The sequence below is a fragment of the Pseudomonas sp. TUM25319 genome, assembly GCF_056388475.1.
The window spans coordinates 1,690,339-1,914,959 of the sequence record NZ_CM150751.1 but is presented as its reverse complement, the minus strand read 5'-3'; the positions used below and the strand labels follow the sequence as shown (position 1 = coordinate 1,914,959).

At 60.0% G+C, this 224,621-nt stretch carries 222 protein-coding genes, 4 tRNA genes and 4 pseudogenes (1 of these 230 running past the window's edge); 85 read left to right on the top strand and 145 right to left on the bottom strand.

All coding sequences use genetic code 11. The features are described from left to right. Positions 1–65 precede the first annotated feature (65 nt). The 5 genes from AC05QJ_RS08900 to dapA form a co-directional block, all read right to left on the bottom strand. Positions 66–155: transfer RNA gene (locus AC05QJ_RS08900), tRNA-Ser, on the bottom strand. Positions 156–248: 93 nt separating this feature from the next. Then, positions 249–959, bottom strand: a complete 711-nt coding sequence (purC, locus tag AC05QJ_RS08895; RefSeq protein ID WP_458978575.1) for a phosphoribosylaminoimidazolesuccinocarboxamide synthase — start codon at positions 957–959, stop codon at positions 249–251. Between the two features lie 29 nt (positions 960–988). Beyond that, entirely contained in the window at positions 989–1,747 is a 759-nt protein-coding gene (locus AC05QJ_RS08890; protein WP_476746499.1) for an MBL fold metallo-hydrolase, read from the bottom strand. Beyond that, the gene (gene bamC / locus AC05QJ_RS08885; RefSeq protein ID WP_476746498.1) at positions 1,748–2,863 is read right to left on the bottom strand and encodes an outer membrane protein assembly factor BamC; all 1,116 of its coding nucleotides are present in this window, start codon (positions 2,861–2,863) and stop codon (positions 1,748–1,750) included. Positions 2,864–2,880: 17 nt separating this feature from the next. Continuing rightward, complete coding sequence (dapA, locus tag AC05QJ_RS08880; RefSeq protein ID WP_476746497.1) at positions 2,881–3,759, bottom strand: 4-hydroxy-tetrahydrodipicolinate synthase; 879 nt, start codon at positions 3,757–3,759, stop codon at positions 2,881–2,883. Between the two features lie 257 nt (positions 3,760–4,016). Between dapA and AC05QJ_RS08875 the strand changes: the two genes are divergently transcribed. Continuing rightward, a complete protein-coding gene (locus tag AC05QJ_RS08875) occupies positions 4,017–4,577 on the top strand; it encodes a glycine cleavage system transcriptional repressor (protein WP_476746496.1) in 561 nt (186 codons plus the stop codon). A 12-nt stretch (positions 4,578–4,589) separates the two neighbouring features. After that, positions 4,590–5,063, top strand: coding sequence for a peroxiredoxin (locus AC05QJ_RS08870; RefSeq protein ID WP_476746495.1), 474 nt, complete (start codon positions 4,590–4,592; stop codon positions 5,061–5,063). Positions 5,064–5,157: 94 nt separating this feature from the next. Here the strand turns inward: AC05QJ_RS08870 and AC05QJ_RS08865 are convergent, their stop codons facing one another. Continuing rightward, a complete protein-coding gene (locus AC05QJ_RS08865; protein ID WP_476746494.1) occupies positions 5,158–6,228 on the bottom strand; it encodes an AI-2E family transporter in 1,071 nt (356 codons plus the stop codon). Positions 6,229–6,256: 28 nt separating this feature from the next. After that, entirely contained in the window at positions 6,257–6,496 is a 240-nt protein-coding gene (locus AC05QJ_RS08860; RefSeq protein WP_476746493.1) for a sulfurtransferase TusA family protein, read from the bottom strand. Positions 6,497–6,631: 135 nt separating this feature from the next. Between AC05QJ_RS08860 and AC05QJ_RS08855 the strand changes: the two genes are divergently transcribed. Further along, positions 6,632–8,065 (top strand): M48 family metalloprotease, encoded by a 1,434-nt coding sequence (locus AC05QJ_RS08855; RefSeq protein WP_476746492.1) that lies wholly within the window; start codon positions 6,632–6,634, stop codon positions 8,063–8,065. A gap of 815 nt (positions 8,066–8,880) precedes the next feature. On the opposite strand, the gene nadA is transcribed toward AC05QJ_RS08855, so the two are convergent. Beyond that, positions 8,881–9,939 carry a quinolinate synthase NadA gene (nadA, locus tag AC05QJ_RS08850; protein WP_476746491.1) on the bottom strand — a complete coding sequence of 353 codons (1,059 nt, stop codon included), beginning with the start codon at positions 9,937–9,939 and terminating at the stop codon, positions 8,881–8,883. On the opposite strand from nadA, the gene AC05QJ_RS08845 reads away from it, so the two are divergent. Continuing rightward, a complete protein-coding gene (locus tag AC05QJ_RS08845) occupies positions 9,938–10,168 on the top strand; it encodes a hypothetical protein (protein ID WP_476746490.1) in 231 nt (76 codons plus the stop codon). The genes nadA and AC05QJ_RS08845 overlap by 2 nt on opposite strands. On the opposite strand, the gene AC05QJ_RS08840 is transcribed toward AC05QJ_RS08845, so the two are convergent. Beyond that, positions 10,162–11,616 (bottom strand): YdgA family protein, encoded by a 1,455-nt coding sequence (locus AC05QJ_RS08840; protein WP_476746489.1) that lies wholly within the window; start codon positions 11,614–11,616, stop codon positions 10,162–10,164. The genes AC05QJ_RS08845 and AC05QJ_RS08840 overlap by 7 nt on opposite strands. Positions 11,617–11,729: 113 nt before the next feature. Then, positions 11,730–13,205 carry a YdgA family protein gene (locus tag AC05QJ_RS08835; RefSeq protein WP_476746488.1) on the bottom strand — a complete coding sequence of 492 codons (1,476 nt, stop codon included), beginning with the start codon at positions 13,203–13,205 and terminating at the stop codon, positions 11,730–11,732. A 262-nt stretch (positions 13,206–13,467) separates the two neighbouring features. On the opposite strand from AC05QJ_RS08835, the gene AC05QJ_RS08830 reads away from it, so the two are divergent. Continuing rightward, positions 13,468–14,868, top strand: coding sequence for a UDP-glucose dehydrogenase family protein (locus tag AC05QJ_RS08830; RefSeq protein WP_476746487.1), 1,401 nt, complete (start codon positions 13,468–13,470; stop codon positions 14,866–14,868). Here AC05QJ_RS08830 and AC05QJ_RS08825 read toward each other — a convergent pair. After that, positions 14,826–15,695 carry an isocitrate lyase/PEP mutase family protein gene (locus AC05QJ_RS08825; RefSeq protein ID WP_476746486.1) on the bottom strand — a complete coding sequence of 290 codons (870 nt, stop codon included), beginning with the start codon at positions 15,693–15,695 and terminating at the stop codon, positions 14,826–14,828. The two genes, AC05QJ_RS08830 and AC05QJ_RS08825, sit on opposite strands and share 43 nt — an antisense overlap. A 458-nt stretch (positions 15,696–16,153) precedes the next feature. Here AC05QJ_RS08825 and AC05QJ_RS08820 point away from each other — a divergent pair, with 458 nt between their 5' ends. From AC05QJ_RS08820 to AC05QJ_RS08800, 5 genes are all read left to right on the top strand, one after another. Beyond that, on the top strand, positions 16,154–17,152 hold the full coding sequence (locus AC05QJ_RS08820) for a response regulator (RefSeq protein ID WP_476746485.1): 999 nt from the start codon (positions 16,154–16,156) through the stop codon (positions 17,150–17,152). 3 nt (positions 17,153–17,155) lie between these two features. Next, on the top strand, positions 17,156–18,109 hold the full coding sequence (locus tag AC05QJ_RS08815) for a sensor domain-containing diguanylate cyclase (RefSeq protein WP_476746484.1): 954 nt from the start codon (positions 17,156–17,158) through the stop codon (positions 18,107–18,109). Positions 18,110–18,191: 82 nt separating this feature from the next. Beyond that, on the top strand, positions 18,192–18,698 hold the full coding sequence (locus AC05QJ_RS08810; RefSeq protein ID WP_476746483.1) for an RNA polymerase sigma factor: 507 nt from the start codon (positions 18,192–18,194) through the stop codon (positions 18,696–18,698). Positions 18,699–18,703: 5 nt separating this feature from the next. Further along, a complete protein-coding gene (locus AC05QJ_RS08805) occupies positions 18,704–19,615 on the top strand; it encodes a FecR family protein (protein WP_476746482.1) in 912 nt (303 codons plus the stop codon). An 85-nt stretch (positions 19,616–19,700) separates the two neighbouring features. Next, a complete protein-coding gene (locus tag AC05QJ_RS08800) occupies positions 19,701–22,094 on the top strand; it encodes a TonB-dependent siderophore receptor (protein WP_476746481.1) in 2,394 nt (797 codons plus the stop codon). Between the two features lie 107 nt (positions 22,095–22,201). Here the strand turns inward: AC05QJ_RS08800 and AC05QJ_RS08795 are convergent. From AC05QJ_RS08795 to AC05QJ_RS08710, 18 genes are all read right to left on the bottom strand, one after another. Next, a tRNA-Lys gene (locus AC05QJ_RS08795) sits at positions 22,202–22,277 on the bottom strand. Positions 22,278–22,338: 61 nt separating this feature from the next. Next, positions 22,339–23,013, bottom strand: a complete 675-nt coding sequence (gene queC / locus AC05QJ_RS08790; protein ID WP_476746480.1) for a 7-cyano-7-deazaguanine synthase QueC — start codon at positions 23,011–23,013, stop codon at positions 22,339–22,341. Between the two features lie 14 nt (positions 23,014–23,027). Continuing rightward, positions 23,028–23,675: a 7-carboxy-7-deazaguanine synthase QueE gene (gene queE, locus AC05QJ_RS08785; protein WP_476746479.1), complete on the bottom strand. Its 648-nt coding sequence runs from the start codon at positions 23,673–23,675 to the stop codon at positions 23,028–23,030. A 158-nt stretch (positions 23,676–23,833) separates the two neighbouring features. Further along, positions 23,834–24,658, bottom strand: coding sequence for a tol-pal system protein YbgF (gene ybgF / locus AC05QJ_RS08780; protein WP_476746478.1), 825 nt, complete (start codon positions 24,656–24,658; stop codon positions 23,834–23,836). Between the two features lie 6 nt (positions 24,659–24,664). Then, positions 24,665–25,162 (bottom strand): peptidoglycan-associated lipoprotein Pal, encoded by a 498-nt coding sequence (gene pal / locus AC05QJ_RS08775; protein ID WP_042121796.1) that lies wholly within the window; start codon positions 25,160–25,162, stop codon positions 24,665–24,667. A gap of 52 nt (positions 25,163–25,214) precedes the next feature. Continuing rightward, positions 25,215–26,465 carry a Tol-Pal system beta propeller repeat protein TolB gene (gene tolB, locus AC05QJ_RS08770; protein WP_476746477.1) on the bottom strand — a complete coding sequence of 417 codons (1,251 nt, stop codon included), beginning with the start codon at positions 26,463–26,465 and terminating at the stop codon, positions 25,215–25,217. 47 nt (positions 26,466–26,512) lie between these two features. Beyond that, positions 26,513–27,601, bottom strand: a complete 1,089-nt coding sequence (tolA, locus tag AC05QJ_RS08765) for a cell envelope integrity protein TolA (protein ID WP_476746476.1) — start codon at positions 27,599–27,601, stop codon at positions 26,513–26,515. After that, positions 27,601–28,053 (bottom strand): protein TolR, encoded by a 453-nt coding sequence (gene tolR / locus AC05QJ_RS08760; protein WP_009402103.1) that lies wholly within the window; start codon positions 28,051–28,053, stop codon positions 27,601–27,603. Before tolR ends, tolA begins: the two co-directional genes overlap by 1 nt. A gap of 14 nt (positions 28,054–28,067) precedes the next feature. Further along, complete coding sequence (gene tolQ, locus AC05QJ_RS08755; RefSeq protein ID WP_316920789.1) at positions 28,068–28,763, bottom strand: protein TolQ; 696 nt, start codon at positions 28,761–28,763, stop codon at positions 28,068–28,070. 2 nt (positions 28,764–28,765) lie between these two features. Further along, complete coding sequence (gene ybgC, locus AC05QJ_RS08750) at positions 28,766–29,221, bottom strand: tol-pal system-associated acyl-CoA thioesterase (RefSeq protein WP_476746475.1); 456 nt, start codon at positions 29,219–29,221, stop codon at positions 28,766–28,768. 125 nt (positions 29,222–29,346) lie between these two features. After that, the gene (ruvB, locus tag AC05QJ_RS08745) at positions 29,347–30,402 is read right to left on the bottom strand and encodes a Holliday junction branch migration DNA helicase RuvB (protein WP_476746474.1); all 1,056 of its coding nucleotides are present in this window, start codon (positions 30,400–30,402) and stop codon (positions 29,347–29,349) included. Then, positions 30,403–31,011 (bottom strand): Holliday junction branch migration protein RuvA, encoded by a 609-nt coding sequence (gene ruvA, locus AC05QJ_RS08740; protein ID WP_476746473.1) that lies wholly within the window; start codon positions 31,009–31,011, stop codon positions 30,403–30,405. Positions 31,012–31,098: 87 nt separating this feature from the next. Beyond that, on the bottom strand, positions 31,099–31,623 hold the full coding sequence (gene ruvC, locus AC05QJ_RS08735; RefSeq protein WP_476746472.1) for a crossover junction endodeoxyribonuclease RuvC: 525 nt from the start codon (positions 31,621–31,623) through the stop codon (positions 31,099–31,101). A 102-nt stretch (positions 31,624–31,725) separates the two neighbouring features. After that, a complete protein-coding gene (locus AC05QJ_RS08730) occupies positions 31,726–32,472 on the bottom strand; it encodes a YebC/PmpR family DNA-binding transcriptional regulator (protein WP_476746471.1) in 747 nt (248 codons plus the stop codon). A gap of 124 nt (positions 32,473–32,596) precedes the next feature. Further along, the gene (aspS, locus tag AC05QJ_RS08725; RefSeq protein ID WP_476747897.1) at positions 32,597–34,372 is read right to left on the bottom strand and encodes an aspartate--tRNA ligase; all 1,776 of its coding nucleotides are present in this window, start codon (positions 34,370–34,372) and stop codon (positions 32,597–32,599) included. A 94-nt stretch (positions 34,373–34,466) separates the two neighbouring features. Continuing rightward, complete coding sequence (locus AC05QJ_RS08720; RefSeq protein ID WP_476746470.1) at positions 34,467–34,682, bottom strand: FmdB family zinc ribbon protein; 216 nt, start codon at positions 34,680–34,682, stop codon at positions 34,467–34,469. 121 nt (positions 34,683–34,803) lie between these two features. Further along, positions 34,804–35,148 carry a ribbon-helix-helix domain-containing protein gene (locus AC05QJ_RS08715; protein ID WP_476746469.1) on the bottom strand — a complete coding sequence of 115 codons (345 nt, stop codon included), beginning with the start codon at positions 35,146–35,148 and terminating at the stop codon, positions 34,804–34,806. Positions 35,149–35,408: 260 nt separating this feature from the next. After that, on the bottom strand, positions 35,409–35,882 hold the full coding sequence (locus AC05QJ_RS08710; protein WP_476746468.1) for a Dps family protein: 474 nt from the start codon (positions 35,880–35,882) through the stop codon (positions 35,409–35,411). Positions 35,883–36,180: 298 nt separating this feature from the next. Between AC05QJ_RS08710 and AC05QJ_RS08705 the strand changes: the two genes are divergently transcribed. Continuing rightward, a complete protein-coding gene (locus tag AC05QJ_RS08705) occupies positions 36,181–36,774 on the top strand; it encodes a cold-shock protein (RefSeq protein WP_476746467.1) in 594 nt (197 codons plus the stop codon). Positions 36,775–36,835: 61 nt separating this feature from the next. Here the strand turns inward: AC05QJ_RS08705 and AC05QJ_RS08700 are convergent, their stop codons facing one another. Together AC05QJ_RS08700 and AC05QJ_RS08695 are read right to left on the bottom strand one after the other, a co-directional pair. Next, positions 36,836–37,042 (bottom strand): SlyX family protein, encoded by a 207-nt coding sequence (locus AC05QJ_RS08700; protein ID WP_476746466.1) that lies wholly within the window; start codon positions 37,040–37,042, stop codon positions 36,836–36,838. A 3-nt stretch (positions 37,043–37,045) separates the two neighbouring features. Next, complete coding sequence (locus AC05QJ_RS08695) at positions 37,046–37,471, bottom strand: HIT family protein (protein WP_476746465.1); 426 nt, start codon at positions 37,469–37,471, stop codon at positions 37,046–37,048. A gap of 778 nt (positions 37,472–38,249) precedes the next feature. Here AC05QJ_RS08695 and AC05QJ_RS08690 point away from each other — a divergent pair. The 3 genes from AC05QJ_RS08690 to AC05QJ_RS08680 all read left to right on the top strand — a co-directional run bounded on the left by AC05QJ_RS08690 (position 38,250) and on the right by AC05QJ_RS08680 (position 42,408). After that, positions 38,250–39,551 (top strand): OprD family porin, encoded by a 1,302-nt coding sequence (locus tag AC05QJ_RS08690; protein ID WP_476746464.1) that lies wholly within the window; start codon positions 38,250–38,252, stop codon positions 39,549–39,551. Positions 39,552–39,718: 167 nt separating this feature from the next. Then, positions 39,719–41,434 (top strand): proline--tRNA ligase, encoded by a 1,716-nt coding sequence (locus AC05QJ_RS08685; protein WP_476746463.1) that lies wholly within the window; start codon positions 39,719–39,721, stop codon positions 41,432–41,434. A 20-nt stretch (positions 41,435–41,454) separates the two neighbouring features. Continuing rightward, entirely contained in the window at positions 41,455–42,408 is a 954-nt protein-coding gene (locus tag AC05QJ_RS08680; protein ID WP_476746462.1) for a hypothetical protein, read from the top strand. 48 nt (positions 42,409–42,456) lie between these two features. Here AC05QJ_RS08680 and dinB read toward each other — a convergent pair whose 3' ends face one another. After that, positions 42,457–43,521 carry a DNA polymerase IV gene (gene dinB / locus AC05QJ_RS08675; RefSeq protein ID WP_476746461.1) on the bottom strand — a complete coding sequence of 355 codons (1,065 nt, stop codon included), beginning with the start codon at positions 43,519–43,521 and terminating at the stop codon, positions 42,457–42,459. A gap of 216 nt (positions 43,522–43,737) precedes the next feature. Between dinB and AC05QJ_RS08670 the strand changes: the two genes are divergently transcribed. From AC05QJ_RS08670 to AC05QJ_RS08655, 4 genes are all read left to right on the top strand, one after another. Then, positions 43,738–43,814: transfer RNA gene (locus tag AC05QJ_RS08670), tRNA-Met, on the top strand. A 133-nt stretch (positions 43,815–43,947) separates the two neighbouring features. Next, positions 43,948–44,024, top strand: a tRNA-Met gene (locus AC05QJ_RS08665). 230 nt (positions 44,025–44,254) lie between these two features. Continuing rightward, a complete protein-coding gene (gene mprF, locus AC05QJ_RS08660; RefSeq protein WP_476746460.1) occupies positions 44,255–46,894 on the top strand; it encodes a bifunctional lysylphosphatidylglycerol flippase/synthetase MprF in 2,640 nt (879 codons plus the stop codon). After that, positions 46,894–48,189 carry a virulence factor family protein gene (locus AC05QJ_RS08655; protein ID WP_476746459.1) on the top strand — a complete coding sequence of 432 codons (1,296 nt, stop codon included), beginning with the start codon at positions 46,894–46,896 and terminating at the stop codon, positions 48,187–48,189. The genes mprF and AC05QJ_RS08655 overlap by 1 nt, the downstream gene beginning before the upstream one ends. A 39-nt stretch (positions 48,190–48,228) precedes the next feature. On the opposite strand, the gene AC05QJ_RS08650 is transcribed toward AC05QJ_RS08655, so the two are convergent. Continuing rightward, a complete protein-coding gene (locus tag AC05QJ_RS08650; protein ID WP_476746458.1) occupies positions 48,229–50,127 on the bottom strand; it encodes a potassium transporter Kup in 1,899 nt (632 codons plus the stop codon). 419 nt (positions 50,128–50,546) lie between these two features. Between AC05QJ_RS08650 and AC05QJ_RS08645 the strand changes: the two genes are divergently transcribed. Next, entirely contained in the window at positions 50,547–50,915 is a 369-nt protein-coding gene (locus AC05QJ_RS08645; protein WP_476746457.1) for a helix-turn-helix domain-containing protein, read from the top strand. 7 nt (positions 50,916–50,922) lie between these two features. On the opposite strand, the gene AC05QJ_RS08640 is transcribed toward AC05QJ_RS08645, so the two are convergent. The 33 genes from AC05QJ_RS08640 to AC05QJ_RS08480 form a co-directional block, all read right to left on the bottom strand. Continuing rightward, positions 50,923–51,717, bottom strand: coding sequence for a DNA adenine methylase (locus AC05QJ_RS08640; protein WP_476746456.1), 795 nt, complete (start codon positions 51,715–51,717; stop codon positions 50,923–50,925). A 153-nt stretch (positions 51,718–51,870) separates the two neighbouring features. Then, the gene (locus tag AC05QJ_RS08635) at positions 51,871–52,386 is read right to left on the bottom strand and encodes a lysis system spanin subunit (RefSeq protein WP_476746455.1); all 516 of its coding nucleotides are present in this window, start codon (positions 52,384–52,386) and stop codon (positions 51,871–51,873) included. Further along, positions 52,383–52,934, bottom strand: a complete 552-nt coding sequence (locus AC05QJ_RS08630) for a glycoside hydrolase family 19 protein (protein ID WP_476746454.1) — start codon at positions 52,932–52,934, stop codon at positions 52,383–52,385. The genes AC05QJ_RS08635 and AC05QJ_RS08630 overlap by 4 nt, the downstream gene beginning before the upstream one ends. Before the next feature lie 19 nt (positions 52,935–52,953). Next, positions 52,954–54,009, bottom strand: a complete 1,056-nt coding sequence (locus AC05QJ_RS08625) for a phage late control D family protein (RefSeq protein ID WP_476746453.1) — start codon at positions 54,007–54,009, stop codon at positions 52,954–52,956. Positions 54,010–54,076: 67 nt separating this feature from the next. Then, positions 54,077–54,283 carry a tail protein X gene (locus tag AC05QJ_RS08620; protein ID WP_476746452.1) on the bottom strand — a complete coding sequence of 69 codons (207 nt, stop codon included), beginning with the start codon at positions 54,281–54,283 and terminating at the stop codon, positions 54,077–54,079. After that, the gene (locus AC05QJ_RS08615) at positions 54,258–55,103 is read right to left on the bottom strand and encodes a phage tail protein (RefSeq protein ID WP_476746451.1); all 846 of its coding nucleotides are present in this window, start codon (positions 55,101–55,103) and stop codon (positions 54,258–54,260) included. Before AC05QJ_RS08615 ends, AC05QJ_RS08620 begins: the two co-directional genes overlap by 26 nt. 12 nt (positions 55,104–55,115) lie before the next feature. Further along, positions 55,116–57,731 carry a phage tail tape measure protein gene (locus tag AC05QJ_RS08610; protein WP_476746450.1) on the bottom strand — a complete coding sequence of 872 codons (2,616 nt, stop codon included), beginning with the start codon at positions 57,729–57,731 and terminating at the stop codon, positions 55,116–55,118. Positions 57,732–57,861: 130 nt separating this feature from the next. Continuing rightward, on the bottom strand, positions 57,862–58,158 hold the full coding sequence (locus AC05QJ_RS08605) for a phage tail assembly protein (protein ID WP_476746449.1): 297 nt from the start codon (positions 58,156–58,158) through the stop codon (positions 57,862–57,864). A gap of 27 nt (positions 58,159–58,185) precedes the next feature. Beyond that, the gene (locus AC05QJ_RS08600; protein WP_476746448.1) at positions 58,186–58,695 is read right to left on the bottom strand and encodes a phage major tail tube protein; all 510 of its coding nucleotides are present in this window, start codon (positions 58,693–58,695) and stop codon (positions 58,186–58,188) included. 12 nt (positions 58,696–58,707) lie between these two features. Continuing rightward, positions 58,708–59,874, bottom strand: a complete 1,167-nt coding sequence (locus AC05QJ_RS08595) for a phage tail sheath subtilisin-like domain-containing protein (protein ID WP_476746447.1) — start codon at positions 59,872–59,874, stop codon at positions 58,708–58,710. 82 nt (positions 59,875–59,956) lie between these two features. Then, positions 59,957–60,373, bottom strand: coding sequence for a tail fiber assembly protein (locus AC05QJ_RS08590; protein ID WP_476746446.1), 417 nt, complete (start codon positions 60,371–60,373; stop codon positions 59,957–59,959). A gap of 9 nt (positions 60,374–60,382) precedes the next feature. Continuing rightward, a complete protein-coding gene (locus tag AC05QJ_RS08585; protein WP_476746445.1) occupies positions 60,383–61,690 on the bottom strand; it encodes a phage tail protein in 1,308 nt (435 codons plus the stop codon). Beyond that, complete coding sequence (locus AC05QJ_RS08580) at positions 61,687–62,292, bottom strand: phage tail protein I (RefSeq protein WP_476746444.1); 606 nt, start codon at positions 62,290–62,292, stop codon at positions 61,687–61,689. Before AC05QJ_RS08580 ends, AC05QJ_RS08585 begins: the two co-directional genes overlap by 4 nt. Next, positions 62,292–63,170, bottom strand: coding sequence for a baseplate assembly protein (locus AC05QJ_RS08575; RefSeq protein ID WP_476746443.1), 879 nt, complete (start codon positions 63,168–63,170; stop codon positions 62,292–62,294). Before AC05QJ_RS08575 ends, AC05QJ_RS08580 begins: the two co-directional genes overlap by 1 nt. Beyond that, the gene (locus AC05QJ_RS08570; RefSeq protein WP_476746442.1) at positions 63,167–63,493 is read right to left on the bottom strand and encodes a GPW/gp25 family protein; all 327 of its coding nucleotides are present in this window, start codon (positions 63,491–63,493) and stop codon (positions 63,167–63,169) included. The genes AC05QJ_RS08575 and AC05QJ_RS08570 overlap by 4 nt, the downstream gene beginning before the upstream one ends. A 3-nt stretch (positions 63,494–63,496) precedes the next feature. Then, entirely contained in the window at positions 63,497–63,703 is a 207-nt protein-coding gene (locus tag AC05QJ_RS08565) for a hypothetical protein (RefSeq protein ID WP_476746441.1), read from the bottom strand. Positions 63,704–63,760: 57 nt separating this feature from the next. After that, positions 63,761–64,321, bottom strand: a complete 561-nt coding sequence (locus AC05QJ_RS08560; RefSeq protein ID WP_476746440.1) for a phage baseplate assembly protein V — start codon at positions 64,319–64,321, stop codon at positions 63,761–63,763. After that, positions 64,318–64,848, bottom strand: coding sequence for a hypothetical protein (locus AC05QJ_RS08555; protein ID WP_476746439.1), 531 nt, complete (start codon positions 64,846–64,848; stop codon positions 64,318–64,320). The genes AC05QJ_RS08560 and AC05QJ_RS08555 overlap by 4 nt, the downstream gene beginning before the upstream one ends. A gap of 1 nt (position 64,849) precedes the next feature. Then, positions 64,850–65,494: a hypothetical protein gene (locus AC05QJ_RS08550; protein ID WP_476746438.1), complete on the bottom strand. Its 645-nt coding sequence runs from the start codon at positions 65,492–65,494 to the stop codon at positions 64,850–64,852. Beyond that, complete coding sequence (locus AC05QJ_RS08545) at positions 65,491–65,817, bottom strand: head-tail joining protein (RefSeq protein WP_476746437.1); 327 nt, start codon at positions 65,815–65,817, stop codon at positions 65,491–65,493. Before AC05QJ_RS08545 ends, AC05QJ_RS08550 begins: the two co-directional genes overlap by 4 nt. Further along, positions 65,814–65,996, bottom strand: a complete 183-nt coding sequence (locus tag AC05QJ_RS08540; RefSeq protein WP_476746436.1) for a hypothetical protein — start codon at positions 65,994–65,996, stop codon at positions 65,814–65,816. Before AC05QJ_RS08540 ends, AC05QJ_RS08545 begins: the two co-directional genes overlap by 4 nt. A gap of 1 nt (position 65,997) precedes the next feature. Beyond that, complete coding sequence (locus AC05QJ_RS08535; protein ID WP_476746435.1) at positions 65,998–67,029, bottom strand: major capsid protein; 1,032 nt, start codon at positions 67,027–67,029, stop codon at positions 65,998–66,000. 11 nt (positions 67,030–67,040) lie between these two features. Beyond that, entirely contained in the window at positions 67,041–67,391 is a 351-nt protein-coding gene (locus AC05QJ_RS08530; protein WP_476746434.1) for a head decoration protein, read from the bottom strand. An 11-nt stretch (positions 67,392–67,402) separates the two neighbouring features. Beyond that, on the bottom strand, positions 67,403–68,623 hold the full coding sequence (locus AC05QJ_RS08525) for a S49 family peptidase (RefSeq protein WP_476746433.1): 1,221 nt from the start codon (positions 68,621–68,623) through the stop codon (positions 67,403–67,405). Between the two features lie 2 nt (positions 68,624–68,625). Continuing rightward, on the bottom strand, positions 68,626–70,233 hold the full coding sequence (locus AC05QJ_RS08520) for a phage portal protein (protein ID WP_476746432.1): 1,608 nt from the start codon (positions 70,231–70,233) through the stop codon (positions 68,626–68,628). Positions 70,234–70,235: 2 nt separating this feature from the next. Beyond that, entirely contained in the window at positions 70,236–70,451 is a 216-nt protein-coding gene (locus AC05QJ_RS08515) for a hypothetical protein (RefSeq protein ID WP_476746431.1), read from the bottom strand. A gap of 12 nt (positions 70,452–70,463) precedes the next feature. Then, on the bottom strand, positions 70,464–72,350 hold the full coding sequence (locus AC05QJ_RS08510; RefSeq protein ID WP_476746430.1) for a phage terminase large subunit family protein: 1,887 nt from the start codon (positions 72,348–72,350) through the stop codon (positions 70,464–70,466). A 43-nt stretch (positions 72,351–72,393) separates the two neighbouring features. After that, on the bottom strand, positions 72,394–72,918 hold the full coding sequence (locus AC05QJ_RS08505; protein WP_476746428.1) for a terminase small subunit: 525 nt from the start codon (positions 72,916–72,918) through the stop codon (positions 72,394–72,396). 142 nt (positions 72,919–73,060) lie between these two features. Continuing rightward, a complete protein-coding gene (locus AC05QJ_RS08500) occupies positions 73,061–73,408 on the bottom strand; it encodes a phage holin family protein (protein ID WP_476746427.1) in 348 nt (115 codons plus the stop codon). Between the two features lie 509 nt (positions 73,409–73,917). Then, on the bottom strand, positions 73,918–74,280 hold the full coding sequence (locus AC05QJ_RS08495; protein WP_476746426.1) for a PA0613 family protein: 363 nt from the start codon (positions 74,278–74,280) through the stop codon (positions 73,918–73,920). After that, positions 74,277–76,493: a VapE domain-containing protein gene (locus tag AC05QJ_RS08490; protein WP_476746425.1), complete on the bottom strand. Its 2,217-nt coding sequence runs from the start codon at positions 76,491–76,493 to the stop codon at positions 74,277–74,279. The genes AC05QJ_RS08495 and AC05QJ_RS08490 overlap by 4 nt, the downstream gene beginning before the upstream one ends. Beyond that, positions 76,483–76,620 carry a TraR/DksA C4-type zinc finger protein gene (locus AC05QJ_RS08485; protein ID WP_404821320.1) on the bottom strand — a complete coding sequence of 46 codons (138 nt, stop codon included), beginning with the start codon at positions 76,618–76,620 and terminating at the stop codon, positions 76,483–76,485. Before AC05QJ_RS08485 ends, AC05QJ_RS08490 begins: the two co-directional genes overlap by 11 nt. A 76-nt stretch (positions 76,621–76,696) precedes the next feature. Further along, entirely contained in the window at positions 76,697–77,215 is a 519-nt protein-coding gene (locus AC05QJ_RS08480; protein ID WP_476746424.1) for a phage regulatory CII family protein, read from the bottom strand. A 944-nt stretch (positions 77,216–78,159) separates the two neighbouring features. On the opposite strand from AC05QJ_RS08480, the gene AC05QJ_RS08475 reads away from it, so the two are divergent. After that, a complete protein-coding gene (locus tag AC05QJ_RS08475) occupies positions 78,160–78,891 on the top strand; it encodes a LexA family protein (RefSeq protein ID WP_476747896.1) in 732 nt (243 codons plus the stop codon). 29 nt (positions 78,892–78,920) lie between these two features. Here the strand turns inward: AC05QJ_RS08475 and AC05QJ_RS08470 are convergent, their stop codons facing one another. Then, positions 78,921–79,310 carry a hypothetical protein gene (locus AC05QJ_RS08470; protein ID WP_476746423.1) on the bottom strand — a complete coding sequence of 130 codons (390 nt, stop codon included), beginning with the start codon at positions 79,308–79,310 and terminating at the stop codon, positions 78,921–78,923. Positions 79,311–79,504: 194 nt separating this feature from the next. Between AC05QJ_RS08470 and AC05QJ_RS08465 the strand changes: the two genes are divergently transcribed. The 11 genes from AC05QJ_RS08465 (at position 79,505) to AC05QJ_RS08415 (ending at position 86,127) form a co-directional block, all read left to right on the top strand. Beyond that, complete coding sequence (locus AC05QJ_RS08465; RefSeq protein ID WP_476746422.1) at positions 79,505–79,678, top strand: hypothetical protein; 174 nt, start codon at positions 79,505–79,507, stop codon at positions 79,676–79,678. After that, positions 79,675–80,493: a BRO-N domain-containing protein gene (locus AC05QJ_RS08460; protein ID WP_476746421.1), complete on the top strand. Its 819-nt coding sequence runs from the start codon at positions 79,675–79,677 to the stop codon at positions 80,491–80,493. The genes AC05QJ_RS08465 and AC05QJ_RS08460 overlap by 4 nt, the downstream gene beginning before the upstream one ends. Next, complete coding sequence (locus tag AC05QJ_RS08455) at positions 80,490–80,801, top strand: hypothetical protein (protein ID WP_476746420.1); 312 nt, start codon at positions 80,490–80,492, stop codon at positions 80,799–80,801. Before AC05QJ_RS08460 ends, AC05QJ_RS08455 begins: the two co-directional genes overlap by 4 nt. Before the next feature lie 9 nt (positions 80,802–80,810). Further along, positions 80,811–81,095, top strand: a complete 285-nt coding sequence (locus AC05QJ_RS08450) for a phage antirepressor KilAC domain-containing protein (RefSeq protein ID WP_476746419.1) — start codon at positions 80,811–80,813, stop codon at positions 81,093–81,095. A 158-nt stretch (positions 81,096–81,253) separates the two neighbouring features. Beyond that, positions 81,254–81,577, top strand: coding sequence for a pyocin activator PrtN family protein (locus tag AC05QJ_RS08445; RefSeq protein WP_110969266.1), 324 nt, complete (start codon positions 81,254–81,256; stop codon positions 81,575–81,577). Between the two features lie 49 nt (positions 81,578–81,626). Beyond that, positions 81,627–82,031 (top strand): hypothetical protein, encoded by a 405-nt coding sequence (locus tag AC05QJ_RS08440; protein WP_476746418.1) that lies wholly within the window; start codon positions 81,627–81,629, stop codon positions 82,029–82,031. Then, positions 82,028–82,579 carry a 3'-5' exonuclease gene (locus tag AC05QJ_RS08435; RefSeq protein ID WP_476746417.1) on the top strand — a complete coding sequence of 184 codons (552 nt, stop codon included), beginning with the start codon at positions 82,028–82,030 and terminating at the stop codon, positions 82,577–82,579. Before AC05QJ_RS08440 ends, AC05QJ_RS08435 begins: the two co-directional genes overlap by 4 nt. Further along, entirely contained in the window at positions 82,576–83,124 is a 549-nt protein-coding gene (locus AC05QJ_RS08430; RefSeq protein WP_476746416.1) for a hypothetical protein, read from the top strand. Before AC05QJ_RS08435 ends, AC05QJ_RS08430 begins: the two co-directional genes overlap by 4 nt. Continuing rightward, complete coding sequence (locus AC05QJ_RS08425) at positions 83,121–85,241, top strand: DNA cytosine methyltransferase (protein ID WP_476746415.1); 2,121 nt, start codon at positions 83,121–83,123, stop codon at positions 85,239–85,241. Before AC05QJ_RS08430 ends, AC05QJ_RS08425 begins: the two co-directional genes overlap by 4 nt. After that, positions 85,238–85,864: a hypothetical protein gene (locus AC05QJ_RS08420; protein WP_476746414.1), complete on the top strand. Its 627-nt coding sequence runs from the start codon at positions 85,238–85,240 to the stop codon at positions 85,862–85,864. The genes AC05QJ_RS08425 and AC05QJ_RS08420 overlap by 4 nt, the downstream gene beginning before the upstream one ends. Continuing rightward, a complete protein-coding gene (locus AC05QJ_RS08415; protein ID WP_476746413.1) occupies positions 85,861–86,127 on the top strand; it encodes a hypothetical protein in 267 nt (88 codons plus the stop codon). The genes AC05QJ_RS08420 and AC05QJ_RS08415 overlap by 4 nt, the downstream gene beginning before the upstream one ends. Here the strand turns inward: AC05QJ_RS08415 and AC05QJ_RS08410 are convergent. Next, positions 86,124–87,740, bottom strand: coding sequence for a recombinase family protein (locus AC05QJ_RS08410; RefSeq protein ID WP_476746412.1), 1,617 nt, complete (start codon positions 87,738–87,740; stop codon positions 86,124–86,126). The genes AC05QJ_RS08415 and AC05QJ_RS08410 overlap by 4 nt on opposite strands. 45 nt (positions 87,741–87,785) lie before the next feature. Between AC05QJ_RS08410 and rimO the strand changes: the two genes are divergently transcribed. The 4 genes from rimO to tsaA all read left to right on the top strand — a co-directional run bounded on the left by rimO (position 87,786) and on the right by tsaA (position 91,152). Next, the gene (rimO, locus tag AC05QJ_RS08405) at positions 87,786–89,111 is read left to right on the top strand and encodes a 30S ribosomal protein S12 methylthiotransferase RimO (RefSeq protein WP_476747895.1); all 1,326 of its coding nucleotides are present in this window, start codon (positions 87,786–87,788) and stop codon (positions 89,109–89,111) included. A 127-nt stretch (positions 89,112–89,238) separates the two neighbouring features. Continuing rightward, on the top strand, positions 89,239–89,949 hold the full coding sequence (locus AC05QJ_RS08400; RefSeq protein ID WP_476746411.1) for an rRNA pseudouridine synthase: 711 nt from the start codon (positions 89,239–89,241) through the stop codon (positions 89,947–89,949). Between the two features lie 41 nt (positions 89,950–89,990). Next, a complete protein-coding gene (locus AC05QJ_RS08395) occupies positions 89,991–90,452 on the top strand; it encodes a YehS family protein (protein WP_476746410.1) in 462 nt (153 codons plus the stop codon). A gap of 7 nt (positions 90,453–90,459) precedes the next feature. Next, positions 90,460–91,152 carry a tRNA (N6-threonylcarbamoyladenosine(37)-N6)-methyltransferase TrmO gene (gene tsaA, locus AC05QJ_RS08390; RefSeq protein ID WP_476746409.1) on the top strand — a complete coding sequence of 231 codons (693 nt, stop codon included), beginning with the start codon at positions 90,460–90,462 and terminating at the stop codon, positions 91,150–91,152. Positions 91,153–91,218: 66 nt separating this feature from the next. Here the strand turns inward: tsaA and fpr are convergent, their stop codons facing one another. After that, the gene (gene fpr / locus AC05QJ_RS08385) at positions 91,219–91,998 is read right to left on the bottom strand and encodes a ferredoxin-NADP reductase (protein WP_330076184.1); all 780 of its coding nucleotides are present in this window, start codon (positions 91,996–91,998) and stop codon (positions 91,219–91,221) included. 122 nt (positions 91,999–92,120) lie between these two features. On the opposite strand from fpr, the gene AC05QJ_RS08380 reads away from it, so the two are divergent. After that, entirely contained in the window at positions 92,121–93,047 is a 927-nt protein-coding gene (locus AC05QJ_RS08380) for a LysR family transcriptional regulator (protein ID WP_476746408.1), read from the top strand. Here the strand turns inward: AC05QJ_RS08380 and AC05QJ_RS08375 are convergent. The 3 genes from AC05QJ_RS08375 to AC05QJ_RS08365 form a co-directional block, all read right to left on the bottom strand. Further along, positions 93,044–93,406, bottom strand: a complete 363-nt coding sequence (locus AC05QJ_RS08375; RefSeq protein ID WP_476746407.1) for a diacylglycerol kinase — start codon at positions 93,404–93,406, stop codon at positions 93,044–93,046. The two genes, AC05QJ_RS08380 and AC05QJ_RS08375, sit on opposite strands and share 4 nt — an antisense overlap. A gap of 75 nt (positions 93,407–93,481) precedes the next feature. After that, positions 93,482–94,132 carry a response regulator transcription factor ErdR gene (gene erdR / locus AC05QJ_RS08370; protein ID WP_476746406.1) on the bottom strand — a complete coding sequence of 217 codons (651 nt, stop codon included), beginning with the start codon at positions 94,130–94,132 and terminating at the stop codon, positions 93,482–93,484. A gap of 247 nt (positions 94,133–94,379) precedes the next feature. Further along, positions 94,380–95,090: a tRNA-uridine aminocarboxypropyltransferase gene (locus AC05QJ_RS08365; protein WP_476746405.1), complete on the bottom strand. Its 711-nt coding sequence runs from the start codon at positions 95,088–95,090 to the stop codon at positions 94,380–94,382. 216 nt (positions 95,091–95,306) lie between these two features. Between AC05QJ_RS08365 and AC05QJ_RS08360 the strand changes: the two genes are divergently transcribed. Next, positions 95,307–95,726, top strand: a complete 420-nt coding sequence (locus tag AC05QJ_RS08360; protein ID WP_476746404.1) for a quorum-sensing-regulated virulence factor family protein — start codon at positions 95,307–95,309, stop codon at positions 95,724–95,726. A 10-nt stretch (positions 95,727–95,736) separates the two neighbouring features. Here AC05QJ_RS08360 and AC05QJ_RS08355 read toward each other — a convergent pair whose 3' ends face one another. Then, complete coding sequence (locus AC05QJ_RS08355) at positions 95,737–95,937, bottom strand: hypothetical protein (protein WP_476746403.1); 201 nt, start codon at positions 95,935–95,937, stop codon at positions 95,737–95,739. A 421-nt stretch (positions 95,938–96,358) separates the two neighbouring features. On the opposite strand from AC05QJ_RS08355, the gene AC05QJ_RS08350 reads away from it, so the two are divergent. Then, a complete protein-coding gene (locus AC05QJ_RS08350) occupies positions 96,359–97,480 on the top strand; it encodes an LOG family protein (RefSeq protein WP_476746402.1) in 1,122 nt (373 codons plus the stop codon). Between the two features lie 6 nt (positions 97,481–97,486). On the opposite strand, the gene recX is transcribed toward AC05QJ_RS08350, so the two are convergent. After that, complete coding sequence (recX, locus tag AC05QJ_RS08345; protein ID WP_476746401.1) at positions 97,487–97,954, bottom strand: recombination regulator RecX; 468 nt, start codon at positions 97,952–97,954, stop codon at positions 97,487–97,489. 8 nt (positions 97,955–97,962) lie between these two features. Continuing rightward, positions 97,963–98,538: pseudogene (locus AC05QJ_RS08340) on the bottom strand (recombinase RecA family protein); the annotation flags it as partial. A gap of 146 nt (positions 98,539–98,684) precedes the next feature. Here AC05QJ_RS08340 and AC05QJ_RS08335 point away from each other — a divergent pair. From AC05QJ_RS08335 to AC05QJ_RS08315, 5 genes are all read left to right on the top strand, one after another. Continuing rightward, positions 98,685–100,424, top strand: coding sequence for a hypothetical protein (locus tag AC05QJ_RS08335; protein WP_476746400.1), 1,740 nt, complete (start codon positions 98,685–98,687; stop codon positions 100,422–100,424). Further along, on the top strand, positions 100,417–102,276 hold the full coding sequence (locus AC05QJ_RS08330; RefSeq protein ID WP_476746399.1) for a hypothetical protein: 1,860 nt from the start codon (positions 100,417–100,419) through the stop codon (positions 102,274–102,276). The genes AC05QJ_RS08335 and AC05QJ_RS08330 overlap by 8 nt, the downstream gene beginning before the upstream one ends. 1 nt (position 102,277) lies before the next feature. Beyond that, complete coding sequence (locus AC05QJ_RS08325) at positions 102,278–102,817, top strand: hypothetical protein (protein ID WP_412763286.1); 540 nt, start codon at positions 102,278–102,280, stop codon at positions 102,815–102,817. Next, positions 102,814–104,100, top strand: coding sequence for a tyrosine-type recombinase/integrase (locus AC05QJ_RS08320; protein ID WP_476746398.1), 1,287 nt, complete (start codon positions 102,814–102,816; stop codon positions 104,098–104,100). The genes AC05QJ_RS08325 and AC05QJ_RS08320 overlap by 4 nt, the downstream gene beginning before the upstream one ends. A 73-nt stretch (positions 104,101–104,173) precedes the next feature. Then, positions 104,174–104,392: a hypothetical protein gene (locus tag AC05QJ_RS08315; protein ID WP_412763288.1), complete on the top strand. Its 219-nt coding sequence runs from the start codon at positions 104,174–104,176 to the stop codon at positions 104,390–104,392. Positions 104,393–104,451: 59 nt separating this feature from the next. Here the strand turns inward: AC05QJ_RS08315 and AC05QJ_RS08310 are convergent, their stop codons facing one another. The 3 genes from AC05QJ_RS08310 to tnpB form a co-directional block, all read right to left on the bottom strand. Further along, positions 104,452–104,913: a helix-turn-helix domain-containing protein gene (locus AC05QJ_RS08310; protein WP_412763289.1), complete on the bottom strand. Its 462-nt coding sequence runs from the start codon at positions 104,911–104,913 to the stop codon at positions 104,452–104,454. 171 nt (positions 104,914–105,084) lie between these two features. Further along, the gene (gene tnpC, locus AC05QJ_RS08305) at positions 105,085–106,638 is read right to left on the bottom strand and encodes an IS66 family transposase (protein WP_476743066.1); all 1,554 of its coding nucleotides are present in this window, start codon (positions 106,636–106,638) and stop codon (positions 105,085–105,087) included. Between the two features lie 18 nt (positions 106,639–106,656). After that, positions 106,657–107,016, bottom strand: a complete 360-nt coding sequence (gene tnpB, locus AC05QJ_RS08300; RefSeq protein ID WP_004883347.1) for an IS66 family insertion sequence element accessory protein TnpB — start codon at positions 107,014–107,016, stop codon at positions 106,657–106,659. A 72-nt stretch (positions 107,017–107,088) separates the two neighbouring features. Here tnpB and AC05QJ_RS08295 point away from each other — a divergent pair, with 72 nt between their 5' ends. The 8 genes from AC05QJ_RS08295 (at position 107,089) to AC05QJ_RS08260 (ending at position 113,948) form a co-directional block, all read left to right on the top strand. Beyond that, positions 107,089–107,526 (top strand): DUF6957 family protein, encoded by a 438-nt coding sequence (locus tag AC05QJ_RS08295; protein ID WP_476746397.1) that lies wholly within the window; start codon positions 107,089–107,091, stop codon positions 107,524–107,526. Between the two features lie 43 nt (positions 107,527–107,569). Continuing rightward, the gene (locus AC05QJ_RS08290) at positions 107,570–108,046 is read left to right on the top strand and encodes a hypothetical protein (protein WP_412763321.1); all 477 of its coding nucleotides are present in this window, start codon (positions 107,570–107,572) and stop codon (positions 108,044–108,046) included. Beyond that, positions 108,043–108,426, top strand: a complete 384-nt coding sequence (locus AC05QJ_RS08285; RefSeq protein ID WP_412763291.1) for a hypothetical protein — start codon at positions 108,043–108,045, stop codon at positions 108,424–108,426. Before AC05QJ_RS08290 ends, AC05QJ_RS08285 begins: the two co-directional genes overlap by 4 nt. Before the next feature lie 81 nt (positions 108,427–108,507). Further along, complete coding sequence (locus AC05QJ_RS08280) at positions 108,508–109,086, top strand: hypothetical protein (RefSeq protein ID WP_476746396.1); 579 nt, start codon at positions 108,508–108,510, stop codon at positions 109,084–109,086. A 683-nt stretch (positions 109,087–109,769) separates the two neighbouring features. Then, a complete protein-coding gene (locus tag AC05QJ_RS08275) occupies positions 109,770–110,642 on the top strand; it encodes a restriction endonuclease (protein ID WP_412763293.1) in 873 nt (290 codons plus the stop codon). Positions 110,643–110,726: 84 nt separating this feature from the next. Beyond that, entirely contained in the window at positions 110,727–111,092 is a 366-nt protein-coding gene (locus AC05QJ_RS08270) for a histone-like nucleoid-structuring protein, MvaT/MvaU family (protein ID WP_412763294.1), read from the top strand. 356 nt (positions 111,093–111,448) lie between these two features. Further along, positions 111,449–112,312 carry a DUF2971 domain-containing protein gene (locus tag AC05QJ_RS08265; protein ID WP_412763295.1) on the top strand — a complete coding sequence of 288 codons (864 nt, stop codon included), beginning with the start codon at positions 111,449–111,451 and terminating at the stop codon, positions 112,310–112,312. Between the two features lie 703 nt (positions 112,313–113,015). Continuing rightward, the gene (locus tag AC05QJ_RS08260) at positions 113,016–113,948 is read left to right on the top strand and encodes a DUF4365 domain-containing protein (RefSeq protein ID WP_476746395.1); all 933 of its coding nucleotides are present in this window, start codon (positions 113,016–113,018) and stop codon (positions 113,946–113,948) included. Positions 113,949–114,690: 742 nt separating this feature from the next. On the opposite strand, the gene AC05QJ_RS08255 is transcribed toward AC05QJ_RS08260, so the two are convergent. Continuing rightward, positions 114,691–115,695 (bottom strand): SMEK domain-containing protein, encoded by a 1,005-nt coding sequence (locus AC05QJ_RS08255; protein ID WP_476746394.1) that lies wholly within the window; start codon positions 115,693–115,695, stop codon positions 114,691–114,693. 379 nt (positions 115,696–116,074) lie between these two features. On the opposite strand from AC05QJ_RS08255, the gene AC05QJ_RS08250 reads away from it, so the two are divergent. Beyond that, entirely contained in the window at positions 116,075–116,476 is a 402-nt protein-coding gene (locus tag AC05QJ_RS08250) for a hypothetical protein (RefSeq protein ID WP_412763298.1), read from the top strand. After that, complete coding sequence (locus tag AC05QJ_RS08245) at positions 116,473–116,682, top strand: hypothetical protein (RefSeq protein ID WP_476746393.1); 210 nt, start codon at positions 116,473–116,475, stop codon at positions 116,680–116,682. The genes AC05QJ_RS08250 and AC05QJ_RS08245 overlap by 4 nt, the downstream gene beginning before the upstream one ends. Positions 116,683–116,717: 35 nt before the next feature. Here the strand turns inward: AC05QJ_RS08245 and AC05QJ_RS08240 are convergent, their stop codons facing one another. Continuing rightward, a complete protein-coding gene (locus AC05QJ_RS08240) occupies positions 116,718–117,572 on the bottom strand; it encodes a hypothetical protein (protein WP_476746392.1) in 855 nt (284 codons plus the stop codon). A gap of 392 nt (positions 117,573–117,964) precedes the next feature. Next, positions 117,965–118,099, bottom strand: a complete 135-nt coding sequence (locus tag AC05QJ_RS08235) for a type II toxin-antitoxin system Phd/YefM family antitoxin (RefSeq protein WP_476746391.1) — start codon at positions 118,097–118,099, stop codon at positions 117,965–117,967. A 393-nt stretch (positions 118,100–118,492) separates the two neighbouring features. On the opposite strand from AC05QJ_RS08235, the gene AC05QJ_RS08230 reads away from it, so the two are divergent. The 6 genes from AC05QJ_RS08230 to AC05QJ_RS08205 all read left to right on the top strand — a co-directional run bounded on the left by AC05QJ_RS08230 (position 118,493) and on the right by AC05QJ_RS08205 (position 122,768). Further along, positions 118,493–119,047, top strand: a complete 555-nt coding sequence (locus tag AC05QJ_RS08230) for a pentapeptide repeat-containing protein (protein ID WP_476746390.1) — start codon at positions 118,493–118,495, stop codon at positions 119,045–119,047. Beyond that, on the top strand, positions 118,981–119,316 hold the full coding sequence (locus tag AC05QJ_RS08225) for an ion channel (protein WP_476747894.1): 336 nt from the start codon (positions 118,981–118,983) through the stop codon (positions 119,314–119,316). The genes AC05QJ_RS08230 and AC05QJ_RS08225 overlap by 67 nt, the downstream gene beginning before the upstream one ends. Beyond that, a complete protein-coding gene (locus AC05QJ_RS08220) occupies positions 119,316–120,119 on the top strand; it encodes a hypothetical protein (RefSeq protein ID WP_412763304.1) in 804 nt (267 codons plus the stop codon). Before AC05QJ_RS08225 ends, AC05QJ_RS08220 begins: the two co-directional genes overlap by 1 nt. A 124-nt stretch (positions 120,120–120,243) precedes the next feature. Further along, positions 120,244–121,197: a hypothetical protein gene (locus AC05QJ_RS08215; protein WP_476746389.1), complete on the top strand. Its 954-nt coding sequence runs from the start codon at positions 120,244–120,246 to the stop codon at positions 121,195–121,197. Between the two features lie 52 nt (positions 121,198–121,249). Beyond that, a complete protein-coding gene (locus AC05QJ_RS08210) occupies positions 121,250–122,233 on the top strand; it encodes an IS5 family transposase (protein ID WP_476746388.1) in 984 nt (327 codons plus the stop codon). Positions 122,234–122,366: 133 nt separating this feature from the next. Continuing rightward, the gene (locus AC05QJ_RS08205; protein ID WP_476746387.1) at positions 122,367–122,768 is read left to right on the top strand and encodes a hypothetical protein; all 402 of its coding nucleotides are present in this window, start codon (positions 122,367–122,369) and stop codon (positions 122,766–122,768) included. A gap of 124 nt (positions 122,769–122,892) precedes the next feature. Here the strand turns inward: AC05QJ_RS08205 and AC05QJ_RS08200 are convergent, their stop codons facing one another. Next, positions 122,893–123,993: a DUF3800 domain-containing protein gene (locus tag AC05QJ_RS08200; protein ID WP_412763306.1), complete on the bottom strand. Its 1,101-nt coding sequence runs from the start codon at positions 123,991–123,993 to the stop codon at positions 122,893–122,895. A 353-nt stretch (positions 123,994–124,346) separates the two neighbouring features. On the opposite strand from AC05QJ_RS08200, the gene AC05QJ_RS08195 reads away from it, so the two are divergent. The 6 genes and pseudogenes from AC05QJ_RS08195 to AC05QJ_RS08170 all read left to right on the top strand — a co-directional run bounded on the left by AC05QJ_RS08195 (position 124,347) and on the right by AC05QJ_RS08170 (position 130,023). Further along, positions 124,347–124,775, top strand: a complete 429-nt coding sequence (locus AC05QJ_RS08195; protein WP_412763307.1) for a LexA family protein — start codon at positions 124,347–124,349, stop codon at positions 124,773–124,775. Then, positions 124,762–124,881, top strand: a pseudogene (locus tag AC05QJ_RS08190) (Y-family DNA polymerase); the annotation flags it as partial. The gene AC05QJ_RS08195 and the pseudogene AC05QJ_RS08190, both read left to right, overlap by 14 nt. Positions 124,882–125,000: 119 nt before the next feature. Beyond that, on the top strand, positions 125,001–126,158 hold the full coding sequence (locus AC05QJ_RS08185) for a tyrosine-type recombinase/integrase (protein ID WP_004573994.1): 1,158 nt from the start codon (positions 125,001–125,003) through the stop codon (positions 126,156–126,158). Positions 126,159–126,168: 10 nt separating this feature from the next. Next, positions 126,169–127,776, top strand: coding sequence for a hypothetical protein (locus AC05QJ_RS08180; protein ID WP_014003918.1), 1,608 nt, complete (start codon positions 126,169–126,171; stop codon positions 127,774–127,776). A gap of 98 nt (positions 127,777–127,874) precedes the next feature. Further along, complete coding sequence (locus tag AC05QJ_RS08175) at positions 127,875–129,614, top strand: tyrosine-type recombinase/integrase (RefSeq protein WP_223198351.1); 1,740 nt, start codon at positions 127,875–127,877, stop codon at positions 129,612–129,614. Then, complete coding sequence (locus AC05QJ_RS08170; RefSeq protein WP_004574005.1) at positions 129,607–130,023, top strand: hypothetical protein; 417 nt, start codon at positions 129,607–129,609, stop codon at positions 130,021–130,023. The genes AC05QJ_RS08175 and AC05QJ_RS08170 overlap by 8 nt, the downstream gene beginning before the upstream one ends. 90 nt (positions 130,024–130,113) lie before the next feature. On the opposite strand, the gene AC05QJ_RS08165 is transcribed toward AC05QJ_RS08170, so the two are convergent. Genes AC05QJ_RS08165 through AC05QJ_RS08150 form a run of 4 tightly spaced genes read right to left on the bottom strand, consistent with a single transcriptional unit; the run spans position 130,114 to position 133,833 of the window. Further along, positions 130,114–131,076 carry an SdiA-regulated domain-containing protein gene (locus AC05QJ_RS08165; protein WP_014003922.1) on the bottom strand — a complete coding sequence of 321 codons (963 nt, stop codon included), beginning with the start codon at positions 131,074–131,076 and terminating at the stop codon, positions 130,114–130,116. A 44-nt stretch (positions 131,077–131,120) separates the two neighbouring features. Then, positions 131,121–131,480, bottom strand: coding sequence for a TraR/DksA family transcriptional regulator (locus tag AC05QJ_RS08160; RefSeq protein ID WP_004574007.1), 360 nt, complete (start codon positions 131,478–131,480; stop codon positions 131,121–131,123). After that, the gene (locus AC05QJ_RS08155; protein WP_004574008.1) at positions 131,480–132,331 is read right to left on the bottom strand and encodes a universal stress protein; all 852 of its coding nucleotides are present in this window, start codon (positions 132,329–132,331) and stop codon (positions 131,480–131,482) included. The genes AC05QJ_RS08160 and AC05QJ_RS08155 overlap by 1 nt, the downstream gene beginning before the upstream one ends. Before the next feature lie 14 nt (positions 132,332–132,345). Continuing rightward, positions 132,346–133,833 carry a SulP family inorganic anion transporter gene (locus AC05QJ_RS08150; RefSeq protein ID WP_004574009.1) on the bottom strand — a complete coding sequence of 496 codons (1,488 nt, stop codon included), beginning with the start codon at positions 133,831–133,833 and terminating at the stop codon, positions 132,346–132,348. A 445-nt stretch (positions 133,834–134,278) separates the two neighbouring features. Here AC05QJ_RS08150 and umuC point away from each other — a divergent pair. After that, positions 134,279–135,445, top strand: a pseudogene (gene umuC, locus AC05QJ_RS08145) (translesion error-prone DNA polymerase V subunit UmuC); the annotation flags it as partial. Positions 135,446–135,654: 209 nt separating this feature from the next. Continuing rightward, positions 135,655–136,593 carry a hypothetical protein gene (locus AC05QJ_RS08140; RefSeq protein WP_476746386.1) on the top strand — a complete coding sequence of 313 codons (939 nt, stop codon included), beginning with the start codon at positions 135,655–135,657 and terminating at the stop codon, positions 136,591–136,593. A gap of 664 nt (positions 136,594–137,257) precedes the next feature. Here AC05QJ_RS08140 and AC05QJ_RS08135 read toward each other — a convergent pair. The 22 genes and pseudogenes from AC05QJ_RS08135 to AC05QJ_RS08030 all read right to left on the bottom strand — a co-directional run bounded on the left by AC05QJ_RS08135 (position 137,258) and on the right by AC05QJ_RS08030 (position 159,273). Beyond that, positions 137,258–141,745: an AAA family ATPase gene (locus AC05QJ_RS08135; protein WP_412763309.1), complete on the bottom strand. Its 4,488-nt coding sequence runs from the start codon at positions 141,743–141,745 to the stop codon at positions 137,258–137,260. A 281-nt stretch (positions 141,746–142,026) separates the two neighbouring features. Next, entirely contained in the window at positions 142,027–143,073 is a 1,047-nt protein-coding gene (recA, locus tag AC05QJ_RS08130) for a recombinase RecA (RefSeq protein ID WP_034048552.1), read from the bottom strand. Between the two features lie 124 nt (positions 143,074–143,197). Then, positions 143,198–143,695 (bottom strand): annotated as a pseudogene (locus AC05QJ_RS08125) (ATPase domain-containing protein); the annotation flags it as partial. 104 nt (positions 143,696–143,799) lie between these two features. Then, positions 143,800–144,282 carry a CinA family protein gene (locus tag AC05QJ_RS08120; protein ID WP_476746385.1) on the bottom strand — a complete coding sequence of 161 codons (483 nt, stop codon included), beginning with the start codon at positions 144,280–144,282 and terminating at the stop codon, positions 143,800–143,802. 40 nt (positions 144,283–144,322) lie between these two features. Then, the gene (locus tag AC05QJ_RS08115; protein WP_476747893.1) at positions 144,323–144,817 is read right to left on the bottom strand and encodes a lysis system spanin subunit; all 495 of its coding nucleotides are present in this window, start codon (positions 144,815–144,817) and stop codon (positions 144,323–144,325) included. After that, positions 144,814–145,365 (bottom strand): glycoside hydrolase family 19 protein, encoded by a 552-nt coding sequence (locus tag AC05QJ_RS08110; RefSeq protein ID WP_476746384.1) that lies wholly within the window; start codon positions 145,363–145,365, stop codon positions 144,814–144,816. Before AC05QJ_RS08110 ends, AC05QJ_RS08115 begins: the two co-directional genes overlap by 4 nt. A gap of 11 nt (positions 145,366–145,376) precedes the next feature. After that, complete coding sequence (locus AC05QJ_RS08105) at positions 145,377–146,417, bottom strand: phage late control D family protein (protein WP_476746383.1); 1,041 nt, start codon at positions 146,415–146,417, stop codon at positions 145,377–145,379. A gap of 56 nt (positions 146,418–146,473) precedes the next feature. Continuing rightward, a complete protein-coding gene (locus tag AC05QJ_RS08100) occupies positions 146,474–146,680 on the bottom strand; it encodes a tail protein X (RefSeq protein WP_476746382.1) in 207 nt (68 codons plus the stop codon). Next, positions 146,655–147,500 carry a phage tail protein gene (locus AC05QJ_RS08095; RefSeq protein ID WP_476746381.1) on the bottom strand — a complete coding sequence of 282 codons (846 nt, stop codon included), beginning with the start codon at positions 147,498–147,500 and terminating at the stop codon, positions 146,655–146,657. Before AC05QJ_RS08095 ends, AC05QJ_RS08100 begins: the two co-directional genes overlap by 26 nt. 10 nt (positions 147,501–147,510) lie before the next feature. After that, on the bottom strand, positions 147,511–149,796 hold the full coding sequence (locus tag AC05QJ_RS08090) for a hypothetical protein (RefSeq protein ID WP_476746380.1): 2,286 nt from the start codon (positions 149,794–149,796) through the stop codon (positions 147,511–147,513). Positions 149,797–149,935: 139 nt separating this feature from the next. Continuing rightward, positions 149,936–150,235, bottom strand: a complete 300-nt coding sequence (locus tag AC05QJ_RS08085) for a phage tail assembly protein (protein WP_476746379.1) — start codon at positions 150,233–150,235, stop codon at positions 149,936–149,938. A 17-nt stretch (positions 150,236–150,252) separates the two neighbouring features. Further along, entirely contained in the window at positions 150,253–150,762 is a 510-nt protein-coding gene (locus tag AC05QJ_RS08080) for a phage major tail tube protein (protein ID WP_476746378.1), read from the bottom strand. A 12-nt stretch (positions 150,763–150,774) separates the two neighbouring features. After that, on the bottom strand, positions 150,775–151,941 hold the full coding sequence (locus AC05QJ_RS08075) for a phage tail sheath subtilisin-like domain-containing protein (RefSeq protein ID WP_476746377.1): 1,167 nt from the start codon (positions 151,939–151,941) through the stop codon (positions 150,775–150,777). 89 nt (positions 151,942–152,030) lie between these two features. Then, positions 152,031–152,633, bottom strand: a complete 603-nt coding sequence (locus tag AC05QJ_RS08070; protein WP_476746376.1) for a phage tail assembly chaperone — start codon at positions 152,631–152,633, stop codon at positions 152,031–152,033. Further along, positions 152,633–154,726, bottom strand: a complete 2,094-nt coding sequence (locus AC05QJ_RS08065) for a phage tail protein (protein ID WP_476746375.1) — start codon at positions 154,724–154,726, stop codon at positions 152,633–152,635. The genes AC05QJ_RS08070 and AC05QJ_RS08065 overlap by 1 nt, the downstream gene beginning before the upstream one ends. After that, a complete protein-coding gene (locus tag AC05QJ_RS08060; RefSeq protein ID WP_476746374.1) occupies positions 154,723–155,328 on the bottom strand; it encodes a phage tail protein I in 606 nt (201 codons plus the stop codon). Before AC05QJ_RS08060 ends, AC05QJ_RS08065 begins: the two co-directional genes overlap by 4 nt. A gap of 1 nt (position 155,329) precedes the next feature. After that, a complete protein-coding gene (locus AC05QJ_RS08055) occupies positions 155,330–156,211 on the bottom strand; it encodes a baseplate assembly protein (protein ID WP_476746373.1) in 882 nt (293 codons plus the stop codon). Next, entirely contained in the window at positions 156,208–156,534 is a 327-nt protein-coding gene (locus tag AC05QJ_RS08050; RefSeq protein WP_095154049.1) for a GPW/gp25 family protein, read from the bottom strand. Before AC05QJ_RS08050 ends, AC05QJ_RS08055 begins: the two co-directional genes overlap by 4 nt. A gap of 132 nt (positions 156,535–156,666) precedes the next feature. Further along, positions 156,667–157,227: a phage baseplate assembly protein V gene (locus AC05QJ_RS08045; RefSeq protein WP_476746372.1), complete on the bottom strand. Its 561-nt coding sequence runs from the start codon at positions 157,225–157,227 to the stop codon at positions 156,667–156,669. Beyond that, positions 157,224–157,736, bottom strand: coding sequence for a hypothetical protein (locus AC05QJ_RS08040; RefSeq protein ID WP_476746371.1), 513 nt, complete (start codon positions 157,734–157,736; stop codon positions 157,224–157,226). The genes AC05QJ_RS08045 and AC05QJ_RS08040 overlap by 4 nt, the downstream gene beginning before the upstream one ends. Further along, a complete protein-coding gene (locus AC05QJ_RS08035) occupies positions 157,733–158,074 on the bottom strand; it encodes a phage holin family protein (RefSeq protein ID WP_476746370.1) in 342 nt (113 codons plus the stop codon). The genes AC05QJ_RS08040 and AC05QJ_RS08035 overlap by 4 nt, the downstream gene beginning before the upstream one ends. 470 nt (positions 158,075–158,544) lie before the next feature. Further along, complete coding sequence (locus AC05QJ_RS08030; RefSeq protein ID WP_476746369.1) at positions 158,545–159,273, bottom strand: LexA family transcriptional regulator; 729 nt, start codon at positions 159,271–159,273, stop codon at positions 158,545–158,547. Between the two features lie 147 nt (positions 159,274–159,420). Between AC05QJ_RS08030 and mutS the strand changes: the two genes are divergently transcribed. Both mutS and fdxA read left to right on the top strand, forming a co-directional pair. Next, positions 159,421–161,994 carry a DNA mismatch repair protein MutS gene (mutS, locus tag AC05QJ_RS08025; protein ID WP_476746368.1) on the top strand — a complete coding sequence of 858 codons (2,574 nt, stop codon included), beginning with the start codon at positions 159,421–159,423 and terminating at the stop codon, positions 161,992–161,994. A 140-nt stretch (positions 161,995–162,134) separates the two neighbouring features. Beyond that, the gene (gene fdxA, locus AC05QJ_RS08020; protein WP_042121894.1) at positions 162,135–162,458 is read left to right on the top strand and encodes a ferredoxin FdxA; all 324 of its coding nucleotides are present in this window, start codon (positions 162,135–162,137) and stop codon (positions 162,456–162,458) included. Positions 162,459–162,950: 492 nt separating this feature from the next. Here the strand turns inward: fdxA and rpoS are convergent, their stop codons facing one another. From rpoS to AC05QJ_RS07980, 8 genes are all read right to left on the bottom strand, one after another. After that, positions 162,951–163,958, bottom strand: coding sequence for an RNA polymerase sigma factor RpoS (rpoS, locus tag AC05QJ_RS08015; RefSeq protein ID WP_476746367.1), 1,008 nt, complete (start codon positions 163,956–163,958; stop codon positions 162,951–162,953). Positions 163,959–164,064: 106 nt separating this feature from the next. Continuing rightward, positions 164,065–164,925, bottom strand: a complete 861-nt coding sequence (locus AC05QJ_RS08010; protein WP_476746366.1) for a peptidoglycan DD-metalloendopeptidase family protein — start codon at positions 164,923–164,925, stop codon at positions 164,065–164,067. Positions 164,926–165,112: 187 nt separating this feature from the next. Then, on the bottom strand, positions 165,113–165,751 hold the full coding sequence (locus AC05QJ_RS08005; RefSeq protein WP_476747892.1) for a protein-L-isoaspartate(D-aspartate) O-methyltransferase: 639 nt from the start codon (positions 165,749–165,751) through the stop codon (positions 165,113–165,115). Positions 165,752–165,789: 38 nt separating this feature from the next. Continuing rightward, entirely contained in the window at positions 165,790–166,539 is a 750-nt protein-coding gene (surE, locus tag AC05QJ_RS08000; RefSeq protein WP_476746365.1) for a 5'/3'-nucleotidase SurE, read from the bottom strand. Continuing rightward, entirely contained in the window at positions 166,527–167,585 is a 1,059-nt protein-coding gene (gene truD, locus AC05QJ_RS07995) for a tRNA pseudouridine(13) synthase TruD (protein ID WP_476746364.1), read from the bottom strand. Before truD ends, surE begins: the two co-directional genes overlap by 13 nt. Then, a complete protein-coding gene (gene ispF / locus AC05QJ_RS07990; RefSeq protein ID WP_476746363.1) occupies positions 167,582–168,055 on the bottom strand; it encodes a 2-C-methyl-D-erythritol 2,4-cyclodiphosphate synthase in 474 nt (157 codons plus the stop codon). The genes truD and ispF overlap by 4 nt, the downstream gene beginning before the upstream one ends. Positions 168,056–168,126: 71 nt before the next feature. After that, positions 168,127–168,981, bottom strand: coding sequence for an S-formylglutathione hydrolase (gene fghA / locus AC05QJ_RS07985; RefSeq protein WP_476746362.1), 855 nt, complete (start codon positions 168,979–168,981; stop codon positions 168,127–168,129). 7 nt (positions 168,982–168,988) lie between these two features. Further along, positions 168,989–170,101, bottom strand: a complete 1,113-nt coding sequence (locus AC05QJ_RS07980; protein ID WP_476746361.1) for an S-(hydroxymethyl)glutathione dehydrogenase/class III alcohol dehydrogenase — start codon at positions 170,099–170,101, stop codon at positions 168,989–168,991. Positions 170,102–170,208: 107 nt separating this feature from the next. On the opposite strand from AC05QJ_RS07980, the gene AC05QJ_RS07975 reads away from it, so the two are divergent. Then, positions 170,209–171,105: a LysR substrate-binding domain-containing protein gene (locus tag AC05QJ_RS07975; RefSeq protein ID WP_476746360.1), complete on the top strand. Its 897-nt coding sequence runs from the start codon at positions 170,209–170,211 to the stop codon at positions 171,103–171,105. 4 nt (positions 171,106–171,109) lie between these two features. On the opposite strand, the gene ispD is transcribed toward AC05QJ_RS07975, so the two are convergent. From ispD to rpsB, 23 genes are all read right to left on the bottom strand, one after another. Then, positions 171,110–171,817 carry a 2-C-methyl-D-erythritol 4-phosphate cytidylyltransferase gene (ispD, locus tag AC05QJ_RS07970; protein ID WP_476746359.1) on the bottom strand — a complete coding sequence of 236 codons (708 nt, stop codon included), beginning with the start codon at positions 171,815–171,817 and terminating at the stop codon, positions 171,110–171,112. Next, the gene (ftsB, locus tag AC05QJ_RS07965) at positions 171,814–172,092 is read right to left on the bottom strand and encodes a cell division protein FtsB (RefSeq protein WP_009395237.1); all 279 of its coding nucleotides are present in this window, start codon (positions 172,090–172,092) and stop codon (positions 171,814–171,816) included. Before ftsB ends, ispD begins: the two co-directional genes overlap by 4 nt. 156 nt (positions 172,093–172,248) lie before the next feature. Next, positions 172,249–173,538: a phosphopyruvate hydratase gene (gene eno, locus AC05QJ_RS07960; RefSeq protein ID WP_476746358.1), complete on the bottom strand. Its 1,290-nt coding sequence runs from the start codon at positions 173,536–173,538 to the stop codon at positions 172,249–172,251. Positions 173,539–173,689: 151 nt separating this feature from the next. Continuing rightward, positions 173,690–174,535 (bottom strand): 3-deoxy-8-phosphooctulonate synthase, encoded by an 846-nt coding sequence (kdsA, locus tag AC05QJ_RS07955; protein WP_476746357.1) that lies wholly within the window; start codon positions 174,533–174,535, stop codon positions 173,690–173,692. A gap of 3 nt (positions 174,536–174,538) precedes the next feature. Beyond that, positions 174,539–176,167, bottom strand: a complete 1,629-nt coding sequence (locus AC05QJ_RS07950; protein WP_476746356.1) for a CTP synthase — start codon at positions 176,165–176,167, stop codon at positions 174,539–174,541. A gap of 272 nt (positions 176,168–176,439) precedes the next feature. Further along, complete coding sequence (gene tilS / locus AC05QJ_RS07945) at positions 176,440–177,747, bottom strand: tRNA lysidine(34) synthetase TilS (RefSeq protein WP_476746355.1); 1,308 nt, start codon at positions 177,745–177,747, stop codon at positions 176,440–176,442. Between the two features lie 93 nt (positions 177,748–177,840). Continuing rightward, the gene (locus AC05QJ_RS07940) at positions 177,841–178,788 is read right to left on the bottom strand and encodes an acetyl-CoA carboxylase carboxyltransferase subunit alpha (RefSeq protein ID WP_476746354.1); all 948 of its coding nucleotides are present in this window, start codon (positions 178,786–178,788) and stop codon (positions 177,841–177,843) included. A gap of 98 nt (positions 178,789–178,886) precedes the next feature. Beyond that, positions 178,887–182,411, bottom strand: a complete 3,525-nt coding sequence (dnaE, locus tag AC05QJ_RS07935; RefSeq protein ID WP_476746353.1) for a DNA polymerase III subunit alpha — start codon at positions 182,409–182,411, stop codon at positions 178,887–178,889. A 105-nt stretch (positions 182,412–182,516) separates the two neighbouring features. Then, a complete protein-coding gene (rnhB, locus tag AC05QJ_RS07930; protein ID WP_476746352.1) occupies positions 182,517–183,146 on the bottom strand; it encodes a ribonuclease HII in 630 nt (209 codons plus the stop codon). Beyond that, positions 183,147–184,274 (bottom strand): lipid-A-disaccharide synthase, encoded by a 1,128-nt coding sequence (gene lpxB, locus AC05QJ_RS07925; RefSeq protein ID WP_476746351.1) that lies wholly within the window; start codon positions 184,272–184,274, stop codon positions 183,147–183,149. 1 nt (position 184,275) lies between these two features. Next, positions 184,276–185,052, bottom strand: coding sequence for an acyl-ACP--UDP-N-acetylglucosamine O-acyltransferase (gene lpxA / locus AC05QJ_RS07920; RefSeq protein ID WP_476746350.1), 777 nt, complete (start codon positions 185,050–185,052; stop codon positions 184,276–184,278). After that, a complete protein-coding gene (fabZ, locus tag AC05QJ_RS07915) occupies positions 185,049–185,489 on the bottom strand; it encodes a 3-hydroxyacyl-ACP dehydratase FabZ (protein WP_476746349.1) in 441 nt (146 codons plus the stop codon). Before fabZ ends, lpxA begins: the two co-directional genes overlap by 4 nt. Before the next feature lie 109 nt (positions 185,490–185,598). Then, positions 185,599–186,654, bottom strand: a complete 1,056-nt coding sequence (lpxD, locus tag AC05QJ_RS07910) for a UDP-3-O-(3-hydroxymyristoyl)glucosamine N-acyltransferase (RefSeq protein WP_476746348.1) — start codon at positions 186,652–186,654, stop codon at positions 185,599–185,601. 1 nt (position 186,655) lies between these two features. Further along, positions 186,656–187,159, bottom strand: a complete 504-nt coding sequence (locus AC05QJ_RS07905; protein ID WP_476746347.1) for an OmpH/Skp family outer membrane protein — start codon at positions 187,157–187,159, stop codon at positions 186,656–186,658. Between the two features lie 45 nt (positions 187,160–187,204). Then, positions 187,205–189,559 carry an outer membrane protein assembly factor BamA gene (gene bamA / locus AC05QJ_RS07900; RefSeq protein ID WP_476746346.1) on the bottom strand — a complete coding sequence of 785 codons (2,355 nt, stop codon included), beginning with the start codon at positions 189,557–189,559 and terminating at the stop codon, positions 187,205–187,207. Positions 189,560–189,633: 74 nt separating this feature from the next. Next, positions 189,634–190,986, bottom strand: a complete 1,353-nt coding sequence (gene rseP / locus AC05QJ_RS07895; protein WP_476747891.1) for an RIP metalloprotease RseP — start codon at positions 190,984–190,986, stop codon at positions 189,634–189,636. Positions 190,987–191,044: 58 nt separating this feature from the next. Continuing rightward, positions 191,045–192,235: a 1-deoxy-D-xylulose-5-phosphate reductoisomerase gene (ispC, locus tag AC05QJ_RS07890; protein WP_476746345.1), complete on the bottom strand. Its 1,191-nt coding sequence runs from the start codon at positions 192,233–192,235 to the stop codon at positions 191,045–191,047. Next, complete coding sequence (locus AC05QJ_RS07885) at positions 192,232–193,047, bottom strand: phosphatidate cytidylyltransferase (RefSeq protein ID WP_476746344.1); 816 nt, start codon at positions 193,045–193,047, stop codon at positions 192,232–192,234. The genes ispC and AC05QJ_RS07885 overlap by 4 nt, the downstream gene beginning before the upstream one ends. Continuing rightward, the gene (uppS, locus tag AC05QJ_RS07880) at positions 193,047–193,802 is read right to left on the bottom strand and encodes a polyprenyl diphosphate synthase (protein WP_476746343.1); all 756 of its coding nucleotides are present in this window, start codon (positions 193,800–193,802) and stop codon (positions 193,047–193,049) included. The genes AC05QJ_RS07885 and uppS overlap by 1 nt, the downstream gene beginning before the upstream one ends. A 16-nt stretch (positions 193,803–193,818) precedes the next feature. Further along, positions 193,819–194,376 (bottom strand): ribosome recycling factor, encoded by a 558-nt coding sequence (frr, locus tag AC05QJ_RS07875; protein ID WP_476746342.1) that lies wholly within the window; start codon positions 194,374–194,376, stop codon positions 193,819–193,821. Then, positions 194,373–195,116 carry a UMP kinase gene (pyrH, locus tag AC05QJ_RS07870; RefSeq protein WP_476746341.1) on the bottom strand — a complete coding sequence of 248 codons (744 nt, stop codon included), beginning with the start codon at positions 195,114–195,116 and terminating at the stop codon, positions 194,373–194,375. Before pyrH ends, frr begins: the two co-directional genes overlap by 4 nt. Before the next feature lie 183 nt (positions 195,117–195,299). Continuing rightward, the gene (gene tsf, locus AC05QJ_RS07865) at positions 195,300–196,166 is read right to left on the bottom strand and encodes a translation elongation factor Ts (protein WP_476746340.1); all 867 of its coding nucleotides are present in this window, start codon (positions 196,164–196,166) and stop codon (positions 195,300–195,302) included. 186 nt (positions 196,167–196,352) lie between these two features. Continuing rightward, positions 196,353–197,084, bottom strand: coding sequence for a 30S ribosomal protein S2 (gene rpsB / locus AC05QJ_RS07860; protein ID WP_476746339.1), 732 nt, complete (start codon positions 197,082–197,084; stop codon positions 196,353–196,355). Between the two features lie 339 nt (positions 197,085–197,423). On the opposite strand from rpsB, the gene map reads away from it, so the two are divergent. From map to dapC, 3 genes are read left to right on the top strand one after another with little or no spacing between them, the layout of a single operon-like run. Beyond that, complete coding sequence (gene map / locus AC05QJ_RS07855) at positions 197,424–198,206, top strand: type I methionyl aminopeptidase (protein WP_476746338.1); 783 nt, start codon at positions 197,424–197,426, stop codon at positions 198,204–198,206. An 18-nt stretch (positions 198,207–198,224) separates the two neighbouring features. Continuing rightward, a complete protein-coding gene (locus AC05QJ_RS07850; protein ID WP_476746337.1) occupies positions 198,225–200,927 on the top strand; it encodes a [protein-PII] uridylyltransferase in 2,703 nt (900 codons plus the stop codon). Positions 200,928–200,950: 23 nt separating this feature from the next. After that, positions 200,951–202,147: a succinyldiaminopimelate transaminase gene (gene dapC, locus AC05QJ_RS07845; RefSeq protein WP_476746336.1), complete on the top strand. Its 1,197-nt coding sequence runs from the start codon at positions 200,951–200,953 to the stop codon at positions 202,145–202,147. A gap of 48 nt (positions 202,148–202,195) precedes the next feature. Here dapC and AC05QJ_RS07840 read toward each other — a convergent pair whose 3' ends face one another. Then, entirely contained in the window at positions 202,196–203,842 is a 1,647-nt protein-coding gene (locus tag AC05QJ_RS07840; protein ID WP_476746335.1) for a Na+/H+ antiporter, read from the bottom strand. Positions 203,843–204,056: 214 nt separating this feature from the next. Between AC05QJ_RS07840 and pncA the strand changes: the two genes are divergently transcribed. From pncA to AC05QJ_RS07815, 5 genes are all read left to right on the top strand, one after another. Further along, positions 204,057–204,710, top strand: a complete 654-nt coding sequence (gene pncA, locus AC05QJ_RS07835; RefSeq protein WP_476746334.1) for a bifunctional nicotinamidase/pyrazinamidase — start codon at positions 204,057–204,059, stop codon at positions 204,708–204,710. Between the two features lie 126 nt (positions 204,711–204,836). Continuing rightward, entirely contained in the window at positions 204,837–205,184 is a 348-nt protein-coding gene (locus AC05QJ_RS07830) for an ArsC family reductase (RefSeq protein WP_476746333.1), read from the top strand. Positions 205,185–205,223: 39 nt separating this feature from the next. Further along, the gene (gene dapD, locus AC05QJ_RS07825; RefSeq protein ID WP_476746332.1) at positions 205,224–206,258 is read left to right on the top strand and encodes a 2,3,4,5-tetrahydropyridine-2,6-dicarboxylate N-succinyltransferase; all 1,035 of its coding nucleotides are present in this window, start codon (positions 205,224–205,226) and stop codon (positions 206,256–206,258) included. Positions 206,259–206,312: 54 nt separating this feature from the next. After that, complete coding sequence (locus AC05QJ_RS07820; protein WP_476746331.1) at positions 206,313–207,518, top strand: aminotransferase class V-fold PLP-dependent enzyme; 1,206 nt, start codon at positions 206,313–206,315, stop codon at positions 207,516–207,518. Then, positions 207,515–207,925, top strand: coding sequence for a SufE family protein (locus AC05QJ_RS07815; RefSeq protein WP_476746330.1), 411 nt, complete (start codon positions 207,515–207,517; stop codon positions 207,923–207,925). The genes AC05QJ_RS07820 and AC05QJ_RS07815 overlap by 4 nt, the downstream gene beginning before the upstream one ends. Here AC05QJ_RS07815 and tcdA read toward each other — a convergent pair. Continuing rightward, positions 207,904–208,728 carry a tRNA cyclic N6-threonylcarbamoyladenosine(37) synthase TcdA gene (tcdA, locus tag AC05QJ_RS07810; protein ID WP_476746329.1) on the bottom strand — a complete coding sequence of 275 codons (825 nt, stop codon included), beginning with the start codon at positions 208,726–208,728 and terminating at the stop codon, positions 207,904–207,906. The genes AC05QJ_RS07815 and tcdA overlap by 22 nt on opposite strands. A 291-nt stretch (positions 208,729–209,019) precedes the next feature. Between tcdA and AC05QJ_RS07805 the strand changes: the two genes are divergently transcribed. From AC05QJ_RS07805 to AC05QJ_RS07790, 4 genes are all read left to right on the top strand, one after another. Further along, positions 209,020–211,608 carry a glycosyltransferase gene (locus AC05QJ_RS07805; RefSeq protein WP_476746328.1) on the top strand — a complete coding sequence of 863 codons (2,589 nt, stop codon included), beginning with the start codon at positions 209,020–209,022 and terminating at the stop codon, positions 211,606–211,608. Positions 211,609–211,755: 147 nt separating this feature from the next. After that, positions 211,756–212,907 carry a succinyl-diaminopimelate desuccinylase gene (gene dapE / locus AC05QJ_RS07800; protein WP_476746327.1) on the top strand — a complete coding sequence of 384 codons (1,152 nt, stop codon included), beginning with the start codon at positions 211,756–211,758 and terminating at the stop codon, positions 212,905–212,907. Beyond that, a complete protein-coding gene (locus AC05QJ_RS07795) occupies positions 212,907–213,719 on the top strand; it encodes a putative RNA methyltransferase (RefSeq protein WP_476746326.1) in 813 nt (270 codons plus the stop codon). Before dapE ends, AC05QJ_RS07795 begins: the two co-directional genes overlap by 1 nt. A gap of 18 nt (positions 213,720–213,737) precedes the next feature. Further along, on the top strand, positions 213,738–214,115 hold the full coding sequence (locus tag AC05QJ_RS07790) for a hypothetical protein (RefSeq protein ID WP_476746325.1): 378 nt from the start codon (positions 213,738–213,740) through the stop codon (positions 214,113–214,115). 76 nt (positions 214,116–214,191) lie between these two features. Here the strand turns inward: AC05QJ_RS07790 and AC05QJ_RS07785 are convergent, their stop codons facing one another. Beyond that, positions 214,192–214,401: a cold-shock protein gene (locus tag AC05QJ_RS07785; RefSeq protein WP_009395290.1), complete on the bottom strand. Its 210-nt coding sequence runs from the start codon at positions 214,399–214,401 to the stop codon at positions 214,192–214,194. A 220-nt stretch (positions 214,402–214,621) separates the two neighbouring features. On the opposite strand from AC05QJ_RS07785, the gene plsB reads away from it, so the two are divergent. From plsB to AC05QJ_RS07770, 3 genes are all read left to right on the top strand, one after another. Beyond that, the gene (gene plsB, locus AC05QJ_RS07780) at positions 214,622–217,108 is read left to right on the top strand and encodes a glycerol-3-phosphate 1-O-acyltransferase PlsB (RefSeq protein ID WP_476746324.1); all 2,487 of its coding nucleotides are present in this window, start codon (positions 214,622–214,624) and stop codon (positions 217,106–217,108) included. A 96-nt stretch (positions 217,109–217,204) separates the two neighbouring features. Continuing rightward, positions 217,205–217,603 (top strand): YbaY family lipoprotein, encoded by a 399-nt coding sequence (locus tag AC05QJ_RS07775; RefSeq protein ID WP_476746323.1) that lies wholly within the window; start codon positions 217,205–217,207, stop codon positions 217,601–217,603. Positions 217,604–217,643: 40 nt separating this feature from the next. Next, on the top strand, positions 217,644–218,333 hold the full coding sequence (locus AC05QJ_RS07770) for a DUF4197 domain-containing protein (RefSeq protein ID WP_476746322.1): 690 nt from the start codon (positions 217,644–217,646) through the stop codon (positions 218,331–218,333). 121 nt (positions 218,334–218,454) lie between these two features. On the opposite strand, the gene AC05QJ_RS07765 is transcribed toward AC05QJ_RS07770, so the two are convergent. The 3 genes from AC05QJ_RS07765 to AC05QJ_RS07755 all read right to left on the bottom strand — a co-directional run. After that, positions 218,455–221,520: an efflux RND transporter permease subunit gene (locus AC05QJ_RS07765; protein WP_476746321.1), complete on the bottom strand. Its 3,066-nt coding sequence runs from the start codon at positions 221,518–221,520 to the stop codon at positions 218,455–218,457. 6 nt (positions 221,521–221,526) lie between these two features. Continuing rightward, on the bottom strand, positions 221,527–222,627 hold the full coding sequence (locus AC05QJ_RS07760; protein WP_476746320.1) for an efflux RND transporter periplasmic adaptor subunit: 1,101 nt from the start codon (positions 222,625–222,627) through the stop codon (positions 221,527–221,529). A gap of 165 nt (positions 222,628–222,792) precedes the next feature. Then, positions 222,793–224,621, bottom strand: partial view of a TonB-dependent siderophore receptor gene (locus AC05QJ_RS07755; protein ID WP_476746319.1) — the 3' portion only. The gene runs 571 nt beyond the window's last position; only the last 1,829 of its 2,400 coding nucleotides appear in the window; its start codon lies beyond the right edge, outside the window; the stop codon is at positions 222,793–222,795.

Sequence of the window (224,621 nt, the reverse complement as noted above, 5' to 3'; positions counted from 1 at the left end):
TTCCCCCAAAATTCCCCCAAATGAAAAAGGCCCCGAGGGCTTCACAGCGCTCGGGGCCTTTAATATGGCGGAGAGATAGGGATTTGAACCCTAGGTACTGTTGCCAGTACAACGGATTTCGAATCCGTCCCGTTCGGCCACTCCGGCATCTCTCCAGTGGCGCGCATCATACCAGCACTTTTACCAAAGGCGAAGCCTTTTGATGAAAAAAATCGCGTGCTTTCAGATGCTTGCGCGAACGTGCCGGATTACAGCGGCACGCCCAGGCGCTTGGCGACTTCTTCGTAGGCTTCGATGACATCACCGAGGCCCTGACGGAAGCGGTCCTTGTCCATCTTCTTGCGGGTTTCCTTGTCCCACAGACGGCAGCCGTCCGGGCTGAACTCGTCGCCCAGGACGATCTCGCCATGGAACACGCCGAATTCCAGCTTGAAGTCCACCAGCAGCAGGCCGGCGTCGTCGAACAGCTTGGTCAGCACTTCGTTGACCTTAAGCGACAGCGCTTTCATCTTGACCAGTTGCTCGGCGGTGCCCCAGCCGAAAGCGACTACATGGGATTCGTTGATGAAGGGGTCACCCTTCTCGTCGTTCTTCAGGAACAGCTCGAAGGTGGAAGGCTCCAGCTTGATGCCCTCTTCGACGCCCAGGCGCTTGACCAGGCTGCCGGCAGCGTAGTTACGAACCACGCACTCGACAGGAATCATGTCCAGTTTCTTGACCAGGCATTCGTTGTCGCCCAGCAGCTTGTCGAACTGGGTCGGAATGCCGGCTTCTTCCAGCTTCTGCATGATGAAGGCGTTGAACTTGTTGTTCACCATGCCTTTGCGGTCGAGCTGTTCGATGCGCTTGCCGTCGAACGCCGAGGTGTCGTTACGGAACAGCAGGATCAAGCGGTCAGCGTCGTCGGTCTTGTAAACCGACTTGGCTTTGCCGCGGTAGAGTTCTTCACGTTTTTCCATGATGGGCTCCGCTTGCTAAATGAGAGGGGCTAGACGATTTCGCGCCAGTCGAGCCCACAATCCTGATTGGCCACTTGCAGCCAGTCCGGGTCGCACCCGAGGGTGTCGACGAAACATTGCCGGGCCAGCTGTGGCAGGTTGTTCTTGCTGCTGAGATGGGCCAGCACCAGGTGCTGCAGATTCTCCCAACCCAGCTCCGACACCAGGCGGGCGGCCTGGTGGTTGTTCAAATGTCCGTAGTCGCCGCCAACCCGCAGCTTGAGAAAGTTCGGGTAATGCCCCCGCGCCAGCAGGTCACGGCAGTGGTTGGCTTCGATCATCAGGGCGTCCAGGCCCCGGTAACTGTCCAGCAGGTTCGTGTCGTAGCAGCCCAGGTCGGTCAGCACACCAAGGCGCCGACGACCATCGCTGAAGACGTACTGCAACGGCTCCAGTGCGTCGTGGGTCACACCCACCGCCTTGATGCTCAGCGTCCCCACATCGAGCGTATCGTTCGCTGCGAGAAACCCTGTCGCCTCCAGTGGCTTGCGCAAACCGCGCAACGTGCCACGGCTGAGATAGACCGGAATATTGTAGCGCCGTGCCAGCAATCCCACGCCATGCACGTGATCGGCATGTTCGTGAGTCACCAGCACGGCGCTCAAGCGTTCTGGCGATACACCGAGCCGCGCCAGGCGCCGCTCGGTTTCGCGCAGGGAAAAGCCGCAATCGACCAGTACGTGAGTGTCACCACTGCCGATCAGCGTGCCATTTCCCTGGCTACCGCTTCCAAGTACCGCGAACCGCACTTAACCCAGGTTGTCCTGGATGACGCTCAATACGCGACGGGCCACATCGGCCGGAGCCACGGTGTTGATGTTCTTCTCGACCGTCACCTGCACGCTATCACCGACCTTGCTCAGGCGAACCTGATAACGCTCGGCGCGGGCTTCACGTTCTTCCTTGGTTGGCTCGCTGCCGAACATGCGGCTGAAGAAACCAGGCTCACGGTCTTTCGGCTCGGCTTTTTCGGCCAGGTTGATGTAGTACAGGCCCAGGCTGCGGTTGATGTCCTCGACGCGCCACTCACCGTGCTCCAGGGCACGGCCAACGCTGGACCAGGCACGGTCGAGGTCGGCGCCCAGGTTCAGTACCGGGTTGCCGCTACCGTCTTCGCTCAGGCTGACACGGCTCGGCGCATCGAAGTCACGGGCCGCGAGCAGCGACACCGAACCGCCCTTCTCGGCGCTGCGGGTCATGCTGGCAAGCATTTCGTCCACCAGCACGGCGTCGACGCCGGTGTTGCTGGAACGGGCCGGGAAGTCCTGCTCGGCGGTGCTGCCGGCAGCACGCTCGACGGTCACTACGTAGACTTCACTGGTATTCCGCTGCACGCCTGGCTCGATACGCACACGGGCGCGGATCTCGCTGTCGCGGCTGCTGGCCGCGCCACCGAGGCGATCAGCCATGGACGCGGAAAGCTCGTCGAAGCGCTGCCAGGTGGTATTGAACTCACCGGTCTGCGGGCGCTCTTCGGCGATACGGAAACCGTTATCCTCGAAGAACTGACGGGCAACCGGCCAGACTTCTGCAGGTGCGCGCTGGGCCAGGACCCAACGGGCAGCACCACTCTTCTGCAGGCTGAAGTCGCTGGCATCGGCGCTGGCCGCCAGCGGCAGGGGACGCGGAACCTCGAACTCGCCCTTGACGTTGTCGTCCGCGACGTTGCGCGGAATCGGCAGCAGCGGATCAAGGCGCTTGACGTTGCTTGCATCGGGCGGCAACTGCATCGGCGGCTTTTGGGTGGCCTCCAGGTAGTCGCTGCCACGGTCACGGAAATACCCGTCCTCGCCCCACAGCCAGCCACAGCCGCTGGTGCTGGAAATGATCAGGGCAAGGGCGGAAAGACCAGCCAATCGCTTCATGCGGTGTACGTCCTCAATTAAACCAGTACGCCGCACTGGCGCAGGGCCTGGCGCAGCGTGTCATGACAGGATGCGCTCAACCAGGTCAGCGGCAGGCGGATACCGTCGCCCATCAGACCCATTTCATGCAGGGCCCACTTCACCGGAATCGGGTTGGCCTCGATGAACAGGTTCTTGTGCAGCGGCATCAGTTGTTCGTTGATGGCCCGTGCGGTTTCGGCATCGCCACGCAGGGCGGCCTCGCACAGGTCGGCCATTTCGCGTGGTGCGACGTTGGCGGTGACGGAGATATTGCCCTTGCCACCCAGCAGGATCAGTTCGACGGCGGTCGGATCATCGCCCGACAGGACGAGGAAGTCGTCGCTCACACCCTCGATGATCGCCTTGGCACGCTGCAGGTCGCCGGTGGCTTCCTTGATGCCGATGATGTTCGGCACGGTGGACAGGCGGATCACCGTCTCGGCCTGCATGTCGCAGGAAGTGCGGCCGGGAACGTTGTAGAGGATCTGCGGGATGTCGACGGCTTCGGCGATGTGCTTGAAGTGCTGGTACAGGCCTTCCTGGGTCGGCTTGTTGTAGTACGGAACCACCAGCAGGCAGGCATCGGCGCCGGCGTCCTTGGCGTTCTGGGTCAGGTGCACGGCTTCGCTGGTGGAGTTGGCACCGGTGCCCGCGATGACCGGGATACGGCCGGCGACACGCTTGACCACGAATTCGATGACCTGGATGTGCTCTTCGACATCGAGGGTCGCCGACTCGCCGGTGGTACCGACGGCGACGATGGCATGGGTACCCTTTTCCAGATGAAAGTCCACGAGTTTGCCGAGGCTGTCCCAGTCCAGACGCCCTTGTGCATCCATGGGTGTGACCAATGCCACCATACTGCCCGCAATCATGAAACTGCTCCTGCCGGAAAAAGAGAGCGGTAATGGTACTGGCGCCATCGGGCTTGCACAAGCGACGCAGGCGGGCGGAGCATTCCCCTCGGCGGCCATTTTCGCTACCCTTCGTCCTTTGATCGGTACACAGCGGCCCGCCGGGCTGCCGACAACGCGCTCCGGCAGTGCCACCCCCTCGATGCAGAGCCCCGGGAGCACGCTGACCCGCCCTTTTCACCCGTCAGGTACCGACCGCTCATCGCTTTAGGAACGCTATGTCCACCCCCACCCTTCGCGAACAATTCCTTGTCGTCAGCGCTCTCGGCCCAAGCCCGATGGAACTGACCAACGTCCTTTGCCGGGCCAGCAACGACAGCCGCTGCTCGGTGGTAACCTCTCGCCTGACCCGCCACGGCGAGTGCAGTGCACTGATCCTGCAGATCACCGGCAACTGGGATGCCCTGGCCCGCTTCGAAGGCGCACTGCCAAGCCTGGCGAAAAAGCACGGGTTCATCGTCAATGTGGTGCGCAGCAACGAACTGGAAGTGCGTCCGCTGTCGTTGCCGTACGTCGCTTATGTCAGCGCGGCGTACCGCCCGGACATCATCAACGAGCTGTGCCAGTTCTTCATCGACCACCGTGTCGAACTGGAAAGCCTGACCTGCGATACCTATCAGGCACCGCAGACCGGCGGCACCATGCTCAATGCCACGTTTACCGTCACCCTGCCCGCCGGCACCCAGATCAGCTGGCTGCGCGATCAGTTCCTCGATTTCGCCGACGCCCTCAACCTCGATGCGCTGATCGAACCCTGGCGCCCACAGAACCCGGTGTAAGGAGCACAACCCATGGCCGTTGAACTCGACCAACCCGTCGCCGACTTCCAGGCCCAGGCCACCAGTGGCCAGCAGGTCAGCCTTGCGAGCCTGAAAGGCCGCCAGGTCGTGCTGTATTTCTATCCCAAGGACAGCACCCCAGGCTGCACCACCGAAGGCCAGGACTTCCGCGACCAGTACGCCGCCTTCCAGGCTGCCGGCACCGAGGTGTTCGGTGTCTCGCGCGACGGCATCAAGTCCCACGAGAACTTCAAGGCCAAGCAGGCCTTCCCCTTCGAGCTGATCAGCGACAAGGACGAAGCCATCTGCCAGCTCTTCGACGTGATCAAGCTGAAGAAGCTCTACGGCAAGGAATACCTGGGCGTGGACCGCAGCACCTTCCTGATCGACAGGGATGGCGTTCTGCGCAAGGAATGGCGCGGCGTGAAGGTGCCAGGCCATGTGGCCGCAGTACTGGCTGCTGCCGAGGAACTGAACAAGGCCTGATTCAGTTGCAAGCTTCAAGCCTCAAGCGGCAAGAAAGAGCAGCCCGCAACACCACCGCCTTAATCTTGCAGCTTGAAGCTTGAAGCTTGCAGCTTCAGAGCAGTGGCGCCACCGCCGGCTCGCGGCGGGGCCAGGCATCCAGCACGGCCTTGAACAGCGTGGCCAGCGGAATGGCGAAGAAGATCCCCCAGAACCCCCACAGCCCGCCAAACAGCAGCACAGCGCAGATGATCGCCACCGGGTGCAGGCTCACCGCCTCGGAGAACAGCAGCGGCACCAGCACGTTGCCATCCAGTGCCTGGATGATCGCGTAGACCGCCATCAGGTAGATGAACTGATCACCCCATCCCCACTGGAACAACGCAATCAGCGTGACCGGCACCGTCACCACCACGGCCCCCACGTAGGGCACCACTACCGACAACCCTACCAGCAGCGCCAGCAAGGCCGCGTAGTTCAGCCCCAGGGCGACGAAGGCGATGTAGGTGGCAACCCCGCAGATCAGGATCTCGATGCCCTTGCCACGGATGTAGTTGGCGATCTGCCGGTTCATTTCCTCGGCCACCCGGGTCATCAGCGCACGCTCCTGCGGCAGGTAGCCGCTGACCCAGCGGGCGATGGTCTCGCGGTCCTTGAGGAAAAAGAACACCAGGATCGGCACCAGCACCAGGTAGATCATCACGTTGACCAGCAGCGGCAGGCTCGACAGCGAGAACGTCAGCGCCCACTGGCCGAACTTGCCGATCTCGCCACGCATGGCTTCGATCGCCTGCAGGACCTGGTCATCGGACACCAGGTGCGGATAACGCTCGGGCAGCAGCAGGAGCAGCGACTGCCACTTGCCGAGCATGCCCGGCAGCTCATTGAACAGGGTGATCAACTGGTGCCAGAGCAACGGCACCAACACCAGCAGAAAGACCGCCAGCGCGCCCATGAACAGGGTGAACACCAGCCCGACCGCCACTTTGCTCGGTACTCGCAGGCGCTCCAGCGCATTGACCAGGCCCTGCATCAGAAACGCCAGGACCATGCCCGCCAGCACCGGCGCCAGCATGCCGCCAAGAGTCAGTACCGCGGTGAAGCCGAGAAACAGCAGGACCGCCAGCACCACGGCTTCCTCATCGGAGAAGTAGCGGTGCAGCCAACTGCGTAGCACTTTGAACATCGACGATCCCTGGATACGAGAAAAAACGTCAGGCCTTTTTCAGCCAGTAGGTGTAGACCCCGCCTTCGGCGGTTTCGTGAAGCAGTGTATGACCGGCAAGCCTGGCGAAAGTGCGGAAGTCACGTTGCGAGCCGGCATCGGTGGCGACCACCTTGAGCACCGCTCCGGATGCCAGGCGATTGAGTTCCATCTTCGCCTTGAGCAAAGGCAGCGGGCAGTTCAGGCCACTGGCGTCGAGTTCGGCATCGGGATTCGGGGTTTCAGTCATTACGGCGCTCCAGAAAAACCGGCCGGCCCGATCAGGGCCCGCCTACAAAGCCGGCAAGCCTCGCAGAATACCGCCACTGGTCGCAACCGTGCGAGGCGGCTACAGTAAGCCTCTTTGTCGACCAGAGCTCCGTGCATGAATTTTCTGCGCCCTACCCTGCTGACACTGGCCTGCCTGCTGGCGCTTCCAAGCCACGCCGACGACCTGCCGTCACTTGGCGACGCCAGCTCTGCCATTGTTTCCCCGCAACAGGAGCACCAGCTCGGCCGCGCCTGGTTGAGTCTGCTGCGAGGCAATGTCAGGCAGCTGTCAGACCCCCAGCTCAAGGATTACGTCGAAACCAGCGTTTACCGACTGGCTGAAACCAGTCAACTGCAAGACCGTCGCCTGGAGTTCATCCTGATCGACAGCCCGGAGCTGAACGCCTTCGCCGCCCCAGGCGGCATCGTTGGCGTCAACGGCGGCCTGTTCCTCAATGCCCAGACCGAGGGCGAGTACGCCTCGGTGCTCGCCCACGAACTGGCGCACTTGTCGCAACGGCACTTCGCCCGTGGCGTCGAGGCCCAGCAACGCATGCAACTGCCGATGATGGCGGCGTTGCTGGCCGGCATCGTCATCGCGGCCTCGGGTGCCGGCGATGCCGGTATCGCCGCCATCGCCGGCACGCAGGCCGCGGCCATCCAGGAGCAACGACGCTTCTCCAGGCAGAACGAGCAGGAGGCCGACCGCATCGGTATTCTCAACCTGCAGAAAGCCGGCTACGACCCGCGCAACATGCCAACCATGTTCGAACGCCTGATGCGCCAGTACCGCTTCGACGCCAAGCCACCGGAATTCCTCCTGACCCACCCGGTCAGCGAAAGCCGTATCGCCGACACCCGCAACCGCGCCGAACAGGCACCACCCGGTGGCACCGAAGACAGCGCTCGCTATCAACTGATGCGTGCCCGGGTGCAGCTTTTCTACGAAGGCACGCCAGGCCTCGCCGCCAAACGCTTCCGCGCCCTGCTGGATGAGAACCCGAAACTGGACGCCGCCCGCTACGGTCTGGCCCTGGCGCTGATCAAGGGTGGCCAGCTCAACGAAGCACGGGAAAACCTCAAGCCGCTGCTGGCTGCATCCCCCAACGACATCACCTACAACCTGACCCAGATCGATCTGGAGATCACCAACAATCGCCTGGCCGACGCCCAACAGCGGGTCGACAGGATGCGCCTGCTGTATCCGGGCAACTACCCGTTGCAGCAAGTGGCCGCCGACCTGCTGCTCAAGCAGAACAAGCCGGCGCTGGCAGAGAAAGCGCTGGAAGCGCTGATCAAGAATCGCCCGGATGATCCGGACGTCTGGTACGACCTGGCCGAAGCCCGTGGCCTGTCCGGCAATACCATCGGCCTGCACCAGGCGCGTGCGGAATTCTTCGCCCTGACCGGCGATTTCGACCAGGCATTGCAACAACTGGATTTCGCCAAACGTCGGGCCGGCAACAACTTCCAGCTCGCCTCGCGAATCGACGCGCGGCAACGGGACATGCTGGAGCAGCAACGGATGGTCAAGGACATGATGCGCTGAGGAGCAACCTGAAAAAAGCCGGTGTGGTTGCCGGGTTTGCGAGATTATCCGTTCGAGGCGGCGACTCTGCCGGCCCCTTTCGCCTCTACGGCGAGTCCATTTTGTCTTGGCAAAATGGACGAAAACCGCTGGCTCCCAACATCCGGCCCTACGCTTCGCTCCGGGTCCCCTCCTTCCGGCACCTTTCGGGGCCAGCGCGGCCTACGATTTGCTCCGCAAATCTTCATCTCGCGTCTTCGGCTTCGCCGAAGGGTGCTTACGCACCCGGCCCCTACAGGCACCTCCACTCGGCCGGCTGAAGTCGCAATTGGCGGCGTCTGAACTGACGCGTATGAAAAGCAAAAGCTCTTCACGGATGTTTTCAAAAACAGATCCAAATCTCGAAGATCCGCCCGTGAGAACACCGCCCGTAACATGCGACCTCAGGAGGCCGAGTGGAGGTGTTCGGAAGGGGCTGGGGCGCAGCCCCCTTCGGCGAAGCCGAAGAGCGCGAGTGTTAGATTTGCGCAGCAAATCGTGGCCGCGCGGCCCCTGGAGGACACCGGAGCGAGGGGACCCGGAGCGAAGCGTAGGGCCGTATGTGGGAGCCAGCGGTTTTGCCCCCCTTTGTCCAAGAACAAAGGGGGCCGCCGTAAAGGCGGAAGGGGCCGGCAGCCTCGCCAAATCCAATGGATAAGCTCACAAAACCGAAACCCACAAGCCCAAGCCCAAGCCCAAGCCCAAGCCCAAGCCCAAGCCCAAGCCCAAGAATCATCGCCCCCGGAAACTGCGTGAAGAACAGAAAAAAGGGGCCGCATTGTGCGGCCCTTTGTTTTTCAAGCGTTGCCCGACAACTTCAGGCGTGCCGCCTGGGTGAACTCCAGCATGCGCTGCAATGGCTTGATCGCCTGCGGAATCAACGCGGGTTCGACGAAGATCTCGTTGGTTCCCTCACGCAGGCACTGCAAGGTGCGCTCGAGGGTGTTCATCGCCATCCACGGGCAATGCGCGCAACTGCGGCAAGTCGCACCATTACCGGCCGTTGGCGCCTCGATGAACTCCTTGTCCGGACACAACTGCTGCATCTTGTAGAAGATGCCGCGGTCGGTAGCGACCACGAACTTCTTGTTCGGCAAGGTCTGCGCGGCGGCGATCAACTGGCTGGTGGAGCCCACGGCATCCGCCAGTTCGATGACCGAAGCCGGCGATTCCGGATGCACGAGGATGGCTGCATCAGGGTACAGCGCCTTGATATCGGCCAGTTGCCGCGACTTGAACTCTTCGTGGACGATGCAGGCACCATCCCACATCAACATGTCGGCGCCCGTCTGCTTCTGGATGTAATTGCCCAGGTGCTGATCGGGAGCCCAGATGAAGGTCTCGCCGTTGTCCATCAGGCTCTCGACGATCTCCAGCGCGCAACTGGACGTTACCACCCAGTCGGCACGGGCTTTGACCGCCGCCGAGGTGTTGGCATACACCACCACCGTGCGGTCGGGATGCTTGTCGCAGAAGGCCGAGAACTCATCCACCGGGCACCCCAGGTCGAGGGAGCACGTGGCATCGAGGGTTGGCATCAGGATGCGCTTTTCCGGGGTGAGGATCTTCGCCGTCTCGCCCATGAAGCGGACACCGGCCACCAGCACGGTCTTGGCCGAATGGTTCTTGCCGAAGCGGGCCATTTCCAGGGAGTCAGCCACGCAACCACCGGTTTCTTCGGCCAGGGCCTGGATCACCGGGTCACAGTAGTAGTGAGCAACGAGCACCGCATCCTGCGCCTTGAGTTCGGCGGCAATGGCGGCGCGGTATTCGGCCTCTTGTTCGGGCGTGAGCGGCTTGGGCTGCTTGGCGTCCAGATGGGCCTGGACCAGAAGGCGTTCGGAAATCTGCGTCATGTTCGCAAGACCTGCAGGCGCTGATGCGCGTAAGTCGAGTGTATCATCGGGCACGGACAAATCGGGTTACAGCTTGGCCTTTGCACAGGCGGCAAAAATCCGCTGCGACCTCGGTTTTATGGAATCGCCGAAGGCTACAGATAATCGGATGAATTCAAAAGACATTTTTGCCCGCGAACACCAACGGGCGACGCTCGACACGTCACCCGTGGCGCATGAGGCTTACTGAGCGATGCCCGTCAGCATCCCGGCACGCCCCTGGACGAAGGCCTGGAACTGCTCGAGGGTCATTTTCTGGCCGTTGAACTCGACCTGGCCGTCGGCGTAGCTCAGGCGCATCAGAATGTCATCCCCCTGAACGGTAGCCATCTGGGTTTGCAGGGCCATCATGCCGACCATTTCCCCGGTGGCCGAAGCCTGGCGGATCGAATCGGCATCCAGACCATCCAGCGACGCGCGCAGGGCTGCCAGGTCGCCGATCATCGGCTTGGAGATCTTCAGGTTGGCCTGCACGGACTTGACCGACTGGGCGAGCGCCTGCTCAGGCGGGATATCCCCCTGCGGTACACCGACGAGGTCAATACCAAGGTCGAACCGGCTCTCGCCACTGGCCGTCTTGAACGACAACTCGTCCAGCGCCACTCGTGGCTTGCCGTCCAGCACACGAAGGAACACCTCTTTCAAGACCGGATCCTTCAGCAACCGGGAACCGTCTGCCTGCTGCAGGGCAATGGCCTCCAGTTCAGCCGTGTTCTGCTCGTACCAGCTCACCAGATTGCCAACGGCCTCGGGATCAAGCTGCTGCATGCTCCAGCCGATGCGGGCGCTGCCAAGCGGCTTGCCGGCGTAGTTGATGTCGGAAACGTTGTAGATGCCTTTCATCGCAAGACCGGCGCTCTCGATCCGGTAGGTGTCGTGCAGGTCGAGACCGAACTTCACCGCAGGCTGGCCGGCAATGGCGAAGGATGCCTCGGCAAGATCGACCGCGTAGGAACCGACGTAGAAGCCGTGCGGGGTCTTGGTCATGTCGCCCGCGAACGTAAAGCCTTTCAGCCCCATATGCTCCGCCGAGCCGTTGCCACCCACCACGCTCATGTCTGCCATCGCAGCGGAAAAGCGCATCGCCTTGCCGGCAGTATCGCCATCGATCTGCAGCGTCAGACCGGAAAAGGAGAAATCGGCGCCGTCTTCACCCTTCACGGCCAGCGGGGCCAATTTGAGATCGGCGCGGACCGAGCCGCCGTAACCCAGGCTGGTGCTGCCGCTCAGCGGAAGCTGATCGCCGCTGGCGTCGAACCACTTCGCGGTCTTGTCGGTCTTCTCCACCGCGTAGCTGCTTGCAGCCATGACCGGCGCCAACTGGAACTGCTTGAGTCGCGACCACGGGAAAGGCCCGTGCTCGATGTGATCGACAAAGTCCAGGGAACCGGATTCACCGTCCGGGTCGCTGAAGGTCACGCGATAGCGGGCGACGCTGGTGAACAGATGGGAATCCAGGGAAAGCAGCTCCACCTTGCCGTGCATCCGGCTGCCCATGGCCTTGTCCAGTTGCTGATTGGCATCGGCCAGCGCGGCGCCCAGTTGTTCGGGCAACTGCTGGCCGGTGTACCACGCGACGGACGTCCATGCCGCGCCGACTACAACCAGCCCGCCGATAACTACCAATGTTTTCTTCATGAAATGTTCCAGATGCTGTCCTTGAAAGAGAAGGCCCGGATACAGGGGCCGGGCCTTCAAGGGCGCGAGAATAGCACTAGTTTGAATGGGTTCAGCGCATTTCCATCACAGAGTTACTGGGCTGCAGCTCGCCCGATCACTCTGGAAAACTCTTCCCTGTTGATCTTCTTGCCGTTGAGTTCGATATCGTCAGGCGTCTTCAGGCGCAGGTCCATCACAACACTATCGTCCGTTACCACCAGCAAAGGATCCCGTCGGGCCTCGCGCGAAACGATATCCCACCATCTTCTGCTCAACGGTTGCCCGGTGTTGATGTCCCTCATATACATTCTGAGGGAAAAGGGGCCTTCCCAAGCGTCGACGGTCGCTTTGGAAAGCTTGAGATTGATTCGGGCCGATTCGGACATCTGTGTGACCAGGCCAGCCAGAGAACTGTCGTCAGTATCAGGACGGCGAAGCTGAGCCTCCAGATGAGCCCTGCTTTCTCCTCCTGCTGTTTTGAATGACAACTCTTCCACAACGACCCTGGGCCTGTTCACCAGCAAGTTGGACAAGGCGGCATGAAACTCGGTACCCGCGTCATCCTGTAATTGCGCGCCACCAGTTGCCGCTGCACTCGCCTCTTGAGCAGCGGCGGCCTTGATCTGGTTCCATGCCGGTCCATTCCTCAAGTTCAGCATATTCCTGAGTGCTGCGGGATCCAGGCCTTCCGCACGCCATACCAAACGGGCACTACCATAGGGCCAACCAGCTAATTGCATGTTCTCGACACTGAATGTCTGCCGCGCTGAATACCCGTCCTCTGCAAACTCGTAGGTATCGTGCCGGGCGAATCTTCCGAATGACAGGGCCTTGTCGCCCATGGCAAGCCTAATATCCCTGAGGTTCATCTTCAGCCAGCCGGTATGCAATCCGTGAGCACCGGCACCCAACTGGGCAATCAACGTGGCACCTTCCAGGTCTAGAACCAGCGGATACGGGCTCTTCTCCTCCTGCTGTGCCTTGAGATTCGCCATCTTGCCGACGACACGCACGGTTTCTGCACCTTTTATCGAGTCCATACGCAAACTGATCGCCGATGAGTCCCACTTGACTCCACGAGCGAAGATCTCCAGCGGCGCCACGCTGATCTGGGTGCTGACAGTTTCGTCATAGTTCACGGTGATATGCCCCTGCACAGGTACTTCGCCTTTGCTGAAGGCGAACCAGGGTGAGGAGCTTTGTGTTTTTTCCAGCGAGAAGTTGCTTGCAGCCATCACCGGCATCAGTTGCAGTTGCTTGACCTTTGACCATGGCAGCGGGCCGTACTCGATATGGTCAGCGAATTCCAGCTGTACGGGATCCCTGCCAACAGCCTGGTACGTCACGCGGTAACGGGCATCACTGCTGAAGGTGTTCGGGCTGAGGGAAAGCAGTTCGATTGTCGCTTCGCCTTCGTGCCCTAGCGCCACTTGCAATTGCTGGTTGGCGTGCTCAAGCATCGCGTTGATCCGCTCGGGCATCAGTTTTCCGGTATTCCACGCGATCAACGTGCAACCTGCAGCACCGAGTGCCACGACGCCGCAAAGGGCAATGACTACCTTTTTCATGAAGGGGTCCAGGAGCTTGAGTATTGCCCGGACCGTGCCGACCGGGCGTTGGAGCGCGAGGTTAGCAATCAGCTGGCGGCAAAACAGTCAGCCATTTACCCCTGACTAATAGGAACAGTCAGCGAATTTCGTAGCTGTTTTCTGACGAGTCGTCGCCTTGCGTCAGACACTCACACAACTGTCACCGGACACTGACATGTTCAGGCCATGCCCTGCCTGATCGGGCGGGAGGAACCGCATCGGCCTGATAACGGAGCTTCGAATGAAACTTGCAGTGTTTGGTACCGGTTACGTTGGTCTGACCCTCGCTGCCTGCCTGGCGGAAGTCGGCCATCAGGTCTGTTGCGTCGATGTCGATGCCGAGCGCGTCGAGTCGCTTTCACGGGGCCATTGCCCGATCTTCGAACCCGGGCTGCCCGCGCTCTTGAGCAAGGGGCTGGCCAGTGCACGACTGCTGTTCAGCACCGACGCCGCCCCCGCCATCGAGGCGGCCAGGGTGATCTTCATCGCCGTGGGCACCCCGCCACAGGCCGATGGCAGCGCCGATCTTCGCCAGGTGTTCGCCGTAGTCGAAGCCATTGCCCGGCACGCCCAGGGCGACAAGGTCATCGTCAACAAGTCCACCTCACCGGTGGGCACGGTCGATGCCATCAAGGCTCGCCTGCGCCAGCACGAAGCCGCCGAAAGCAGGCAGTTCGAGGTGGTCAGCAATCCGGAATTCCTTAAGGAAGGCTCTGCAGTGATCGACTGCATGCGCCCCGACCGGATCCTGATCGGCGGCGCGTCCCCCGCCACATTGGCGCTGCTCAAGGAGCTCTTCGCACCGTTCAGCCGCAACCACGACAAGTTCATCGCCATGGACGCCCGCAGCGCCGAGCTGAGCAAATACGCGGCCAACTGCATGCTGGCGACGAAGATCTCGTTCATGAACGAAATGGCCAACCTCGCCGAGCGCCTGGGGGCGGATGTCGAGGCCGTGCGCCGTGGCATCGGCTCGGATCCACGAATCGGCTACGACTTCATCTACGCCGGTTGCGGCTTTGGCGGTTCGTGCTTTCCCAAGGATCTCTCTGCGCTGCAACGTATCGCGGAACAGCACGATTACCAGCCCCGCCTGTTACAAGCGGTGGATGCCATCAACCAGCGTCAGAAACACCGCCTTTTCGAGAAAATGCTCCATCACTATCACGGCGCACTGAAGGGCAAGACCTTCGCGGTCTGGGGCCTGTCGTTCAAACCGAATACCGATGACATGCGTGAGGCCTCCAGCCTGGTGCTGCTGCAATCGCTGTGGCAGTCGGGAGCAAGCGTGCGCGCCTATGACCCGCAGGCCCGGGAAGAAGCTCGGCGGCTGTTTGGCCAGCGGGAGGATCTGGTGTTGCTGGACACCAAGGAAGATGCGTTGAGGGGCGCAGACGCGCTGGTGATCGTCACCGAATGGCAGGATTTCAAAGTGCTGGATGCCGACCTGGTCAGGCGACACCTGCCTGACGCCGTGCTGTTCGATGGACGCAATCTGTTCGAACCGGCTTCGATGGCCGCCGCAGGGCTGACCTACTACAGCATCGGCCGCGGGGACATGCGACCCGGCAACATCCCCGCGCCCGACAGAGAACAGCCTTACTCGTTGACGTCCATGAACTCACGGGCCCAGACGATGTAGTCATTGGGCTGGGTGTAGGTGTGAGTCAGCTCCGTCGCGCTGAGGTCCGAGGCGGAGCTGGTGATGCGGCGCTGCTCGCGCAGGCAGTCGTAAGTCGCCTTGATCGCAGCGAAGTAGGCGCCGTGGCCATCCACGGCGATGCGCACGCCCAGCTCGGCCAGACGCACGTCGTCATGCAGTTGCGGATTGCCGTAGGTGACCAGCATCAGCGGCACGGTGACGTGACGGGCGATCTCTTCCAGATGTGCGAAATCGCGGATACCCACCATGCACACGCCGTCGGCACCGGCGTTCTGGTACGCCACCACGCGGGCGATGACTTCTTCGGTGGGAATGGCACCGGCATTGGTCCGGGCAATGATCGACAGCTCCTGGTCAACGCGGGCTTCCAGCGCCGCGCGCACCTTGCCGACCCCTTCCTCGATACTGATCAGGTCGGTGGACTTGCGGCCGAACTGCGCTGGCAGGAGCGTATCTTCGATGGTCAGCGCCGAGACGCCGGCACGCTCCAGCTCGATCACGGTGCGCATCACGTTCAAGGCATTGCCGTAGCCGTGGTCGGCGTCGGCAATGAACGGCAACTGGGTGACACGACCGATACGGGTGGCCTGTTCGGCGAACTCGCTCAGGGTGATCAGGGCAAAATCCGGTGCAGCCAATACCTGTAGCGACGCCACCGAGCCTCCCAGGATACCCACCTCGAAGCCCAGGTCGGCGGCAATGCGCGCAGACATGGGGTCGAAGACCGAGGCGGTGTGGTAGCAGTAGGGGGAGGCAAGCAGTTTACGAAACGCACGGCGCAAATCTTGATGGGACGCTTTAGGCATGATCTATCCACTATTTCGACTTCATTCTGAGGCGAAACATACCACCCCTTGATGTCTCTCTGACAGCAGCCGAGGTCTTTGTCCGACAAATCGACGCAAACGATTCACCTGCCGGGCCAAGAGGGTTGCTTCTTTCCTTCTCCTTGAACAACCGGCAATGCGCAACGACAGGCTGAAGTCATTCGGAACCACCGTTCACCCGAGGAGCGGCTCGCCTGCAGCAGGCTGCCTGTGCGAAGGAAATTTTCGGATATTCATCAAAAAATCGCGAAATGAGTATGAACTGTGCATGGCCTTTGACGTCGCAAGGACTCCGGTAACACCTGACCTGGGGCTCAGGGATAACCGTATGCGCACAAGCTTTCTTATCAGTGATTCCCCTAGGTATTAAGCATAGGCTTTGTGCGGTTATGGCATAATGGAATCATCCCGCACCTCCCAATAGCGAGCCGTGATTTGTGTCAGTGACTACCCTAACTGTATGTGACGACTCCACTGTTGCCCGCAAGCAGGTCTTGCGTGCACTGCCGGCCGATTGGCCGGTGTCGGTCACCGAGGCCGGCAATGGCCATCAATGCATGGAAGCCGTGCGCAAAGGCCTCGGCCAGGTACTGGTCCTTGACCTGAACATGCCGGAAATGGACGGCTACCAGGTCCTTCACGCCCTGCGCGAGGAAGGCCTGAAGAGCAACGTGATCGTCATCTCGGGGGATGTGCAGCAGGAGGCGGTGCGCCGGGTCCGGGAACTGGGTGCCCTTGCCTTCCTCAAGAAGCCTTTCGATCAGGCCGAACTGCGCCAGACCCTCGGCCAGCTCGGGCTGATGCAGTTGCCCGGGCAGGCCGCACAGAGCCACCGCCCGGCACTGAACACGCACGTCAGCTTCAACGAGGTGTTCCGGGAAACCGTCAACGTCGCCATTGGCCGTGCCGCAGCGCTGATTGCCAAGGTGCTGGGCGTGTTCGTGCAATTGCCCGTGCCCAACGTCAACGTCCTCGAAGTCGGCGAGTTGCACATGGCGCTGGCCGATGCCGGGCGCTGCAAGCAACTCACGGCCGTGTGCCAGGGCTTCATCGGCGGCGGGATCGCCGGCGAAGCACTACTGATGTTCCACGACTCCGAAATTGCCGACATGGCTCGCTTGATGCAACACCAGACCAGCGAATCATCGGACCTGGAAATGCTCCTGGACCTTTCCAGCATCCTCATCGGTGCCTGCCTGAGCAGCATCGCCGAACAGGTCGATGTGGTGTTTTCCCAGTGCCACCCGCAGATTCTTGGCCAGCACGCCGGTATCGATGAGCTGATCCGGGTCAACCAGCAGCGCTGGAAGAAGACCCTCGCCGTCGAGATCAGCTATGGGCTGGAGGGGCACGACATCCGATTCGATCTGCTGCTGCTCTTCACCGAAGACTCCATCGAACGACTGACCCACAAACTCGCGTACCTGATGAACTGACCCATGAACAAACCCATTGATCTGACCGAGTTCCATTGGCTGCTGGCGATCGTGCAAAGCATCGACGTCGGTGTGGTGGTGCTCGACCGCGATTACTGCGTGCAGGTCTGGAACACCTTCATGGAGAACCGCTCCGGCGTAGCGCCCAAGGACGCCCATGGGCTGTCCTTCTTCGATCTGTTTCCAGAGGTCAATGTGCCCTGGTTCCGCCACAAGCTGGAGAGTGTCGCCACATTGGGCACGCCTGCGTTCACCGTATGGGAGCAACGCCCCTGTCTGGTGCGGTTCAAGAACTACCAGCCAATTACCGGGCAGGAAGATTTCATGTACCAGAACACCACGCTGTTCCCGCTGCGCTCCACCGACAGCAGCATCAGCCATTTCTGCCTGGTGATCTATGACGTGACCGACGTGGCCACCAACCGGCGCATGCTGCAGTCGGCCAATGCCCAGTTGCAGAAACTCTCCAGCACCGACCGTCTGACCGGGCTGTACAACCGCGGTCACTGGGAAGATGCGCTGAAGACCGCCTACGCCCGCCATCAGCGGCATGGCAGCGACACCGCCCTGGTGATGTTCGATATCGATCACTTCAAGCGCATCAACGACACCTACGGCCACCAGGCTGGCGACAAGGTCATCGAGCAGGTCGCCGCAACGCTGCGCCAGTACGTGCGCGACAGCGACGTGGCCGGGCGCTACGGTGGCGAGGAGTTCGGCGTCGTGATGTCGGATACCGACGCCGAGGGCGCGGCGGTCTTCGCCGAACGCCTGCGCAAGGCGGTGGAGGCCATGGAAGTCCAGCATGACGGACACAGCATCCGCTTCACCATAAGCCTTGGTGTCGCCGACCTCGCAGAACCTTCGGACAGCCACGCCGACCTGATCGCCTGGGCCGACCAGGCTCTGTATGCGTCGAAGAAAGGTGGGCGCAACCAGGTTTCAGTCTATCGGTGACAAGGCGCCATCATCGCCTTGCATCTGAAAATCATTCTCGTTAAAGTCGGCGCCCTCGCCCTCCTCCCGGGATATGGCCGCCATGTCGAGCATGAGCACGGAAGAACTGGAGCAGGCATTCAAAGCCCACTCCCGTGAGCTGCGAGTGTTCCTCTATCGACAGCTGCAAAGTACCGAAACCGCTGCCGACCTGACCCAGGAAACCTGGCTGCGCATGCTGCGCCAGCGGCCGAGCACACCGGTGGCCAACCTGCGCGCCTTCATCTTCCGCATAGGCCGTAACCTGGCCATCGATCACCTGCGCAGCCGCATCTCCCGCGAACGCCATGATGAAGGTCTGGCCTACCTCTACGAAGTGACCGGGGAAAGTCCGGAACTGATCGACAGCGTCGCCGCCAGCCAGGAGCTGGAGGTACTCAATGCCGCACTGCAACGCATGGGCGAGCCGGAGCAGAGCATCTTTCTCAAGTGCCGGTTACAGGGCATCCCGCACAAGGAAGTGGCACGCGAGCTGGGCATGTCGCTCAGTTCGGTGGAGAAACATCTCGCCAGTGCGCTGGACTTTTTACGCCGCAGCCTTCAGCGTTGACCGCCATGCCTGACGTCAAGCCCGATTCCAACGACCTCCACGCCACGGCCCAGCATTGGGTCGTGCTACTCACGTCCGGCGATGTCGACCCCGCCGATATCGCCGCCGCCCGTGCCTGGTGTGCGGAAAGCCCTGCGCACCAGCAAGCCTTCGTCGAGGCCAGGCGCCTGTGGCAGTTGAGCGGGCATCTGCAGGCTCCGGTGGTCCGTCCACGCAAGGCATGGCCATGGGCAACCGCAGCAGTGCTGTTGATCGCCCTTGGTCTCGGACTGATCCGACAACAGGCCTGGGATGCGGACTACCGCACCGCCCACGGCGAGCAGCAGCGCATCGAACTGGCCGATGGCTCGCATATCCTGCTGGACTCGGACTCGGCGCTGGATGTCAGCCTCCACGATAATCGCCGGGAAATCACCCTGCGCAAGGGCGAGGCGCTGTTCGAGGTGGCTCACGATCCACAGCGGCCGTTCCAGGTTCAGGCGGGCGACCTGAGCGCCACCGCCCTGGGTACCGTATATGCGGTGCGCAAGCAGGGCGATGGCGTGCAAGTCACGGTGGCCCAGGGCCGCGTAGCCGTGAACGCAGCGCGCGACACGCTCACCCTCGGCGCCGGGGAACAGGTCAACTGGCAAGCGGGGATACTCCAGGAGAAACACAACATCGACACCGGCAAGGCCCTGGCCTGGCAGCACGGTCGCCTGGTATTCGAAATGACGCCGCTGGGAGATGTGCTCACCGAACTGCAACGCTACCGACCCGGATACCTGCTGATTGGCGATGACAGCCTGCGCACGCTCAAGGTCAGCGGCACCTTCCGCCTCGATCGCCTGGACGACGCCCTGGGCACACTGGAACAGGCATTTCCCCTGAGGATCCAGCGCTACACCGACTACCTGCTGGTCCTGCGCGCCCGCTGATCGCAATTATTTTTACGGGTTCGTCCACCTCACCCGTCTTCCCTCGCGAAAAAGATAATTGCTTGCATTTGCCAGGGAGAATCAGATGTACCCACTGTCCACCGCTCACCGCCCGATCGTCCTCGCCCTTCGCCGCGCCACGCTGCTGATGGGACTGCTGCCGGTCATGGCCTGGGCGCAACCGGTCGCCTTCGACATTCCCGCCCAATCGCTGGCCGGCGCGCTCAACCAGTTGGCCGAGCAAAGCGGCCTGCAAGTCATCTACAACGGCGAGCTGGTGCAGGGCCTGCACAGCCCGGCGGTCCAGGGTAGCCAGGAGCCGGAAGCCGCGCTCCAGCGCCTGCTGCAAGGCAGCGGATTGATCTGGCACAGCACCGGCCAGGGCAGCGTCATGCTGGAAAAACCCACGTCACAAGAGGGCGCGTTGCAACTGGGCGCCACCTCGATCAATGGCAGCCCGGTCAGCAGTGGCGTGAGCGAAGGCAGCAAGCGTTACACCCCCTCCGGCCCGAGCAGCACCGCCACCCGCCTCGGCATTAACCTGCGGGAAACCCCGCAGTCGGTCACCGTGGTCACCCGCCAGCGCATGGACGACCAGAACATGAAGGACCTGGACGATGTGCTGGAGAACACCACCGGCATCGTGGTCATGAAAAACGGCGGCGAGCGCTCCATGTACCAGGCCCGCGGGCAACTGGTGGAGAGCCTGCAAATCGACGGCGTACCGACCAATATCAGCAATGCCTACTCGATGGATGCGATCTCCAAGCCGGCCACCGATATCTACGACCGCGTCGAAGTGGTACGCGGCGCCACCGGCCTCACCGAAGGCGCCGGGACACCCTCGGCGGCGATCAACCTGGTGCGCAAGCGCCCGACCGCAGAGCCGCAGGCGCTGATCGAGACCTCGGTGGGTTCCTGGGACGACTACCGGGCGATGCTGGACCTGTCCTCGGCGCTCAACCCGGAAGGCACGCTGCGCGGCCGCACCGTGGTCAGCTACAACGACGCCAACAGCTACATGGATAACGTGAAGAAGGAGAACCAGCTGTTCTACGGCATCGTCGAGATGGACCTGACGCCGAACACCCTGGCCACCCTCGGCTTCTCCTGGCAGAAGGATCGCAACTCCGGGTATGACTGGTCTGCCCTGCCCACCCGCGAGGGCGGCTCGTTCTATCCGCTGTCGCGTTCGACCAATCTCACCGGCAAGTGGAACAAGCTGGACAAGCGCAACACCACGCTGTTCGCCGATATCCAGCACAGCTTCGACAATGACTGGAAACTGGTGGTGGCGGCCAACCAGATCTGGGCGAAGTCGGAATTTCTCGGCAACTACACCTGGCGGGTGAGTGGTGACCGCTTCTCCCTCAATCCCCGGCACTTTTTCTATGACGACACCCAGACCAGCCTCGATGGTTATGCGACCGGCCCGTTCCAGTTGTTCGGCCGGCGGCACGAACTGGTGCTGGGCGCCAACATCCGCCAGGACGACTTCGACTATCACGGCGGCCGCGACGCGACGTACAGCTACCAGCTGGACATGAACGATCTTTCCGCCTTCAACCCGCCAAAGCCGACCGCGCTCAATTCGAACCAGTGGAAATACAACATCACCCAACAGCAATCCGGTGTGTATAGCGCAGCTCGCTTCAGTCTGACCGACAGCACGAAGTTCATCCTCGGCAGCCGCCTGAGCTGGTTCAAAACCGAAAACATGACCAACACCACCGGTACCCCGCGCCACAGCGAGTACGCGAAAAACCAGGAAATCACCCCCTACGCCGGCCTGATACAGGAGCTGGGCGACAACCTGAGCGCCTATGCCAGCTACACCGAAATCTTCAAGCCCCAGAGCAACCGCGATATCAACGGTTCCATCCTCGAGCCCATGACCGGCAGCAACTATGAACTGGGACTCAAGGGCGAGTTTCTCGAACAACGCCTGAACGCCAGCGTGGCGCTGTTCCAGGCCGACCAGAGCGGACGTGCGGAGTACCTGATTCCCTGCGACTGCTACGAAGCTTCCGACAAGGTGCGCAACCGTGGCGTCGAACTGGAGCTCAACGGCGAACTGACGCCGGAGTGGAATCTGTCAGCGGGCTACACCTACACGCAGTCCAGGTACATCGGCGGCAGCCAGAAGGGTGAGGCATTTGCCTCGAATGCGCCGCGCCACCTGCTCAAGGTCGCCACCGACTACCGCCTGCCGGGTGTACTGAACAAGGCGCGAGTGGGCGGCAGCGTCAATGTGCAGAGCGAAATCAGCAACCGCGACGAGGGCTACAAGATCCGCCAGGGCGGTTATGCCGTCACCAACCTGCACGCAATCTACGAGCTCGATGAGCATCTGGAACTGCAGTACAACCTGGACAACGTCTTCGACCGGAAATACATCCAGACCGTGGGTAATGACAACTATTGGAACTTCTATGGCGAGCCACGCAACTTCAACGTGGCGCTGCGGGCGAAGTTTTAAGGACCCGGCAGGTCGGGCCTCATGGCCCGGCCTGTAGTGCTTCTGCAAAGCCGGAAACGAAAAAGCCCGCCGACCTCGAAAGGTGGCGGGCTTCTTCGTACTGCGTATGGTGGGTCGTGTAGGATTCGAACCTACGACCAATTGGTTAAAAGCCAACTGCTCTACCAACTGAGCTAACGACCCGTTGGATGGCGCGTATAATACTGATTTCTAACGGGAAATCAACACCCCATCGCAAAATAATTTAAAAATATCTCGTCGGGTCCTGAACGCCGGCCGCAGCGAAGCCTTCGGCACGCAGGCGGCAGCTGTCGCATTTGCCGCAGGCGCGGCCATCATCGTCGGCCTGATAGCAGGAAACGGTGAGGCTGTAGTCCACGCCACGGGCCATGCCAGCCTGGACGATCTGCGCCTTGCTGAGGTTCTGCAGCGGCGCCTGGATACGGAAGCCCTGCCCCTCCACACCGGCCTTGGTCGCCAGATTGGCCATGCGCTCGAAGGCCTCGACGAACTCCGGACGGCAATCCGGGTAGCCGGAGTAATCGACGGCGTTGACGCCGATGAAAATGTCCCGCGCCCCCAGCACTTCTGCCCAGCCCAGCGCCAGCGAGAGGAACACGGTATTGCGGGCCGGCACATAAGTCACCGGAATGCCTTCCGTTGGTGCCTCGGGTACATCGATACTGCTGTCGGTCAGGGCCGAGCCGCCCATACCGTCAAGATCGAGGCCGATCACTTTGTGCTGAACAGCACCCAGGTCACGCGCAACGCGGGCCGCCGCGTTGAGCTCGGCGCGGTGGCGCTGACCGTAGTCGAAGCTCATGGTGTAGCAGGAATAGCCTTCGGCCTTGGCCATGGCAACCACGGTGGCCGAATCCAGGCCGCCGGACAACAGAATCACCGCACGTTTCTCAGTCATTGCACACACTCCTCTCAGCGTCCCGGTTCATCGTTCCAGAGCAGTTTGTGCAACTGCATCTGCAAACGTACCGGCAGGTTGTCAGCCACGATCCAGTCCGCCAGATCGGTTGCGCTCAATTGATGATGGCTGGGGGAAAACAGCACTTCTCCGGCGCGTTTTTCGAGCCCGTACTGGATCAGCTTGGACACCGCCCAGTCGTAGTCCTCGCGCGAACACAGGACGAACTTGACCTGGTCGTTGGGCGTCAACAGTTCGATGTTCTCGTAGCGGTTGCGATGAACCTCTTCCGAGCCAGGCGTCTTGAGGTCCACGACACGGCTGACACGGGTGTCCACGGCAGAAATGTCCATGGAGCCGCTGGTTTCCAGGGAAACCTCGTAGCCGGCATCGCAGAGCCGTTTCAGCAGGGGAATGGCATTGGGCTGGGCCAACGGTTCGCCGCCAGTCACACAGACGTATCGGGGGCGATAGCTGGCGACCTGCTCCAGGATGGCGTCGAGTGTGTGCTGGCTGCCGCCGCTGAATGCGTAGGCGCTGTCGCAGTACTGGCAACGCAGAGGGCAGCCGGTGAGGCGCACGAAAACCGTGGGCAGCCCAGCGGTGCGCGTTTCACCCTGCAAGGAGTAAAAGATTTCGGTGATGCGTAATGTGTCTTGCATAGTCGCCACGGGCGTGACAGCTATACAGGCTGTCCGCCTCCGTCAGGCACTGCTGCGAACTCGACATAGCGTTATCCGCAACAGCGTATTTCATAAAAGGGCGCAGATTCTAACGAAAAAACCCGCGACAAGCGCGGGTTTCTTTCAAGACAGGCGATTCAGAGCTTCTGCAGGTCGCGCTGGGCCAGTTGAGCGGCCGAGGTGCCCGGGTACTGGGTCACAACCTGCTGAAGGATGCCCTTCACGCGGTCGGTGTGACCGAGACGACGCTCGACATCAGCCAGCTTGTACAGCGAGTCCGGCACCTTGTTGTGCTTCGGATAGAGCTGGCTGACCTTGGCGAAAGCCTGGCCTGCACCCTGCAGATCGCCTTTGGCAAGGTTCACCTCACCCAGCCAGTACTGGGCGTTGCCCGCGTATTGGCTGTTGGGGTATTTGCGCAGGAAGGCATTGAATGCCTGGCTGGCCTTGTCGAAATCCTTGGCCTTGATGAGGTCGAAGGCAGCGTCGTAGTACAGTTTTTCCTTCGCCGGATCACCCGGCTCGGTACTCGCACCCGGCGCGCTGGCAGCCGGGGCGGTGTTGCCGCCGGCAGGTGCAGAAGCACCGCCGTCAGCGGAATTCTCGGGGGTTGCGGTCGGTGCCGGGGCAGCGCCGCTGGAGATACGTCGATCCAGGTCCTGATAACGCTCCAGGCCTTCCTGTTTCAGACGGGACACTTCGTTCTGCAGGATCTCGATCGTGTTCTGCTGGCGATCGATCTGCTCCTGCATCTGTTGCAACTGCATGAATAGCTGGCCCTGTGCAGAGGCAGGGGTCGAAACCCCTCCCCCGGCATAGGCGCCGTTCGTACCGTAACCCGCTGGCGGATAGCTGCTGGAGCCGCTATAGCCAGCGTTGTCATCGACAACAGGAACCTCAGCCGCAGCCATGAGAGGCAGGGTGAGAGCCAGGACGGTTACAGCACGACGGCACGCTCGCATATCGAATTACTTACGCAGTTCGACGCGACGGTTTTGAGCCCAGGACTGCTCGTCGTTGCCGGTGGCAACTGGACGCTCTTCGCCGTAGGAAACCAGTTCCAGCTGAGCTGGGGAAACGCCTTGCAGCACCAGGTAGCGCTGAACGGCTTTCGCACGACGCTCGCCCAGAGCCATGTTGTACTCGCGAGTACCACGCTCGTCGGTGTTGCCTTCCAGAACGACGCGAGCGCCGTTGCCTTTCAGGTCCTTGGCGTGAACGTCCAGAGCGCGCATGGCTTCTGGCTTCAGGTCCGAGCTGTCGTATTCGAAGTAGAAGGTGGTGATTGCGCGCAGAGCAGCTTCTTCGCTCAGGCTGCCGTCAACGGCACCAGTGTTAGCGCCGTAACCAGCGTTTGGATCGACAGCGCCTTCGCCAGCGTTGTCGCCGCCTTTCGAGGAGCAACCTACAGCTACGGCCATGGCCAGAGCCAGCGCAGCAAACTTACCAAACTTCAGCATTTCCATCGTGAAACTCCTAATGAACCCCAGTGTGTTAAGTAAAACGTGTATCGCCGCATCAGTTCAGGTAAGGGGACCAGGACGGTTCTCTGACTTCGCCTTGAGCGGTAGGAAGCGGGAGCCTCACGCGTCCGTTGAGAGAGACGAGCATCAAGACTCCCCGGCCCTGCTGGCGGGTGGCGTAGATTAGCATGGTGCCGTTTGGCGCAACAGTGGGAGACTCATCAAGGTTGGTGTCCGTGAGGATCTTTACACTGCCGCGTTGCAGGTCTTGCGCCGCCACTTTGAAGTTGGTGAAGCCATCCTGGCGATGGATCATCACCAGCGTCTTTTCATCGGCCGAAAGTTTCGGGTTGGCGTTGTAGTTACCCACGAAGGTAACGCGCTCGGCGCCACCGCTGCCAATGGTGGTCTTGTAGATCTGTGGCTTGCCGCCGCGGTCCGACGTGAAGTACAGGGTCGAGCCATCCTTGCCGAAGAACGGCTCGGTATCGATGGCCGGGCTGTTGGTCACACGGGTCATCTGGCGAGAGCCCATGTCCATCACGTAGATCTCCGGGTTGCCATCACGCGACAGCACGAATGCCAGGCGATTGCCATCCGGCGACCACGCCGGCGCACCGTTGAGGCCTTCGAAGTTGGTGATCTGCTCACGACGACCGGTGTCGATGTGCTGGACGAAGATCCGCGGACGGCGCTGCTCGAACGATACATAGGCGATGCGCTTGCCATCCGGCGCGAAGCGCGGCGACAGGATCGGCTCGCGTGATTGCAGCAGGGTCACGGCACGGGCGCCGTCATAGTCGGACCGTTGCAGCGTGTAACGCGTGCTGTTGGCCGAGAAACGCTCGGCCGTCACGTACAGCATACGGGTGGAGAAGGCACCCTTGATGCCGGTGAGCTTTTCGAACGACTGGTCGGCAATGTAGTGCGACATGTCGCGCAGTTGGTCGACGCTGCCGGACACGCTGCCGGTCAGCACCTGCTGCTCGGTGGCTACGTTGAACAGTGCGTATTGCACCTGCAGGCGGCCGCCGGCAGGAACGATGCTGCCGACCATGACGTACTGGGCACCCAGCGCTTTCCAGTCACGGAAGATGACTTCGCTGGCCTGGCTCGGCTGGCTGATCATGTTCTGGCGCGGAATCGGCGAGTAGTAGCCCGAGTTGCGCAGGTCGTTGCCGATGATGTCAGCCATGTCCTCAGGCAACACGCTGCCGCCCTGCAGACCGAAAGGCACCACGGCAATCGGCGTGGCGCGGTCGCTGCCACTGGTTACCAGGATGTTCTTTTCTTCTGCGTTGGCCATCCCTGCTGCACAGCAGAGAACGACCAGCAGTCCTCTAAGAAGGTTAATCACAAGGCAAGGTCCTCAGGTGTGAATGTCATCTTGAATGAACGATACGGGTTGAATTCGCTCGGTTTCAAACCCTGCATCTCGGTCAGGCGGCCAATGTTCTTGACTGCCGCTACCGCAGAACTGTCGAACGGACCGTCACCACTGGAGCGTGCAACGCTGACGTTGGTGATGGTGCCATCAGGCAGCATGTTGATCTGCAGGACCACGGTCATGTTCTTGCGCGCAGAAGGCGGTCGGGCCCAGCCTTCGGCCGCACGGGCACGAATCAGGTCGTCGAAGTCGCCGGCCACCTGGTCGCCCTGCTCGTCCGCCAGCGCCTGCTGGCGCTCGGTGGTGTCCGACAACAGCTCGGCCAGTGCCTGGGCCTTCTTGTCTTCCGCCGCCTTGCGAGCTGCTTCCGTAGCCTTTTTCTTCTCCGCGTCGGCCGCCGCTTTCTTCTTGGCGTCCTCTGCAGCCTTTTTCTTCGCTTCCTCGGCTGCCGCCGCTTTCTTCTTCGCGTCCTCGGCGGCCTTCTTCTTGGCGTCCTCGGCCGCTTTCTTCTTGGCCTCTTCAGCCGCCTGCTTCTTGGCCTCTTCCTCAGCCTTCTTCTTGGCTTCTTCTTCGGCCTTCTTCTTGGCGATATCAGCCAGTTGCTTCTCTTCGGCTTTCTTGGCCTCTTCCGCTTTTTTCGCGGCGTCGGCTTTCTTGGCCTCGTCAGCCTTCTTCGCTTCTTCAGCCTTCTTGGCTTCAGCCGCCTGACGCGCCTCTTCGGCCTTTTGAGCAGCCTCTTCTTTCTTTTGTTCCGCAGCCTTCACCGCTTCCTGCTTCTGCTGCTCGACCTTCTTCTGCTCCATCTGCTCTTCTTCGGTCTGGCGCGAAGCGGTCTTCTTCGCTTCCCCGGCAATCTTCTGATTGGTCTGGGTCGTCGCCTGGCTCTTGGATTTCAGCTGATAGAGAGTGGCCTGGACAATAGGCTTGGCCGGCGGCAGTTCAGGGGTGAAGGCGAAGCTGACGAACAGCATGCCGAACACCAGAACGTGCAGCGCGATGGCCCAGATGCTGGGCCAGAAGTAGCTTTCCGAGGCGGATGGCTCTCGCTGTTGCATCAGGGCGCCTCGGTAATCAGGCCAACGTTACCGACACCGGCCTTCTGCAACCCGCCCATGGCGCCCATGACCGCACCGTAGTCGACCGCCTTGTCGCCCCGGATGAAGACCTGGGTCTGCTTGCCCTGATCGCGACCGGCAGCAATGATCTTGGTCACGGCATCGGTCATCTGCGGCAAGGTCATGGCCTTGTCCATCTGCTTGTCGGTGTCGACTTCGCTGCCAAGGTTCCAGTAGTAGGTCTTGTCAGCCTTGATCGAAATGGTCAGGACCTGGACGTTGTTGTCCTGCGGCAGGGCCTCGCTGGAGACCTTCGGCAGGTCGACCTTCACGCCCTGGTTGAGCATCGGTGCGGTGACCATGAAGATGACCAGCAGTACCAACATCACGTCGATGTAGGGCACCACGTTCATCTCGGCGACCGGCTTGCGTTTTTGGCGAACTCGAGCCATGGGCTTTTACCTGATCACTCTTCGCTGGTGTGCACTTTGCGGTGCAGGATGGCCTGGAATTCGTCGGCGAACGTGTAGTAACGACCGATCAGCACTTCACTGCGGGCAGAGAAACGGTTGTAGGCGATAACGGCGGGAATGGCGGCGAACAGGCCGATCGCGGTGGCGATCAAGGCCTCGGCGATGCCTGGTGCAACGGTGGCCAGGGTCGCCTGCTGCGCAGTGGCCAGGCCGCGGAAGGAGTTCATGATCCCCCAGACGGTACCGAACAGACCGATATACGGGCTGGTGGAACCCACGGTGGCAAGGAACGGCAGGCTCTGCTCGAGCTTCTCTTCTTCGCGCGAGATCGCGACGCGCATGGCACGACCGACGCCTTCCATCACTGCATCCGGATCGACACCTGGCTGCTGGCGCAGACGGGAGAATTCCTTGAAGCCGGCGCGGAAGACCTGCTCGACACCGGAATCAGGGTCCGGGTTGCTGCCAGCCTGGCGATACAGCTTGGACAGATCGATTCCCGACCAGAAGCGTTCCTCGAAGCTGTCCAGGGCACGACGACCGGCACGCAGCATGGTGCTGCGCTGAAAAATCATGATCCATGAGGTCACCGATGCGGCAACCAGGGCCAGCATGACCAGCTGTACCACGATGCTGGCATTGCTGACCAGGCTCCACATGGAGGTATGGTCGACGACGTTAGCTTCCACGCTTAATCTCCTGCATTTGAATGTATGCCCGGACCATCTGCCTCGGCGAAGGCTGCTCGCAGCTCGGAGGGAATGGCCCGGGGTTTGAAAGTATCGGCACGTACACACGCCACCAGGAACTGCCCTTCGCAGAGCAGCGTTGCGTCACTCTCGCGCCAGACCTGCTGCACGAAACGCAGGCTGGCACGATTCAATTCAAGCACTTGCGCCGTGACCCGCAATTCATCGTCCAGCCGGGCCGGCGCGTGATAGCGCGCCTCCGCAGAATGGACCACAAACAGCGTGTTTTCTTGCGCCAGCGTCGACTGGGCGAAACCCAGGGCACGCAGATATTCGGTGCGGGCCCGCTCCATGAATTTCAGATAATTGACGTAATACACAACGCCGCCCGCATCGGTATCCTCGTAATAGACGCGGTAACGATGTGCGAACGGCTCAACCCCATTTTGCGCGCGCATACTCTAGTGCTAACTCCTCAGCTTGCCAATCCGCCCAACCAACTGTTTTTAACGGATTATGTCGTATTGCCAGCGCGCCCGGACCCTGTCCGCGGATAGGACCACAAAAGCACAGGATAAATCTGTCACTCATCGGCCAGATCGGAAAAATCAGTGCTACCAGATGCTTCCGACATGCGCGTAGGAATGTTCAACCCAAAATGCAGATAGGCATGTCGGGTGACGACCCGGCCGCGCGGCGTGCGCATGATGTAACCCTGCTGGATCAGATAAGGCTCCAACACATCCTCGATGGTGTGACGCTCTTCACTGATCGCAGCCGCAAGACTGTCGACACCCACCGGTCCGCCATCGAACTTCTCGATCATGGTCAACAGCAGGCGGCGGTCCTGATGGTCGAAGCCGCGCTCATCCACATCCAGCAGATTCAGCGCCATGTCCGCCACGCCCTTGGTGATGTGGCCCTTGCCCCTCACCTCGGCGTAATCACGCACCCTGCGCAGCAGGCGATTGGCGATCCGCGGCGTCCCACGGGCGCGCCGGGCGATCTCGAAGGCACCTTCATCCTCGATCTGCAAACCGAGAATCCCGCCCGAGCGACTGACAATGGTCGACAGATCAGCGTTGTTGTAGAACTCCAGACGCTGGACGATACCGAAGCGGTCACGCAACGGGTTGGTCAGCATGCCGGCACGGGTGGTCGCCCCCACCAGGGTGAACGGCGGCAAGTCGAGCTTGATCGAACGCGCGGCCGGCCCTTCGCCGATCATGATGTCCAGCTGGAAATCTTCCATGGCCGGGTACAGCACCTCCTCCACGACCGGGGACAAGCGATGGATCTCGTCGATGAACAGCACGTCGTGGGGTTCGAGGTTGGTCAGCATCGCAGCGAGGTCCCCGGGGCGCTCCAGGATCGGGCCCGAGGTGCTTTTGATGGACACGCCCATTTCCTGGGCGATGATGTTGGCGAGGGTCGTCTTGCCCAGCCCCGGGGGGCCGAAGATCAAGGTGTGGTCCAGCGACTCGCCGCGCCCACGGGCCGCCTGGATGAACAGTGCCATCTGCTCGCGAACCACCGGCTGGCCAATGTATTCGGCCAGGCGCAGCGGACGGATCGCGCGATCCTGGACTTCTTCGCGGTCGCGGCCGGAAGCGGCTATCAAACGGTCGGCTTCGATCACTTAAATCATCCCTTTCAGACTGCGCCGGATCAGCTCTTCGCTGCTCAGGCCCTTGGCATCCACCGCCGCTACCGCGCGGCTGGCCTCTTGAGGTTTATAGCCCAGGGAAATCAGGGCGCTCACCGCATCGGCCTCAGCGGTGGAAACCGTCGGAACCGGAGCCGGGCCGTTCGGCACCAGCTGGAACATGCTCGGCACGGTTTCCCATGCCTTGAAGCGGTCCTTGAGTTCGACCAGCAGACGCTCGGCGGTCTTCTTGCCGACGCCCGGCACCTTGACCAGCGCCGAGGAATCCTGAGCCTGGACACAGCGGACCAGGTCATCGACTTCCAACCCCGACATCAGCGCCAGCGCCAGCTTTGGCCCGACACCATTGAGCCGGATCAGCTCGCGAAACAGCTCGCGCTCGCGCTTTTCATGAAAGCCGTACAACAGATGGGCATCCTCGCGCACGATCAGATGGGTGTGCAAGGTCACGGTTTCGCCGACTTTCGGCAAGCGATAGAGGGTAGTCATCGGCACTTCCAGCTCATAGCCGAGACCGTTGATGTCGATAATCAGGTGCGGCGGCTGCTTTTCAGCCAGGGTGCCGCGCAAACGTCCAATCACGTTCAGGTCCTTTCATGGGCTCCGGCAGGATGCCGCAGCGCCAGCCGCCATTCGCCGGCTGGAAAAAAATACGAAGCACGGATGCTATCAGAGACGCAGGCGTCCGTTGCGACTTCGCGCGACACCCAGACCATGCGGTATCAGGCTGGAACGCGTATGCGCATGACAAAGCGCGATAGCCAGGGCATCGGAGGCGTCCACCTGCGGTTTCTGGGTGAGCTTGAGCAAATGCATGACCATCATCATCACTTGCTCCTTGTTGGCCCCGCCGGTACCCGCTACTGCCTGCTTGACCTGGCTGGCGCTGTACTCGGCGATCTCCAGCCCCGCCTCGGCTGCAGCAACGATGGCAGCGCCCCGCGCCTGGCCGAGCTTGAGGGCGGAATCGGCGTTACGCGCCATGAACACCCGCTCGATGCCCATGGTTACCGGGCCATACTGCTGAATGATCTCGCCCACGCCCCGGAAAACGATCTGCAGCCGTTCATGCAGCTCGCCGCTGCCCGTGCGGATACACCCTGACGCCACATACTCGCAGCCGCGCCCGCCGTGACGAATCACGCCGTAGCCGGTAATCCGCGAGCCGGGGTCGATACCAAGAATCAGAGTCATAACGCCTGCACGACAAAAGGCACGTCACCGCACCATATCCCAAAGACAAAAGCCGGCCCCGCCTGTCGACGGGGCCGGCCTCGAAACAGCCGGGCAACGACCTCAGCCGAGCTTTTCCATGACCTCGTCAGGAATCTCCGCATTGGAATAGACGTTCTGCACGTCATCCAGGTCTTCCAGCATGTCGATCAGCTTGAGCACCTTCTGCGCGCCGTCCAGATCCAGCTCCGCGCTGGTGGTCGGCTGCATGACGATTTCCGCGTCGGCGGCCTTGAAACCCGCCGCCTCCAGTGCACTGCGTACAGCATAGAAGCTGGCGAACGAGGTGAACACGTCGAAGGAGCCGTCACCATTGCTGACCACATCGTCCGCATCGGCTTCCATGGCTGCTTCCATCAGCGCATCCTCGTCGACGCCCGCTTCGAAGCTGATCTGTCCCTTGCGCTCGAACAGATAGGCCACCGAACCGTCGGTCCCCAGGTTACCGCCACATTTGCTGAACGCATGACGCACAGCGGCTGCAGTACGGTTGCGGTTGTCAGTCATGGCTTCGACCATGATTGCCACGCCGCCCGGGCCGTAGCCCTCGTAGCTGAGCTCCTCGACGTTGTCGGCCTCGGCCGTGCCGGCACCGCGGGCGATGGCCCGGTCGATGATGTCGCGGCTCATGTTCGCACCCAGCGCCTTGTCCAGCGCCAGACGCAGGCGCGGGTTGGCAGACGGATCACCGCCACCCTGCTTGGCCGCGACGGTCAGCTCACGAATCCACTTGGTGAAGATCTTGCCTCTCTTGGCATCCTGGCGCTCTTTGCGGTGCTTGATGTTCGCCCACTTGGAATGGCCCGCCATAACTGACTCCAAAAATCCTTGAAACACCAACACGCCCCTTCCCGCCCGCAGACCGGAAGAGGCCATTCAAACTCAGCACCCTTAAAGCAAAGGCGCATCACTCAGGATGCGCCTCGGGGTCCGCTTACTCAGCCTTCGGCTGTTCGCGCAGACGGATGTGCAGCTCGCGCAGGGCCTTGGCATCCACCAGGCCAGGTGCTTGGGTCATGACGCACGCGGCGCTCTGGGTTTTCGGGAAGGCGATCACTTCACGGATCGACTGGGCGCCGGTCATCAGCATCACCAGGCGATCCAGACCGAAGGCCAGGCCACCGTGCGGCGGAGCACCGAATTTCAGGGCGTCGAGCAGGAAGCCGAACTTCTCTTCCTGTTCTGCCGCCTCGATACCCAGCAGACGGAACACCGCCTGCTGCATTTCCTTGCGGTGGATACGGATCGAACCACCGCCCAGTTCGGTACCGTTCAGCACCATGTCGTAAGCGCGGGACAGCGCGGCGGCCGGGTTGGCTTCCAGCTCTTCCGGCGTGCATTTCGGCGCGGTGAACGGGTGATGCAGCGCGGTGAAGCTGCCGTCTTCGTTCTCTTCAAACATCGGGAAGTCGACGACCCACATCGGCGCCCACTCGCAGGTGTACAGATTGAAGTCGGCACCCAGCTTGATACGCAGCGCACCCAGGGCTTCGCTGACGATCTTGGCCTTGTCGGCACCGAAGAAGACGATGTCGCCATCGACCGCACCCACGCGATCGAGAATCACGTTCAGGTTGCCTTCCGGGATGTTCTTCACGATCGGCGACTGCAGGCCTTCAACGCCCTTGGCGCGCTCGTTGACCTTGATGTACGCCAGGCCCTTGGCACCGTAGATGCCGACGAACTTGGTGTACTCGTCGATCTTGCTGCGCGGCATGCTCGCGCCACCAGGCAGGCGCAGCGCGGTAACGCGGCATTTCGGATCGTTGGCAGGGCCTGCGAAGACCTTGAAATCGACGTCTTTCAGTTGGTCGGCAACATCAACCAGCTCCAGCGGGATACGCAGGTCCGGCTTGTCGGAACCGTAGCGGCGCTGGGCTTCTTCGAAGGTCATGTGCGGGAATTCGCCGAATTCCAGGTCCAGGACTTCCTTGAACAGCTTGCGGATCATGCTTTCGGTCAGGCCGATGATCTCGGACTCGTCGAGGAAGCTGGTCTCGATGTCGATCTGGGTGAATTCCGGCTGGCGGTCGGCACGCAGGTCTTCGTCACGGAAGCACTTGGCGATCTGGTAGTAGCGGTCGAAGCCGGCGACCATCAGCAGCTGCTTGAACAGCTGAGGCGATTGCGGCAGGGCGAAGAAGCTGCCGGCGTGGGTGCGGCTCGGCACCAGGTAGTCACGCGCGCCTTCCGGCGTGGCACGGGTCAGGATCGGGGTTTCGACGTCGAGGAAGCCGTTCTCGTCGAGGAAGCGACGGATGCTGGAGGTGATGCGCGAACGCAGACGCAGCTTGTCGGCCATTTCCGGACGGCGCAGGTCGATGAAGCGGTAGCGCAGGCGGGTTTCCTCGCCAACGTCGGAGAATTCGTTCAGCGGGAACGGCGGGGTTTCGGCTTCGTTCAGCACTTCCAGCTCGTAGCCCAGTACTTCGATGGCACCGGAAGCCATGTTGGGGTTCACGGCGCCGGCAGGACGCGGGCGAACCTTACCGGTGATTTTCACCACGTATTCGCTGCGCACGCGGTCGGCAGCGGCGAAGCTGTCAGCGCGATCCGGGTCGAAAACGACCTGAGCCATGCCTTCGCGGTCACGGATATCGAGGAAGATCACCCCGCCGTGGTCGCGACGACGATGGACCCAGCCGCAAAGGGTAATTTCCTGACCTTCCAGGCTCTCGTTCAGTTGGCCGCAATAGTGGCTGCGCATCATGATGGTGGTTTCGCTTCTCGTCATTCGTGAATTCGTATCGGCCATGGCGGCCGGAAAGGGTCAATAGTGCAAGACCCGGGCGGTTCAGTTCAACTCAGTCGCCACTGCCGGCCAGGTTCTTTTTCGCGCCCGTCTTGAAATCGGTTTCGTACCAGCCCTTGCCGCTCAGGCGAAAGCCGGGGGCGGACAATACTTTCTTCAGTTCAGGTTGCTGGCAGGCCGGGCAGTCGGTCAGCGCTGCCGCGCTGATCTTCTGGAGAACTTCCATCTGGTGGCTGCAGGAAGCACATTGATAGTCGTACAGAGGCATGAGGCGTTTCTCGTTGATCCCTGGGCGGGCCGCGCCGCGCAGTAAAGGGCGGGATTATATATGGTTAGCCGGGGCTGTGCAGCCCGGCGGCGAGCCGCCCAGCGCGAACGGTCGCCCGCCGTCAATGCGCGCAAGGCGACTGCCCAAGGCCCTGCTCCAGCAGGAAGACCACACAGATCACCCGCACCAGGCCACTGAAGTTCCTTACCCCGCCGTGCCGCAGATGCACCTCGCGATCGACATGGGACAGCACCGCATTCACCGTGCAGCGGTTGGCACGGGCGATCCGCTCCAGCACGATCCAGTAGATGGCCTCCAGGCGCAGACAGGTGGCGAAGCCATTGAGCCGTACCGAGCGGGACAGCGGCTGGGCCAGATTCATGTTGAAATCCGATTCGAATGGGTCGATACCGATAGTCTGGAGTTCGCCCGGGCGGCGCCCTCCTTGATTCAAGCGTCGAGACATTGCAATACCACGCAATTAAGGCAGGGAAATTGAATACATGCATGCAGGTTCTGCATGCCCCTGACATAAAGCGCCGAGGCAATGAGGCGGCACCAGCAGACGGCTGAACTCTTGCCGTAGGAGCAATCGGCAATCAGCCATCCATTGAATAACCAGAGAAAAGGCTTCCCGGCGATTGAAGACATCCATTCGCGGGCACTAAAAAGCCCGGCATTCCTCTCGGAATACCGGGCTTGCAAGGGTACGGATTCGCCCCGGAATTACTTGCCTTCGAGCAGCACGCGCAACATCCACGCAGTCTTCTCATGCACCTGCATGCGCTGGGTCAGCAGGTCGGCAGTGGGCTCATCGCTCACTTTGTCAGTCAGCGGGAATACGCTGCGGGCGGTACGCACCACAGCTTCCTGACCTTCCACCAGATACTTGATCATGTCGTCAGAGGACGGCACGCCTTCGGTTTCCTTGATCGACGCAAGCTTCAGGTACTGGGCATAGGTACCGGGGGCCGGGAAACCCAGGGCACGGATGCGCTCGGCGATGGCATCCACCGCCAGGGCCAGTTCGTTGTACTGCTCTTCGAACATCAGGTGCAGGGTCCGGAAGCTCGGGCCGGTCACGTTCCAGTGGAAGTTATGCGTCTTCAGGTAGAGCACATAGGTGTCCGCCAGCAGGCGGGACAAGCCGTCGGCGATGGACGCACGATCTTCCTGGCTGATTCCGATATCAATTGCCATATGAAAAAGTCCTTCCTCTGATTGTCGGCTCAACATAACCGCCCCACTGTATCAAGAGTTTTCCCGCCATGCAGCTTCGCCGCCGCGACGCCGTGCTGCAGCCCGCGATGGCCGGGCATCCCGCTGATTTGAGAAGCCTCGGGCTTTGCTGTTAAATAGACAGCGTGCCGTCATGGCTGACTGTCAGCGCCATGGCGCATAGGCTGAACCTTCCACGCTTTTGCGCATTTTCGTGTACCGCGCACCGTGGGCCCAGCTCTTCCTGTGATCCGCCTAATAAGATGCGAGCCAAACCACCATGTTCAAGATCGTCCACCTCTTGACGGGCGCAGCTGCCTTGCTGCTGTCCATCATTCCGAGCCTCAGGGCCGACGTGACACCCTACCTTCAGCAACCCGACGCCATCTATCTGGCCTTGCTCGGCCTGATCAACCTGATTCTGGCCCCGGTCGTCCCGCAATACTACAAAGGTGCGCGGCATTACCTTCAGGTCGCCAGCAGCGCCCTGCTGGTACTGGCGGTTCCCCTGCAAGCCCTGACCCTGCTGGCACAACCGGAACTGGGAAGCCTGCCGGGCCTCGCCTGCGCCCTTCTGGCAGCGGTGCTTCACCTGACCGCAGGCTTCATGAAACCAGCCAAGACCCGCAGCCAGCCCAGCAACAGCAGTTACGATTCGAGCCAGCGCGATACCGGTACCGTGAAATGGTTCAACACCTCCAAAGGGTTCGGCTTCATTTCCCGCGATTCGGGCGATGACATCTTCGTCCACTTCCGCGCCATTCGCGGCGAGGGCCATCGGGTTCTGGTCGAGGGCCAGCGCGTCGAGTTCTCGGTCATGAATCGCGACAAGGGCCTCCAGGCCGAAGACGTGATCGCTGCGCCTCGCCGCTGACAAGACCGACGAAAAGCCGCGACACCCCCTTCGGGTTGTCGCGGCTTTTTCGTACCCGCCATCAATAATGAGGCGGCGGGGCCTCTTCCTCGCTCACCCCATACTGCCCCATGACTTCCTCGTAGCGCTTGAGCAGTGCAGCCATCTGCAATTGCAGACGCTCGACCACCCGCTGCTGCTCCACCAGGACGTCATTCAGCGCCAACAGGGTGTCATCCTGAAAGGCCAGCCGGCTTTCCAGCTCCATTACGCGTGCTTCAAGGCTCATGACTCATGCCTCCACGAAGTGGAATTCATCATTCAATACAGTTTTGAGGCGCAGCCGAAGGTCATTCAACTTTTCAGCCGAGTATTCGCTCGCCGGTACATGCCCCCAGACGGGCGATGGCCAGGCCGCATCATCGCGCCGCCGAACTATCACATGCATATGCAATTGACTGACAACATTACCCAGCGCCGCGACATTCATCTTGTCGGCAACAAAAAGATCCTTGAGTGTTTTGCTCAGGTAATTGGTTTCTTTCCAGAGTTGCTCACGCTCGCTGTCATCCAATTGAAATATTTCACTGATGTCGGCTCGACGAGGAACAAGAACGAACCACGGATAGTTAGCATCCTTACTAAGTAACAGGCGACAAAGGGGAAAATCTCCCAATGCGAAAGTGTCTTGTTCAAGGCGTGAATCCAAAGCAAACACGGGGTCAATCTCCTCAACGATCAGTTCGGCCGCAGGCAGCCACTGGAACGCAGGATACTCCGGATGACGAAGCGGGGCACGAACCGCCTGCCCAGGCACCGAAAAAGCACTGACAACCCAAGTCGCGCACCTCTGAAAGCGCCTGTTTCAGGGCCTCGGTAACACACCGCTACTTTTCGCACCAAAATGGCGCCACTCGAACCGTATCGGAGCGCAGGGTAACCGGAAACTTCCCACTTCCAGAGCGCAAACGGTAACGTCCTGACTTCAAGGTCCGTTTTTCACTTATGCCGGAAAAATATCTCGGCAAGAGCCAGGCGATCTTTCGGCCCCGGTTTTTCGGCGGTTTGCCGGCTTTCGTCAGAAAAAAGTGAAAATTTCGTCAAAGCGGCTCGCCTTTGAGCACGCTTGTTGCATTCCCACTGAACATCGTCGGCACGCTGCCTGCATATGCAAGCGGAGTGCGACAAATAACAACAGCTGCACGGGTGACCAAGGAGTTGGGGCATCAAGGACTTAGCGCCATGACGCGGTCTTTGGTTCTACCGAAACAGCGCTGTCGTTGTACGACCCGTCTTACACGGGAAGTGATTTGCGACATGGATATAACTATTTGCGACACGGCCATAACGTTAACGAAAGGTTCGTTGCGCAAGTATCGCTAACAACAGTCAGCGTGATATACATTCGCGCCGACCCAAACAAGAAAGAGCAGCCCCAATAAAAAAACCAGGTGGGGCAGCAGTAATCTTCCTAAAAACCAAAGGAGCAAATCACGATGCGCGTGATGAAGTGGAGCATGATCGCCCTGGCCGTAGCCGCAGGGACCTCGCAACTGGCAGTAGCGTCTTCTCAGGATGAAGCAAAAGGCTTCGTTGAAGACAGCACCCTGAACCTGAAAACCCGCGCAATGTACATGAACCGTGACTTCAAGCACGGTGCAGGCAACCGTCGTGATCCAAACACCGGCGAATGGGTAAAAGGTTATAACGAAGACAGCGGTGTTTCGCTGCTGGGCGTCTTCGAGTCGGGCTTCACTCAGGGCACCGTAGGTGTAGGTGTCGATGTGCTTGGCATGGGTGCAGTACGCATCGATGGTGGTGGCGGCCGCACCAGCTCTACCGCCGGCAACGGTTTGTTCCGCAACGACAGCGATACCCACCCTGAAAACGCTCAGGGCAAAGCAGGTGCAGCGGTCAAGTTCCGCATCTCGGACACCGTGCTGAAGTACGGCCAGCAGTTCACCACCAGCCCTGTCTTCTCCACTGACGACAGCCGCCTGCTGCCAGAGGTCGCCACCGGCACTCTGATTACCAGCAAGGAAATCAAAGGCCTGGAACTGAGCGCAGGTCGTTTCACCGCAATGAGCGCGCAGACCGGCATGGGTCGCGACAGCATCAATGGCCGTAACGAGCCAGGCCTGACTTCCGCCAATATCGCGGGCGCAACTTACGCCTTCACCGATAATCTGACCGGCACCATCGCCGCATCCGATGTCGAAGACTACTTCAAGAAGCAATACATCAACCTGAACCTGACCGTTCCAGTTGACGACAAACAGTCCCTCAACTTCGATCTGAACGCCTATCGCACAAAGGATCAAGGTGAAGCCCTCTATGGGGAACAGGACAACAAAATCTGGAGCCTCGCAGCTGCCTATAGCCTGGAAGGCCACAAGTTCACCCTGGCTTATCAGCGCTCCAGCGGCGACACCGGTTATGCCTACGGCGTAGACGGCGGCGGTACTGTATTCCTGGCCAACTCGATCCAGATCTCCGACTTCAACGGCACCGAGGAGAAATCCTGGCAGGCTCGCTACGACCTGAACATGGCTTCCTACGGCGTTCCAGGCCTGAGCTTCATGACTCGCTACGTCAAGGGTGACAACATTGACACCGGCGGCAACGGCGAAGGCCGCGAGCACGAGTGGAACCTCGAGAGCAAATACGTACTTCAAGAAGGTGCAGCGAAGGATCTGTCCTTCCGCGTTCGCTACGCGGTCTACCGCGCCACCGAAAACTACGCAACCGACAACAACGATGTGCGCCTGATCATCGAGTACCCACTGAGCATCCTGTAAGCCCTCCAGCCTGCAGATCCTCAGTTACGAAAGAGCCCGGCACCGCCGGGCTTTTTCATTTCAGTCATCGACTTACAGCAGTTTCGGTTTCCTGCGTCCTATACGTCTCGGATTCCCCCCCGTACAATGCGGGGTCATTTCAGTTAAGCAACCGACAACGGCCTATCATGCGCACCAGTCAATATTTGCTCGCCACACAGAAAGAAACCCCTTCCGACGCGGTCGTCATCAGCCACCAGCTCATGCTGCGTGCCGGGATGATCCGCAAGCTCGCCTCCGGCCTCTACACCTGGCTGCCGATGGGCCTGCGAGTCATGCGCAAGGTCGAAACGGTGGTTCGCGAGGAAATGAACGCCGCTGGCGCCCTGGAAGTGCTGATGCCCGCGATCCAGCCTGCGGAGCTGTGGCAGGAATCCGGTCGTTGGGAGCAGTACGGCCCCGAGCTGCTGCGCCTGAAAGACCGTCACAACCGTGAATTCTGCGTCGGCCCGACCCACGAAGAAGTCATCACCGATCTGGCCCGCAACGAGCTGAGCAGCTACAAGCAGCTGCCGCTGAACATGTACCAGATCCAGACCAAATTCCGCGACGAGATCCGCCCACGCTTCGGCCTGATGCGCGGCCGCGAATTCATCATGAAGGACGCCTATTCCTTCCATGCCGACCAGGCTTCCCTGCAGGAAACCTACGACCGCATGCACCAGGCGTACTGCAACGTGTTCACCCGCCTGGGCCTGAACTTCCGCCCGGTGCAAGCCGATACCGGCTCCATCGGTGGCAGCTACTCCCACGAGTTCCACGTACTGGCCGAGTCCGGTGAAGACGATGTGATCTTCAGCGACAGCTCCGACTACGCCGCCAACATCGAGAAGGCCGAAGCCATTCCGCGCGAAACCGTGCGCCCTGCGCCGAACGAAGCGCTGCGCCTGGTCGACACTCCGGACACCAAGACCATCGCCGCCCTGGTCGAAGGCTATGGCGTGCCGATCGAGCGCACCATCAAGACCCTGATCGTCCATGCGGCGGAAAAAGGCAAGCTGGTTGCCCTGATCGTCCGTGGCGACCACGAACTGAACGAAATCAAGGCCACCAAGCTGCCGCAGGTCGCCGACCCACTGGTCATGGCCAACGAAGCCGAGCTGCGCGCCGCCATCGGTGCCGGTGCCGGCTCCCTTGGCCCGCTGAACCTGCCGCTGCCGTGCATCATCGACCGTTCGGTCGCCCTGATGAGCGACTTCGCCATCGGCGCCAACATCGACGACAAGCACTACTTCGGCGTGAACTGGGAACGCGACCTCCCGGTACCGGAAGTCGCCGACCTGCGCAACGTGGTCGAGGGCGACCCGAGCCCGGATGGCCAGGGCACCCTGCAGATCAAGCGTGGCATCGAAGTCGGCCACATCTTCCAGCTGGGCACCAAGTACAGCGAAGCGCTGAAGTGCCAGGTGCTGGGCGAAAACGGCAAGCCGGTCACGCTGGCCATGGGCTGCTATGGCATCGGTGTTTCCCGCGTGGTCGCCGCCGCCATCGAGCAGAACTACGACGACAAAGGCATCATCTGGAGCGACGCCCTGGCGCCCTTCCAGATCGCCCTGGTCCCGCTGCGCTACGAAACCGAAGAAGTGCGCACCGCCACCGACAAACTCTACGCCGAGCTGACCGCTGCCGGTTTCGAGGTGCTGCTGGACGACCGCGACAAGAAGACCAGCCCCGGCATCAAGTTCGCCGACATGGAACTGATCGGCATCCCGCACCGCATCGTCGTCAGCGACCGCGGCCTGGCCGAAGGCAAGCTGGAGTACAAGCACCGCACCGAAAGCGAAGCCCAGGCCTTGCCGCTGGCTGACGTGCTGTCCTTCCTGCAAGCCCGTATCCGTCGCTGATAGCCAATGCAAGAGTAACCATGTTCAGACGAAGTACCTTCACCGTCGGGGGTGCCGCCTTGTGCGGCACCCTGCTTCTCAGCGGCTGTGCCAACCAGATGTCCCAGCGCGCCGAACACGAGGAGCGGATCGAGCGCAAGTTGCTCGAACACAGCCTGCAGATCGATGTCGGGGAACCCAAGGTACTCGAGCTGCCGCAACGCCGTGTGCGCATTCATGAGCAGAAGAACTTCGAAGTCACCGAATTCGAAGTGACCCGTCGCTACGATCGCTACACGCCTTACCAGCCCTGGCGGGAAATCTACGAGATTCCGCTGGGTGCTGTCGCGGTGGTCGCCGGAGTCGGCGCCAATGTGGTCAACATTTTCGCGCTGGGTACGCTGCCGGACAGCGTCACCCAGGACTGGCTGAGCTACGGTTTCGCGGGGCTCAACCCGTTCATGAACGTTCAATCCAACGGTCGGGCCCAGCAGAATCTGGCCGGGATCGAGGAGGTCGAAAAAGGCAAGCGCCAGGAATACACCAGCGTGCCCTGGAGCGAGCGTCCGGTTGAGGTCAAGGCCGGGAAAATGACTCATGAGCTGACCACCGATCGCAACGGTGTGCTTCGCCTGAATCTGCTGGACAGCCCTTTCAGCGAACAGAACCTCACCCATATAGGCACGCTGCACCTGTCGGTCAGCGAGGATGACAACCCGGTTCGTGCCGATGCCAGCCTGCTGATCAGCAGTACCTTGCGGGAAAAACTGGTGGAAGCCCACGACCTGATCTTCGATGACCTCGAAGACGATGATGTCGGCCAGTGGGTGCACCGCGTCAAGCGCCTCTCCGATCTGGGGCTGGAAGAGGAAGCCAGCGAGCTGGAGCAGAGCCTGATCGAGTTGACCCGCAACGACCCGGAATTGCAGCAGGAATTCGTCCAGTCCCTGACCCGCAATGCCGGTCGCCTGGTTGCCGACCCTGGCGCTCACTGATTTCCGCCTTTGAATGAAAAAAGCACCGCTCGCCGGTGCTTTTTTCATTCAAGGGGCGGGAAACAGCTCCAACTGCTCGTGAGCGCCACGCAAATCCTGCAAGCGAACGCCGATGCCCAGCAGCCTGACCGGCCGCCCTCCCCGAGCAAAGGCCTGGCTGAGCAACTGCTGATAACTCTCCAGATCACGTCCGGCGCCAGCCTGCTCCAGGGTGGTCTGGCTGAAGTCATGGAACTTGACCTTCACGAATGGCTTGCCTGGTCGGTAACTGCTGTCGATCCGTTCCATGCGCCCCTGCAGCGATGCCAATAGCTCGGGCAGTTTTTCCAGGCAACTCGCCAGATCAGGCAGATCCTGGTCGTAGGTGTTTTCCACACTGATGGACTGGCGCCGGCTGTCGTTCTGCACCGGCCGCTCGTCGATCCCGCGGGACAGGTTGTAGAGCCGCTCACCAAAGCCTCCGAACTCGCGTACCAGTGCCAGGCGCTCCCACTGCCGAAGGTCCATGCACGTCACCAGCCCGAGCCGATGCAACTTGTCGGCGGTCACCTTGCCCACGCCATGCAGCTTGCTGACCGGCAGTTCGGAAACGAAGTCCTCGACTTGCGCCGGGGTAATCACGAACAGCCCATTGGGCTTGCGCCAGTCGCTGGCGATCTTGGCCAGGAATTTGTTCGGCGCGACGCCTGCAGAAACCGTGATGTGCAGGCGCTGCGAAATTTTGCGCCGGATATCCTGGGCAATCAGGGTACCGCTGCCGGAACAGCGCTGGCTGTCGGTGACATCCAGATAAGCCTCATCCAGCGACAACGGCTCGATCAGATCGGTGTACTCGCGAAAGACGTTGTGGATTTCCCGCGACGCTTCTTTATAAGCCTCCATTCGCGGTTTGACGATCAGCAGGTCGGGACAAAGGCCCAGGGCATGGCGGGATGACATCGCCGAACGCACGCCATAGGCGCGCGCCTCGTAATTGCAGGTGGCGATAACCCCACGCCGCTCCGCCGAGCCACCGACCGCCAGCGGCCGCCCCGCCAGCCGCGGGTCATCACGCATCTCGATGGCCGCGTAGAAGCAATCACAGTCGATATGGATGATCTTGCGCTGAAGCATGGATGATCGCTGGTTCGGAAAATTCGTACGTGCAGTATCTCATCCGCCCTGTGCGACTGCATCAAACCTGTACGCAGCCCTGCCACTACGCGCCCTGTAGCGCGAGAGTGACCTGCCGGTCACCGATCAGGAATGCTAACCATTTGAAGAAAAAAGGGTTTTTTGAAACTTTTGGTTGACAGGGAAGCGCATCCCTGTAGAATTCGATCCCACAGGCGCGGGATGGAGCAGCCTGGTAGCTCGTCGGGCTCATAACCCGAAGGTCGTCGGTTCAAATCCGGCTCCCGCAACCAGATACAGAAAAAAGGCCAATCGAAAGATTGGCCTTTTTTCGTTGCGTCATGATCAGCCACGCAAGTTTTTCTTGGAAATCAACAATTAAGCGTTGACAGGAAGATTCATGGCTGTAGAATGCGCACCCACAGACGCGGGATGGAGCAGCCTGGTAGCTCGTCGGGCTCATAACCCGAAGGTCGTCGGTTCAAATCCGGCTCCCGCAACCAGATACAGAAAAAGGCCAATCGAAAGATTGGCCTTTTTTCGTTTGCCCGCCTTCACCTTTCCCGCTCTCCCGTCTCGATGCCGTTCTGCGCAGCAACGTGAAACTTCTTTAACTATCATGACCGGCACGGATTCGCCTGAACGCTAGTAATATTCAGACATTATTTTTCCATAGGGATTGGTAATTGGCCGGATACTCCTGTCCAGTCGCGCTCGATCCCCGAGGTGATTGATGCGCCCAACCGCTGAAGCTGAAAACCCCGTTACCGCCGCCCAACCCATTGCAGCCAGTCGCTTGCGGTGGCTTGAACTGCTTAGCAGATATCGCCAGCCGATCGGGCTGGCCGTTACCCTGCTGTTGTTCGGAATCGCCCTGATCGCCTGCCGGCACCTGCTCAGTGAGCTGGACATCTATGCCCTGCACGATCAATTGCTGAGCGTCCCCGCTCCCGCATTGGGAGGAGCATTCCTGGCGACCGCCGTCGGATTCGTGATCCTGCTGGGGTATGAGTGGTCCGCCAGTCGCTACGCCGACGTCAAGCTGCCGCCCGCGAGCCTTGCCATGGGCGGTTTCTGCGCCTTCGCCATCGGTAATGCGATCGGCCTGTCGCTGCTGTCCGGCGGCTCGGTGCGCTACCGGCTCTATGCCCGCCAGGGTGTCGGCGCCGCTGAAGTGGCCCGGATGACGCTGTTCGCCAGTCTGTCGCTGGGTTGCGCCCTGCCACCGCTGGCAGCACTGGCCACCCTGAGCAACCTGCCCGCCGCTGCCACCGCGCTGCGCCTGCCGGAAAGCGTGCTCGGGACCGTCGCCATCGCCGTGCTGCTGCTGAGTGCGGCACTGGCCTACGGCTTGTATCGCCGGCGCCTGCCGGAGCAGCCGTTCACCGACTCACTGATGACCCGCATCGGCCGTCGCACCCTGCGGCTGCCAGGCGCTCGCCTGACCCTGCTGCAATTGGTCATCACCGCACTGGACGTCGCCGCCGCAGCCACTGTGCTCTACCTGTTGCTGCCCGAGGCGCCCCCCTTCGGCGCATTCCTGCTGGTGTACCTGCTGGCCCTGGCCGCTGGCGTACTCAGCCATGTCCCCGGCGGTGTCGGGGTGTTCGAGGCCATCCTGCTGGCCGCCTTCGCCAACCAGCTCGGCGCTGCGCCGCTGGCCGCCGCCCTGCTGCTGTACCGCCTGATCTACGTCGTTCTGCCGATGCTGGTGGCTTGCGTGGTCCTGCTGGCGAGCGAAGCCCGACGCTTCATCTTTGCCCAACAGGCGATCAAGGTTGCCTCGGGCCTTGCTGCCCCTGTACTGGCCGTCCTGGTGTTCCTGTCCGGAGTCGTGTTGCTGTTTTCCGGCGCCACGCCGGAAATCGATACTCGCCTGGAACACCTCGGATTCCTCATTCCCCATCGCCTGATCGACGCGTCGCACTTTATCGCCAGCCTGGTCGGCGTACTGTGCCTGCTGCTCGCGCAAGGACTGCGTCGGCGCCTGTCGGCAGCCTGGATCCTGACCACCGTATTACTGCTGGTTGGCGCCCTGCTCTCGCTGCTCAAGGGCTTCGACTGGGAGGAAGCCAGCCTGCTGACCCTCACCGCCTGCCTGCTGGCCGTGTTCCGCCGCTCCTTCTACCGCCCGAGCCGCCTGCTGGAACTGCCGTTTTCGCCGGTGTACCTGATGGCAGCGGCATGCGTGGTCGGCGCTTCGGTGTGGTTGCTGCTGTTCGCTTACCAGGACGTTCCCTACAGCCACAAACTGTGGTGGCAGTTCACCCTCGATGCCGACGCTCCCCGCGGCCTGCGTTCTGCCCTGGGCAGTGCGGTACTGCTGGTAGTGGTGGCACTGACCTGGCTGCTGCGCACCGCCCGCCCGGTGATTCACCTGCCCAACGAAGAAGAACTGCAGCGCGCCAACCGCATCCTGCAGTCCTCGGACCAGCCGGACGGTGGCCTGGCCCTGACCGGTGACAAAGCCCTGCTGTTCCATCCCGCCGACGACGCCTTCCTGATGTACGCCCGGCGCGGTCGCAGCCTCGTCGCCCTGTACGACCCGATCGGACCGACCCAGCGCCGGGCAGAAATGATCTGGCAGTTCCGCGACCTCTGCGACATCCACCACGCCCGACCGGTGTTCTATCAGGTGCGTGCAGAGAACCTGCCGTTCTATATGGACATCGGCCTGACCGCGATCAAGCTGGGCGAGGAAGCACGGGTCAACCTGCTGCGCTTCGACCTGGAAGCCAAGGGCAAGGAGATGAAAGACCTGCGCTACACCTGGAACCGCGGCGGACGAGACGGTCTGAGCCTGGAGATCCATGAACCGGGTCAGGCACCGCTGGCTGAATTGAAGGCCATTTCCGATGCCTGGCTTACCGGCAAGAACGTACGCGAAAAAGGCTTCTCTCTGGGTCGCTTCAGTGAGGACTACCTGCAACATTTCCGTATCGCCCTGATCCGCTTCCAGGGCCAGCCGGTGGCCTTCGCCAACCTGCTGGAAACCCACAGTCGCGAACTGGCCAGCCTCGATCTGATGCGCGCCCACCCCGACGCGCCGAAGCTGACCATGGAGTTCATGATGATCGGCCTGATCCAACACTACAAACAGCACGGATACGCACGCTTCAGCCTCGGCATGGTGCCGTTGTCGGGCCTGCAGCCACGGCGCGGTGCGCCATTGACCCAGCGCCTGGGCTCGATGGTGTTCCAGCGCGGCGAGCAGCTCTACAACTTCCAGGGGCTGCGCCGCTTCAAAGACAAGTTCCAGCCTGACTGGGAACCCCGCTACATGGCCGTGCCCGCCGGACTCGATCCGCTGGTGGCCCTGGCAGATACCGCCGCCCTGATCGCGGGCGGCCTTACTGGATTGGTGAAACGCTGATGATTCGACGCTACTGGCTTTACCTGCTCGCCGCCCTGTTGGCGGCGCTGCTGGCGGCTGCCGCCGGTTTCTGGCTGTGGACCCGCCCCGCCCCCGAGGCTCACCTTGAACACCTCACCCTGAGCGACGGCAGCAGTCTCGTGCGTGCCACACCCGGCACCAATGCCAAGGCCCGCGTGGTCATTGCCTCGCCCCAGGAGCAACTGCTGAGCGACAAGCAACTGCTGGACCTGAGCCAGAGTGGCGAAGCGCAGCTCGTTCAGGTGACCCTGCCCCCCAACGACTGCGCCAAGCAGCAACAAACCGTGCAACTGGCGACCCAGCAACTCGCCGGCACGCCGACCCTGGTCGCCGGCATCGGCCCGGGCGCCAACCTGGCCTGGGACTGGTTGGCCGGGCAGAAAGACGACAAAGCCCAGGCGATCTCGGTGGACTTCAACCTGGAACGTCCGGGCTGCGCCCTTCCGGTCGCCAAATCGGCCCCACACGGGCACTGGAACGTGGCCTGGAACGACAACCCGGACGACGCCAGCGCCGCCTTCGTCCGCGACCAGGCCAACGCCGAAACCAGCATCTCCGACTACGACGTGCACCTGCCGCAGGTGCTCAAGGCACAACTGACCCAAGCCCTGGTGGGTGAAGACGGCAATGCCATGAGCATTCCAGTGGTGGAAGTGCCTGCCGGCCAGACCACCGACACCGTGACCCTGTTCCTTTCGGGTGACGGCGGCTGGCGCGATCTGGACCGCGACGTCGCGGGCGAAATGGCCAAGCTCGGCTATCCGGTAGTCGGCATCGACACCCTGCGCTACTACTGGCAGCACAAGACCCCGGAGCAAAGCGCGGTCGACCTCTCGGAACTGATGCAGCACTACCGCCAGAAATGGGGCACCAAGCGCTTCGTACTGACCGGCTATTCGTTCGGCGCCGACGTGCTGCCCGCGATCTACAACCGCCTGCCGGAAGAAGACCAGAAGCGCATCGATGCCGTGATCCTGCTCGCCTTTGCCCGCAGCGGCAGCTTCGAGATCGAAGTGGAAGGCTGGCTGGGCCAGGAAGGCAAGGAAGCCCCGACCGGCCCGGAAATGGCCAAGATGCCCGCAGCCAAGGTGCTCTGCGTGTATGGCGTGGAAGAAACCGATGAGAGCGGCTGCACCGACAGCACCGCCGTGGGCGAGCGTCTGAAGTTGCCGGGCGGTCACCACTTCGATGAAAACTACCCGGCGCTGGCGCGCAAGCTGATCGGAGAGATCGAAAGCCGTCAGGGAAAGACCAGCGTGGCTGAACAGAACTGATCCAGAAAACACCGGGGCCGCATGGCGGCCCCGGTCATTTCAGATCTCGACCTGCGTTCCCAGTTCGATTACCCGGTTCAACGGGAGGTTGAAGAAGCGCAGGTTGCCGTTGGCGTTCTTCAGCAGGAACGCGAACAGGTTGCCCCGCCACCGCGCCATGCCCTCCAGCCGCGAAGCGATCACCGTCTCCCGGCTGAGGAAATAGGTGGTGCGCATCGGACTGAAATCCAGATCATCCAGGTGACAGAGCCGCAAGGCTGCCGGAACGTCCGGCTCGTCCATGAAGCCGAAGTGCAACAGCACCCGGAAGAACCCGTCGCCGTATGCCTCGACTTCAAATCGCTCCTGCTCCGGCACTCGCGGCCGGTCCTCGCTGACCACAGTCAGCAGCACCACCTGGCTGTGCAGTACCTGGTTGTGCAGCAGGTTGTGCAGTAGCGCGTGGGGCACCGCATCCGGCCGCGCGGTGAGGAACACCGCAGTACCCTCGACCCGGTGTGGCGGCTGCACACGGATGCTGCTGATGAACACCGGCAAGGGCAAGCCGCCCTCATCGATACGCTCCACGAGGATCTGCTTGCCGCGCTTCCAGGTACTCATCAACAGCAGCAGCACTGCGCCCGCCAGTACCGGGAACGCACCGCCCTGCACCACCTTGGGCAGGTTGGCGGCGAAGAACAGGCCGTCCACGAACAGGAAGCCCAGCAGGATCGGCACCGCCAGCAGCGGTGGCCACTTCCACAGCAGCAGCATGACGGTGGACACCAGCAGCGTGGTCATCAGCATGGTGCCGGTAACCGCAACGCCGTAGGCCGCTGCCAGCGCCCCCGAGGACTCGAACCCGATCACCAGCAACACCACGGCGACCATCAAGGTCCAGTTCACCGCACCGATGTAGATCTGCCCCTGCTCGTCGCTGGAGGTGTGCTGGATCTGCATCCGCGGGATGTAGCCGAGCTGGATAGCCTGGCGGGTCAGGGAGAAGGCCCCGGAAATCACCGCCTGGGAAGCGATCACGGTGGCCAGGGTGGCCAGCGCGATCAACGGCAGCAGGGCCCAGCTCGGTGCCAGCAGGTAGAACGGGTTGCGCGCCGCATCAGGGTTCTGCAGCAGCAGCGCGCCCTGGCCGAAGTAATTGAGCACCAGCGCAGGCAGCACCAGGGCGAACCACGCCCGGGCAATCGGCTTGCGGCCGAAGTGGCCCATGTCGGCGTACAGTGCCTCGGCACCGGTCAGCGCCAGAACCACAGCACCGAGAATCGCCACGCCCATACCCGGATGGACGATAAAGAAGCGCACCGCCCAGACCGGGTTGAAGGCATTGAGCACCTCGGGACTCTGGGAAATGCCATGCAACCCCAGCAGGCCGAGTACGACGAACCACGCCACCATCACCGGCCCGAACAGAATGCCGATCTTCGCGGTGCCGTGTTTCTGCACCAGGAACAGCGCCACCAGCACGACCAGCGCGATGGGCACCACCCAGTGGTCGATGCCATCGAACGCCAGCTCCATCCCCTCTACCGCCGACAGTACCGAAACCGCCGGGGTGATCATGCTGTCGCCATAGAACAGCGCAGCACCGATCAGGCCGCACACCACCATCAGCGCCCGCAGCTTCGGATACGGCGCCGACGCCCGGGTCGCCAGCGCGGTCAGGGCCATGATCCCACCCTCGCCCTGGTTGTCCGCGCGCAGAATGAAGGTCACGTACTTGATCGACACCACCCAGATCAACGACCAGGCGATCAGCGAAAGAATGCCCAACACACCATCATGGTTGACCGGCACCCCATAACCGCCGGTGAAAACTTCCTTAAGGGTATACAGCGGGCTGGTCCCGATATCGCCATAGACCACCCCGACAGCTGCCACCAGCAGGCCCAGCGACTTCGTCGCCCCATGCCCCGCCTCGGCGTGACTGCTTGCCTGAACCATCAACCACTCCCGCAACCAAGAACCGGAAACCGGTGAATTCCGTGCCAGACGCTATGATTTCTGCTGTCGGACGAACCTTGGCGTCGGTGTCTGAAAATCACACCGGCGCAACGCCGCGAAGCATAGCGCAGCGTTCGTCGCTTTTCTGCTGGTCAAGCGCGTTGTCGCTCGCTAGAATTGCGCACTTTTTGACCAGAGGCGCCCCAGAGCGCTCAGCAGGGTTGCCCGCCACCCGTTTCCGGCAGCCCCTCTACACCGAGGTTAACCATGTCCACGACCACTACTCCCACCACGCCAAAGGTAGGATTTGTCTCACTCGGCTGCCCCTAAGAAATCAAAAGTAGGTAGTTCGCCATACCCTTTGCAGAGCGCTTGCTGGGAACTTAAACTGTATAAACAGACAGTACTTTGAGCCTATCATGTCCGAACACATCATCGACACCGCCGCCGCTCTCCCCTGCCTTGATGACGGGGCCAGCCCGGAAGAATTTGCGAACTTCATGGATAGCCTGCCCATTGGCTTTCGGCCTGCTCACTGCGCAGCAGCACGCCTGATGCTCGGGTGGAGCGTGGAAGCGCTAGCATTCCGATCAGGCGTTTCACCTGGCGCAATCAAGCGAGTGGAAAGAGGGTTGGAGTTGCGCCCTGTCACAATGCAAGCCCTCGCCTTCGCACTGGAAGGTGAGGGCTTACTTTTCTTCCCTGGTCACGTACCGCTGAGAGGAGAGAACTGTCGAGGTGCAACAAAGAACCCTCGAAACAGATCAGACTTCAACCTGGTCGAATAATCCATCGCTAGAACAGCTGGCCCAAGCAAGCCGGCTGCCAATTCATGATCACCAACTCACCAGTGACGTCAGCTTTGCCATGCCGCTGGTTCGCCGTGGTGTAACGGATGTCTAGGTTCTCGAAGTGGAAACCGTCGAACACTCGACGGATATCCAAGTGGTCGTTGATGCTGACCATCACCCTACCCTTGCAGCGCCGCATGAAGTCGGCCATACGCTCGTACTCCTCGAACGGGAAGTCGACGCCATAGCCTGCGGTCTGCCAATACGGCGGGTCCATATAGAAGAAGGTGTGCACTCGATCGTAGCGTTCAGCACAGTCCAGCCACGACAAGTTCTCGACGTAGGTGCCAGCCAGACGCTGCCAGGCTGCGGAGAGGTTCTCCTCGATGCGTAGCAGATTAATTGCCGGCCCGGTGGTGGCGGTACCGAACGTCTGCCCGGTGACTTTGCCACCGAAGGCATGCTGCTGCAGGTAGAAGAACCGCGCCGCGCGCTGGATGTCCGTCAACGTTTCGGGGCGGGTCATCTTCTGCCACTCGAAGATCTGCCGGGAGCTGAGCGCCCACTTGAACTGGCGGACGAACTCCTCAAGGTGGTTCTGCACCACCCGGTACAGAGTAACCAGGTCTCCGTTGAGGTCGTTCAGCACCTCCACCGGCGCGGGCTGGGGACGCATGAAGTACAACGCGGCACCGCCGGCGAAGACCTCAACATAGCACTCATGAGGGGGAAAGAGGGGAATTAAGCGGTCGGCCAGGCGGCGTTTGCCACCCATCCAGGGAACAATAGGAGAGGTCATTGGTTGCAAGTCTTTACTGTATGAATAAACAGGTGTTAGGCTCGCCGCGCTTTGTGCACAAGGCAGGGGCCACGGCTGGACTTGCAGGAATGGTCTGCGGGTTCGGCGAGCCTGATGGATGTTGACGCATTCACCAGGCTCGCTCCTTTCACTTCACTGTGCGATCGCTCGCACATAGGCCTGACAGGCCCTCAGCGCGATCAGTCCTCGATCGCCGTCGTCGGTGATTCCGATAATTCGTTGAGCATGCGCCGGGTCAAGTCGGGCTCGACTGGTTCCATGAACCACGCCGCCGGCACCGGTGGTGGCTGACACCCCACCGCAACCAGCTGAGGCAGAGGCGTCGAGGAGGACTGACAGCCGCAGATCAGAAGTAGCAAGGCGGTCGCGAAGGCGAGCCGAGGCTTGTTGCGCATCGGTAAGCTCCTGGTGATGGATTTTGTCAGAGGCCTGCAGGCGGGCCTCCAAGGCAGTGCGCCTGGCTTGCTCAGCGTTATTCCAGTCAATAACAGCCAGCCCCGCTCTCAGACGCTCGTCTTGGAACAGGCCAGCCTGCTCGGCGAGCTGCCGCTGATACTCGTTTGCCTGCCACTTCCAGGCAGCACAGCCACCCAGGCCGAGCCCGAGCAGTAGCGCGACAGCTGGCAAGCGCCAGTCCAGCAGGCTCACTGAAGCACCTCCAGCGCACGCTCATACAGCTTCTGCCGATCCTCCAGGCCGTTGGTACCGCCGTTGATCTTCTTGGTGATCTGCAGGAAGTCTTCCCGGTCCGCCAGGCCATTAAGCCCGCGGGTCTGCCAGAACCAGGCCGCCGACATCGAGGCGTACACGGGGTGCTCCAGCAGCTCCGGGGTATTGAGCAGGCGGCCATCGCTGAACAGCGCCTCGCTGCATGCGTTGTAGTTGAACCGGCCGGTAATTTGGATCAGCCCGCGGCCACGATATTTCTGGCCATCACCGTCTGGTTCCGGGGTGTTGCCCAGGCGCTGGGCCAGGTTGCCGGTGTCGTACTTCTTCAAGTAGTCATCGCTACCCAGCTCCCGAACATAGCGGAGCTGCCCGGATTCATGGCCGATCTGGGCGATGAACGCAGCGATACGCAGACGGGTAACGATCCCGTACTTGCCCATTGCCGCGTTCAGAGCAGGAACAAAAACGCCGGCGTTCTTGCCGGCGTTGGGGAGGATGCGCAGCAACTGCTGCTCACTGATAGGCATTGCGTCGTTCTCCTGGCCATCAGGCCGTTGGTGACAGCTCGACTGTCTTGAGTGGTTTGGTTTCTTTTTTCTTCTTGCCTTTGGCCTTGGCTTTACCCCTCTTGCCCCCGTTGCACTCGATTGACGTGGTCCAGCCAGAAGCGGTGAAGGTCTGCTCTACGCTGTCGATCAAGTACTCGCCATCGAGCCCGTCCTTGAAGCCCTGGGCAATGATCGTGCGCTCGGCGAACAGGTCGGTGCGGCCAGCCATGTCGAGCCGCACGCCTGCAGTGGACCGGTTGAACGCAGCCAACCTCGCCATTGCAGCTTGCTCGGCGGCTGTCTTGTTCGGGTAGATGTGACGGTCGGTGTGGACCGGCGGTAGCGTTGACGGCGCGTCCGGGTTCGCGATATCGACTACCTGCAGCGCGCCGGTCTTCTTGTCCTGGTGCCTGGCCTGGACGGCCTTGTTTGTAGTCTTGTCGCCCAGACGAAACTGGTACCGGCTGACGTCCTGCCGACGTACCGTGATAGATGGCAACACCTTGCCGCTTGCGCTCTGGCCACCTTGCCTGGGCATCACCAGCAGCTTGCCGTCTGCGAGTTTCGCCGTGCAGTCGTGCTTGCCGGCAAGGCGCGTGATGAAGTTGAAGTCCGACTCATTGAGCTGGTCGACGCGGGGCACTTTCGTCTGAACCGGGCAAACAGGCTCCCAGCCGTTACGCTTCGCCACCTCGGTGACGATCTGCTGCAGCGGGACGTTCTCCCAACTACCCGAACGCGTGGTCTTGCCTGTGCCACGCATGTCGCTGGCCTTGCCCCGGATCGTGAGCGTGTCGGGCGGGCCGCTGAGCTCGACCTCATCTACCGTGTAACGCCCGAGCTTCGCCAGCACCTGGCCGACATAGCCCATGAACACTTCGACCTTGGCACCGCGAGACGGCAGCGCCACCGCCTGATCGCGATCATCGATGCGCAGTTCGAACTCATCGGACTCCATCCCGGGCTTGTCGGAGGTCCGAAGCATCAGCAGTCGATCGTTGATCAGCGCAGTGATGTCACGGCTGTCCGCGACTATTCGGTACATCGGCTGCATTCTTCACCCCTCAGAAAATGAAAACCCCGCACTTGGCGGGGTAGGTGGATTGAACGAGAGCAGCGACTCAGTCCCATAGCGAGACCACTGCATCGGTCGTACCCGGCAGGTCAGGCAGCACGATCAGCACGCCCGCCGGGTACGGCTGCGCGACATCCGCCAACCCTTGGTTTGCCGCCAGTACCGCTTCGACGGCGCCCTTCAGGTGCCCGTAATAGTGCTGACACAGTGTGTCGAGCACATCCCCGTCAGACGTTCTGCATGTCGTCGCCATAGCTGACGAACTCCAGGTTGAAGGCTTGCTTGCGGGGGATCCCGCCGGCGAGCAGGTTGCTCTGCTCTTCATCGAGGCTCAGCAAGCACCAGTTGCCCAGGACTTCGCCGTACCCGGTCACAAGGCTGAGCGGCCGCAGCGCCCGGCCGATGCTTCGCAGCGTATCAAGCTGCTTGAGCCCACCTGCGCGCCCCGGGTAAATCGCACCCTTGAGGCTGATCTTGTCCTCGCCCTGACCGATAGCTTGCTGAGCTATAGGCCGTGACAAACGCTCCTGTGCAGCCCAGCGGAACGCGGTCTGGCGACGAAGCTCTTCGAACGCCGCAGTGTCGAGGTTGAAGTAATACGGCTGAGCGTTTGGCTCCAGCGACTGGATGATCAGCAAATGCGGGAATGGCTTCACTGCCTCAGCGGCGGGCGTCTGGTCTGGTGCGAAAGAGCCCGTCGGCAAGATATTGCCAAGGGACGGACTCACCTTGCCGGCGACCTGATTGATCGCGGCACCGGCTTTCGCCGCTTGTTCCTTGAGCGCCCCCAGCCGCTCTTGCACCTGGGCCGCCGCAGTTGTCGCCTGGCTGTAGATCGAGGCCACGCGCCCTACAGTCTCCTGTGCCGCGTTGATACCCCGCATCGTCCGCTGCAGCCTCTCACCCAGCACCGGCCCCACGAACGGGATGTTCTCCAGCTCGGCGGCAGCGCCGGTGATATCGCTGATCGCGCCGTTCATGGGACCGAGCATTCCGTCGATGCTGCGCCGGCCTGCTTCCCCAGCCGCAACCAGCGACTTCAATCCGGACTGCAGTTGTTCCATGTAGGCCATGAGCCCTCCTCATCAAACGTGTGGTTCGTCACTCAGTTGCCGCGCCTGGGCCTGCCGCCCCAAGTCGTCGAACATCCGTTGCAGATGCGGCAGCAGTTCGCGGGCCAGCGCGGCGGGATCCTTGACGTCACCCTGGACATTGACGGGTATGTTCGGAGCGAACGTCAGCGATTGCTCAACGTTCGGTCGCTCCTGCTTCACCTCGGCAGCTTTAGCGATCGCGGGCATTACAGCGGGCGGCACGGACTCAGCCGTGATTGAGCGCACCACATCCCCAGGTGCAGTGGCCTTGGCAGCTTTATCCTGACTGGCCACCACCTCGGGCTTGTCATCACCGAACAGTTTCTTCCCCAGCCAACCGCCCCCAAGCTCTCCGCCCATACTGCCAAGTACCGCTCCGACCAGGCCACCAATCGCGGTACCTACAACCGGCACCACCGAACCGACAGCAGCGCCAACAGCAGCGCCGGCCAAACTACCGGCCAGCCCACCGGCAACACCGCCATAGCCTTCGGCTTTCTCGTCCTGAGTCTCGGCGTTCAATGCGACATCAATCGCCCCGATCCCAGCGTCGATCACGTTACCGCCGGGTAGCCCCTTCCCGCTCTTGGTGACGGTGCGAGCTCCTTTGACCAGGGCGCCTAACCGGCTCGGCGCGGGCAGAACCTGAGGTTTCGGAGTGTCCACCCGCTTGGCCGGGCTGGACTGCGTACGCGTGCTGGACCGGGGCGCAGCTGAGCGGCCACCAGCCCTCGCCTGCCGCCGAGAACGGCGACGCTGCCGGCGGCTCGATTCAGGGCCACCGCCGGCGCCGCCAACTGTTCGCCCTATCGCATCGGCGTTGACGACAAACACTCGCTGCGTGTCCGGCACCTGTGCAGGTGCTTCCGCAGTGCTGTCGTTTGCAGCACCACGCAGGCGCCCCAAGAGACCCGGCTTGCGCTCGACCGTTTCCCTACGCGGCTTCAATGCATCGCCGACACCGTCCGTTAGCGTTCCCGCTCGATCAGCCAGCCGCTCCAGCGTCTTTCCGCGAGCGATGTTTGCGAGGCCCTTGGCAATCCGCAGCGCGTTGAGCGCGCCCTTCAAAGCGACGAAGCCCGCGACCACCACCCCAAGACCGAACACCACGCCCCTGAACTCGTCAGACAGCCCGGTAAACCCACGGGCAACCCAGATGATTCCCTGGGCGAGCGCGTCCGTTGCCGGGCGGATGGCGTCGCCAATACTGCGCATCGCATCGTTGGCTGCATTCACCACCTCGGCCCACTGTTGCGCCGAGGTCTCACGCCGCTCGGCCAGGTTCTTGTCGAGGATGCCGACTGCCTTTTTGCCCATGGCGTCGGCTTTCAGCTCCTGATACAGCCCCCGGTTCTGGCCGTATGCCGTCAACGCCGCTTTCACTTGCATGTCAGCGAAGATGTCGCCCGTTTTCAGGCTCTGCTCCAGCGCTTCCAATGCCTTGAGCGCCTTGGCGGGGTCGACTTCCTTGTCGATCTTCGCCTTCGCGTCCTCCATCACCTTGGCTTTCGCCGGGTCAGTCTTCTGAACGTACTGCATTGCCAGCGCCATGCTGCTTTCCAGCACCGACATGCCCTTCTGGATGCCAGTATTCAGGGATGCCTGGTAGTCAATGCCGGCATCAGCGTAGGACTTCACAACATCGCCGGCGCCGATCTTCTCGATCCAGTTCTTCAGATTGTTCGCCGCTTCGTCAGAGCTGCCAGCGGTCTTCATCTGCACCTGCAACATAGCGCCAAGCTGAGCGACGGCTTCCGGCCCTGTGCTCCCAGTCTTCTCCATGCTCGCGAGCAGGACAGGGAACCAGCGGGCCATATCGCTGGCTTCGAAGCTGCCCGCTTGGCCCTGCAGCGCAATCCCTTCCAGAGTCTTTTCCATAACCTTGGGATCGCTGATCTTCGCATTCTGCTCCAGCGCTTGAATCATCGATGCCACATCGACGCCGCTCGCTCCCTGACCAACCGAGAACTTCGCCGCCACGGTCGAGTAGGACAGGGCCTTGTTCAGATCCATGCCTGCGCCGACGAGCTGGTTGACCAGGTCGGCCACACCGTCACGACTCATCCCCGTGTCTGCCGACACCTGGATGATCTGCCTGGCCATCGCCTGCTCTTCGGGCCGGTTCGCAAGCCCGGCCTTGATCGCAATATCGCGGATCGTCGCTTGATAGCCAGCGCTGATAACCGTCGGCACGGCAGCTGCTGCACCGACCGCAGTTGCCATCCCAATGGTCGACTTCGCACCGGCCTTGCCCTTCTCCAACTGCTGCTTGCCCTTGACCTGCAGGTCCATCGCACGCGCTGTGCGACCGAGCCGCTGATACTCCCGATCCAACTTGCCAACCTGCACACCCTGCTTGCGCAACGCATCCAGGTTGCTCTCAAGCTTGCGCAGCAGGCCGGCGGCCGAGGCCGCACCGCTGTCATGCGCTTTCTTCCACTCGTCTCGCAGCTTGACCGCTTCACCGATCATGCCCTTCAGCACTTTCGCCTTGCTGCCCTTCTGCTCCAGCTTTGCGATACCGCTCTCAGCGGTCTTGAACGCAGAGCCGAGCGACGACGCCACTGCGCCGCCGATCACCACAGATAGCGCCAGTTTGCTCGCCATAGCTAACCCCTGTTCGGCTCAGTCCGTGAGCCACCAGACCATGTCGGCATACGACATGATCATGATCTCAGCGGCGGGAAAGTGCAGCTCGGACGCGAGCCGCTTCGCCGCTGCCTTCTGCACTGCCGGACTAAAGCTCGTCGTCTTGCACCAAGCGAAAGTACCCCGCCTGCAGGCGGGTGTAGTCCTTGAGCGTCAGCCCCTCCAGGTCTTTGGTGCTGACCTCCGCGAGTGAGGCGAACAGGTTCATTTCGCGCTGCTCGTCATCCTCACCGCCGGTCTGCTGGGCGGTACGCATGTCGCGCACTGTCGGCGCACGCAGGCTCAGCTTGTCGACCCGTACACCATTGGCCTCCGAGGGACGGGCCAGAGTGACGGTGACGCGGTCATCAGCGATGGCCATCCAGCTTGGGATTTTCTTGCTCATACAGAATTTCCTTGAAGGTTGAGTGCGTTAGAGGCCGAGAGCAGAACGCTGCGCGGCAAGCTGATCGACGCCGCTGACAACGCGCTTCATGCCGAGCGGATCGATCTCGTACATCACACGGCCGTCGACTTCGAGCTTGTAGTACGTGACGGCAACGTTGTGCTTGATCTCGGCTTTGTCACCAGGCTTCCAGTCGCCCATGTCGACTTCCTTGAGCAACCCGCGCAGGGTGACGACAACTGGCGTGATGGCCCCCTTGAGACCCTTGAACGCGCCACGAAACGTGCCGTTGAAAGCGGTGCCGTCAGCCAGGCCGAAGAACTTCAGCGACTCTTTGCGAACGCCGGTTGTGGTGAAGCCGGCTTCCATCTTTTCCATGCCCTGGTCCAGCTCGATCGCGGCGTCCATGCCACCCACCCGATGTTCTTCGGTCTTGATGGTCAGCTTGGGCAGAGTGAGGCTCGGGACATCTCCCTGAAAGCTGACGCCGTCCACGAACAGGTTCAGGTTGGCCAGGGTTTGCGGAATCATTGCCATGCGTAGGGCTCCTTATGCGTTCTGGTCCAGGACTTCGGTCAGCCACTGGTTGGTGACCTCGACACGGAAGTTGGGGTTTTCAGCGGGCGGGACGTCGGTGAAGCGGATGTTCCAGTACACCTTGCCCTGCTCCAGCTGGCTGGCAGTGTTCAGCTCGGGGTCCGCGTAGACCTCGAAATTGATGATCGCGCCCTGGGCCTTGAGGTCGCGCATGAAGGCTTCCAACCCTTCGGTCACATCCTTGACGTAGGTCGCGGTGATCGAGCGGTCCACCGCCCATTTGTGGCCGTAGAGGATGGCGTCCATGACGATATCCATCGTCCGCACGCGGGTGACGAACGCCCACTTTGGATCGCTGGACAGGGTGCGGTTGCCCCAGAGGCGGTATCCGTCGTCGCGGATAATGGTGGTGATGTTGGCGTTGTTGAGCAGGTTCGCCCGGCAGGTTTCGTCACCATCGAGGAACTCCACCGAGCGAGTCGTACCGGTGATGCCGACGAATTCCTTGTTCGACGGCGAAGCCCAGAAGCCGTACTCGTTGTCGGTCCAGGCGAACAGGCCGGCGACCCAGGCCGAGGACGGAGCATCGACGGTGGCATCGGCGCTGGTGTCCCAGTACTGAACACCCGGATCCACAAGAAACGCACGCTTTGCGCCGTAGTTCTCGGCATAGGCCAGCGCCGCCTCGTCGGTGGTGCCCGGCCCGTCGAGGATTGCAATGCCGCGCAGCTTGTCGGCCAGCGCCACCAGCGCGGTGCCCACGGCCTGGGTGGCACTGTGCTTCGGCGTCACCAGCAGACGTGGCTGGGCGTTGAAACGGCTCTTGCCGTCCAGCAGGGCCTGCAGGCCGGTGCGCTTGCCGTCAGCCAGCACACCCCCGATGATCGCCGAGGTCTGCTCGGCGGGATCGGCCAGCTTGGCCACACCGCAGGCGACGATGACTGCCTTAGCGCGGGCATAGATCGCCTGGCAAGCCTTGGTAATGGCCGAGGCCGGACCGAAGGCTGCGACAGCTTCACGCTCGCTGGTGATCAGCACCAGGTCGTTGGCCTTGGCAGTAGCGGTCGGGCCTTCGGTAAAGGTGTCCACCAGGCCGATGATGGACGACGACGGCAGCGCGATAGTGCGTGCGCCGGTGTCGACGTTCGTTACGGTAACGCCGTGGAAAAATCCAGCCATGTTTACTCCAGACATGAAAAGGCCCCGCAAGCAGGGCCGTGTGGTACCGCAGGAAAGAAAACGCCCCGTCAATGCGGGGCGCTCAGGCAAGCCACTCAGGTGGCGACGGGCGATGTTCTATAAGCGGAAAGTCATCACCCGCCGGCCAGTCCCGCAGCTTCTGCCGGAACTGCATAAGCTGCGCGAACTGATCTGTCGTCAGTGTCGTCGGTCGCTGCATATCGAGCTCATCACGGTGGCGGCTGACGATCCACTCGGTGGACTGCAGTTGCACGTCGCGCCAGATCCGCTCGATCGCTGCCAGGGCATCGGCCGTCGGTGGTGGCCGGTCGGCGAGTGCTGGTTTGCCTGCCTCGTCGGTGACAATGACCATTCCGGCCGCGTCTCCAGCCAGCAGCTCGGCATGATGTTCCAGGCTGATCTCGACAACGTCACCGGGCATGTTCGACCCGTTGATTTCTTGTGAGTAAAAACTTTTAGTGGTGGGCGAGTAGAACATTTCAGCTCCTCAAAAGCCGATGGCTATCCAGTGCGCTTCTGCGAGCGAAGCCGTGCTGTTAGTGATTGTCAGATTGGACTCACTCAACCCCGTTGCACACGACACCCCGGCGCCGGCGCTGCTGGCAACAGCCGCCAGACCTTGCGTCGGGAACGTTACCGGCAGTGTCACGCTTGTCGTCGCAAATGTGCCGTCACTCAAAAAGCCAGACGCCAAGCCGGCCTGAATAATCAGTCCACTTGGATGCTTCCAATACCTGCTGACGCCCCCTTGGGAACTAGCAAACATTGGAGAGAACGGCAGCACGCCGTCACCACTCTTTGCAATCCATGTTGTGCTGTGCTCAAGGACGAATGTCACAAACGTACCAGCGGCCAGCACAAAACTCTGGAAGTTGCCGCCGCCGGTGTTCATTACCGTGCCGGTGCTCGACACTACGGTGATTTTAGATCCACCCCAGTTGAACAAGGTCACCCCGGCACCGTCGGGCAGCCCCGCTACCGGCGGGAGCTGGACGCTTCCCGCATAGTTGAGCATCACCAGTTTGCCAACGTCGGCGGCGGACAGGTCTGTTGATGAGCTGTACGTAACGCGCCCAGCCAGACTACCCAAGGCGGCGCGAACGAATTCTGTCGTAGGAATCAACTTCGAGCTGTCGAACTTCGCAGGTGTTGGAGCCCGAGGAGTACCCGTAAAAGTCGGGCTGTCCTTGGGCGCGCCATCAGTGATGCCGTAACCGCCCAGAGTCGTCGGGTTCGACCCCTCCTGGACGATGCCCCGGTCGTTGATTGTGACCTTTGTGTATATGCCGGGTTGTTTGTTTTTCGGCAGTACGCTCAGGATCGTCGAGTCAACGTACTCCCGCGTTGCAAGCACGACAGCCGGGTCGATTTTCAACTGCACGTTGGCTGTGCTGGTGACGATGATGTTGAGTCGCACCACTTGCGTCTTGCCAGTGCCCTGGGTCAGCAATGGCTTGAAGCTCGGCGCGCAGTTGGCCACCGCAACCAGGTCGCCGGCGGCGTCGTAGAGTCCGATCTCGCGAATCCACCACCCCCCTACGTCAGGCGGGATGACTTGCTCTGCAATGATGATGCTAGCGTTGGCCGGATCGACTTTCACTGTGTTGAGCAGCGCCCGGCGGCGCTCGTTGATGAGCCGGGTCTGGGTACGATCAGGAATGGGCTCGGCGCCGTTGGCATCTCCGACGCCCATCTGCGCGAAGGTCCAGGGCACGCCCAAGGCGTTCGCGTTGGCCTGCTTGGCCTCCCCCACTGCAGTGAGGATCGCGAAGAACTGGCTGTTCTGGTCAGTCATGAGTAAACGTCCAGGATTTCGATTTGATGGTCACGGCCGATGAAGCCGTGGTTGCCGCGTACCTCGATGTCTCGCAGGATCGGCGGGTAGATGTCGATTTCGTCACCCTCGTCCAGGCTCACACCCAAACGCAGGTAGCCCTTGGTGTCGAGTGCAATGGCCAGGCCGATCATGTGCCGGCTGACGGGCCGGGCATCGTCGATCAGGGCCGTGAGCTCCTCGTAGGTTTCTTCGCTGATACCGCTTTCGGACACGCCAACCTTCAGCGAGAAAGTGCCCGGCACGCCTTGGGGCACGGTCTGCCACCACTCGGCCACTTCGATCAGATACCCGAACGGCTCGACCACCCGGCGCAATGCGCCGATCGTGCCCTTGTGGGCATGGATGTAGAACGACGAGCGAATCACAGACCGCTTGACTGCCTCAGCCCACCGGTCGTCCCAGCGGTCGACTGACCATGCCCAGGCCAGCAGGTACAGCAGGCCTGCCGGACAGGTGTCCGGGTTGTAAAGGCGGCGCAGCATGATCGCCAGGTCTTCGTCGGCTGCGACCTCCAGGGCGCGCTCAAGAGGCGTACTGTTGAGTGGGAGCAAGCTACTCATCAGCCACCCCGCTCAACTGAAAATCCGGTGCACCACGCAGCTTGCGACTTGCTCGGACGGATATCGGCCCAGCCCGTCAGCTCAACTCTGTTCACCCCCTCTATATGCAGCTGCGCGTCAACCGCCGATCGGGCTACTTCCACACCCAGCCGCCTCCGGGGGTTGATCCACGCGGCTAGCCGCGCCTCGCACTGAGCCAGGACACCTTCGCTTTCCGGGCCGCTGCTCGCCATGAATAGCCTGGCGTTGATTTGATAAGGCAGGATCTCAGCACTCTGCACGATCACGCGGTCGGCCACGGGCCGAACATTGTCATCGTTCAGGTAAGTGGCGACAGTGGACAGCAGTTCGGCAGATGCAGTGCCGTCATCCGCCAAGGCCAGCACAGTCACCTCCACCACCGCCGGCGAGGGGCTTTCCGCGGTGGCGTCAGCCACCAGACCCGAAGCGTTGCGAGCATGCAGGATGTAACTGTTGCGCGGCCCGGCCGTGGTAAGCCCCTCATAGACGAGTTGGATGCGCTCACGCAGAGCGTCGTCTTCTTCAAGCACTTGAGCCACAGGCGGCACCGCAGTCAGATCCTCGGCCTGGACAACCAGGCGCGACAAGCTGACGTTTGCAGCGAGCTGATCCAGGTCAGAGCCCTGCGCGTAAGCCAGCATCAGAGCCTTGGCCGCGTCGTTGATTCGCGAGCGGTTCAACAGCTTGCGATAGGCTCCAACCTCCAGCAGCTTGGTCACCGGATCGCTCTCTAGAGTCGCGCTCCAGTTGTCGCCCATGTGCGTTCGAAAGGTTGCCAGATCAGCCTGGTACAAGTCCTCATAGTCCAGGTCTTCCAGCACTTGCGGTGCCGGCAAAGCCGTCAGGTCAATGCTCATGCGCTTACCTCCAGAATCTGGCTGTCGCCCAGGTACTGCCCCGTGAGCTGCAACGTCACTTGGCCGGCGACCACCGAGAGTACCCGCACGCGCTCAAGCTTCAAGCGCGGCTCCCAACGTCCCAGGGCCCGGGCAACCTCAGCCTGCACTGCGCTCTTCCAGCCCTCGTTGACCGGCAGATCGACGAAACGGCGCAGCTTGCTGCCGTAGTCCGGACGCATACGCCGGCTGCCTAGCGGCGTGCTCAAGATGTCTTCGATGGACTGTCGCAGGTGGGCAATGCCCGCCAACGGCAGCCCGGTACGGCGGTCCATTCCGAGCATCGGTTACTCCAGCGGATCAAGGTCCGGATGCTTGCTGAGATACTCCAGCGCAACGACGTCGCCGGGAGCGGCAGACACCAGCCCTTGCACAACGGAGAGTTGCCGACCATCCGGCAGGATCAGGACGCGGGAGGTGTAGCGGGTGTCGCGGTACCGCGAGGCCGGGCCGGGCTTCGACTGCGCCGACGCGGCGGGTTCTTTGCTCGCCATGGTTGCTCCAGAAATAAAAAAGCCCGCGCAGCGCGGGCCTGTTGAGAGACAGATGAATCAGTGGCGGTGGTTCGGTGTGTTGCCGGCGGTGTCGATGATCCTTGCGCCGCCGTTGATGTCTCCGGTCACCTGCAGCGTGCCATTGACCTGCACGGTACCGGTGAAAGTGATGTTCGTTGCGGTAGCGGTGATCCCGTCATCCGTGACGACCGCAGAGCTGCCACCGACCTGCACCGTTGCGGTGCCCGAGGGCAAGCTGATCGTGTAGCTGTTGGCTTCCCAGTCGTACACCAGCGACCCGCCATCATCGAATCGCCAGACTTCGACATGATCGCGGTTGTCCGGCTGAGCGCCGGCGTTGCCGTACAAGCCGGCCACGAACGTGCCTTGGGCGGGCTCTCCAGACGGACTGATCAGCGCGCCCTGCTCCCCCAGGCTTGGCGCCCTCCAGTGACGAGCCTTGCCGGCTGCCTGACTGTGCCAGCGCACCCAGGCACTGGTCCAGCCTGCGCCGTCGGATACGCGGACCATTGCGGCAGGCAAGTCCACAGCGACCACGCGGCAAGGAATAACCAAGCCAGCGATCATGCGGTCGTGCGCAGCGCTGACCTGGCTCATGTCATCTCCTCGGGCCGCATGTAGCTTCCTTCCTGGTCGCTGCCGACAGACGGATCAAAGCCGAGCAGCAGGCTACCCGGCGGCTGGTTCGGCCACGGCCATTCCTCATCGCCCAGGTAGAGCTCCTGCGTCCACTCAACTACCCACACGACATAGCCGTCCAGCTCCGGCCGAGTGAAGTCCTGCGCGGCACGCACGAACACAGCCGGGCCAACCTCCTGCCCCCAGTGCTGCAGGCGCAGTAGAACGGCGAGCCGGGAAGCGATGAATGCCGCCTGCTGGTAGCAATCGTGCTGTTCGGCACCGACGATGGCCCGGGCTTCGAAACGAGCGACAACCGCAGTCTCACCGGTCCCTTGGTCCTGGCCAGGCTCAAGCTCAGCAAGCTCAAGAAGAACCATCGGCACCGGGACGCTTGTCACGCTGCCAGGCGGGAAGCACACCGCTTCGAGGCCAGGGATGGACTCGCGCACATGATCCTCGATCGCGTGGTACAGCGCGTCGAGGTTGAAGGTTTGATCAGACACGTCAGGCCCCTTTCAGCAGCTTCTGCAGTTCGTAGTTCAGTTCTTGTTCCAGGATCTCCAGCAGCCGTCCGTGAGCCTTGCGGGACCACTCGTCGAAGTGGGGGCGGACGCCCTCAAGGGACAGCATTGCCTTCGCCAGGGGGAAGCGATATCCGCTTTCCGAGGCATATCCAGTGCTCCGGCCACCGAGTCTGCTCTCCGGATAATCCTTGGGATCGAAGTGCTTGCTCGCTGTGCGGATCCAGATATCAGGCGTACCGCCGTAGACGGTCTTGTAGAACGCCCCTTGGTACCGACGCCCCGCTACGGAAACGCCCGTGCGGGTTTGCCGGGCCCGCCCCGCCCGACTGGCTTCGATCGCATTGATACCGAACCACAGCTTGCCGGGGCCTGAAACGCTGACAGGGTATGCCCGGAGGCGCTGCCGGACTGCGGTCTGAGCGATGCGCTGTTGCTGGCTGACCGCCCGGGCGATGTGCGTGCGCATCCAGCGCAAGGTTTTGTTGATCGCCCGACGCTCCGCCAGCGCGAACGCTTTCGGGGCCAGCTCTGTGAAGCGGCTGAAACGCTGCTTGTCAGCGCTGGACACCTGCAGCGTGAGCATCCCGTGGTCGGCTTTGTTCTGGAAGTAGCTGCCTACGCTCATCGCTCCTCCCGCAGAATCAGGTTGACCCATCCGGTACCGTCAGGCTCAAGCTTGACGATGGTGAAGGCACCTCCGCCGTCTTCCGGCGGAAGGTCCACCACCATGCGCTGCTGGACCGCAATGCCCTCGGCATCGACAACCCGAACGGAAAAGGTCGGCTCCCTGACTGAGGTTTTTATCTGGCCGAATTTCGGCTGCAACCAGGGCACAGACATAAATCCTCGCAGCGGCTGTTCACGCCCATCAATCGCCGCGTCGTCTCCCATTACGTCCAACAGCTGCACATCCATTGCAGCCACTTGGTCACGGAAGCCCATGGTCATTCACCGTCGTCTTGGTCATCCTTGGACGGGAGCTGCCCGCGTTTCGCGATCTTGCCCTCGGCAAGCAGCAACTCGGCCAGTTCCTTACTGGGCGGGCTGTAGACCTCACCCTGGCGAATGACCTTGGTTCCGTCCTGGATGCAGCCGTCCACCACCACGTACTCGATCTTTGCGGCCATGTCACACCACCTTCGCGTAGAGGAATGCGTTCGGTTCCAGCATGCCGGCCAGCGCAGCTGCCTGAAGCTTCAACCAGCGCACGCTGGGCTCCGGCGTGACCCAGCTCTTGGGGAAGCGAGCCGCTTCGACTAGGCCGCTCTCGATGGCTTCCAAGTCCTGAATCGCTCCGTAAAGCATGGCGTTGCGGGTATTGCTCGAGCCAAGAATCAAGCCGCCAGCGGGGATAACCGGCTGCTCATCCCCATCGTCGTCCAGATACCACTCGTCGTAGGCGTACAGGTCCACGCCCGGATCGTTGAGGTAGCCAAGGTAGGTGACACCATCTGGCAACTCCTCGGGTTTGATCAGGCCCATGTCGACTCGCCTGCTGTTCAACTGTTTCAGAACGGTTTCGTTGCTTTGGAAGGCGTCCTGCGCCTCGGCGCTCAGCACCGCGACGTTGGCACTCCGGCCGGAATCCTTGGCCACCAGCCGCCGCCACTGCCGCAAATGTGCGATGGGGTCTGAATCACTGGTGTTCCAACGGCCGTTTGCCAGGGTGACTTTGTGGGTGTCTTCCATGAGGAAGTCGATGGTGTCATCAACACCATCGCCAACCACGCGGATGCGCCCGGTGGTCAACGCTTGCGCGCACATCCACTCTTCACGGCGAGTGATCTCACCGTCCAGATCCGTCAAGTCACGACCCAACTGCTCTCCGGCGCGATCGAGCGGGGTCCGCGTGGAGAACGCCGTCTCGCCAGCGCCACGCTTGAGGATCAACTCTGCGCGAGTTTCGCGCTTCGGCTGGATGTAAGGCGGCTTGTAGGTCGAAGAGCTGAAGCCCGTTCGCTGCGAAACACTGCCCGGCAGCGTCGGGTGTACGAACGGCGCCATCTTGCGCTGACCTTTGACGATGTCGATAGTCACCGCCTCGGTACCGAAGGTCACTGGCGCGCCACCGTTGAAGAAAGTGTTCATCAGGAAGCGCCTTGGCAGAGCCATCTGCTCTACCGCTTCCAGCATGGTCAGGGTGTCGAAAATGTCAGTCATGGGGACTCCGGTCAGCGGATGAAAATGGACAGAGGACGCAGGGCGGCCTTTGCAGCAGCGAGGGTCAAGCCCTCGCCCAGGTGAAGTTGGTTGGCCAGTACCTGGCCAGTCAGGCGAATCGGCACAGTCAGTGCGCCACCGGTCGTGTCTGCGTCCTGGTCGAGGATGGCGGTGGGGGCCTCAGAGCCATCGTCGGCAGCGGCCTTGCACAGCCGATACTCTTTGGAAGCACTGACCTGCCCCAGCACTGCGCCGCGCTTCAGGACCTGTCCGGCAGCGATAACGGCGGTGTCCATCACGACAGGAAAATCACCCGCCGAGAGTTGGCTCGGTTGATAGGTGTGACGTTGCGGGTTGCTCATGTTGGTCTCCTTCAGCGGCGTGGGGCGCCGGCTACGATTGCGCTGACAGCGGCCTTGCGCTCGCCTTGCTTGCCGTCAGCGGATGGGGCAGCACCAGTCACGCCTTGAGCGTCACTCTTGATGGATGACAGTGAAATACCGCGATCCTGAGCAGCCTTGAACAGCACGAGTGCCGTGGCCTCAACCGAGCTGCCATCGTTGATCGCCGCCTCGATCTCTTTCTCGAAGCCCTTGCTGGCCAAGGCGTTGATGCCGTTGATGCGCTCGCGCTCGGCAGCCGAGGCCTCAGCACGAACGGCATTGAGATCTGGCTGATCGGCCTGGGCAATCTCGATAGTGTCGGGGTCAGTGCCGGCTGCCAGCGCGGTGCGCAGTTCTGCCGTGGTCTTGACGGTGGTCATGGTGTGTATCCTTGGTGAGTTGATGGCCGGCTTGGCCAGTTCGGTGATCAGGGATTCCAGTGAGCCCAGGCGATGGGCCAGGCCGTGCTGGACGGCGGCGGCGCCGACGCGGATCCCGCCGTGGTCGCCCATCTCGGGCACCTTCTCAGCGGCGACGCCGAGGTTGCGAGCGATCTTGCTTTCGAAGACTTCGCTCATTGCGTCGATGGTTTCGCCAACCTTCGCCCGGCCTTCTTCGGTGCTCATGTCCGGCCGCTTGTTCGGCGCGTTGCGGCTGACAATCTGGTACCTGGTGCGGCCTGTAGCCTTTTCGTTCTCAACGACCGCCTCGACCACAACGCCAATGCTGCCAGCCAGGCTGGCCTCATCGATCACGATCTCGCTGGCCGCCGAGGCGATCCAGTAGGCGGCACTCGCAGCGATTCCGCCTACGTAGGCCACGATCCGCTTGCGCGAGCGTCCGGCGTAGATCATCTCCGCCAGTTCGTTGATGCCAGCAGCAACACCACCAGGACTGTCGATGTTGAGTACGATGGAGCGGACCTTGGGATCATCCAGCGCTCGCTGGATGTCAGTGGCCAGCACCTGCGTACTGGTGGCGCCGCTGATCTCGGTGAACAGGTTGGCGTAACGGAAAATCGGTCCGGTGACTGGCACGATGGCAACGCCATTGCGCAGTGTGACCTTGCGGGTGTCCTCCAGCCGCTCGCCGCGCTTGGTCGCCAGCGCCAGCGGATCGCCCATGCGATCTGCGATGGTCAGCAGGTTGTCCAGGGCGTCGGGCATCATCAGCCATGGCTGCGCGGCAGCCAGCTCAAGAGCGCGAGGCATGTTTACTCCTCTTCGGGTTTGGGTTCAGGCGGGTTTTCCAGTCCACCTTTGGGCAGTGGCTGCAGGTTGTGTTGCCGACGCTGCTCGACTTCGCGTACGCGCTGGCGGAACACCTGCTGCCAGGGCTCGCCGGTCATGGCTGCGGTTTCGAGGGTTTCATTGCTGACCCCGATCTCGATCCGCTTGCCGGCGGCGTTGGCTTCCTTGAGCTCATCGATCGCACCACGGGCCGGACCAATCCAGATCGCTTGGCAGTAAGCCTTGCGCTTCACCGGATCGGCGTACCCGGGAAGGTTGATCAGGCCCCTTGCAACGGCTTCGTCGATCACCAGCTCTCGGCTGGGCTGGCAGAAATCACACGCCAACCACCAGCGGCGCAGGCTGTAGAACCGCCATGCTTGGAGCATGGCTGCGCGAGCGGCGCTGTAACTGCTGCTGTAGTGCAACAGCAGCTCCTCCAGCGGCAGCTCAAGCGCAGCGCCGATCTCTTTCACCACCGCGGTGAAAAACGGGTCGAACTGGGCATTCGGCCGCCCGGGGTTGGCCACCACCGGCTCCTCGCCAACACCCAGGTCAACCACAGCGCCCTCTCCAAGACTGAGCACGCCGTCTGCTGTGTCGTCGCCGCCGGGCTGTTCTTCGCCCAAGGCGGACATCGGGAGGTTGCCGGTCGGGAAATCCGATCCCTTCTTGATGAACACGGTGAACATCGCCGAGATCACCGCTGCCATCAGCTCAGCGCTGCTGTAGCGCTCCAGCTTCTGTAGAGGCTCCAGCACCGGCGCCAGGTAGGGAACACCGCGCTTCTGCCCTGGCCGTTCCTTGTCGGCCATGATGTGCAAGACCCGCCGCCGCCCAGTCTCGGCACCAAAAACCCGGAGCCGCTCCCAGCTCAACGACTTACCTGCGAGGTGCTCACCGGGGTAAGCAGTGCAGACGTGGTACGCGACCGGTGCGCCCAGGTCATCAAACTCCACGCCCTCCACCAGATTGGGACGGTCCAGCCCGTCATTTGGGTTGCCGACGCGGTCACCTTCGATCATCTGCAGTCGGGTGCTGAAGATGCAGCCCGGGCGCTCTTGGTCGGGACTGGCGACGAAAATGTCGCCCGCGACCATTGACGACACCAACACCAGCGCCTGCAGTTGATAGTGGTTGAGCGTGGCCTCAGCGTCGCACTCGCGAGGGTCGTCGGCATACAACGACCAGACCCGATCAAGCTGGGCATTCAAAGTGTCCGCTTCTTCGTCAGTCAGACCCAGTGCAACCTGGTCAACCTGAGCTCGGCAGACCAGCCCCGTGCCCACTACGTTGGTCCGCAGCCGCGTAATTGCAGCGCGGGCCACGAGGTGGTTGCGCATGGCATCCCGCGAGCGGGCCAACAGCATCCGCCGCTCACCGCGATTGAAGTCACGCCGGGGGCTACCCAGCCCCGGGATCCAGCTGGCCATGCTGCGCAGGACTCGGGAGGCACCGCGCCAGCGGGTCTCCACCCCACCGCCACCGCCTTGGGCGACGATCTGCTGATCTCCAGCCGAAACGCGAGCTACCCGGATCGCCTCCCGCATCAGTTGCTCAGCTGCGGACTCAGACTTTCGAAATGGCCACATGCTCAAAGCCCCAGGTAGGAGATACGGTTGCGGCCCCGACGCTGCAGCGCAGCTTGTTCTTCGGCGACTTGGGCGGCGTACTGTTTCTCCAGCAACCGGAGGCTGTTCAACTCGGCCATCTGGACCTCGCGGTCGCCCCGGCGCAGGCGCTGACCGTTCTTCAGGACGGCCGAGATCGACGCCCGTACTTCCGCAAGGCGTTTTTGTGCTTCTGTCATGGTTAACCTCGGTTAGCCGACGCGGCTCCGTGTCCCACGCCCGCGAGAAACCGCACGGCGAGGCACCGGCGCGACCGCCTGCTCAGTGGTGAATAGCGTGGGCTGCAGCTGCTGCTGTTCGAGCTGATCCCACTCGTTGTCGCGCAAGAGGTGGGTCTTGAGGCTCCGAGCCGCATGCAAGGCGTACACCTCGCAGTCAAGGGCTTCGTTGCGACGCCCTGCTTTCTTCTGCCACACCATCTTGCTTGGCTGTCGGGGATGGGGCGCCAGGACCTCGTTGGTGACCTGCTCGTAGTAGTCAGCACGAATCTCGCTGTACCAGTGCATCCGGCCAGGGCCAACTCCGGTCAGCCGCATGCGACCATCGATCAGGGTTTTAGCCTTGTGCGTGCCTACGATGAATACGCGAAGCCCGTACTTGGCCGCCTTCGTGTTGTCCTGGGTGGTGTCGGTCGACTGGGCCGGTTTGGTGAAGATCTCCCGATCGCGGCTGTCGATGGACGCGCCCTTGATCGCCATGATGTTGAAGCGCTGGCGATCTCGAACGTAGGTGTAGACCGCGTCGCTGGTGTTGCCGTCCGAACTGTCGATGCTCACTGCGGAGACCGAAATTTGGCCGCCAGCCTCCGTCGTGATTGGCGTGGAGATGATCTTGTCCAGCTCAGCCCAGACAGGATCGTGGGGGTCAATCGGATTGCCTTCCAGCTCCCCCCAGTACAACCGCCAAGACTCTTCCCCTCTGCCCCAGCCTACGATCACAAGGGCCAGGCGGTCGCCTTGAACGTCCACGCCGACCGTGACCAGCAGCACACCTTTCGGCGCGGTCAGCTCGGCGTAAGGCTCGGCACGCTTCTCCAGCTCATCGGTCTTGGGTGCGTTGCTCTTGTATTCGTAGCATTCGCCCATCTGACTGTTGGTGAACGCGATCATTGGCCCGTGGTTACCGTTCGATGCGGCGTGTTCGGCCTGGAGCTTCTTCTCCATCAGCACTTCAAAACGGGAGCCGTGGAAAGTGGCATACAGCTCATTCAGGATGTAACCAGCGATACCACGGAACTCGGCGGTGGCCTCCCAACGGCCGTGCTGGAGGTTGGCGTTCTTCTGATGGTCGTCCCAGATCTCGCCGCAGTGGGGGCAGGCGTAATACGCCGTTTCCGGCCGACGCTTACCGTATACCTCATGGGAGTAGCTGGGGTCCTCGTCGCAATGCAGGTGCTGGAAGCTCAAGGCATGGGACTGGCCGCAGCCATGGCAGGGCACCAGGCCAATGCGTTTGTCCGAAAGCTCCAGCTCAGCGTCAATCGCTGACAGCCCCTTGATAGTGGGGGTACCACCGATAATGATCTTGGACCGCCTGAACGTTTTGAGCCGTTCCTTGGCTAGCTTGATACTGTCCCCCTGCCCCCGCAGGTTCAGGTTGCAATCGTCTGGCTCCTCCACTGCCACCCGAGGCACCGGGGTCGACTTCACGCTGGATGGGCTATTGGAGCCGACCATCTTGAGGAAGCCACCTGGGAACCGCTTGAAGTCCTGGCGCTGCTGCAGCTTACGGCTGCGAAGGTCGACCTTTTTGCGCAAGCGCTTGGTCGCCGCGATCATCGGCTCCAGCTTTTCAGCGACGTACTGCTTGGCCGCCTCGGCCTTGGGGAACAAAATCAGGATCGGGGACGGATCAAGGTCGATCCACTTGCCGATGGCGTTCCCCATCACACCTGATGTCCAGGCCACCTGGGCGGACTTGCGGCCGACGACCTCGAAGACATTCGGATCGTCCAACGCTTCCAGCGGCCCCCCAGGCCAGACCAGGTGAGGCGTGACATCGAAGCGGTATTTCCCAGGCTTGCCCGCCTCCTCTGTTGAGAGGTAACGGTACTTGGTGGCCCATTCGATGATGCTCATACGTGGTGGCGGCGCCCACTTTCGGCACGCTCGACTGACACCCTTACTCGCCGTCCTCTTCAGAGCCCTCCTCATCGTCCGGCTCGTCAGGATCCCATTCGGGATCATCGTCGTCCTCAGCATACGCGGACAACCTCCTGAGTATTTGTTCGATGGGCTCGCGGATCAGTTGGTCATCGATTGCGACTCCATACTGCGCGGACAAGGTGGCTGCCAATTCATCAGGCAGGGTATTCAGTAGTTCGATCTTCGCGGCGGTGATAACCCCTTCGAAACGTTGCACCATCTCCGCCTCGATCACGACTTCGCCCAGGTCCTTTGCCAACGCCAGCTCTTCGCGGTCGCCGCGAATACGGTCGAGCCGGTCACGGGTGGTTTCCTTCTTGCCGTTGAGCGCAGCTTGGCGCATCAGCCACTCGATCACCGCCTGGGTGTCGTACTGGTTTTCGTTGCCGCGCCCTACGCCGAACTCGATGACGGGCATTCCGTCTTTCTGCCAGCGGCTGAGGGTGCGCTCATCTCGGCCGATGATCTCACCGAGTTCGGCCTTGCTGACGGTCCTTCCCATTACTAAGTCCTTGAAAAGACGGACATCCCTGCACAGTTTCTAGCTGCAGGGAATCCGCGAGTCTGCGCACCCGTGTAGGGGGCGGGCCGGGGGGAGGACCCAGAAAATCCGGGGCCCCGCCCCCACCCCGCCTGCCCACCGGTCACTGCCCGGCCTCGCCATTCCGGGGCGGCACCTCACAGATGCCGATCCGCTTCGCCGCCCAGCGTTCGTACAGGGCGATCACCACATCGGCACCCGCCACCGCCGCGATGCAACCGAACGCCGCCGCTGCCCAGATGGTCATCCCCGCCGAGTAGAGCAGCATGATCGTCGCCATCCCGGTGATGATGCAGGCACCGGAGCGCAATGCGATGCGCCGCACCAGCGCCCAGCCATGCACCCCTGCCTTGTCTGCTCGCCATGCCTCGCCGGACACCCCGCCGACCAGGGCCAGCAAGATCACCACCCAGATGGGCATTTCGATTAACGCTTGTTGTTCGCTGGTCATGCGGATTCCCCAATAAAAAAACCCGGCGCAGTGGCCGGGTTTGCGGTGTGTCGCGGGTCGCTTTGTGCGCCCGCACGTCTCGAAGATGGGTACTTTTTACAGGTGTAGTTTCCTGGCAGCAAGCAGGTTTTAATGCCACCAGCGAATAAGCGGGTTACGTCTGGGTAATGTCTGGCGAATGTCGGGTGAATACACCTACCCGGATTGGCTTCCCTTTCTCGCTGTCCCAAGGGCCTCAAAGGGGGCGGCGATGGTGGGACCAGTGTGGGACCTCAAATACGGGGCCTGTCCTGCTGTCCCACCTTTCTACTTATTTTCTCGTGTATAGAGAGAGAATTAAAACACGCTGCGCGCAATGCGCGCGTAACGCTACGACTGCGCCATACGTGTGCGCCTATGTGTGAACGGTGGGACGGTGGGACAGGCCACAGAATTCGCGGGGTTGAGTTGCTCAGCCCGTGCAGGACGAGGCTGGGCAATGGCGGGGCGGTGGGCCACAGAAAGGCGCATCATGCCGCCCTCTTCCCCATCAGCAGGGACTCGATTGCCTCGTGGGCTTGGTGCAAGCGCTCATAGTAGGTCTTCCTGCTGCACCTGCAGTGCGCGATCTTCTGACTCAGAAGGCTCTCCTGATTACAGTAGTGCTCCCTGACAATGACATAGAGCTCCGGCGCCAGGTGCTTATTCACAATGATCTCAATGTCAGCGGATTCGTCCAACAGCACGCGACTACCCCGGGTCCCCCGGATCAACTCGCCCTGGCACTCTATCAACAGGGCCAGCATGCTACCACCACCCACGCCACTTCTGACATCTGGCGTGTGCAGCTCCTGAGCCCACAGCTTGAGCATCTCATCAATACGCTTGATCAAAAGCATTCCTCCTTGGCCATGATCGATTGCTCAAGAGGACTGGGCGCCCCCCACCCAGTGGGCTTTTGGTACGCCCAGGGACGCACCCCGCTTTTAGGCAAAGCTGGCATCCTCCGGCGTCGCCAACCAAGACGGTGCATGATCGCCCCCACACGCATCTGCTCGGGCTTACTCCAGTGGCCGATGTCCAGGTTCAGCGCATCCTTGAGCAAGTCACTGCCCGTGACCGTTTCACCAACCTGCGACTCTTCCAACCATTTCAGTATCGGGCCTTCCCATTCATCCACCACGAACCGCTCCTCCTGCTCTTTGGTGAACAGCTCCTCCTCCTCGCGGGTCGTCCACCAAATATCGCCGGCCAGATAGCAGAACATCGCCTCGGCCCACAGCTGGTCGCGAACCCGGCGGAGTGTTTCGAGGTCGACCTTGGTGCATGCCACCGGCCAGTACCGCCGGTTACCGGTGGCGTCCTTTAGGTACTCGTCCTGGTTGGTCGTACCGACGAAAACACACTGGCGTGGCACATCGCTGGTTCTTCGCCCGTAGCTCTCGCGGTAGGTGTCGGTGGAGGCCGAAAAGAACTGCTTGGCCTTGGTGCTTTCCGCCTTGTTGAAGCTGTCCAGCTCACCGAGCTCCACTATCCACTTCCCCCGAATGGCCTGGAACGCATCCTTGTCACCCAGGGTGAAAGGAGTGTCCATGAACCACTCACCGCCCAGCACACTCATGGCGGTCGATTTACCAGCGCCCTGGGCGCCTTCGAGGATCATCACCGTGTCGGCCTTGCAGCCGGGCCGCATGACGCGGGCGACGGCGGAGATCATCCAGCGCTTACCTACTTTGGCGCTGTAGTCGTTCAAGGGCACGCCCAGCACCTTATGCAGCCATACCTCTAGCCGTGGTACCTGATCCCACTCCAGCTTTGCCAGGTACTCGCGCACAGGATGAAAGGCGTTGTCATGGGCCACCACACTGACCGCCTCGACGACGTGGGTAGCCTTCACGCGCAGGTTGTACTGCTGGGCCAACCACTTCATCACCCGCGTGTCATCGATGTCGCTCCACTCTCCGGGATCGCCGCCATATGGCGCCGCACGCAGTTTCATGATCTTGGAGCTGAAGGAGCTGTAACCGATCACTCCCGCCCAGCGCTCATCGTTACTGAGGATCAGCTCGACGTTCTGCATGTGAGCGATCAGGGAACCGCTCTCAGTCCTGGCCAGCATGTCTTTCCAGCCGCCGGTGGCCGGGGGTTTGATCACCGCCATCACCTGCCGGCGTACGGCCTCCAGGCCCTCGGCGCAGTGTAAGTCGTTGAAGTCGGTCCACTTCACGTCGCGCTCAACGGAAAAGACAGGGGCGACCACCTGGCCGCCCACTACTACTGCTGCGTTGTTGGCCTTCTCCTCGCCAGGGTTCCACGGCTCACCACCAGGCCGCGTGGTCTTCCAGTCGTCGTCACGGCAAATGATGATCGGCCGACCAGGGAAGCGCTCTCGCATGTGCTTGGCGACCGCCAGCAGGTTGCCGGCGTCGAAAGCAATTGCCACAGCTTCAGAAGTCGCCATGTGCAGGCTTGCGCCCGTCGCGTAGCCTTCACACACCAACACTGGCTCGCCGGGCTCGGGATGCCCACCGATCATGTGGAATGCACCGTCCTTTGCCATTCCGTGGGGCCAGTAGGACTTGTCGCGGCCGGTGGTTTCCTGCACGGCCGGGAAGATGACCTGCAGGCCCACGATGGTGTCTTGAGCATTCTGCATGGGGATCAACACAGCCCCGGTCTTCGGGGCATAACGCACCCCGAGTCCCACCACCTGCTTGCGGTCGAGGTAGGCGCTACGCCCCCTCAGCGGCATGCGCTTGAACAATCCACCTGCGCGATTGGCTGCACGGCGCGCGGCATTCGCCGCGATCTCAGCTGCGCGGCGCTTGGCATCTGCCTGCCGCGCGCGCATGACCTCACGGTCCTCAGGGGTCAGCCCCTTACCATCGGTCTTTATCTTTTGGGTTTCACCATGCCGCCAGTCACCAAAGCTGCCGAAAATCAGCGTGCCGCCCTTCTCGGTCATATGCTCATGAAGGACATACCAGCCGTTCTTTTCCTTGCCCTTGTCCTGTTGCGTGCGGCACCGAACAAGCTTGCCGAATAGCAGCGGCTGGTCCGGCTCCAGGCCATAGTCGTGCAGTTGGTCAAGCACCTTATCCAGCATGGCGAAGTCCCTTTTTGTCGACATCACACTGGCAATCAATGCAACGCTCGCAGCCCTTGGCTGCCAGCCTCCGCGCCTCAGGAATCGGATCGCCACAGTCCAGACACTCGGTCAACGAGTCACGCACTGCCGCCTGCGTCTTACGCGCAGCCAGGGAGAGCTCAAGGAACAAGTCAGCGCTGTCGTTGGCAACATCAGCAAGATCAGCCACGGCGAGCCCCCCGAGTAGTCTGGTTGACGTATTCAGCGCGGCGATACATGCCGAGCAATCCCTGAATACCTCTGAACACTTGATGCTGGATCTCAGCCAGCTCCTGATCGTCAACTTTTCCATCGCCGATGCTGCGCGCCCAGGTCTCGGCCAGACCGGCGACCTGCCGGAAGAACTCGGCAAGGCCCATCGTTAGCGTTTCGGGGATGTCATGGGTGTATGCGTCAGACAGCTCTTGCCAGATGGTGTCACCGACGAGGGCATGAACCGCGTCGAGGATCCGGGGATCCTTGGTCAACTCGAGGATCTCGCCGAACTCCTGCACGTTCACAATGTGGCTTGGATGGGTGGGGGATAGCTTGTGCTGCAGGGTGGTGGGGTTGCGGCCGGTAGTGGCTGCGATGGCGGCTGCGCCGCCTGGATATTCACGTACAGCGTGGTACAGCGCGAGATCGAGCGGCAGGACTTCGCGCTTGGCGCGGTCAGTAGAGCTCATTGCGGTTCGGCTCATGGCATTGTCCTTGTCGGTAGCCAGTGCCAGCAGCGTGCAGTGGTGGTGCGTGCGCCGCATAGCGTTGAGAGAGTAAATAGCCGGCCAGCGGGGCTGATACGGCCTCTGGCCGGGGCGTCGATCCATCGACTACCCCTGGCGAAACAACGCCTCCCGTGGTGTTGGAGGCGGCACCTCGGCTCCCTGCCCAGGTGTTGCGGTCAAGGTCAATGGACCTATGTGGTGTGCCCACCTACCTATCGCGCTCCCGGCAGCATGTGGTGCTACTGCCGAGTTCGGGATGCGATCAATCGCCTCCCCTTCAGGCACATGGCATTACGCCATAAAGGCTGCCAGTGCCTGCGACGAGCGGTGGTGCTACACTCGCCGCGTGGCTTGAGAGAGTCACTGCCGGTGTGCCCAAGGGCTACTCCGGTAACGCCGCCCTATCTGTGGTGGAGAAAAGCGGCTCCTGGCATCCGTGCCAGGATCTACGTGGTCAAGGACAGTTGTTTCGTGGTGTGCACCACATCCTTGAACGCGGCCCGGTATCACTGTGGTGGTAGTACCGGGGGAAACTGGGCGGCCCTTGGGTCGCCTTTTTTCTTAGTGTCCCGAGCGCACTCCAGCCCCACTCCTGTAGGGCGCCGCCTCTTTCAGAAGCCACTCAGCATCGAAGGGGTTTCCTTTTTTAGCCGCCTCACCTGCAAGGAGAGCTGCATAAGTAGTTTCGCCCGTGTAATCCGTGCGTGGCAGAGAGCCAGCCTGACGCCACTTGTTGAGCGCCTGATAGCTTCTCGAGCAAACCTTGGCGGCAGCACCGATCCCTCCAACCGCCTCAAAAGCAAACGCGATTGCGTTCGCATACTCCTCAGGGCGCAACATTCATAACCTCCATTTATCAACCATGAATTGATATTAAACATCAAATGACTATTGCGCAAGTTTTGTGTAACTCTCAATCCATGGTTGATAAAAATGAGATTCGGGCAGCGTTCAGCGCTCGCCTTCACGAAGCGCTTGACGATGCCGGGGTACGCAGCCGAGGCCGAGGCGTGGACATCCACAAGCACCTGAAGAGCATGGGAGTGAACAAGACGACCCAAGCGATCAGCAAATGGCTGATAGGCGAAGCAATGGCCGAGGCCGACAGCATCGCAGCATTGAGCCAATGGCTGGGCGTTAGAAGAGAGTGGCTGGAGTACGGGGTATCGCCGAAAAACAGCGAATCAGCGGTGCCCACTGTGGTTCGCAGCGTGATACCCAGCAGCAATGTGAGCTCCATCCACCATCGCTTTGGCAAGGTCCCTCTCATTTCCTGGGTACAAGCAGGCGATTGGTGCGAGGCGATCCCCAACCTCGAAGAGCACAACCCTGAAAGCTGGCTATCATGCCCAGTCCCTATTAGCCCCAATGGTTATGCCCTTAAGGTGAGAGGTGACTCGATGACCAACTCCGGGCCGGGGCGAAGTTATCCAGCAGGCTGCATAATATTTGTGGACCCCGAGATAGAAGTTAACACTGGAGATCGCGTGATCGCGCGACTACCACGAACCAATGAAGCAACATTTAAGGTTCTCGTGGAAGACGCCGGAAGACAATATTTGCGGCCGATTAACCCGCAGTACCCAATTATTGAAATAACCGAAGAAACATACATCTGTGGCAAGGTGGTTGGCTCATTCGTTCCCGAATGAGTCAACCCCGAGAGCATCAGTCGGACACACTAGCCCACGGTCGCAGCCTGCCCCTGAGATGTAGCCCTGAACCCTCCACCAGCAGCAGGTTCCAGTAGGCCACGCTTAACTAGCGATTCAATGGTTCGCTTCGGATATGACATGGGCTCGTAAGTGCCTGCCGCATGACGACCATCACCTTCAATATAAATAGCTTCGAGACTCGCCGATAGAAGCGCCGCGAATTGAAGCTCCGTTAATCGAGGCTTACTAGCTGCATTCGACGCCATTTCAGAAGTTGAATAACTACTGAGCTGATGACCGATATCGATATCATCAACACCATACTCATCGTCCTTAGTTTTGGTTCTCCTTAGCAAATAAACAGCTACGACCAAACCGAACGCTATCGCGCCACCTACCCCCAATAGCTCTTTCATCGACACCCTTCCATGCTCATGACCGATCCCTGTCCACACGCGCCTTCCGCAACCGGCGCAGAGCAGGCACAGGGGCGTCACATCAGTACCACACAACCACCCACCTGAAAAATTATCAACCCATGGTTGTTGACACAAAATCAATTGATAGTTGATTATCTGCTCACTCTCACACCACAGAGCGAGCCATCATCATGCACACCACCGCGTCATTGCACGTCCATCCGGCCGCGGCATCCACCGAACTGATCTTCAAAATCCGTCGCCTGGCCAAGCAACATGGCTGCGCGTTTGGTACTACCAAACGACCGGCTACGGCCAACGCTTTCCGCCCGATGACTCCCGACGACGGAGGGCACGCGGCGTGAACCATCCAATCCATCGCACCTTTGACAACCACAACATCCGGCTGCTGCTGATCGACGGCGAGCCGTGGTTCGTGGCCACAGACGTAGCTACCGCACTTGAGTACCGCGATGCTGAGAAACTGACTCGCCGCCTTGATGAGGACGAGAAGGGTACCCACATTGTGGGTACCCTTGGTGGTAGTCAGCATATGACCGCCATCAACGAGTCTGGCCTGTACTCTGCAATCCTTCACAGCCGCAAACCAGAGGCCAAGCGCTTCAAAAAATGGGTGACCAGCGAAGTGCTGCCCAGCCTGCGCAAACACGGCTCGTACTCCATCATCGACACCACCGAAGCGCAGCAGCCAGCGCCCATGGCCGAGCACATCGAGGCCGACCGCATCGTCAGCGCAGGTCGTGTGTTCAACACCATGTTCCGCACCGGCCGAGTCATCGGCATGAACCGCCGCATGGCCGCATCCCGAGCGAACCAGGCCACCCAGCGCTCTACCGGGGTCGACCTGGTTGCCGAGCTCGGTGCGAGCGACTGGATCGACAGCGCCGACACCCCTACTCCGAATCGCCGCCAGTATCAGCTTCAGCAACAGCTCCGCTGCCACCTGGCCGAAAACGACTGGCCCCCGATGGTAACCGGGCCAAGCCTGATCGAGGCGCTCGGCCTGACCGAAGACCGCGCCAATCAGATGGCGATTGGGCAATGCCTGCCGCTGCTCGGCTATCGCCGCGTCCGCTTGCCTGCCAGCACCACCAATGGCATTCGCCCTTGGGGGTACGCCCTGCAACAACCCGTCGCCATTGAGGAACTGTCCGCATGAACTTCGCACTGAGCCGCAGCGCCCTCGCATGCCTGAAAGCACAGACCAACCTGACTGGGCAGTTCACCCAAGTCCTCCACGACGACGCGACCGGAGCTCGCATCAAGTCCACGTTGCAGACCGAGGTCTATCTCGACCAGGTGACGGTAGTCATCCGCATGGAATCCACGGTCAACACCTTGACGCTGCCGGCGAACAGCCTTTCCAGCGCAAGAAAGATCGCGGCCCACCTTGAGGCGATTGCCAACGGCCAACTCGACACTGCCGAGACGCCTTCGAACAATCAATCGCTTGCCGAAGCAGCATAGGAGGTGACCATGGAACGCGACCTGGCAAAAACCGCCAAACTGTTCGGCATCACCCGCAACGAGCTGATCCGCTTGATGCGTGAGCAGGATCTGCTGGACGAGAAGAACCTTCCTCGCTACCCCACTCGCGACCGCGACTATATGCGGAAGAAAGAGGGCAGTTGGTTCCACCCGGTAGCAGGCATGCAGTACAGCGAGTCTACCCGCGTTAAGCAGGCCGGGATCCCTTGGCTCGCCGAGCGCTTGCAGCTGCAGCTTCCGACACCACCGGAAGACAAGCGTCATGCGGCCTAGGGAATACGCAGCCCAGATCCTGCAACTGAGAACCCGCGAGGAGCGCAATGCCGCGCTTCGCGAGGTTCCCGAGCACCTGCAGGACCTGGTGCGCAAACACTGCGAGATCACCTGGAACCATCCGTCACGCCACAAGCTCAGGGAGAGCCAGACGCCTGATGAGCACCAACAACCAAATCGCGCTGCGCCTGCCGCACGCACCTGATTCGAACACTGTAGAACTGCTGTACCGAACCTTCGGCGACGTACTGATCCCTGCGGAGAAAATCCGAGTGCAGTATTTCCGAAACCTCAACGAGCAGACTTTCGCCGACCACCTGCAGACCGGCCGAATCAACCTGCCCGTAACAACATTCGGAGTAAGCCGAAAGGACCCGAAGTACATCCACATTCGCCACGTTGCAGCCCTTATTGATGTCAGGGCTCACCAGGCAGACGAGGAGCACGCGCGCCTCATCCTGGACCAGCAAGACCAGCAGTAACCCACACATAAGCCGCCACCACCGGCCGCACACCACAAGGAGCAATACCATGACCACCCAACAGGTGATCGCCCTCACCATTATCAGCGCATTCATGCTCGGCCTGTTCGCTTACGCATACTGGAGCGGCCGCCAGGCGGGCAGCGCAAAGGGGCGCGCTGCCAGCGATCGCATGCACAAGGCGACTATCGAGGACCTCAAGGCATCTCTCGAGACCTCCCGCAACAACAACCAGCGCTTGGCCGCCCAAGCCAGAGCCCTCAAGCTCAATAGCGCCTTGAAAGATCACCATCGCAATACCCTCCTGCAGATCGCGGAAAACCTGCGCATCGCAGCCGAGACCTGGAGCGCTTTCAAGACCGGCAAAAAGCTCGAACGCGACGCGCGACGCCTACGCGACGAAGCCATCGCGATCGCCGACCTCCTGAAAGCCGCCGAACAGGAGGCAGCATGATCAGCGCAACCCACTACGTACTCGACCTAGAAACAATGGGCAAAGGTCCGCGCGCCGCTATCGTGGCACTTGCGTGCGTACGCATCGAGCAAGGCACCATCACTGGCAGCCTCTATCATCGTGTACACCTGGAGTCTTCGCTGCAGGCCGGCCTGGTTATGGATGCCAGTACAGTGAACTGGTGGCTGAAACAGGATGCCGCCGCCCGCGCAGAGGTGGATGGCAGCCAGAGCTCGGTGCTGCTCGCCGTAGCCATGAACGCGCTGGATAACTTCATCAATGAAGGCAACGCTCTGGTGTGGGGCAACGGCAGCAGCTTCGACAACGTCATCGTGCGCAGCGCCCTTGAAGTCTGCGGCATGGGCAACCTTTGGCACTACTGGAACGATCGCGACCTCCGCACCTTGCTGGCCCTTTACCCTGAAGCTAAGACGCTTCCGTTCGAGGGCACCAAGCACCACGCCCTCAACGACGCCTGCCATGAGGCCAAGCAACTGATTATGGCGATGAATTTCCACCAAACCCTGCAGGTGGGAGGAATCGTATGAATCAGGCCCACCACACCACCGGCTTGCTTTTCGTTTCTGCGCCCTGTGCAGGACACGCGCGCGACACCGTACCGGGACCAACCCCGACCTTGACCTCGGAGGAAAGCGGGCACGCGGAAGTACAGGTAAACGCCTCCGCTGCCCCCGCTTTGCTCCGCGAAGCAGCATTCGTCGACACTCAAAAAACAAAGAGCCTCTGCTGCGCAGCAGCAGGCATTATTTCTTCCATTCGCGCCCCCGCCGAGCCGCAGGTACCCCACGACAGGCTGCGCCAGGCAGCGCCCGCTGACACAACGCTGATCGCTTCAGATCGCCCGCACGCGCAGCCTGCCAAGGGGTATACGCACTATCCAGACTACGCACCAACGCCAGAAGCTCAGGCCGTATGCGATCGCATCGCCGACGCCATCTACTCGCAATTGGATGGAAGTGCTGCAGGCGTGTTCACCACCGTCGAGGAGATGGCCTTGGCCATCCACGATGCTCTGCACTTGGCAGGTGCCCTGAACCCTGAGTACGCGCACCAGGGAGGGCAGCAGGCATGACTTCATTTTCTGCAGAAAAACTAACCAGCCCTCAACACTTCAAGACCCAATTCTCCTTGGCACTGGAGCCACAGGACGACGAGCTGGTGGTCGATTTCTTCTGCGGTGGAGGCGGCGCCGGTACCGGCCTTGAGATGGGGCTGGGCCGCCCGGTGAACGTGGCGAAGAACCACAGCCCGGCGGCGATCAGCATGCACACCGCCAACCACCCACACGCCCGCCACTTCACCACCGACGTGTTCGAGGGCGACCCGGACGAGGAATGCCAGGGCCGCCGAGTCGGCTGGTTCCACATGTCTCCCGACTGCACCCATCACAGCCAGGCCGCTGGCGGCCAGCCGCGCAAGCGCGAGATCCGGAACCTGTCATGGATAGGCCTGAAGTGGGCCGGCAAGAAGCAACCCCGAGTGATCAGCCTGGAAAACGTGAAGCAGATCCTGCAATGGGGGCCGCTGATCGCCAAGCGCGACAAGGCCACTGGCCGCGTCGTCACTCTGGACCTGGTGCAACACCCGACCAAGCCCAACAGCAAGATCAACCGCGTGGCCGAGCCCGGCGAACAGGTTCCAGTGTCGAACCAGTTCCTAGTGCCAGACCCGAAGCGCAAGGGCATGACGTGGAAACGCTTCGTGGCGCTGCTGGAAGGGCTGGGCTACCAGGTGGAATGGCGCGTGATCAAAGCGTGCGACTTCGGCGCCCCGACCAGCCGCGAACGGCTCTTCATGATCGCCCGCTGCGACGGGCAGCCAATCGTATGGCCGGAGCCAACCCACGCCAAGAAGCCGAAGAAGGGCCAGCAGAAGTGGCGCACCGCCGCCGAGTGCATCGACTGGTCAGTGCCAAGCAAGAGCATCTTCGGACGGTCGAAGCCGCTGGCCGAGGCCACGCTGCGCCGAGTCACCAAGGGCATGCAGAAGTTCGTACTGGACAACCCCAACCCTTTCATCGTGCCGATTGCGAACTGGTCCAGGGAGGCGGCGCAGGACATCAACGACCCGCTGCGCACCGTGACGTCCTGGCCCCGGGGCGGCTCGTTCGCCGTTGCCAGCCCGACGCTGGTCCAGACCGGATATGGTGAGCGTGACGGCCAGCAGCCACGGGCACCGGGCCTTGACCAGCCACTGGGCACCGTCGTCGCCGGCGGCGTGAAGCACGCGCTGACCAGCGCGGTGATCCTGCCAGCAACCCATCAGGGCGCAGACCGGGTCAACGATCCCGCTGAGCCTCTGCCTACGGTCACCGCCGCCAACCGCGGGGAGCTCATGGTCGCCAGTCCGGTGCTGGTCGGCGCCGGCGGCCCATCCTACTCAGGGAAGCCTGCCGCTGCAGATCAACCATTCGGCACGCTCATGCCCCAAAATCATCGAGCTCTGGCAGCGGCACACCTGGTCAAGTTCCGCTTCGACAGCGCTGGCGCCCCCATCAATGAGCCAACACCAACCATCACCAGCGGTGGGAACTACAAGCGGCCGGCGGGCGCCGCCCACGCGATGGGCATCTGCACCGCCTTCATCGAGCAGGCAAACGGCGGCTTCAACACGACGGTGGCCAAGGGCGCCGACGAGCCGATGAGCACGGTGACCAACACCGGGAGCCAGCAGCGCCTGGCAACTGCGTCGCTGATCCACCTGCGCGGCAACTGCGACGGGCGCTCGGTCGAGGATCCTCTCCATACCGTCAGTGCCGGCGGCACGCATCACGGGGTAGTCGAGTACAAGCTCTCGCCTGAACACGAAGAAGGCGCTCTGCGGGTAGCTGCATTCCTGATCAGGTACTACGGCACCCACAACGTCAGTGCCTGCGATGAACCCTTGGCCACCGTCACCACGAAAGACCGCCTGGCCCTGGTCACCGTCTACGTGAAGGGCACGCCCTATGTGATCGTCGACATCACCCTCCGCATGCTGAAGCCGCACGAGCTCTACCGGGCCCAGGGCTTCCCCGCTACCTACAAGATCGACAAGGGGGCCGACGGCAAGCCGTTCACCGTCACGGAGCAGGTCCACATGTGCGGTAACAGCGTCAGCCCGCCACCAATGGCCGCCCTGGCCATGGCCAATGCCCCTTGGAAACGCCGCATGCAGCACAACGACCAGCAAGCGAGGCAGGCCGCATGAACGACGCCAATCAAATGGTCAGAGCGCCGCGCGAGCTTTTGGAGCAAGCGCTTGATGCCGCAGCAGCGGTAGGGATGCAAGACGTAGCAGACGAGCTCGACCGCATCCTGACTCCAAGAGCCGAGCAACACCCGGGTGAATTTGCCGCACTATCGCGGCACGGGGGCGACCTCAACTTCCAGCTTCTCCAGTTGGCCGAACGGTCCTGCTCCCTACTGGAGGACTGGGTACAAGTCGCCAATGTGCAGGACGGCGACCTTGCCGACCAGATCAAAGACACCAGGGCACTGCTGGAGTCCCACCCCCCCACCTGGAGCGCCGCCATCCGCGACCTGCTCTATGAGCGGCGACGCCAGATCTATGAAGAGGGCTGGTCAATCAAGCACGACGATTCAGAGACCCAAGGCGAACTCGCTGCGGCAGCTGCAACGTACGCCCTCAAGTCGATTGGGATGACGGAATTTGAATCCGAGACATGGCCTTGGGATCACGAATACCTAAAGCCTGGGGAGCCACGCCGGATGCTCATCAAAGCTGGAGCGCTCATCTTGGCCGAACTGGACCGCCTCGATCGGCAAGTAGCACGCGAGGCACGCAGCAACGAAAAGGGGACAGCACAATGATATTCGACGCAACAACCGGCACGCTGTCCACAGCAACCATAAGTGGCGTGACCCATGAAGGGTTCACCTGCGCCACCCGTGACGGAAAGAAGCTGCGCATGGCCCTTGTGGATGACGAGGGAAACGTCGTCGACGCCGGCCACCATGTCGCCCAGGAAGCCTGGAATGTCTGCATCCAGGTGCAACACAACTTCTGGATCGGCCAGGGCCACATGCGTGTACTGAGCAAGCCGATCCCATTTAAGACGGAAAAAGCCGCTTAAACCCCGAAGCCCACCTGCCAGCTCCCGCTCTTGCGATCAATCCGAAGCAACCGGGGCTGGCCACCTCTCCCAACCAACAGTAAGTCGATCACCTTGGACTCTCGATCAACCGCCTGCATCCCGCGATGGTAGACGACGATCCGCTCGAATGTCTCCCTGACCAACTGCCGGACCTTCATTCGAGCATCAAAGTCGAGAGCCTCGACCCCTGAGGCCAACTGCGCCCAAGCCTCGGCGAGGCCTGGCTGGTCGCGGTTCGAGATGGCTAGTAACTCTCGCTCAAGCTGAGCAACCTCCTTCCGCTTGTCAGCCTGCTGCTCCTCAAGTTCCCTGGCCTTGCGAACGAATATCAGAGGCGCCGCTCCGCCCTCAGCAGCCAGCAGCGCCTCCCCAACCCGCTCCAGTTGCTGCTCAATTACGCCGGCCTCAACCTTAGCCGTCGATAACCTCGCCCGCAGAGCCTGCGTCTGATCGCTTCCCTCGAGTAAGCTACTCAGGTTCATTCGGTCGGTGCAGTAGCTCATCAGCGCCTTCTCGATCGGCACAACGCTGCAGCTTCCACCGACCGGACAGCCTTGATTGTGCGAGTATCCCACACAGATCAGTCGCCTATGTCCGTCAGCCAAAGTGCCATCTGGCCTGGTCTTGAACATCATGTTTTGGCCCACCACAGCGGTTCCACAATAGCCGCAGTAGGTAATACCTAGCCCTGTAACAAGGCCCGGAATCTCCCCCTTGCCCTTTCGCCGAACTCGGTTCTCGACAAGCGCTGACAGGTCGGCGAACTCATCCGCAGTGAGGACCGCCGGGTAATACCCTTCAAGCCGGTATGATTCACCCTCCAGCTCCAGCACCTTAACTCCCATTAAGGCCGGCAACCGAACAAGCCGGTAGACCTGCAGAGCGGTGATGCCTTTGGCCGTCACGGACAAGCCGCGATCCGCCATCTCCCGGATAATCCGCACGGAGCCATAGCCCCTCCTGAACAGCTCAATCACCAACCGCACGCCTTCGACCCTTTCAGGGATCAACTGAAACGCCTGACCATCCCAACGCAACCACTGCGGATCCTTACCATTACGAATGATCCCCCGGTAACTACCGGAGATCCAGCCTTCGCACTGCCGGCGTATAGCTGCCTTCACGCGCCGCGACTTGGTGTCTGACTCCTCATGCGCCCGGATCATCACCAGCAAGGAATACACCAGATCCATCGGCTGGGCCTTCAGACCAGCCCGGTTGTACTCACGGCCGTCACTGGCAGTGACCACTGTGATGCCCGCGTTGATAATCTGGGCCAACTGCGCCTGCGCCTGAATGGGCTCGGCACGACTTAGCCGGTCAAGACCTTCGACGACCAGGACTGAGCCATCAGCGATTCGGCCATCCTCTACCGCCTGCAGGAAAACCCCCAGCGCCCCTTGCTTTACGTGTCGCTGGTGATATGCGGACAAACCCTCATCCCTCAAAGACAGGGACTCATCCAGAACCAGACCCTTCTCGGCCGCCCAGCGCTGGGCATACTGGAGCTGACGATCGACACTACTGCCGGTCGCCTGCCGGGGATCCGAAAAGCGTAAATAGCTGTATACTCGCGCGCCGTTTTTAGCCATTAGAAAAGATAAGCCCTAAGCCCTGATGAGGATCTACCTATTATGATGACAGAGAAAGCCCCGCGTGTAGGTATGATATCGTTAGGGTGCCCGAAGGCGCTCGTCGACTCCGAGCGAATCCTTACCCAGTTGCGCATGGAAGGTTATGAAGTCGTGCCCACCTATCAGGATGCTGATGTGGTGGTGGTCAACACCTGCGGCTTCATCGACTCGGCCAAGGCCGAGTCCCTGGAAGTGATCGGCGAAGCCATCAAGGAAAACGGCAAGGTCATCGTCACCGGCTGCATGGGCGTCGAGGAAGGCAATATCCGCGACGTGCACCCGAGCGTGCTGGCCGTGACCGGCCCGCAGCAGTACGAGCAAGTGGTCAGCGCCGTGCACGAAGTCGTGCCGCCGCGCCAGGACCACAATCCGCTGATCGACCTGGTGCCGCCACAGGGCGTCAAGCTGACTCCGCGCCACTACGCCTACCTGAAGATTTCCGAAGGCTGCAACCATAGCTGCAGCTTCTGCATCATCCCGTCGATGCGCGGCAAGCTGGTCAGCCGCCCGGTCGGCGAAGTACTGAGCGAAGCCGAGCGCCTGGTCAAGGCCGGCGTCAAGGAGATCCTGGTGATCTCCCAGGACACCAGCGCCTACGGCGTCGACGTCAAGTACAAGACCGACTTCTGGAACGGCCGCCCGGTCAAGACCCGCATGCTGGAGCTGTGCGAAGCCCTCAGCAGCCTCGGCGCGTGGGTTCGCCTGCACTACGTCTACCCGTACCCGAACGTCGATGACGTGATCCCGCTGATGGCCGCCGGCAAGATCCTGCCGTACCTGGACATCCCGTTCCAGCACGCCAGCCCGAAAGTGCTGAAGTCGATGAAGCGCCCGGCGTTCGAAGACAAGACCCTGGCACGCATCAAGAAATGGCGCGAGCAGTGCCCGGAGCTGATCATCCGCTCCACCTTCATCGTCGGCTTCCCCGGCGAGACCGAAGAAGACTTCCAGTACCTGCTGGACTGGCTGACCGAAGCCCAGCTCGACCGCGTCGGCTGCTTCCAGTATTCGCCGGTGGAAGGCGCGCCGGCCAATGACCTGGGCCTGGACGAAGTGCCGGACGAGATCAAGCAACAGCGCTGGGACCGCTTCATGGAGCACCAGCAGGCCATCAGCGCCGCCCGCCTGCAACTGCGCATCGGCAAGGAAATCGAAGTGCTGATCGACGAAGTCGAGGAACAGGGCTCGGTAGGCCGCAGCTTCTTCGACGCGCCGGAAATCGACGGCAGCGTGTTCATCGACGGCAACCACGGCTTCAAGCCGGGTGACAAGGTCCGCTGCCGCGTGGTCGATGCCGACGAGTACGACCTCTGGGCCGAACCCATCTGACCCCGACGTCAGCGACTGGCCCCGCCCTCTGGCGGGGCTTTGTTTTTAAGCCCGGCGCAAAGTCGCCGGACCGAATCCGGAACAGGCGCGTACAATGGTCGCCTTTCCCCGCATCCCGGCTGTTCTCATGTCTGAAACCACTCGCCTTTCCAAAAGCCTTATCGCCCTCATCGGCTGCTCCCGTCGCGAGGCCGAGCTCTATATCGGCGGAGGCTGGGTCACGGTGGATGGCCAGGTCGTCGACGAGCCACAATTCCAGGTCGACGGCCAGACCGTCGCCCTGCTGCCCGGCGCCAAGGCCGATGCTCTGGAGCCGGTGACCCTGCTGCTGCACCAGGAAGCTGGACAGGATGCCCAGAGCGGCTGCGCAAGCATGACCCCCGCGACGCTTTCCGAAACCCACGCCCAGGGCCGCCGTGCGCTGCGCGGGCACTTTGCCCGGCTCAACTGCCTGGCGCCGCTGCAGGCGGGTGCCAGCGGGCTGCAGGTGTTCAGCCAGGATTGGCGTACCGAGCGCAAGATCAATTCGGACCTGTCGCGCCTGGAGCAAGAGTACGTGGTGGAAGTCAGTGGTGAGATCATTCAGCACGGCCTTGAGCGACTGAACCGCGGCTTCAACTGGAAAGGCAATGAGCTGCCGAAGGTCAAGGCCAGCTGGCAGAACGAAACCCGCCTGCGCCTGGTACTGAAGAACCCGGCCCCCGGCCTGATCGAGCTGTTGTGCCGCAGCGTTGGCCTGCAAGTGGTCGGCATGCGCCGTATCCGCCTGGGTGGCGTCTCCATGAGCAAGCTGGCCGCCGGCCAGTGGCGCTACCTGGAAAGCAAAGAAAAATTCTGAGCCCTGCCACGCTGGCAAGGCTCCCGATCAGGACCGTTCACATGATTCATAACGACGTATTGCGCAGCCTGCGCTACCTGCTGGACATTTCCGACACCAAGATGGCGCAGATCACCCGTAGCAACGGCTTCAAGGTCAGCGACGCGGACATCTCCAGCTACCTGAAAAAGGACGAGGACGAAGGTTTCGTGCATTGCCCTGACGAGGCCATGGCGCACTTCCTCGATGGTCTGGTGATCTTCAAGCGCGGCCGCGACGAGAGCCGCCCGCTGCCGCCCATAGATCTGCCGGTGAGCAACAACCAGATCCTGAAGAAGTTGCGGGTGGCCTTCGAGCTCAAGGACGACGATATCCATGCCATCCTCAACTCGGTGGACTTCCCGGTCTCCAAGCCCGAACTGAGCGCGCTGTTTCGTAAGTCCGACCACAAGAATTTCCGTCCCTGCGGCGACCAGTTGCTGCGCAACTTCCTCAAGGGCCTGAGCCTGCGGGTCCGTGGCTGAGCCGAGCATGGATTACCACGTCTCGCCCGTCGGCTACGTCCGCTCCTGTTTCAAGGAGAAGTTCGCCATCCCGCGCCAGCCACAACTGGCGCCGGCCGCCCGTGGCGTGCTGGAACTGGTGCCGCCGTTCGATACCGGCGATGCGGTGGCGGGCCTGGAGCAGACCAGCCATGTATGGCTGCTGTTCCTGTTTCACCAGGCTCTGGAAGACAAGCCACGACTGAAAGTGCGTCCGCCACGGCTGGGCGGCAATACCTCGATGGGGGTGTTCGCCACCCGTGCGACACATCGCCCTAACGGCATCGGCCAGTCGGTGGTGCGGCTGGAGAAGGTCGAACCGGGGCGCTTGCTGTTGTCGGGCATCGACCTGCTGGACGGTACACCGGTGCTCGACATCAAGCCCTACGTGCCCTACGCCGACAGCATCGGCGAAGCCAGCAACCGCATGGCCAGCGCGCCGCCCACCCCGATCACGGTGGACTGGAGCACCGAGGCGCTGACCCAGGCCCACGATCACGCACAGCGTCTGGGTGAGCCGCTGGTGGAGCTGATCGAACAATGCCTGGCCCAGGACCCACGCCCGGCCTATCAAGTGCCGCCAGCGGAGCGGGTGTACGGGGTGAAGTTCTGGGATGTGCAGGTGCGCTGGCACTACCCGCAACCAGACAGCATCCGCGTGCTGGAAGTGGTTGCCGGGTAACCGGGGTTTTCGCCAGACATAAAAAACGCAGACCGGGGTCTGCGTTTTTTGTGTCCTGCGAACGGCTTACTTCTCGACGAAGGCGCGCTCGATCAGGTAGTCGCCCGGCTCGCGCATGCGAGGGGAGATTTTCAGGCCGAAGCTGTCCAGCACTTCGCTGGTCTCGTCGAGCATGCTTGGGCTACCGCAGATCATGGCGCGGTCGTCCTGCGGGTTGATCGGTGGCAGGCCGATATCGCTGAACAGCTTGCCGCTGCGCATCAGGTCGGTCAGACGGCCCTGGTTCTCGAACGGCTCGCGGGTAACGGTCGGGTAGTAGATCAGCTTTTCACGCAGCGCTTCGCCGAAGAACTCGTTCTGCGGCAGGTGCTCGGTGATGAACTCGCGGTAGGCGACTTCGTTCACGTAGCGAACGCCGTGGACCAGGATCACTTTCTCGAAGCGCTCGTAGGTTTCCGGGTCCTGGATGACGCTCATGAACGGCGCCAGGCCAGTGCCGGTGCTGAGCAGGTACAGGTGCTTGCCCGGGTTCAGGTCATCGAGCACCAGCGTGCCGGTAGGCTTCTTGCTGATGATGACTTCGTCGCCTTCCTTCAGGTGCTGCAGTTGGGAGGTCAGCGGACCGTCCGGCACCTTGATGCTGAAGAACTCCAGATGCTCTTCCCAGTTCGGGCTGGCGATGGAGTATGCACGCATGAGCGGGCGGCCGTTGGGCTGTTGCAGGCCGATCATCACGAACTGACCGTTCTCGAAGCGCAGGCCCGGGTCGCGGGTGCACTTGAAGCTGAACAGGGTGTCGTTCCAGTGATGCACACTGAGGACACGTTCGTGGTTCATGTTGCTCATGTAAGGGGGCTCCTGAAAAAAACGCAGCGCTAAAACCGTGAGCGCGATTGCGCGATAGTTTAATGCCGACCACAATATCTGTTAAATGAATTATCAAGATATGTCTTATCGGTTATATAGATATGCGATTTACTCTTCGTCAGCTTCAGGTCTTCGTGGCCGTCGCCCAGCATCAAAGCGTGTCGCGTGCAGCCAGCGTCCTTGCGCTGTCGCAGTCGGCGGCCAGTACCTCCATTACCGAGCTTGAGCGGCAATCCAGTTGCCAGTTGTTCGACCGCGCCGGCAAGCGCCTGAGCCTCAACGCGCTGGGCCATCAACTCTTGCCCCAGGCGGTGGCGCTGCTTGACCAGGCCAAGGAAATCGAAGACCTGCTCAACGGCAAGTCCGGTTTCGGCTCATTGGCGGTGGGCGCCACGCTGACCATCGGCAACTATCTGGCGACCCTGCTGATCGGCAGCTTCATGCAGGTACACCCGGAAAGCCAGGTCAAACTGCATGTGCAAAACACTGCGCATATCGTGCAACAGGTCGCTCACTACGAGATTGATCTGGGTCTAATCGAGGGCGACTGCAACCATCCGGACCTGGAGGTCCAGCCTTGGGTCGAGGACGAACTGGTCGTGTTCTGTGCGCCGCAGCATCCGTTGGCCCGACGCGGACTGGCGAGTCTGGAGGAGTTGACCCGGGAAGCATGGATCTTGCGCGAAGAAGGCTCCGGGACCCGCCTGACCTTCGATCAGGCGATGCGCCATCACCGCTCCACGCTGAACATCCGCCTGGAGCTGGAACATACCGAAGCCATCAAGCGCGCCGTGGAGTCCGGCCTGGGCATCGGCTGCATCTCTCGCCTGGCCCTGCGCGACGCTTTCCGCCGCGGCAGCCTGGTGGCCGTGGAAACGCCGGAGCTGGACCTAGCGAGGCAGTTCTTCTTCATCTGGCACAAACAGAAGTACCAGACCTCCGCCATGCGCGAATTCCTCGAACTGTGCCGCAGCTTCACCGCCGGGGTAAGCCGCAGCGACGAGATCGTCCTGCCAAGCATCGCTTAAAGCAGTATCACACCCCAGACCACGCCCACCATGGTCAGCGCCACCAGTTGCGCAGCGCTGCCCATGTCCTTGGCGTTCTTGGAAAGCGGATGGCGGTCGAGGGAGATGCGGTCGATTGCCGCCTCGACGGCCGAGTTGAGCAACTCGACGATCAAGCCCAGCAGACACACCGCAATCAGGATCGCTCGCTCGGCCCGGCTGACATCCAGCCAGAACGCCAGCGGAACCAGAATCACATTGAGCAGCACCAGTTGACGAAACGCCGCCTCACCGGAAAACGCCGCGCGCAGACCATCCAGGGAATAGCCCGCAGCATTGAAGATACGCTTGAGGCCGGTCTGGCCCTTGAAAGGTGACATAAGAAGCCGCTTCAACTGTGGAGAGCGGTGCAGGCTAGTGCACCGCGGGTCAAAAAACCGTGAAGGCCAATGGCCTTAACTGGCGGATACGGATTCGAGCTGTTGCAGCAGCAGCGCGGCCTGGGTCCGGGTACGCACGCCGAGCTTGCGGAAGATCGCCGTGACGTGGGCCTTGATGGTTGCCTCGGAGACGTTCAGCTCATAAGCGATCTGCTTGTTCAGCAAGCCCTCGCAGACCATGGTCAACACGCGGAACTGCTGTGGGGTGAGGCTGGCCAGCCCTTCGCTGGCGGCCTTGGCCTCAGCCGAGACATCGACCTTTTCGAATGCCTGGGGCGGCCACCAGACGTCGCCGTCCAGCACTTTGCGCACCGCATCCTGAATCTGTTCCAGCGGGCTGGACTTGGGAATGAAGCCGCTGGCACCGAATTCGCGGGACTTGACCACGACGGCAGCTTCTTCCTGAGCCGAGACCATCACCACCGGGATCTGCGGGTATTGCCCACGCAACAGCACCAGGCCGGAAAAGCCGTAGGCACCGGGCATGTTCAGATCGAGCAGTACCAGGTCCCAGTCGGATTTTTCAGCGAGGCGGGTCTCCAGCTCGGCGATGCTCGCGGCTTCCACCAGACGCACGTCGGGGCCCAACCCCAGGGTCACGGCCTGGCGCAGTGCGCTGCGAAAAAGGGGGTGGTCATCGGCAATCAGGATTTCGTATGTGGCCATCGATCTAATGATCCTGTTCTGTGCAGGTACCGGAGGAGGCCGGAACCTGGAGCAACTCAAGGCGGTGGCGGTAATGCCACGCACCCAAAAGGCACATCGGGGCCTGGAAATACGCTATTCAAGCGCTCGACGTGCCCGAATCGGCGCCAAGGATGCCGAGGCGAAACCGGGTGGTCAAGTTCGGTTCCGGCCCGTCCTGGCGGCGACGTCATCATTATGAAGCAAAGTGCAACACTTGCCCCTTGGACTATAGGAAGGGCCTGAGGCGCTGATGGATGGCATCGTCCCGGTCCAGCGGCAACTGGAACTTGGCGCCCAGGTAATGCGCACTGAATACATCGAGGTAGGCGTCCAGCGCCTGCGCTGCAGCCTGGTCCCCGGCCAGCTCCAGGCACATCGCCGCCACTTCGGCGGTGCAGAAGTGGTCGTCACGCTTGGAGCGGCGCAGGCGGTAGCGGGAAATCTGCTCCGGTTGCAGGCTCAGCACCGGAAAGCGATCCAGGTAGGAGCTCCTGCGGAACATCTTGCGTGCTTCCGTCCAGGTGGCATCCAGCAGGATGAACAGCGGACGCTTGCCTTGTGCCGGCTGTACCTCTGCCACCACCCGCTGCGGCTGGACGAACTCTCCGGGAAACACGATGTAGGGCTGCCATTGCGGCTGATCCAACAGCGCCAGCAAGGCGTCGTCTACCACCGTCCGTTGCCAGCCGAAAGCCGTGGTGTCCTCGATCACATCAGCGATCAGCCAGCCGGTATTGGTGGGTTTGAGCGGTTCGGTGTCGTGCATCAACAGACACATGGCCGATTCGGCAGCGACCCGCGGGCGCCATTCGCACAGACAATAATCGAAGATGACCCGGCAGCCAGGGCAACGCGGCGCTCGCGACCCACGGGCAATGAAAGGTTTGACACTGCGGGCCAGGCGGTCGGCGCGCAGGCGTGATACGGCATGGCTCATGATCGGATACGGCAATGGCAGGAAAGAAGAAGCACAGCGACGATGACTCGGCGCAGCGAAGCCGCGAAGTGTACGGCACTGCGCTTGGCCGTGCAGGGAAATGTCCTGCTCCACTATAATCCCGAGCCTATTGCCGGCTGCTGTTGACTCACGCTGTTGGGGAACGCGGCCCGTAGAAGCCTGTCAAAGCGCCAGTTACCGAATCTGGAGAAGTGAATGCTGCGTTTCATCGCCCCCACCCTGAGCCTGATGCTGGCCATGCCGCTTGCCGCCAACGCCGCATCCAAGCAGGAATACGAACTGACCCAGATGCTGGAAAAAGTGGCCCGTGAAAGCAGTGCCGCAACGCCACGCGCCATCAACGAAGACATCCTCGACCAAGGGTATACGGTCAAGGGTCCACAGCTGATCAATCACCTGAGTGTTCGCGCCAGCCACGCGCAACAGATGCGTGCCAACCCCGACAAGGTGCGTGACCAGTTGGGTCGAAGCGTGTGCACCAACAACGGCTACCGTCAGTTGTTGGCACGAGGCGCGGTGTTGACGTATCAATTCACCGAGTACAAGACCAACCGGCCGGTGGCCGTCGAAAACTTCAACGCTCAGAGCTGCGGGATCAACGGCAAGAAGAAGTGACCGTGCCCCGCTACATCAAGTGACTGCTCTCGCGCCGTTGCTCTTCATCGGCGCGCAACTCCGCGACCAGCGCCTGCAGGTAGCGCGAACGTCGTTCGCCACCTTCCAGCCTGCGCAGACACTCTTCCTCGACACTCAGGTTATTGGCCTGAGCTGCACTTTGAAGCAGCCGGTACAACTGGTTATCCAGCTCAAGACTGACTCGGTGCATGGCAGCCTCCCTGCAATGCGGTTCTTCCGTCAGTAAAACAGAGCATTCGCCGGATTGGATCCCATCTGACGAGCGGCGCATTTAGATCGCCAAAGAGAATAAACCGATTACCTGTCATGACGTTATGCGCACATTGTCAGCACAAGCGTAAACACCTGGCAGGGTCTAGATTGATTACAAACACCTTTCAACTTCCGGTCAGGCAGAGGGGGCTGGCCGAGACCGCCGTAGTATTGCGTTGCGCTTTCCCTGCAAGAATTGCCAAGGGATCGAAATCATCACTGCGACGAGACCTTCCAAGGTCCACTGCACTGTCGGCGCCTATCGGCCCGGCCTGCGCAGCCAGCGACTCAAGCGGTGTCGTGGCCAGGTCCTGATCCTGACCTGGTTCGAGGTTTTGCTGCAGAAAGGAGACGTTTGAATGCCTTATCAACCCAATGAGCTGCTTGCCAGCCACTTCAAGAACCAGGGAATCGATCTCGACCACATCGACCAGCAACTGAACCTGGTCGCCGCCAACAGCCCCAACCTGCCGCTCTACCGGGACATGATGCTCACCGTACTGCGCATGGCCCAGGACGACAGCAACCGCTGGAATGCCAAGATCACCCTGCAGGCCTTGCGTGAACTCGACCACGCGTTCCGGGTACTGGGACAATACAAGGGGCGCCGCAAGGTCACGGTCTTCGGCTCGGCGCGTACGCCGGTCGAACATCCCATCTACGCCCTCGCCCGGGAACTGGGCGCCGCCCTCGCCCGCTCCGAACTCATGGTGATTACCGGTGCAGGTGGCGGCATCATGGCGGCGGCGCACGAAGGTGCCGGCGTCGATCACAGCCTGGGCTTCAATATCACCCTGCCCTTCGAGCAACATGCCAACGCCACCGTCGATGGCACCGACAAGCTGCTACCGTTCCATTTCTTCTTCATCCGCAAGCTGTTCTTCGTCAAGGAAGCCGATGCGCTGGTGCTCTGCCCCGGAGGCTTTGGCACCCTGGACGAGGCGCTTGAAGTGCTGACACTGATCCAGACCGGCAAGAGCCCACTGGTGCCGGTGGTACTGCTGGATGCCCCCGGTGGCAGCTTCTGGCAGGACGCGCTGAACTTCATCACCCGCCAACTGGAAGAGAACCGTTACATCCTGCCCAGCGACATGAAGCTGATGCGGCTGGCCCACAGCGCGGAGCAGGCGGTGGATGAAATCAACCAGTTCTACAGCAACTACCACTCCAGTCGCTGGCTGAAAAACCAGTTCGTGATTCGTATGCAACATCCCTTGAGTGACGCTGCTTTGCTGGAACTTCAGGATGCCTTTGCGGACCTTCGACTGAGCGGAGACTTCACCCAGCACGCCTACGCTGGCGAAGAACAGGACGACGCCCAGTTCAACCACCTGCACAGGCTGGTGTTTGCGTTCACTGGCCGCGATCAGGGGCGTCTGCGGGAGTTGGTGGACTTCATCAATCTGCCGGAGAACCGGGCCAGTTCCCAGATACCGGCACAAGCGACACAACGGGTGCGGGAGCCGGCCAAGGTCACCTGATCCGAGTCAATCGTCCAGGCTTCGGCCGCTCAGCAAGCGGCCGACCATCTCCATGGAAAAACCACGATAGACCAGAAACCGGGTTTGCTTGGCACGCTCCTTGGGATCGCCTGGTAGTCGTCCGGAGAACTTGCGTCGCCAGACATCCGCCAATTGGACCGCCCAATCGAACTCGGCCTCGCGAAGTGCCTGCTCGACATCACCGCGGGACAAACCACGCTGGGTCAGCTCCTCGCGAATACGTGCTGGCCCGTAGCCGGCGTTGCCGCGAGAACGGATGAAACTTTCAAGATAACGGGATTCGCTTAGCAGCCCCTCGTCCGCCAGGCGGTCGAGTTCGTGCTCGATCATTTCCGGAGAGGCGCCACGCTGGCGCAGCTTGCGCGCCAGCTCGGCTCGACCGTGCTCGCGTCGTGCGAGCAGGTCCATGGCTGTCCGCCTTACGGCGACGGGGGTGTCGAGTATGACGGACATGCGCGGGGTCAGAAGTCGGCGTCGGCGTCAGCCAGATCTTCTGCGGAAGCCTCGGAGGCAGCCGCTTTGCCAGCAGCATCAACTGCACCGGCACTCAGCAGCTTCTCGCGAATCTGCTTCTCGAGGGTTTCAGCGATTTCCGGGTTTTCCGCCAGGAACTTGGCCGAGTTGGCTTTACCCTGGCCGATCTTGCTGCCCTGGTAGCTGTACCAGGCGCCAGATTTTTCCAGCAGGCCATGCAGCACGCCCAGGTCGATGATCTCGCCGTTACGGTAGATACCTTTTCCGTAGAGGATCTGGAACTCGGCCTGACGGAACGGAGGCGCAACCTTGTTCTTGACGATCTTGACGCGGGTTTCGCTACCTACCACTTCGTCGCCTTCCTTCACCGCGCCGGTACGGCGGATGTCGAGACGGACCGACGCGTAGAACTTCAGGGCGTTACCGCCGGTGGTGGTTTCCGGACTGCCGAACATCACACCGATCTTCATGCGGATCTGGTTGATGAAGATGACCAGGCAGTTGGCGTTCTTGATGTTACCGGTGATCTTGCGCAGGGCCTGGGACATCAGGCGGGCCTGCAGGGGAAGCAGTACGGACACGGGTTCACATAGGTAGGTGCCTACGAAACCAAAGCGCTGCAAAGCCATGCTGTTCATACCTTTCACCCTTGCGGAAGCTCGATTTCTCTCTAAAATTTCTACCTGAACCGATTTCAGATAGGCACGAGATGAGCAGGACATCAGAAAATTTCGTTGATGGTATCAGAAGCTGCTGCCCCAAGGACATCCTCGCCTACGTAGAGAAGCATCCTCCGCGTCGGCGGGCGCCGCACATCCGCGCCTTTTTCATGCTTGCGCATGGACTCGATCCAGAATGGCACCGAAAGCCAGTTGTCATTACAAATGCATGTCGTCAATTCCTGTCAAACCGACGTAATGCCACTTCTGAAAAGACCGGGAAACCTGTAAAAGAAGTAACTGTTATTTCTGATTACAGTGCGGTACACCTGTACTTGAACAAACTTCAAAAAGCAAAAAAGCTGCCGAGCAACACCCTTCTGCCGCCCATACCAGACTCGTCAGATGTATTCTCAGAAAAAGAATGCAACATCCTCGGATACTTGACACTAAAACATGCCATTGAAGCCGCATCAATGGATGATGCTTTGAACGACATCGCTGACCAAATCGAAAATCACAGATCGGCGATTTTGACACGCTGCCAAAGTATAGTCACAGAAGGGTATGCCAAGTTTAAGCAGACTCAGGGCATGATCCTAGGTAGTGACCTGAACGCCATGCGGTTGACAGATGACAATCTCGACCCCACTCAGAAAGCGTTCAAAAGTGGCCAGCGTATTAGCTTTTTTTCTAAAAGTCACCCAAGGGGATTTATTAATACGGTTGCATATCTGGCCGAAGAGCAGAATGGCTTATATACACGCCGCTCTTTCCCTGGGGCTCATCATGTAAATTCCTGGTCAGCATATGAAGTCAGGCCGCACTTAGGAATAACCGACGATTTCGCGGTCGCCGCAATGTGCATCATCATTGACGAACTTGGCATCAACGTCTCCGACCTCGCCAATGCCAAGGTCAAGAAAACAAAAGAAGGACAGTTCGTAACCATCAGGGAGGATGGTGGCGTTACAATTACGACGCTCAAGCCCAGAGCTAATAAGTTGATAGAACGGCACGCACCTAAAGCAGATACTGATGGCGAGGAAACTCTGGATGCTAACACCGTTCTGTGCATGCTCCTGCAAATGCGCGAGCGACATGCCCAGGCACTGAAATCCAACTACTTGTTCGTACTTGATGGGTCGAGTAAAACTCGAGCTGGAGAGGAAGAGGTATACAGGATATTGGACACAAGAAGGAAGCTTGCCTTTAAATCCATCATAGACTCCCTGCCAGAGTGGGTGGCCAAGGCTGAGCCATCAATGCCAAAAATCAGAGTCTCTCGCGGACTGCTGAAATGGATTGAAAGTGGAGGCGATACGCTCGAAACCACTATTTATCTAGGCAACTCTCTACTCACAGCATTGAGAAACTACATCCCACCTTCGATTCAAGAATTCGTTTACCGAAAGAGAGTCCGCGACCATCAGAACATCCAGCTACTCATCACCGAAGAGCTAACAGCCCCTGCTAGCAATGGCAAAGTCCAGAATTACGAGTGCGCCAAGAGTCAGCTAATTGAGGCCGTTAAGCACCTAAGGAGTATCGACCAAAATCCAAAAACTAACAACTTCGAGCAAAAACTTACTTTCCTTTGCTCGCCAGAAGGCATTGAGTTGATTGTCTCCTACGCAACACACGGAACAAAAGAAGAACTTATTTCAACCTGCAAAAAAATCATCACAAAGATCGAAGATGAAGGTAGCCGAAAGATGATCAAGCTACTTGCGGACACTCCTCCCAAGTTAATGAACTTCGATCTGCTTGAGGTGAACGCGCATGAATAACAAGAAATTAAAAAACCTCACGCCATCGGCAGCAGCCTCACAAACTGTACTCCCTAGTTGGATTCACCCTGCCTCCTCGGCAATGGAATGGTACGTCCCAAAAACCGGCACAAAAGTGTCTGCATCTGATGATCCACGCACTACTAAATATGTAAAAATCAGCTTCAACTATGAGTTATTCGACGAGTCCTCCACAGCAGACCTCGTGTGGAATTTATTTATCCGGGACTTACAGGCTTCAGCTATTGCCCTGATCGAAAGCTCGAAGTCAAGACGCCCACATGCTCTCGTCCACTTCGTAAGAGCGGCTTTTGAAATTGCCGACCATGTTTATGAGGCAAGGCATCGCTCAAGCCAGGCTCCTAAGATCGTCACCTTGGCTGATATCACGCTGGACGATATCAAAACCTTCCTGGAAGCTCACGACTTAACACTCATGGGCATAAACATCGCAGAACTTGACTCAAAACTAGGCTCAGCATCCAGAGGACTAAAAAACATTGTACCTCTAATCTCAGAAATGCAGATTCCACCCATTACTAAAAAAATTTTAATTCAAAAACTTAAAAACAACACAGACAACTGCCGAGAATTCACCTGCACCTATACTGCCGATGAGGATGACGAAACAGACAGCCTCAGTATATCCACAATTCAAAACAAGTGCACAAACTTAACCTATTTGCATGCCACTAAAGAGCATCAAGCCCACCGCTTCGAGGTGGGAGCACATTTAATTTCGGATGCACTTAATAGCGTTTCAGGGAGCTTTGTCGAAAAAATCCAAACTCCCTTAATGCCTGCAAACATAGCTTTTCACTACATTAGCAACGCGATTGTCTTCCATCGAGACTATGCCCCACACATTCGAAAGTACATCCAAAAGCTCGATAACTACTACAACAAGGAAATCATCGCAAAATATGCTGCAAGCACTATAAGGTCAAATGTACATGCCTTCAAGAAACAAACTTTTGAAGCCGTAGCAATTCCCAAGGAACTGAGACATCTCAATATCAAAACGTATGGTAAGTGCGGCAATTCCAGAGGTGGAATAGATTGCAACTCGGTCATGCGCGAACACATCTCTACTGAAGAACTAATCGACTTCTACGCCATCACAACACGCATCCTTATTCACACTTTTTCGGCTTGCCGAGTATTGAGCGCCGCCTTGCTTGATGCGAATTGCCTTACGGTTTCAAAACTGGATGGCTTATGGGATTTGAAGTTTAAGATCCCGAAAACCAGTAACAGCCATGAGCTTGAAACCATCAAGCGCCCAATTCCTAAGGTCATTTGGGACTTTATTTATGAGTACATCGAGTTCATGGAGGGTCGCCACCCAAACATGACCTCCATCTGGCCCTCCAGTGCAAATAAAGGGAAAGACCGAAATGAGGTGACTCTCCGTAAAAAACTGGATCAATATTCTGATTGGATTCAAGTACCCAAGATAGGCGAAACCAGGTGGTATGCGCGCCCCCATCAGTTCAGGCGTTTCTTCGCTGCCTTTTTCTTCTACCTAAGCGGAAGCACTGAAATTGAGTCGTTGCGGTGGATGATGGGCCATATCGAACCTAGCGTGACGCTTTACTACGCCAATATCGCAAATCAGCCTGATTGGAAGCGAGACACACTAGAGTTCTTAACAGATTTCCTTCAGGGTCATGTTGGCAAAGACGTATTAGTCGACGAAGATCTGCAAAAAGATTTTGCCGAGCGCGAGCTTGAAGTCAAACTTGGTGACCATACTTTGCTGTCTGAACATCTTCAAGAATTGGCAAGCCTTCGGGAAATAAAAATTCAAATCATCAACAATCAGAAAGTCTTTATTTACGCGAGCAAATAATATGAGCCGATATTCAAAGGGTGAAACCTCAGCAGCTAAACTCCAGGAGAAGCAGGCCAAAACACAAAGCCTGCTGACTAAAGTCTTGCTGATAAGAAAAGCCATTGAAGATCATAAAAGACTGCCTTCTCTAGACGCACTTAAGAGTAAGAGGGGTATACCTTTCAAGGCTGCACTCGCCTGGGAAGACACCGAGCTCGAAGTCACCTCCTGCTCTTACAATACATCGCGAGAACCCTACAACATCGAATACTCAGACCAGCTAGCAGCCGCTCTAGAGGCATATAACAATCAAACTCCCGCCACTGAACCGCCCCCACCTCAAAAGCGAATAACCCAGCGCTCACAGCAAGAAGAAATCTTAACTCTGAAAGGTCAAATCGACTATCTCACGAACACTTTGGCTGAAATGTATAGGGCGTATATGCAACTTACTGCGAGAGTGGACGAGCACACTCGCCAGGATCTCAGATATCAGCAGGTTCTAAGAAGCCACACTCAGGCACTTGATAGAGCCCATCTCAGCTTGGTGAAGCCATGATACATGTAGCCAAAGCTCCGCGCCTTGACTTCCTTTTCAATCACGGCCACACCACACCACCTCCTCTTCCGATGCTATTTGATTCCCGTGGAAACTTTTGCTGGGAGCTCAATAGCTTTATTACAAGTTTCGGCGGCGGCGCTAATAGTTATGGGGCCCGCCCCGCAGTTAAAACAGTGTTTAGCTATGCTGACACTCTAAATGCTTTCCAGGAATATATAGAACTTAACAAATTAACTATTTTCGATGTCACTGACGAAACCCTGTACGATTTCGTCAAGCACAAACAAGACTCTAACACGGCAAATTCAACCACTATCAAAAGAACCATAAGGCGCATACTAGCCCTGTTAGAGCACACACAAAACGAAAACAAGTTCCACAAGTTACTTACAACAGATCCTAACGCACACGACTTCCAAATTAACGCTACAGAAGAATACTATAGACTTAACAGGCGAATACCATTAAGGTTTCTAACCCACCCATGTATAGATGGGCTAAGGGATACTCCGACCGAGCCGATTACTTTCATCCGAATCAACGAGATAAATGCATGGCACGATGCCATTTATGACTACACTTCCAACCAGTATATAATTGATAGATGGTACATTCTTACCACATTACTTGAACACACCGGCAGCCGCATAGAAGAGGTCATCAACATCCCAGCAAGCTCCATTATTAATGCATTCAAGAATAACGACCTCGTAAGGAACATCCCAGCTTTAAAAGGCAAGTACAAGGGATGCTTACGCCAAGTTAAAATACCCGAAGGAGAGCTTTTAGAAATCTACAAATTTATTATGCTTACTCGATCTAAACACCCTCACAGCGAGCTTCACGACAAAATTTTCGTCAGTGAGGATACTGGATACCCTTTGGCGCGAAGCACCTTTAACTCCTATTACAAGGTAGTTATCAACTCTTCAAAACACGCAGAGCTCCTTGAAGGCATTTCCTATCATAATTTTCGCCATCGCTACTTCACGATCTTGGTCGCAACGAACATAAGTAAGCTTTCAAAAATGTCGAAGGCCAATATTTTAGATGTAGCAATGTCCATTGCTCGCAAGGACTCATATCACGCATCCAAGAGTACCCTTTCGACTTACATTCACCTCACACAAGATGCTGAGATACAAGACATCCTGAAAGCAGAACCAAATGCGTCCGCTACCCTCCAGTCGATCCAGAGCATTGTCGAAGCAAATGACGGTAGATCCACCGACGAAAAGCTCGCGGCGATACAGGCTCTATTCAAAACCAAGTCCCCTTAAGATGCCACGGTTGCTATTCTCCCCGGCGGTCTATCAAAGCCCGCCAGGGAGAACGTCTCATGAGGAGGTACAGATGTCTTGGATCAGAAGGCTATCGCTTCGGCTCTTCCCCGATAAACGCCCGGCATGGGTGCAGCAGCAAGAGCGAGATTTCATAGCCGCCGTAAACTCGCTCAAGACGCTCCATGTCCATGAGGGTGGAAGGATGTCCATTGACCCGGAAGAGATCCGCGAACAGGTTAAAGAGTCACGGGAGCGGCTGAAGGAATTCGTCCAGAGGGCCGACAGGTAGGTTCGCTGTTGTGCCCCTTGTTCGTGGCCCGGTGGAGCGACTCCGGCATTGAGACAAGATTAAGCGCCTGGCTCTCGCTCCCAAAGCCGCCACACAGTGCCCTTCGAGTACCCCAGAGCGCGAGATACCTCAGCCTGGGTGAGGCCGTCTTTTTTCAGCGCCTGAACCGCCTTCCATTTCTCTCTAGCAGCCGTCACTCGCGGATGCTCAATCTCGCGAGGCCGTCGCTCCATAATTTCGTTGGCTCTGCCCAAAGCTTCCGCTTCGACGATTGCATCGATCAGCACCTGGTGCGTTGTCTGCTGATTCTCAGCAGCAATGACCATGGCGAACAGGGTCGCCGGGCTGATGTTCAACGAAATGGCCAGATCCCTCACGGTATCAATGGTGGCCGTGAAGCGAGCCGCTTCCAGTTCGCTGATGGTTTGTTGACGAACCAGGCCAGAGATCTCCTGCTGAGATAGGCCTTGCTGCGTGCGCAGCGACTGGAGCACGGCGGCGAGAGAATGGCGTAGCGGCATTTCTGCCTCCGCAAAATGAGACGGTATGCCTCGTTTGCCTCGACTCGCTCAAACAGATATATTGGTTCGAGTGAGTCGAATGGCGATCTGCCGCTACGATCCCGTTCGCACTTCACCTCGTCGTTTGTAAGCGATCCATGAACCCCACCTACCGAAAAGAGGAAGTCTCAGTTACCGTGGCATCTCCGGCGAGCAGTTCCATGGCAGTAACGCTTCATAGTCCGCCACAGACTGCGCGTGGGGCAGTCGCTCCAGTACGTGGCGCAGCCACGTATAAGGCTCTTGGCCGTTGATCTTTGCAGTCTCGACCAAGCTGTAAATCTGGGCACTGGCCGTAGCGCCCTTGGGCGTGTCGCTGAACAGCCAGGCCTTGCGACCGATGACAAACGGCTTGATCGAGCGTTCAGCCAGATTGTTGTCGATTGGCAGATAACCAGCCTCGACGTAACGCACCAACCGGCTCCAGTTGTTCGCCAGATAATTCACGGCCTTGCCCAGCACGCTTTGTGGCGTCACTTGGGATTGGGCCTTGTCCAACCAACTTTTCAACTGGGTCAGGACTGGCAGGCTTTGCGCTTGTCGCGCGGCAAAACGCTGCTCGTCACTGGCGTTTTTCAGTTCGCGTTCGATGCCATACAGCTTGTTGATCATCGTCAGTGCGACATCGGCCCGTCCGGTTTTGCCTTTAGGCTGCACTTTCTGCGCTTCGACAAACTTGCGCCGGGCATGCGCCATGCACGCCAACCGTTCTACGCCAGACTGCAGCGCCAACGCGTTATAGCCAGCGTAATCGTCCGTCATGACATACCCGCGGTAAGTTTCCAGCAGACGCAACGGCACTTCCTGCGCCCGGCTGGAGCTGTAGTCGAACAGCACGACTTTTCGGTCAGGCGGCCCGCTGACTTGCACCCACATCCAGGATTGGCTGGTCGGGTCTCGATCTGGCTCTTTCAGTACCTGGACACGGGTTTCATCGCAATGGATGACCGGACTTTCCAGCAATCGCTCACGCATCAGATTCAGCAGCGGCTGGACATGTTCGCTGCATTGGATAATCCAGCGCGCCAGTGTCTGCCGTGGAATGTCGATCCCGTGCCGGCCCAGGACACTTTCAAAACGGTGCAGCGGCAAGCCATCGACATACTTGGTGGTCAGCAACATCGCCAACACGCTCGGGCTGGCCATGCTCTTCTCGATCAGTTGAGCCGGTTTGTCTGCCGTGACCGGGGCAACTTCACAACCCCGGCAGCCGTAGACCTTACGGACATGTTTGAGCACGCGGATCTGCATCGGCACGATATCCAGTTGCTCACTGATTTCCTCGCCGATCTCATGCTTGCGGCAACCGCAGGCACAGGTCAGTTCGTGTTCAGGCAGTTCGTGGATGACTTCGATACGCGGCAGATCAGCCGAGAGTGGCTTGCGTTTTCCCCGGCGTGGCGCTGGCGTGACGACTTCTTCATCCGGCGTTTCCACCGTCAACAGAGGTTCGCTTTCTGCCTCGTTGAACATCGCCAGTTGCGGCGTGTTGGGATCGATGGCCTGCTCGGACTTGCGGCCGAAAAGGCGATCACGCAGCAACTTGATCTGTTCTTTCAGATCAACGATGTGAGTGGCGTAGGCTTCTTTGACTTCCTGCTCACGCGAGCGTGCTGCGTAAGCCTCAAGGAGCATTTGCTTGAGCAGGACAGGGTCATCGGGAAGGTCATCGGGCATGGAATCCATGCCGAGGATTATACCGATTCAGGCCACGAAACGAGGGGTCAAAACCTGATGTGGGCGGTTGCGCCAAAGGTCGAAGCCGTCGAGTAGCCAGTTCAGTTCCTGAACAGTCAGGACAATGGCTTCGTCAGTGGCGTCAGGCGAGGTCTTGAAGCGTTCGGACTCCAGGCGCTTGAGCCAGAGACAGAAACCGTTGCGCTCCCAATAGAGGATCTTCACGCGATTGCGCGGCTTGTTGAGGAACACGAAAAGTACCGGGTCGAACACGGCCACCTTGATATCCAGTTCGACCAGAGCGGCGAGGCCATCGATGGATTTTCGGAAGTCGACAGGCTTGGGGTAGAGATAGACTTTTTCGACTTTGGCGTCGGGGCGCATCATCGTCGGCAGGCTCCAGAAAGAAATCGGGAGCACAGCATCGGGGATCAGGTAAGCGCTTTGAATGTGGGGTTCATGGAGCGCTTACCGTCGTTTTGGATACCGAGGTACTTGGTGACTGATAGCTCTGTTGAGCACGAGCTGCTCCAGGAAGGAAAAATCTCTTCCGCTGGCACATCCCTGTCTCGGCCTGAGGTTGAGGCAATACTCGCCGCACGCTTCCCCCGTAGACCGTACTGCCTTGTTGAGGACTGGCTTCTCTTCCACGTCGATGAGCCGCCTGAGTCTCTCGCGAGGGTTCGATCTGCAGGCTTGCAGCCGATGTTCCTGTACTCCCATTGCGTCACCTACGACAGCGAGGGGCGGTTCCCGCCTGGCGGCTGGGTGCGGTCGACGCTGTGCAAGACCTACGACGGCGTGTGCATGTTCGAGACTCGGAACACGGTGTACGTGTTGATCGGCCAAGGTCGTGAGCAAACTGCCTCGCTCAAGACAATATTCGGATTATGTTGACCCGCAAGCTCCGCCTGGCGGACTTGCCCAGATGAGATTCACGATGTTCCGCATTAGCACGCAAGACCAGGCTGGCCCCGTGGGTATGTTTGGGGAGGGCCTCGCTCACTTTCATGCAGTCACCCGATCTCTCGCAACCCACTGGTATCACATCACCCTGAAGCGCCGACTCGAAAATCGATTTGTCGCCTCCGAGGAAATGGTCAATGACGAGGCGCGCCTTATGGAGTTGTTGGTAGCCCAGGACGAGAACCTTGTGGTTCAAGAAGTCCAGGCCGTCACCCCGTGCTGGATGAACAAAGATGCAGGCTGGAAGATGGAGAAGCTGACCTCGTTATCGATGGGCTTCGACCGTGCTGAGGTGCCCGTCTGCGTGCTTGAGGTTGAGAGCGGAGCGATATACGTCGACACGCATGAGCCTGACCTTGATGTCGAATCCCTAACCGGCGTGAAAGAGCTGTACCGTCGACGTGCCACGAAGCCTAGTGACGGGAATGAACATCGGAGTGCTTACGCGTGACAGAGGACAACACGGTCGCGGTCGATTTTCACGTTAAGCGCTACAGCGATTTCGACCTGCTTCGAATCGCCAAGGCTGTGGGCCAGCACTACGAAAACGAGATCACTGCGTTTCTGGTGAATGTCCACATTCATCGGCTGAACGCCGTAGGCGTGGTCTTTGGACATGTCCGGCAAGGGCCTTATGGTCGGTTTGCTGATGGGCACCTGATCCAGACATCCGACATCGTGAATATCAAGAAGGAAGGAAAGTTCTGGGTGATCACGACCATGAACAGCCGGTACGTGGTGGCTACCTTCCGCCGCGATGGCGGGCGCCGCAGTTTGAGGGATTTTTGCCGCCTGGTTGGAGATCGCTTCCTTAATACACAGCTGCACTGATTTAGATCGAGCTTGAGCGCGCAGAGGTGTGCTCAAGGCTTTCCCCTGCCTGTCGTTCAGAAATTGAGCAAGGAGCTGCAAGTGTTTATTAAATTTGAATACCTCAAATTTTCCGGCTGTCTGGAAGACATACGAGTTTTCGAGAGCTTTTCAGATAATGTTCAGGTCATCATGAAAATCGATGATGTACTCGTACCAAATTTCCGAATGCCGACTCGTATCTATGAAGAGCTAGAAAATGGCGGTAAGTATGAGTTTTACGGCCTGGTTCAAAAGTCCAGAAACAAAGTTAAGAACAAAGGATTTGTTTTTGTCGTCAAGGACGCAAACGGAAAGGTTCTGGAGCAGCCGAGCTTGAAGTACACCAGCCAGTTTGGCATTTGGGCCAACGGTGCGGTAGTGGCCGGTGTTGCGTTTCTGCTGTCTTGGATTGCGTTGTTTTTTGCAATTGGCCTGTTTGATAAAAGTGGTGGATCCTACAACGCCTTTGCTCAATTTGTATCTGATCTAACTGGTTATTCACTTACCATTGCTGGTTTGGTGTTTGCTGGTTTCGTTGGCATAGGTGTCAACTTATTCCGTAAGGTCGGTGCGCTTGAGACATGGCAGTCAATTTCTCCTGCAAAGCTCGTAGAGCGTTTCAGCAAAATGCACCGCTGACTCTTGGGCGTGCCGCATACGCGGACGGCTGTCGTAAACCGTGCCCGGCTTCGCCGGTCACGGCCCTCTCGGGCTTCCATCCTCACGCCTTCAGCCATCCTGGCTTGCGTGCTCCGCTTGCGGTTTGGCCGCAAACGCGGCGTTAGGCCCTCTACTACTTTTGGGAAACCTCGAGAACTATGAACCCATCTCCTGAAGACCTACCCGAGATCGACGTTGAAGAGTTGCGTCAGCGATACCCTCAGCTGTTCTCCGACCCTGACGTTAACGAGATCTACTGCGGGCCTGGTTGGAAAAACATCCTGCTCGCACTCTGCGACACGTTGAGGGATCACCTGGCTCGGCACCCGGAGGTCACACCGGTGACCGTGGCTCAGATCAAATCCAAATTTGGCGAGCTGCACTTTTTCTATGATGGTGGGGATGCTTACTGCCGAGGCGCGGTGGATGTGGCCACCGAGCTATCGTTGAAGACTTGCTCGCACTGTGGCGCTCCAGGGAGGAGAGTGGGCACAACCTGGGTCAGTACGCTCTGCTCCGCACATAGCGGCACTGCTCCATTGGCCAATGTATAGGAGTCCAGGCTACCGCTCCGAACAGTGTGCCTTGAGCGCGCTAGCCATTGGGTCTTTCGCAGTGATGTCGTATGCTCGGCTGGCTGTGCTTGATCAAGGACGCGTGGCATGCCGAAGATAAAATCGTTTGATATGAAGCTTCTGGATCTCCTCTTCGAAATGGGAGGGGGATACGTTTTGGATTTTTCGAACGCTACCTTCAGTCGGTTCTTCCTCGGTGAGTTGGAGATCGATATTGATGATCCGCTCTTCACTGCTGATGGTACGTCCAAGGCCAAGCGTTTCCGCAGCTTCCTAAACCTTGCAGATACCCAGACATGTGTACGAGCGCTGAAAGCGGTCTGGGCACATCGACAGGCTCTCCTGATCCACGAAGGTCGAGAAGATCCAGTTGCAAATGCCGAAGGCCGTTTTCTGACCCTGATCCAAGATTTGGAGTCAGGCACCTCCAGTGGCGGCGTTACGGGCGATCCATTTGCTGCAGTACGCAAAGTCAGCATTGATGAGGCGGCCAAGCTCAAACAGGCCCTGCTGGATATCCATAAGCTCGCGCCTCAGGCGCGTGGTTATGCGTTTGAGACGTTCCTGCAGCAGCTGTTTGAAGCCTCCAACCTCCAACCACGTGCCCCATTCCGGAATACCGGGGAACAGATCGACGGGAGCTTCCTGTGTCGCGGTGACATTTACCTCGTCGAAGCGAAGTGGGTAACTAGCCCCGTTGGAGCTGGTGAGCTTCATGTCCTACAGGGCAAGATCAACGAGAAGGCTGCATGGACACGCGGGGTGTTCATCAGCTACTACGGTTTCACGGATGTTGGACTAGAAGCCTTCGGTCGTGGGAAAAGCCTGGTGTGTATTTCTGGCAAAGATATCCGCGACGCACTCGACAAACAGATACCGTTCGCCGACGTCATCAACCGCAAGGTTCGAGCTGCCGCAGAGACCGGATCGGTATTCGTTGAGGTGAACCGCCTGTTTTAGATCGAGAGTTATCTTCAGTCCGGGATAGCAGTTGGGCGTGGGCTGAATGTATTCTTACCACACCAACAACGTAGGAAGCTAACAATGTCTCGTCTTGCAGAATTCCGTCGTCTTGAGCAGCAACTGGCTCAGCAACTGGCCGAACTCGAAGCCATGAAAGGTGACTCCGCAATCAAAGCGGAGATGGAGTTCGAAGAGAAGCTGCGCGCCCTGCTCGGCGAATACGGCTATAGCCTCCGCGAAGTGATCAACATCCTCGACCCGCAAGCTGGCATTCGCCGTCAGGCTCCTCAGATTCATGAAAAGACCTCTCGCAAGCCTCGCGAGGTAAAAGTCTACAAAAACCCTCACAACGGTGAAGTTGTACAGACCAAGGGTGGCAACCACGCTGTTCTCAAAGCCTGGAAGGCAGAGCACGGTTCGGCGACCGTAGAGTCGTGGCTGCAGTAAGCTTAACGCCTTGACGTGAGGACGACCCTCTAGTTAACGTCACTTGGTACGTGTCCGGCACCAATACCTCTATGAGGAAAAGACCTCTTTAACGACACCTTAAACCCCCGTCGTGGAGAGCTGGAGACCCCGAGATACATCTTGAAAAGCCGCCGATTTGGCGTTTTTTTACTGCCTGAGCTTTTTTTGGGGGGCGGCAGGCCTTGTCTGTTAAGCCTTCATGGTGATCGCGTTCAATGACATCATCTTCGTGAAGCTTGGGCAGCGTTATAACTCAAGCTGATTCACTATAGTTCGACGCGTGTGCGCAATCACCAAATTACCGGTGACAAATACTTCTACAGAGCGGCCAAACCATGAAAAGCCTTATTAAAATCAGAATCGATCCCGACCTTCCAGATGACACTGTATTATGGCGCTACATGAGCCTTGATAAATTCATCAACTTAATCGACACAAAACAATTATTCTTATCGCCCATATCATACTTTAAAAACAGCGACCCTCTGGAAGGCCATCTACCCAAAAAATTTCACCACGAAATTGAATCTCACCTACAACTAATGAGCCAGAGCGGGCCAAAATTCCCAGAAGACGCACCAAAGGAAATGCTAGAATTCGAAAAAGAATGGACAGAGACTTCACGCAGGCGGTTAAAGCTTATGCGCGAGAAGACTCGAGGCCGCCAAAGCATTTGTTGTTGGTATGAAAGTAAATTTGAGTCTGAAGCAATGTGGAAGCTGTATGGAGACAATGGAAAATCAATAGCAATAAAGACGACTGTCGCCTCGCTTAAGAAATCAATAGAATCAAGAGACAATGAAAAGCTAGCCATTTTGGCACGCATGAGGTATCTGGACTTCAATGATTTAGACATGACAAAGGATGAGCTTTTAGCAACAAAGGAGAGAGTTTCCACCATCCTGCTTAAAAGAAAGGAGTACGAGCACGAAAGAGAAGTCCGCCTCTATCACGAACCTGACACCTTCGATCTTTATAGCCCTACATTAATGCTCGAAGACTACTGGGAAAAGTATATTATAAAGCCGCACACCATCAATGTTGACACCAGCGAACTAATTCATAGCGTGGTGGTTTCGCCATATGTCTCAGAGCCTTACCTAAGCAGTGTGAAATCCATTTGCTCCAAGTATGAACTCTACGAGAGCAATGTATATCAATCTAAGCTACTTGAAAGCTATGATATTGATTTTAAATAGCAACCCTGAGCCCACCTAAAGCATACCTCCTCCGCACGACAAAGGGGCATTCGACTCTCGAGCGATGCTACCGGCCAGCGACCTTCCGTTTAGCAGGTTGCCTAAATCCTGGCCCGAAAAATCTGGTGGCCTTTGCATAAATGCTCTTGACCACCAGTGCCATGGACACCCTCAGCCATAGAGAGCACTACCAAGCCGGAGTGTTCTCTTCAGTCGTTTACCCCTAATGATCGCGGCCTGGGCCCCGCTCTAGCCCCCGCAAGCGGGGTTAGCCACAGAGCCATTCTCATCAGAACTACAGAGCTGCTCCGCTAGCTGCCGGCCAAGCAGGGGCCGCAATCTTGCCGCTATAGTGGGTTGAAGGGACGTCCTGCCCAGTGCTGAAAGCTGACAGTCCACCGCTCACTTGAGCTCCCATGCCTAACTAGCTTAGGAACTACAAGAGTTGCATGAGGCGCTAATCCACCCAAGCACGTCACCAGCCTTGTTCTGGATGGCCGAGCTACGTGGCGAGGCTTGTCATTGCATAGCAAAGCGAACAAAATCCTCCTGTACAGTTACCGAAGTACAGCCCACGAGGTTAAGCTTCGCTACCGCTCGGTGCATTAAAGTTGGCTGGTAGGCCGTCGGTTTAGATGGGACTACCACCGCATCCATGCAAAATTGCTAATAGGCTCAGTACGAGCCTTACACGGAAGACTCGATGAACATCTTTAAGTTCGATCAAGGCAATGCCGGTGAGAGCCTGGCTGCAAGTGTCTTGTCTTTGATTTTCAACGGTGAAGCTCTTCGGGAGACCATGCGCGGCGAAGGAATAGGCGCCCTTGACCTCCAGCTGAAATATCCGGTTGATTTCCCTAGCCCTACTCACGCCCAAGTAGCTGTACAAGTTAAAACTGGAGCGAGCTTCGGACGCTGGACACCGACTAAAAATCGGTGGCGCTTACAAAACATTGATCAAGAACACTTGAAAAAGTGGAAAGACACTAATCAACCCGTAATCTTGATTTGGGTTCGCCTTGATCCAGAAACAAAGATCTACTGGAAGCTCATCGATAAAAAAACCCCTATCGAGACCCTATCTGTTTCTGAAAATCACATTCTAACGCCAGCTTCCAGATTCGAAATCGAGCGACTAATTCACAAACAACGCCAACCTGTAAGCGGAATGGGAAGGTTCACCGTGCCCACCTTCGCCACAACAGCTCAAGTCCGAGAATGGTCTTGGCCAAAATTCTCCAAAATCCGGGGAGTAGTTTCCTGCTGCCTTGGAAAAGTCTCCCTCAGCAATAATGCATGGCGGCACCTAACCAGGATCACACGATCTCAGTCACATATCCGAGACAGTTTGACGACTTTACCATATGCCAAAACCATACTTGGATACACCCCCCATCAAATCCAAACTCTGCCCGGAACAACCACGCAGATTGGAAATAAAGTAGTAGTATCGAGAAAGGTGCTTGCAATATACAGAAACGTATACTTTTCAGACAAAGGCGACTGCGTAGTATACGTGAGGCTCGACGAAAAAATCACTTATGAAGAGAACTGGAAAGAAAAAGCTTTGATTAGGCAAAAACTCTGCCAAGAACTAAAGCTGGAAAGCATTTACAGGAAGACATCAAGAAAATAGTGCGCGTCCCCCCTCTTCACAATCCTATCCTACTCACCGACATGAATGCCGTTGAGATCGGACACATACCTGAGAAGCGCGTGAAGGTATGATCGCGCGCGAGAGCCGGGGAGCGCGCCTGTAAGATACGACTTACAGCAATTTTTTTCAAGCGATAACGCTATCAATCACTACCAGGCATCTATACCCCATCGAATCAAAACGCAGAAGAAGACGTCGCCCGAAACCTAAAGCTAGGTCTGCCCGATGATTGGCGCGACCGCATCATCAGTTCCGTATCCAGAATCATCATTCATGGGCTGACTTAGAGCCAACCTAAGGCCTAAGCAGCAAGCGCCCCCTAACCGGGCACTGTGCTTCAGAATCGTTACCGGCTGATCAGCCAGTCTTCTTCGTTGACTTGCTTGCTCATAAAAACCTTCACCATTATGGATGTGGTTCACAATTAATCATTGGCGCCAATCTAACATGGCTTGAGGCGCAGAATCTATTGCGCTAGAGCGAGCGTAAGGCAGCGTGAAGCGAACGGGTTACCGTCAACCGTTTGCATGGATCCACGCCTTGTAAGCTGATACTAGGTTTTGCGGAATGCTTGGTAAGCCCTGCTCAATCTCCGCCAATCCTGAAGGACTCCTCACCCAGTCAGTGACCCAAGCGACCTTGTGACAAAATACGCTGGATATTTTTCAATTCACACCCCGACCGCCAGAAAAAACGAAAGCTTAGTATCAAAAACTAAAAATTATAGCTCAAGGCACTTGAAGTCCAAGCCCACAATCATTGCCCTAAGCAGATCATCATTATTATCTGAAAAAGTCTTTAGCTCAGCAAATATATTTAGATCTACATCGCGACTGGTGAAGCTCTTCAGGCAAATAGCAGTGAACGGCCTTTCAAATTCACTCTGGAAATCATGCTCTATATCAAAAAAAATATTTTCAAGTGAGTTGAGAGCCTCTTGCTCTCCTTTGAACTCGAATCGAATCCGAGAAGAATTATAGTAAAGCCAAGTATGAGAGCTGGATTTTAATTCAGACTTTACCACCAACCTCTGCAAAACAGCCCTTTGCTCAACATCCATGTTTGCAAGCACCTCTACGAAATCGGTAAAATCCTTTTCGTAAATACTCATTTCCTTCTGATCTTTTTTCCAATCGTAACCAGCCTGATCAAAAAGACGCTGCATCGAACCAAAATAAACTTTATCAGGTGTTTTTATCAGGTAACCGCTAGAGCCAACTGCTGGTCGATATTCCTCAATTGCTAGCCGATGAATTTCTCTAATTCTACTCTCGTCATTAGTCTTGCTTACCTGATAATCCAGATCCGTTAGCGACAATATAGAAATGCTCGTTGCCATTGGCTGGTGCGGAGATGGATCAATAACACTACAAGGTGGCTGATCAGTCAAAATTAGAAAAACGAGCTCATCAAAATTATTATAAAGCTTTTTATCCTTGAAGGTTTGAATTGTGTTTTTTATTTTGGCGGTCGTATTTGTTGAGGTTATTTGATAGCAAACCTTGTTGGTTTCATCGCGCAAATCAATAGCTGGATAATTGCTTATTACGTCATTAGTTGTTTTTAGTTTGTAGCCATAATGAGCATTTAGAACTTGCTTGAAGAATCTCTCCATATCATCATTAATGTCAGTGCGACCTTTTTTGTTCTGAAATTTTACGTGGGTGGCAATTTCGATAAATTTACGTTCAATTTCATCTAGCATCTTTTGTGTTTGAGTAGTCATCCCTTGTACCCTACCACCTTATTTTCTTAATGATACACCTGTAAGACAGGTCGACCCCACAAGCTGTTGGAAACGATTGTAAAGCTGTGAAGCTGTGCCAGCCCGCCCACAAGGTCGACCGTAGAGCACCTGTCGTCCGACACGTCACCCGCAGATGTCGTGAATATACTGAAATTTGCTCAGGTGCGAGTGGGTGCCCTCGTTCCACATCGCGTGCCTGTACTAGGAGTTGTCACGTTGTACGCCCGGCACGCAAGCAACCTCGCCGGTGGGATCCTGGCAAGACTCCCAAGAGATGAGTTCACGCTCGCCTTGAGGGGATGCGCAGTTAGAAGTCGAACTTGGCCTAAGACGTCCACCTGCGGCAAGGAGAAGTGATATGACGATTGATTATCAACTGCGGAGCCTAGAGATCGCGAGGCGCAGAGCGCTGTGGGCACTTGCCGATCTACAGCCTGGAGACGCTCGTGCTGAATCGGTGCTGGCTGAACTCGAGGAGGTTGATAAGGCCCTGCAGAGCGTCGTGGGTGAGAATCAGCTCTTACACCAGGAGCTTATCCATGTCGTCATCACGAAGCTTCACAATGGCGTTCAGCTGGTTGTCGAGGACAGCATCCCCGAGCCATGGCTGCAGCGGTTCCGAGCGGCGAGCGTTGGATCTACCCGCCTGGCAGAGGGGCCCTATTTGCGCGACTTCGAAAAGTTTGTAGCGGTATGGCACCAAGAGCTTGAGCACCTGAACGCCCATCGTGCCCATCAATCCAGGACGAGGTCGCAGTGAAAAGAACGATCCTGGGCATGGCTGAGGCGGGCGAGGCACTCTTGCAGCAGGCTCTTCAAGCCGTCCGGGCTCATCAGCAGGCGGTGGATGAAGAGCGACCAACCGAGGAGATCAAGAGGCTCCGTCTTGAGGCTGATCACCTGTATCAAACCGTCATCGGCTACCAATTGCACCAGGCCGGCATGCTTCGGCAGTCAGTCCATTGAAAGATGGCTGTGACCTTCAGGCGCGCCGGCTCTTTTCAGTGGAGTGTCGGGTTGATCTCGTCTGCGTCCTTGGCGATGTAGTCCAAGGAGGTTGCACGTGAAAGATGTCCTGTCAGCTCGGCAATGTCATTCAGCACGGTGTGTCGAATCTGGGTAGCCGTTACACGCTGATGCTTGATGCCTGTTTTGTCGGCCAAGACGGTCAGCATTCTGGTCATCAATGTTGGTGATATAGCACGCTTTCGATCCTTGTGAGAGTGGAAGAGCAGGTCACCTTCGCAGAGCTTGCTGGCCCGTGCATACCTCGAGATAACGTCTTGGCAGCCTTCTGGTAGAGGAATGTACTCATCGGGACGTGCCTTATGCTGTTGGAAAACAGCCTTATTCCCAACCCATCGCACCGACGTCACTTCCAAGGCGCGCAAGCCTGCCAGCATGCACACGAACAACGCCTGCTGCCTAGGAGTTTCGGATAGATTGACCACACTCCTCATGGCCTGAACAACTTCCAAAGAAAGAAGCTTAGGGCCGACTGGGACGACGCTGATGTTTTTGAACGCCACCAGTGATGCCAATGCAAACGAATTCACAAGCTGCCTAAGCTCGTGCTGATCGGCAGTGATATCCCCCTGCTGCAAGGCTGCGGTGATCGCAGTGAAAATCGCTGACTTTGCGTCGCGCTCGTTCAACGTCACTTGTGCCGGCGAGCCGTGCTTAGCTGTCTGCTCGATATCGTAGAAGCTTTCGTAGCCAAAGCCTTTTGCCAGGATGTCTTCTGCCAAGGACAAGGAGATCCTGGATGGCCCACGCAACACTTTGCGCAGCTGCTTGGCCAACCTCTTGAAACCACGGTTTCGGATCAGGTCGTCTGGATGGACAGGAATGCGCATGCGAATCTCCGGTCGTCAGGGTGTCGGCTGCCCGCTGACTCGTTGAGATGCGTGCGAGAGAAGAGGTTCGAGCGCCCTGTGGCTAAGCCTTCACGAGCCGACCGTTTGATCCAGGGGGAAGATCAGGGGACGGCAAACCTACCATGCTCATTTTCAGGTTGTCTAGGCGCAGTCCGGGCATGTCACGGGCTCCAGCCGGTGCTAACGTGCAGGCCTGCTTCGGGAGGTGATTGAGCATCGCTGCAAGCGGAGCGCGCCGGCCCTCAGGGCCCAGCCAGCAAGTTTACGGATTCAATAAATCCCTGGCGCCCTCGCCACACCTTGCTTACAGCGTGGAAGTCTCCCAGTTTTTTCGAATTTCTTTGCCGATTTTTCCGCCCATCGTGCGAATGTCACGCCACTTCAGGCAGCACAAGTTTGCAGGCCGGCTTACCATTCTTGGTAATCACGAACGAGTGCCCCTCCTGCAGGAGCTTCATAATCCTTCGGAAACGCCGCCTTGCCTGGGTTGCGCTGATTAGCTGCATTCGATCCGCTGCATGATTCAAAAGCCTATTCCTAATCCCGTGATGCATTATTGATCGCACTACTCTTTCCAGCAGCTGGGTCGCTCCACTGGCAAAGGCTAGTCCTGATTGCCACTAGAATGAAAGCTCAGCATGGCGCAGTCGAGGTCATACTGCTGTAGCGATTGTGTCGCTTTAGGGCAGATGCAACCTCCCCAACACTAGGTATTTGCGATCTGCGCTCGGCCCTCGCTGTGGCAGAAACACTGGCAAGGAGCGCCAAGGAGCGTATGGTGTAAACTCAGCCCCGCGTCTTGAAGTGAACCAGTCTAAAATGGTTTCACACCGCTCGTAAACGGCGGGGTTAGGTGCATAGGGCAATTGGCCAGGGACTGATGTTGCAAGAGATGACTAATGCGTGAATTTCCAAGAATTACCGAGCAGGTTGAAAACATCAGTTTTTATGATCTCGATCACGGGAAGATAGCTGGCCCCATGCGATCAGCGGAGCTAAAGCGATTTGATTTTGAAAAGAATCGACCAGCGCCCCGGATTTCACGGATCAAAAATGTCACATTCAGAAAGTGCATTTTCAACCACCAAAACATTGAGCTGGTGAATTTTTACGGATGTACATTCATCGACTGCTCGTTTAGCGGAGCGAAATTCAAAAGCTGCGAATTCCACAAGTGCAGCTTTATTGATTCTCTTTTCTATAAGCCGTCGTTCGAAGACACCTATATAGACCCAAAATCCTTTAAGTTTGCTTGGCTTTGGCGCCGCCATTACGCCAACGTTAATGTTGGTTTATTTCAGGCCCTGTATAGAAATTCGAAAGACATGCACCAGGATAAGTTTGCAATGGAGGCAGACAAGAAATTTCTTCTTTACAAAAGATTTGAATACTTGTTCGGCAAAGAAAAAAATATGGAAGCTTTCTTTTCTCTCAAAGCTACGACATTTTACTAGGTAGCGGATACGGGGTATTCAACGCCTTAGTATTTACTACTCTAGGCATCTCGCTATTTGCATGGCTAATAGATGGACATTTAGAGGAGCACAACGGACTTCTAGCTGCATTTTACTTTGCAGTCGTGTCATTCACCACAGTGGGTTATGGTGACTTGAAGCCTGAGATGCATTTAGCGCCGATTGTGCTGACGATGTTTTTCATAATAACCTCGGTTATTTGGTGTGCAATCGTAACAGCCATTGTAGTAAAAAGGATTATTAGGTAGTGGCATATCTGGTCATGGAATGCGGCTCCGCCGCCAGGGGGGATACAAACTCGAATAGTGATCGAGATATTGTGTGCATCTGGCGAGATGAATTTCCACACCTGGAATCCATCAATGCTGCCTATGGCCAAGTAATGTTTTATTCTGCGAATGCCATTCACAGGATGAAGCAGAAAGGATCGCTGTTCCTCGTCCACTTGGACATTGACGGCGTGTGCCTTGAGGGCGACAGTTCTCTGTTGGACGAAATACGAGGATTCCGCCCGCCCGCTCACTTGATTAAGCAAACTCAACAAGCAGCTATCAGCTTTATAAAAGAGATTGCCTGGTTCCCCTTGGGACATCATGGCTATTTGTGGTTACTTGATTCACTTTATGTCGCGCTGAGGAACTGCATCTACTGCGCCAACGCAATCAGAGGTCGTTATGCCTTCGGGCTGGCCGAGGCCATGAAAGAATTTGGACTATCCCAAGCGGAATTATCTTCGATGCTTTTAGTAAGAGAAGGAAAGTATAGCTATCGAAAGTCATGCGATTCAGCCCACACCTTACCTCTCCTCGAAGAGGTAGAGCGGGTTTGCAATGCAATCACCCATCACAAAGTAACGTTTTTGCGCGGCGGGCTAACCAACTGGCATAAGGTCTGGAAATTTGATTACTGGGATGAACGACTCATTGAGCGAGCCATTTTAAACAATGAGCACGAGTCCTCAGAGTTCATGACAAAAATGCGTCACCACAACTATTTCAAGAACGCATTAAGGAGAGATATGGCCTGTATAGTTGATGAGCACTCCAAGTAACTGAAGCCATCCATCAGTCCATTTCGTCCAGAATTAAATCCCAAGCACGGACACCAACCTGGGGCAGCAAATTCGAGCATCTATGGCTTGTGCTCCAGCGATTGATAGCAAACGGGAGCCATCCATGAGATTTCCCCGAGAGACTGAGCGATTTGCAATGGCCGCCCTCTTACTCAACAAGATTCAGGGTGCCCCAGAGGATCTGTCGTCGGTGAGGGCTTTGCAAAGCTTCCTACTGAGACAAATCATCACTGCCGAGAGGCGAGTGAAGCGGCTGAAGAAAGCCCAGGCTCGCATCCGCTCCCTGAAGCGCAAGGGCTCCACCAAGCAGCGGTCATCTTTGCTCAAATTGCTCGACTGCAAGACAACAGCACGGATCACGAATCTCCAGCAGATGATCTTTCTCTGGAAGTGCTTCGGCGACGGCCTCGCATGCGTTTACCAGAGCACCTACAGCCTGAAGCATCTTTACTTCGATGCCGATTATGAAGTGAAAAGCGATCCAGGTTTCCTCCTTGGTAAGATCGGGTTCATGAGGGAGTACCGCCTACTCCGCAAAGCGCTCGCCATGAACGTACCCGCGCTCCTGGCAGATCTCACGAATGTGATCCGTCACGGCGACGTTTGCCTGATGGGCGCAGCTGACCCAGTACCGCTGGAAGTGAAAAGCTCTTCAAACAGAAATGCCAGGACGGATAGGCAGACAGAGCAACGCCAGGTGCTGCATAAGTTTTTTAGGGATGATGGAGCGTTAAATTTTCGAGGTGTACCGAACACCAAACGCGTGGCGATTTCCGCGCCACCGGTTAGCTACGAGGCTCAGATCAACGAATGCATGTCAGATGCATGGATAAATGGGGTATCCACTCGAAGCCCTGAACCTGGCTTGACCTACCTGTGCGCACAAAACGATGAGCGTCGAGATGAGGTAGTGATGGGAATACTGGCCCAATACCCCGCATCAACCACTTTATTTGTAGCTCTCACCCCCGAACCATCGTGGCTGCCGCATAAGTCGTTTACGGCTTCGTTATCGCCCGTTAGGGATTCTCCGATCAAGTCAGCACAGGTCATTTGACCTGTGCTGAAATAGCCCTCCGTCCAACTGCCCTCTACAAGCCCGCCATTCCATGAGTCAGATGAGCTTTTCCGATTTCGAGTACGCCGGTAAGCGTAAGCAAACCCGTCGCGAGCGTTTCCTGGCCGAGATGGAGCAGGTGGTTCCGTGGAGTGGGTTGGTGGCGTTGCTCGAGCCTCACTATCCAAAGGCTGGCGGTGGCCGCAAGCCGTATCCACTGGAAACCATGCTGCGCATTCACCTGCTGCAGAACTGGTTCTCGTTGAGCGATCCAGCCATGGAAGAGGCGCTGTACGAGATTACTTCGATGCGCCAGTTTGCTCGTCTGACGCTCAGCGCTCCGATCCCCGAAGACACGACGATCATGAATTTCCGGCACCTGCTGGAGAAGCACCAACTGGCGGCGGGCATTCTGGAAACCATCAACAATTACCTGCGAGACAAGGGCCTGTCGTTGCGTCAGGGCACCATTGTCGACGCCACCATCATCCACGCCCCCAGTTCGACCAAGAACAAGGATGGCAAGCGCGATCCTGAAATGCATCAAACGAAGAAGGGTAATCAGTATTTCTTCGGCATGAAGGCGCATATCGGTGCAGATGCTGAGTCGGGTCTGGTGCACCACGTCCACGGTACAGCGGCGAATGTGGCCGATGTAACGGAGGTCGCCCACCTGTTGCATGGCGATGAAAATGTTATCTGTGCCGACGCGGGCTATACCGGCGCGGAGAAGCGGCCGGAGCATGAAGGAAGGCCGGTGATCTGGCAGATTGCGGCTCGTCGTAGCACCTACAAGCACTTGAGCAAACGCAGCGTGCTCTACAAAGCCAGACGCAAGATCGAGAAGGTCAAAGCGCAGACGCGAGCGAAGGTCGAACATCCATTCCGGGTGATCAAGCGCCAATTCGGCTATGTGAAAACCCGCTTCCGTGGCTTGGCCAAGAACACGGCGCAACTGACCACGCTGTTTGCCCTGTCGAATCTGTGGATGGTGCGCCGGCAATTATTGCCGGCTACGGGAGAGGTGCGCCCGTGAGGGCAGAAAACCAAGGCTATGCCTTGGTTTTCCAATGACCTGCGGCTGAAAATCGGACTTTTCGGCATCCCCAAGCCGTCCATTTCCGGCTGATGGGCAACTTGTTCGGAGTTTCCTTAACACCGTCCTGTTCATGCAGGAAAGATTGGCCGTCCTTGTCGTGATCGACTTGATTGTTCTCAAGCATCTACTGGACGAACGCAGCTTAGAGCCTGTGATCATCATGGACGGATCAACCGCCATCCAAGTTTCACCTCGGAAGGATCCAGAGCTGAGAAATACCGAAGGCCGGAGTATCGCCGATGATTGGCATGAGAGGATTGGCGTGTTTCGAATCAGCGAATTCCACTTCCTTAGGACTGCCACTCAATTCGAGTCACTTCGCTGGTTTGCGGATACGCTGGCGGATCAAATGGAAGCCGTTCGCCGCGAAACACCAACGGAAATCAACCCAGAGGATCCGACCGTGATTGAAGTACCCGTGGAATGGCAGTCGGCAAAAGATTGCTTCGCGGGCACCACAGGGACTGAGTGATATGTGGAGCCGGGATACCCCTCGATAGCTTTCCCCTTTTCCGCGAGGAGCACGCCTACCGCCTCGCCGGGGCGTAAAGCCGCCCCAGCGTTGGCTCAGTATGGCGTGCGGGACGTTGCGGGCATTAAGCTTTCTTCTTACGTTCGATTATGAAGTCAGCGAAGGCATTTGCAGGGTTATGCCCACGCTCATCGCCAGCCCTCCCATGTGCTTCTGGAGTGACATCTGTGGTGGGCCAAATACAACCGCTGACAAAGTCATGAAGGCAGCCCAGCCCATCTAGTTTCTTGAAAAACTCGTCTTCTGTTTCGCCCTTCTGACGCTTGGTGTAGTAATAAGATAGTGCGCTGGTGAGCACGTCCGTGAGCTGTATGCCATCCGAGTCGTGCGAGGCGCTAAAGGCCAGGCTGTTCAGCTTGAGAGGTAGCTCAATCTGGGCATTTCCGAAGCCGATCACCTGCTGCTCCGCTGCTTGAGCCTCCCAGTCGGCGATAGCCGTGAAGAATTCCGCCTGGCGCTCAAGTGGCTCCGAGTCATCACATATCGCATCGAACCGCGCGTGTTGTCTGCCCCAAGCGACACACAGCGAGAAGAATGCGGGTATCGCTGGGTTGAAAGTGCTTTTAGGCAACTGATCTAGGGCGTCGTGGACAATTGCCGAGGTCATCGACAGCATCCCGAGTTCCCGCTCCATGGACAGCGTGCTCTGAGCGGCGGCGGCTTTCATCACCTCCAGATACTCGTAAAACGCTGTGACTGCCTCCTCGCTCTTCTCGCCGCACATATCGTAGTAACGGGAAAGAAACTCGTTGAAGCAGGCCTCACCAACCGCCAGGGGCAGGCAGGCGAAGAGCATGTTGCTCAGAGAAATATTCTGGCCATTTTCGTAGAGGTTGTAGTCGAAGTGATAGTACAGAAACGGTTCCAGAAGGTCATCGATCACCTTAGTCAGCAGCATGAACCGCTTGTGAAAAACCTGAGCCTTGAAGCGTTCAGGCGTCACCAGGTCGGACTGGAAAAGCTCAATGATTCGGTCTTGCCCCCGGCCCGACTTTCGAAGTTTTTTGAAGTGGATCTCCGGGGCCTGCTTTGAGCGCAGCGGGCCTAGGAGCTGCTCGCACTCTTCGGCGTTAAAGTCACACGAGCCGAGGATGAACAATGGTTGGTCAAGATCGGCCAATTGCCGACCGGTGTTACCCGATTCGTCGAAGTAGATGGTTGCCATTTCGCTGCCCTGGTTGCTTGGCCAGCGCCGAGTATCAGGCCAAAGCTGGAGGAAGGGAAATAGACCATCACGGAGCGGCCTGTCATTCGGGAAACCGCTCTCTGCTGCCAAAAGAGCAAGCGGAGCGCGCAGGCCCTAGATGGGCCGAAGGCGTGAGGATGGAAGTCCGCAAAGGCCGCAACATGGCGAAGCCGGGGTGCGGTTTACGACAGCCGTACCCCGGAGGAGTCACGTCTAAAGCAGATTAGCCCCCCCACACGTCGATGCCGGCCATCCCCTCCACCTCGCAATGGATTGACCAACCGCCCTCGAAACGCTTAACTGTATGAATATACAGTTAGGCGCATACCGTCATGTTCACGATCCTCGGCCCACTCAACCCCAGTAGCACTGAGCTCCCTCTGTACTCATTCCAAGTCCCAGCGGGCTTCCCCTCTCCCGCAGCTGACCACATGGAAAAGCGCCTTTCCCTGGACGAGCTTTTCGACATTCGAGCACCTCACATCTACCTCGTGAGGGTCGAAGGCGACAGCATGATTGGAGCCGGAATCTACCCTGGCGACCTCGTGCTTGTAGACCGATCCGTACCACCTGAGCCCGGCCACATCGTGATCGCTGCAGTGAACTGCGAGCCTCTGTGCAAACGGCTCGCTCGCGAGGGCAGCCAGGTCATTCTGCGGTCGGAAAACCCTCGATACCCCTCCAGGTATTTGCTGGAAGGAGAAGAGCTTGAGATCTGGGGTGTGGTGACATACAGCGTGCGCAGCCATGCAAAGCTCTGATCGCGTCTTCGCTCTCATCGACTGCAACTCGTTCTACGCGAGCTGTGAACGGGTGTTCCGCCTAGACCTGCGGCACAAACCCGTAGTGGTACTCAGCAACAACGATCTGAGGGGTGGGAATCGTTAGTAAATCCTGTAGAGTCCGCGCCACCTTCTGAACCCCTCTGGAGCAGCAGTTTCCAGGCTTCATAAGGCAATCCATTGGAAGTGGTTTAGGGCAGCGGCATGAGGCTGGTATTCGCAACAAAAGACCTAGCATTAGCAGGTCGATCCTTTGAAGGCTTTCCGTTGCTGATTGGGTCAGAGGGATGGCCAGTCGAGCCAGCTCAATCCTTCCTTTGGCACACGCTTATCGAGTCAGGTGAGGCCCTAAGCGATTTGACTTGGGAAGCCTATGGACGGCGTCTGTACGATTACTTTGCCTTCCTGGAAGCCAATGGATTGGCCTGGGACGAGGAAAGCCCGGCTCACGGTCTGAGTGCTCTGTCGAGGTATAGGGATTGGTCGAGCGGAGAATTAGCACTTGATCCCGGCACGGTGAACAATCGTCTGGCCTTGATCGTGAGGTTCTACCGATGGGCTAAGCAGCGCAACCTGATAACTGTGCTGCCCTTCGGTGAGAAAAGGGTAAGAGCTGCCCAACATTCCGGTCTTCTCAGTCATATCGCTCGGCCCGGAGCCGAGAGCACGAAAGTTTCGGTGATGGTTCGCGACCGAAAGCGCTTGACCAAATTCCTGACCAAGGATCAAGTCAAGGTATGCCTTGCCCTGGATACCGATCCAAGCCACCAGATATTGTTCCACCTCATGGTGCGTACCGGCCTTCGCTCCTGTGAGGCGAGGTCTTTTCCTCTCAAATATGTGTTCAACCCCAGGTTGAAGAAGGGACTGCGCCCAGGGCAAATGATCAGTGTTGCTCTTGATCCTTCAGACATGCATATCAAGTACGACCGGCCTAGAACTATCGACGTGCCATGGTCGTTGATGGAGAGCATGTGGTCTTACTCCCTTCACCAACGAGAGGTTCGTAAGTCCAATAGTGATGGACGTGTTACCGCGCTGCTGCTGACTAATGAAGGCAGGCATTATTCAAAAGATTCCGTAGTGGACGTTATGAAGTCCTATGAAAGAAAGTGCGGCTTCTATGTTCGGGCCCACATGCTACGCCACACCTATGGGACTTATACCTTGCTTGCTCTTCGAAAAAGTAAAGAGTTTGAAGGTGAGCCATTGTTGTATGTCCGAGATAGGCTGGGGCATTCAGATGTGCAAACAACTATGATCTATTTGCATCTCATAAACCAGCTTGAAGCCCAATCCGTCCTTGCTCACGAGGACGAAATTGACATGATGTTTATGACTGATTCGGTTTCGCGTATCTGAGGTAGCACCATTGGCTCGGCAAAAAAGCTACAAGGCGGTTATGCGGTCGGTTACAAAAGGATTCGAGGCTGTCGAAGATGATATCAAGATTGACCTGCCGAGAAATCCGAGAAACCACAGGCAACTCGATCATACGAAATATTTAGGCTTGGGCTTCGATGCTTGGGCAATTCAAAGTCTTCACGTTATCAAAGCTTTGCTACAAGGAGGAAACTTCTCAGTGACGACCTTGATTGGTTACTCTACGAACGGACTAAGATTTTTTATAAATTTCTTGAGTGGCGGTTCGGTCAAGTCGCCACCTGCAACGCCAAACAGTCTTACCAAACGCCACTTGGAGCGATACGTCTCTTGGCTGAGGCTAAAATACCCTAACGGCTCGACAGCCAAGAATTACTATACTAGCTTCAAGTCGTTAGTTGTTGTTTTGGCTGAATATGGATTTATTGAAGTCAATCTTGACGATCTTTTGCCCCTCAATCCATTTCCTAATAATGCGCAGAGCACTAAAGATGCAGATCCGCTCACCTTGGGTGAAATGCAAAGGCTGATTGGCGCTTTGAAGTCAGATCTTATTGCCATCCATAAGGGTGCATTCCTTGGAAATGGCGCGGAGGCGATGGCTGTATTGCTACTAATTACTGCGGCAAGGTCTGGAATCAATACTACGCCGCTCTTGGAGATGAAGAGGGATGCCCTACAGCCTCACCCATTTATTCCTAATCTCAGGTTGATTACTACCGTCAAACGTCGAGGTAAAGGCGCACAGAGCAAAACAATCCGTCAGACTAATCTGCTAGATGAGTACAGTGCTATTCCCCTGGATGGGGTGGCAGTCCTCAATAAGGCGCTGGAGATTTCTAAGCCACTCGTAGCACTGGCACCTGATGAAATATCTTCATGTGTGTGGTTATATCGCTCGGGCCAGCCTGGCCGCTCGAACGACATCGTTACCCTTACACCCGGTGCTTTATATGTCACGGCAAAAAGCATTTGTGAGCGTCATGCGCTTCAGGATGATCAAGGCAATCGGCTAAATGTCACGCTTAGTCGGCTGCGAAAGACTATGGAAAGCCGTTTGTGGAAACTGAGTGGTGGCGACATTATAGAAGTTTCCTCCGTTATGGGTCATACCCCTGGTGTCGCCGATAATCACTATTTGAAAATCAACGATGAGATCAAGATCGACGGGGCGACATTTGTTGGGGAGGCTTTTCCGGACAAACTACGTGGCATAAACGTTATACCAACCCCGCCAGGCGGCTGCAAAGATAGCCTTTACGGTAGTCTGGCACCAAAGGATGGCGTCAATCATTGTTCTGAATTCATCCACTGCCTCGGTTGCCCTAGCTATGCAATTGTAGGCACCTTGGAGGACTTATACCGGCTGTTCAGCTACCAACAATTCTTGTATGCAGAAGTCGAATACTTTCTCACGGACGAGTGGGGCGCATGGCGCAAGCGTCAGTTTGACTATATTCGATTGATAGATGATTTCACCCAGAAGTTTGATCTTGCATTGGTTTCGCAAGCAAGGGCTCAGGCTGAGTCATCTCCGCACTTGTTCTGGGCTAAAAAAATCGAGTTCATGAAGAAAAAATTGGACGGTGAAATTTGAGCATAAGAACCACGAGTGCGGTGTTAAAGGCATATGATGTCCTCATCGCACAACCAGTTTCAGCGAATGGCCTAAGTCCCGCAGAGCGGGATGCAATCGTGATCAGCGCTATCGTTAATGAAGATGGAGAAACCTTCGTTCTTAGCAGGTTTGGCGATGCACAGTGGGATCTTCGCCCGTTTTTTGATCAGGCCAATGTTGCTCATTCTTATAAATTCATCAACTGGGATATGGGCATGCCTCGGGCGCTTATTGATGACTGCAAAGCTGTTGCTTATGCTTGGTTTAAAAGAGGAATGCCTAGATCCAAACCTCCTATCGCACGGGGCATTACTACTTTCGCCGTCGTCAGCGCGATGCCTTTTGTTCGCTGGTTAAACGATCTAGGAGTTTCAAGCTTTGCAGATGTCCGTCCGATCCATGTCAGCAATTACGTTCATCATTGCAAATATGAATTGAAGTTAAAGCCTCTCCCGCTGTATGGGCGATTACGGGTTATTGATTTTCTTTGGGTGTTTTCTGCCGACACGATGTTTCCCATTCAGAGTTATCCTTGGGGTAATTCGACATTGTGGCGGATTTGTGGGGTCGCGAATGTAAAAGGGTTGGGTGCTGCCACTAAAAACGTCGGGCGAACAGATATTATTCCTCATGATGAACAATCTAGGATTTTCAACTATTGCGAAAGCATTGTCCGGGAGATGAAGGCCGAATTGGCAGCCAATGGTATTGGATATCATCCTAGTGATGAACGGATGGCAATTCGTTGCAGAGATGCTGTTCTGTATATAGTTTCAATCACTAGCGGCATGCGCAATGACGAGGCAATTGGAATTGAGGTTGGCGCTTGGCGCAAAGAGTTAAAAAACGGGGTTACCTTTTGCTGGGTGACCACAATCGAGCACAAGACAGGTAAAGGCCAAGTCGAATATCTTGTACCAGAACTGACGATTGAAGCTTTAAGTCTTTTGGCAAAATATTCAGTACCCATCAGAAAAGAGCTGGATGAAGAGATTAGACAGCTTGCAAGCAATCGGGATTTTTCGTATTCAACTGAACATCTCCTTAGGCTCGAAAAAGCCCGAAAAGACGCGAATAAACTATTTTTGGGACGAAACACACAAGGAGGGAAAGTTCAGGAAAGCCATCACGTTGAGGCTCTCAGCGGGCAAGCATCCAATGCTGCGTTTGACCGTATAGCTAAAGCCGCTGGAAGCGATTGGCCGTTGAGGACGCATCAATGCAGGCGAACATATGCAAGATGCTTTGTAGAATCCCGTATGGGCCGCACTTCATTGATCTACCTCAAATGGCAGTTCAAACACAGCAGCATGAGTATGACCCAACTCTATGCATCCAATCCGCAGCAAGACCTGACTCTCTTTGATGAGATCTTCCAGCAGATGACAGAGTTTAAAATTGACCTGATCGAATCATGGCTCGATGATCAGCCACTGGCAGGGGGCGCTGGCGAAAAGATTGTGGAGTTGCGGGCGATTCCAATCAAGGATAGAGCTGCTTTGCTTGCCCAGACCGCCCCACATGCCAACATTCGTGCGACTGGACACGGCTGGTGCATCGCCACAGAGCGGGGCTGCGGAGGTGCTGGTCTATACGAAGCCACACGGTGTCCAGGGTGCAAAAATTCGGTGATCGATGAAGTCTTCGCCAGCACTTGGCAGGACATCTACATTCAACAGCGAGAGCTGATAAAAATTGAGGATGCAGGCCCCGCTGTTAGGCAGCGCGCAGAACGCGACTTGCAGGTTGCACTAGATGTAATTACCAGCCTTGGCCTTTCTCCAGTTGAGGAAATGGAGGAGGCGGCAAATGACTAGACAGGCGGTGGGCCCTGACTCTCCTATTCGCTCCAGGTCGAAGACACTCGCCGCGCTCAACAAGGTCGTCGACGATCTAATTGCTGGTGACGAAAAGCTTTCCATCACATCCGTTGCCCGTGCCGCAGGTGTGACTCCGGGACTCATCCATAACACTTACCCAAGCATAGCGGAAAGGATTCGCAACATCGTTGGCAAGTCGGTGCGAGCCCAGCGAGACTCTAAGCATCAAGCGTTGATGAGCGAGAAAGAAAAGAACAGGGTGCTCCGTGCAGAGAATGATCAGCTTTTAGCGGAGGTAGCTCGGCTGGCTTCGGTTAACCAGCGACTAATATTCGAGATGATTCAGCTGAAGGCGGTTGCCAACGGTAAGGTCACCGCACTCCCTCTGAAACCAGGGCCCAACTAGGCCCTGATGGGGAGCCCACTGAATTCGGCAAAAATCGTAGACCACCACTTCAAGCGCCACGATCACGCCCGACTGTAGCTTGTTGACTGGTCAATCTGGTTCACGGGTGAAGCGATAGAACAGGTTCGGCTCGCTGACCACGTACAAATACCCTTCATTGTCGATGGTTACGCCTTCGGCCTGGGGTATGCCTTTCAGCAAACCAGCAAAACCTCTCGCCAGGGAGCGGAAACTCACCACCTTGCCCTCGTCGGTCATTTCAATCAGCAGTTTCGACTCGTCGCTGAGCAATATCAGATGGCCGCTCTGTTGATCGAAGACGACTGAAGACAGGTCAGTCGCAAACACCTTGTCTTTTACCAGGCTGGACAGGTCACGCACGTGCAAGGAAAAGCCTCCGGCCAGGCTGGCACGAAGGCCGCTCACTTCCAGCAATTGGCGAGGATCTCGCTCCTTGGTCACAAACAGGCGGTCGCCTTTCAGGTCGTAGGCGAGCCCTTCAAGGCCTTTGTTGTCTTCCTTGCCAAACGCCAGGGTGAGAGCTGGATACTGGTCTCGGCTCAATGGTCGACCAGGAGAAAGTTTACCGTCTTCGGCGATGGGGACATCCACGATAACCAGGCTCTGCCGGCGCTCCTCGGCGATTACCAGCTGGCCATTGCCGGCATAGGACACAGCTTCCACATCGTGGAAGCCATCCAGGTTGTAACGCCTTTCCACATCACCGTCACGACTAAGGGCCAATAGTTCGTTTGGGCCGTTGGTGACCGCCCACAGCAGGTTTAGGTCAGGGTCAAAGGTCAGACCCGAAAGATTGCTGTCCACACCGGAAACCGCCTTAGCATCCAGTTCAACCCGATAGCCAGGCAGCCACACAGAGCGCTCCTGCCAATCGTCGGTGTGCCAGCTGGTCTTGATCCAGAAGTACAAACGATCATCAAGGTGATGGGTGCGGACTTGGAATACGGTAAGCAATACAAGGCACAGCAGTGCCCACATCCAGGCGCTTGTTTTCCGTGTTCGGCCCAGCCAGTTTTTTGCCAACAAATACATAGAAATCTCGTTAATTGGGGCTGACGCCACGAATCGTGACGATTTCAACCCGACTCAGTGCGACTCGCACAGGTGATGCACAGCAGCGTGGCCGGATCAAATTCCAGGCGGCCCGAGGCGATCAACTCGCCGCATTGGTTACACCAGCCATACTCACCCTCGTGCCAACGCTTGAGGGCCAGTTGGAGGCGGACGCGTTCATGCTGCGCCCGACTGCGGATGGCATCGTTCATTGCTTGCTGCTGGAGTGCATCCATCCTCGACAAACGCCCTACCTTGCTTTGATCCAGCTCTACCGATTGCGAGCGAGACTCAGCGTCTTCCAGCAATCGATCCAGCTCGGCAGCCCGCTGTTCCAGCAGGGTCTTGAAATGGGCAAGATCGAGGGCGTCGTCCATGGCCATTAGCGCAGCAGTAACAGCGGACTGATGGTGGTGCGGAGCATGCTGGTCGTGGTGCTACCGACCAGGAACTGCCGGATACGGGAATGGCCATAGGCCCCCATCACCAGCAGATCAATGCCATGCTCTTTCTGATAGGCGTGCAGGGTAGGCTCTATCTCACCGCTCCGGGTCTCGGCACGAACAGTGAAGCCGGCGTTGATCAGCACTTTCTGCGCCCAGTCCAGCTGTGCAGATGCTTCATCGCTTACGGGGCCAACCATGACCAGGTGGATCGGCAACCCCTTCAGCAGCGGGCTGGCTGCCAGCATCTCCACACCCTTGCGGGTAGTAGCGCCGCCATCGAATGCCAGCATCGCGCTCTTGGGCTTTTGGAAGCTGGCCGGGGTAACCAGGATTGGCCGGTGCATGATACGAATCACGCTCTCCAGCTGGCTTCCGACCTGCTGACTCAGATTGCCACTAGACTCGCCCTGGCGACCGATGACCAGCAGGCGCGTTTCGGTTTGCAGCTCTTGCAGGCTTTCCAGCAGATCGCCATGACGTTGCTTGGACTCCGGCGCGGCCACGCCATCCTTAATGGCCCGCTCTTTCGCGGCCGCAAGCATGATCCGCCCTTGCTCAAGGGCCAACTTTCCCCGCTGTTCATCCAGGGAAGCAAGCTCATCAAGCAGATGCTCGCGGCTGCCAAGGCCGATATTGCCACTCAAGTCGGCCGCAACTGGGTACTGGCGCTGATCCAACACATGCAAGAAGGTCAGCGGGGCTTCCAGGCTCAGACTGGCCCATGCTGCGTAGTCGCACACAGCTGGAGCCGAGGTGGAACCGTCGATACAGGCAATTACTTGGGTCATCGTTGTTCTCCTTCTCAGTGGCCCATGAGTTGATCAATGGCGTCGGGTTTATCGTGAACACCAAAGCGATCCACGATAGTGGCGCTTGCTTCGTTGAGACCCAGCACTTCAACTTCGGTGCCTTCGCGGCGGAACTTGATAACCACCTTGTCCAGGGCTGCAACAGCGGTGATATCCCAGAAGTGGGCGCGATTCAGGTCGATGGTTACCTTGTTCAGGGCTTCCTTGAAGTCGAAGGCCGCGACGAACTTGTCTGCCGAGCTGAAGAACACCTGGCCGGTGACGTTATAGCTACGATGCTCGCCGGCTTCGTCCAGCAAAGAGCTGATTGCCATGTAATGGCCAACCTTGTTGGCGAAGAACATCGCGGCCAGCAGCACGCCGGCCAGCACGCCGAAGGCCAGGTTGTGGGTGGCGACCACGACCACCACGGTGACGACCATGACAATGTTGGTCGACAACGGGTGCTTCTTCAGGTTGCGCAGCGAATCCCAACTGAAGGTGCCGATGGATACCATGATCATTACGGCTACCAGAGCAGCCATTGGGATCTGCTTCAGCCAATCGCCGAGGAATACCACCATCAGCAGCAGGAATACGCCTGCTGCCAGGGACGACAGGCGAGAGCGACCGCCGGATTTCACGTTGATGATCGACTGACCAATCATCGCGCAGCCGGCCATACCGCCGATCAGACCCGAAGCAATGTTGGCCACGCCCTGGCCCTTGCACTCGCGGTTCTTGTCACTAGGGGTGTCGGTCAGGTCGTCAACAATGGTCGCGGTCATCATCGACTCCAGCAGACCGACCACGGCCAGTGCTGCCGAGTAAGGGAAGATGATGGCCAACGTCTCGAACGTCAGCGGCACGTCAGGCCAGAGAAAGATTGGCAGCGTATCCGGCAGTTGACCCATATCACCGACCGTGCGGATATCCAGCCCAACCGACATGGCAACGGCGGTCAGCACGATGATGCACACCAGCGGCGATGGGATGAGCTTGCCGATCTTCGGGACATAGGGGAACAGATAAATGATGCCGAGGCCTGCGGCTGTCATGGCGTAGACGTGCCAGGTGACATTGGTCAGCTCGGGCAGCTGAGCCATGAAGATCAGGATCGCCAGCGCATTGACGAAGCCGGTCACCACCGAGCGCGAAACGAAGCGCATCAGCGAGCCGAGCTTCAGGTAGCCAGCACCAATTTGCAACACGCCACACAGCAGCGTGGCGGCCAGCAGATATTCAAGACCATGGTTCTTGACCAGGGTCACCATCAGCAGTGCCATGGCCCCTGTCGCGGCTGAAATCATGCCTGGGCGGCCACCGACAAAGGCGATCACTACGGCGATACAGAATGAGGCGTAGAGACCAACTTTGGGGTCGACGCCCGCAATGATAGAGAAAGCGATGGCTTCAGGGATCAGCGCAAGTGCGACGACGATCCCCGCGAGCACGTCGCCACGGACGTTGGAAAACCACGTTTGTTTGAGTGTTTGTAGCATCAGAATATCCAAAGCAATGCACCGCACGCATGCCAGGAAATGGCGAGCGCGTCGATACGAATTCAAATTGTGAGGATTATTTTGCTGTGCGCTTTGGGTGTAAGAACCGGGCGTACAGCAGTACGCAGCCGCGAGCGAAACTGGCGGAGGCGAGGTGTTGCGAGGGGGCGTAGCGCTAAGGCGGCGTAGGCTGCCAGTAGAGCGTTTGGAGTACAGTCATGCTGGTGTTCCTGTAGCTCAAGGGGTATGCGGAGCCAAAAGTATACAGTGAAGCTATCGTCGATTGCGATCCGCCGCCCTGCTTTGCGAAGCCACGTCTGAAATAGGCTTAGTCGAGGAGTATCGCCATCAGGAACGAAGGAAAATAATCAAAAAATGTTAGTGGGTTAATTCCCTTATAAATCAATATCTTACAACAAACTAACTGTTAGGATCATTCAGATACAGCGATGGCTGCGTGATCGCCCGGTCTGCCGATGCCAAGCCCTTCATCAAAATGGGTGAGCCATATTTTCAAATTAAGGACAAGCTCCGGCGCCATGGCATCGTGGCTTGCTCGTCTAACTACGAGTTGTACGGGGACATGTCGGAAAGGGTCATGACGGTGATCGAGTCGATGGTGCCAGCCTCTGAGGTCTACAGCATCGATGAAGCATTCGCAGACCTCACAGGCATGCCAGGTGACCTCGAGCGTCTGGGCCGAGAAATTCGAGCTGAGGTGTACAGGCGCACCGGCATCCCGGTAGGTGTCGGCATCGCATCGACGAAGACTTTGGCAAAGCTCGCGAACCACTCCGCCAAAAAGTGGCAAAGCTACACCGGTGGTGTCGTCGATCTTCGCGACAAGGTGAAACGCGAATGGGTGCTGAAGAAATGCGATGCCTCAGACGTCTGGGGCATAGGCCGCCGCATGTCAGCTCACCTAGAAGCGATGGGCATCAACAAAGCGTGGGATTTGGCTCATGCCGACGCATGGACGCTCAGGAAGAAATTTAGCGTGGTGGTAGAGAAGACGGCTCGAGAACTCGCTGGAACGACCTGCCTCGAGCTGGATGAACCGAACCCGCCGAAGAAGGAAATTTGCTGTAGCAGGATGTTCGGCCAGCGCCTGACCGACCTTGGCCCCATCAAGGAAGCCGTCTCAACTTACGCATCGCGAGCGGCTGAGAAACTCAGGGCCCAAGAGTCAATGTGCAAGCGCCTGCGTGTCAGTGTCCGTACAGGCATGTTCAATCCAGAGGAATCGAAGTACGCCAACGGGGTGTTGGTCGAGCTGCCTTACCCCACTGACGATACCCGCCTGCTCACAAAAGCCGCTCTACAAGGCGTAGAGCGTATCTACCGCGAAGGCTTTCGATACAGCAAGGCCGAGGTACTTCTGCTAGACCTGAGCCAACGAGGTAAGATCACTGGCGACCTATTCGCCGCATCTCAGCCTGTTGAAAGTGAACGCCTCATGGGTGTCTTGGACAGTGTGAATGCCAGGTGGGGACGCGGCACCCTGCGCTTGGCCAGCGTACCGGTCGATCCGTCCTGGGGCATGCGGCGGGAGATGATGAGCCAAAGCTTTACCACCAAGATGGATGAACTTTGGACTGTGTTCTGCAAGTGACCTGCTAGGGGAGCAAGGCAGCGGTAGCGCCCTGGCAGGATCAGACATGCGGCACCAAAAGGAGGTAGCAGAAAGCCACTAGGCTAGCTACATTCCATTGCTGTTCATGGCCAGGGAGTTTTTCGAACGACTTGGCGCTGCTGGGGCGGCGTGACACCTATGCCAAGCCCTCGAGAATTTTGGTCAATTTGCTGCAAGGATTAGCAATCATGTTGGTTAAGGTTTCAGCGTTCGACATAGATATTAACTCGGCGATATTTGACTATCAGGCAGTTGCGGATCTTGCAGCTGGGGTAACTGGGATCGTATTCGAAGAAAATCGTACATTCTACTTCGATACTGCCGCATTCCCAGGTTTCTGCGTTGGCGTGATAATCACGGTTAAAGACCAAAAGAGCTTCTGCACCCTAGATGTCGGCGGTGCAGCTGGGGCGGTAATTAAGGTGAACAACCTTGATGAACATAACCAGATCATGGACTTCAATTTCTTTGCACTGAATATAGAGAATGGCATTGGGGTTTACCAACACTACCACCAGTCCGCTCCGCTATCGGTGCTGGAGCGACTGCTAAAGGTACAAGTTCGAACAGAGAAAGAACGGAGAGTCGCCGCAGCCGTCGCTGCCGAAGAAGCAAGGCTCGGCAAACAGTTGAGTGCTAGTCAAGCTAGCAAAATCCAGCGTGCGCATAAAAGCTACCTCAAGGTTGGAGTAGTAGTCAGGCCTGAAACGCTCAAAGCTCAATTGGAGGAGTATGCAAAAATCAAAGGTATGGAGTATACCTATACAGTCCTGACGCCTGAAGTGTTAGAGGCAACTCCTCTGAGCAACCGTATAAAAAAGAAGAAAGAGACGCTGATTTTCACAAATCCAAATATCGTAGACAGTTTGGCACGTGAGATCTCTGCCGCCGTCAGGCAATTCGGCATTAACCGAGGCAACGTTATTGTCGAAGATGATGAAGGTGTCACCCGCCACATCAAGATCATGGATATGCCTGAGGTATTGTGGGAGCAAGAATACGAAACCGTGGTAGCTTTGATAGACGACATCAACCCAAACGACTTCGCCAACAATGACTACTTGAAATCTCTCGTAGATCTATTTGACCATGCCGACTACACTCATCTCTTGCGAGCCAACGTGTGATGAGCAGCTTTGGAAAGAGCGATGGCTGGGTCTTCTTGATCAGCACCTTGGTGATGATTGCAGTATGCGTTATCGCAGCTTCTATACCAGGACTGGTCGCCTGTTACAAATCCGTGCTCACATGCCTAGACCTTGAGGGCATGACTAAACTTGCAAAAGTTTATGACGACAAACTACGGAGCGACTTCTTTGCCGGTTTCTTAGCCGTAGGTGCGTTCTTGCTATCACTTAAGACCTTTATTGTCATGACAATGAAGGTCAATGTCTATGATACCAGCCACTACGAAGACACCTGGAAGAAACAGTTTGCACTAGACCCGAGAGTCGGCCCACGCTACAAAGGCTTGAAGCGATTGAATGACTGTCTATTCAATTCAATATTAGCCTCATTAACTGCAGCTGTGGCACAGGTCAGCGTTGGATTAGTAGGAGGTGTAGTGGTCACGATCCTCTGCGTATGGCTTTGTGCGATCTCAGTCATATACTTGACATTCTGCTTATATCTCGTAAAGCGAAACCTGGACTCTATAATACCTACCACCTAAAATCTCTTGCGCACTGCATTAGCTGTTTTTTTAGCCCCGATAAGATTTCTCCCTAAAACGGATAACGGCCACCTGGCAATGCTCTTGTTGAGAGCATTGCCAGACTGTGCTGAAGAACCTCAAAAACGAGGTTTCCTGCGCTTCGGTGTTGGAGGTGTCGTGAGGTATTTTTCCGACTCTCCACGCGCCCAGTCATCGCAACGATGATCCATCCGAGTCCGCCCGTCCTCAATCCAAATCACCCCCTCCGAGCGACGGCGTGATGCATTCTCGTTTTCACCACCTGGCCACGCAGCACGTTCTGCGACAAATACCCAAATGCAGTCAAGCTGATCCTCATCAAGAAAGGCCTGGAAGAGATCATAGTCAATGAATGCATACGAACCATCACCGGGACTCCTGCCACACACAAAACGAACTGCCCCAGCGCTATCCACGTAAGCATTGCGGTTGTCGCTCATGGGCCTCAGGCCCAGACGATGCGCGAGCCAGGGTGCAGGCAATAGCGCATGGGCACCTTCAGGCATAGAGGCATCCAAGTGGGACTCCCAGTGATAACGGAAGCATGGGAATGCCACATCAATCTCGGCTGAATCGCTGAAATGCTGCGTTTCCCACTGACTCTGATCCCAGGTTGATCGCCATGGGGCCTCTAGGAGGTAGCCATCATCTGTGGCGTTTCGAGTCGACCATTCATCCACCCGAATGTTTTTCTGCTTCCTTATGAAGCCCCTTAGTGCATCCGAGTCCCGCTTTTTGACGATAACCGGAAGCAGGAAGCGCCACTCCTGGGTTCTTAAACCATGCTGCCGCCTACTGTCGTCATCATAACGATCTGACACCGAACGATGTTCATGCAGGACGGCCCAGCTCTTCCCCTCAGGATCCGACCGGGTGATGTAGCCGGGCATGCATGTCGAGGGGTCTTCCCAGAAGGGCCACTTACCGACTTCGGGCTCAGCAACTGGCTGAAGGTGAATCTTATGGTGTTCAATTTGGTCACCCAAATTGGGTTCAGACTCTTCGGATAGCAGAATGGTAGGATCAACGTCTCTATGAAAGCCTATATCGAGAGGGCCAGTGTACCGACGGGAACCGTGACTCTTCTTCTCAGCCATCCAATAGTTATCCGCAAGACTGCATAGCAACTCATCAAGCGCGAGCCATTGATACTTTTTGCCGATTCGCTCACCGGCTGGTCGTTCACGACCATGTTTATGATGATAACTCCGATCATTAGGGAACAGCTTTTCCGTCCAGCCATAATCATAGGCTCGCTTGGCAATCCAGCGCTGAGCGGAGGAAACATCGATACGAGGCAACCTTTCTGGCTCATCCGCCTCAGGTTCAAAGCTCGACCTGAACTCTTCAAAATATCTCCTTTTTTCCTCCTCATTCAGGTCGAACAGGAGTAGATCTTCAACGTTTTCGAAGAGAGCGGCTAAGTCTTTTAACTCGCGCTCGCTACGACGCACGCGAAAATCTCTGAATGGGTTGGGCTGGCTATCCTGCAGCAGCCTTAACCACTTGACTCGCTCCGCTGAGCAACTTATTACTTCTTCCACGAACAACTTATACCGCTCATCATTAGAGAATGGCTCAGACGCAGACAATGGAACATTGACGAACGAAGCAACTCGCGGTCGAACCTCATAGTCTCCAAAATCTCCTCCCCACTCACCACATGATGATCGGATTTCAGAGCCGCCGGCCAACTTAGCTACTACCTTGAGCTCTTTTTCCGAGACTGTTAACAGGATGAGTTCTGACTTATAAGGCGGTGTTGCCTTTGAAATGTCTACAAGATCGTCTAGAGCATCTAGATGCAGTGCTAGATGGACAATGCCCAAGGCAGAGTCTCGTAACAGGATGGATGCAGGTACGCGATCACGGTCAAAAACTGTTTGGTACGCAACCCTGGAAAAAATACGAACACGATTTCGGTCAGGGTCTACACAACATGCCCCATACGCTGCAGAGTGAATTCGCTCATGGACGTATAAATCATCGACATGGGCAAAATCCCCACAGAGCTTCTCGTAGAGGCCAATGTTATGCCGCATCAAGGAGGATAGCGCTTTGGTTGCTTTGTCTCTGATTTCACGGTAGGTACTTGTAGTTAACCAAGCCATCGTGAGAGCACACAGGTATTGAATATCAGAGGAAGTGTGTTCACTTTGCTCAAACGCACACCATTCGATAAGTCGCTGAGTAACACTGTCATCGTCTGTGGCGAGCGAGTTCACCTTGCGCGTCCAGAATGCATCGCGCTCTGGCATGGCGAGGTTGGACAGAGTCTGATGCAGAGCCAATGCATTCCAAGGATGGCCAGCGCTCGCGCTCACTTGGATCAGGATCTCAAAGTAATCCTCATCGAAATCCAGGAAGATTTCATAGATCTCCCATGTGCGTTCAGTGAAAGCTTCATTACTTCGCCAGCGCAGGCTTTCAATGAATGCATCTCTTGCAGGCTCGTCATTGATCCAAATGTCCAGCTCACCAGGCAAAGCATCGATGAGCTCAATTCCAAACCGTTCGGGTAACTGCACCGACAGTGCTTGGGTCAGCCCATTCCACTCCCAGTCCAATCCTTCTCCATCATGAACGAACTCCAGGACTCCCTCGGCCAAAGCGTGCACAGGGTCTTCAATCGCGGCCAGCAAAGCAGCTGCCATCAAGTAGTCCTGCAACCTCTGAAAGCTAAAGCGGACAACCTCCTCAGGATTGTCAAAATAATCAGGATCTGGGAAGTCAGGATGAGGATCTAACCTAAATAGCCCGTTTCTGATAAGAATATCGAACCAGCCAACTTCACTTGGAGCAGGAAAAGCTGAAAATTTATCAGCCGCAATTTTTGTCGCCAAGCCCCTCTCGATAAAATCCGAGCGGTTTGCTGCCATCAATGAAGCGACAGCTGTCAAGGTTGCAAAAGTTGGCTTAACGAGATCATCGCTACCATCGCGACCAGCTCCCAGATTTTTTGCGATACTTTCAATATAAAAGGAAAATACCTTCCTAGTTCCGACCAGACCTTTCGGGAACCACTTTTGATTTGCTTTCTTGAGCGCTATACATGCACTCCTGAGAAACAAGGGATTTACGAACTCCACTGCTAACCATGGAGTATCTGGCTGTGAAATCCCTCGTTTACCGAGGTACATCCTTGCTGCTCTAGCCTGCTCGTAAGATGTTACAAACCCGCGTACCTCGACTGCTGCAACCCATTGCTCGACCGACTCAGGTACAACATAGGTCTTGTATTCCGACCTGCAGCTGAAGACAACGACCAAGTTTGGAAATTTTTCCACCCTTGCGATGAACCCGGCTAGCTCATGCCGCCACAGTTTATATCCTGGCCCTTCATTTATAGCGTCGATCAAGATCAAGCCGCGACGTTTCGAGGCTTCAGCGGACGCGCTGAGCGCCTGAAGGAACGTGTCAGGAGTAGCGTCTGTGACACCAACCCTTCGCATTATTTGACTCCATATATCATCTCTAGTGAGCTGTTGCCCTAGAATCAAAATAGCAGAAGTACCAGTGTTAACAGCTTCCTCAGCAATACGGCCTAATAAATGCGACTTGCCACTTCCGGCTTTCCCGTACAAGAGTATGCTTTTTCTTGTCTCGGACGCGACATCTCGCCTCTTGAGGAAACCCCGCAATGCTTTGATGGCGCTTGCTAAGGCCTCAAGCTTCGATTCTCTTTGCGAGCCATCTTGACTGGTGCGCCATAAACGAATATTGAGCTTATTTACTGCGTCGAGGACTTGATCTGTTACTTCTAGCGCATCTCTAACAGGCCATACGCGCCATGGATCATCATCAAAGCGCGACTGAAGCTGAAGTAATCTCCCTATACCGCTTTCAATAAATTCAATAGACTCTTGATCGGTCTCGCCCACCTTGGCTTGCACATCACCAATGCCACCTGCAGCCGAGATCGCACCAAAAATATCACTGACCTCTTGAATTATTTCGACACTTCGAAGCTTTACCTTGAATAGCCGCTCCGATGAAACTTCAACATGATCATCGGAATGATACCTTTCTTCCAGAGATGTGATCGCGATCTCTAAGTTATCAGCGAACCATTGGGCGGAAAACTCAACATCCCCGAACCAATATCTTCTTAGCCCTTCAGCAGAAGGTTGAATCAGCCGATCACTCAACTCGAATGCCGTCCAGGGCAGGAATTGCACAAATCGGCCCTCCGGTACGAGGGCCTCCCATTTGGCCTTTCTAGCTGTCCAGTTATCCCAACCAGTTTTACCGTTGACTTGTTTTCCCGTTCTATCGGTCAAGTCGCAGGGTAATGCCACGATATACGCTGTGAGATTGGGATGAGTCTTGAGCGCCTGCCGCACAGAGTCATCCAAGTTTGCCCAGTTGATCTCACTAGACTTCAGATAGTATTTGGCTTGGTAGCCAATCTCAGCGCCGCCTGGCAGCACCCAGTAGGCCTCTATACCACCATCCCCACCCGAACCGTTTACTCGCCTGAACTCAGCGCCAGCGACCTGAGGCTCACGTCGAGCTAACTGGCAAACGAGTTCCTCGAAGGCCAAGTGCTTACCTGAGTCCTTGCCCCTGATGCGTGCGTAGTCCATGGGTGTGTCCGTTACGAAGGCCGATTATGGTGATGGCAGATCGCCTAGGACGAGTGTATCTGTTTTGGATTGTGGTGGGGGAAAGCTATTTTGATCACAAAAGAATTCGAAGGGGATTTTTATAGAGTAAAGCTAGGCGGGAGGCGAACGGGAGTTCACCTTGGAAGGAGAGGTATTGAATCTGACATTAAATAAAAAGCCTAGCTACGTGAGCTAGGCTTTATGGGGAACAGCCACTTAACTAGCGACTACCAGCAGCTACCTCAAGGTACTGTAAGGTATCAATAGTCGTCAGCTGGCTCTTCCAGAGCTGCGAGATTGGCAGAGGTTTCAGTCTGAGGCTTAGACATCAACTTATCGCGAATCATACCTTCCAGCTTGTCCATGGTAGGCTTGTTTTCCAGCAGCCACTTCATGGTATTGGCCTTACCTTGGCCAATCTTGTTGCCTTCGAATGAGTACCAGGCGCCAGACTTCTCAACAAAGTTATTGGAAACTGCCAGGTCAACGATCTCGCCGGCTTTGCTGATACCTTGGCCGTAAACGATCTGGAACTCGGCTTGTCTGAATGGCGCAGCAACTTTGTTCTTGACCACTTTCACGCGGGTTTCGCTACCAACCACCTCGTCGCCTTCCTTGACCGCACCAGTACGGCGGATGTCCAGACGTACCGAAGCGTAGAACTTCAGGGCGTTACCACCGGTGGTGGTTTCCGGGCTGCCGAACATTACGCCGATCTTCATACGGATCTGGTTAATGAAGATACACATAGTGTTGGAGTTCTTCAGGTTACCAGTGATCTTCCTCATCGCCTGCGACATCATTCGGGCGGCAAGGCCAACATGGGAGTCCCCGATCTCGCCTTCGATTTCAGCCTTCGGAACAAGAGCAGCTACGGAGTCGACAACAATAACGTTGACCGCGCCCGAGCGAGTTAGAATGTCTACGATCTCCAGAGCCTGCTCACCAGTATCTGGCTGCGAGCAAAGAAGGTCGTCGATATTCACGCCAAGTTTGGCGGCATAGATTGGATCAAGGGCGTGCTCAGCATCGACGAATGCACAGGTCAAACCTTGACGCTGAGCTTCAGCAATAACGGAAAGAGTCAGGGTAGTTTTACCGGAAGACTCTGGGCCGTAGATCTCAACAATACGACCACGCGGCAGACCGCCCACGCCCAGAGCGATGTCCAGGCCCAGAGAACCGGTCGAGACAACATCGATATCCATTGTGCGGTCGGAGCCGAGCCGCATGATGGCACCCTTACCAAACTGCTTCTCGATCTGAGAAAGAGCCATTTCCAACGCTTTGTTTTTTGCCTGATCCATTCTCGTCGACCACTCAAATTAGGATTAATCGAATATTGCTGATTAGCTTAGGGCGTATCCCTTGTGAGGAAAGGGATACCTCCTAAGTGAACCAAAACTATGCTGCGATTCCGAATACTGCATCCTGCAGGCCGACGTGCATGTCGCCCATCTCGCCTTCGATCTCGGCCTTCGGCACCAGGGCAGCCACGGAGTCGACGATGATCACGTCAACGGCGTTGGAGCGCACCAGCATGTCGGTGATTTCCAGGGCCTGCTCACCGGTGTCCGGCTGCGAGACCAGCAGGTCGTCGACATTGACGCCCAGCTTGCCGGCGTACTCTGGGTCCAGCGCGTGCTCGGCGTCGACGAAGGCGCAGGTAGCGCCCATTTTCTGGGCCTGGGCGATCACCGACAGGGTCAGCGTGGTCTTACCGGACGACTCAGGACCGTAGATCTCGACGATACGGCCTTTTGGCAGGCCGCCGATGCCGAGAGCAATGTCCAGGCCCAGCGAGCCGGTGGAGATGGCCGGGATCGCCTGGCGCTCATGGTCGCCCATGCGCATGACCGCGCCTTTACCGAATTGACGTTCGATTTGACCCAGGGCCGCAGCCAAGGCACGCTTCTTGTTGTCGTCCATTGAAGTCCTCACGTAATCGATAGGGCCTGACGGCCAGAAACAACTGTATAAGTAGCCAGTATTATTCCACAGGGATTTGCTTCCGCCTACCCCCGCCCAGCGATTTACTCCGCGCCAAGCTGTAACAAACCCTCTAACGCGGCGACTACCGTTTGTCGGCGCACCTCGTCGCGGTCGCCATCGAAGTGGCGGCGCTCGCTTGAAACCCGCTCGCCGTCGGCCCAGGCTAGCCATACGGTTCCCACGGGCTTGGCCGGTGAACCACCATCGGGCCCGGCCACGCCACTCACGGCGACGGCAAAACGCGCCCCGCTGGCAAGCCGCGCGCCGCGCACCATCGCCTCGACCACTTCCTGGCTCACGGCACCGACCTGGCCGAACAACGCCTCGGGCACCTGCAACTGGCGGGTCTTCTGCGCATTGGAGTAGGTCACGTAGCCGGCCTCGAACCAGGCCGAGCTGCCGGGGATGCGGGTGATGGCCTCGGCGATGCCGCCACCGGTGCAGGACTCGGCGGTGGTCACTTGGGCATTGAAACGGCGCAGATGTTCCCCCAGCCGGGCGGAAAGCGTGGTGATCGGGTCCATGGCGGGCTCCTTGGAAAAACTGCCGCCTACCCTACACCACTCAGAACGCCAGCGCCCGCACGTAAGCCTGGCAGGCGCGCAGGGCGATCAGTCCCTGGTCACCGTCGGCGACGATGGCGACAATTCGTTGAGCATGCGCTGGGTCAAGTCGGGCTCGCGGGGCGTCATGAACCACGCCGCCGGTGCCGGAGGCGGCTGGCACAGCGGAATCGGAATCGCTGGCGAGGAGGACTGACAACCGCAGATCAGCAGTAGCCAGCCGGTCGCGCAGACGTGCCTGAGTCTGTTGGGCATCGATAAGCTCCCTGGAATGGGTCTGGTCGGCGGTCTGAAGGCGCTGCTCCAGCGCCAGCCGCTGCTGGCGTTCATTCTGCAGGCGCGTGCTGGCGGCCTCGGCCAGTTGCTGTCGCTCACGGGCGAACCCGCTCTCCTGCGCCGCCAACTGCCGGCTACAACGCCAACCCTGGACCTGCCAGGTGAGCGCACACGCCGCCAACAGCGCCAGCCACAGCCCGAGGCTGCGAGCGCCGCTCAACACAAGACCTCCCGGGCCCGCGCCCAGAGCCTCAGGCGGTCTTCAAGGCCATTGAGCCCGCCATTGATATGCCGGGTGATGCGGTTGAACTCACCGCGATCGGCCAGTTGATTGAGCCCCCGCGAATGCCAGAACCAGGCTGCCGACTCGGTCGCCCACTGTGGTTCCTCCAGCATCTGCGGTTGCGCCAGCAGTCGCTCATCCTCGAACAGCGCCATGCTGCAGGCGCGGTAGTTGTTGCGCCCGGTGATCTGGATCAGGCCACGCCCGCAATAGCGCTGGCCATCGCCATCGGCCTCCGGCGTGTTGCCCAGGCGCAGTGCCAGGTTGCCGGTGTCGTAGCGGGCCAGGTACTGCTCGCTGCCCAGTTCCTTCACGTAGCGCAACTGGCCGGACTCATGGCCGATCTGCGCGAGAAAGGCCGCCATGCGCCGCGGCGTGTCGATGCCCCAGTGAGCCATGGCAGCGTTGAGTGCAGGAACGAAAACGCCCGCTGTGGGGCGGGCGTTTGGATAGATACGGAAAAGCTCGGTTTCATTCAGATTCATTTCTGGCCCTCTTACGGCTCGACCTTGAGCGGCTTTTTCTTCGTGGCCTTGTCGCTCTTCGCGGCGGCCTTGCCTTTGTTGCCGCCATTGCACTGCACAGTGGTGTCCCAGCCGGTGGCGGTGAAGGTCTGGGTCACGTTGTCGATCAGGTACTCGCCGTCGATCCCGTCCTTGAAGCCCTGGACAGCGAGCACGCGCTCGGAGAACAGGTCGGTGCGCCCCATCATTTCCAGGTACACCGTGGCCGTGCTGCGATTGAAGGCATCCAGCCGGGCCTTGGCCGCCTGCTCGGCAGCCGGCTTGTTGGGATAGACGTGCTTGTCGACGAACACGGCCTGCAGGTCCTCGGGGCCGTCCGCATTCTTGCTTTCAACGGTGTTCTGCTCCCCCGTCGCGGGGTCCTGGTGCTTGGTCTGCACCGCCTTGTGCGCAGCCCGGTCCTGCAGGTGAAACTTCCAGCGTCGTACCTCGCGCGGCACGACCGTGATCGCCTCCAATGCCTGACCACTGGCGCTTTTTCCCGCCTGACGCGGCAATACCAGCAATGCCCCATTGGCGATCTTGGCGGTGCAGTTGTGATCCCTCGCCAGGCGGGTGATGAGGTTCATGTCCGACTCGCACATCTGGTCGAGCCTTGGCACCAGGGTGGCCACCGGACACTGCGGCTGCCAGCCATTGCGGGCCGCGATATCCCGAACAATCTGTTGCAGCGAAACGTTCTCCCAGGCACCACTGCGGATGGTCTTTCCGGTGCCCCGCATGTCGCAGGCCTTGCCGCGGATCTCCAGGGTGCTGGGCGGCCCGCTCAGGTCGATCTGGTCCACCGTGTAGCGCCCCAGTCGCGTCAGCGTCTGGCCTGCGTAGCCGAGGTAGACTTCCAGAACGGCGCCCCGCGCCGGCAACGCCAGGGCGCTGTCGCGATCATCGAGCTTGAGCTCGAAGTCATCAGAGTCCATACCCGGTTTGTCGGTGGTGCGAAGCAGCAACAGACGATCGTTGATCAGCGCGGTGATGTCCTTGTCGTCGGCAATGATGCGAAACACAGGTTGCATGATTCAGGCTCCAGAAACAGAAAGGCCCCGCCTTGGGCGGGGCCTGGTAGTGCAGGTCAATCCCACAGCAACACCCTGGTGTCGGTGGTCGCCGCCAGCGCCGGCAGTGCGATCAGCACGCCGGCGCGAAAGGGCTGAGGCTCATCCGCCAGTCCCTGGTTGGCATCCAGCACCGCTTCGACACTGCCCCGCAAATGCCCGTAGTAGTGCTGGCACAGGGTGTCGAGCACATCGCCTTCAGACGTTCTGCATATCGTCGCCATAGCTCACGAGCTCCAATGTGAAGGTTTGCTTTCCGGGTATGCCGCCAGCCAGCAACGCTTCCTGGGTTTCCGCGACGCTGACCAGGCACCAGTTGCCGAGGACTTCACCGTACCCGGTGCTCAGAGTCAGCGGTTTCAGGCGCTCGCCGATGCTGCGCAGGCGTTTCAACTGACCGATTCCGCCCTTGAAGGTGGGAAAAACCACCCCGTCGATGGTGATCTTGTCATCGCCCAGACCGACCGCCTGCTGCGCCTTGGTGCGCGACAAACGTTCCTGCCCGGCCCAGGTGTAGGCCTTGGTGCGCTTCAGTTGATTGAACGCGGCGGTGTCCAGGTTGAAGTAGAAGGCCTCTTCCGTCGTCTGCATCGGCTGAAGGATCAGCAGGTGCGGATAGGGCTTGACCGCTTCCTCGGCGGGAGTGGTCTGCGGTGCGAAGGTGCCGGTTGGCAGGATCGAACCCAGCGACGGACTGATCTTGCCGGCGATGCGGTTGATCGCCGTGGCCGCCTTGCCCGCTTGCTCCGAAAAACTTTCCAGGCGGCTCTCGACTTCACTGATTACCGAAACCGCCTGGTTGTACTTCGCAGCAACCATTCCCACCGTCGACTGCGCCACCTCGATGGCGCGCATCGTGCGCTGGAGCTTCTGGCCGATGAGTTCGCCCACGAAGGGCAGGTTTTCCAGCTCGGTCGCAGCGCCGGTGATATCGCTGACGGCGCCATTCAAGGGCCCCAGCATTTCATCGGCACTGCGTCGACCGGCTTCGCCTGCTGCTGCGAGGGAGCGCAGGCTCGATTGCAGTTGTTCCATGTAGGCCATGGGCGGTTCCTCAGGCATAGCCATAGATATCGTCGGTACGGTCATAGACCTGTCCGCCCGAGTTCGCCTGTGCTACAAAGCCATTGAACATCCTCTGGATCTCTGGCTGCAGCACGCGAATGATTTCGGCGGGGTCGTTAAGGCTGCCCTGGACATTGATGGCGATAGTGGGTGAGACCGCAAAATGCTGCGGCGAGGTAGCGGTGACCACCAACGAAGTGGCCGAGTCAGGTCCCGGCAAGACAGGCGCAGTCGGAGAAGCATCCGCCAGGGACCTGACCACATCACCGTTCTCAAACGATGCTGGTCGTTGAGCCTGGAGGACGTGCTCACCGCCGTACTGCCCCAACGCTGCGCGGGAGTTATCGATCACAGCACCGCGAAGCGGGATTACAGGCGCCAGATCGCTAGTGCCCTGACCTGAGCCGGAAGTGGTGCCACCCGCTTCGCCGGTATTTTTCAGCAAAAGGGTTCCGGGGCCGGGTTCCTTGATGACCGTGAGCAGCTTCCCCGCATCAGCGCCTGGCAGTTGCGCCAGAGGGGGTGTGACGCTCACAGTTTTCTTGCTGTCTTCTCCCCAGATCTCATTGATTTTGCGCCCCGCCGACTTGCCGAGCTCGCCACCAATGTAGCCTCCGGCAATCGCCCCCAGCGGTCCCAGCACCGCCCCTAAAAGGCCACCTACGAGAGTGCCGGCGGCCTCGCCGTAGCCCTCGCTCTTTTCCTTGGCAGAGCCGGCGTTCTGGTAGGAGTCGACAGCCATGGCTACGCTACCGACTCCGCCCAGAAGCCGACCCGTGAGCTTTTGCCAGCCGGGGATGTTCGAAGGCCGAAGAAAATCCGGCACAAGTGTGCCGACCTTACCGGCAGCCTGTCTGGTTCTCGCCCAGACCCCAGGCTTGCTGTCCCCCACCTCGACACGTGACCGGAGGGCCGTTTTACCAGCGTCAGCGACGACGTTACCTGGCCCCCCAAAGACCATTCTGACGGCGCCAAGCAAGGCCTTGCCTTTGGCAACAGCAGCGAGCGCTGTCACCAGACCGGCGGCCCCAGCAACAACCCCGGCCACGACCGTTACAACACCACTCAACTGCTCGACGACAACGCCAAGGATATTGGCGCCCTTGGTCATGAGGTTCGTCCAGTGCGAATAAATCGGTGCGAGTGCGCCACCTACGCCAATCGAAACCCGTTCGTTGGACGACGCGCGCGCGTCCTGTTGCCACTCCAGCGTTTGCCGACGACCTTCCAGCTTGTCTTCGATGTAGTTGGGCGCTGAGCCGTCTGTTTTCTGGGGCATGAAGGCCTGGCCATAGCGACCAGCGTCAGCCAGGCTGCTGCCATCCTGACGTTTGTATTCGAGGAAGAGCGCTTTTGACGCACTGAGCACGTCGTTGTAGTTCCCGGTCTTCTTCGACTCCTGCTGGAGGATCGCGGCTAGACGGACAGCATCCTCGGGAGCCCCGCCTACTTGGGGAAGCAACCGCGTGATCGCTTCTGCCGTATTGGCAATACCGAATTTCCCCTGGCCAACCTGACCGATGATCTGGTTGAGCAAACGCTCAAGAGCCTCGGTACTCTGGCCATTCGACAGGGTGCGGAAAAGGCCTGCGGTAACGCCCTCGTCGACCTGCTGACCGTCAGTAAACCTGGCTGCAAGCCGGCCTTGAGGTACCAGCTCATCCAGATCCATGCCCGCGTTGAACATGCCCCAGAGTTGTGTCGCTGCCTGGGTTTTGCTGAGGCTTGTCCCGTAGGTCATCCGGGCAACCTGGGCTTCGACCTTGCCCCGCTGCGCCGCCCATTTCCTGGGGTCCTGTTCCCCCTGGAGCACCAGCTTGCTGATGATCCCTTCGTAGCCCGCAAATTGATCGACCGAACTGCTTGCCGATTTCAGTACGGTTTGCGAAGTATCAATAACCTTGCTGCGAGACTGCTGTATCTCCGATAGCGGTTGGCCGGCAGCAGGCAAACGGGCAGCTCCCATGGCCTTGCCCAGGTCCTCGTATGCCTTGGTCAACCTGGGCAATATCTCCATCTGCCCGGACAGCCTCTTGCCAATTTCTCCCAGCGCCGCCTGCCATTTTCCAGCTGACTCCGTAGCGGCATCATTAGACGCCTTGAACGCAGTGGCCAAAGGAAGCGCGCTCTGGGTGGTCACCCGGAGGGCATCACCAACCCGTTGGGCCAGCGTCTCAATCCGGGCAACCTGACGTTCAATCTGGGTGAAGGCTTGCCCCACCAACGGATCGACCACACTTGCGCTCTTTGCTTCAATACTCAGTTCGCCCGCCATATCATCCTCCCTGCGTGCAAACCCGGCTCACTCGGTAAGCCACCAGACCATGTCGCTGTACGACATGGTCATGATTTCGACGGCAGAGAAGTTCAGCTCTTTTGCAAGCCGCTTCGCTGCCGCCTTTTGCCTTGAGGGATCAAAGCTCGTCGTCTTGCACCAGGCGAAAATAGCCCGACTGCAGGCGGCTGTAGTCCTTGAGGGTGAGGCCCTCGAGGTCCTTGGTACCGACTTCGGCCAGGGAAGCGAACAGGTTCAGTTCCCGGGTTTCATCATCGGCACTACCCGACTGAGCGGCACGCAGGTCGCGCACCGTCGGCGCCCGCAGCGACAGGCTGTCGACCTGGACGCCATTGGCCTCGGTGGCACGGCTGAGCCGGATCACCACACGGTCCGCACTGACAGTCAGCCAGGCGGGCATTTTCGTTGCTTGCGTCATACGAGCGTGTCCTTGTCTCAGAGGCCCAGAGCCGTGCGTTGGGCGGCGAGTTGATCGACGCCGTTGACGACCCGCTTCATGCCCAGCGGATCAATCTCGTACATCAGCCGGCCATCGATCTCCAGCTTGTAGTAGGTTAGGGACACGACGTGGCTGGTCTCAGGCTTCTCGGCCGCTTTCCAGTCACCCATTTCCACTTCCTTGAGCATGCCGCGCAGGGTCACCACTACGGGTGTGATGGCGCCCTTCAGTCCCTTGAAGGCTCCGCGGAAGGTGCCGTTGAAGCCGGAACTGTCGGCCAGGCCGAAGAACTTCAGGGCTTCACGGCGGATGCCGGTGGTCTTGAAGGTCGCACTCAGCGCCTCCATGCCCTGGTCGATTTCGATGGCGGTGTCCATGCCACCGACACGGTGGCTTTCAACCTTGATGGCGAGCTTGGGCAGGGTCAGGCTGGTGACATCGCCCTGGAAGCTCACGCCGTCCACGAACAGGTTCAGGTTGGCGAGGGTTTGCGGAATCATTGCCATGGGTAGTTCTCCTTAGGCGGCCTGGTCGAGGACTTCGGTCAACCACTGATTGGTGACCTCGACACGGAAATTGGGGTTTTCGGCAGGCGGAACATCGGTAAAGCGGATGTTCCAGTACACCTTGCCCTGCTCCAGCTGGCTGGCGGTGTTGAGTTCGGGGTCGGCGTAGACCTCGAAATTGATGATTGCGCCCTGGGCTTTGAGGTCGCGCATGAAGTTTTCCAGCCCCTCGGTCACGTCCTTGACGTAGGTCGCGGTGATCGAGCGGTCCACGGCCCACTTGTGGCCGTAGAGGATCGCGTCCATGACGATGTCCATGGTCCGCACGCGGGTGACGAACGCCCATTTAGGGTCGCTGGACAGGGTGCGGTTGCCCCACAGGCGGAAGCCGTCATCACGGATGATGGTGGTGATGTTGGCGTTGTTGAGCAGGTTGGCGCGGCAGCTTTCGTCGCCGTCAAGGAACTCCACCGCACGGGTGGTGCCGGTGATACCGACGAATTCCTTGTTGGAGGGCGAAGCCCAGAAGCCGTATTCGTTGTCGGTCCAGGCGAACAGACCGGCGACCCAGGCCGAGGCCGGTGCGTCGACGGTGGCGTCAGCGGTGGTGTCCCAGTACTTCACGCCCGGGTCGACCAGGAACGCGCGCTTGGCGCCGAAGTTCTCTGCATAGGCCAGGGCGGCCTCGTCGGTGGTGCCAGGGCCGTCGATGATGGCCAGTCCACGCAGCTTGTCGGCCAGGGCCACCAGGGCGGTGCCCACGGCCTGGGTGGCGCTGTGCTTAGGGGTCACCAGCAGACGCGGCTGGGCGTTGAAACGGCTCTTGCCGTCCAGCAGCGCTTGCAGGCCGGTACGTTTACCGTCGGCCTCCACGCCACCGATGATCGCCGAGGTCTGCTCGGCAGCGTCGGTCAGCCTGGCCACGCCGCACGCGACGATGACCGCCTTGGCCCGGGCATAGATCGCCTGGCACGCCTTGGTGATGGCTGCGTCGGCGCCGAACGCCGCGATGGCTTCACGCTCGCTGGTGATCAGCACCAGCTCGTTGGCCTTGGCGGTGACGGTCGAACCTTCGGTGAAGGTGTCCACCAGACCGATGATGGAAGACGACGGCAACGCGATGCTGCGAGCACCGGTGTCGACGTTGGTAACGGTGACGCCGTGGAAGAATCCACTCATAGGTATTTCTCCAGAAATGAGAAGGCCCCGTCGGTGCGGGGCCTTCGAAGGGTGTTGCGGGTAAGAAAAAGCCCCGGCGGTGCGGGGCTTCAGGAAGTGGTGCCGGTCAGCCAGACTGGCGGGGTCGGTCGCTGTCCCGTAGCGGGAAATTCATCAGTTGCAGGCCAGTTGCGCAGAGCCGTTCGGTAAGCTTGCAGCTCACGATATTGAGCTGTAGTCAGCGTTGTTTCGACGCCGGCCTCAAGCTCATCACGATGACGCACAACCAAAGCATCCGTAGCCGACAGCGCCCTGTCGCGCCACCGGCGCTCGCGCTCTTCAAGCTCTCCAGTCGAAAGCGGCGGCGGGTCTACAGCCACGGGATAACCGTTGTCGTTCGCCGAGATAACTTTCCCGTGGGACATCGCATAGAGCAATCCGCGATACTCCTGATCCGTCAGACTCACCAGTTCGCCTGCGGGCGGTAATCGACAGTTCGGGTTCGCGATCTCAACCAGGGGCGCTTCAGCAACAGCGTCCGACACATCAATTAACGGCGCCTCAGCGCCAGGAGGGTTGTCAGCCGGATGCCAGGCCGGGTCAGGAACACTTACGGTCGGACGCACCCACTCAGGATCGGGAATGAACACGGTGCGCGTACCGTAGATCTCATCGAGATAAAAGCCGTTACTCAACGCGTGATAGAAAACCATCAGAAACCCTCTACTTCGAGAATCAACTGCAAACCGAATTGCGCTACCTCTCCCCACTCTTCCACTCGCAGGTTGCAACCTGTTCGTGTTAACCCTGAATAGCTCACAACGGCCTTCACCACCGAGCCGGCAGCGCTCATTAAAGTGATTTGCACACTGTCAGCTTGCGCGGGGAAAGTTACTGGCCATGTGACAGTTCCAGTCCAAATACCCACCACGTCACCGATGTAAACGGCCACACGCTGACGCAGTAACCCTGTGTCAGCACAAGTCCACCAACCAGGCAGCCCCCTTGCGCAGGTATTACGCGGTAGATCAGAGACGGATACTTTCGTTGCGAGACGGCTTTCGGACTGGACTGACGTGTAAGAATCAATGATCCCGTACCCCGCCAACGTCGTAGCTTTCGCCGCTTTCAAGGCAAACCAGGCATCGAGATAAGTCATTGTGTAAGCGTCAGCGATCCCGTACCCGGCGAGGGTTGTCGCCTTGTTCGCCTTCTCACTCAACATCTGTTGCGTTTCGGTTTTCGTGAAAACGTCTATGATCCCGTAACCGCCCGCCGTTGTTGACTTAGCCGCCTTGTCTGCAATCTCTGCGACTACAAATGCGCAACTGGCCACTTGGTCAGTTGCGGTACCCTTGGCGGCTTTAGGGACTGTCGGAATACCGGTCAATGCAGGGCTGTTGAAGTCCGTTTGAGACAGTCGCGTGTGAACCGTGTCGGTGAAGACGTTTGTAAAGCAGTTTCTTGTGACTTCGACCGCCGCCCCCGTGGTCATGCGCACAGTGAATTTGTATGCTCCACTTGTGAAGTTGCCGATCAAATATTTGCGAAAGGCTAGGGGCAGGACGATTTCACGATCACCCGTCAGCGCGCCGAACGCATAAATGATCGGCATCGCCTGCTGGGCGCTCAGTACATAAACCCCACCGCCGGCGGCGTTGAGCTGGTAATAGCCATTCGCTTGCTCATGCACAAACTGCGTGCTGGCAGCACGATTAGAAGTATCGAGAGGCTGCACCGCAGGAACTTCCGGCGAACCGATGAACTTGGGGCTATCCAATGATGCTTTCGCTAAAAGCGCAGTATCAACTTGCGTCTTCGTGTAGCTGTCAACAATCCCGTACCCCGCCAGGGTAGTAGCCTTCGCCGCCTTCTTTTCGATTTCCACCATCATCGCCTCGCGATCAGCAAGGGTAAGCTGCCGATCCCAACGCAGTGAGTTGTCATAGATGTTGTACTGACCAAACCAGGCGGACTTGCCCCCTACCCCGTTCTGAACAACCAGGTAATGCGTGACATCCGGGCGCGGTGTCATCGCGACGACACTAAGAATGCCAGACGACTCCGGCGGCGCCTCCGATGTAGGATTTTCAGGGGCCGCCGAAGTCAGGCCATAGGCGAGGTAAAAGCCGGCAGGCACCACCGCGCGAAACGTACTGAGCAGCGGAGCATTTTTTGCACACAATCCAACATCACCGATTTTCAAGCCATCAGTGATACCAAATCCTGCCAATGTTGTCGGGTTGTAGCCCTGCTGAACAAGTCCTCTTTCGTTAACCGTAACCTTTGTGTAAGTGCCAGCCACCTTGTCCTTCGGCAGCACACTCAGAATCGCAGTGTCCACATAGTCGCGGGTCGCCAGCACCACCGCCGGATCGATCTTCAACTGCACATTGGCCGTGCTGGTCACGATCAGGTTCAACCGCACCACCTGCGTCTTGCCCGTTCCCTGGCTCAGCAGCGGCTTGAAGCTCGGCGCGCAGTTGGCCACGGCCACCAGGTCGCCTGCGGCATCGTAAAGACCGATTTCGCGAATCCACCAGCCACCTTCATCCGGAGGGATCACCTGTTCGGCAATGATGATGCTGGCGTTTTTCGGATCGACCGAAAGTTGGTTGAGCGCCGCCCGGCGCCGCTCGTTGATCAGCTTGGTCTGGGTGCGCGACGGCACCGGTTCGGTGTTGTTGGCGTCGCCCACGCCCATCTGGGCGAAGGTCCAGGGCACGCCCAAGGCGTTCGCATTGGCCTGCTTGGCCTCCCCCACCGCGGTGAGGATCGCGAAGAACTGGCTGTTCTGGTCAGTCATGAGTAAACGTCCAGGGTTTCGATTTGATGGTCACGGCCGATGAAGCCGTGGTTGCCGCGTACCTCGATGTCTCGCAGGATCGGCGGGTAGATGTCGATTTCGTCGCCTTCGCTCAGGCCCATGGCAACCCGCAGGTAGCCCTGGGTGTCGAGGGAGATGGCCAGGCCGACGAGGTGCCGGCTGACAGGCCGGGCGTCGTCGATCAGGTCGGTCAGCTGCTGGTAGGTTTCTTCGGAGATCCCGGATTCGGAAACCCCGATCTTCAGCGCGAAAGTCCCCGGCACGCCTTGAGGCACGGTGTTGAACCACTCGGCCACTTCGATCAGGTAGCCGAACGGCTCGACCACCCGGCGCAACGCACTGAGGGTGCCCTTGCGGGCATGCACGTCGAACGATGAACGGATCACCGCACGCTTGGTCGCCTCCGGCCAGGACTCGTCCCAGCGGTCGACCGACCAGGTCCAGGCCAACTGGTGCAGCAGGTGCGACGGGCAGGTATCGGGGTTGTAGAGCGTGCGCAGCGGGATCTCGGGCGCGTCGGTCGATGCAACCTCGAGCGCCCGCTCCAGCAGCGTGCTGTTGATAGGCAGGAGGCTGGTCATGTCAGCCTCCAAGGGTGAGATCGAAGCTGTCGCACCAGGCCGCCTGTGCCTTGCTCGGGCGGATGTCGGTCCAGCCGGTCAGCTCGACCCGGGCTACACCGCCGATATGCAGTTGCGCGTCGATGGCCGAGCGCGGCACTTCGACACCCAGTCGCCGCCGTGGATTGATCCAGGCTTGCAAGCGGCGCCGACACTCAGCCAGAGTCGCTTCGTTCTCCGGACCGTTGCCGGTCATGTGCAGCACCGCATGGATCTGGTACGGCAGTATCTCGGCGCTGCGCACGTTGACGCGGTCAGCCACGGGGCGAACATCATCGGCGTTCAGGTACGCCATGACCTCCGCCAATAAATCGGGGCTGGCGACCCCCTTGTCGTCCAGGCTCAGCACAGTGACATCCACCACCGCCGGAGACGGGCTTTCCGCCGTGGCATCGGCCACCAGGCCCGAAGCGTTACGGGCATGCAGGATGTAACTGTTGCGCGGCCCGGCAGTGGTGAGCCCCTCGTAGACGAGCTGGATACGCTCGCGCAGGGCGTCGTCTTCCTCGAGGATCCGTTCGGTTGGCGGAACGCTGAGCGGATTCGCCTCCTGCACCACCAGGCGCTGCAGGCGAACGTTGCCGGCCAGTTGATCCAGATCGCTGCCCTGGGCATAGGCCAGCAGCAACGCCTTGGCCGCATCGTTGACCCGCGCCCGGTTGAGCAGGGTCCGATAGGCGCCGACTTCCAGCAGTTTGGTGACCGGATCGCTCAACAGTTGCGCGGTCCAGTCGTCGCCCATGTGCGCCCGGAAGGCGGTCAGGTCGCCCTGGAAGATCTCTTCGAAGTCCAGCTCTTCCAGCACCTGCGGCGCGGGCAGCGCCGAGAGTTCGATACCACTCATGCCGTCACCTCCAGGATCTGGCTGTCGCCCAGGTACTGCCCGGTGAGTTGCAGGCTGACTTGCCCGTTCACCACCGACAGCACCCGGACCCGCTCCAGTTTCAGGCGTGGCTCCCAGCGCACCAGGGCACGGGCCACTTCGGCCTGTACCGCGCTTTTCCAGCCTTCGTTGACCGGCAGGTCGACGAAGCGTCGCAGCTTGCTGCCATAGTCCGGACGCATGCGCCGGCTGCCCAGCGGTGTGCCGAGGATGTCCTCGATGGACTGCCGCAAATGCGCGATGCCGGATAACGGCTGACCGGTCCGGCGATCCATTCCGATCATCGCGTCACTCCCTTGGGTCGGCACTCGACCGGCAGCGGACCGGCGCAAGGCAGGTGTCGAGTGCGGTGTTGTGATTCAGGTTGGCCATGGCGTTCTCCCTGGCATAAAAAAGCCCGCGTCGGCGGGCTGGTTTCAGTGCTTGTGGTTCGGCGTGTTGCCGGCGGTGTCGATGATCGCGCCGCCGCCGTGGATATCACCCGTTACCTGCAGCGCACCGTTGATCTGCACCGGGCCATTCAAGGTCATGCGGGTGGCAGTCAGTTCGATCGCGTCAGGGGTGGCCACCAGCGTGCTGCCGCCGACCTTGAGGGTAAGGGTTCCGCGAGGCAGGTCGATGCTGTAGCTGCTCGACTGCCAGTCGTACGTCAGCGAGCCACCGTCGTCGAAACGCCAGACTTCGACATGCTCGCGGTTGTCCGGCGGGTTGCCGGCATTGCCATAGAGGCCGGGAATGAAGGTGCCCTGGGCCGGTTCGCCACTGGGGCTGAGCAATACGCCCTGCTCGCCCAGGCTCGGCGAGCGCCAGTGCCGTGCCTTGCCAGCGGCCTGGCTGTGCCAGCGCAGCCAGGCGCTGGTCCAGCCGGCGCCATCGGAGACCCGCACCCGGGCGGCAGCCAGATCCACAGCCACCACACGGCAAGGAATAAGCATCGCCGCGATCATGCGGTCATGCATGGAACTGGCGTAGCTCATGCGAAATCCTCCGGCGCCATGTAGTCCGCTTCCTTGCCTGGACCGCTGTCCGGGTCGAAGGCGAAGACCAGCGATCCCGGAGGCTGATTCGGCCAGGGCCATTGGGCGTCGCCCAGGTGCAGGGTTTGCTCCCATTGCACCAGCCAGATCGCCACCGGCCAGTCGGTTCCCTGGGGCAGCGCCTTGATAACCCGGGCGTCCTCGACAAAGTCGACGCCCCAATACTGTTTGCGCAGCAAAACCATCAACTGCGCCGCCAGAGCGGTGGCATCCAGCGCCGCCTGCGGGCGGCTGGCGTCGACCACGATCCGCGCCTCGAACGTCGCCACCACACATGAATGGCCATCGCCCGGGTCCATGCCCGGCCTCAGGCCGGTAATGGCATGCAACAATGCCGGCAAAGCCGTGTCCTGTTGCATTGCCGCATAACTTTTCACCGTCGCGAACTGCGGCATGGCCGTCGTCACGGTGTCGGTGATGGCTTGGTGTAAGGCATTCAGATCGCTCACGGTCTCTCCTTGTTGCCGCTCGGTTGTTCCAGGCCCAGGCGTTTCGCCGCCCAGCGCTCGTAAAGCCCGATGGCCACATCGGCACCGCCCACCGCTGTCAGGCAGCCGAACGAACTGGCCGCCCAGATCGAAAGCCCGCTGGCGTAGAGCAGCATCATTGTCGACACCCCACAGACCATGCAGGCTCCCGAACGCAATGCCAGGCGCCTGAACAGCGCACCGCCACGGGCGCCGGCCCGGTCTGCTCGCCACATCTCACCGGAGACCCCGCCCAGCAATGCCAGGACAATCACCAGCCAGATCGGCATTTCCAGCAACGTCTGTTGCTCGCTTGTCACGGTCCTGCCTCCTTTGTTTTCCCGCACAGCGACGGGCCGAACGGGGAATGAGACCGAGCTCTCACTCGGCATTCCAAAAAGCCCGGTGCGTCCAGGCTTTTCAGTAATGCGTTGTCGAAACATCCGCCACGACTGGTGCACGGGACGTTTCCGCTTCAAGTTGTTCCTCCGGCCGCGGCCACCTGCCCGCCGGATAACTGCTTACGGTGCTTTACGCTGCACACCCGGGTCAGTTGCCAACCCTCTGAACAGTCGAGGCCTGTTCATCGCTGCCTGTCTTGCCGCCGGTGTCTGACCGGCTTGAGACAAACAATATGCATGTATGCATATACAGTCAATGCATTTTTGAAAATAAATGCATTGGCGATTATGCATATGCGCATCAAGGCGCGCCGTCATTGACGCCGAGGGTTTTTGGGCAAGCGAAAAAAAACCCGCCGAAGCGGGTTTTGGGGTATCTGATGATGAATCTAGCGAGCGTACATACCCCACCAGAACACATGGCCGAGGATGGCGATCTGCTCTTCCTGCATCTGCTGGAAGCTGTAGTCCTCGTCGGGATGTTCATCGCGATTGAAACTGCGCAGGCGGATCCCGGTCGGCAGGCGATACAGTTGCTTCACCCGCAACTGACCGTTGTGGTTGATGGCGTAGAGGTCGCCGTCGATGATGTCGCCGATGGAGCACTTGCCGGTGTTGACGCCTACCGTGGCGCCATCACGCAGCACTGGCAACATACTGTTGCCGCGCACCGTCACGCACTTGGCATGGTCGAACTGCACGCCGTTGTGGCGCAGGCTGCGCTTGCCGAACCGCAGGCGGGCCCGCTCGCTTTCCTCGATGACGAATCTTCCTGATCCTGCTGCCAACTCGACCTCACGAAGAAAAGGAACCGAGACCTCGTCGTCCTCGACGGGGGTTTCATCGTCCCACAGGCTGATATCGCGCAACTCGTCGTGACCAGGCTCGACCTCACGGCTCTCGCCCAGGTCGGCACGGCCACGCAACTGGTCAGTGCTCACGCCGAAATACTCGGCGATCTTCGACACATGCTTGTCCGACGGATCGACGATCTTCTCGGCGAGAATCCGCGACAGGGTGGATTGGGGCACGCCAGTGCGCCGGTGCAACTCCGTAGCGGAGATCCGGTGGCGGTCCAGCAGAGACTTGAGAACGGAGGCTACATTGCGCTTTTGCATGGGATGCATAGTGCCGCCGGCGGGGAAGAAATGCAATTGTGAATATGCATTGGCTCGCTGCGCGCCCGAGCCTCAGCGCCGAGGGAGAAATCCCTGTACTATTCGCCCTTCACTTTTTCCAAAAAGACACCCGCTCCTAGGCCTTGAATGTCTGATCTTTCCGCACACACTCCGATGATGCAGCAATACTGGAAGCTGAAGAACCAGCACCCAGACCAGCTGATGTTCTACCGCATGGGCGACTTTTACGAGATCTTCTACGAAGATGCGAAAAAGGCCGCGAAACTCCTGGACATCACCCTGACCGCCCGCGGCCAGTCGGCTGGCCAGTCGATTCCCATGTGCGGCATCCCCTTCCACTCGCTCGAAGGCTATCTGGCCAAGCTGGTGAAGCTGGGCGAGTCGGTGGTCATCTGCGAACAGATCGGCGACCCGGCCACCAGCAAAGGGCCGGTTGAACGCCAGGTGGTGCGGATCATCACGCCGGGCACGATCAGTGACGAGGCCCTGCTGGACGAGCGCCGCGACAACCTGATCGCTGCGGTCCTCGGCGACGAGCGCCTGTTCGGCCTCGCCGTGCTGGACATCACCAGCGGCAATTTCACCGTGCAGGAAATCAAAGGCTGGGAAAACCTCCTGGCCGAGCTGGAACGCACCAATCCGGTGGAGCTGTTGATCCCCGACGACTGGCCACAAGGCCTGCCGGCGGAAAAGCGCCGCGGCTCGCGACGCCGCGCGCCCTGGGACTTCGACCGTGACTCGGCGCGCAAGAGCCTTTGCCTGCAGTTCGCGACCAAAGACCTGAAAGGCTTCGGTTGCGACAAGCTGACCCTCGCCATCGGCGCCGCCGGCTGCCTGCTGGCTTACGCCAAGGAAACCCAGCGCACCGCCCTGCCCCATTTGCGCAGCCTCAAGCATGAGCGTCTGGATGACACGGTGATCCTCGATGGCGCCAGCCGGCGCAATCTGGAGCTGGACGTCAACCTTGCCGGTGGCCGCGACAACACCCTGCAGTCGGTACTCGACCGTTGCCAGACCGCCATGGGCAGCCGTTTGCTGACCCGCTGGCTGAATCGCCCACTGCGCGATCTGAAGGTACTGCAGGCACGCCAGGGTTCGATTCGCTGCCTGCTCGACAGCTACCGTTTCGAACGCCTGCAACCCCAGCTGAAAGATATCGGCGATATCGAGCGCATCCTCGCCCGTATCGGTCTGCGCAATGCCCGCCCTCGCGACCTTGCCCGCCTGCGTGATGCCCTCGGCGCACTGCCCGAGCTGCAGAACGCGATGGCCGAACTGGAGGCGCCGCACCTGGCGCGTCTGGCCGCCATCGCCGGGACTTACCCGGAACTGGCCGCCCTGCTGGAAAAGGCCATTATCGACAACCCGCCTGCGGTCATTCGCGACGGTGGTGTGCTGAAGACCGGCTACGACAGCGAGCTCGACGAGCTGCTGTCCATCAGCGAGAACGCCGGTCAGTTCCTCATCGACCTCGAAGCGCGTGAGAAAGCTCGAACCGGCCTGGCCAACCTCAAGGTCGGCTACAACCGCGTCCACGGTTATTTCATCGAGCTGCCAAGCAAGCAGGCGGAACAGGCGCCGGCCGACTACATCCGTCGCCAGACCCTCAAAGGCGCCGAGCGTTTCATCACGCCCGAGCTCAAGACCTTCGAAGACAAGGCGCTGTCGGCCAAGAGCCGCGCCCTGGCTCGCGAGAAAATGCTCTATGACGCGCTGCTGGAAACCCTGATCAGCCACCTGGCACCGCTACAGGACACCGCCGCCGCGCTGGCTGAACTCGACGTGTTGAGCAACATGGCCGAGCGCGCCCTGACGCTGGACCTGAACTGCCCGACCTTCGTCGACGAGCCCTGCATGAAGATCGACCAGGGACGCCATCCCGTGGTGGAACAGGTTCTGACCAGTCCGTTCGTGGCCAACGACCTGTCGCTGGATGACAGCACCCGCATGCTGATCATCACAGGTCCGAACATGGGTGGTAAATCCACCTACATGCGTCAGACCGCCTTGATTGTGTTGATGGCTCACATCGGCAGCTATGTGCCGGCGGCCAGTTGCCAACTGTCACTGGTAGACCGCATCTTCACCCGGATCGGCTCCAGCGACGACCTGGCCGGTGGCCGTTCGACCTTCATGGTCGAGATGAGCGAGACCGCCAATATCCTGCACAACGCCACCGATCGCAGCCTGGTGCTGATGGACGAAGTGGGCCGTGGCACCAGCACCTTCGATGGCCTGTCCCTGGCCTGGGCTGCCGCTGAGCGTCTGGCCCAGTTGCGCGCCTACACACTGTTCGCCACCCATTACTTCGAGCTGACCATCCTTCCGGACAGCGAACCGCTGGTGGCCAACGTGCACCTCAACGCCACCGAGCACAACGAGCGTATCGTGTTCCTGCACCACGTACTGCCCGGCCCGGCCAGCCAGAGCTACGGTCTGGCGGTGGCGCAACTCGCCGGCGTACCTGCGCCAGTCATCCAGCGCGCCCGGGAACACCTGGGGCGTCTGGAAACCTCCAGCCTGCCCCATGAGGTACCCAAGCCGGCTGACAGCCCAAGCGCGCCACAAGTCCCGCACCAGAGCGACCTGTTCGCCAGCCTGCCTCATCCGGCCATCGAGAAGATCGGAAAGCTGGACCTGGACAACATGACGCCGCGTCAAGCTATCGAAATGCTCTATCAACTGAAGACTCTGTTATAACGCGCCGCCCGTTTAACTGTTAGAATCGCGCGCGGTTTGGCGGAGCGGCGAGTTATTAGCCTGGCTCGCCGCCAACCTACCGAACCGAGCGGCCCTGACTGGAAGGGCACCGCTGCCGTCGCCTGAGGAGAGAATTAGAAATGACCTTCGTCGTCACCGACAACTGCATCAAGTGCAAGTACACCGACTGCGTAGAAGTCTGTCCGGTGGACTGCTTCTACGAAGGCCCGAACTTCCTGGTCATTCACCCGGATGAGTGCATCGATTGCGCACTGTGCGAGCCCGAGTGCCCTGCCCAAGCCATCTTCTCGGAAGATGAAGTGCCTGATGACATGCAGGAATTCATCGAGCTGAACGCCGAGTTGGCGGAAATCTGGCCGAACATCACCGAAAAGAAAGATGCTTTGCCAGAAGCCGAAGAGTTCGACGGCGTCAAAGGCAAGATCAAGGATCTGGAGCGCTGAGTCCCGACTCGCGAACCGATCAACGAAAAAGGCCCTTGCGGGCCTTTTTTCATTTTCTGCGGACAAAAAAAAGGGGCGGTTTGACCCGCCCACATTTTTTTCCGTAGTCCCTGTATTCCCTTTCATCATCCTGATGAATCGCATCCTGCGATGTCCTTGGTCTTCATCCGTTGAAAACCTGTGTCAGTCCGTAGACACAGGACCAATATTAACGTCTGCCACTTTCGCCGCAACTGGCAATGGCTCTCAAAAAAAGACACATGGGTTGCAAACCCATAAATAAAAAATGTTGTATTTCAATTGGTTAGAATAAATCGATGCGCAAAAACGCACATAATTCACCTTGAACTACTGCAATTGCTTACACACCGCGTAAGCAATCGCTTACATCGAAAGACTCAGGGCTGACAGACGCAGCTGATGGCGTAGGACAAAAACGAAAACGCCCCGATTCAGTCGGGGCGTTATCCATTGCAAGGCAGGTCGTTGTTGTTATTGGAATAGCGACTCGCTGGAAAGACCGTTCTTCTCCAGGATCTCACGCAGACGCTTGAGGCCTTCGACCTGGATCTGGCGAACCCGCTCGCGCGTCAGTCCGATCTCAAGCCCGACATCCTCCAGGGTACTGCTCTCGTGACCACGCAGGCCGAAACGACGGATCACCACCTCACGCTGCTTGTCAGTGAGTTCGCTGAGCCACTGATCGATGCTTTGGGACAGGTCATCGTCCTGCAGCAGTTCGCATGGGTCGGTAGGACGGTCGTCGGTGAGCGTGTCGAGCAACGTCTTGTCCGAGTCCGGCCCAAGCGACACGTCGACCGAAGACACCCGCTCGTTCAGGCCAAGCATGCGCTTGACTTCGGCAACCGGCTTTTCCAGCAGGTTGGCGATCTCTTCCGGAGAGGGCTCGTGATCGAGTTTCTGGGTCAGCTCGCGGGCTGCACGCAGATAGACGTTGAGTTCCTTGACCACATGGATCGGCAGCCGGATGGTGCGGGTCTGATTCATGATCGCCCGTTCGATGGTCTGCCGGATCCACCAGGTTGCATAGGTGGAAAAGCGGAAGCCACGCTCCGGGTCGAATTTTTCCACGGCGCGGATCAGGCCCAGGTTCCCTTCCTCGATCAGATCGAGCAGGGAAAGCCCACGATTCACATAGCGACGGGCAATCTTGACCACCAGTCGCAGGTTGCTTTCGATCATCCGCTTGCGGCCGGCCGGGTCGCCACTTTGCGACAGGCGCGCAAAGTGAACCTCCTCCTCGGGCGTCAGCAGAGGGGAGAAACCGATTTCATTCAGGTAAAGCTGAGTCGCATCAAGTGCTCGGGTGTAATCGATGTACTTGTGCTGTTTAAGCGAAGAGCCCTGCTTGGCCCTTGTCCGAACCGAAGGTACAGCAGGTTCGTCTGACACCACATCCGTTTCCAAAACGATGCCGGTCTCCATGAGGAGAACCTCATCGTCGATGTCAAACTCCGGCGCTTCTTTACTGAGAGCCATTGTTATAGTCCTTTGCTGAGTTCGAACTCAGACTCGAGCGCACCTTGTCCATGGCATCGCCAGAGCCTGTCCCCTTTACGCTAAGGAACAGGCCGGGACCAACGAATCAACGATTTGGCAGGAACTGCAGTGGATCTACCGGCTTGCCCAGACGGCGAATTTCAAAGTGAAGCTTCACCCGATCGGTGCCCGTGGAGCCCATTTCGGCAATTGTCTGCCCAACCTTGACCTGCTGTCCCTCCCGAACCAAAAGCCTGCGGTTATGACCGTAGGCACTCACGTAGGTTTCGTTGTGCTTGATGATTACGAGCTCACCGTAGCCCCTTAAACCACTACCGGCGTACACCACCGAACCATCAGAAGCAGCAAAAACAGGCTGTCCCAATTCTCCGGCGATATCAATGCCTTTATTCAAACTACCGTTTGAAGCAAATTTTCCAATCAGCACACCGTTCGCTGGCCACGCCCAACCGCCGCTGGAGCGCTCTGCGGCGGGGACCTGGGTCGGTGCAGTGGATGGCGTGACAATGGGCGCCGTCGCCGTTGTGCTGCTTGATTTGACCGGAGGCGGCGTACCCGCGGGGCGCCGGGTAACCGTGGTCTTGCTCGATGGAGAAGTGGAGGTCACGACCCTGGAAGAGGTGGATCCGGGCTCATCGAAACGGATCGCCTGACCGGGGCGGATGGTATAGGGCGCGGCGATGCCGTTGCGCGCAGCCAGGGCCTTGTAGTCCCAGCCGTAGCGGAAAGCGATCGAAAACAGGGTATCGCCAGGGCGCACCACATACTGACCGGACGTCACCGCAGGACGCTTGGGTACTGCGGTATTGCGATCAACCACCCGGGCGCCGCTGGAAGAGGAAGAGGTGCTGGAGCAACCTGTCATCAACGTGCCAACGGCAAGTGCAACCACCAGGAACCTGATGCTTGAAAGACCCATACGCTGCCGAAGGACTGTTTGACTCACCCGCCGCTCCCTTAAATGGTGATCGAGTTTGAAAATGCAATAATGTTGCAATTATAACCAGGCGTCGACGGATTGCGCGCTCGGAACAGGTGCAAAACGTGAACGGCTGCCGACTCGGTGTGACAGCACTCGCCTCATAGACCCAGGCGCTCGTCGAGAATTCGCCAGGCGTGAAAATAAAGGCCGGTCAGTTGAGGGTTCCGTTGAGCAACGGAACAAAGCGTACCGAACCTAGCACACGCCGGGAGAATCCATGCTCCTCGCGCACGATCAACAGCAACTGCTGGGTTTCACCGATAGCACCCACCGGAATCACCATGCGCCCGCCAGGAGCCAGTTGGTCGAGCAATGCCTGGGGCACTTCCGGAGCCACCGCCGTGACGATAATGCCGTTGTACGGCGCCAGCGCCGGCCAGCCCTCGCTGCCATCGCCCCAGCGGAACACGACATTGCGCAGATTGAGTTCCGTCAGACGTTCCTTGGCACGGTCCTGCAGCACCTTGATGCGCTCGACCGAGAACACACGCTCCACCAGTTGCGCCAACACCGCCGTCTGGTAACCGGAACCGGTGCCGATCTCCAGCACCTTGTCCAACGGACCGGCTTCGAGCAGTACCTCGCTCATGTGGGCAACCATGAACGGCTGCGAGATGGTCTGGTTGTGCCCGATCGGCAAGGCCGTGTCTTCATAGGCGCGGTGCGCCAGCGCTTCATCGACGAACAGGTGCCGCGGCGTGCGGCGCAGCACATCCAGCACCCGGGGATTGGAAACACCCTCCTCGCACAGGCGCTGGATCAGGCGCTCGCGGGTACGCTGGGAGGTCATGCCGATACCGCGGCGCATCATGTCGTCCTGATCGCGCATCAAAGCAGTCCCTCCAGCCAGCCATCCAGGCGCTCGAAGGCGTCGTTGAACGTGCGGTCCAGCTGCAGTGGCGTGATCGAGACATACCCCTGCATGACCGCATGGAAATCGGTCCCCGGCCCGCCGTCCTCGGCATCGCCCGCGACGGCAATCCAGTAACCCTCCTTGCCCCGCGGATTGACCTCCTTGATCGGCGCTGCTGCCCGTGCCCTGTGGCCAAGGCGGGTCAGCTGGATCCCGCGGATGTGATCCAGCGGCAGGTTCGGGATGTTGACGTTGAGCACGGTCCGCGGCGGCAGTTCCAGCCGTGCCTGGGCTTCCACCAGCTTGCGCGCGACGTAGGCCGCGGTCGGCAGGTTGTCGGGCAGGCGCGAGAGCAGCGAGAAGGCGAACGAGGTGCCGCCCAGGAAACGCCCCTCCAGGGCTGCGGCGACAGTCCCCGAATACAGCACGTCATCCCCCAGGTTGGCGCCCAGGTTGATCCCCGAGACCACCATGTCCGGCGTGTGTTCGAGCAGGCCGTTCAGCCCGAGATGAACGCAGTCGGTCGGGGTGCCGTTGATGCTGATGAACCCGTTGGGCAGGGTTTGCGGGTGCAGCGGACGGTCGAGGGTCAGCGAGCTGCTGGCACCACTCTTGTCCTGGTCAGGGGCGATCACCACGCACTCGGCATAATCCGCCAACGCATCATGGAGCGCGGCAAGGCCGGGGGCGACGACCCCGTCATCATTGGAAATCAGAATACGCATGGGCTGTCCGTCTGCCCTGCCGGGACCAGATCGATGAGTTCGCGCACCACCACGGTGGCGAAACATCCGGCCGGAAGGACGAATTCCAGTTGCAGGATATCAGGCTCGGGATAATGCCACGTCAGCCGGCCAATGGGCAGTCGCAGAATGCGGCGTTCCTGCTTCATGGCAGCGTTGCCCAGCCACTGGCAAAGTGCCGCTTCCTGGTCGGCAAGTCGTTGCTCGATGGCCCCGGCCCGGCCTTGGGTGGCGGGAAGCCCTTCTCCCCATAGCGGACCGGTCGGGTGCAGATCGAGGATCGCCAGGCGAGGATCGGAGCATTCAGCCTCACCCGCAGGAAAGAAACTACGGCTATCGGTGAACGCGAGCAGATCACCCACCTGGGCGCGCTGCCAGCTCCCATCGCCGACCCGTTCGGCCAGCACACGATTGAACAGGTAGCTGCGGGCGCTGGACAACAGGCGCGAGCGCAGGTTGCGCTGTTCCGGCAGCGCCTTGCGCTCGGCCCAGTGCCGCGCCTCTTCGACGTTACCGCCCAGGTGACCGAAGCGCTGGGTACCGAAGTAGTTCGGCACGCCCAGTGCTTTCAGCTGTTCGAGCCGGGCATCCAGTGCCGCGTGATCGCCCTGAAGCCCGGTCAGGCGCAGGGTGAAGCCGTTGGCCGAATGTGCCCCGCGCTGTAGTTTGCGCGAATGCCGGACGCGCTTGAGGATGCGCAGGGTCTCGTTCTCGGCTGCCGCCATATCGGGATCGGCCTTGCCCGGCAAATGCAGGCTGAACCACTGCCGTGTCAGGGCCTGGCGGTCCTTCAGGCCGGCATAGCTGATGGTCTTGAGAGGGACGCCGGCGGCACGGGCGAGGCGGCGAGCGGCCTCCTCGGTATTGAGGTCGCGCTTCTCGACCCACAGCCACAGGTGCTCGCCCTCACCGGACAGCGGGATGTCCAGCACTTCGTCGACCTGGAAGTCTTCCGCAACGGCCTTCAGCACCGCACGCCCCAACGCCGGACCGCTGGCACGCGGCCCCAGAAGTTCGAGCTCGGTCATGCTGGCAGCAACAACGCGACAGCGTGCACGGCAATGCCTTCTTCACGCCCGGTAAAGCCGAGTTTCTCGGTGGTCGTCGCCTTGACGTTGACCTGGTCGAGCCCGACCTGCAGGTCTTCGGCGATCAGTTGCCGCATGCGCTCGATATGAGGGGCCATTTTCGGCGCCTGGGCGACGATGGTGGCGTCGACGTTGCCAACCTTCCAGCCCTTGGCCAGGACGATACTCACGACATGGCGAAGCAGCACGCGGCTGTCGGCGCCCTTGAACTGCGGATCGGTATCAGGGAAGTGGCGACCGATGTCGCCCAGCGCGGCGGCACCGAGCAAGGCATCGCTCAGCGCGTGCAGCAGCACATCACCGTCGGAATGGGCGAGCAGCCCGAATTTGTGCGGGATTTGCACGCCACCCAAGGTGATGAAATCGCCGTCGGCGAAGCGGTGCACATCGTAGCCGTGGCCAATACGCATAGAAAAACGCCCTGATTGAGTCAGGGCGTGATTCTACCTGCTTTGCCGGGCGTTGGGCTTGAATTGTCGGACTAGAACCGGCCAAGCCCCAGCGCTGCGGCGTGATGCCGCAGGTGATCATCGATGAAGCTGGCGATGAAGTAGTAGCTGTGGTCATACCCCGGCTGCAGGCGCAGTTGCAGCGGATAACCTGCCGCTTGCGCAGCCTGCTGCAACACCTGGGGCTTGAGCTGGTTTTCCAGGAAATCATCGCGATCGCCCTGGTCCACCAGCAGCGGCAGACGCTCCGAGGCCTGGGCGATCAGCACACTGGCATCCCACTCGCGCCAGCGCGAACGGTCTTCACCCAGGTAACGGCTGAACGCTTTCTGGCCCCACGGGCAGTCGATCGGGTTGCTGATCGGCGCAAACGCCGACACCGACTGGTAACGACCCGGATTGCGCAGCGCACAGACCAACGCACCGTGCCCGCCCATGGAGTGACCACTGATGGCGCGCTGCTGCGACGCTGGGAAGTGTGCCTCGATCAACGCCGGCAACTCGTCCACCACATAGTCGTACATGCGGTAGTTGGCGGCCCATGGCTGCTGGGTGGCGTTGACGTAGAAGCCAGCCCCCAGGCCGAAGTCCCACGCACCCTCAGGATCACCCGGCACCTGCGCCCCACGGGGGCTGGTGTCCGGCGCGACGATGATCAGACCCAGTTCCGCCGCGAGCTTGTGCGCGCCGGCTTTCTGCATGAAGTTTTCGTCGGTGCAGGTCAGCCCGCTGAGCCAGTACAGCACTGGCAGCTTGCCGCCCTGCTCGGCCTGCGGCGGCAGGTACACGGCAAAAACCATGTCACAACCGAGCACGTCCGAGCGGTGGCGGTAGCGCTTGTGCCAGCCTCCGAAACTCTTCTGACAGGAAATGTTTTCCAGGCTCATGGCAACCTCAGAAATGGATGACGGTACGAATGCTCTTACCTTCATGCATCAGGTCGAAGGCCTTGTTGATGTCTTCAAGGCCCATGGTGTGGGTGATGAAGGTGTCCAGCGGGATCTCGCCCTTCTCCGCCATGTCGACGTAGCTGGGCAGCTCGCTGCGGCCGCGCACACCACCGAACGCCGATCCGCGCCAGACGCGGCCGGTGACCAGCTGGAACGGACGGGTGGCGATTTCCTGGCCGGCACCGGCGACGCCGATGATCACCGACTCGCCCCAACCCTTGTGGCAGCACTCCAGTGCCGCACGCATCAATTGGACATTGCCCACGCACTCGAAGGAGAAGTCCACGCCGCCGTCGGTGAGGTCGACGATCACTTCCTGGATCGGACGGTCGTAGTCTTTCGGGTTCACGCAGTCGGTGGCGCCGAGCTGACGGGCGATCTCGAATTTGCCCGGGTTGATGTCGACGGCAATGATCCGCGACGCCTTGGCCTTGACCGCGCCAATGATCGCGGACAGGCCGATGCCACCCAGGCCGAAGACCGCGACGGTGTCACCCGCCTTGACCTTGGCGGTGTTGAGGACCGCGCCGATACCCGTGGTCACGCCGCAACCGAGCAGGCAGACCTTCTCCAGGGGTGCCTCTTTCTGAATCTTGGCGACGGAGATTTCCGGCAGCACGGTGTACTCGGAGAAGGTCGAGGTGCCCATGTAGTGGAACAGCTGCTGGCCCTTGTAGGAGAAACGGGTAGTACCGTCCGGCATCAGGCCCTTGCCCTGGGTGGCACGGATGGCCTGGCACAGGTTGGTCTTGCCGGAACGGCAGAATTTGCACTGGCCGCATTCCGGGGTGTACAGCGGGATCACATGATCGCCGACCGCCACCGAGGTCACGCCCTCGCCTACCGCCTCGACGATAGCGCCACCTTCGTGACCGAGGATCGAAGGGAAGATGCCTTCAGGGTCGGCACCCGACAGGGTATAGGCGTCGGTGTGGCAGACACCGGAGGCAACCACGCGCAGCAGCACTTCGCCGGCCTTGGGCATCGCCACGTCGACTTCGACGATTTCCAGCGGTTTCTTGGCCTCGAAGGCAACGGCAGCACGGGACTTGATCATCAATCTTCTCCAACAGAAGGGACAGTACAGTCTCGCAGTGTAATTCAAGGACTTTTGATGAATAATCAGGCCGAAGACAAAACATTATTGCTGCACAGGGATAATCAATGAGCAACCGCTGGGAAGGGATCGACGAATTCGTCGCCGTGGCCGAATCCGGCCAGTTCACCGCCGCTGCTGATCGCCTCGGGGTGTCGTCTTCCCATATCAGCCGGCAGGTGGCGCGCCTGGAAGAACGGCTGCAGACCCGCCTGCTGTACCGCAGTACCCGGCGGGTCACCCTCAGCGAGGCTGGACAAACCTTTCTCCAGCACTGCCAGCGCCTGCAGGACGGTCGCGAGGAAGCGTTGCGTGCCATGGGCGATCTGACCAGCGAGCCCAAGGGCCTGCTGCGCATGACCTGCGCGGTGGCCTACGGCGAGCGCTTCATCGTACCGCTGGTCACCCGCTTCATGACCCAGTACCCGCAATTGCGGGTAGACATCGAACTGACCAACAACACCCTCGACCTGCTTCACGAGGGCATGGACCTGGCCATTCGTCTCGGTCGCTTGCAGGAGTCGAGGCTGGTGGCGGCGCGCCTTGCGCCCAGGCGCATGTACCTGTGCGCATCGCCGGATTACCTCAATCGCTATGGGCGGCCCCACAGCCTGTCGGAACTGGCACGGCACAACTGCCTGATCGGCAGCTCCGATAGCTGGCTGCTGCAGCAGGATGGGCGGGAAATCGGTCAGCGGGTTCAGGGCAACTGGCGCTGCAACAGCGGACAGGCTGTGCTGGATGCGGCGCTGCAAGGGATGGGGCTGTGTCAGTTGCCGGATTACTACGTGCTCGAGCACCTGAGCACGGGGGCGCTGGTCTCGCTGCTGGAATCCCACCAGCCGCCCAACACGGCGGTCTGGGCGCTCTATCCGCAGCAACGCCACCTTTCGCCAAAAGTGCGCAAGCTGGTGGACCACTTGCGTGAAGGGCTGGCGCAGCGTCCCGAGTATCGGGCTCGCTGAGCCGTCAGCCGCGCAGTGCCCAGCGCTGACGCAACCATTCAAGATCCTCGGGGCGAGTGACCTTGATGTTGTCGTTGCGCCCTTCGATCAGCCGCGGCGCCTGGCCAGACCATTCGATAGCCGAGGCTTCGTCGGTAATCGCCACCTCCGCCACCAGGCTGTCGGCCAGGGCACGATGCAGGGCACCCAGACGGAACATCTGCGGCGTGTAGGCTTGCCAGATGGTGCTGCGGTCCACAGTGGCACTGACCCGACCATTGGCGTCGGCGCGCTTCAGGGTATCGCGGGCCGGCACAGCCAGCAGGCCGCCCACCGGATCGTCAGCCAGTTCCAGCAGTAGCCGATCGAGGTCCGAGCGGGCCAGGTTCGGCCGCGCGGCGTCATGGACCAGCACCCAGTCACTGTCGGCCGCACCCTGAGCGTGAAGCAGCAGCAACGCATTGAGCACCGAGTCGGCACGCTCGCGTCCGCCATTGGCGCGCTGTATGCGGGAGTCATTGGCGCACGGCAGCGTGGGCCAGAAAGGATCGTCAGCGGCAAGGCTGACCACCACCCCCTTTACCGAGGGATGGTCGAGAAAGCAGTTGAGGCTGTGTTCGAGAATCGTCCGTCCGCCCAGTTGCAGATACTGCTTGGGCCGGTCGGCGGCCATTCGCGCCCCTACGCCAGCAGCGGGGACCACGGCCCAGAAGGCCGGCGTGGCAGTGTTCATTGGGCCAATTGGTAGAGGGTTTCGCCCTCCTTCACCATTCCCAGTTCGTGGCGGGCCCGTTCTTCAACGGTTTCCATACCCTTTTTCAACTCCAGCACTTCAGCATCGAGCACGCGGTTGCGCTCCAGCAGACGCTCGTTCTCGGCATGCTGGTCAGCGATCTGCTGCTTGAGCTCGGCCACCTGGGCCAGGCTGCCATTGCCCACCCACAGCCGGTACTGCAAGCCACCGAGCAGTGCGAGAAGAACGAGGAACAACCAATAAGGACTACGCATCAGGGTATCCAGTGGCGAAAGACCGCAACTGCAAGGGACAAATGGCACGAAGCCCGACCGGAGTCAGGCTTTGTGATTCAAGCGCTCGCAGCGCTCGCGAAACGCTGGCCCGAAAGACCAGACGCTACGCGATGCTGTCTTTTTACCATCTATCGCTTAGCCGCGAAACTCGTCGCGACCACGGTACACCGCCTTGGCGCCCAGTTGCTCTTCGATGCGCAGCAGTTGGTTGTACTTGGAAACGCGGTCGGAACGGCACAGCGAGCCGGTCTTGATCTGGCCGGCAGCGGTACCCACGGCCAGGTCGGCGATGGTGGAGTCTTCGGTTTCGCCCGAACGGTGGGAGATCACCGCGGTGTAACCGGCAGCCTTGGCCATCTGGATGGCTTCCAGGGTTTCGGTCAGCGAGCCGATCTGGTTGAACTTGATCAGGATGGAGTTGGCGATCTTCTTGTCGATGCCTTCCTTCAGGATCTTGGTGTTGGTCACGAACAGGTCGTCACCCACCAGCTGGACTTTCTCGCCGATCTTGTCGGTCAGGACTTTCCAGCCTGCCCAGTCGGACTCGTCCAGACCGTCTTCGATCGAGATGATCGGGAAACGCTCGGTCAGGCCTTTCAGGTAGTCGGCGAAACCTTCGGCGTCGAACGACTTGCCTTCGCCAGACAGGTTGTACTTGCCGTCTTCGAAGAATTCACTGGCAGCGCAGTCCAGGGCCAGGGTCACATCGGTGCCCAGCTTGTAGCCAGCGTTGGCCACGGCTTCGGCGATGGCGCCCAGGGCGTCTTCGTTGGAAGACAGGTTAGGCGCGAAACCGCCTTCGTCACCCACGGCGGTGTTCAGGCCACGGGCCTTCAGCACGGCTTTGAGGTGGTGGAAGATCTCGGTGCCCATGCGCAGAGCATCGGAGAAGGTCTTGGCACCAACCGGCTGGACCATGAACTCCTGGATGTCGACGTTGTTGTCGGCGTGCTCGCCGCCGTTGATGATGTTCATCATCGGAACCGGCATGGAGTACTGGCCGGGGGTGCCGTTCAGGTTGGCGATGTGGGCGTACAGCGGCAGGTCCTGGTCCTGTGCGGCAGCTTTGGCGGCAGCCAGGGAAACGGCCAGAATGGCGTTGGCGCCCAGCTTGGCCTTGTTCTCGGTACCGTCCAGTTCGATCATGGCGCGGTCCAGGGCTTTCTGGTCAACCGGGTCCTTGCCCAGCAGCAGGTCGCGGATCGGGCCGTTGATGTTCGCGACGGCTTTCAGCACGCCCTTGCCCAGGTAACGGCTCTTGTCGCCATCACGCAGCTCCAGTGCCTCGCGGGAACCGGTGGAAGCACCGGACGGAGCGCAAGCGCTGCCGATGATGCCGTTGTCGAGCAGTACGTCCGCTTCCACAGTAGGGTTGCCCCGGGAATCGAGAACTTCACGACCTTTGATGTCGACGATTTTTGCCATTGTTGTAAGCACTCCAGAATTGACGAAAACAACGCAGCTTGAAAAATCCGCTCTTGCACAGGCACGGGGCACGGGCAGGCCTGGCGCGGAGAAAACCCCCGGCCCATGGGCCGGGGGTTGAACGGGCGGTACTTTACCGGAGAAACGAGTCTTATGCGGTTTCTACCGTCGGAAAACTCTTGACCAGGTCATCCAGCTGCTTGAGCTGGGCCAGGAACGGCTCCAGTTTGTCCAGGCGCAGGGCGCAGGGGCCATCGCACTTGGCGTTGTCCGGATCCGGATGGGCCTCGAGGAACAGGCCGGCAAGCCCCTGGCTCAGGCCGGCGCGGGCCAGCTCGGTGACCTGCGCGCGGCGGCCACCGGCGGAATCGGCACGACCGCCCGGCATCTGCAGGGCATGGGTCACGTCGAAGAACACCGGGTACTGGAACTGCTTCATGATGCCGAAGCCGAGCATGTCCACGACCAGGTTGTTGTAACCGAAGCTGGAACCGCGCTCGCAGAGGATCAACTGGTCGTTACCCGCCTCTTCGCACTTGGTCAGGATGTGTTTCATCTCCTGGGGCGCGAGGAACTGGGCTTTCTTGATGTTGATCACCGCGCCAGTCTTCGCCATGGCCACCACCAGGTCGGTCTGGCGCGACAGGAAGGCCGGCAACTGGATGATGTCGCAGACATCGGCAACCGGTTGTGCCTGGTGCGGCTCGTGCACGTCGGTGATGACCGGGACGCCGAAGGTCTTCTTCACTTCCTCGAAGATCCGCAGGCCTTCTTCAAGGCCCGGACCGCGATAGGAGTTGATCGACGAGCGGTTGGCCTTGTCGAAGCTGGCCTTGAACACGTAGGGGATACCGAGCTTCTCGGTAACCCGCACGTACTCTTCGCAGACCTTCAGGGCCAGATCACGGGATTCCAGGACGTTCATGCCGCCGAACAGGACGAACGGCTTGTCGTTGGCGATCTCGATGTTACCGACGCGAATGATCTTCTGGGTCATTGATCAGGCCTTGTTCTTCTGGGCCAGGGCCGCCTTGACGAAGCCGCTGAACAGCGGATGGCCGTCACGCGGGGTCGAGGTGAACTCTGGGTGGAACTGGCAAGCGACGAACCATGGATGATCCTTGGACTCGACCACTTCGACCAGCGCGCCGTCTTCGGAACGACCGGACACCACCAGACCGGCGTCGACCAGTTGTGGCAGCAGGACGTTGTTGACTTCATAACGGTGACGATGGCGCTCGGTGATGACGTCCTTGCCGTAGCAGTCGTGCACCTTGGAGCCGGCGACGATCTGGCAATCCTGGGCGCCCAGGCGCATGGTGCCGCCGAGGTCGGAGGCTTCGGTACGGGTTTCCACCGCACCGGTGGCATCGGACCACTCGGTGATCAGGCCGACGACCGGATGGCCGCTGTTGCGGTCGAACTCGGTGGAGTTGGCGTCTTTCCAGCCCATGACGTTACGGGCGAACTCGATCACCGCCACCTGCATGCCCAGGCAGATGCCCAGGTACGGAACCTTGTTCTCGCGAGCGTACTGCACCGCGGTGATCTTGCCTTCCACGCCCCGCAGGCCGAAACCGCCCGGAACCAGGATGGCATCGGCGCCTTCCAGCAGGCCGGTGCCCTGGTTCTCGATGTCTTCGGAGTCGATGTAGCGCAGGTTGACCTTGGTACGGTTGGTGATGCCGGCGTGGCTCATCGCTTCGATCAGCGACTTGTACGCATCGAGCAGCTCCATGTACTTGCCGACCATGGCGATGGTCACTTCCTGCTCAGGGTTGAGCTTGGCATCGACGACCTTGTCCCACTCGGACAGGTCGGCGCTGTTGCATTGCAGGCCGAAGCGCTCGACGACGAAGTCGTCCAGGCCCTGGGCATGCAGCACGCCCGGAATCTTGTAGATGGTGTCGACGTCTTCCAGCGAAATGACCGCACGCTCTTCGACGTTGGTGAACAGCGCGATCTTGCGGCGCGACGAGGCATCGACCGGATGGTCGGAGCGGCAGATCAGCACGTCTGGCTGCAGGCCGATGGAGCGCAGCTCCTTGACCGAATGCTGGGTCGGCTTGGTCTTGGTCTCGCCAGCGGTGGCGATGTACGGAACCAGGGTCAGGTGCATCAGCATCGCGCGCTTGGAGCCGACTTCGACACGCAGCTGGCGGATGGCTTCGAGGAACGGTTGCGACTCGATGTCACCCACGGTACCGCCGATCTCGACCAGGGCCACGTCGGCATCGCCGGCGCCCTTGATGATGCGACGCTTGATTTCGTCGGTGATGTGCGGGATGACCTGGATGGTCGCGCCCAGATAGTCACCACGACGCTCCTTGCGCAGCACGTGCTCGTAGATGCGACCGGTGGTGAAGTTGTTGTTCTGGGTCATGGTGGTGCGGATGAACCGCTCGTAGTGGCCCAGGTCCAGGTCGGTCTCGGCGCCGTCGTGGGTGACGAACACTTCACCGTGCTGGAACGGGCTCATGGTGCCCGGGTCCACGTTGATGTACGGGTCCAGCTTGAGCATGGTGACCTTGAGCCCCCGCGCCTCCAGGATGGCCGCCAATGAAGCCGAGGCAATGCCTTTCCCCAATGAAGAAACAACACCGCCCGTGACGAATATGTAGCGCGTCATGAAAAACCCTAGAAGTCTGCGTTAAAGCGGTCTGCGCCGCCGGGGAAAGCGAAGGAAGGCCGAAGCCCCCGATCACCTGCGTCAATCACAGTGCATCCGAAAATACTGCCGCGTCTGTACAGACCGGGGTTGGAAAACCCGGCACGGAGCTCGCTACACATTTTGAGAATCGCCCAGCAAAAAACTGCTTGGTAATCGGCAACTGCCGTGCCTCGAAGCGAGGTCACAGAAGCTGTATCAAGAAGGGAGCGTAGTCTACCCGAATGTGCCTTTCATCTCAAACCTTGCTCGCTCGTCGGTGCACGCCAGCTCAGTTGCAAATCGCCATCAGCCAGCCCCGGCTGGTTCGCCACTGCCACCAGGCGCTGCCCCGCGAACAGCAGGGGCAGGCGTGCGCGGACGAAGGCCGGGACCTGCCGCTCGTTGAGCAGGCGCTTGAGATCGCGATGGCCACGCCCCGACACCTCGAGGCGTTCACCGCCCTGGCGATAGCCGATGCGCAAGGCTTCCCCGGGAAGGGTGCCGCTCAGGCTGACACTGCCATTGCCAGGCAACTCCAGTTCGGCAAGCGGGTCGTTCCAGGGCACCGCCTCGCCAACCGACAGCAGCCACTGGCCACTCAACCAGTACACGCGCTCGCCACTGCGGTGCAACTCGCCATCAGTGAGCCGCCACACCGGCAAGGCATCGGGGCGCGCATCACGCAGGTCGTTCCAGCCCGCCCAGTGCTCGGTATCGGGCAACCGCGTATAAGCGGACAGCCAGAACTGCAGGGCATTGCGCTGACGCGCCGGAGACAGCTCCGCGAGGCGGCTCAGGTTCAACGACGGCAGCGTCAGCCAGGAATGCTGGCAAGGTTCCAGCGCCGCCGCCAGGTCCTGGCGTGCCAGATCATCGAGCAGTTCACGGGCCTCGCCGAGGTGAGACGCCGTTCGCGCCAGGCTGCGAGAGGCCTGCGGCCAGCGTGATACCAGTGCGGGCAGCACCTGGTGGCGCAGGTAGTTACGGGCGAACCGGGTTTCCTCGTTGGAGGGGTCTTCTATCCATGACACGCCATGTTCCCGTGCGTAGGCCAGCAGTTCGTCACGGGAGATGTCCAGCAAGGGACGAACCAGCCTCCCGGCTCCCAGCGAGCGCTGCGGGGGCATGGCCGACAATCCTCTCAAGCCGGCGCCGCGCATCAGACGCAACAGCAGTGTCTCGGCCTGATCGTCACGGTGCTGGCCGGTCAACAGCACCTCGCCGGGGCGCAACGCGCCGGCGAAAGCGCCATAGCGGGCGTTGCGCGCCGCCTGCTCGACACTGGCCGCCTGCGCCACGCGTACGTGCCTGACCAGCAGTTCCACTCCCAATCCATCGCACAACTGCCGGCAGTGCTCAGGCCAGGCATCTGCTGCAGACTGCAAGCCGTGATGGACATGAATTGCACGAAGCGCCGGAAGATCATGCCGCGCCCTGAGCGCAGCCAGCAGATGAAGCAGGACACTGGAGTCCAGCCCGCCGGAAAGCGCCACGCACCAGGACGGCGCATCTCGCCAGGGCGCCATGCGCTCAAGCAGCCTGGAGGCAAGATCGGTCATACCGGCCAACCCTCAAATGAAAAACGCGGGACGGGGCTGCTCCACCTGGTGGAAGCACCCCGCCCCGCGTCTGGTAACGCCGATGGCTTCAGATCAGAGACCGTAGCTCATCAGGCGGTCGTAACGACGCTTGAGCAGCGCGTCGTTGTCGAATTTCTTCAGCATGTCCAGTTGCTGGATCAGTTCGCCACGAACCGAAGCCGCCATGGCAGACGGGTCACGGTGCGCGCCGCCCAGCGGCTCGGAAATCACTTTGTCGACGATACCCAGGCCCTTCAGGCGCTCGGCGGTGATCCCCATGGCCTCGGCGGCGTCGGCCGCTTTCTCGGCGGTCTTCCACAGGATCGAGGCACAACCTTCCGGCGAGATCACCGAGTAGGTCGAGTATTGCAGCATGTTCAACTGGTCGCACACACCGATCGCCAGTGCACCACCGGAACCGCCTTCGCCGATGACGGTGGCGATGATCGGGGTTTTCAGGCGGGCCATGACACGCAGGTTCCAGGCGATGGCTTCGCTCTGGTTGCGCTCTTCGGCGTCGATGCCCGGATAAGCGCCCGGGGTGTCGATGAAGGTCAGGATCGGCATCTTGAAGCGCTCGGCCATTTCCATCAGGCGGCACGCCTTGCGGTAGCCTTCCGGACGCGGCATGCCGAAGTTGCGGCGGACCTTTTCGCGGACTTCACGGCCTTTCTGGTGACCGATGACCATCACCGGCCGGTCTTCCAGACGGGCAATACCACCAACGATGGCGGCGTCATCGGCGAAGTGACGGTCGCCGTGCAGTTCGTCGAACTCGGTGAAGATGTGCTCGATGTAGTCGAGGGTGTAAGGCCGGCGCGGATGACGCGCCAGGCGAGCGATCTGCCAGCTGGTCAGGTTGCCGAAGATGCTCTTGGTCAGCTCGCTGCTCTTGTCTTGCAGCCGGCCAATCTCATCGCCGATGTTCAGCGAGTTGTCGTTGCCTACCAGGCGCAGCTCTTCGATCTTGGCTTGCAGGTCAGCAATCGGCTGTTCGAAATCCAGAAAATTCGGGTTCATAGGCATCCGTCTTGGGTCGACGGCCAGGCGGCCGGCCGGTTGATCCGTTTGGCGCCCTACCTTAAGGGATCAGGCGCATTCAGGTCGAGATTAAAAATTCATCGATAGTGCAAAAAGACGTTCTCACGCCCGAACTGGTCACGCAGGGCCTGAATCAAGCCATCGGCCGGGTCGATTCGCCAGTTCTCGCCGAACTGCAGCAAGGCCTTGGCGTCGCTTCCGGTGTACTCCATGCTGATCGGGCAGGCCCCGCGGTGGCGCTTGAACAGCTCGCCCAGCCAGGCCAGGCGGTCGCCCTTGAGGGCGTCGGCGTGGATTTTCAGGCGCAGGCTGTCAGCGAGGTTGGTTCGCGCATCTTCCATGCTCATCACCCGCTTGACCCGCAGGCGCAGGCCGCCGGAGAAGTCGTCGTGGCTCACCTCGCCTTCGATGACCACCATCGCGTCGGTCTGCAACAGCGACTGCGCGGCCATGAAGGCATCGGCGAACAGCGACGCCTCGATCCTCCCGGAACGGTCGTCGAGGGTCACGAAGCCCATCTTGTCGCCCTTCTTGTTCTTCATCACCCGCAGGGCAATGATCATACCGGCCACGGTCTGGGTGTCGCGGGCCGGCTTCAGGTCGATGATGCGCTGGCGAGCGAAACGGCGAATCTCGCCTTCATACTCGTCGATCGGGTGACCGGTCAGGTACAGGCCGAGGGTGTCCTTTTCGCCGCGCAGACGCTCCTTGAGCGTCAGCTCGCGGGCATCGCGGTGCTTGGCGTAGACGTCGGCATCGGCGTCGTCGAACAGGCCGCCGAACAGGTCGGCGTGACCACTGTCATGGGTGCGTGCGGTCTGCTCGGCGGATTTGATCGCCTCTTCCATCGCCGCCAGCAGCACCGCGCGGTTGCGGTCGACGTTGGCCTGGTAGGCCTTGAGTTCGTCATGGAAGTACGGCCCGAGGCGGTCCAGCGCGCCACTGCGCACCAGGGCGTCAAGGGTGCGCTTGTTGATGCGCTTGAGGTCGACACGGGCACAGAAATCGAACAGGTCCTTGAAGGCACCGCCTTCGGCGCGAGCCTCCATGATCGCCTCCACCGGACCTTCACCCACGCCCTTGATCGCCCCCAGGCCGTAGACGATGCGACCGTCATCGTTGACGGTGAACTTGAAGTCCGAGAAGTTCACGTCCGGCGCATCCAGGCGCAGCTTCATGCTGCGCACTTCCTCGATCAGGATCACCACCTTGTCGGTGTTGTGCATATCCGCCGACAGCACCGCGGCCATGAAGGCCGCAGGGTGATGGGTCTTGAGCCAGGCCGTCTGGTACGAAACCAGGCCGTAGGCGGCGGAGTGGGATTTGTTGAAGCCGTAACCGGCGAATTTTTCCACCAGGTCGAAGATGTTGCCCGCCAGGTCGCCATCGATGCCGTTGTTGGCACAGCCCTCGATGAAACCGCCGCGCTGCTTGGCCATTTCCTCGGGCTTCTTCTTACCCATGGCCCGGCGCAGCATGTCCGCACCGCCGAGGGTATAGCCCGCCATCACCTGGGCGATCTGCATCACCTGTTCCTGATACAGGATGATGCCGTAGGTCGGCGCCAGTACCGGCTGCAGCCCCTCGTACTGGTAGTCGGGGTGCGGATAGGCCAGCTCGGCACGGCCGTGCTTGCGGTTGATGAAGTCGTCCACCATGCCCGATTGCAGAGGGCCAGGACGGAACAGCGCCACGAGTGCGATCAGGTCCTCAAGGCAGTCGGGCTTGAGCTTCTTGATCAGCTCTTTCATGCCGCGGGATTCGAGCTGGAATACCGCGGTGGTCTCGGCTTTCTGCAGCAGCTCGTAGGTCTTGCGGTCGTCGAGCGGAATGAAGTCGATGTTGACGTCCGGCAAGCCCTGCTTGGCCTGCTCGCGATTAATGATCTCCATCGCCCACTTGATGATGGTCAGCGTACGCAGGCCGAGGAAGTCGAACTTCACCAGGCCCGCGGCCTCGACGTCGTCCTTGTCGAACTGGGTGACCAGGCCGCCGCCCTCTTCATCACAGGCGATCGGCGAAAAATCGGTGAGTTTGGTCGGCGCGATGACCACACCCCCGGCATGCTTGCCGGTACCCCGGGTGACCCCTTCCAGCTTGAGGGCCATGTCCCATATTTCCTTGGCGTCCTCATCGGTCTTGAGGAAATCGCGGAGCATCTCTTCCTGCTCGTAGGCCTTTTCCAGGGTCATGCCGACTTCGAACGGAATCATCTTCGACAGACGATCCGCCAGGCCGTAGGACTTGCCCTGCACCCGCGCCACGTCGCGTACCACCGCCTTCGCCGCCATGGTACCGAAGGTGATGATCTGGCTGACCGCATTGCGGCCGTATGCCTCGGCCACGTAATCGATCACCCGGTCCCGGCCGTCCATGCAGAAGTCGACGTCGAAGTCGGGCATGGAAATACGCTCGGGGTTGAGGAAACGCTCGAACAGCAGGTCATAGGCCAGCGGATCGAGGTCGGTGATCTTCAGGACGTAGGCCACCAGCGAACCCGCACCCGAACCCCGTCCCGGGCCTACCGGCACGTCGTTGTTCTTGGCCCACTTGATGAAGTCCATAACGATGAGGAAGTAACCGGGGAAGCCCATCTGGATGATGATATCCAGCTCGAACTTCAGCCGATCCAGGTAGACCTGGCGCTTTTCCTCGTAGTTGGGCGTGGTCTCCTTGGGCCAGAGCACCTTCAACCGCTCTTCCAGGCCTTCGTGGGAGACATGGCGCAGGTAGTCGTCGATGCCCATGCCGTTGGGCGTCGGGAAATCCGGCAGGAAGTACTTGCCCAACTGGACCTGGATATTGCAACGCCTGGCGATCTCGACGGTGTTTTCCAGCGCGTCTGGCAGGTCGCTGAACAGCTCGGCCATTTCCTCCGGGCTTTTCAGGTATTGCTGGTCGCTGTAGTTGCGCGAGCGACGCGGATCGTCCAGCGCCCGGCCTTCGCCAATGCAGACCCGGGTTTCATGGGCATCGAAGTCCGACTGCTTGATGAAACGCACATCGTTGGTAGCCACCAGCGGCGCACCGAGGCGGTCGGCCAGTTCGACAGCAGCGTGGAGGTATTCTTCGTCCCCGGCACGGTTGGTGCGCTGCACCTCGACGTAGAAGCGATCGGGGAACATCGCCATCCAGTCCTGCAGCAGTGCCTCCGCTTGTGCAGCGTTGCCGGACATCAGCGCCATGCCGATATCGCCTTCCTTGGCCGCAGACAGCGCAATGAGACCCTCGGCGGCTTCGGCGATCCATTCGCGCTGGATGATCACCAGCCCGTTACGCTGACCATCGGTCCAGCCACGGGAAATCAGTTCAGTGAGATTGCGATAGCCCTGGGCATCCATCGCCAGGAAACAGATACGGGCCAGGGGCGCATCGGGATCGTCGCTGGCCAGCCACAGGTCGGCGCCGCAGATCGGCTTGATCCCGGCCCCCATCGCCGTCTTGTAGAACTTGACCAGCGAGCACATGTTGCTCTGGTCGGTCACCGCCACTGCCGGCATGTTCATCGCCGTCAGCGCCTTGGCCAACGGTTTGATCCGGACCAGGCCGTCGACCAGCGAGAATTCGGTATGCAGGCGGAGATGAACGAAAGAAACCGACATGAGGGTCCTATAGCAGCGCGAGACGACAAGGCCCGGATTGTACCGGGCCTCGATCAAAACAACAGCCGGTGCATGGCGATCCGGACTGAAGGTGGAAGCGACGAATCAGCCCGGAATGAGCTGTTCGCCGAGCAATGCACGGGCATCGAGTGCCGCCCGCACAGGCGCGAAGGAGCGCCGGTGAATCGGCGTAGGCCCGAGCCGTGCGAGGGCTTCCAGGTGCACCGGTGTCGGATACCCTTTGTGCCCGCCGATGCCATAGCCGGGATAGATCAGCTCGAAAGCCGCCATCTCGCGGTCGCGCGTGACCTTGGCCAGAATAGAGGCGGCGGCAATAGCTGGCACCTGGCTATCGCCCTTGACCACCGGAGCAGACGGCACGTTCAGCCGGGGACAGCGATTACCGTCGATCAGCGCCAGTTTCGGCACCACATGCAAGCCTTCGACTGCGCGCTGCATGGCCAGCATGGTGGCATGAAGAATATTCAGCTCGTCGATTTCCTCGACTTCGGCACGAGCGATGTGAAAGCTCAGCGCTTTCTCGCAGATTTCATCGAACAGCTTTTCGCGACGGGCCTCGGTGAGTTTCTTCGAGTCGTTCAGGCCGAGGATCGGCCGATTCGGATCGAGGATCACTGCAGCCGTCACCACGGCGCCGCAGAGCGGGCCACGCCCGACTTCGTCGACGCCGGCCACGAGGTCTTCGACCAGGTTGAAGTCCAGTCCCATATGCATTTATCGGGTTTCCAGCAAGGCCAGCACGGCATCCGCGGCCTGGTTCGAGGCATCACGGCGCAGGGTGCGGTGGATCTGGTCGAAGCCTTCGGTCTGTTGCACGCCATCGGTCACCAGCGGCGCCAGCGTCTGGGCCAGGGCTTCGCGGGTCGCGGCATCCTGCAGCAGCTCCGGAACCAGCAGACGCTGGGCCAGCAGGTTGGGCAACGAGACGTAAGGGCTTTTCACCAGACGTTTGAGAATCCAGTAGCTCAACGGGGCGAGACGATATGCCACCACCATCGGACGCTTGAACAGCAAGGCCTCCAGCGTGGCCGTGCCGGAAGCGATCAGTACCGCATCGCAGGCAGCAAGTGCCTTGTGCGACTGACCGTCGAGCAGGGTCAGCGGCAGGTCACGGCCGTCGAGCATCTGCTCCAGCTGGGCGCGACGTGCGGCGTTGGCACACGGCGAAACGAAGCGCACACCCGGCACCAGCTCACGCAGGCGCTCGGCGGTGTCGAGAAACAGTGCTCCCAGACGCCCCACCTCTCCTCCCCGGCTGCCCGGCATCAGCGCTACCAGCGGGCCCTCGGCCAGGCCGAGGTCTTCGCGAGCGGCCCGGCGGTCAGCATCCAGCGGAATGCTGTCGGCCAACGGGTGCCCCACGAAACGTACGGGCACGCCCTGTTCTTCGTAGAACTTCGCCTCGAATGGGAACAAGGTGAGCATCAGGTCACAGCCTTCGCGGATCTTCAGCACCCGCTTCTGACGCCACGCCCAGACCGACGGACTGACATAGTGCACGGTCTTGATGCCGGCCTGGCGCAGTTTCAGTTCGATATTGAGGGTGAAATCCGGCGCGTCGATGCCGATGAACACATCGGGCCGTTCGTCGATCAAGGTCTGGATCAGGAGTTTGCGGCGCTTGAGCAGTTCGGGAAGGCGCCCCAGAACCTCTACCAGCCCCATGACCGCCAGGCGCTCCATCGGGAAGTAGGAGACGAGCCCTTCGGCTTCCATCAACGGACCGCCAACGCCAATGAAGCGCACATCAGGATGGCGGGCCTTGATGGCTCGCATCAGGCCGGAACCGAGAATGTCGCCGCTGGCCTCACCGGCCACCAGCGCTATGCAGAGCTTCGACATATCAGCGGGTGATGCCGCGGGCGGAATTCTGGATCGACTGTCGGAACAACTCGACCTCGGGGAACTGGCTGGCAGGCTCTGCCAGCTCGACGATCGCCTGCTCTACCGTCAGGCCCTGGCGATAAACCACTTTGTAGGCGCGGCGCAGGGCATGGATCGCGTCTTCGCTGAAACCGCGACGACGCATGCCCTCGAAGTTCATGCTCCGGGCCTCGGCCGGGTTGCCGAACACCGTGACGAACGCCGGCACATCCTTGCCAATGGCAGTGCCCATGCCGGAAAAGCTGTGGGCACCGATATGACAGAACTGGTGAACCAGGGTGAATCCGGACAGGATCGCCCAATCGTCGACATGCACATGGCCGGCAAGCGCCGTGTTGTTGACCAGAATGCAATGATTGCCGATCACGCTGTCATGTCCGATGTGCGCGTAGGCCATGATCAGGTTGTGGTCGCCCAGGGTGGTTTCCGAACGATCCTGGACAGTGCCACGGTGAATGGTCACACCCTCGCGAATCACATTGTGATCACCAATGACCAGTCGGGTGGCTTCACCCTTGTACTTCAGGTCGGGGGTGTCCTCGCCAACGGAGGAAAACTGGTAGATGCGATTGTGTCGACCGATACGGGTCGGGCCCTTCAGTACGACGTGCGGACCGATGACAGTCCCTTCTCCGATCTCGACATCCGGGCCGATGATCGACCACGGGCCGACCTCGACACCATCGGCCAGCCTGGCCGAAGGATCGATGATTGCCCGAGGGTCAATCAAACTCATAGCTTGCGTTCCGCGCAGATGATTTCAGCCGAGCAGACCGGCTTGCCATCGACCGACGCCTGGCAGTCGAACTTCCAGATCTGGCGCTTGCAACTGATGAACCGGGCTTCGAGGATCAGCTGGTCACCTGGCAGCACGGGTTGGCGGAAGCGCAGCTTGTCGGAACCGACGAAGTAATAAAGGGTGCCATCCGTCGGTTTGGCATCGAGCATCTTGAAACCGAGGATGCCGGCCGCCTGAGCCATCGCTTCGATGATCAACACGCCCGGCATGATCGGATGCGCGGGGAAGTGACCGTTGAAGAAGGGTTCGTTGATGCTGACATTCTTGTAGGCACGAATGCGCTGGCCCTCGACGTCCAGTTCCACTACCCGATCCACGAGCAGGAACGGGTAACGGTGAGGCAGGTATTCGCGAATCTCGTTGATGTCCATCATTTCTGGGGAAAGCCTGTAGTAAAGATAGGGAGCACGCGCAGGGCGCCATGCACCTTTTGCAAATCGGGGCAGTCGTCAGCGAGCGAACTGCCTCGATCAGGAAAGGGTATCAGCCATCAGATGAAGGCTGGCCGCCCGAGGTCACGGCATCGACGCGCTTTTCTACCTGTTGAAGACGCTTGGCCATCTCGTCCAGTTGCCGAATCCGTGCCGCGCTCTTGCGCCAGTCACCCAGGGGCTGCATCGCCGTACCCGACGAGTAGGCGCCTGGTGCGGTGATGGAGCGGGTGACCATGGTCATGCCGGAAACGAAAACGTTGTCACAGACATCGATGTGACCGACCATCCCGACACCGCCCGCGATGGTGCAGTGCTTGCCGATTCTGGTGCTGCCCGAAATACCCACGCAGGCTGCCATTGCCGTATGGTCACCGACCTGTACGTTATGGGCGATCTGGATCTGGTTGTCGAGTTTGACGCCATCGCCGATACGGGTATCGGCCAGCGCACCGCGATCGATGGCGGTATTGACGCCGATCTCCACATCGTCGCCGATGCTGACGCCGCCGATCTGGGCGATCTTCTGCCAGACGCCTTTCTCGTTGGCGAAACCGAAGCCCTCACCACCCAAGACAGCCCCGGACTGGATCACCACCCGCTTGCCGATGCGCACATCGTGATAGAGCGTCACCCGCGGAGCCAGCCAGCCGCCCTCGCCGATCACGCAACGCGCACCGATGAAGCAATGGGCGCCGATGGCGACGTTCGCACCAATCACGGCACCGCTCTCGATGACCGCGAACGGACCGATACTGGCGCTCGCATCCACCTGCGCATCCGCCGCGACCACGGCGCTGGGATGAATTCCCGCTACAGCCTTGGGCTTGGGGTCGAACAGATGGGAGATGCGCGCATACGCGAGATAGGGGTCCGGCACGATCAGCGCGTTGCCGGTAAAGCCCTCGGCATCGGCAGCACGCAGCAACACCGCAGCCGCCTGGGTATCAGCCAGGTATTTGCGGTATTGGGGATTGGCGAGGAAGCTCAATTGGCCGGGGCCGGCTTCCTGGAGCGTCGCGAGGCCAACGATCTCGAGTTCTTCAGGGCCCGCAAGGGTAGCCCCGAGGAACTCGGCCAATTGGCCGAGTTTCATGGTCGCCGTCATATCAACGGGACTTGTTCATGCGCTCGATGACCTGACGGGTGATGTCGTACTGAGGCTTGACATCGATCACCGCGCCGCGCTCGAGAACCAGATCGTAGCCACCTTCCTTGATGACGCCTTCGACAGCGCCGTCCAGCTTCGGCTTGAGCTGCTTGAGCATGTCGCGGTCGGCCACGGCCTTGGCTTCGTTCAGTTCCTTGGACTGGAACTGGAAGTCACGAGCCTTTTGCTTGAATTCAAGCTCCAGACGCTCGCGTTCGCCCTGAGGCATTTTATCGCCACCTTTGACCAGGCGATCCTGAATGCCCTTGGCGCTGCTTTCCAGGTTTTTCAGCTTGGTCAGTTGCGGGCCGAATTTCTTCTCGGCATCAACCGCGTATTGCTTGGCCGCGTCGGATTCGAGCAGGGCCATCTGATAGTTCAAAACGGCAATCTTCATATCGGCAAACGCCGGGGTCGCGACCAGAGCCGCGGCCAGTACCGCCAGTTGAGTCAACTTACGCACGATGCACTCCTACAGAATCCGTTGTCATTTACGTGGATCAGACCCTTAGAAGGTCTGGCCCAGAGAGAATTGGAACACCTGGGTATCGGCATCGTCCGGTTTCTTCACCGGCATCGCCAGGCTGAAGCTCAACGGACCCAGTGCGGTAATCCAGGTCACGCCCAGGCCGACGGAGCTTGCCAGTCCCGAAAGACCGAGCTTCTCGCAATCAGGCTTGGAGCCGCAATTGGTATCGAACACGTTACCCACATCCCAGAACACCGAGGTCCGCAGGGAGCGCTGGTCCTTGACGAACGGCAGCGGGAACAGCAACTCGACACCGCCCTGCACGAGGACGTTGCCACCGAACGGCAGCGGATCCTGGTCCGGGTCGGTCGCGGTGCCACGGTCGGCGTTGGCCTGGCTTGGCGTACTGCGCGGGCCGAGGCTGCTGTCCTTGAATCCGCGAACCGAGTTGAAACCACCTGCGTAGTAGTTCTCGTAGAACGGCAGACCCGAGGTCGAACCATAACCGTCACCGTAACCCAGCTCGGTATGCAGGCGCAGGGTGTAGTCGTTGGTGATTGGCTTGAACAGCTGGCCGCGGTAGTCGAGCTTGAAGAACGACAGGTCGCTGCCCGGGGTGGTCGCTTCAAGCACCAGGCTTTGCGAGTGACCGCGGGTCGCCAGAACACCCTTGTTCAGGGTCGACTCGGACCAGCCGGCCGAGGCCTTGAAGTTCAGGAAGTTGTCACTGCCCTCACGCTCCAGGAAGTCGAAGATCTCGTCGACGGTGTAGGTACCGGTCTTGATCTTGTCCTGCTGCACGGTCAGGCCGAACGTCAGGCGCGATGTCTCGCTGATCGGGTAGCCGACGTTGACACCGGCACCCATGCTGTCCACGGCATAGCTTGCCACGTCGACATCGAGGTCGTCGTAGTTGGTGGTGCGGTAGAAGGCGTTGTAGCCCAGGCTGACGCCGTCGGCAGTCCAGTAGGGGTCCACGAAGCCGAAGTTGTATCGGCTCTGGTATTCGGAACGGGTCAGGCCGATGGAGACCTTGTTACCGGTACCCAGGAAGTTGTTCTGGCTGATGGAACCACCGAGGATCAGACCGGCGCTCTGGGCGAAACCGACGCTGGCGGTGATGGAACCGGAGGCCTGCTCTTCGACGGTGTAGTTCACGTCCACCTGGTCGTCGGTGCCCGGCACGGCCGGTGTCTCGACGTTGGCTTCCTTGAAGAAGCCCAGGCGCTCGAGGCGGGTCTTGGACTGGTCGATCAGGTAGGTCGAAGCCCAGCCACCTTCCATCTGGCGCATTTCGCGACGCAGCACTTCGTCCTCGGACTTGGTGTTGCCACGGAAGTTGATGCGGTTGACGTAGGCGCGCTTGCCCGGGTCGACGACGAAGGTGATGTCGACGGTGTGGTCTTCGTCATGCGGCTGCGGAACGCCGTTGACGTTGGCGAAGGTATAGCCCTCGTTACCGAGGCGGCGAGTGATGAGCTCGGACGTCGTGGTCATCACCTTGCGCGAGAACACCTGGCCTGGCTGCGCCAGCAGCAGCGCCTTGACCTGGTCTTCAGGAACTTTCAGATCACCGGAAAGCTTGACGTCACGAACCGTGTACTTCTCGCCTTCGTTGATGTTGACGGTGATGTAGACGTGCTTCTTGTCAGGCGTGATGGACACCTGGGTCGAGGCGATGTCCATGTTGATGTAGCCGCGGTCCAGGTAGTAGGAACGCAGGCGCTCCAGGTCGCCGGAGAGCTTTTCACGAGCGTACTTGTCGTCGTTCTTGAAGAACGACAGCCAGTTGGTGGTCTTCAGCTCGAACAGGCCCTGCAGGTCTTCGTCGGAGAACACGGTGTTGCCCACGACGTTGATGTGCTGGATGGCAGCGACCGTGCCTTCGTTGATCTTGATCTTCAGCGCAACGCGGTTGCGAGGCTGCGGGACCACTTCGGCGTCGACCTCGGCCGAGTAACGACCCTGCGCGACATACTGGCGCTGCAGCTCGTTACGCACGCCTTCAAGGGTCGCACGCTGGAAGATCTCGCCCTCGGCAAGGCCGGACTGCTTGAGGCCCTTCATCAGGTCCTCGGTGCTGATCGCCTTGTTGCCTTCGATCTCGATACTGGAGACGGAAGGACGCTCGACGACGTTGATGATCAGGACATTGCCGTCGCGGCCCAGTTGGATGTCCTGGAAGAAACCGGTCTTGAACAGTGAACGGGTCGACTCCACCAGACGACCGTCGTCGGCCTGGTCGCCCACGTTCAATGGCAGCGCACCGAAAACGCTGCCCGCGGAAACCCGCTGCAGACCATTGACACGAATATCGGAGATGGTGAAGGACTCGGCGTGAACTTCAGCGATCATCAGTGCGGCGAGAGCCGCAGTTAGCAGCAGACGTTTCATGAAGTCCTTTCTTATTCCAACTGGCAATAAACGACCCGCCGCGAAGGGCGGCAGGTTCGCAATTGAACGAAGCGTTACAGTCGACCCAAATCGTTGATCAGGGCGAGCAACATCACCCCGACTACCAAACTGATACCGATCTGGATACCCCAACCTTGCACCCGGTCCGACAGTGGACGGCCACGCGCCCACTCGATCAGGTAGAACAGCAAATGCCCCCCATCCAGAACCGGAATGGGCAGCAAGTTAAGAACCCCCAGGCTTATGCTCAGGTAGGCAAGGAAATTAAGGAAATCACCAATGCCGGACTGGGCTGAAGCGCCCGCCACTTTAGCAATGGTTATCGGTCCGCTCAAGTTTTTTACCGAGAGCTCGCCGAAGAGCATTTTCTTCAGTGAATCAAGGGTCAGGACGCTCATGCTCCAGGTTCGGGAGAGCCCCTGCCCTACCGCTTCGAGCGGTCCGTAACTGACTTCGCGCAGCATTTGCGCTGGCCATTCGACGGGCGCAACACCGGCACCCAGATAGCCGCTGGCCGATGCGCCCTCGCCGCGGGTTGCCAGGGTCACCGGCAACTCCAGGCGCGCACCGTCCCGCTCGACGGCCAGCAGAATGCGGCTGCCCGCCCGGCCCCGCACGGTGTCGACCACTTGCTGCCAGTCGCTCAGCGATTGACCGTCCAGGCTCAGCAGCCGGTCACCGGTTTTCAGTCCGGCGGCCTGCGCCGGCCCTTTTGGATCGAGCTCTGCAAGCACTGGCGCCAGCGCCGGCCGCCAGGGACGGATACCCAGGGAGCGGATCGGGTCCGGCTCATCGGCGCCCTTGAGCCAATTGTCCAGGGAAACGGTATGGAGACTGCCCTGACTGGCGCCGTCATCGCGAACGCCGATCTGCAGCGAACCGCTTTCACCCAGGCGGCGAACCAGTTGCAGGTTGATCTCGGCCCAACCATTGGTCGGTTTGCCATCGATTGAAACGATTTCCTGACCGGCAGTGAGACCGGCCACTGCCGCGAGACTGCCGGCTTCGACCCCGCCGACTACCGGCCGCACCTGCTGACTGCCGAGCATCGCCAGCATCCAGAAAAACACGATGGCCAGCAGGAAGTTGGCAATCGGACCGGCCGCCGTGATGGCGATACGCTGCCCGACTGTCTTGCGATTGAAGGATTGTGCGGCCAGGGCAGCAGGAACGTCGCTTTCCCGCTCGTCCAGCATCTTGACGTAGCCACCCAGCGGGATGGCCGCGATCACGAACTCGGTGCCCTGCCGGTCGTGCCAGCGCAACAGCGGCGTGCCGAAGCCGACGGAAAAACGCAGCACCTTGACGCCACACCGCCGCGCCACCCAGAAGTGCCCGAATTCGTGAAAGGTAACCAGCACACCCAGGGCGACCAGGGTACCGACAATCATGTAAAGCGCACTCATGTCTTTCTCCGAATGACGTTCGACAGGGGCCGGCGCACTGCATCCCGGCGTTGCGCCCTCAGCGCCCGTGACGCTCCAACCACTGGCCGGCCAGCGCCCTGGCACGCTGGTCGGCGGCAAACACCGCGTCCAGCGTATCCACGGCCACAACCGGCTCCCGGTCAAGCACCTGACCGATCATACTCGCGATTTCCGGGAAGCGGATGCGCCGTTGAAGGAAGGCCTCCACCGCGACCTCGTTCGCCGCGTTGAGCATCGCCGGAGCACTGTTACCGGCTTCGGCAGCCTCTCGTGCCAGGCGCAGGCAAGGAAAACGCCGCTCGTCGGGCGCCTGGAAGTCCAGGCGGGCGATGGCGAAGAGATCCAGCGGTGCAACCCCGGAATCGATCCGCTCAGGCCAGGCCAGGGCGTTGGCAATAGGCGTGCGCATGTCGGGGTTACCCAACTGCGCCAGCACCGAGCCGTCGACATAGTCCACCAGCGAATGGATCACGCTCTGGGGATGCACCACCACCTCGACCTGGGACGGCCGCGCATCGAACAGCCAGCACGCCTCGATCAGCTCCAGGCCTTTGTTCATCATGCTCGCCGAGTCCACGGAAATTTTCCGCCCCATGGACCAGTTGGGGTGAGCGCACGCCTGCTCCGGACTGACCAGCGCCAGCTCATCGGCCGGCGTCTCGCGGAACGGACCGCCCGAAGCCGTCAGCAGAATCCGGCGGACCCCCACCTGGGCCAGACCGCGACTGTAATCGCCCGGAAGGCACTGGAAAATCGCGTTGTGCTCGCTGTCGATCGGCAGCAGCACGGCCTTGCTGCGCTGAACCGCCTGCATGAACAAGGCGCCGGACATGACCAGCGCTTCCTTGTTCGCCAACAGCACCTTCTTGCCCGCCTCCACTGCCGCCAGGGTCGGACGCAAGCCGGCGGCGCCGACGATCGCCGCCATTACCGCATCGACCTGCGGATCAGCCGCGACATCACACAGCCCCTGCTCGCCCACCAGCACCTCGGTGCGTGAGCCAGCCGCTTCCAGACCGGCACGCAGCACCACGGCCGCCTGCTCATCCGGCACCACCGCAAAAACCGGCGCATGGCGCAAGCACAGTTGCAGCAGCTCACTGAGACGGGAATAGCCGGTCAGGGCAAAAACCTGATAGCGCTCCGGATGCCGAGCGATCACATCCAGCGTGCTCAGCCCGATGGAGCCAGTGGCCCCGAGCACGGTTATGCGTTGTATGCGGTTCACAGCACGCCCCAATCAGCGGCCCACAGCAGCACCGCGAACAGTGGGATGGCCGCCGTCAGGCTGTCGATCCGATCCAGGACGCCGCCATGCCCCGGCAACAGGTTGCTGCTGTCCTTGATCCCGGCGCGGCGCTTGAACATGCTTTCGGTCAGATCACCAACCACCGACCCCATGACCACAAGGGTCACACCGAACAGCCCGAACAGCACCTCACCCAGGCTCCAATGGCGAGTCAAGCCGACACCAAGGGTAATGACCAGGCTCAGCACCAGCCCACCATACACCCCTTCCCAGCTCTTGCCGGGACTGACCTGCGGCGCCAGCTTGCGCTTGCCGAAAGCCCGGCCCGAGAAGTACGCCCCGATGTCCGCCCCCCAGACCAGGATCATGACCGACAGGATCAACCAGTCACCCATCGGCCAGTGCTTGAGCAGCACCAGACCTTGCCAGGCGGGCAACAGGATCAGGACACCGATGAGCAAACGGCAGGCGGCACTCGCCCACAACTCGCTGCTGCCTGGGTAGGTCATCACCAGCCAGGTCGCTACACCCCACCACAACACCGACGCACCCAGCACCCAAGGGGCCAGGTCCGGCATGAGGTAGAGCAACAGCAGAAGACCGGCGATCACGGTGGCGTAAGCGACCCGCAGGACCTGAGCAGTGAGGCCGGCGAGACGAGCCCACTCCCATCCCCCCAGACTGACCACCAGACCGATGAACAGCGCGAAATCCGCGCCATCCAGCAGGAAGAAACCGCCCAGGGCAATCGGCAGCAGGATCAGCGCGGTAATGATGCGTTGCTTGAGCATTAAGCACGGGCTCCAGCTTCGACCTGCTCGCTGGTTTTACCGAAGCGGCGCTGGCGCGAAGCGAAATCAGCCAGCGCATTGCGCATGGCCTCGTGTTTGAAGTCCGGCCAATAGAGGTCGGAGAAGTACAACTCGGCGTAAGCCAGTTGCCACAACAGGAAGTTGCTGATGCGGTGTTCGCCGCCAGTGCGAATGCACAGGTCGGGCAATGGCAGGTCGCCGGTGGCGAGGCAGGTCTGCAGCAGATCGGGCGTGATGTCTTCCGGGCGCAGGTGCCCGGCCTGTACCTCTCGCGCCAGACGCTGTGCTGCCTGGGCGATATCCCACTGACCACCGTAGTTGGCGGCGATTTGCAGGATGAAACGATCGCTGCCAGCGGTCAGCGCCTCGGCCTCACGCATGGCAGCCTGCAGTTCCGGATGAAAGCGCGAGCGATCACCGATGATCCGCAAACTGATGTTGTTTTCGTTGAGTCGCCTGGCTTCCCGGCGCAAGGCCGAGAAGAACAGCTCCATCAGCGCCCCGACCTCATCGGCGGGACGCTGCCAGTTCTCGCTGGAGAATGCGAACAGGGTCAGCACTTCGACCTTGGCCTCGGCACAGACCTCGATGACAGCCCGTACCGCGTCGACCCCTGCCTTGTGCCCGGCAACGCCGGGCAACAGGCGCTTCTTCGCCCAGCGATTGTTTCCGTCCATGATGATCGCGACATGACGCGGCACCGACGACGGCATACCCTGCTTGCTTTTTTCCATTGAAAAAACCCCGGCCTTAAACGGCCATCAGGTCCTTTTCTTTCGCTTCCAGAGCCTTGTCGACCTCAGCGATGTGCTTGTCGGTGATCTTCTGCAGCTCATCACCTGCACGACGCTCCTCGTCTTCGCTGATTTCCTTGTCCTTGGCCAGCTTCTTCAGGTCGGCCAGCGCGTCGCGACGCACGTTGCGCACCGCCACCTTGGCGTCTTCCGCCACACCGCGGGCCTGCTTGGTGTAACCCTTGCGGGTTTCCTCGGTCAGGGCCGGCATCGGCACACGAATGGTGGTACCGGCACTGCTCGGGTTCAGACCCAGGTCGGAGGTCAGGATAGCCTTCTCGATCGCAGCGCTCAGGTTCTTGTCGTGAGCGACGATCTTCAGGGTACGGGCGTCTTCAACGCTGATCGCGGCGACCTGGTTCAGCGGCATCTCGCTGCCCCAGGCAGTCACCTTGACGCTGTCCAGGATGCTTGGGTGGGCACGACCGGTACGGATCGCAGCCAGGTTGCGCCCCAGGGCCTCGATGGACTTGCCCATGCGATCCTGAGCGTCTTTCTTGATATCGTTGATCATTCTTCGCCTTCCTCGATCAGAGTTCCTTCAGCGCCGCCCACTACGATGTTCAGCAAGGCGCCAGGCTTGTTCATATTGAATACCCGCAACGGCATCTTGTGGTCACGGCACAGGCAGATTGCGGTCAGGTCCATCACACCGAGCTTGCGGTCCAGGACTTCATCGTACGTCAGATGGTCGAATTTCTCGGCATGCGGATCCTTGAACGGATCGGCAGTGTACACGCCGTCGACCTTGGTTGCCTTCAGCACGACATCGGCATCGATTTCGATGGCGCGCAGACAGGCGGCCGAGTCGGTGGTGAAGAACGGATTGCCGGTACCGGCGGAGAAGATCACCACATCGCCGGAGTTCAGGTGGCGAATGCCTTTGCGGCGATCATAGTGATCGGTGACGCCAACCATGGAAATGGCCGACATGACGATGGCGGGGATGTTCGAGCGCTCCAGCGCATCGCGCATGGCCAGGGCGTTCATCACGGTCGCCAGCATGCCCATGTGGTCACCGGTGACGCGATCCATGCCGGCCGCACTCAGGGCCGCACCACGGAACAGGTTGCCGCCACCGATCACCAGGCCGACCTGGACACCGATACCGACCAGTTGCCCGACTTCCAACGCCATGCGATCCAGCACCTTCGGGTCGATCCCGAAGTCTTCCGAGCCCATCAGGGCCTCGCCGCTAAGTTTGAGCAAAATGCGTTTATAGCGAGGTTGACGACCACTCACCTGCTGAGCCATTGCGAATCTCTCCTGCGGCGTTTGTATAAATTCCGGGCGGGCTGTTTACAGCCTGCGCCAACTGTAGCGCGGCGCTCGAATAGCGCCAGAGCGAAAGCAGATCTCGTGAACCGCTCGCGCTTTGACAAAGAGGCTGCGCGCGTGAGCGGGCAGCCTCTTTGGGGCGACAGACGTGAATCCGTCTTATTGCTTCTGGGCAGCAGCCACTTGAGCAGCAACTTCGGCAGCGAAGTTGTCTTCTTTCTTCTCGATGCCTTCACCGACCGCGAAGCGGGTGAAGGAAACGATTTCAGCGCCGCCTTTCTTGGCCAGGGCACCAACGGTGGTGTCCGGATCCTTGACGAAGGCTTGCTCGACCAGGCTGGCTTCGGCCAGGAACTTGGTGATACGGCCGCTGATCATCTTCTCGACGATTTCAGCTGGCTTGCCTTTCATCTTGTCTTCGTTCAGCGACAGGAAGACGTTCTTCTCGCGCTCGATCGCTTCGGCGGAGACTTCCGACGGCAGCAGGAACTCAGGGTTGCTGGCAGCCACGTGCATGGCGATGTCTTTGGCCAGCTCGACGCTGCCACCCTTGAGGGCAACCACGACGCCGATCTTGTTGCCGTGCAGGTACGAACCCAGCACGTCACCTTCAACACGCGCCAGACGGCGGATGTTGACGTTTTCGCCAGTCTTGGCAACCAGGGCCAGGCGGGCATCTTCCTGAGCGGCGATCAGCGGAGCGACCTCGGTCAGTTTGTCGTTGAAGGCTTTTTCGACGCTGGCAGCAACGAAGGCCTTGAAGTCGTCCTGCAGAGCCAGGAAGTCGGTCTGGGAGTTGACTTCGATCAGAACGGCAGCCTTGCCGTCGTCCTTGATTGCGATGGCGCCTTCGGCGGCAATGTTGCCAGCCTTCTTGGCAGCCTTGATGGCGCCGGAAGCGCGCATGTCGTCAATGGCTTTCTCGATATCGCCGCCAGCCTTGGTGAGGGCTTTCTTGCAGTCCATCATGCCTTCGCCAGTACGCTCGCGCAGTTCTTTTACCAGCGCTGCAGTAATTTCTGCCATTTCAAAATCCTCTTGGATAGGTTTTCAACCATTCCACCCGATACACACGGGCGCTCAATTCTGGAAATTCACTGCCTGTCTGTCAGTGGCGCGTCGATGATGCGGGCACTTGGCGACAGGAGGATTTCAAGGTGGCAAAAAGGGGGCCTAGCCCCCTTTTTGCGTGCCAAGTCGACGCAGCGTCAATTACTCAGCAGCTGGCGCTTCTTCAGCGTAGACTTCGGTGCCACCGGCAACGTTGTTGCGGCCACGGATGACGGCGTCAGCCATCGAACCCATGTACAGCTCGATCGCGCGGATGGCGTCGTCGTTACCTGGGATGATGTAGTCAACACCTTCAGGGCTGCTGTTGGTATCGACAACGCCGATGACCGGGATGCCCAGCTTGTTGGCTTCGGTGATGGCGATGCGCTCGTGGTCAACGTCGATCACGAACAGAGCGTCTGGCAGGCCGCCCATGTCCTTGATGCCGCCCAGGCTGCGATCCAGTTTTTCCAGGTCGCGGGAGCGCATCAGCGCTTCTTTCTTGGTCAGCTTGGCGAAGGTACCGTCTTCAGCCTGGGTTTCCAGCTCGCGCAGACGCTTGATCGAAGCGCGGATGGTCTTGTAGTTGGTCAGCATGCCGCCCAACCAGCGGTGGTCGACGTACGGCGAACCGCAACGTGCAGCCTGCTCAGCAACGATCTTGCCGGCGGAACGCTTGGTGCCGACGAACAGGATCTTGTTCTTGCCCTGGGCCAGGCGCTCTACGAACGTCAGAGCGTCGTTGAACATTGGCAGGGTTTTTTCCAGGTTGATGATGTGAATCTTGTTGCGCGCGCCGAAAATGTACTTGCCCATTTTCGGGTTCCAGTAACGGGTCTGGTGGCCGAAGTGCACACCGGCCTTCAGCATATCGCGCATGTTGACTTGGGACATGATAGTTCCTTGATAAGTCGGGTTGGGCCTCCACGCATCCCAATGACCAACCCGCAATCCGAGGATCGGGGCACCCAGGCCATCGTGTCGATACGTGTGTGGGTTAATGCTTTCGGGGTCGTCCCGGAAAGCGGCGCATTTTATACCACACTCCGATGACGAACGGAACCCGAAATACCATCGCTGCCCGCGCGCCTTTGCACCCCGATGCCGATCGGACCAGAATGCCACTATTCATTGACCGCGAGCCGCGGCGCGGGGCCCTGAAACCCCCAGCGCTCTGCTAGAATCGCGCCTTTCCTGTTTGTCGCGCCGCCACGGCGCCGTAGAGAGCCTGCAATGACCGTCACCATCAAAACCGCCGAAGACATCGAGAAGATGCGCGTCGCCGGCCGCCTGGCCGCCGAAGTCCTGGAAATGATCGAAGAACACGTCAAGCCGGGCGTGACCACCGAAGAACTCGACCGCCTCTGCCACGACTACATCGTCAACGTGCAGCACGCCATCCCTGCCCCGCTCAACTACAAGGGCTTCCCCAAGTCGATCTGCACCTCGATCAACCATGTGGTGTGCCACGGCATTCCCAACGAGAAGCCGCTCAAGGCCGGTGACACACTGAATATCGACGTCACCGTGATCAAGGATGGCTACCACGGCGACACTAGCCGCATGTTCCATGTGGGCGAAGTCCCGGTGTGGGCCGAGCGCCTGTCGAAAGTCACCCAGGAATGCCTTTATAAAGCCATCGAGCTGGTGAAGCCGGGCTGCCGCCTGGGCGACATCGGCGAAGTGATCCAGAAACACGCGGAAAAGAATGGTTTCTCGGTCGTCCGTGAATTCTGCGGCCACGGTATCGGCAAGGTATTCCACGAAGAGCCGCAGATCCTGCACTACGGCCGTGCCGGCACCGGCATGGAACTCAAGGAAGGCATGACCTTCACCATCGAGCCGATGATCAACCAGGGCAAGGCCGACACCAAGGTACTGGGCGACGGCTGGACCGCCATCACCAAGGACCGCAAGCTTTCCGCCCAGTGGGAGCACACCCTGGTGGTCACCGCCACCGGTTACGAAATCTTCACGCTGCGCAAAGACGACACCATTCCCCGTACCTCAGCCTGACAGACAGGACTCGATTCGATGCCACAGGTGGATCCCGAGCTGTTCGACCGCGGTCAGTTCCAGGCGGAACTGGCCCTCAAGTCAAGCCCGATCGCGGCGTTCAAGAAAGCCATCCGCCGCGCCGGCGAGGTGCTTGACGAACGCTTTCGCCAGGGCCGCGACATCCGCCGGCTGATCGAGGATCGCGCCTGGTTCGTCGACAACATCCTGCAGCAGGCCTGGAACCACTTCGACTGGAGCGACGAAGCCGATATCGCCCTGGTCGCGGTGGGAGGCTACGGCCGCGGCGAGCTGCACCCGCACTCGGACATCGACCTGCTGATCCTGCTGGACAGCGAAGACCATGAGATCTTCCGCGATTCGATCGAACGCTTCCTGACCCTGCTGTGGGACATCGGCCTGGAGGTCGGCCAGAGCGTGCGCTCGGTGGAAGAATGCGCCGAACAGGCGCGGGCCGACCTGACCGTGGTCACCAACCTGATGGAAAGCCGCACCATCTGCGGCCCCGAGCGCCTGCGCCAGCGCATGCTGGAGGTCACCAGCCCCGAGCATATGTGGCCGAGCAAGGAGTTTTTCCTTGCCAAGCGCGCCGAACAGAAGGCCCGCCACCACAAGTACAACGACACCGAATACAACCTGGAACCCAACGTCAAGGGCTCGCCCGGCGGGCTGCGCGATATCCAGACCGTGCTCTGGGTCGCCCGCCGCCAGTACGGCACGCTGAACCTGCATGCCCTGGCCGGCGAAGGCTTCCTGCTGGAAAGCGAAAACAAGTTGCTGGCCACTTCCCAGGAATTTCTCTGGAAAGTGCGCTATGCCCTGCACATGCTCGCCGGACGCGCCGAAGACCGGCTGATGTTTGACCACCAGCGCAGCATCGCCGCGCTGCTCGGTTTCGAGGACGAAAACCCGAAGCGCGCCATCGAGCAGTTCATGCAGCAGTACTACCGGGTGGTGATGAGCATCGCCGAGCTGAGCGACCTGATCATCCAGCACTTCGAGGAAGTGATCCTCACCGATGACAGCAGCACCACCACCCAGCCGCTGAACGCGCGCTTCCAGTTGCACGACGGCTACATCGAGGCGGTACGGCCCAACGTCTTCAAGCGCACGCCGTTCGCCATGCTGGAGATTTTCGTGCTGATGGCCCAGCACCCGGAGATCAAGGGTGTCCGTGCCGATACCATTCGCCTGCTGCGCGAATACCGTCACCTGATCGACGACAACTTCCGCAACGATATCCGCAACACCAGCCTGTTCATCGAGCTGTTCAAGTGCGAGATCGGCATCCACCGCAACCTGCGGCGCATGAACCGCTACGGCATCCTCGGCCGCTACCTGCCGGAGTTCGGTCTGATCGTCGGGCAGATGCAGCATGACCTGTTCCACATCTATACGGTGGACGCCCACACCCTCAACCTGATCAAGCACCTGCGCAAACTGCAGTACACCCCGGTATCGGAGAAATTCCCCCTGGCGAGCAAGCTCATGGGCCGCCTGCCCAAGCCCGAGCTGATCTACCTTGCCGGGCTCTACCACGACATCGGCAAGGGTCGCCAGGGCGACCACTCCGAACTGGGCGCGGTGGATGCACAGGCGTTCTGCCAACGCCATCAGTTGCCGGCCTGGGACAGCCGCCTGATCGTCTGGCTGGTGCAGAATCACCTGGTAATGTCCACCACCGCACAGCGCAAGGATCTGTCCGATCCCCAGGTCATCCACGACTTCGCCCAGCGGGTGGGGGACCAGGTGCACCTCGACTACCTCTACGTGCTGACCGTCGCCGACATCAATGCCACCAACCCGAGCCTGTGGAACTCGTGGCGCGCCAGCCTGCTGCGCCAGCTCTACACCGAGACCAAGCGTGCCCTGCGCCGCGGCCTGGAGAATCCGCTGGACCGCGAGGAGCAGATCCGCCAGACCCAGAGCGCGGCACTGGACATCCTCATCCGCGAAGGCAACGACCAGGACGATGTCGAGCAGCTCTGGTCGCAACTGGGCGACGACTATTTCCTGCGCCACACCGCCGCCGATGTCGCCTGGCATTCCGACGCCATCCTCCAGCAACCGGCCGACAGCGGTCCGCTGGTGCTGATCAAGGAGACCACCCAGCGCGAGTTCGAGGGTGGCACGCAGATTTTCATCTACGCGCCCGACCAGCACGATTTCTTCGCCGTGACCGTGGCGGCCATGGACCAGCTCAACCTGAACATCCATGACGCCCGGATCATCACCTCCAGCAGCCAGTTCACCCTCGACACCTACATCGTGCTCGACAACGATGGCGGCTCGATCGGCGACAACCCCGTGCGGGTCAAGCAGATCCGTGACGGCCTGACCGACGCGCTGCGCAACCCGGACGACTACCCGACCATCATCCAGCGCCGGGTGCCGCGCCAGCTCAAGCACTTCAGTTTCGCGCCGCAGGTAACCATCCTCAACGATGCCCAGCGGCCGGTGACCATCCTCGAGATCATCGCCCCCGACCGTCCGGGCCTGCTGGCACGGATCGGCAAGATCTTCCTGGACTTCGACCTGTCGCTGCAGAACGCCAAGATCGCCACCCTCGGCGAACGCGTGGAAGACGTGTTCTTCATTACCGACGCCGACAACCAGCCCCTTTCCGACCCACAACTGTGCAGCCGCCTGCAGGACGCGATCGTCGAACAGTTGCGGGTCGACCAGGCCAGCGGGATCGAATCCTTCCGCCTGACCATTTGATGCTTTGACGAGACTTCGCGACGATGAACAACGCTTTGAACCAGCTTCAGCCCTACCCGTTCGAGAAACTGCGCGCCCTGCTGGGCGGCGTCACCCCGGCGGCGGACAAACGCGCCATCGCCCTGTCGATCGGTGAACCGAAGCACACCTCGCCGGCCTTCGTGGCCAAGGCCCTGGCCGACAACCTCGACCAGATGGCGGTGTACCCCACCACCCTCGGCCTGCCGGCCCTGCGCGAGTCCATTGCCCAGTGGTGCGAACGCCGCTTCGGCGTACCGGCCGGCTGGCTCGACGCCGCCCGCCACGTACTGCCGGTCAACGGCACCCGTGAAGCGCTGTTTTCCTTCACTCAGGCCGTGGTCAACCGCAGCGACAACGGCCTGATCATCAGCCCGAACCCCTTCTACCAGATCTACGAAGGCGCAGCCCTGCTGGCCGGTGCGCAGCCGCACTACCTGCCATGCCTGGACAGCAACGGTTTCAACCCCGACTTCGACGCAGTGCCGGCGCAGGTCTGGGAGCGCTGCCAGATCCTGTTCCTGTGCTCCCCGGGTAATCCGACCGGCGCACTGGTTCCGCTGGAAACCCTGAAGAAACTGATCGCGCTGGCCGACCAGTACGACTTCGTCATCGCCGCCGACGAGTGCTACAGCGAACTGTACTTCGACGAGCAAAGCCCGCCGCCGGGCCTGCTCAGCGCCTGCGCGGAACTGGGCCGCAGCGACTTCAAGCGCTGCGTGGTGTTCCACAGCCTGTCCAAGCGCTCCAACCTGCCGGGCCTGCGCTCCGGTTTCGTGGCCGGCGACGCGGAAATCCTCAAGGCCTTCCTGCTGTACCGCACCTACCACGGTTGCGCGATGCCGGTGCAGACCCAACTGGCGTCCATCGCCGCCTGGAACGACGAAGCCCACGTACGCGACAACCGCGACCTGTACCGCGAGAAATTCGACGCCGTGCTGGAGATCCTCGGCCCGGTGCTGGACGTCCAGAAGCCCGATGGCGGTTTCTACCTCTGGGCCAAGGTGCCTGGCAACGATGACGCGGCGTTCTGCCGCGGGCTGTTCGAACAGCAGCATGTGACCGTAGTGCCAGGCTCCTACCTGTCCCGCGACGTGGATGGGGTCAATCCGGGTGCCGGGCGCGTGCGCATGGCGCTGGTGGCTCCGCTGGCCGAATGTGTCGAGGCTGCCAGGCGGATCCGCGCCTTCATCGAAGGCTGATGCCTTTCACAGCCATCCCGATCCACCGGGATGGCTGCCCCGCTTCGGCTATTTCACCTGCCCCAGATTCGCCTCGCTCATATCCAGCTCTCCCAGCACCTTGCGCACCACGTCATCGCCGATCTCGTGATGGCGGTGCAGCCGGTACAGTTCCAGGCGCTGCGCCCGCAGCGCACGCAAGCGCAAACGACGCTCCAGCTGGTCCATCTGCTCGGCCAGGGCACGGGCTTCGGCGCTGTCGTTGTAGGCATCCAGTTGCTGGCGGTACTCGGCCATCAGTCGCGCTTTCAGTTCCGCCGCCAGGGCCGCCTGGGACGCGTCCTGAGGCGCGCCGGGCTCGGCGGTTTCCTCGGCTTCCAGCGCGTGGATCGCCGCCTCGGCGGTACGCCGCCAGGCATCGTCGGCCTCCTGTTGCAGGGCGTCGTCCGCGCTCTTCTCGACGCCACGCAGCAGCAGCGGCAGGGCAATGCACGCCGACACCAGCGACAACAGGATCACCCCGGCGGCAATGAAGATCAGCAGGTCGCGCTCGGGGAAACCCTTGCCGGCAGCAATCAGCAGCGGCACCGACATGACACCGGCCAGGGTCACGGCACCGCGCACACCGCCCAAGGTCAGCAACCAGCAGGAGCGCGCATCGGGCAACAGCACCAGTTCCGACTTGCCGCGCCAGCGCCGAACCTGGCCGATCAGGCGCCAGATGCTCTGCACCCAGACAAAGCGCAGCAGCACCAGCACGCCAAAGATCGCCACCACGTCCAGGCAGCGCCAGGCCAGCGTCGGCCACAGCGAGGCCTCATGACTGGTCACGGCCTTGATGATGTCTGGCAGTTGCAGGCCCAGCAGCAGGAAGATCAGGCCGTTGAAGGCGAACTCCAGCAGCGACCAGACGCTGCGGTTGAGCAGGCGGGTGCTGGTCTGGCGCGGCAGCAGGTCGAGCCAGCTCTGCATCATCCCCGCGGCCACCGCCGAGAGAATGCCCGATGCACCGAGGCGCTCGGCCAGCACATAGGCCGCGAACGGCAGCAGCAACATGAACACCACGTGGGTCGCCGGATCGTCCCAGCCCCGGGCAATCATCCAGGCGCGCAGACGACCGACCAGCCAGCTCAGGGCGACACCGATGGCCAATCCGCCGATCGCCACCAGCACGAAGGTCAGGCTGGCCTCGGCCAGGGAAAATACACCGGTGATGGCAGCGGCCAGGGCGAACTTGAAGGTCACCAGGCCGGAGGCATCGTTCATCAGCGCCTCGCCCTGCAGCATGTGCATCAGCGGCGTGGGCAGGCGGTCCTGGGTGATGGCCGAGACCGCCACGGCGTCGGTCGGCGACAGCACCGCGGCCAGAGCAAAGGCCACCGACAACGGAATGGTCGGGATGATCCAGTGGATGAAGTAGCCGGCGCCGACCACGGTGAACAGCACCAGGCCCACCGCCAGGGTCAGGATCGGCCCGCGCAGGCGCCACAGCTCGCGCTTGGGCATGCGCCAGCCATCGGAAAACAGCAGCGGTGGCAGGAACAGGAAGAGAAACAGTTCAGGGTCGAGGGCCACGTGCAGGCCAAGGGTCGGCCAGGCAAGCAAGGCCCCGGCGGCAATCTGTACCAGAGGCAGCGGCAGGGGAATCATCCGCCCCACCAGCTTGGAGACACTGACCAGCATCAGCAGGATAAGGACGGTATAGGCTGACTGCATGTGGCGTGTTTCCTGTTCGATTCGAAAGCATTCCGTGGGCACGCTGGACAGGCGTGGGCCATTGGACACATATAGTAACGACCTCGTCCCCCAAGCGACCGCTGAACATAAGTCGCAGGCCGGCGGGGAATATGTAACATCATGCTACGCAAGCGCTTTATCCATCCGCGTCGGTTTTACCCTCCCAGACCGTGATTACAAGGAAGCACGTCCGATGGCCGCAACCCTGAACAACGATAGCCCCGATCGCGCCCTGCTCGTGATCGATGTGCAGAACGACTTCATCCCCGGTGGTGCCCTGCCTGTCACCGGCGGCGACCAGATCGTGCCGCTGGTCAACCGCATCGCCAGCGGTTTTCGCAACGTGGTGCAGGCTCAGGACTGGCACCCCGCCGGCCACGCCTCGTTCGCCTCCAGCCACCCTGGGCGCAAGCCGTTCGAGGTCATCGATCTGCCCTACGGCCCGCAGGTGCTATGGCCCGACCACTGCATCCAGGGCAGCGAAGGCGCACAGTTCCACCCGCACCTGAACATCCCCCACACCCAACTGATTGTGCGCAAGGGCGGCAATCCGGCGGTGGACAGCTATTCGGCATTCACCGAGGCCGACCAGCAGACCACCACGGGCCTGGCCGGCTACCTGCAGGAAAAGGGGATTTCCACTGTCTTCGTGGTCGGCCTGGCGCTGGACTTCTGCGTTGCCTGGACAGCGCTGCATGCCCGCGGCAAGGGCTTCGTCACCTACGTGGTACTGGATGCCTGCCGGGCCATCGACAGCGACGGCTCGCTGGAGCGCGCAATGGCGGAAATGGAGGATGCCGGGGTGATTTTCATCGAGTCCCGGCAATTGCTCGGCGCCAACCGATAGACGCATGTCCGATGGCGGCGCCACAGCCGTGGCGCCGTGCCTTTCGATGCCGCATAATCCAGCCCACCCAAAATTCCGAGGAGTTGCGGGGTTGCCTGGGGAAAGCCCGGCAGCCCTTGATGATCAATGGCTTACACTCTTTACGGCATCAAAGCCTGTGACACGATGAAAAAGGCACGTAGCTGGCTGGAAGAACAAGCCATCGACTACGACTTCCACGATTACAAGACCCAGGGCATCGACCGGGACAGCCTCGAGCGCTGGTGCGACGAGCACGGCTGGAGCGTCGTCCTCAACCGCGCCGGCACCACCTTCCGCAAGCTCGACGACGCCCGGAAGGCCGACCTCGACCAGGCCAAAGCCGTCGACCTGATGCTCGCCCAACCGTCGATGATCAAGCGCCCGGTACTCGACCTGGGCGGCAAGACCCTGGTGGGCTTCAAACCGGACCTGTACGCGGCCGCCCTGAAGTGAGCCGCCCGCTTTCAATCAATTTCAGTACGAGGTAACTGCATGTCCACTTCCCTGTTCAGCCTGGCCTTCGGCGTCGGCACCCAAAACCGTCAAGGCGCCTGGCTGGAAGTCTTCTACGCGCAACCCCTGCTCAACCCGGCCGCCGAACTGGTCGCCGCCGTCACCCCGCTGCTGGGCTACGAAGGTGGCAACCAGGCCATCGCCTTCAGCCCGGCCCAGGCCGGCCAACTGGCCGAAGCCGTCAAGTCGATCGACCCGGTCCAGGCCGCCCTGCTGACCCGCCTGGCCGAAAGCAGCAAGCCGCTGGTCGCTACCCTGCTGGCCGAAGACGCCACCCTGAGCTCGACTCCTGAGGCTTACCTCAAGCTGCACCTGCTCTCCCACCGCCTGGTCAAGCCTCACGGCCTGAGCCTGGCCGGCATCTTCCCACTGCTGCCGAACGTCGCCTGGACCAGCCAGGGCGCCGTCGATCTGGCCGAACTGGCCGAGCAGCAACTGGAAGCGCGCCTCAAGGGCGAGCTGCTGGAAGTGTTCTCGGTAGACAAATTCCCGAAGATGACCGACTACGTCGTGCCGAGCGGCGTGCGTATCGCCGACAGCGCCCGCGTACGCCTGGGTGCCTACATCGGCGAAGGCACCACCATCATGCACGAAGGCTTCGTCAACTTTAACGCCGGCACCGAAGGCCCGGGCATGATCGAAGGCCGCGTTTCGGCGGGCGTCTTCGTCGGCAAGGGCTCGGACCTGGGCGGCGGCTGCTCGACCATGGGCACCCTGTCGGGCGGCGGCAACATCGTCATCAAGGTTGGCGAAGGCTGCCTGATCGGCGCCAACGCCGGTATCGGCATCCCGCTGGGCGACCGCAACACCGTCGAAGCCGGCCTGTACATCACCGCAGGCACCAAGGTGCAACTGCTCGACGAGCAGAACCAGCTGGTGAAAGTGGTCAAGGCCCGCGACCTGGCCGGCCAGACCGACCTGCTGTTCCGCCGCAACTCGGTAACCGGCGCCGTCGAGTGCAAGACCCACAAGTCGGCCATCGAGCTGAACGAAGCACTGCACGCCCACAACTAAGTGGTACGATCGGGTCTGGCCTTTCGCCAGACCCGATATCCAGGCCCTACGAACATGTTCCAACCCTCTCCCTGGCGCGCTGACTTTCCCGCCATCGCCGCCCTGCAACGCCAGCACCAGACCTATCTGGACAGCGCTGCAACCACTCAGAAACCCCAGCCCCTGCTCGATGCCCTGAGCCATTACTACGCCCATGGCGCCGCCAACGTGCACCGTGCCCAGCATTTGCCCGGCGCTTTGGCAACCCAGGCCTTCGAGGCCAGTCGCGACAAGGCCGCCGCCTGGCTCAATGCCGGCAGCAGCGGGCAGATCGTCTTCACACATGGCGCCACCTCGGCGCTCAACCTGCTGGCCTACGCCCTCGAACACCGTTTCGAGGCGGGCGAGGAAATCGCCGTCAGCGCCCTCGAACACCACGCCAACCTGCTGCCCTGGCAGCAATTGGCCAAACGCCGCGGCCTGAAGCTGGTGATCCTGCCCGTGGACAACCGTGGCCTGATCGACCTGGACGCCGCGCTGCAATTGATCGGACCGCGCACGCGGGTGCTGGCGGTGAGCCAGTTGTCCAACGTGCTGGGCACCTGGCAGCCGCTGCAACCGCTGCTTGATCACGCCCGCGCCCAAGGCACACTGACGGTGGTCGATGGCGCCCAGGGCGTGGTCCATGGCCGGCATGACGTCAGCCGGCTGGGCTGCGACTTCTACGTCTGCTCCAGCCACAAGCTCTACGGCCCGGACGGCCTCGGCCTGCTCTACGGTCGCCACGAAGCCCTGGCGCTGCTGCACCACTGGCAGTTCGGCGGCGAAATGGTGCAACTGGCCGGCTATCAGGACTCCAGCTTCCGCCCGGCGCCGCTGGGCTTCGAAGCGGGTACGCCGCCGATCGCCAGCGTGATCGGCCTGGGTGCCACCCTGGATTACCTCGCCAGCCTCGACCAGGCCGCCGTGGCCGAACACGAAGCCGCCCTGCACCGCCACCTGTTGCGTGGCCTGGGCGATCGCGAAGGCATCCGCCTGCTGGGCGAGCCACAGGTCGCATTGGCCAGCTTCGTGGTGGACGGCGTGCACAACGCCGACCTGTCACACCTGCTCACCGAACAGGGTATTGCCGTGCGCGCCGGTCATCACTGCGCCATGCCGCTGGTCAACAGCCTTGGCCTGGATGGGGCGATCCGCGTATCGCTGGGCCTGTACAACGACTCGGACGACCTGCAGCGCTTCTTCGAGGCACTGGACCAGGCCCTGGAGCTGCTGCGATGAGCCTTTCTCCGGCCGCACAGGATGCCCTCGACGCCTTTACCGGCGCCGCCGGCTGGGAACAGCGCGCCCGCGTGCTGATGCAATGGGGCGAACGGCTTTTGCCGCTGAGCGACGAGGAAAAGTCCGAAGCCAACCGCGTCCATGGCTGCGAAAGCCAGGTGTGGCTGGTGGCCCATGAAGAGCAAGGGCGCTGGCGTTTCGCCGCCGGCAGCGATGCGCGGCTGATCCGCGGCTTGCTGGCGCTGTTGCTGGTGCGGGTCGAAGGCCTGTCCAGCGCCGAGCTGCGGCAACTGGACCTGCTCGACTGGTTCAGTCAGCTCGGCCTGGGCCGGCAACTCTCACCCTCACGCAGCAACGGCCTGAACGCCGTGCTGCAACGCATGGCTCAGCTCGCGTCCGGCGCCTGAGCCGGCTTGCGCTCGGCCGGGCGGCGCGCTCCGGCCACCAGCTTGTCCACCGCCTTGCTCGCAGCCACCATACCGAAGGTGGCCGTGACCATGGTCACCGCGCCAAAACCGCCGGCGCAGTCCAGCTTGACCCCTTCGCCGACAAAGCTCTTGTCCAGGCAGACACTGCCATCCGGTTGCGGATAACGCAGTTGCTCGGTGGAAAACACCACCGGCACGCCGTAGCTGCGGCTGGTGTTGCGCGAGAAGTTGTAGTCGCGGCGCAGGGTCGAACGCACTCGCGAGGCCAGCGGGTCGTTGTAGGTGCGGTTGAGGTCGGCGACCTGAATCTGCGTCGGGTCGATCTGCCCGCCTGCGCCACCGGTGCTGATGATGGTGATCTTGCGACGCTTGCACCAGGCGATCAGTGCCGCCTTGGCCATCACGCTGTCGATGCAGTCGATCACGCAGTCGAGTTGCTCGGTGATGTACTCGGCCATGGTGTCGCGGGTCACGAAGTCGGCCACGGCATGCACGGTGCAGGCCGGGTTGATGGCGCGCAGGCGCTCGGCAGTCACGTCCACCTTGGCCTTGCCGACATTGCCCTCCAGGGCGTGCAACTGGCGGTTGGTGTTGCTGATGCAGACGTCATCCAGATCGAACAGGGAGATTTCGCCAACGCCGCTGCGCACCAGGGCTTCTGCCGCCCAGGAACCGACGCCGCCAATGCCGACTACCGCCACGTGGGCGGCGCGCAGGCGTTGCAGGCCTTCCAGGCCGTAGAGCCTGGCAATGCCGGCAAACCGTGGATCTTCACTACTCATGACGCACACCCCGCAAAAAACCGGCGCGCATTATAGGCCCGTGCGCGGCCAATGACAGCCCGCCCGGCGGCCCGGGCATTGGTAATGATGGCAAGAATGCTGCTTTAATGTCCGGTGACGTGTCCTACGCTGCAAAAAGTCTTGGACGACATACAACGGGATCCAGAACTTCACCCTCTGGATAAAATCCAACGGCTACCGGATCGAGAACGCTCATTCCACGATCAGGTCACTCCCTGGATCCGCGCCTCTGGCGCTGGCCCGTTCCACTCTCCGGAACCCGAACTACCTATGCCATCGCGTAAATTTGGTCTCAACCTGGTGATTGTCATGGCGATCGCCGCGCTTTTCACCGGGTTCTGGGCGTTGATCAACCGCCCCGTCTCCGCCCCCGACTGGCCGGAACAGATCTCCGGTTTCTCCTATTCCCCCTTCCGTCTCGGCGAAAGCCCGCAAAAGGGCCAGTACCCTACCGAAGCGGAATTGCGTGAAGACCTCGAACAGCTGAGCAAGCTGACCGACAGTATCCGGACCTACACCGTCGAAGGCACCCAGGCGGAAATTCCGCGGCTGGCCGAGGAGTTCGGCCTGCGGGTGACACTGGGGGTGTGGATCAGCCCGGACCAGGAGCGCAACGAGCGGGAAATCGAGAAAGCCATCGAACTGGCCAACACCACCCGTAGCGTCGTGCGCGTGGTAGTGGGCAACGAGGCGCTGTTCCGCGAGGAGATCACCCCCGAGGCACTGATCGTCTACCTGGACCGGGTCCGCGCTGCGGTTAAAGTGCCGGTGACCACCAGCGAGCAGTGGCACATCTGGGAGAAGAACCCGCAACTGGCCAAACACGTTGACCTGATCGCCGCGCACATCCTGCCGTACTGGGAATTCATCCCGATGAAGGACGCCGGCCAGTTCGTGCTGGACCGCGCCCGCGATCTCAAACGCATGTTCCCGCGCAAACCGCTGCTGTTGTCGGAAGTCGGCTGGCCGAGCAACGGCCGCATGCGCGGCGGCGCCGATGCCACCCAGGCCGACCAGGCGATCTACCTGCGCACCCTGGTCAACAAGCTCAACCGCCAGGGCTACAACTACTTCGTCATCGAAGCCTACGACCAGCCGTGGAAGGCCAGCGACGAAGGCTCCGTGGGCGCCTACTGGGGCGTGTTCAACGCCGCGCGGCAACAGAAGTTCAACTTCGAGGGGCCGGTGGTGGCGATCCCGCAATGGCGGGTGCTGGCAGTGGGCTCGGTGGTGCTGGCCCTGCTGTCGCTGACCCTGCTGCTGATCGACGGTTCGGCCCTGCGCCAGCGCGGCCGGACCTTCCTGACCTTCATCGCCTTCCTTTGCGGTTCGGTGCTGGTATGGATCGGCTACGACTACAGCCAGCAGTACAGCACCTGGTTCAGCCTGACCGTGGGCTTCCTGCTCGCCCTCGGCGCGCTGGGGGTGTTCATCGTGCTGCTGACCGAGGCCCATGAACTGGCCGAAACCGTCTGGAACAAACGGCGCCGCGAATTCCTGCCGGTACATTCCGATGACGCCTATCGGCCCAAGGTGTCGGTACACGTGCCGTGCTACAACGAGCCGCCGGAGATGGTCAAACAGACCCTCAACGCCCTCGCCGCCCTGGACTATCCGGACTACGAAGTCCTGATCATCGACAACAACACCAAGGATCCGGCCGTCTGGGAGCCGATCAAGGCCCATTGCGAACTGCTCGGCGAGCGCTTCAAGTTCTTCCACGTCTCGCCGCTGGCCGGCTTCAAGGGCGGCGCGCTGAACTACCTGATCCCGCACACCGCCAAGGACGCCGAAGTGATCGCGGTGATCGACTCGGACTACTGCGTCGACCGCAACTGGCTCAAGCACATGGTGCCGCACTTCGCCGACCCGAAAATCGCCGTGGTGCAGTCGCCGCAGGACTACCGCGACCAGAACGAGAGCACCTTCAAGAAGCTCTGCTACTCCGAGTACAAGGGCTTCTTCCATATCGGCATGGTCACCCGCAACGACCGCGACGCCATCATCCAGCACGGCACCATGACCATGACCCGTCGTTCGGTGCTGGAAGAGCTGGGCTGGGCCGACTGGTGCATCTGCGAGGACGCCGAACTGGGCCTGCGGGTGTTCGAGAAAGGTTATTCCGCCGCCTACGCCCACCACAGCTATGGCAAGGGGCTGATGCCGGACACCTTCATCGACTTCAAGAAACAGCGCTTCCGCTGGGCCTACGGCGCGATCCAGATCATCAAGCGCCACACCGCCAGCCTGCTGCGCGGCAAGGACACCGAACTGACCCGAGGCCAGCGTTATCACTTCCTGGCCGGCTGGCTGCCGTGGATCGCCGACGGCATGAACATCTTCTTCACCGTCGGCGCGTTGCTGTGGTCGGCGGCGATGATCATCGTGCCGCAGCGGGTCGACCCGCCGCTGCTGATCTTCGCCATCCCGCCACTGGCGCTGTTCGTGTTCAAGGTGGCCAAGATCGTCTTCCTCTATCGCCGGGCGGTGGGGGTCAACCTGAAGGACGCCTTCGCGGCAGCGCTGGCGGGGCTTGCACTGTCCCACACCATCGCCAAGGCGGTGCTGTACGGCTTCTTCACCAGCAGCATCCCGTTCTTCCGTACCCCGAAGAATGCCGATAGCCACGGTGTGCTGGTGGCGATTTCCGAAGCGCGGGAAGAACTGTTCATCATGCTCTTGCTGTGGGGCGCGGCAGCCGGGATCTACCTGGTCCAGGGCCTGCCGAGCAACGACATGCGCTTCTGGGTGGCGATGCTGCTGGTGCAGTCGCTGCCGTATGTGGCGGCACTGGTGATGGCGCTGCTGTCGTCGCTGCCCAAGCCGGCGGATGCCGTGGAGCCTGCTCCGGCCGCATGACCTTCTCTGTACCGCCCCTGTGGGAGCGCCGCACGGCCACACAGGGGTTTCTGGCTGTGTGCAGGCAAGCGGTGCATCTTCGCCAGCGCTTTTGCTATAAGATAACGCCCCAAAATCGTACCCCCTGCCTTGCTCCCGGAGTCCCCCATGACGGCCGCCGCCGAACTCTCGCCCACCCTCGAACTGGCCTGCGACCTGATTCGCCGTCCCTCGGTGACCCCGCTCGACTTCGATTGCCAGAAACAGATGATGCAGCGCCTGGGCGACGCCGGTTTCATGCTCGAGCCGATGCGCTTCGAGGACGTCGACAATTTCTGGGCTACCCACGGCACCCAGGACGGTCCGGTGCTGTGCTTCGCCGGCCACACCGATGTGGTCCCCACCGGCCCGGTGCAGGCCTGGCAGAACGATCCGTTCGACGCCCTGATCGATGCCGACGGCATGCTCTGCGGCCGCGGTGCCGCCGACATGAAGGGCAGCCTGGCGGCAATGATCGTCGCCACCGAGCGCTTCGTCGCCGACTACCCGAACCACCGCGGCAAGATCGCCTACCTGATCACCAGTGACGAAGAGGGCCCGGCCCACCATGGCACCAAGGCCGTGGTAGAGCGCCTGCGCGAGCGTGGCGAGCGCCTGGACTGGTGCATCGTCGGCGAACCGTCGAGCACCACCCTGGTGGGCGACGTGGTCAAGAACGGTCGTCGCGGCTCCCTCGGCGCCAAGCTGACCGTGCGCGGCAAGCAGGGCCATGTGGCCTATCCGCACCTGGCGAAGAACCCGATCCACCTCGCTGCTCCGGCCCTGGCTGAACTGGCCGCCGAGCACTGGGACGAAGGCAATGCGTTCTTCCCGCCCACCAGCTTCCAGATCTCCAACCTGAACTCCGGCACCGGCGCCACCAACGTGGTGCCGGGCGAGCTGACCGCGCTGTTCAACTTCCGCTTCTCCACCGAGTCCACCGTCGAAGGCCTGCAACAGCGTGTCGCGGCGATCCTCGACAAGCACCAACTGGACTGGGACATCGACTGGGCACTGTCCGGCCTGCCTTTCCTGACCGAGCCGGGCGCCCTGCTCGACGCCGTGTCGGCCAGCATCAAGGCGGTCACCGGTCGCGATACCGAAGCTTCCACCAGCGGTGGCACTTCCGACGGCCGCTTCATCGCCACCCTCGGCACCCAGGTGGTCGAGCTGGGCCCGGTGAATGCCACCATCCACCAGGTCAACGAACGGGTCCTGGCCAGCGACCTCGACCTGCTGACCGAGATCTACTACCAGACCCTGACCCGGTTGCTCGCCTGATGCTCACCTGCCCGATCTGCAACGAGCCGCTGCGCGCCCTCGACAACGGTGTCGGCTGCCCCGCCGGCCACCGTTTCGACCGTGCCCGCCAGGGCTACCTGAACCTGTTGCCGGTGCAGCACAAGAATAGCCGCGACCCCGGCGACAACCAGGCCATGGTCGAAGCACGTCGCGACTTCCTCAATGCCGGCCATTACGCGCCGGTGGCGGGGCGCCTGGCCGAACTCGCCGCCGAGCGCGCGCCCGGGCGCTGGCTGGATATCGGCTGCGGCGAAGGCTATTACACCGCGCAGATCGCCGAAGCACTGCCTCAGGCCGATGGCTACGCGCTGGACATCTCCCGCGAGGCGGTCAAGCGCGCCTGCAAACGCAATCCGGCGCTGACCTGGCTGGTGGCGAGCATGGCCCGGGTGCCGCTGGCCGATGCCAGTTGCCAGTTCATCGCCAGCGTCTTCAGCCCGCTCGACTGGCAGGAGGCCCGCCGCCTGCTCAGCCCCGGCGGCGGCCTGATGCGGGTCGGCCCGACCCGCGGCCACCTGATGGAGCTGCGCCAGCAGCTCTACGACGAGGTGCGCGACTACGCCGATGACAAGCACCTGGCGCTGGTCCCGGCAGACATGCACCACGCCCATGGTGAGGTCCTGGAGTTTCGCCTGAGCCTCACCCGCCCTGCCGACCGTGCCAACCTCCTGGCCATGACCCCGCACGGCTGGCGCGCCAGCGCCGAACGCCGTGCGGCAGTAATCGACCAGGCCGAGCCATTGGAAGTCACCGTTTCAATGCGCTACGACTATTTCGTGCTGCAAGACTGAGCCTTTGCGGAGAATCCCATGCGCCAACCCGATATCGAGATTTACCTGAAGGACGCCGACGTCGACCACAAACAGATCGCCGCCTGGCTGGAGGCGGCACTGGGTCCGTGCAGCGAATGGAAACAGAAGGGGCAGACCTTCAAGTGCACCGCCGGTGACATTCCTGTTACCTGGCTGCCCAAGGCCGTAGGAAAATGGAACAGTCTTTACCTGGAAAGTGACAAGACACCGTGGGAAGACGACATCGCCTGCGCCCGCGCCGCATTCGCTGCGCTGAACGTCGAAGTGCGCTGTGCACCGGGCACCTGGGTCGAGGAAGAAGGCGAGGAAGATGCCGATCGCTGGATCAGGATCAGCGCTGACGGTGAAGAGGAAATCACCTGGAGAACCCACTGACGAAGCGGCAGGTCTCAAGCTGCAAGCTGCAAGTCTGGCGCGGTCAACTTGCAGCTTGTCGCTCGTCGCTAAAGGCTCAGAGACCGACTACGTCTTCGGCCTGGAGACCCTTCTGGCCCTGGGTCAGGCTGTATTCCACCTGTTGCCCTTCGAGCAGGGTACGGTGACCCTCGCCCCGGATCGCGCGGTAATGAACGAAGACGTCCGCACCGCCCTCACGCTGAATGAAGCCATAGCCTTTGGCGTCATTGAACCATTTCACACTTCCAGTCTCACGAGACGACATCAGTAACACTCCGGATTTTTATTTTGGACTCGCCTTGTCAACAGGAGATTCGCACTCCTGCGTACACCGCTTGCCGAATATTCCTGCAAACGGCGGACCGAGTATAAGGCAGACATAAATTATTTTTCATGACCAGGCCGGTTTTTGCTGAACTTGCGCGGATACGGCACACTTGTCCGATTGTCTGTACTTGCGTCCCATTTATCCGAGCACACTCTGTATGACCCGTTCCCCCTTGCGCCGCCTGATCTTCGGCGCCCTGCGCCGACTGTTGTACCTGTGGGTTCGCTCCGAGACCATCAACCAGTCTTCCTTCACCCTCAACCTGGACCGCAGCCGTCCGGTGTTCTACGCCCTGCAGTCGCCGTCGCTGACGGACCTGGCAGTTATCGACCGGGAATGCACCAAAGCGGGGCTGCCGCGTCCGGTCCTGCCCGTCGCCGTGGGCGACCTGATGGAGCCCGCCGCCTTCTTCTACCTGACCCCCGAACCGGACTGGCTCGGCCGCCAGTACAAGCGCGGCGCGCCACCGACCCTGGGCCGCCTGGTCAGCGCGGTGAACCAGCAGCCGGAACAGGACGCGCAGATCATTCCGGTCAGTGTGTTCTGGGGCCAGTCACCCGCCAGCGAGTCGAGCCCGTGGAAACTGCTGTTCGCCGACAGTTGGGCGGTCACCGGGCGTTTGCGCCGGTTGCTGACCATCCTGATCCTTGGCCGCAAGACCCGCGTGCAGTTCTCCGAGCCGATCCACCTGCGCGAACTGGTTGGCCACAACAAAGGTCACGAACGCACCGTACGCATGGCCCAGCGCCTGCTGCGGGTGCATTTCCGCAACCTGAAGAGCGCCGTGATCGGCCCCGACATTTCCCACCGCCGCAACCTGGTCAAGGGCCTGGTCCATGACCCGCTGGTGCGCCAGGCGATCCTCGACGAGGCCGAGCGGGAAAAAATCCCGGTGGCCAAGGCCGAAGCCACGGCCCTGCGCTACGGCAACGAAATTGCCTCGGACTACACCTACACCGCCATCCGCTTCCTCGAAGTGGTGCTGAGCTGGTTCTGGAACAAGATCTACGACGGCATCAAGGTCAACCACATCGAGCAAGTGCAGGACATCGCCCCCGGCCACGAAGTGATCTACGTGCCGTGCCACCGCAGCCATATCGACTACCTGCTGCTGTCCTACCTGCTGTTCCGCAACGGCCTGACCCCACCGCACATCGCCGCCGGGATCAACCTCAACATGCCGGTGATCGGCGGACTGCTGCGCCGTGGCGGCGCCTTCTTCATGCGCCGCACCTTCAAGGGCAACCCGCTCTACACGGCGGTGTTCAACGAGTACCTGCACACCCTGTTCACCAAGGGTTTCCCGGTGGAGTACTTCGTCGAGGGCGGTCGTTCCCGTACCGGCCGCATGCTGCAACCCAAGACCGGCATGCTCGCCATCACCCTGCGCAGTTTCCTGCGCTCGTCGCGCACGCCGATCGTCTTCGTGCCTGTGTACATCGGCTACGAGCGGGTGCTGGAAGGTCGTACCTATCTCGGCGAACTGCGCGGTGCGAGCAAGAAGAAAGAGTCGATCTTCGACATCTTCAAAGTCCTCGGCGCCCTCAAGCAGCGCTTTGGCCAGGTGTCGGTGAACTTCGGCGAGCCAATCCGCCTGGGCAACTTCCTCGACCAGCAGCAACCCGGCTGGCGCGAGCAGCAACTGGCACCGCAGTTCCGCCCGGCATGGCTGAACGAAACCACCTCGCGCCTGGGGGAGAAGGTCGCCCGGCACCTGAACGAGGCGGCGGCGATCAACCCGGTCAACCTGGTGGCGTTGGCGCTGCTCTCCACCAGCCGCCTGGCCCTGGACGAGCGCGCCCTGACCCGCGTCCTCGACCTCTACCTGGCACTGCTGCGCCAGGTGCCCTACTCGCCTCACACCACGCTGCCCGAAGGCGACGGTCTGGCGCTGATCGGCCATGTGCGGAACATGGACCTGCTGGCCGAGCAGCGCGATGCCCTAGGACGCATCCTGTATCTGGATGAACAGAATGCGGTGCTGATGACCTACTACCGCAACAACGTCCTGCATATCTTCGCCCTGCCGGCGCTGCTGGCGAGTTTCTTCCAGAGCAGTTCGCGGATGAGCCGCGAGCTGATCCTGCAATACGCCCGTGCGCTGTATCCGTACCTGCAGTCGGAGCTGTTCCTGCGCTGGGAACAGCACGAGCTGGATGCGATCGTCGATCAGTGGCTGAGCGCCTTCGTCGAGCAGGGGCTGCTGCGCTTCGAGAATGGCGTGTACCTGCGCCCCGCGCCGAGCTCGCGGCAGTTCGTGCTGCTGACCCTGCTGGCCCGAGCCATCACTCAGACCCTGCAGCGTTTCTACATGGCCACTTCGCTGCTGCTCAACAGCGGCCAGCACAGCCTCAGCGCCGAAGAGCTGGAAGACCTGTGCGTGGTCATGGCCCAGCGCCTGTCGATCCTGCACGGCCTCAATGCTCCGGAGTTCTTCGACAAGAGCCTGTTCCGCCACTTCATCCAGACCCTGGTGGAACAAGGCGTGCTGCGCCCGGATGACGCCGGCAAGCTGGGCTTCCACGAAAAACTCGGCGAACTGGCCGAAGGCGCCGCCAAGCGCGTGCTGTCGGCGGAAGTGCGCTTGTCCATCCGCCAGGTTGCGCTACACCGCGACGAACACAGCCCGAGCGAACCCGCCTGACGACTTTTCCGACAAAAGCTCGGGAAGTCGCTTACCAAAAAATCCGCTAAAGTCCTCGATGCCGGCCACAAGCCGGCGTCAAGGACCGGAGACCCCATGAAAAAAATCTTTATGCTGTGCTGCGCCTCGCTACTGGCAGCCTGCTCCAGCAATACCCCCGCCCCGAAAGCTACCCTCGATGGCGAAGTGTTCTACCTGCAGCGCATTTCCCTGCTACCCGCCGCCACCCTCGACGTCCGCCTGCAGGATGTGTCCCTGGCCGACGCGCCGGCAGTGACCCTGGCGCGCCAGAGCGGCCCGGTCAAAGGCCAGGTGCCGCTGCCGTTTCACCTGCAGTACGATCCCGCCCAGGTCAAGCCCGGACACCGCTATGCGGTGAGTGCGCGGATCGAACTGGACGGCAAGCTGCTGTTCATCAGCACCGAACACCACGGCGTGCAACTGGATGGCAAAGACCCGCAACCGCTGCGGATCAAGCTCGACCAGGTTCGCTGAAGCCCAACGTTTTTTCTGCTCCCCGATGAAGGATGCTGCCATGTTCCGCCCCGCTCTCACCTTTACCGGCCTGTGCGCAGGCCTGTTGCTCTCGGCCAGTGCCATGGCCCTGTCGCTCGGCGACCTGACCCAGAAAGACGCCGCTGGCGGCCTCAAGGACGCCCTGACCCAGGGCGCCCAGGTGGCCGTCAAGCAACTGGGCACACCGGGTGGTTTCAGCAATAACGAAGACGTTCGCATCGAACTGCCGGGCAACCTTGGCAAAGCGGCGAAGAAACTCAAACAGTTCGGCATGGGCGCCCAGGTCGAAGAGCTGGAAACCAGCATGAACAAGGCCGCCGAGGCTGCCGTGCCGCAAGCCCAGGCATTGCTGGTGGATGCCGTGAAGAAAATGACCGTGGACGACGCCAAGGCCATCCTCAGCGGTGGCAACGACTCGGCGACCCAGTACCTGAACAAGACCAGCCGCGAGCAGATCCGCGTCAAGTTCCTGCCGATCGTCAAGGCGGCGACCGACAAGGTAGGCGTGGCACAGAAGTACAACCAGTTCGCCGGACAGGCCGCCGCCCTTGGCGTGGTCGATGCCAAGAGCGCCAATATCGAGAGCTACGTGACCGAGCAGGCGCTCAATGGCTTGTTCGAGATGATCAGCAAACAGGAAGCCACCATCCGCGAGAACCCTGCGGCGGCGGCAACCAGCCTGGCGAAGAAGGTCTTCGGCGCGCTCTGAGCTGCAAGCTGCAAGCTGCAAGCTGCAGCCTGCGACCTGAAGACTGAATTTCAAGCCTTATGCTGCAATTGAAGGCCCCAAGGCTTTCTCTTGCAGCTTGAAGCTTGAGGCTTGCAGCTCCTCACTCCTCCCGCTTGACCCTGAACCACGCCGCATACAGCGCCGGCAGGAACAGCAGGGTCAAGGCCGTCGCCACGATCAGCCCACCCATGATCGCCACCGCCATCGGTCCGAAGAACACACTGCGCGACAGCGGAATCATCGCCAGCACCGCCGCCAGGGCGGTGAGTACGATGGGCCGGAAACGCCGCACCGTGGCCTCGATGATCGCCTGCCAGCGCCCCAGTCCCGCCGCAATGTCCTGTTCGATCTGGTCCACCAGGATCACCGAGTTGCGCATGATCATCCCCGACAGGGCGATGGTGCCGAGCATGGCGACGAAGCCGAACGGCTGACGGAACACCATCAGGAACAGCACCACGCCGATCAGCCCCAGGGGCGCTGTGAGGAACACCATGGCCGTGCGCGAGAAGCTGCGCAGTTGCAGCATCAGCAGGGTCAGTACCACCACGATGAACAGCGGCACGCCGGCATTGACCGAGTTCTGTCCGCGGGCCGAGTCTTCGACCGTACCGCCCACTTCCAGCAAGTAGCCGTCCGGCAGTTCGGCGCGAACCGGTTCCAGGGTCGGCAGGATCTGCTTGACCAGGGTCGCCGGCTGGTCCTTGCCGTAGATGTCGGCGCGGACCGTTACGCTCGGCAGGCGATTGCGGTGCCAGATGATGCCTTCCTCGAAGCCGTACTCCAGGGTCGCCACCTGCGACAGCGCCACGCTGCGACCATTGTCGGTGGGCACCGACAGGCTCGACAGGTGAGCCAGCTCGGTACGCTCCTCCTGGGTGCCGCGCAGCAGGATCTCGATCAGCTCGTTGTCCTCGCGGTACTGGCTGACGCTGCTGCCGGTCAGCGAGCTCTGCAGGAACTTCGACAAGGCAGCAGTGCTCACGCCGAGCGCGCGAGCGCGGTCCTGGTCGATGTTGAGGTAGACCACCTTGCTCGGCTCTTCCCAGTCCAGGTGCACGTTGGCCACATGGGGGTTCTCACGCACTTTCACCGCCACTTGGCGCGCCAGGGCACGGACCTGTTCGATATGCTCGCCGGTCACCCGGAACTGCACCGGATAGCCCACGGGCGGACCGTTCTCCAGGCGGGTCACCCGCGAACGCAGGTCAGGGAACTGCTCGTTGAGGGTCTCGATCAGCCAGGTGCGCAGCACCTCGCGGTCCTCGATGGTTTTCGCCAGCACGACGAACTGGGCGAAGCTGGCCGCCGGCAATTGCTGGTCCAGCGGCAGGTAGAAGCGGGGTGAGCCTGTACCGACATAAGCCACGTAATTGTCGATGCCCGGACGCTCCTTGAGCAGGGTTTCCAGGCGCTTGACCTGCTCGGCGGTGTTGGCCAGCGAAGCGCCCTCCGCCAGCTTCAGGTCCACCATCAGCTCCAGCCGTCCGGAGGCCGGGAAGAACTGCTGTTCGACGAAGCGGAAGCTCATCACGCTGCCAATGAACAGGACAATGGTCAGCACGATCACCGTCTTGCGCCGCCCCACGCACCAACCGACCACGCGGCGAACCCGCTGGTAGAACGGCGTGCCGTACGGGTCCGGCTCGCCATCACCGCCGTGCTTCTGTTTGTGCAGTTTCGCCAGGTCAGGCAACAGGCGCTCGCCCAGATAAGGCACGAACACCACCGCCGCTACCCAGGACGCCAGCAACGCGATGGTCACCACCTGGAAGATCGAACGGGTGTATTCGCCGGTGCCGGATTGCGCGGTGGCAATGGGCAGGAAACCCGCCGCCGTGATCAGCGTACCAGTGAGCATCGGGAAAGCCGTGCTGGTCCAGGCGTAGCTCGCCGCCTTCAACCGGTCGAAGCCCTGCTCCATCTTGATCGCCATCATCTCCACGGCAATGATCGCGTCGTCCACCAACAGGCCCAGCGCCAGTACCAGCGCGCCGAGGGAAATCTTGTGCAGACCGATGCCGAGGTAGTACATGGTGGCGAAGGTCATCGCCAGCACCAGCGGAATCGCCAGCGCCACCACCAGGCCGGTGCGCATGCCGAGGGAGAAGAAGCTCACCAGCAGAACGATGGCCAGCGCCTCGGCCAGTACCCGGACGAACTCGCCGACACCGGTCTTCACCGCCGCCGGCTGGTCGGACACCTTGCGCAGTTCCATGCCCGCCGGCAGGTTGTTACCGATGCGGGCGAACTCGGCTTCGAGGGCCTTGCCCAACACCAGGATGTCGCCGCCGGCCTTCATCGATACGGCCAGGCCGATGGCGTCTTCGCCCATGAAGCGCATGCGCGGTGCGGGTGGGTCGTTGAAACCGCGGTGCACCTTGGCCACGTCACCAATGCGGAAGGTGCGCTCGCCGACACGAATGGGGAACTGTTCGATCTGCTCGACGCTGTCGAAGCGCCCGCTCACCCGCAGTTGCAGGCGCTCGCTCGGGGTTTCGAAGAAGCCGGCGGTGCTCACCGCGTTCTGCTCTTCCAGGGCCTGCTGTACCGCTGCCAGCGGCAGACCGAGGGTGGACAGCTTGGTGTTGGACAGCTCGATCCAGATCTTCTCGTCCTGCAGGCCGAGCAGTTCCACCTTGCCCACGTCCTTGACCCGTTGCAGCTGGATCTGCACGCGGTCGGCGTAATCCTTGAGCACCGCGTAGTCGAAGCCCTTGCCGGTCAGCGCGTAGATATTGCCGAAGGTGGTGCCGAACTCATCGTTGAAGAACGGCCCCTGAATACCGGGCGGCAGCGTGTGACGGATATCCGCGACCTTCTTGCGGATCTGATACCACAGCTCGGGGATGTCCGCCGAGTGCATGGAATCCCGGGCCATGAAGGTGACCTGGGACTCACCGGGCCGCGAGAACGAGACGATCTTTTCGTACTCGCCGGTCTCCATCAGCTTCTTCTCGATGCGCTCGGTGACCTGGCGCGAGACTTCCTCGGCACTGGCTCCCGGCCACAAGGTGCGGATGACCATGGCCTTGAAGGTGAACGGCGGGTCTTCGCTCTGACCCAGCTTGGTGTAGGAAAGCGCTCCGACGATAGCCAGAAGGAGCATCAGGAACAGCACGATCTGCCGGTTGCGCAAGGCCCAGGCGGAGAGGTTGAAACCCATCGGGACTTACTCCTTGGCCGCCAGGTCCACCGCACGATTGGACCGGTCCACCGGCCGCACCTGTTGCCCTTCATGCAGCACATGGCCGCCGGCGGCGACCACCCAGTCGCTGGCACTCAGCCCTTCCAGCACCGGCACGCTGTCCTGGCCATAGGCGCCGACCCGCACCGGGGTGCGCTTGAGGGTGTTGTTGCGGTCGACACGCCAGACGTAGGTCTGGCCGTTCTCCGCGCTCAGCGCCGAGAGCGGCACCGCCAGCGGAATCTGCTCGGCGTGCTGGATGAATACCCGGGCGCTCTGGCCCAGTTCGGCCGGCACCTTGCCGGTGTTGAAGGCGATGCGCGCAGCGAAGGTACGCGAGCGCGGGTCGGCGGCGGGCGACAGCTCGCGGATGCGACCGTCGAAACGCTGGCCGGGTTGCGACCACAGCTCCACGGTGACCGGCTGGCCCACGGCGAAGCGGCCGAAATTCTGCTCCGGCAGGCTGATCAGCACCTCGCGTTCGCCATCGGCGGCGAGGGTGAACACGGTCTGCCCGGCGGCCACTACCTGACCGACCTCCACCTGACGCTTGGCCACCACACCGTCCTGGGAGGCGCGCAGCACCGAATAGCCGGCCTGGTTGCCAGCCACGTCGAGTTCGGCACGCATCTGCTTCAATCGGGCCAGCCCCGAGCGGTACAGGTTTTCGGCGTTGTCGTACTGCGAATGGCTGACCATCTGCCGGTCCAGCAGCTTCTTGTAGCGATCGCGCTCGGCCTGCACCAGGTTCAGGTTCGCCTCGGCGGCGGCCACCTGGGCACGGGTCGCTTCCAGTTGCAGGCGCACGTCCTGCGGGTCGAGTTCGGCCAGCGCCTGTTCGGCCTTGACCCGCTGCCCCTCTTCCACCAGCCGCTTGCTCACCTTGCCGCCGATGCGAAACGCCAGCTCCGGCTCGAAGCGCGCACGCACCTCACCGGGGTAACTGTCCACCGCCGCCGAAGCCGGCTGCGGCTGCACCACCATGGCGGGACGGATGACGGTGGGCGGAGCGCTTTCCTGTCCGCAGGCGGACAACAGCGCGACGAGAACTGCGGGCAGAGCGACGGGCAAGACATGGCGCAACATGGGAACTGACCTTTCGCGAGGGGTGCTTCGAATATTTATACTCGCGGGTATATTAAATCAGCGTATGACGGGCGGGAAGCTGGCATTTGGCCTTGCATCCCGAGGTTTTGCGTCGTGCAGGAAGGATGGCGCCGGTTTGCCCGGCGCCGGTGTCACGTGTGGCGGTCAGAAGTCGCCGCGCACCGTCAGCATGTAGCTGCGCGGCGTGCCGTAGGTGGTACCGCGGGTCCAGTAGCCGACCGAGTCGAAGTACTTGCGGTCCAGCAGGTTCTCCACGTCGACGCCCACGGTCCAGTTCTGGTCGATCTTGTAGGCCGCCCGCGCGTCGAATACCGCCCGGCCGCTGTTGCCGGTCTCGTTGTAGGCGTCGACATAGTGCGACTGCGCCGAGACGCCACCGCCGATACTGAAGCGGCTCCACTCACCCGGCAGCGTGTAGTTGGTGTTGACCCGCAACAGGTGCTTGGGCGTCTGCGCCGAGATCGGGCCACCATCGGAGGAACGCGTGGTGTTGAAGGTGTAGCCGGCCGCCACCTGCAGGCCCGGCAGCAGTTCACCCGTGGCTTCGGCCTCGAAGCCTTTGCTGCGGTTGATGCCGTCGCTGTTCAGCCAGCAACGGCCGGCCACGTCCTGCGGGCAATTGCCGGTGTTCTCGTAGTCGCGCACGGCGACGTCTTCCTGCTCGATGTAGAACACCGCGAACGACACGTTCAGGCGCTTGTCCAGCAGTTCGCCCTTGATCCCGGTCTCGTAGTTCGAGCCGATGGCCGGGTCGAGCATCTTGCCGCCAACGGTACGGTAGCTGGCCTGGGGCATGAAAATGTCGGCATAGCTGGCGTACAGCGACCAGGCGTCGTTCAGGTCGTAGATCGCGCCAACGAAGGGCGTGAACTCGTGTTTCTGTTCGTTGACCGAAACCGTTTCGCCACTCCAGGATTCGGTCTTGTACCAGCTCAGGCGCCCGCCGAGCACCAGGCTCAGGTCTTCGGTCATGTGCAGGCGCGCATTGAGGAAGCTGCCGTAGCGGGTGTCGAAGGTGTCTTCGCTGTAGTCCCAGGCCGGCCGTGCGGGCTCGGCGATGATGTGGTGGTCGGGATCATAGACGTTGAGCGGGATCGGGGTGTCCAGCGCGACGGTGGCGTCCTTGTCGTTCATCTTGCGCCTGGACCAGTTGGCACCAAGGGTGACCTGGTGGGTAAGGCCGAAGGCTTCGAACTCACCATTCACCGAGCCATCGACGGCATTGTTGGTCGCATCGAACTTGTGGAAGCTGGTGTCGTTGATCATCGGGCCGGTGGGGCTGCCGTATTCGAGGCTGTCGTCGGCGCTCCACTCGATCGCACTGCGGTTGAAGCTGCTTTCGGAATGGGACAGCGCCAGCTTGCCGGTCCAGTTTTCGTTGAAGCGGTGGCTGAGGTCGGCGAAGACTTCGTCGGTGCGGGTCTGCAAGGTCGCCCAGTCCTGGCCGAGGAAGGTCGTGCGCTTGAGGTGCGCGTTGCTGCCGTCGGGGCTGTTGGGCAGGCCGAGGACGCTGTAGCCATCGGTGCGCGAGGTCTGCCGGCGCACGCCGAGGGCAACGGTGGTGGCGTCGTTCAGATCGCCTTCGACAATCCCGTACAACAGCGGTCGTTTCGAGGTGGTGACATCGGTGAAATAGCCGCGATCCTCATAGGACGCCACCATGCGCCCGCGCAGCGTGCCTGCATCGTTGAGCTTGCCACTGGCGTCGAGGTCCAGCCGGTAGTTGTCCCAGGAGCCAGCGCGGGTGGTCACCGAAAAACGCGGTTCGACGGTCGGCCGCTTGCGCACCAGGTTCACCGCGCCACCAGGCCCGCCCGCGCCCACCAGCAGGCCGGCGGCGCCGCGCAACACTTCCACGCGGTCGAACAGCGCCATGTCCGGGGTCATCCAGCCGGTGTAGGCGTAAGCCTGCCCGGCCACGCCGTCGACCATGTAGCTGTCGTCGGTCAGGTCGAAGCCGCGGGAACTGAAAT

Coding starts and splice junctions, on each gene's coding strand:
- AC05QJ_RS08210 (WP_476746388.1), top strand. CDS start 121,250: ATGAGTCAGATGAGCTTTTCCGATTTCGAGTACGCCGGTAAGCGTAAG.
- AC05QJ_RS08195 (WP_412763307.1), top strand. CDS start 124,347: ATGTTCACGATCCTCGGCCCACTCAACCCCAGTAGCACTGAGCTCCCT.
- AC05QJ_RS08800 (WP_476746481.1), top strand. CDS start 19,701: ATGTACCCACTGTCCACCGCTCACCGCCCGATCGTCCTCGCCCTTCGC.
- ispF (WP_476746363.1), bottom strand. CDS start 168,055: ATGCGTATTGGCCACGGCTACGATGTGCACCGCTTCGCCGACGGCGAT.
- AC05QJ_RS08290 (WP_412763321.1), top strand. CDS start 107,570: ATGTTCCGCATTAGCACGCAAGACCAGGCTGGCCCCGTGGGTATGTTT.
- AC05QJ_RS08865 (WP_476746494.1), bottom strand. CDS start 6,228: ATGTTCAAAGTGCTACGCAGTTGGCTGCACCGCTACTTCTCCGATGAG.
- AC05QJ_RS08060 (WP_476746374.1), bottom strand. CDS start 155,328: ATGACCAGCCTCCTGCCTATCAACAGCACGCTGCTGGAGCGGGCGCTC.
- dapE (WP_476746327.1), top strand. CDS start 211,756: ATGACGGCCGCCGCCGAACTCTCGCCCACCCTCGAACTGGCCTGCGAC.
- pal (WP_042121796.1), bottom strand. CDS start 25,162: ATGGAAATGCTGAAGTTTGGTAAGTTTGCTGCGCTGGCTCTGGCCATG.
- rnhB (WP_476746352.1), bottom strand. CDS start 183,146: ATGCATATGGGACTGGACTTCAACCTGGTCGAAGACCTCGTGGCCGGC.
- AC05QJ_RS07950 (WP_476746356.1), bottom strand. CDS start 176,167: ATGACGCGCTACATATTCGTCACGGGCGGTGTTGTTTCTTCATTGGGG.
- AC05QJ_RS08855 (WP_476746492.1), top strand. CDS start 6,632: ATGAATTTTCTGCGCCCTACCCTGCTGACACTGGCCTGCCTGCTGGCG.
- AC05QJ_RS08275 (WP_412763293.1), top strand. CDS start 109,770: ATGCCGAAGATAAAATCGTTTGATATGAAGCTTCTGGATCTCCTCTTC.
- AC05QJ_RS07790 (WP_476746325.1), top strand. CDS start 213,738: ATGCGCCAACCCGATATCGAGATTTACCTGAAGGACGCCGACGTCGAC.
- AC05QJ_RS08465 (WP_476746422.1), top strand. CDS start 79,505: ATGCACACCACCGCGTCATTGCACGTCCATCCGGCCGCGGCATCCACC.
- queC (WP_476746480.1), bottom strand. CDS start 23,013: ATGACTGAGAAACGTGCGGTGATTCTGTTGTCCGGCGGCCTGGATTCG.
- mprF (WP_476746460.1), top strand. CDS start 44,255: ATGCGCCCAACCGCTGAAGCTGAAAACCCCGTTACCGCCGCCCAACCC.
- dapD (WP_476746332.1), top strand. CDS start 205,224: ATGTCCACTTCCCTGTTCAGCCTGGCCTTCGGCGTCGGCACCCAAAAC.
- AC05QJ_RS08165 (WP_014003922.1), bottom strand. CDS start 131,076: ATGTATTTGTTGGCAAAAAACTGGCTGGGCCGAACACGGAAAACAAGC.
- queE (WP_476746479.1), bottom strand. CDS start 23,675: ATGCAAGACACATTACGCATCACCGAAATCTTTTACTCCTTGCAGGGT.
- AC05QJ_RS08330 (WP_476746399.1), top strand. CDS start 100,417: ATGAATAACAAGAAATTAAAAAACCTCACGCCATCGGCAGCAGCCTCA.
- ispD (WP_476746359.1), bottom strand. CDS start 171,817: ATGAACACTGCCACGCCGGCCTTCTGGGCCGTGGTCCCCGCTGCTGGC.
- tcdA (WP_476746329.1), bottom strand. CDS start 208,728: ATGAGTAGTGAAGATCCACGGTTTGCCGGCATTGCCAGGCTCTACGGC.
- uppS (WP_476746343.1), bottom strand. CDS start 193,802: ATGGAAAAAAGCAAGCAGGGTATGCCGTCGTCGGTGCCGCGTCATGTC.
- AC05QJ_RS07975 (WP_476746360.1), top strand. CDS start 170,209: ATGAGCAACCGCTGGGAAGGGATCGACGAATTCGTCGCCGTGGCCGAA.
- AC05QJ_RS08640 (WP_476746456.1), bottom strand. CDS start 51,717: ATGACCTCTCCTATTGTTCCCTGGATGGGTGGCAAACGCCGCCTGGCC.
- tsf (WP_476746340.1), bottom strand. CDS start 196,166: ATGGCAGAAATTACTGCAGCGCTGGTAAAAGAACTGCGCGAGCGTACT.
- AC05QJ_RS08500 (WP_476746427.1), bottom strand. CDS start 73,408: ATGACCAGCGAACAACAAGCGTTAATCGAAATGCCCATCTGGGTGGTG.
- AC05QJ_RS08535 (WP_476746435.1), bottom strand. CDS start 67,029: ATGACTGACATTTTCGACACCCTGACCATGCTGGAAGCGGTAGAGCAG.
- AC05QJ_RS08365 (WP_476746405.1), bottom strand. CDS start 95,090: ATGAGCCATGCCGTATCACGCCTGCGCGCCGACCGCCTGGCCCGCAGT.
- aspS (WP_476747897.1), bottom strand. CDS start 34,372: ATGATGCGCAGCCACTATTGCGGCCAACTGAACGAGAGCCTGGAAGGT.
- tsaA (WP_476746409.1), top strand. CDS start 90,460: ATGGATTACCACGTCTCGCCCGTCGGCTACGTCCGCTCCTGTTTCAAG.
- AC05QJ_RS08700 (WP_476746466.1), bottom strand. CDS start 37,042: ATGAGCCTTGAAGCACGCGTAATGGAGCTGGAAAGCCGGCTGGCCTTT.
- AC05QJ_RS08565 (WP_476746441.1), bottom strand. CDS start 63,703: ATGGCGAGCAAAGAACCCGCCGCGTCGGCGCAGTCGAAGCCCGGCCCG.
- AC05QJ_RS08450 (WP_476746419.1), top strand. CDS start 80,811: ATGGAACGCGACCTGGCAAAAACCGCCAAACTGTTCGGCATCACCCGC.
- map (WP_476746338.1), top strand. CDS start 197,424: ATGACCGTCACCATCAAAACCGCCGAAGACATCGAGAAGATGCGCGTC.
- rpsB (WP_476746339.1), bottom strand. CDS start 197,084: ATGTCCCAAGTCAACATGCGCGATATGCTGAAGGCCGGTGTGCACTTC.
- AC05QJ_RS08520 (WP_476746432.1), bottom strand. CDS start 70,233: ATGTGGCCATTTCGAAAGTCTGAGTCCGCAGCTGAGCAACTGATGCGG.
- AC05QJ_RS08080 (WP_476746378.1), bottom strand. CDS start 150,762: ATGGCAATGATTCCGCAAACCCTCGCCAACCTGAACCTGTTCGTGGAC.
- AC05QJ_RS08830 (WP_476746487.1), top strand. CDS start 13,468: ATGAAACTTGCAGTGTTTGGTACCGGTTACGTTGGTCTGACCCTCGCT.
- bamC (WP_476746498.1), bottom strand. CDS start 2,863: ATGAAGCGATTGGCTGGTCTTTCCGCCCTTGCCCTGATCATTTCCAGC.
- AC05QJ_RS08155 (WP_004574008.1), bottom strand. CDS start 132,331: ATGACCCAAGTAATTGCCTGTATCGACGGTTCCACCTCGGCTCCAGCT.
- fabZ (WP_476746349.1), bottom strand. CDS start 185,489: ATGATGGACATCAACGAGATTCGCGAATACCTGCCTCACCGTTACCCG.
- AC05QJ_RS08610 (WP_476746450.1), bottom strand. CDS start 57,731: ATGGCGAGCAAACTGGCGCTATCTGTGGTGATCGGCGGCGCAGTGGCG.
- AC05QJ_RS08505 (WP_476746428.1), bottom strand. CDS start 72,918: ATGGGAAGGACCGTCAGCAAGGCCGAACTCGGTGAGATCATCGGCCGA.
- AC05QJ_RS08835 (WP_476746488.1), bottom strand. CDS start 13,205: ATGAAAAAGGTAGTCATTGCCCTTTGCGGCGTCGTGGCACTCGGTGCT.
- AC05QJ_RS08590 (WP_476746446.1), bottom strand. CDS start 60,373: ATGTTCTACTCGCCCACCACTAAAAGTTTTTACTCACAAGAAATCAAC.
- AC05QJ_RS08005 (WP_476747892.1), bottom strand. CDS start 165,751: ATGACCTCCCAGCGTACCCGCGAGCGCCTGATCCAGCGCCTGTGCGAG.
- AC05QJ_RS08425 (WP_476746415.1), top strand. CDS start 83,121: ATGACTTCATTTTCTGCAGAAAAACTAACCAGCCCTCAACACTTCAAG.
- AC05QJ_RS08055 (WP_476746373.1), bottom strand. CDS start 156,211: ATGAGTGGTATCGAACTCTCGGCGCTGCCCGCGCCGCAGGTGCTGGAA.
- lpxD (WP_476746348.1), bottom strand. CDS start 186,654: ATGACGGCGACCATGAAACTCGGCCAATTGGCCGAGTTCCTCGGGGCT.
- AC05QJ_RS08825 (WP_476746486.1), bottom strand. CDS start 15,695: ATGCCTAAAGCGTCCCATCAAGATTTGCGCCGTGCGTTTCGTAAACTG.
- recX (WP_476746401.1), bottom strand. CDS start 97,954: ATGTCCGTCATACTCGACACCCCCGTCGCCGTAAGGCGGACAGCCATG.
- AC05QJ_RS08110 (WP_476746384.1), bottom strand. CDS start 145,365: ATGAATCTGAATGAAACCGAGCTTTTCCGTATCTATCCAAACGCCCGC.
- kdsA (WP_476746357.1), bottom strand. CDS start 174,535: ATGACCCAGAAGATCATTCGCGTCGGTAACATCGAGATCGCCAACGAC.
- erdR (WP_476746406.1), bottom strand. CDS start 94,132: ATGGCCACATACGAAATCCTGATTGCCGATGACCACCCCCTTTTTCGC.
- AC05QJ_RS08205 (WP_476746387.1), top strand. CDS start 122,367: ATGCAGGAAAGATTGGCCGTCCTTGTCGTGATCGACTTGATTGTTCTC.
- AC05QJ_RS08380 (WP_476746408.1), top strand. CDS start 92,121: ATGCGATTTACTCTTCGTCAGCTTCAGGTCTTCGTGGCCGTCGCCCAG.
- AC05QJ_RS08805 (WP_476746482.1), top strand. CDS start 18,704: ATGCCTGACGTCAAGCCCGATTCCAACGACCTCCACGCCACGGCCCAG.
- AC05QJ_RS08540 (WP_476746436.1), bottom strand. CDS start 65,996: ATGGCCGCAAAGATCGAGTACGTGGTGGTGGACGGCTGCATCCAGGAC.
- AC05QJ_RS08320 (WP_476746398.1), top strand. CDS start 102,814: ATGATACATGTAGCCAAAGCTCCGCGCCTTGACTTCCTTTTCAATCAC.
- plsB (WP_476746324.1), top strand. CDS start 214,622: ATGACCCGTTCCCCCTTGCGCCGCCTGATCTTCGGCGCCCTGCGCCGA.
- AC05QJ_RS08650 (WP_476746458.1), bottom strand. CDS start 50,127: ATGGTTCAGGCAAGCAGTCACGCCGAGGCGGGGCATGGGGCGACGAAG.
- AC05QJ_RS08810 (WP_476746483.1), top strand. CDS start 18,192: ATGTCGAGCATGAGCACGGAAGAACTGGAGCAGGCATTCAAAGCCCAC.
- ybgC (WP_476746475.1), bottom strand. CDS start 29,221: ATGCGCGCGCAAAATGGGGTTGAGCCGTTCGCACATCGTTACCGCGTC.
- AC05QJ_RS08575 (WP_476746443.1), bottom strand. CDS start 63,170: ATGAGCATTGACCTGACGGCTTTGCCGGCACCGCAAGTGCTGGAAGAC.
- AC05QJ_RS08295 (WP_476746397.1), top strand. CDS start 107,089: ATGGAGCGCTTACCGTCGTTTTGGATACCGAGGTACTTGGTGACTGAT.
- AC05QJ_RS07820 (WP_476746331.1), top strand. CDS start 206,313: ATGTTCCAACCCTCTCCCTGGCGCGCTGACTTTCCCGCCATCGCCGCC.
- dapA (WP_476746497.1), bottom strand. CDS start 3,759: ATGATTGCGGGCAGTATGGTGGCATTGGTCACACCCATGGATGCACAA.
- AC05QJ_RS08480 (WP_476746424.1), bottom strand. CDS start 77,215: ATGAGCCGAACCGCAATGAGCTCTACTGACCGCGCCAAGCGCGAAGTC.
- AC05QJ_RS08215 (WP_476746389.1), top strand. CDS start 120,244: ATGAGATTTCCCCGAGAGACTGAGCGATTTGCAATGGCCGCCCTCTTA.
- pyrH (WP_476746341.1), bottom strand. CDS start 195,116: ATGGCTCAGCAGGTGAGTGGTCGTCAACCTCGCTATAAACGCATTTTG.
- AC05QJ_RS08490 (WP_476746425.1), bottom strand. CDS start 76,493: ATGCTGGATAAGGTGCTTGACCAACTGCACGACTATGGCCTGGAGCCG.
- AC05QJ_RS08270 (WP_412763294.1), top strand. CDS start 110,727: ATGTCTCGTCTTGCAGAATTCCGTCGTCTTGAGCAGCAACTGGCTCAG.
- AC05QJ_RS07805 (WP_476746328.1), top strand. CDS start 209,020: ATGCCATCGCGTAAATTTGGTCTCAACCTGGTGATTGTCATGGCGATC.
- AC05QJ_RS08435 (WP_476746417.1), top strand. CDS start 82,028: ATGATCAGCGCAACCCACTACGTACTCGACCTAGAAACAATGGGCAAA.
- nadA (WP_476746491.1), bottom strand. CDS start 9,939: ATGACGCAGATTTCCGAACGCCTTCTGGTCCAGGCCCATCTGGACGCC.
- AC05QJ_RS08400 (WP_476746411.1), top strand. CDS start 89,239: ATGTCTGAAACCACTCGCCTTTCCAAAAGCCTTATCGCCCTCATCGGC.
- AC05QJ_RS07830 (WP_476746333.1), top strand. CDS start 204,837: ATGGCTTACACTCTTTACGGCATCAAAGCCTGTGACACGATGAAAAAG.
- AC05QJ_RS08470 (WP_476746423.1), bottom strand. CDS start 79,310: ATGAAAGAGCTATTGGGGGTAGGTGGCGCGATAGCGTTCGGTTTGGTC.
- AC05QJ_RS07785 (WP_009395290.1), bottom strand. CDS start 214,401: ATGTCGTCTCGTGAGACTGGAAGTGTGAAATGGTTCAATGACGCCAAA.
- fghA (WP_476746362.1), bottom strand. CDS start 168,981: ATGAGCCTGGAAAACATTTCCTGTCAGAAGAGTTTCGGAGGCTGGCAC.
- AC05QJ_RS08630 (WP_476746454.1), bottom strand. CDS start 52,934: ATGCCTATCAGTGAGCAGCAGTTGCTGCGCATCCTCCCCAACGCCGGC.
- AC05QJ_RS08045 (WP_476746372.1), bottom strand. CDS start 157,227: ATGAGCTACGCCAGTTCCATGCATGACCGCATGATCGCGGCGATGCTT.
- AC05QJ_RS07760 (WP_476746320.1), bottom strand. CDS start 222,627: ATGTTGCGCCATGTCTTGCCCGTCGCTCTGCCCGCAGTTCTCGTCGCG.
- tnpB (WP_004883347.1), bottom strand. CDS start 107,016: ATGATGCGCCCCGACGCCAAAGTCGAAAAAGTCTATCTCTACCCCAAG.
- AC05QJ_RS08530 (WP_476746434.1), bottom strand. CDS start 67,391: ATGAGCAACCCGCAACGTCACACCTATCAACCGAGCCAACTCTCGGCG.
- tolR (WP_009402103.1), bottom strand. CDS start 28,053: ATGGCTCGAGTTCGCCAAAAACGCAAGCCGGTCGCCGAGATGAACGTG.
- rpoS (WP_476746367.1), bottom strand. CDS start 163,958: ATGGCTCTCAGTAAAGAAGCGCCGGAGTTTGACATCGACGATGAGGTT.
- AC05QJ_RS08440 (WP_476746418.1), top strand. CDS start 81,627: ATGACCACCCAACAGGTGATCGCCCTCACCATTATCAGCGCATTCATG.
- ruvC (WP_476746472.1), bottom strand. CDS start 31,623: ATGACTCTGATTCTTGGTATCGACCCCGGCTCGCGGATTACCGGCTAC.
- rimO (WP_476747895.1), top strand. CDS start 87,786: ATGACAGAGAAAGCCCCGCGTGTAGGTATGATATCGTTAGGGTGCCCG.
- AC05QJ_RS08570 (WP_476746442.1), bottom strand. CDS start 63,493: ATGCTCGGAATGGACCGCCGTACCGGGCTGCCGTTGGCGGGCATTGCC.
- AC05QJ_RS08395 (WP_476746410.1), top strand. CDS start 89,991: ATGATTCATAACGACGTATTGCGCAGCCTGCGCTACCTGCTGGACATT.
- AC05QJ_RS08475 (WP_476747896.1), top strand. CDS start 78,160: ATGGTTGATAAAAATGAGATTCGGGCAGCGTTCAGCGCTCGCCTTCAC.
- AC05QJ_RS08715 (WP_476746469.1), bottom strand. CDS start 35,148: ATGTCTCGACGCTTGAATCAAGGAGGGCGCCGCCCGGGCGAACTCCAG.
- AC05QJ_RS08625 (WP_476746453.1), bottom strand. CDS start 54,009: ATGCAGCCGATGTACCGAATAGTCGCGGACAGCCGTGACATCACTGCG.
- AC05QJ_RS08845 (WP_476746490.1), top strand. CDS start 9,938: ATGTTCGCAAGACCTGCAGGCGCTGATGCGCGTAAGTCGAGTGTATCA.
- AC05QJ_RS08510 (WP_476746430.1), bottom strand. CDS start 72,350: ATGAGCATCATCGAATGGGCCACCAAGTACCGTTACCTCTCAACAGAG.
- AC05QJ_RS08065 (WP_476746375.1), bottom strand. CDS start 154,726: ATGACTGACCAGAACAGCCAGTTCTTCGCGATCCTCACCGCGGTGGGG.
- fpr (WP_330076184.1), bottom strand. CDS start 91,998: ATGAGCAACATGAACCACGAACGTGTCCTCAGTGTGCATCACTGGAAC.
- purC (WP_458978575.1), bottom strand. CDS start 959: ATGGAAAAACGTGAAGAACTCTACCGCGGCAAAGCCAAGTCGGTTTAC.
- AC05QJ_RS08815 (WP_476746484.1), top strand. CDS start 17,156: ATGAACAAACCCATTGATCTGACCGAGTTCCATTGGCTGCTGGCGATC.
- AC05QJ_RS08705 (WP_476746467.1), top strand. CDS start 36,181: ATGTTCAAGATCGTCCACCTCTTGACGGGCGCAGCTGCCTTGCTGCTG.
- AC05QJ_RS07795 (WP_476746326.1), top strand. CDS start 212,907: ATGCTCACCTGCCCGATCTGCAACGAGCCGCTGCGCGCCCTCGACAAC.
- AC05QJ_RS08525 (WP_476746433.1), bottom strand. CDS start 68,623: ATGCCTCGCGCTCTTGAGCTGGCTGCCGCGCAGCCATGGCTGATGATG.
- AC05QJ_RS08875 (WP_476746496.1), top strand. CDS start 4,017: ATGTCCACCCCCACCCTTCGCGAACAATTCCTTGTCGTCAGCGCTCTC.
- AC05QJ_RS07885 (WP_476746344.1), bottom strand. CDS start 193,047: ATGCTCAAGCAACGCATCATTACCGCGCTGATCCTGCTGCCGATTGCC.
- AC05QJ_RS08410 (WP_476746412.1), bottom strand. CDS start 87,740: ATGGCTAAAAACGGCGCGCGAGTATACAGCTATTTACGCTTTTCGGAT.
- fdxA (WP_042121894.1), top strand. CDS start 162,135: ATGACCTTCGTCGTCACCGACAACTGCATCAAGTGCAAGTACACCGAC.
- AC05QJ_RS07815 (WP_476746330.1), top strand. CDS start 207,515: ATGAGCCTTTCTCCGGCCGCACAGGATGCCCTCGACGCCTTTACCGGC.
- AC05QJ_RS08070 (WP_476746376.1), bottom strand. CDS start 152,633: ATGGTTTTCTATCACGCGTTGAGTAACGGCTTTTATCTCGATGAGATC.
- AC05QJ_RS08100 (WP_476746382.1), bottom strand. CDS start 146,680: ATGGCGACGATATGCAGAACGTCTGAAGGCGATGTGCTCGACACCCTG.
- AC05QJ_RS08030 (WP_476746369.1), bottom strand. CDS start 159,273: ATGCAAAAGCGCAATGTAGCCTCCGTTCTCAAGTCTCTGCTGGACCGC.
- AC05QJ_RS08550 (WP_476746438.1), bottom strand. CDS start 65,494: ATGAGCGTAGGCAGCTACTTCCAGAACAAAGCCGACCACGGGATGCTC.
- lpxA (WP_476746350.1), bottom strand. CDS start 185,052: ATGAGTTTGATTGACCCTCGGGCAATCATCGATCCTTCGGCCAGGCTG.
- AC05QJ_RS08200 (WP_412763306.1), bottom strand. CDS start 123,993: ATGGCAACCATCTACTTCGACGAATCGGGTAACACCGGTCGGCAATTG.
- AC05QJ_RS08430 (WP_476746416.1), top strand. CDS start 82,576: ATGAATCAGGCCCACCACACCACCGGCTTGCTTTTCGTTTCTGCGCCC.
- AC05QJ_RS08075 (WP_476746377.1), bottom strand. CDS start 151,941: ATGAGTGGATTCTTCCACGGCGTCACCGTTACCAACGTCGACACCGGT.
- AC05QJ_RS08580 (WP_476746444.1), bottom strand. CDS start 62,292: ATGAGTAGCTTGCTCCCACTCAACAGTACGCCTCTTGAGCGCGCCCTG.
- AC05QJ_RS08870 (WP_476746495.1), top strand. CDS start 4,590: ATGGCCGTTGAACTCGACCAACCCGTCGCCGACTTCCAGGCCCAGGCC.
- AC05QJ_RS08170 (WP_004574005.1), top strand. CDS start 129,607: ATGACTAGACAGGCGGTGGGCCCTGACTCTCCTATTCGCTCCAGGTCG.
- AC05QJ_RS08240 (WP_476746392.1), bottom strand. CDS start 117,572: ATGCGCATTCCTGTCCATCCAGACGACCTGATCCGAAACCGTGGTTTC.
- AC05QJ_RS08310 (WP_412763289.1), bottom strand. CDS start 104,913: ATGCCGCTACGCCATTCTCTCGCCGCCGTGCTCCAGTCGCTGCGCACG.
- AC05QJ_RS08350 (WP_476746402.1), top strand. CDS start 96,359: ATGCCTTATCAACCCAATGAGCTGCTTGCCAGCCACTTCAAGAACCAG.
- AC05QJ_RS08605 (WP_476746449.1), bottom strand. CDS start 58,158: ATGAGCAAGAAAATCCCAAGCTGGATGGCCATCGCTGATGACCGCGTC.
- AC05QJ_RS08250 (WP_412763298.1), top strand. CDS start 116,075: ATGACGATTGATTATCAACTGCGGAGCCTAGAGATCGCGAGGCGCAGA.
- AC05QJ_RS08515 (WP_476746431.1), bottom strand. CDS start 70,451: ATGACAGAAGCACAAAAACGCCTTGCGGAAGTACGGGCGTCGATCTCG.
- AC05QJ_RS08085 (WP_476746379.1), bottom strand. CDS start 150,235: ATGACGCAAGCAACGAAAATGCCCGCCTGGCTGACTGTCAGTGCGGAC.
- AC05QJ_RS08235 (WP_476746391.1), bottom strand. CDS start 118,099: ATGCAGCTAATCAGCGCAACCCAGGCAAGGCGGCGTTTCCGAAGGATT.
- AC05QJ_RS08645 (WP_476746457.1), top strand. CDS start 50,547: ATGTCCGAACACATCATCGACACCGCCGCCGCTCTCCCCTGCCTTGAT.
- AC05QJ_RS08840 (WP_476746489.1), bottom strand. CDS start 11,616: ATGAAGAAAACATTGGTAGTTATCGGCGGGCTGGTTGTAGTCGGCGCG.
- AC05QJ_RS08325 (WP_412763286.1), top strand. CDS start 102,278: ATGAGCCGATATTCAAAGGGTGAAACCTCAGCAGCTAAACTCCAGGAG.
- AC05QJ_RS08710 (WP_476746468.1), bottom strand. CDS start 35,882: ATGGCAATTGATATCGGAATCAGCCAGGAAGATCGTGCGTCCATCGCC.
- AC05QJ_RS08160 (WP_004574007.1), bottom strand. CDS start 131,480: ATGGCCATGGACGACGCCCTCGATCTTGCCCATTTCAAGACCCTGCTG.
- surE (WP_476746365.1), bottom strand. CDS start 166,539: ATGCGTATTCTGATTTCCAATGATGACGGGGTCGTCGCCCCCGGCCTT.
- AC05QJ_RS08105 (WP_476746383.1), bottom strand. CDS start 146,417: ATGCAACCTGTGTTTCGCATCATTGCCGACGACAAGGACATCACCGCG.
- AC05QJ_RS07765 (WP_476746321.1), bottom strand. CDS start 221,520: ATGGGTTTCAACCTCTCCGCCTGGGCCTTGCGCAACCGGCAGATCGTG.
- truD (WP_476746364.1), bottom strand. CDS start 167,585: ATGACCGAGCTCGAACTTCTGGGGCCGCGTGCCAGCGGTCCGGCGTTG.
- AC05QJ_RS07775 (WP_476746323.1), top strand. CDS start 217,205: ATGAAAAAAATCTTTATGCTGTGCTGCGCCTCGCTACTGGCAGCCTGC.
- AC05QJ_RS08455 (WP_476746420.1), top strand. CDS start 80,490: ATGAACTTCGCACTGAGCCGCAGCGCCCTCGCATGCCTGAAAGCACAG.
- tolB (WP_476746477.1), bottom strand. CDS start 26,465: ATGGCCAACGCAGAAGAAAAGAACATCCTGGTAACCAGTGGCAGCGAC.
- recA (WP_034048552.1), bottom strand. CDS start 143,073: ATGGATCAGGCAAAAAACAAAGCGTTGGAAATGGCTCTTTCTCAGATC.
- AC05QJ_RS07850 (WP_476746337.1), top strand. CDS start 198,225: ATGCCACAGGTGGATCCCGAGCTGTTCGACCGCGGTCAGTTCCAGGCG.
- AC05QJ_RS08265 (WP_412763295.1), top strand. CDS start 111,449: ATGAAAAGCCTTATTAAAATCAGAATCGATCCCGACCTTCCAGATGAC.
- AC05QJ_RS08095 (WP_476746381.1), bottom strand. CDS start 147,500: ATGGCCTACATGGAACAACTGCAATCGAGCCTGCGCTCCCTCGCAGCA.
- lpxB (WP_476746351.1), bottom strand. CDS start 184,274: ATGTCGAAGCTCTGCATAGCGCTGGTGGCCGGTGAGGCCAGCGGCGAC.
- AC05QJ_RS08615 (WP_476746451.1), bottom strand. CDS start 55,103: ATGGCCTACATGGAACAACTGCAGTCCGGATTGAAGTCGCTGGTTGCG.
- AC05QJ_RS08545 (WP_476746437.1), bottom strand. CDS start 65,817: ATGACCATGGGCTTCCGTGACCAAGTGGCTGCAATGGATGTGCAGCTG.
- AC05QJ_RS08090 (WP_476746380.1), bottom strand. CDS start 149,796: ATGGCGGGCGAACTGAGTATTGAAGCAAAGAGCGCAAGTGTGGTCGAT.
- AC05QJ_RS08585 (WP_476746445.1), bottom strand. CDS start 61,690: ATGACTGACCAGAACAGCCAGTTCTTCGCGATCCTCACTGCAGTGGGG.
- AC05QJ_RS08260 (WP_476746395.1), top strand. CDS start 113,016: ATGAACATCTTTAAGTTCGATCAAGGCAATGCCGGTGAGAGCCTGGCT.
- frr (WP_476746342.1), bottom strand. CDS start 194,376: ATGATCAACGATATCAAGAAAGACGCTCAGGATCGCATGGGCAAGTCC.
- AC05QJ_RS08150 (WP_004574009.1), bottom strand. CDS start 133,833: ATGCTACAAACACTCAAACAAACGTGGTTTTCCAACGTCCGTGGCGAC.
- AC05QJ_RS08600 (WP_476746448.1), bottom strand. CDS start 58,695: ATGGCAATGATTCCGCAAACCCTGGCCAACCTGAACCTGTTCGTGGAC.
- AC05QJ_RS08255 (WP_476746394.1), bottom strand. CDS start 115,695: ATGACTACTCAAACACAAAAGATGCTAGATGAAATTGAACGTAAATTT.
- bamA (WP_476746346.1), bottom strand. CDS start 189,559: ATGAAACGTCTGCTGCTAACTGCGGCTCTCGCCGCACTGATGATCGCT.
- AC05QJ_RS08415 (WP_476746413.1), top strand. CDS start 85,861: ATGATATTCGACGCAACAACCGGCACGCTGTCCACAGCAACCATAAGT.
- tolA (WP_476746476.1), bottom strand. CDS start 27,601: ATGCAACAGCGAGAGCCATCCGCCTCGGAAAGCTACTTCTGGCCCAGC.
- AC05QJ_RS08860 (WP_476746493.1), bottom strand. CDS start 6,496: ATGACTGAAACCCCGAATCCCGATGCCGAACTCGACGCCAGTGGCCTG.
- AC05QJ_RS08730 (WP_476746471.1), bottom strand. CDS start 32,472: ATGGCGGGCCATTCCAAGTGGGCGAACATCAAGCACCGCAAAGAGCGC.
- AC05QJ_RS08335 (WP_476746400.1), top strand. CDS start 98,685: ATGAGCAGGACATCAGAAAATTTCGTTGATGGTATCAGAAGCTGCTGC.
- AC05QJ_RS08135 (WP_412763309.1), bottom strand. CDS start 141,745: ATGGACTACGCACGCATCAGGGGCAAGGACTCAGGTAAGCACTTGGCC.
- AC05QJ_RS07940 (WP_476746354.1), bottom strand. CDS start 178,788: ATGAACCCGAATTTTCTGGATTTCGAACAGCCGATTGCTGACCTGCAA.
- tnpC (WP_476743066.1), bottom strand. CDS start 106,638: ATGGATTCCATGCCCGATGACCTTCCCGATGACCCTGTCCTGCTCAAG.
- AC05QJ_RS08185 (WP_004573994.1), top strand. CDS start 125,001: ATGAGGCTGGTATTCGCAACAAAAGACCTAGCATTAGCAGGTCGATCC.
- dapC (WP_476746336.1), top strand. CDS start 200,951: ATGAACAACGCTTTGAACCAGCTTCAGCCCTACCCGTTCGAGAAACTG.
- AC05QJ_RS08595 (WP_476746447.1), bottom strand. CDS start 59,874: ATGGCTGGATTTTTCCACGGCGTTACCGTAACGAACGTCGACACCGGC.
- AC05QJ_RS08355 (WP_476746403.1), bottom strand. CDS start 95,937: ATGCACCGAGTCAGTCTTGAGCTGGATAACCAGTTGTACCGGCTGCTT.
- mutS (WP_476746368.1), top strand. CDS start 159,421: ATGTCTGATCTTTCCGCACACACTCCGATGATGCAGCAATACTGGAAG.
- AC05QJ_RS08720 (WP_476746470.1), bottom strand. CDS start 34,682: ATGCCTCTGTACGACTATCAATGTGCTTCCTGCAGCCACCAGATGGAA.
- AC05QJ_RS08140 (WP_476746386.1), top strand. CDS start 135,655: ATGTTGGTTAAGGTTTCAGCGTTCGACATAGATATTAACTCGGCGATA.
- AC05QJ_RS08230 (WP_476746390.1), top strand. CDS start 118,493: ATGCGTGAATTTCCAAGAATTACCGAGCAGGTTGAAAACATCAGTTTT.
- ftsB (WP_009395237.1), bottom strand. CDS start 172,092: ATGCGTAGTCCTTATTGGTTGTTCCTCGTTCTTCTCGCACTGCTCGGT.
- AC05QJ_RS07980 (WP_476746361.1), bottom strand. CDS start 170,101: ATGATCAAGTCCCGTGCTGCCGTTGCCTTCGAGGCCAAGAAACCGCTG.
- AC05QJ_RS08375 (WP_476746407.1), bottom strand. CDS start 93,406: ATGTCACCTTTCAAGGGCCAGACCGGCCTCAAGCGTATCTTCAATGCT.
- AC05QJ_RS08680 (WP_476746462.1), top strand. CDS start 41,455: ATGTTCAGACGAAGTACCTTCACCGTCGGGGGTGCCGCCTTGTGCGGC.
- eno (WP_476746358.1), bottom strand. CDS start 173,538: ATGGCAAAAATCGTCGACATCAAAGGTCGTGAAGTTCTCGATTCCCGG.
- AC05QJ_RS08690 (WP_476746464.1), top strand. CDS start 38,250: ATGCGCGTGATGAAGTGGAGCATGATCGCCCTGGCCGTAGCCGCAGGG.
- AC05QJ_RS07840 (WP_476746335.1), bottom strand. CDS start 203,842: ATGCAGTCAGCCTATACCGTCCTTATCCTGCTGATGCTGGTCAGTGTC.
- AC05QJ_RS07770 (WP_476746322.1), top strand. CDS start 217,644: ATGTTCCGCCCCGCTCTCACCTTTACCGGCCTGTGCGCAGGCCTGTTG.
- AC05QJ_RS08655 (WP_476746459.1), top strand. CDS start 46,894: ATGATTCGACGCTACTGGCTTTACCTGCTCGCCGCCCTGTTGGCGGCG.
- rseP (WP_476747891.1), bottom strand. CDS start 190,986: ATGAGTGCGCTTTACATGATTGTCGGTACCCTGGTCGCCCTGGGTGTG.
- AC05QJ_RS08315 (WP_412763288.1), top strand. CDS start 104,174: ATGTCTTGGATCAGAAGGCTATCGCTTCGGCTCTTCCCCGATAAACGC.
- AC05QJ_RS08120 (WP_476746385.1), bottom strand. CDS start 144,282: ATGGACCCGATCACCACGCTTTCCGCCCGGCTGGGGGAACATCTGCGC.
- AC05QJ_RS08420 (WP_476746414.1), top strand. CDS start 85,238: ATGAACGACGCCAATCAAATGGTCAGAGCGCCGCGCGAGCTTTTGGAG.
- AC05QJ_RS08050 (WP_095154049.1), bottom strand. CDS start 156,534: ATGATCGGAATGGATCGCCGGACCGGTCAGCCGTTATCCGGCATCGCG.
- pncA (WP_476746334.1), top strand. CDS start 204,057: ATGGCCGCAACCCTGAACAACGATAGCCCCGATCGCGCCCTGCTCGTG.
- AC05QJ_RS08360 (WP_476746404.1), top strand. CDS start 95,307: ATGCTGCGTTTCATCGCCCCCACCCTGAGCCTGATGCTGGCCATGCCG.
- AC05QJ_RS08445 (WP_110969266.1), top strand. CDS start 81,254: ATGAGCACCAACAACCAAATCGCGCTGCGCCTGCCGCACGCACCTGAT.
- AC05QJ_RS08685 (WP_476746463.1), top strand. CDS start 39,719: ATGCGCACCAGTCAATATTTGCTCGCCACACAGAAAGAAACCCCTTCC.
- AC05QJ_RS08620 (WP_476746452.1), bottom strand. CDS start 54,283: ATGGCGACGACATGCAGAACGTCTGACGGGGATGTGCTCGACACACTG.
- tilS (WP_476746355.1), bottom strand. CDS start 177,747: ATGACCGATCTTGCCTCCAGGCTGCTTGAGCGCATGGCGCCCTGGCGA.
- AC05QJ_RS08560 (WP_476746440.1), bottom strand. CDS start 64,321: ATGAGCCAGGTCAGCGCTGCGCACGACCGCATGATCGCTGGCTTGGTT.
- dnaE (WP_476746353.1), bottom strand. CDS start 182,411: ATGTCGGTTTCTTTCGTTCATCTCCGCCTGCATACCGAATTCTCGCTG.
- ybgF (WP_476746478.1), bottom strand. CDS start 24,658: ATGCGAGCGTGCCGTCGTGCTGTAACCGTCCTGGCTCTCACCCTGCCT.
- dinB (WP_476746461.1), bottom strand. CDS start 43,521: ATGCTTCAGCGCAAGATCATCCATATCGACTGTGATTGCTTCTACGCG.